The 229,073-nt window shown below is 73.1% G+C and carries 202 protein-coding genes, 2 pseudogenes and 1 riboswitch (1 of these 205 only partly in view); of the genes and pseudogenes, 108 read left to right on the top strand and 96 right to left on the bottom strand.

All coding sequences use genetic code 11. The features are described from left to right. Position 1: 1 nt before the first annotated feature. Together ACN269_RS05570 and ACN269_RS05565 are read left to right on the top strand one after the other, a co-directional pair. A complete protein-coding gene (locus ACN269_RS05570; RefSeq protein WP_421471358.1) occupies positions 2–751 on the top strand; it encodes an alpha/beta fold hydrolase in 750 nt (249 codons plus the stop codon). 29 nt (positions 752–780) lie between these two features. Then, complete coding sequence (locus ACN269_RS05565; RefSeq protein WP_421471357.1) at positions 781–2,328, top strand: PP2C family protein-serine/threonine phosphatase; 1,548 nt, start codon at positions 781–783, stop codon at positions 2,326–2,328. 12 nt (positions 2,329–2,340) lie between these two features. On the opposite strand, the gene ACN269_RS05560 is transcribed toward ACN269_RS05565, so the two are convergent. From ACN269_RS05560 to ACN269_RS05545, 4 genes are all read right to left on the bottom strand, one after another. Continuing rightward, positions 2,341–2,736: an ATP-binding protein gene (locus tag ACN269_RS05560; RefSeq protein WP_421471356.1), complete on the bottom strand. Its 396-nt coding sequence runs from the start codon at positions 2,734–2,736 to the stop codon at positions 2,341–2,343. A 29-nt stretch (positions 2,737–2,765) separates the two neighbouring features. Continuing rightward, positions 2,766–3,098, bottom strand: a complete 333-nt coding sequence (locus ACN269_RS05555; protein WP_421471355.1) for an STAS domain-containing protein — start codon at positions 3,096–3,098, stop codon at positions 2,766–2,768. A gap of 130 nt (positions 3,099–3,228) precedes the next feature. After that, a complete protein-coding gene (locus ACN269_RS05550) occupies positions 3,229–4,065 on the bottom strand; it encodes an SDR family NAD(P)-dependent oxidoreductase (protein WP_421471354.1) in 837 nt (278 codons plus the stop codon). Between the two features lie 31 nt (positions 4,066–4,096). Next, the gene (locus tag ACN269_RS05545; RefSeq protein WP_421471353.1) at positions 4,097–4,489 is read right to left on the bottom strand and encodes a nuclear transport factor 2 family protein; all 393 of its coding nucleotides are present in this window, start codon (positions 4,487–4,489) and stop codon (positions 4,097–4,099) included. Positions 4,490–4,610: 121 nt separating this feature from the next. On the opposite strand from ACN269_RS05545, the gene ACN269_RS05540 reads away from it, so the two are divergent. After that, complete coding sequence (locus tag ACN269_RS05540) at positions 4,611–4,997, top strand: DUF2267 domain-containing protein (protein ID WP_421471352.1); 387 nt, start codon at positions 4,611–4,613, stop codon at positions 4,995–4,997. Positions 4,998–5,014: 17 nt separating this feature from the next. Here ACN269_RS05540 and ACN269_RS05535 read toward each other — a convergent pair whose 3' ends face one another. Beyond that, positions 5,015–5,815: a copper resistance protein CopC gene (locus tag ACN269_RS05535; protein WP_421471351.1), complete on the bottom strand. Its 801-nt coding sequence runs from the start codon at positions 5,813–5,815 to the stop codon at positions 5,015–5,017. Between the two features lie 135 nt (positions 5,816–5,950). On the opposite strand from ACN269_RS05535, the gene ACN269_RS05530 reads away from it, so the two are divergent. From ACN269_RS05530 to ACN269_RS05520, 3 genes are all read left to right on the top strand, one after another. Continuing rightward, a complete protein-coding gene (locus tag ACN269_RS05530; RefSeq protein ID WP_421471350.1) occupies positions 5,951–6,427 on the top strand; it encodes a hypothetical protein in 477 nt (158 codons plus the stop codon). Positions 6,428–6,433: 6 nt separating this feature from the next. After that, entirely contained in the window at positions 6,434–7,789 is a 1,356-nt protein-coding gene (locus tag ACN269_RS05525; protein ID WP_421471349.1) for a hypothetical protein, read from the top strand. Positions 7,790–7,982: 193 nt separating this feature from the next. Further along, the gene (locus ACN269_RS05520; RefSeq protein ID WP_421471348.1) at positions 7,983–8,750 is read left to right on the top strand and encodes a nucleotidyltransferase domain-containing protein; all 768 of its coding nucleotides are present in this window, start codon (positions 7,983–7,985) and stop codon (positions 8,748–8,750) included. A gap of 7 nt (positions 8,751–8,757) precedes the next feature. Here ACN269_RS05520 and ACN269_RS05515 read toward each other — a convergent pair whose 3' ends face one another. The 4 genes from ACN269_RS05515 to ACN269_RS05500 form a co-directional block, all read right to left on the bottom strand. Continuing rightward, positions 8,758–10,152 carry a dihydrolipoyl dehydrogenase family protein gene (locus tag ACN269_RS05515; protein WP_421471347.1) on the bottom strand — a complete coding sequence of 465 codons (1,395 nt, stop codon included), beginning with the start codon at positions 10,150–10,152 and terminating at the stop codon, positions 8,758–8,760. Between the two features lie 147 nt (positions 10,153–10,299). Further along, entirely contained in the window at positions 10,300–11,061 is a 762-nt protein-coding gene (locus ACN269_RS05510; protein ID WP_421471346.1) for a methyltransferase domain-containing protein, read from the bottom strand. A 109-nt stretch (positions 11,062–11,170) separates the two neighbouring features. Continuing rightward, positions 11,171–12,895, bottom strand: coding sequence for a hypothetical protein (locus ACN269_RS05505; protein ID WP_421471345.1), 1,725 nt, complete (start codon positions 12,893–12,895; stop codon positions 11,171–11,173). Between the two features lie 197 nt (positions 12,896–13,092). Continuing rightward, positions 13,093–14,655 carry an FAD-dependent oxidoreductase gene (locus ACN269_RS05500; RefSeq protein WP_421471344.1) on the bottom strand — a complete coding sequence of 521 codons (1,563 nt, stop codon included), beginning with the start codon at positions 14,653–14,655 and terminating at the stop codon, positions 13,093–13,095. A gap of 75 nt (positions 14,656–14,730) precedes the next feature. On the opposite strand from ACN269_RS05500, the gene ACN269_RS05495 reads away from it, so the two are divergent. Then, positions 14,731–15,327 carry a helix-turn-helix domain-containing protein gene (locus ACN269_RS05495; protein WP_421471343.1) on the top strand — a complete coding sequence of 199 codons (597 nt, stop codon included), beginning with the start codon at positions 14,731–14,733 and terminating at the stop codon, positions 15,325–15,327. Between the two features lie 65 nt (positions 15,328–15,392). On the opposite strand, the gene ACN269_RS05490 is transcribed toward ACN269_RS05495, so the two are convergent. From ACN269_RS05490 to ACN269_RS05475, 4 genes and pseudogenes are all read right to left on the bottom strand, one after another. Then, positions 15,393–18,752 (bottom strand): DUF7507 domain-containing protein, encoded by a 3,360-nt coding sequence (locus tag ACN269_RS05490; RefSeq protein WP_421476210.1) that lies wholly within the window; start codon positions 18,750–18,752, stop codon positions 15,393–15,395. Positions 18,753–18,857: 105 nt separating this feature from the next. Further along, a pseudogene (locus tag ACN269_RS05485) lies at positions 18,858–20,231 on the bottom strand (choice-of-anchor A family protein); the annotation flags it as partial. Between the two features lie 109 nt (positions 20,232–20,340). After that, the gene (locus ACN269_RS05480) at positions 20,341–22,077 is read right to left on the bottom strand and encodes a sulfatase-like hydrolase/transferase (protein WP_421471342.1); all 1,737 of its coding nucleotides are present in this window, start codon (positions 22,075–22,077) and stop codon (positions 20,341–20,343) included. Beyond that, on the bottom strand, positions 22,074–22,919 hold the full coding sequence (locus tag ACN269_RS05475; RefSeq protein ID WP_421471341.1) for a CDP-alcohol phosphatidyltransferase family protein: 846 nt from the start codon (positions 22,917–22,919) through the stop codon (positions 22,074–22,076). Before ACN269_RS05475 ends, ACN269_RS05480 begins: the two co-directional genes overlap by 4 nt. Before the next feature lie 93 nt (positions 22,920–23,012). Here ACN269_RS05475 and ACN269_RS05470 point away from each other — a divergent pair, with 93 nt between their 5' ends. From ACN269_RS05470 to ACN269_RS05440, 7 genes are all read left to right on the top strand, one after another. Next, positions 23,013–23,996: a dehydrogenase gene (locus ACN269_RS05470; protein ID WP_421471340.1), complete on the top strand. Its 984-nt coding sequence runs from the start codon at positions 23,013–23,015 to the stop codon at positions 23,994–23,996. A gap of 2 nt (positions 23,997–23,998) precedes the next feature. Next, positions 23,999–24,397 (top strand): 6-pyruvoyl trahydropterin synthase family protein, encoded by a 399-nt coding sequence (locus ACN269_RS05465; protein WP_357169592.1) that lies wholly within the window; start codon positions 23,999–24,001, stop codon positions 24,395–24,397. A gap of 17 nt (positions 24,398–24,414) precedes the next feature. Continuing rightward, a complete protein-coding gene (locus tag ACN269_RS05460; RefSeq protein ID WP_421476208.1) occupies positions 24,415–25,482 on the top strand; it encodes a glycosyltransferase family 4 protein in 1,068 nt (355 codons plus the stop codon). Beyond that, the gene (locus tag ACN269_RS05455) at positions 25,479–26,303 is read left to right on the top strand and encodes a class I SAM-dependent methyltransferase (protein ID WP_421471339.1); all 825 of its coding nucleotides are present in this window, start codon (positions 25,479–25,481) and stop codon (positions 26,301–26,303) included. The genes ACN269_RS05460 and ACN269_RS05455 overlap by 4 nt, the downstream gene beginning before the upstream one ends. Before the next feature lie 63 nt (positions 26,304–26,366). Beyond that, on the top strand, positions 26,367–27,305 hold the full coding sequence (locus ACN269_RS05450; RefSeq protein WP_421471338.1) for a lysylphosphatidylglycerol synthase transmembrane domain-containing protein: 939 nt from the start codon (positions 26,367–26,369) through the stop codon (positions 27,303–27,305). A gap of 58 nt (positions 27,306–27,363) precedes the next feature. After that, positions 27,364–28,056, top strand: a complete 693-nt coding sequence (locus ACN269_RS05445) for a GTP cyclohydrolase II (RefSeq protein ID WP_421471337.1) — start codon at positions 27,364–27,366, stop codon at positions 28,054–28,056. Continuing rightward, on the top strand, positions 28,053–28,760 hold the full coding sequence (locus ACN269_RS05440) for a RibD family protein (protein WP_421471336.1): 708 nt from the start codon (positions 28,053–28,055) through the stop codon (positions 28,758–28,760). Before ACN269_RS05445 ends, ACN269_RS05440 begins: the two co-directional genes overlap by 4 nt. Here the strand turns inward: ACN269_RS05440 and ACN269_RS05435 are convergent. Continuing rightward, positions 28,727–29,221 (bottom strand): hypothetical protein, encoded by a 495-nt coding sequence (locus ACN269_RS05435; RefSeq protein ID WP_421471335.1) that lies wholly within the window; start codon positions 29,219–29,221, stop codon positions 28,727–28,729. The two genes, ACN269_RS05440 and ACN269_RS05435, sit on opposite strands and share 34 nt — an antisense overlap. Further along, positions 29,214–30,581 carry a molybdopterin-dependent oxidoreductase gene (locus tag ACN269_RS05430; RefSeq protein WP_421471334.1) on the bottom strand — a complete coding sequence of 456 codons (1,368 nt, stop codon included), beginning with the start codon at positions 30,579–30,581 and terminating at the stop codon, positions 29,214–29,216. The genes ACN269_RS05435 and ACN269_RS05430 overlap by 8 nt, the downstream gene beginning before the upstream one ends. Positions 30,582–30,791: 210 nt before the next feature. On the opposite strand from ACN269_RS05430, the gene ACN269_RS05425 reads away from it, so the two are divergent. Further along, positions 30,792–31,856, top strand: a complete 1,065-nt coding sequence (locus ACN269_RS05425; RefSeq protein ID WP_421471333.1) for an NAD-dependent epimerase/dehydratase family protein — start codon at positions 30,792–30,794, stop codon at positions 31,854–31,856. 481 nt (positions 31,857–32,337) lie between these two features. Here the strand turns inward: ACN269_RS05425 and ACN269_RS05420 are convergent, their stop codons facing one another. Continuing rightward, the gene (locus tag ACN269_RS05420) at positions 32,338–33,726 is read right to left on the bottom strand and encodes a hypothetical protein (RefSeq protein ID WP_421471332.1); all 1,389 of its coding nucleotides are present in this window, start codon (positions 33,724–33,726) and stop codon (positions 32,338–32,340) included. A gap of 145 nt (positions 33,727–33,871) precedes the next feature. Here ACN269_RS05420 and ACN269_RS05415 point away from each other — a divergent pair, with 145 nt between their 5' ends. The 3 genes from ACN269_RS05415 to ACN269_RS05405 are packed head-to-tail and all read left to right on the top strand — an operon-like array spanning position 33,872 to position 35,954. Further along, positions 33,872–34,546 (top strand): glycosyltransferase family 2 protein, encoded by a 675-nt coding sequence (locus ACN269_RS05415; RefSeq protein WP_421471331.1) that lies wholly within the window; start codon positions 33,872–33,874, stop codon positions 34,544–34,546. Then, complete coding sequence (locus tag ACN269_RS05410) at positions 34,543–35,223, top strand: TIGR04282 family arsenosugar biosynthesis glycosyltransferase (RefSeq protein WP_421471330.1); 681 nt, start codon at positions 34,543–34,545, stop codon at positions 35,221–35,223. The genes ACN269_RS05415 and ACN269_RS05410 overlap by 4 nt, the downstream gene beginning before the upstream one ends. Continuing rightward, positions 35,220–35,954 carry a class I SAM-dependent methyltransferase gene (locus tag ACN269_RS05405; RefSeq protein ID WP_421471329.1) on the top strand — a complete coding sequence of 245 codons (735 nt, stop codon included), beginning with the start codon at positions 35,220–35,222 and terminating at the stop codon, positions 35,952–35,954. Before ACN269_RS05410 ends, ACN269_RS05405 begins: the two co-directional genes overlap by 4 nt. A 12-nt stretch (positions 35,955–35,966) precedes the next feature. Here the strand turns inward: ACN269_RS05405 and ACN269_RS05400 are convergent, their stop codons facing one another. Beyond that, positions 35,967–36,980, bottom strand: a complete 1,014-nt coding sequence (locus ACN269_RS05400) for a sensor histidine kinase (protein ID WP_421471328.1) — start codon at positions 36,978–36,980, stop codon at positions 35,967–35,969. Beyond that, entirely contained in the window at positions 36,973–37,665 is a 693-nt protein-coding gene (locus ACN269_RS05395) for a response regulator transcription factor (RefSeq protein WP_421471327.1), read from the bottom strand. The genes ACN269_RS05400 and ACN269_RS05395 overlap by 8 nt, the downstream gene beginning before the upstream one ends. Before the next feature lie 117 nt (positions 37,666–37,782). Here ACN269_RS05395 and ACN269_RS05390 point away from each other — a divergent pair, with 117 nt between their 5' ends. After that, positions 37,783–38,355: a nucleosidase gene (locus ACN269_RS05390; protein ID WP_421471326.1), complete on the top strand. Its 573-nt coding sequence runs from the start codon at positions 37,783–37,785 to the stop codon at positions 38,353–38,355. Positions 38,356–38,365: 10 nt separating this feature from the next. On the opposite strand, the gene ACN269_RS05385 is transcribed toward ACN269_RS05390, so the two are convergent. Further along, positions 38,366–39,553 carry a low temperature requirement protein A gene (locus ACN269_RS05385; protein ID WP_421471325.1) on the bottom strand — a complete coding sequence of 396 codons (1,188 nt, stop codon included), beginning with the start codon at positions 39,551–39,553 and terminating at the stop codon, positions 38,366–38,368. 171 nt (positions 39,554–39,724) lie between these two features. Here ACN269_RS05385 and ACN269_RS05380 point away from each other — a divergent pair, with 171 nt between their 5' ends. The 5 genes from ACN269_RS05380 (at position 39,725) to ACN269_RS05360 (ending at position 46,974) form a co-directional block, all read left to right on the top strand. Further along, positions 39,725–40,576 (top strand): S1 family peptidase, encoded by an 852-nt coding sequence (locus tag ACN269_RS05380; protein WP_421471324.1) that lies wholly within the window; start codon positions 39,725–39,727, stop codon positions 40,574–40,576. Positions 40,577–40,670: 94 nt separating this feature from the next. Continuing rightward, positions 40,671–41,687 (top strand): sugar kinase, encoded by a 1,017-nt coding sequence (locus ACN269_RS05375; protein ID WP_421471323.1) that lies wholly within the window; start codon positions 40,671–40,673, stop codon positions 41,685–41,687. A 3-nt stretch (positions 41,688–41,690) separates the two neighbouring features. Next, on the top strand, positions 41,691–42,434 hold the full coding sequence (locus ACN269_RS05370; protein WP_421471322.1) for an IclR family transcriptional regulator: 744 nt from the start codon (positions 41,691–41,693) through the stop codon (positions 42,432–42,434). Further along, complete coding sequence (locus tag ACN269_RS05365) at positions 42,431–43,036, top strand: bifunctional 4-hydroxy-2-oxoglutarate aldolase/2-dehydro-3-deoxy-phosphogluconate aldolase (RefSeq protein WP_421471321.1); 606 nt, start codon at positions 42,431–42,433, stop codon at positions 43,034–43,036. The genes ACN269_RS05370 and ACN269_RS05365 overlap by 4 nt, the downstream gene beginning before the upstream one ends. A gap of 224 nt (positions 43,037–43,260) precedes the next feature. Next, positions 43,261–46,974 carry a S8 family serine peptidase gene (locus ACN269_RS05360; protein WP_421471320.1) on the top strand — a complete coding sequence of 1,238 codons (3,714 nt, stop codon included), beginning with the start codon at positions 43,261–43,263 and terminating at the stop codon, positions 46,972–46,974. 62 nt (positions 46,975–47,036) lie between these two features. Here the strand turns inward: ACN269_RS05360 and ACN269_RS05355 are convergent, their stop codons facing one another. The 5 genes from ACN269_RS05355 to ACN269_RS05335 are packed head-to-tail and all read right to left on the bottom strand — an operon-like array spanning position 47,037 to position 52,583. Next, complete coding sequence (locus ACN269_RS05355) at positions 47,037–47,606, bottom strand: GNAT family N-acetyltransferase (protein WP_421471319.1); 570 nt, start codon at positions 47,604–47,606, stop codon at positions 47,037–47,039. Then, the gene (locus ACN269_RS05350; protein ID WP_421471318.1) at positions 47,596–49,650 is read right to left on the bottom strand and encodes a penicillin acylase family protein; all 2,055 of its coding nucleotides are present in this window, start codon (positions 49,648–49,650) and stop codon (positions 47,596–47,598) included. The genes ACN269_RS05355 and ACN269_RS05350 overlap by 11 nt, the downstream gene beginning before the upstream one ends. Further along, entirely contained in the window at positions 49,647–50,450 is an 804-nt protein-coding gene (locus tag ACN269_RS05345; protein WP_421471317.1) for an ABC transporter ATP-binding protein, read from the bottom strand. Before ACN269_RS05345 ends, ACN269_RS05350 begins: the two co-directional genes overlap by 4 nt. Before the next feature lie 23 nt (positions 50,451–50,473). After that, a complete protein-coding gene (locus ACN269_RS05340; RefSeq protein ID WP_421471316.1) occupies positions 50,474–51,505 on the bottom strand; it encodes a FecCD family ABC transporter permease in 1,032 nt (343 codons plus the stop codon). Between the two features lie 55 nt (positions 51,506–51,560). After that, complete coding sequence (locus ACN269_RS05335; RefSeq protein ID WP_421471315.1) at positions 51,561–52,583, bottom strand: FecCD family ABC transporter permease; 1,023 nt, start codon at positions 52,581–52,583, stop codon at positions 51,561–51,563. 156 nt (positions 52,584–52,739) lie between these two features. Between ACN269_RS05335 and ACN269_RS05330 the strand changes: the two genes are divergently transcribed. From ACN269_RS05330 to ACN269_RS05305, 6 genes are all read left to right on the top strand, one after another. Then, entirely contained in the window at positions 52,740–53,774 is a 1,035-nt protein-coding gene (locus tag ACN269_RS05330) for an ABC transporter substrate-binding protein (RefSeq protein ID WP_421471314.1), read from the top strand. Positions 53,775–53,778: 4 nt separating this feature from the next. Further along, a complete protein-coding gene (locus tag ACN269_RS05325; protein ID WP_421471313.1) occupies positions 53,779–54,636 on the top strand; it encodes a siderophore-interacting protein in 858 nt (285 codons plus the stop codon). 95 nt (positions 54,637–54,731) lie between these two features. Beyond that, entirely contained in the window at positions 54,732–56,294 is a 1,563-nt protein-coding gene (locus tag ACN269_RS05320; RefSeq protein ID WP_421471312.1) for a pyridoxal phosphate-dependent decarboxylase family protein, read from the top strand. Between the two features lie 25 nt (positions 56,295–56,319). After that, positions 56,320–57,597: a lysine N(6)-hydroxylase/L-ornithine N(5)-oxygenase family protein gene (locus ACN269_RS05315; protein WP_421471311.1), complete on the top strand. Its 1,278-nt coding sequence runs from the start codon at positions 56,320–56,322 to the stop codon at positions 57,595–57,597. After that, positions 57,594–58,187 (top strand): GNAT family N-acetyltransferase, encoded by a 594-nt coding sequence (locus ACN269_RS05310; RefSeq protein WP_421471310.1) that lies wholly within the window; start codon positions 57,594–57,596, stop codon positions 58,185–58,187. Before ACN269_RS05315 ends, ACN269_RS05310 begins: the two co-directional genes overlap by 4 nt. A gap of 92 nt (positions 58,188–58,279) precedes the next feature. Beyond that, the gene (locus tag ACN269_RS05305) at positions 58,280–60,019 is read left to right on the top strand and encodes an IucA/IucC family protein (protein ID WP_421476206.1); all 1,740 of its coding nucleotides are present in this window, start codon (positions 58,280–58,282) and stop codon (positions 60,017–60,019) included. A 48-nt stretch (positions 60,020–60,067) separates the two neighbouring features. On the opposite strand, the gene ACN269_RS05300 is transcribed toward ACN269_RS05305, so the two are convergent. Beyond that, the gene (locus ACN269_RS05300) at positions 60,068–61,117 is read right to left on the bottom strand and encodes a S66 family peptidase (protein ID WP_421471309.1); all 1,050 of its coding nucleotides are present in this window, start codon (positions 61,115–61,117) and stop codon (positions 60,068–60,070) included. 320 nt (positions 61,118–61,437) lie between these two features. On the opposite strand from ACN269_RS05300, the gene ACN269_RS05295 reads away from it, so the two are divergent. After that, positions 61,438–63,771, top strand: a complete 2,334-nt coding sequence (locus tag ACN269_RS05295) for a beta-L-arabinofuranosidase domain-containing protein (RefSeq protein ID WP_421471308.1) — start codon at positions 61,438–61,440, stop codon at positions 63,769–63,771. Positions 63,772–63,799: 28 nt separating this feature from the next. Here the strand turns inward: ACN269_RS05295 and ACN269_RS05290 are convergent, their stop codons facing one another. After that, positions 63,800–64,264, bottom strand: coding sequence for a MarR family winged helix-turn-helix transcriptional regulator (locus ACN269_RS05290; protein ID WP_421471307.1), 465 nt, complete (start codon positions 64,262–64,264; stop codon positions 63,800–63,802). Between the two features lie 136 nt (positions 64,265–64,400). Between ACN269_RS05290 and ACN269_RS05285 the strand changes: the two genes are divergently transcribed. Further along, complete coding sequence (locus ACN269_RS05285) at positions 64,401–64,961, top strand: NADPH-dependent FMN reductase (protein WP_421471306.1); 561 nt, start codon at positions 64,401–64,403, stop codon at positions 64,959–64,961. 93 nt (positions 64,962–65,054) lie between these two features. After that, on the top strand, positions 65,055–66,344 hold the full coding sequence (locus ACN269_RS05280; RefSeq protein ID WP_421471305.1) for an MFS transporter: 1,290 nt from the start codon (positions 65,055–65,057) through the stop codon (positions 66,342–66,344). 8 nt (positions 66,345–66,352) lie between these two features. Here the strand turns inward: ACN269_RS05280 and ACN269_RS05275 are convergent, their stop codons facing one another. Both ACN269_RS05275 and ACN269_RS05270 read right to left on the bottom strand, forming a co-directional pair. After that, complete coding sequence (locus ACN269_RS05275) at positions 66,353–66,838, bottom strand: GNAT family N-acetyltransferase (protein ID WP_421471304.1); 486 nt, start codon at positions 66,836–66,838, stop codon at positions 66,353–66,355. A 52-nt stretch (positions 66,839–66,890) separates the two neighbouring features. Then, positions 66,891–67,958 carry a LacI family DNA-binding transcriptional regulator gene (locus ACN269_RS05270; RefSeq protein WP_421471303.1) on the bottom strand — a complete coding sequence of 356 codons (1,068 nt, stop codon included), beginning with the start codon at positions 67,956–67,958 and terminating at the stop codon, positions 66,891–66,893. Between the two features lie 351 nt (positions 67,959–68,309). On the opposite strand from ACN269_RS05270, the gene ACN269_RS05265 reads away from it, so the two are divergent. Genes ACN269_RS05265 through ACN269_RS05250 form a run of 4 tightly spaced genes read left to right on the top strand, consistent with a single transcriptional unit; the run spans position 68,310 to position 72,480 of the window. Next, positions 68,310–69,461, top strand: a complete 1,152-nt coding sequence (locus ACN269_RS05265) for a Gfo/Idh/MocA family protein (protein ID WP_421471302.1) — start codon at positions 68,310–68,312, stop codon at positions 69,459–69,461. Then, positions 69,458–70,612 (top strand): dihydrodipicolinate synthase family protein, encoded by a 1,155-nt coding sequence (locus ACN269_RS05260; RefSeq protein WP_421471301.1) that lies wholly within the window; start codon positions 69,458–69,460, stop codon positions 70,610–70,612. The genes ACN269_RS05265 and ACN269_RS05260 overlap by 4 nt, the downstream gene beginning before the upstream one ends. Positions 70,613–70,668: 56 nt before the next feature. Next, on the top strand, positions 70,669–71,466 hold the full coding sequence (locus ACN269_RS05255; protein ID WP_421476204.1) for a sugar phosphate isomerase/epimerase family protein: 798 nt from the start codon (positions 70,669–70,671) through the stop codon (positions 71,464–71,466). 45 nt (positions 71,467–71,511) lie between these two features. Beyond that, entirely contained in the window at positions 71,512–72,480 is a 969-nt protein-coding gene (locus tag ACN269_RS05250; RefSeq protein WP_421471300.1) for an acyltransferase domain-containing protein, read from the top strand. Here ACN269_RS05250 and ACN269_RS05245 read toward each other — a convergent pair. Then, complete coding sequence (locus ACN269_RS05245) at positions 72,477–73,364, bottom strand: NAD(P)-dependent oxidoreductase (protein ID WP_421471299.1); 888 nt, start codon at positions 73,362–73,364, stop codon at positions 72,477–72,479. The two genes, ACN269_RS05250 and ACN269_RS05245, sit on opposite strands and share 4 nt — an antisense overlap. Before the next feature lie 446 nt (positions 73,365–73,810). Between ACN269_RS05245 and ACN269_RS05240 the strand changes: the two genes are divergently transcribed. Beyond that, positions 73,811–76,882 (top strand): S8 family serine peptidase, encoded by a 3,072-nt coding sequence (locus ACN269_RS05240; protein WP_421471298.1) that lies wholly within the window; start codon positions 73,811–73,813, stop codon positions 76,880–76,882. A 52-nt stretch (positions 76,883–76,934) separates the two neighbouring features. Here ACN269_RS05240 and ACN269_RS05235 read toward each other — a convergent pair whose 3' ends face one another. Continuing rightward, the gene (locus ACN269_RS05235) at positions 76,935–77,687 is read right to left on the bottom strand and encodes a hypothetical protein (protein WP_421471297.1); all 753 of its coding nucleotides are present in this window, start codon (positions 77,685–77,687) and stop codon (positions 76,935–76,937) included. Positions 77,688–77,851: 164 nt separating this feature from the next. Here ACN269_RS05235 and ACN269_RS05230 point away from each other — a divergent pair, with 164 nt between their 5' ends. The 6 genes from ACN269_RS05230 (at position 77,852) to ACN269_RS05205 (ending at position 85,451) form a co-directional block, all read left to right on the top strand. Beyond that, entirely contained in the window at positions 77,852–78,379 is a 528-nt protein-coding gene (locus ACN269_RS05230) for a hypothetical protein (protein WP_421471296.1), read from the top strand. Between the two features lie 37 nt (positions 78,380–78,416). Then, a complete protein-coding gene (locus ACN269_RS05225) occupies positions 78,417–78,608 on the top strand; it encodes a hypothetical protein (RefSeq protein WP_421471295.1) in 192 nt (63 codons plus the stop codon). Positions 78,609–78,718: 110 nt separating this feature from the next. Then, a complete protein-coding gene (locus ACN269_RS05220; RefSeq protein ID WP_421471294.1) occupies positions 78,719–79,447 on the top strand; it encodes a hypothetical protein in 729 nt (242 codons plus the stop codon). 253 nt (positions 79,448–79,700) lie between these two features. Beyond that, positions 79,701–80,111 carry a CU044_2847 family protein gene (locus ACN269_RS05215; protein ID WP_421471293.1) on the top strand — a complete coding sequence of 137 codons (411 nt, stop codon included), beginning with the start codon at positions 79,701–79,703 and terminating at the stop codon, positions 80,109–80,111. Beyond that, complete coding sequence (locus ACN269_RS05210; protein WP_421471292.1) at positions 80,111–84,784, top strand: tetratricopeptide repeat protein; 4,674 nt, start codon at positions 80,111–80,113, stop codon at positions 84,782–84,784. Before ACN269_RS05215 ends, ACN269_RS05210 begins: the two co-directional genes overlap by 1 nt. A 184-nt stretch (positions 84,785–84,968) precedes the next feature. Next, the gene (locus ACN269_RS05205; RefSeq protein ID WP_421471291.1) at positions 84,969–85,451 is read left to right on the top strand and encodes a hypothetical protein; all 483 of its coding nucleotides are present in this window, start codon (positions 84,969–84,971) and stop codon (positions 85,449–85,451) included. 26 nt (positions 85,452–85,477) lie between these two features. On the opposite strand, the gene ACN269_RS05200 is transcribed toward ACN269_RS05205, so the two are convergent. The 4 genes from ACN269_RS05200 to ACN269_RS05185 form a co-directional block, all read right to left on the bottom strand. Then, positions 85,478–86,131 carry a GNAT family N-acetyltransferase gene (locus ACN269_RS05200; protein ID WP_421476202.1) on the bottom strand — a complete coding sequence of 218 codons (654 nt, stop codon included), beginning with the start codon at positions 86,129–86,131 and terminating at the stop codon, positions 85,478–85,480. 74 nt (positions 86,132–86,205) lie between these two features. Then, a complete protein-coding gene (locus tag ACN269_RS05195) occupies positions 86,206–87,450 on the bottom strand; it encodes a cellulose binding domain-containing protein (protein WP_421471290.1) in 1,245 nt (414 codons plus the stop codon). Between the two features lie 191 nt (positions 87,451–87,641). After that, a complete protein-coding gene (locus ACN269_RS05190) occupies positions 87,642–88,589 on the bottom strand; it encodes a PaaX family transcriptional regulator C-terminal domain-containing protein (RefSeq protein ID WP_421471289.1) in 948 nt (315 codons plus the stop codon). A gap of 41 nt (positions 88,590–88,630) precedes the next feature. Further along, on the bottom strand, positions 88,631–89,578 hold the full coding sequence (locus tag ACN269_RS05185; RefSeq protein WP_421471288.1) for a LysR family transcriptional regulator: 948 nt from the start codon (positions 89,576–89,578) through the stop codon (positions 88,631–88,633). 123 nt (positions 89,579–89,701) lie between these two features. Here ACN269_RS05185 and ACN269_RS05180 point away from each other — a divergent pair, with 123 nt between their 5' ends. The 4 genes from ACN269_RS05180 to ACN269_RS05165 all read left to right on the top strand — a co-directional run bounded on the left by ACN269_RS05180 (position 89,702) and on the right by ACN269_RS05165 (position 94,775). After that, entirely contained in the window at positions 89,702–90,922 is a 1,221-nt protein-coding gene (locus ACN269_RS05180; protein WP_421471287.1) for an MFS transporter, read from the top strand. Positions 90,923–90,992: 70 nt separating this feature from the next. Further along, the gene (locus ACN269_RS05175) at positions 90,993–92,051 is read left to right on the top strand and encodes a pectinesterase family protein (RefSeq protein ID WP_421471286.1); all 1,059 of its coding nucleotides are present in this window, start codon (positions 90,993–90,995) and stop codon (positions 92,049–92,051) included. Then, positions 92,048–93,484, top strand: coding sequence for a cellulose binding domain-containing protein (locus tag ACN269_RS05170; protein ID WP_421471285.1), 1,437 nt, complete (start codon positions 92,048–92,050; stop codon positions 93,482–93,484). Before ACN269_RS05175 ends, ACN269_RS05170 begins: the two co-directional genes overlap by 4 nt. Before the next feature lie 34 nt (positions 93,485–93,518). Beyond that, on the top strand, positions 93,519–94,775 hold the full coding sequence (locus ACN269_RS05165) for a cellulose binding domain-containing protein (protein ID WP_421471284.1): 1,257 nt from the start codon (positions 93,519–93,521) through the stop codon (positions 94,773–94,775). Positions 94,776–94,789: 14 nt separating this feature from the next. Here ACN269_RS05165 and ACN269_RS05160 read toward each other — a convergent pair whose 3' ends face one another. Further along, positions 94,790–95,743: a hypothetical protein gene (locus ACN269_RS05160; protein ID WP_421471283.1), complete on the bottom strand. Its 954-nt coding sequence runs from the start codon at positions 95,741–95,743 to the stop codon at positions 94,790–94,792. Positions 95,744–96,162: 419 nt separating this feature from the next. Here ACN269_RS05160 and ACN269_RS05155 point away from each other — a divergent pair, with 419 nt between their 5' ends. Continuing rightward, positions 96,163–97,209 carry a GDSL-type esterase/lipase family protein gene (locus ACN269_RS05155; RefSeq protein WP_421471282.1) on the top strand — a complete coding sequence of 349 codons (1,047 nt, stop codon included), beginning with the start codon at positions 96,163–96,165 and terminating at the stop codon, positions 97,207–97,209. A gap of 8 nt (positions 97,210–97,217) precedes the next feature. On the opposite strand, the gene ACN269_RS05150 is transcribed toward ACN269_RS05155, so the two are convergent. Then, a complete protein-coding gene (locus ACN269_RS05150) occupies positions 97,218–98,777 on the bottom strand; it encodes an NAD(P)/FAD-dependent oxidoreductase (RefSeq protein WP_421471281.1) in 1,560 nt (519 codons plus the stop codon). Positions 98,778–98,935: 158 nt separating this feature from the next. Between ACN269_RS05150 and ACN269_RS05145 the strand changes: the two genes are divergently transcribed. The 3 genes from ACN269_RS05145 (at position 98,936) to ACN269_RS05135 (ending at position 101,309) form a co-directional block, all read left to right on the top strand. Continuing rightward, positions 98,936–100,153: a hypothetical protein gene (locus ACN269_RS05145; protein ID WP_421471280.1), complete on the top strand. Its 1,218-nt coding sequence runs from the start codon at positions 98,936–98,938 to the stop codon at positions 100,151–100,153. A 127-nt stretch (positions 100,154–100,280) separates the two neighbouring features. Further along, complete coding sequence (locus ACN269_RS05140; RefSeq protein ID WP_421471279.1) at positions 100,281–100,853, top strand: GNAT family N-acetyltransferase; 573 nt, start codon at positions 100,281–100,283, stop codon at positions 100,851–100,853. 42 nt (positions 100,854–100,895) lie between these two features. Further along, positions 100,896–101,309, top strand: a complete 414-nt coding sequence (locus ACN269_RS05135) for a type II toxin-antitoxin system prevent-host-death family antitoxin (protein WP_357169751.1) — start codon at positions 100,896–100,898, stop codon at positions 101,307–101,309. 113 nt (positions 101,310–101,422) lie between these two features. On the opposite strand, the gene ACN269_RS05130 is transcribed toward ACN269_RS05135, so the two are convergent. From ACN269_RS05130 to ACN269_RS05110, 5 genes are all read right to left on the bottom strand, one after another. Continuing rightward, positions 101,423–102,490, bottom strand: coding sequence for an ABC transporter ATP-binding protein (locus ACN269_RS05130; RefSeq protein ID WP_421476201.1), 1,068 nt, complete (start codon positions 102,488–102,490; stop codon positions 101,423–101,425). 56 nt (positions 102,491–102,546) lie between these two features. Next, positions 102,547–103,362 carry a molybdate ABC transporter permease subunit gene (gene modB, locus ACN269_RS05125; protein ID WP_421471278.1) on the bottom strand — a complete coding sequence of 272 codons (816 nt, stop codon included), beginning with the start codon at positions 103,360–103,362 and terminating at the stop codon, positions 102,547–102,549. Then, entirely contained in the window at positions 103,359–104,153 is a 795-nt protein-coding gene (gene modA, locus ACN269_RS05120) for a molybdate ABC transporter substrate-binding protein (RefSeq protein ID WP_421471277.1), read from the bottom strand. The genes modB and modA overlap by 4 nt, the downstream gene beginning before the upstream one ends. Next, the gene (locus ACN269_RS05115) at positions 104,150–104,575 is read right to left on the bottom strand and encodes a TOBE domain-containing protein (RefSeq protein WP_421471276.1); all 426 of its coding nucleotides are present in this window, start codon (positions 104,573–104,575) and stop codon (positions 104,150–104,152) included. The genes modA and ACN269_RS05115 overlap by 4 nt, the downstream gene beginning before the upstream one ends. Positions 104,576–104,673: 98 nt before the next feature. Beyond that, positions 104,674–105,114 carry a winged helix-turn-helix transcriptional regulator gene (locus ACN269_RS05110; RefSeq protein ID WP_421471275.1) on the bottom strand — a complete coding sequence of 147 codons (441 nt, stop codon included), beginning with the start codon at positions 105,112–105,114 and terminating at the stop codon, positions 104,674–104,676. Between the two features lie 141 nt (positions 105,115–105,255). Here ACN269_RS05110 and ACN269_RS05105 point away from each other — a divergent pair, with 141 nt between their 5' ends. Then, positions 105,256–106,122 (top strand): aldo/keto reductase family oxidoreductase, encoded by an 867-nt coding sequence (locus ACN269_RS05105; protein WP_421471274.1) that lies wholly within the window; start codon positions 105,256–105,258, stop codon positions 106,120–106,122. 130 nt (positions 106,123–106,252) lie between these two features. On the opposite strand, the gene ACN269_RS05100 is transcribed toward ACN269_RS05105, so the two are convergent. The 3 genes from ACN269_RS05100 to ACN269_RS05090 form a co-directional block, all read right to left on the bottom strand. After that, positions 106,253–106,645 carry an SCO5389 family protein gene (locus ACN269_RS05100; RefSeq protein WP_421471273.1) on the bottom strand — a complete coding sequence of 131 codons (393 nt, stop codon included), beginning with the start codon at positions 106,643–106,645 and terminating at the stop codon, positions 106,253–106,255. A gap of 117 nt (positions 106,646–106,762) precedes the next feature. Then, positions 106,763–107,254 (bottom strand): SsrA-binding protein SmpB, encoded by a 492-nt coding sequence (gene smpB, locus ACN269_RS05095; protein ID WP_421471272.1) that lies wholly within the window; start codon positions 107,252–107,254, stop codon positions 106,763–106,765. Positions 107,255–107,279: 25 nt separating this feature from the next. Next, on the bottom strand, positions 107,280–109,532 hold the full coding sequence (locus tag ACN269_RS05090) for a hypothetical protein (RefSeq protein ID WP_421471271.1): 2,253 nt from the start codon (positions 109,530–109,532) through the stop codon (positions 107,280–107,282). Between the two features lie 147 nt (positions 109,533–109,679). Here ACN269_RS05090 and ACN269_RS05085 point away from each other — a divergent pair, with 147 nt between their 5' ends. The 3 genes from ACN269_RS05085 (at position 109,680) to ACN269_RS05075 (ending at position 114,870) form a co-directional block, all read left to right on the top strand. Further along, a complete protein-coding gene (locus tag ACN269_RS05085; RefSeq protein ID WP_421471270.1) occupies positions 109,680–111,338 on the top strand; it encodes an FAD-dependent oxidoreductase in 1,659 nt (552 codons plus the stop codon). A 55-nt stretch (positions 111,339–111,393) separates the two neighbouring features. Then, a complete protein-coding gene (locus ACN269_RS05080; RefSeq protein ID WP_421471269.1) occupies positions 111,394–112,833 on the top strand; it encodes an ATP-binding protein in 1,440 nt (479 codons plus the stop codon). 84 nt (positions 112,834–112,917) lie between these two features. Then, complete coding sequence (locus ACN269_RS05075; RefSeq protein WP_421471268.1) at positions 112,918–114,870, top strand: ABC transporter ATP-binding protein; 1,953 nt, start codon at positions 112,918–112,920, stop codon at positions 114,868–114,870. Between the two features lie 133 nt (positions 114,871–115,003). Here the strand turns inward: ACN269_RS05075 and ACN269_RS05070 are convergent, their stop codons facing one another. The 10 genes from ACN269_RS05070 to ACN269_RS05025 all read right to left on the bottom strand — a co-directional run bounded on the left by ACN269_RS05070 (position 115,004) and on the right by ACN269_RS05025 (position 124,933). Further along, positions 115,004–115,519 (bottom strand): NUDIX domain-containing protein, encoded by a 516-nt coding sequence (locus ACN269_RS05070; protein ID WP_421471267.1) that lies wholly within the window; start codon positions 115,517–115,519, stop codon positions 115,004–115,006. Positions 115,520–115,547: 28 nt separating this feature from the next. Then, positions 115,548–116,186 carry an SRPBCC family protein gene (locus tag ACN269_RS05065; protein ID WP_421471266.1) on the bottom strand — a complete coding sequence of 213 codons (639 nt, stop codon included), beginning with the start codon at positions 116,184–116,186 and terminating at the stop codon, positions 115,548–115,550. Continuing rightward, the gene (locus tag ACN269_RS05060; protein ID WP_421471265.1) at positions 116,186–116,551 is read right to left on the bottom strand and encodes an ArsR/SmtB family transcription factor; all 366 of its coding nucleotides are present in this window, start codon (positions 116,549–116,551) and stop codon (positions 116,186–116,188) included. Before ACN269_RS05060 ends, ACN269_RS05065 begins: the two co-directional genes overlap by 1 nt. Positions 116,552–116,579: 28 nt before the next feature. Continuing rightward, a complete protein-coding gene (locus tag ACN269_RS05055) occupies positions 116,580–118,670 on the bottom strand; it encodes a xanthine dehydrogenase family protein molybdopterin-binding subunit (protein WP_421471264.1) in 2,091 nt (696 codons plus the stop codon). After that, the gene (locus tag ACN269_RS05050; RefSeq protein ID WP_421471263.1) at positions 118,667–119,650 is read right to left on the bottom strand and encodes an FAD binding domain-containing protein; all 984 of its coding nucleotides are present in this window, start codon (positions 119,648–119,650) and stop codon (positions 118,667–118,669) included. Before ACN269_RS05050 ends, ACN269_RS05055 begins: the two co-directional genes overlap by 4 nt. Next, complete coding sequence (locus tag ACN269_RS05045) at positions 119,647–120,198, bottom strand: 2Fe-2S iron-sulfur cluster-binding protein (protein WP_421471262.1); 552 nt, start codon at positions 120,196–120,198, stop codon at positions 119,647–119,649. Before ACN269_RS05045 ends, ACN269_RS05050 begins: the two co-directional genes overlap by 4 nt. A 147-nt stretch (positions 120,199–120,345) precedes the next feature. Next, the gene (locus ACN269_RS05040; RefSeq protein ID WP_421471261.1) at positions 120,346–121,710 is read right to left on the bottom strand and encodes a GH1 family beta-glucosidase; all 1,365 of its coding nucleotides are present in this window, start codon (positions 121,708–121,710) and stop codon (positions 120,346–120,348) included. A gap of 29 nt (positions 121,711–121,739) precedes the next feature. Continuing rightward, positions 121,740–122,579: a carbohydrate ABC transporter permease gene (locus ACN269_RS05035; RefSeq protein ID WP_421471260.1), complete on the bottom strand. Its 840-nt coding sequence runs from the start codon at positions 122,577–122,579 to the stop codon at positions 121,740–121,742. Beyond that, the gene (locus ACN269_RS05030) at positions 122,572–123,564 is read right to left on the bottom strand and encodes a carbohydrate ABC transporter permease (protein ID WP_421471259.1); all 993 of its coding nucleotides are present in this window, start codon (positions 123,562–123,564) and stop codon (positions 122,572–122,574) included. Before ACN269_RS05030 ends, ACN269_RS05035 begins: the two co-directional genes overlap by 8 nt. A gap of 70 nt (positions 123,565–123,634) precedes the next feature. Beyond that, positions 123,635–124,933: an ABC transporter substrate-binding protein gene (locus ACN269_RS05025; protein ID WP_421471258.1), complete on the bottom strand. Its 1,299-nt coding sequence runs from the start codon at positions 124,931–124,933 to the stop codon at positions 123,635–123,637. Between the two features lie 237 nt (positions 124,934–125,170). Between ACN269_RS05025 and ACN269_RS05020 the strand changes: the two genes are divergently transcribed. From ACN269_RS05020 to fxsT, 4 genes are all read left to right on the top strand, one after another. Further along, positions 125,171–126,373, top strand: a complete 1,203-nt coding sequence (locus tag ACN269_RS05020; RefSeq protein ID WP_421471257.1) for an ROK family protein — start codon at positions 125,171–125,173, stop codon at positions 126,371–126,373. 220 nt (positions 126,374–126,593) lie between these two features. Next, positions 126,594–129,233: a discoidin domain-containing protein gene (locus ACN269_RS05015; RefSeq protein ID WP_421471256.1), complete on the top strand. Its 2,640-nt coding sequence runs from the start codon at positions 126,594–126,596 to the stop codon at positions 129,231–129,233. Positions 129,234–129,490: 257 nt separating this feature from the next. Beyond that, a complete protein-coding gene (locus ACN269_RS05010) occupies positions 129,491–130,732 on the top strand; it encodes a TIR-like protein FxsC (protein WP_421471255.1) in 1,242 nt (413 codons plus the stop codon). A 12-nt stretch (positions 130,733–130,744) separates the two neighbouring features. After that, a complete protein-coding gene (gene fxsT / locus ACN269_RS05005) occupies positions 130,745–134,653 on the top strand; it encodes an FxSxx-COOH system tetratricopeptide repeat protein (RefSeq protein WP_421471254.1) in 3,909 nt (1,302 codons plus the stop codon). Positions 134,654–134,940: 287 nt separating this feature from the next. On the opposite strand, the gene ACN269_RS05000 is transcribed toward fxsT, so the two are convergent. From ACN269_RS05000 to fxsA, 3 genes are read right to left on the bottom strand one after another with little or no spacing between them, the layout of a single operon-like run. Next, positions 134,941–136,638, bottom strand: a complete 1,698-nt coding sequence (locus tag ACN269_RS05000; protein WP_421471253.1) for an aKG-HExxH-type peptide beta-hydroxylase — start codon at positions 136,636–136,638, stop codon at positions 134,941–134,943. Continuing rightward, on the bottom strand, positions 136,635–137,846 hold the full coding sequence (locus ACN269_RS04995) for an FxsB family cyclophane-forming radical SAM/SPASM peptide maturase (protein WP_421471252.1): 1,212 nt from the start codon (positions 137,844–137,846) through the stop codon (positions 136,635–136,637). The genes ACN269_RS05000 and ACN269_RS04995 overlap by 4 nt, the downstream gene beginning before the upstream one ends. Before the next feature lie 2 nt (positions 137,847–137,848). Continuing rightward, positions 137,849–138,040, bottom strand: a complete 192-nt coding sequence (gene fxsA / locus ACN269_RS04990) for an FxSxx-COOH cyclophane-containing RiPP peptide (RefSeq protein ID WP_421471251.1) — start codon at positions 138,038–138,040, stop codon at positions 137,849–137,851. Positions 138,041–138,302: 262 nt separating this feature from the next. Here fxsA and ACN269_RS04985 point away from each other — a divergent pair, with 262 nt between their 5' ends. From ACN269_RS04985 to ACN269_RS04975, 3 genes are all read left to right on the top strand, one after another. Beyond that, positions 138,303–138,656, top strand: coding sequence for a YciI family protein (locus ACN269_RS04985; protein ID WP_421471250.1), 354 nt, complete (start codon positions 138,303–138,305; stop codon positions 138,654–138,656). A 2-nt stretch (positions 138,657–138,658) separates the two neighbouring features. Next, entirely contained in the window at positions 138,659–139,867 is a 1,209-nt protein-coding gene (locus ACN269_RS04980) for an RNA polymerase sigma factor (RefSeq protein WP_421471249.1), read from the top strand. An 89-nt stretch (positions 139,868–139,956) separates the two neighbouring features. Then, positions 139,957–141,090, top strand: coding sequence for a carboxylate-amine ligase (locus ACN269_RS04975; RefSeq protein ID WP_421471248.1), 1,134 nt, complete (start codon positions 139,957–139,959; stop codon positions 141,088–141,090). A gap of 67 nt (positions 141,091–141,157) precedes the next feature. Here the strand turns inward: ACN269_RS04975 and ACN269_RS04970 are convergent, their stop codons facing one another. Then, positions 141,158–142,942 carry an N-acetylglutaminylglutamine amidotransferase gene (locus ACN269_RS04970; protein WP_421471247.1) on the bottom strand — a complete coding sequence of 595 codons (1,785 nt, stop codon included), beginning with the start codon at positions 142,940–142,942 and terminating at the stop codon, positions 141,158–141,160. Between the two features lie 145 nt (positions 142,943–143,087). After that, on the bottom strand, positions 143,088–143,516 hold the full coding sequence (locus ACN269_RS04965) for a MarR family winged helix-turn-helix transcriptional regulator (protein WP_421471246.1): 429 nt from the start codon (positions 143,514–143,516) through the stop codon (positions 143,088–143,090). A 92-nt stretch (positions 143,517–143,608) separates the two neighbouring features. Here ACN269_RS04965 and ACN269_RS04960 point away from each other — a divergent pair, with 92 nt between their 5' ends. Both ACN269_RS04960 and ACN269_RS04955 read left to right on the top strand, forming a co-directional pair. Continuing rightward, entirely contained in the window at positions 143,609–145,387 is a 1,779-nt protein-coding gene (locus ACN269_RS04960; protein WP_421476200.1) for an ABC transporter ATP-binding protein, read from the top strand. A gap of 378 nt (positions 145,388–145,765) precedes the next feature. Continuing rightward, positions 145,766–146,572: an SHOCT domain-containing protein gene (locus ACN269_RS04955; protein WP_421471245.1), complete on the top strand. Its 807-nt coding sequence runs from the start codon at positions 145,766–145,768 to the stop codon at positions 146,570–146,572. Here the strand turns inward: ACN269_RS04955 and ACN269_RS04950 are convergent. Together ACN269_RS04950 and ACN269_RS04945 are read right to left on the bottom strand one after the other, a co-directional pair. Continuing rightward, positions 146,535–146,819: a hypothetical protein gene (locus ACN269_RS04950; RefSeq protein WP_421476198.1), complete on the bottom strand. Its 285-nt coding sequence runs from the start codon at positions 146,817–146,819 to the stop codon at positions 146,535–146,537. The two genes, ACN269_RS04955 and ACN269_RS04950, sit on opposite strands and share 38 nt — an antisense overlap. Then, on the bottom strand, positions 146,813–147,106 hold the full coding sequence (locus ACN269_RS04945) for a cell division protein DivIVA (RefSeq protein WP_421471244.1): 294 nt from the start codon (positions 147,104–147,106) through the stop codon (positions 146,813–146,815). Before ACN269_RS04945 ends, ACN269_RS04950 begins: the two co-directional genes overlap by 7 nt. 195 nt (positions 147,107–147,301) lie before the next feature. Between ACN269_RS04945 and ACN269_RS04940 the strand changes: the two genes are divergently transcribed. Both ACN269_RS04940 and ACN269_RS04935 read left to right on the top strand, forming a co-directional pair. Further along, positions 147,302–147,541, top strand: coding sequence for a winged helix-turn-helix domain-containing protein (locus tag ACN269_RS04940; RefSeq protein ID WP_421471243.1), 240 nt, complete (start codon positions 147,302–147,304; stop codon positions 147,539–147,541). 109 nt (positions 147,542–147,650) lie between these two features. After that, on the top strand, positions 147,651–148,601 hold the full coding sequence (locus ACN269_RS04935) for a DUF559 domain-containing protein (protein WP_421471242.1): 951 nt from the start codon (positions 147,651–147,653) through the stop codon (positions 148,599–148,601). A gap of 38 nt (positions 148,602–148,639) precedes the next feature. Here the strand turns inward: ACN269_RS04935 and ACN269_RS04930 are convergent, their stop codons facing one another. Then, on the bottom strand, positions 148,640–149,452 hold the full coding sequence (locus tag ACN269_RS04930; RefSeq protein ID WP_421471241.1) for a hypothetical protein: 813 nt from the start codon (positions 149,450–149,452) through the stop codon (positions 148,640–148,642). Positions 149,453–149,694: 242 nt separating this feature from the next. On the opposite strand from ACN269_RS04930, the gene ACN269_RS04925 reads away from it, so the two are divergent. The 17 genes from ACN269_RS04925 to ACN269_RS04845 all read left to right on the top strand — a co-directional run bounded on the left by ACN269_RS04925 (position 149,695) and on the right by ACN269_RS04845 (position 168,080). After that, positions 149,695–150,132, top strand: coding sequence for a ribonuclease domain-containing protein (locus ACN269_RS04925; RefSeq protein WP_421476197.1), 438 nt, complete (start codon positions 149,695–149,697; stop codon positions 150,130–150,132). A 36-nt stretch (positions 150,133–150,168) separates the two neighbouring features. Then, positions 150,169–150,471 (top strand): barstar family protein, encoded by a 303-nt coding sequence (locus ACN269_RS04920; protein ID WP_421471240.1) that lies wholly within the window; start codon positions 150,169–150,171, stop codon positions 150,469–150,471. Between the two features lie 140 nt (positions 150,472–150,611). After that, positions 150,612–151,553, top strand: a complete 942-nt coding sequence (locus ACN269_RS04915; RefSeq protein ID WP_421471239.1) for a hypothetical protein — start codon at positions 150,612–150,614, stop codon at positions 151,551–151,553. 35 nt (positions 151,554–151,588) lie between these two features. Further along, complete coding sequence (locus ACN269_RS04910) at positions 151,589–152,758, top strand: hypothetical protein (protein ID WP_421471238.1); 1,170 nt, start codon at positions 151,589–151,591, stop codon at positions 152,756–152,758. A gap of 16 nt (positions 152,759–152,774) precedes the next feature. Next, positions 152,775–153,203 (top strand): hypothetical protein, encoded by a 429-nt coding sequence (locus tag ACN269_RS04905; protein ID WP_421471237.1) that lies wholly within the window; start codon positions 152,775–152,777, stop codon positions 153,201–153,203. Between the two features lie 28 nt (positions 153,204–153,231). After that, complete coding sequence (locus tag ACN269_RS04900) at positions 153,232–153,486, top strand: hypothetical protein (protein ID WP_355051243.1); 255 nt, start codon at positions 153,232–153,234, stop codon at positions 153,484–153,486. 2 nt (positions 153,487–153,488) lie between these two features. Beyond that, positions 153,489–156,710: a hypothetical protein gene (locus ACN269_RS04895; RefSeq protein WP_421471236.1), complete on the top strand. Its 3,222-nt coding sequence runs from the start codon at positions 153,489–153,491 to the stop codon at positions 156,708–156,710. After that, entirely contained in the window at positions 156,707–158,185 is a 1,479-nt protein-coding gene (locus ACN269_RS04890) for a hypothetical protein (RefSeq protein WP_421471235.1), read from the top strand. The genes ACN269_RS04895 and ACN269_RS04890 overlap by 4 nt, the downstream gene beginning before the upstream one ends. 2 nt (positions 158,186–158,187) lie before the next feature. After that, on the top strand, positions 158,188–158,688 hold the full coding sequence (locus ACN269_RS04885) for a hypothetical protein (protein WP_421471234.1): 501 nt from the start codon (positions 158,188–158,190) through the stop codon (positions 158,686–158,688). After that, positions 158,688–159,335: a hypothetical protein gene (locus tag ACN269_RS04880; protein ID WP_421471233.1), complete on the top strand. Its 648-nt coding sequence runs from the start codon at positions 158,688–158,690 to the stop codon at positions 159,333–159,335. Before ACN269_RS04885 ends, ACN269_RS04880 begins: the two co-directional genes overlap by 1 nt. Next, on the top strand, positions 159,332–161,359 hold the full coding sequence (locus ACN269_RS04875; protein WP_421471232.1) for a hypothetical protein: 2,028 nt from the start codon (positions 159,332–159,334) through the stop codon (positions 161,357–161,359). The genes ACN269_RS04880 and ACN269_RS04875 overlap by 4 nt, the downstream gene beginning before the upstream one ends. A 10-nt stretch (positions 161,360–161,369) precedes the next feature. Continuing rightward, positions 161,370–161,693: a hypothetical protein gene (locus ACN269_RS04870; RefSeq protein ID WP_421471231.1), complete on the top strand. Its 324-nt coding sequence runs from the start codon at positions 161,370–161,372 to the stop codon at positions 161,691–161,693. A 1-nt stretch (position 161,694) separates the two neighbouring features. Continuing rightward, complete coding sequence (locus ACN269_RS04865; RefSeq protein WP_421471230.1) at positions 161,695–162,198, top strand: hypothetical protein; 504 nt, start codon at positions 161,695–161,697, stop codon at positions 162,196–162,198. Next, positions 162,191–163,627 (top strand): hypothetical protein, encoded by a 1,437-nt coding sequence (locus tag ACN269_RS04860; protein ID WP_421471229.1) that lies wholly within the window; start codon positions 162,191–162,193, stop codon positions 163,625–163,627. Before ACN269_RS04865 ends, ACN269_RS04860 begins: the two co-directional genes overlap by 8 nt. Positions 163,628–163,640: 13 nt before the next feature. Continuing rightward, positions 163,641–165,986, top strand: a complete 2,346-nt coding sequence (locus ACN269_RS04855; RefSeq protein WP_421471228.1) for a hypothetical protein — start codon at positions 163,641–163,643, stop codon at positions 165,984–165,986. A gap of 13 nt (positions 165,987–165,999) precedes the next feature. After that, on the top strand, positions 166,000–167,127 hold the full coding sequence (locus ACN269_RS04850) for a hypothetical protein (RefSeq protein ID WP_421471227.1): 1,128 nt from the start codon (positions 166,000–166,002) through the stop codon (positions 167,125–167,127). A gap of 137 nt (positions 167,128–167,264) precedes the next feature. Continuing rightward, a complete protein-coding gene (locus ACN269_RS04845; protein ID WP_421471226.1) occupies positions 167,265–168,080 on the top strand; it encodes an AfsR/SARP family transcriptional regulator in 816 nt (271 codons plus the stop codon). Between the two features lie 151 nt (positions 168,081–168,231). On the opposite strand, the gene ACN269_RS04840 is transcribed toward ACN269_RS04845, so the two are convergent. The 7 genes from ACN269_RS04840 to ACN269_RS04810 all read right to left on the bottom strand — a co-directional run bounded on the left by ACN269_RS04840 (position 168,232) and on the right by ACN269_RS04810 (position 177,550). Then, the gene (locus ACN269_RS04840) at positions 168,232–168,942 is read right to left on the bottom strand and encodes an HD domain-containing protein (protein WP_421471225.1); all 711 of its coding nucleotides are present in this window, start codon (positions 168,940–168,942) and stop codon (positions 168,232–168,234) included. Positions 168,943–169,023: 81 nt separating this feature from the next. After that, positions 169,024–170,379 (bottom strand): pectate lyase family protein, encoded by a 1,356-nt coding sequence (locus ACN269_RS04835; RefSeq protein ID WP_421471224.1) that lies wholly within the window; start codon positions 170,377–170,379, stop codon positions 169,024–169,026. A 328-nt stretch (positions 170,380–170,707) separates the two neighbouring features. Next, a complete protein-coding gene (locus ACN269_RS04830) occupies positions 170,708–171,883 on the bottom strand; it encodes a Gfo/Idh/MocA family protein (RefSeq protein ID WP_421471223.1) in 1,176 nt (391 codons plus the stop codon). 100 nt (positions 171,884–171,983) lie between these two features. Continuing rightward, positions 171,984–173,477: a mannitol dehydrogenase family protein gene (locus ACN269_RS04825; protein ID WP_421471222.1), complete on the bottom strand. Its 1,494-nt coding sequence runs from the start codon at positions 173,475–173,477 to the stop codon at positions 171,984–171,986. After that, the gene (locus tag ACN269_RS04820) at positions 173,468–174,772 is read right to left on the bottom strand and encodes an enolase C-terminal domain-like protein (protein WP_421471221.1); all 1,305 of its coding nucleotides are present in this window, start codon (positions 174,770–174,772) and stop codon (positions 173,468–173,470) included. Before ACN269_RS04820 ends, ACN269_RS04825 begins: the two co-directional genes overlap by 10 nt. Beyond that, the gene (uxaC, locus tag ACN269_RS04815) at positions 174,769–176,202 is read right to left on the bottom strand and encodes a glucuronate isomerase (protein ID WP_421471220.1); all 1,434 of its coding nucleotides are present in this window, start codon (positions 176,200–176,202) and stop codon (positions 174,769–174,771) included. The genes ACN269_RS04820 and uxaC overlap by 4 nt, the downstream gene beginning before the upstream one ends. Positions 176,203–176,221: 19 nt before the next feature. Further along, positions 176,222–177,550, bottom strand: a complete 1,329-nt coding sequence (locus ACN269_RS04810; protein WP_421471219.1) for a Gfo/Idh/MocA family protein — start codon at positions 177,548–177,550, stop codon at positions 176,222–176,224. Positions 177,551–177,790: 240 nt separating this feature from the next. On the opposite strand from ACN269_RS04810, the gene ACN269_RS04805 reads away from it, so the two are divergent. The 6 genes from ACN269_RS04805 to ACN269_RS04780 all read left to right on the top strand — a co-directional run bounded on the left by ACN269_RS04805 (position 177,791) and on the right by ACN269_RS04780 (position 183,695). Then, positions 177,791–178,921: a LacI family DNA-binding transcriptional regulator gene (locus ACN269_RS04805; RefSeq protein ID WP_421471218.1), complete on the top strand. Its 1,131-nt coding sequence runs from the start codon at positions 177,791–177,793 to the stop codon at positions 178,919–178,921. A 19-nt stretch (positions 178,922–178,940) separates the two neighbouring features. Then, a complete protein-coding gene (locus ACN269_RS04800) occupies positions 178,941–180,287 on the top strand; it encodes an ABC transporter substrate-binding protein (RefSeq protein WP_421471217.1) in 1,347 nt (448 codons plus the stop codon). A gap of 31 nt (positions 180,288–180,318) precedes the next feature. Then, positions 180,319–181,302, top strand: a complete 984-nt coding sequence (locus ACN269_RS04795; RefSeq protein ID WP_421471216.1) for a carbohydrate ABC transporter permease — start codon at positions 180,319–180,321, stop codon at positions 181,300–181,302. Between the two features lie 119 nt (positions 181,303–181,421). Continuing rightward, the gene (locus ACN269_RS04790; protein WP_421476196.1) at positions 181,422–182,183 is read left to right on the top strand and encodes a carbohydrate ABC transporter permease; all 762 of its coding nucleotides are present in this window, start codon (positions 181,422–181,424) and stop codon (positions 182,181–182,183) included. Beyond that, the gene (locus tag ACN269_RS04785) at positions 182,167–182,826 is read left to right on the top strand and encodes a hypothetical protein (protein WP_421471215.1); all 660 of its coding nucleotides are present in this window, start codon (positions 182,167–182,169) and stop codon (positions 182,824–182,826) included. Before ACN269_RS04790 ends, ACN269_RS04785 begins: the two co-directional genes overlap by 17 nt. Beyond that, entirely contained in the window at positions 182,823–183,695 is an 873-nt protein-coding gene (locus ACN269_RS04780) for a PmoA family protein (RefSeq protein WP_421471214.1), read from the top strand. Before ACN269_RS04785 ends, ACN269_RS04780 begins: the two co-directional genes overlap by 4 nt. A 39-nt stretch (positions 183,696–183,734) precedes the next feature. On the opposite strand, the gene ACN269_RS04775 is transcribed toward ACN269_RS04780, so the two are convergent. The 17 genes from ACN269_RS04775 to ACN269_RS04695 form a co-directional block, all read right to left on the bottom strand. Continuing rightward, a complete protein-coding gene (locus ACN269_RS04775) occupies positions 183,735–184,505 on the bottom strand; it encodes a hypothetical protein (protein ID WP_421471213.1) in 771 nt (256 codons plus the stop codon). A gap of 45 nt (positions 184,506–184,550) precedes the next feature. Then, a complete protein-coding gene (locus tag ACN269_RS04770) occupies positions 184,551–185,009 on the bottom strand; it encodes a hypothetical protein (RefSeq protein WP_421471212.1) in 459 nt (152 codons plus the stop codon). Then, positions 185,006–185,938 (bottom strand): hypothetical protein, encoded by a 933-nt coding sequence (locus ACN269_RS04765; protein ID WP_421471211.1) that lies wholly within the window; start codon positions 185,936–185,938, stop codon positions 185,006–185,008. Before ACN269_RS04765 ends, ACN269_RS04770 begins: the two co-directional genes overlap by 4 nt. Before the next feature lie 9 nt (positions 185,939–185,947). Then, positions 185,948–186,493 (bottom strand): phage tail protein, encoded by a 546-nt coding sequence (locus ACN269_RS04760; RefSeq protein ID WP_421471210.1) that lies wholly within the window; start codon positions 186,491–186,493, stop codon positions 185,948–185,950. Further along, positions 186,474–189,104 carry a putative baseplate assembly protein gene (locus ACN269_RS04755; protein ID WP_421471209.1) on the bottom strand — a complete coding sequence of 877 codons (2,631 nt, stop codon included), beginning with the start codon at positions 189,102–189,104 and terminating at the stop codon, positions 186,474–186,476. The genes ACN269_RS04760 and ACN269_RS04755 overlap by 20 nt, the downstream gene beginning before the upstream one ends. Beyond that, positions 189,101–189,532, bottom strand: a complete 432-nt coding sequence (locus tag ACN269_RS04750; protein ID WP_421471208.1) for a GPW/gp25 family protein — start codon at positions 189,530–189,532, stop codon at positions 189,101–189,103. The genes ACN269_RS04755 and ACN269_RS04750 overlap by 4 nt, the downstream gene beginning before the upstream one ends. After that, complete coding sequence (locus ACN269_RS04745; RefSeq protein ID WP_421471207.1) at positions 189,529–189,867, bottom strand: hypothetical protein; 339 nt, start codon at positions 189,865–189,867, stop codon at positions 189,529–189,531. The genes ACN269_RS04750 and ACN269_RS04745 overlap by 4 nt, the downstream gene beginning before the upstream one ends. After that, a complete protein-coding gene (locus ACN269_RS04740) occupies positions 189,867–191,459 on the bottom strand; it encodes a contractile injection system protein, VgrG/Pvc8 family (RefSeq protein WP_421471206.1) in 1,593 nt (530 codons plus the stop codon). Before ACN269_RS04740 ends, ACN269_RS04745 begins: the two co-directional genes overlap by 1 nt. Beyond that, positions 191,456–192,361 (bottom strand): hypothetical protein, encoded by a 906-nt coding sequence (locus tag ACN269_RS04735; protein WP_421471205.1) that lies wholly within the window; start codon positions 192,359–192,361, stop codon positions 191,456–191,458. Before ACN269_RS04735 ends, ACN269_RS04740 begins: the two co-directional genes overlap by 4 nt. Continuing rightward, positions 192,361–193,623 (bottom strand): hypothetical protein, encoded by a 1,263-nt coding sequence (locus tag ACN269_RS04730; RefSeq protein ID WP_421471204.1) that lies wholly within the window; start codon positions 193,621–193,623, stop codon positions 192,361–192,363. The genes ACN269_RS04735 and ACN269_RS04730 overlap by 1 nt, the downstream gene beginning before the upstream one ends. Further along, complete coding sequence (locus ACN269_RS04725; RefSeq protein ID WP_421471203.1) at positions 193,598–194,080, bottom strand: phage tail protein; 483 nt, start codon at positions 194,078–194,080, stop codon at positions 193,598–193,600. The genes ACN269_RS04730 and ACN269_RS04725 overlap by 26 nt, the downstream gene beginning before the upstream one ends. Position 194,081: 1 nt before the next feature. Beyond that, the gene (locus tag ACN269_RS04720) at positions 194,082–195,311 is read right to left on the bottom strand and encodes a phage tail sheath family protein (protein WP_421471202.1); all 1,230 of its coding nucleotides are present in this window, start codon (positions 195,309–195,311) and stop codon (positions 194,082–194,084) included. Between the two features lie 24 nt (positions 195,312–195,335). Then, the gene (locus ACN269_RS04715; RefSeq protein WP_421471201.1) at positions 195,336–196,034 is read right to left on the bottom strand and encodes a carboxypeptidase-like regulatory domain-containing protein; all 699 of its coding nucleotides are present in this window, start codon (positions 196,032–196,034) and stop codon (positions 195,336–195,338) included. Further along, complete coding sequence (locus tag ACN269_RS04710) at positions 196,031–196,639, bottom strand: glycine zipper family protein (RefSeq protein WP_421471200.1); 609 nt, start codon at positions 196,637–196,639, stop codon at positions 196,031–196,033. The genes ACN269_RS04715 and ACN269_RS04710 overlap by 4 nt, the downstream gene beginning before the upstream one ends. Positions 196,640–196,651: 12 nt before the next feature. Then, the gene (locus ACN269_RS04705; RefSeq protein WP_355051204.1) at positions 196,652–196,987 is read right to left on the bottom strand and encodes a hypothetical protein; all 336 of its coding nucleotides are present in this window, start codon (positions 196,985–196,987) and stop codon (positions 196,652–196,654) included. A gap of 147 nt (positions 196,988–197,134) precedes the next feature. Continuing rightward, a complete protein-coding gene (locus ACN269_RS04700; protein WP_421471199.1) occupies positions 197,135–197,941 on the bottom strand; it encodes an LppM family (lipo)protein in 807 nt (268 codons plus the stop codon). 162 nt (positions 197,942–198,103) lie between these two features. Next, the gene (locus tag ACN269_RS04695) at positions 198,104–199,267 is read right to left on the bottom strand and encodes an FAD-dependent oxidoreductase (RefSeq protein ID WP_421471198.1); all 1,164 of its coding nucleotides are present in this window, start codon (positions 199,265–199,267) and stop codon (positions 198,104–198,106) included. Positions 199,268–199,335: 68 nt separating this feature from the next. Here ACN269_RS04695 and ACN269_RS04690 point away from each other — a divergent pair, with 68 nt between their 5' ends. Both ACN269_RS04690 and ACN269_RS04685 read left to right on the top strand, forming a co-directional pair. After that, complete coding sequence (locus ACN269_RS04690; RefSeq protein WP_421471197.1) at positions 199,336–199,965, top strand: TetR/AcrR family transcriptional regulator; 630 nt, start codon at positions 199,336–199,338, stop codon at positions 199,963–199,965. A 174-nt stretch (positions 199,966–200,139) separates the two neighbouring features. Continuing rightward, positions 200,140–201,264: an FUSC family protein gene (locus ACN269_RS04685; protein WP_421471196.1), complete on the top strand. Its 1,125-nt coding sequence runs from the start codon at positions 200,140–200,142 to the stop codon at positions 201,262–201,264. 13 nt (positions 201,265–201,277) lie between these two features. Here ACN269_RS04685 and ACN269_RS04680 read toward each other — a convergent pair whose 3' ends face one another. Further along, positions 201,278–201,979, bottom strand: a complete 702-nt coding sequence (locus ACN269_RS04680) for an alpha/beta hydrolase (RefSeq protein WP_421471195.1) — start codon at positions 201,977–201,979, stop codon at positions 201,278–201,280. 76 nt (positions 201,980–202,055) lie between these two features. After that, a complete protein-coding gene (locus ACN269_RS04675; protein ID WP_421471194.1) occupies positions 202,056–203,045 on the bottom strand; it encodes a LacI family DNA-binding transcriptional regulator in 990 nt (329 codons plus the stop codon). A gap of 162 nt (positions 203,046–203,207) precedes the next feature. Here ACN269_RS04675 and ACN269_RS04670 point away from each other — a divergent pair, with 162 nt between their 5' ends. Both ACN269_RS04670 and ACN269_RS04665 read left to right on the top strand, forming a co-directional pair. Next, a complete protein-coding gene (locus ACN269_RS04670) occupies positions 203,208–204,470 on the top strand; it encodes an MFS transporter (protein WP_421471193.1) in 1,263 nt (420 codons plus the stop codon). A 73-nt stretch (positions 204,471–204,543) separates the two neighbouring features. After that, on the top strand, positions 204,544–205,440 hold the full coding sequence (locus ACN269_RS04665) for an aldo/keto reductase (protein ID WP_421471192.1): 897 nt from the start codon (positions 204,544–204,546) through the stop codon (positions 205,438–205,440). A gap of 70 nt (positions 205,441–205,510) precedes the next feature. Here ACN269_RS04665 and ACN269_RS04660 read toward each other — a convergent pair whose 3' ends face one another. The 5 genes from ACN269_RS04660 to ACN269_RS04640 all read right to left on the bottom strand — a co-directional run bounded on the left by ACN269_RS04660 (position 205,511) and on the right by ACN269_RS04640 (position 210,327). Continuing rightward, positions 205,511–206,173 carry a hypothetical protein gene (locus tag ACN269_RS04660; protein WP_421471191.1) on the bottom strand — a complete coding sequence of 221 codons (663 nt, stop codon included), beginning with the start codon at positions 206,171–206,173 and terminating at the stop codon, positions 205,511–205,513. A 10-nt stretch (positions 206,174–206,183) separates the two neighbouring features. Beyond that, positions 206,184–208,349 (bottom strand): RNA polymerase recycling motor ATPase HelR, encoded by a 2,166-nt coding sequence (gene helR / locus ACN269_RS04655; protein WP_421471190.1) that lies wholly within the window; start codon positions 208,347–208,349, stop codon positions 206,184–206,186. A 120-nt stretch (positions 208,350–208,469) separates the two neighbouring features. Continuing rightward, positions 208,470–208,976 carry a hypothetical protein gene (locus ACN269_RS04650; RefSeq protein ID WP_421471189.1) on the bottom strand — a complete coding sequence of 169 codons (507 nt, stop codon included), beginning with the start codon at positions 208,974–208,976 and terminating at the stop codon, positions 208,470–208,472. A gap of 63 nt (positions 208,977–209,039) precedes the next feature. Further along, positions 209,040–209,759, bottom strand: coding sequence for a hypothetical protein (locus ACN269_RS04645; RefSeq protein ID WP_421471188.1), 720 nt, complete (start codon positions 209,757–209,759; stop codon positions 209,040–209,042). Beyond that, positions 209,752–210,327 (bottom strand): RNA polymerase sigma factor, encoded by a 576-nt coding sequence (locus ACN269_RS04640; RefSeq protein WP_421471187.1) that lies wholly within the window; start codon positions 210,325–210,327, stop codon positions 209,752–209,754. The genes ACN269_RS04645 and ACN269_RS04640 overlap by 8 nt, the downstream gene beginning before the upstream one ends. A gap of 125 nt (positions 210,328–210,452) precedes the next feature. On the opposite strand from ACN269_RS04640, the gene ACN269_RS04635 reads away from it, so the two are divergent. Next, positions 210,453–210,788 (top strand): hypothetical protein, encoded by a 336-nt coding sequence (locus ACN269_RS04635; protein WP_421471186.1) that lies wholly within the window; start codon positions 210,453–210,455, stop codon positions 210,786–210,788. Between the two features lie 22 nt (positions 210,789–210,810). Here the strand turns inward: ACN269_RS04635 and ACN269_RS04630 are convergent, their stop codons facing one another. Then, positions 210,811–211,617 (bottom strand): inositol monophosphatase family protein, encoded by an 807-nt coding sequence (locus ACN269_RS04630; protein WP_421471185.1) that lies wholly within the window; start codon positions 211,615–211,617, stop codon positions 210,811–210,813. Beyond that, complete coding sequence (locus ACN269_RS04625; protein ID WP_421471184.1) at positions 211,614–212,498, bottom strand: DUF5919 domain-containing protein; 885 nt, start codon at positions 212,496–212,498, stop codon at positions 211,614–211,616. Before ACN269_RS04625 ends, ACN269_RS04630 begins: the two co-directional genes overlap by 4 nt. A gap of 75 nt (positions 212,499–212,573) precedes the next feature. Between ACN269_RS04625 and ACN269_RS04620 the strand changes: the two genes are divergently transcribed. The 13 genes and pseudogenes from ACN269_RS04620 to ACN269_RS04560 all read left to right on the top strand — a co-directional run. Beyond that, positions 212,574–212,927 carry a hypothetical protein gene (locus tag ACN269_RS04620; RefSeq protein WP_421471183.1) on the top strand — a complete coding sequence of 118 codons (354 nt, stop codon included), beginning with the start codon at positions 212,574–212,576 and terminating at the stop codon, positions 212,925–212,927. A gap of 86 nt (positions 212,928–213,013) precedes the next feature. Next, positions 213,014–213,190, top strand: a riboswitch (cobalamin riboswitch). A gap of 261 nt (positions 213,191–213,451) precedes the next feature. Then, entirely contained in the window at positions 213,452–217,120 is a 3,669-nt protein-coding gene (gene cobN / locus ACN269_RS04615) for a cobaltochelatase subunit CobN (RefSeq protein ID WP_421471182.1), read from the top strand. Further along, on the top strand, positions 217,117–219,390 hold the full coding sequence (locus ACN269_RS04610) for a VWA domain-containing protein (protein ID WP_421471181.1): 2,274 nt from the start codon (positions 217,117–217,119) through the stop codon (positions 219,388–219,390). The genes cobN and ACN269_RS04610 overlap by 4 nt, the downstream gene beginning before the upstream one ends. A 91-nt stretch (positions 219,391–219,481) precedes the next feature. Beyond that, entirely contained in the window at positions 219,482–220,093 is a 612-nt protein-coding gene (cobO, locus tag ACN269_RS04605; protein WP_421471180.1) for a cob(I)yrinic acid a,c-diamide adenosyltransferase, read from the top strand. Further along, entirely contained in the window at positions 220,087–221,445 is a 1,359-nt protein-coding gene (locus ACN269_RS04600) for a cobyrinate a,c-diamide synthase (protein WP_421471179.1), read from the top strand. The genes cobO and ACN269_RS04600 overlap by 7 nt, the downstream gene beginning before the upstream one ends. After that, entirely contained in the window at positions 221,442–222,182 is a 741-nt protein-coding gene (cobI, locus tag ACN269_RS04595; protein ID WP_421471178.1) for a precorrin-2 C(20)-methyltransferase, read from the top strand. The genes ACN269_RS04600 and cobI overlap by 4 nt, the downstream gene beginning before the upstream one ends. Next, entirely contained in the window at positions 222,179–223,003 is an 825-nt protein-coding gene (cobM, locus tag ACN269_RS04590) for a precorrin-4 C(11)-methyltransferase (RefSeq protein WP_421471177.1), read from the top strand. The genes cobI and cobM overlap by 4 nt, the downstream gene beginning before the upstream one ends. Next, the gene (locus ACN269_RS04585; RefSeq protein WP_421471176.1) at positions 223,000–224,151 is read left to right on the top strand and encodes a cobalt-precorrin-5B (C(1))-methyltransferase; all 1,152 of its coding nucleotides are present in this window, start codon (positions 223,000–223,002) and stop codon (positions 224,149–224,151) included. Before cobM ends, ACN269_RS04585 begins: the two co-directional genes overlap by 4 nt. Continuing rightward, positions 224,148–225,503, top strand: a complete 1,356-nt coding sequence (cbiE, locus tag ACN269_RS04580) for a precorrin-6y C5,15-methyltransferase (decarboxylating) subunit CbiE (protein WP_421471175.1) — start codon at positions 224,148–224,150, stop codon at positions 225,501–225,503. Before ACN269_RS04585 ends, cbiE begins: the two co-directional genes overlap by 4 nt. After that, on the top strand, positions 225,500–227,230 hold the full coding sequence (gene cobJ / locus ACN269_RS04575) for a precorrin-3B C(17)-methyltransferase (protein ID WP_421471174.1): 1,731 nt from the start codon (positions 225,500–225,502) through the stop codon (positions 227,228–227,230). Before cbiE ends, cobJ begins: the two co-directional genes overlap by 4 nt. Then, the gene (locus ACN269_RS04570; RefSeq protein WP_421471173.1) at positions 227,218–227,409 is read left to right on the top strand and encodes a DUF362 domain-containing protein; all 192 of its coding nucleotides are present in this window, start codon (positions 227,218–227,220) and stop codon (positions 227,407–227,409) included. Before cobJ ends, ACN269_RS04570 begins: the two co-directional genes overlap by 13 nt. Further along, positions 227,406–228,002 (top strand): precorrin-8X methylmutase, encoded by a 597-nt coding sequence (locus ACN269_RS04565; RefSeq protein WP_421471172.1) that lies wholly within the window; start codon positions 227,406–227,408, stop codon positions 228,000–228,002. Before ACN269_RS04570 ends, ACN269_RS04565 begins: the two co-directional genes overlap by 4 nt. Continuing rightward, positions 227,999–228,889: pseudogene (locus tag ACN269_RS04560) on the top strand (sirohydrochlorin chelatase); the annotation flags it as partial. The gene ACN269_RS04565 and the pseudogene ACN269_RS04560, both read left to right, overlap by 4 nt. 38 nt (positions 228,890–228,927) lie before the next feature. Here the strand turns inward: ACN269_RS04560 and ACN269_RS04555 are convergent. Beyond that, positions 228,928–229,073: the 3' end of an FtsX-like permease family protein gene (locus ACN269_RS04555; protein WP_421471171.1), read on the bottom strand. The gene runs 2,011 nt beyond the window's last position; 146 of the gene's 2,157 nt are visible here — the last part of the coding sequence; its start codon lies off the right edge, out of view; the stop codon is at positions 228,928–228,930.

Here is a 229,073-nt window from a genome sequence, read left to right as displayed (position 1 = left end):
AATGAGCGCTGCTTCCGACCCGCCCGGCCAGCAGGCCGGGCTGCCCACCGTGGTGCTCGTGCACGGGGCCTTCGCCGACTCGTCGAGCTGGAACGGGGTGATCGCCAACCTCAAGCGCCGGGGCTACCCGGCCATCGCCGTCGCCAACCCGCTGCGCGGTGTGCAGGAGGACGCGGCCTACGCCCGCTCCGTGGTGGACAGCGTCGACGGTCCGGTCGTGATGGTCGCGCACTCGTACGGCGGACTGGTGATCACCGAGGCCGCGGACGGTGCCGCGAACGTCAAGGCCCTGGTGTACGTCGCCAGCGTCAGCCCGGACGTCGGCGAGAGCGTGGTCGACCTGGTCACGAAGTATCCCGGCAGTCAGCTCGTCACGTCCGTGAAGATGGTGCCCTTCCCGCTGCCCGGCGGTGGAACGGCCATGGACCAGTACATCAAGCAGGACCGGTTCCCAGCCGTGTTCGCCGCCGACGTCGACCCCGAGGTCGCCGAGCTGATGGCGGTCACGCAGCGACCGGCCTCCGAGCAGGCCCAGACCGGGTCCGTGCAGAAGGCGGCCTGGAAGAGCATCCCGTCGTGGACCCTGATCAGCACCCAGGACCAGGGCATCCCGCCGGAGCTGCAACGCTTCCTGGCCCAGCGGGCCGGGTCCACAGTGGTCGAGGTCGACGCGTCGCACGCCGTGGCGGTCTCGCAACCCGGCCCGGTCGCCGACCTCATCGACACCGCCGCCCGCGCCACCATGGGCTAGCCGCGGGCGCTGCCACTAGGCTTCGTGCCATGGCGGACCAGGACCGTCCGGGCACGCACGCCGTCGACGCGAGGCGACCGGTCGAAGCGGTCGTCCGGGAGATCCTCGCGGTGGTCCCGGCCGGGTGCACCTGGCTGGTGCCGGTGCCCGACGACCGGCGGGCCGTCGCCGACTGGCGGATCGCGGCGACCAGCGGGCAGAGCCACGACATCTACGGTCGGGGTGTCGACCGGGTCGGCGCCTGCCTCAGCGAGTTGTACCCCAGCATGGTCGGCGGGCCGCTCTGGCAGCTCTACGAACGGGTCTTCAGCACCGGGTCGTCCGGCCGCCTGGCCGACTTCCGGTACGCGGAGAAGCGTACCGCCGGCGTGGTCGCCGACTCGCTGTTCGACGTCGAGGTGCACCGCGTCCTCGGCGGCCTGCTGGTGTCGTGGCAGCGGCTCGACGAGGACCGCCGCCGCCTGGACCGCACCGAACTGCTGGGCAGCCTCGGCTGGGCCGAGTACGACCTGGCCAGCGGGGTGAGCCAGTGGTCACCCGGCATGTACCGCATCTTCGAGCGGGATCCCGCCCTCGGGCCGATGTCCCGCGCCGAGCAGACCGCCGCCCTGCTCCCCGACGACCACATGCTGCGCGAGGCGGCGTGGCAGACATTGGAGGGCGGGGAGTCCTCCGACGTGACGGTCCGGTTCCAGACCACCGGCGGGGTGCGGCACCTGCGGATCCTCTCCGACGTGTCCCGGGACGCGGACGGCGTGCCGTTGAAGATCCACGCCGTGGTGCAGGACGTGACCGCCCGGGTCGACTCGCGCACGGCCATCGAACGGCTCAACGACCAGTTGCGGACGCGGGAGATGACCGCGCTGGCCGAGCACCGGCTCGCCGGGCAGTTGCAGAACCTCATCCAGCCCGTACCCCGCGATACGTTCGCCCTGCCCGGCATCGAGGCGGTGGTCAACTACCTGCCGGCCGAGAGCACGGCCCAGGTCGGCGGTGACTGGTACCACGCGCAGGCCCTGCCGGACGGCACGGTCGTGCTCGCCGTCGGCGACGTCGCCGGTCACGGCCTGGACGCGGCGAGCGGGATGGCCCACCTGCGCTTCGCCCTGGTGTCCTGGCTGTCGATCGGCATCGGGGACCCGTCGGTGCTGCTCGGGCACCTCAACCGGCTCTGCGGCCAGCTCTCGATCACCGCCACCGCCGTGGTCGCCGTGTACGACCCCGCCACCCGGGCGCTCTGCTGGGGTCGGGCCGGGCACATGGCCCCGCTGCTGGCCCGCGCCGGTCGGACCGACCCGCTCGAATGCCCACCGGGTCTGCTGCTGGGCGCGGTCGCCGACTCGACGTACCCGGTGCTCACCCCGCGACTGCGCCCCGACGACCTCGTGCTGTTCTACACCGACGGTCTGGTCGAGCGCCGGGAGCCCGAGCAGGACCGGCTCCGGCAGGTACGCGCCACCCTGTCCGCGCTCAGCGCGACGCCAGGGGAGCAGACCCTCGCCCGGCTGCGGAATCTGCTGCACCACCCCAGTCCGGACGACGACACGTGCACCCTGGCCGTGCGCGTGCTGCCCTGACCCGCGCCCGGCTCACCGCGACAGCCGGATCCGGACCACCGTGCCCGCACCGGCGGAGAACACCCGTACCTCGTCGCAGATCTGCTCGACGATGGCCAACCCACGACCGCGTACCGCGTTCGCGGCGGGCATTTCCCGGCCGAGCGCCCGCGCCGGCCCCTGGTCGACGACGTCGCAGAAGACCTGGTCACCCTCAGCCCAGAGGCGGATCCGGCCGCCGCCGGTGGTGTGCTGCAACGTGTTGGTCGCCAGCTCGCTGACCGCGAGCGCCAGCAACTCCACCCGCTCGGCCGGCAGGCCCCGCGCCGTGCCGCCCTGGCAGACGAACGCGCGCACCGCGCGTAGGTCGGCCGCCACCTCGTACGTCATCGTGTCGGTGCGCGGGGCGGACGGCGGCTCCTCGGCCACGGCGTGAGCCTTGGGTCGGTCGGCCGCCATCAGCCCGCCAACCACGGGTCGTCGGCGGGCGGACGCAGCAGGGTCCCCACGCCGGTGATGTCGAGGACGGCCGCGACCGGGCCGGAGGCGTTGACCGCGTACAGGTGCCGGCCGTCGGCGCGGGCCGCCTGGTGGGCGGTCACCAGGCCGTGCAGGCCGGTGGAGTCGAGGAACCGCAGCCCGCCGACGTCGACCACCACCACGTTGGCGGCGTGTACCGCCGCGGACAGCACGGTCGTCAGCTCCGGCTGGGCCGCCAGGTCGCACTCACCGGTCAGCGTGACCACGATCCGCCCGGGTGCCGTGGACGTGCGGGCCTCGAAGTGCGCCATCGGACAGCAGCACCCTTTCTCGTCGCGTCGGCCGTTGTCCGGACATCATGTCACCCGGTGGCCGTTCGGCCGTGTCCTCCGTTCGGCGGTTGATCAAGAAGACGCGGTCCATTGTGCGAGGGCGGACGGGTCAGGACCCCGTGTCGAACGCGACGGACTCGCTCAGCTCACGCCACCGCGCGTCCGACGCGGCGAGCGCCTGAGCGACCGTCGCGGCGGCCGCCACGGCGTCGGCGCCCAGGAGCAGCCGTGCGGGTGGGTCCTCGACGAGCGTGATCTCGATGATCGCCCGCGCCGCCTTCGCGGGATCGCCCGGCTGGTTGCCGCTGGTGCGGCGCATCCGCTCGACGACCGGCTCGATCACCGGCCGGTACGGCTCGGTGGTCGGCAACATGCTCATCGACGTGCCCGCCCAGTCGGTGCGCAGCGCGCCCGGCTCGACCGTGGTGATCCGGATTCCGAACGAGGCGACCTCGGTGGCGAGCACCGCCGAGAAGCCGGCTACCGCCCACTTGGCGGACTGGTACGCGCCCAGGCCGGTGCTGGCGACCCGGTCGCCCACGCTGGAGATCTGCACGACGTGCCCGCGCCCCTGCTCCCGCAGCACCGGCAGGGCGGCGCGGGTCAGGTTGACCACCCCGAAGAAGTTGGCCTCGATCTGCGCCCGGAAGGCGTCCTCGGACATGTCCTCGATCGCGCCGACGTCGGCGTACCCGGCGTTGTTGACCAGGACGTCCAGCGCGCCGAACGCGTCCACCGCCGCGCGTACGGCCGCCCGGGCGGCGGCCGGATCGGTGACGTCGAGCGCGATCGCCCGGACCTGGTCGCCGTACCGGTCGATGAGGTCGGCCAGCTGCGCGGGGTTGCGGGCGGTGGCGACGAGCTGGTCCGCGTCGGCCAGCACCGCCTCGGCGAGCGCCCGACCGAGCCCTCGCGAACAGCCGGTGACGAGCCAGACTCGCGGCACGACATCTCCTCCTGACGGGTGGGCGCGGTCGCTACGGGCGGATGTCCAGGGCGCCGATCAGACCGTCGCGCAGGGTGAACCGGTACCGCAGCTCGACCGGACTGCCCGCGAAGTCGCCCGACACCCGCGTGAGAACCAGGTAGGAGTCGCCGGCCTGGGGCGTGACCCGTACCGGTTCGGCGGTGTACGCGTACTCCGCCATCGTGCGCTCCCGCCAGGAGCGGATGGACGGTCGGCCGTCGTACAGCCGGTCCTCGTCGGCCACGCTCGCGGTGTCCGCGAAGCAGGCGACGAAGGCGTCCACGTCCCGCTCGTCGACGGCCTGGAAGTACCGGTCGATCACGTCGGGCAGCTCGACCGCCATCTGCTCCTCCTGCGGCCCGGGCCGCCGTCGGGCGGCCACCGTGGTCCGGTCCGACCTCACGGTACGAGACCCGGCGGGTGGGGCGCGGCGCAACCGGCAGAACCGCCGCCGGGGCGCCCTGCGGGTTTGTCGCCGCCCGGCCCGGGTAGCCACGCGTCCCGGCGACGGAAGGGGCGGATCCATGGCCGAACTGGCGTTCGTCGACAAGGTGGCGGCACGGGCGGGTATTCCGCCGGCCGAGGCACGCCCGCTGACCGAGGCCGTGCTGCGGACGCTCACCGAGCGCCTCAGCGGGGGAGAGGCCACCGCGCTCGCCCCACACGTGGCCGACGAGCTGAGTCCGCTGCTGGTCAAGGCCGCCGAACCGCCCGAGACATTCGGGTACGACGAGTTCCTGCGCCGCGTCGCCGATCGCGCCGGCACGAACCGGGCCGAAGCCGAGCGGGGCGTACGGGCGGTCCTGGAGACGATGCACCGGGTGGTCGGGCACCGGGAGTTCTCCGACGCCCTGGCCCAACTCCCGGCGGATCTGCGGGCCCTGGCGCAGCCGCTGCCGCACGGCCCCTGACCGACGCGCCTGATGCGTCAGCGGCGGCCGCGACGAGCCGGACGGCGGTTCGTTCCGCCACGCGGTTGCGCGGTGCCGCTGCGCGGGCGGGGAGCGCCGCCGCGTTGGCGGGCCGCACCCGCCGCGGGCCGTGCCGCCGGGCGACGGCGGGCCGCCACGACGATCAGTGTGCCCACGACGGCGACGATGACGGCGGGGACCACCCACGGCGGGAGCCCGCCTTCCTTCGCGGGGGCCGGCGTCACGGCGGGGGGCGTGACCGCCGGGTCGAGTGTCGCGGCTGGCACGGCGGACGCGGACGCGGTGCCCTCGGCCTGGGCCAGCAGGGCGGGATCGGGGCCGTTCGTCGGCGCCGTCCAACCGGCCGGGGCCGCCGTGCTCGGCCCCTGGTAGTCGAAGGTGACGGTGCCGCGTACCGCCTCACCGTCCGACGCGACCGTGAGGTAACTGGCGGTGTAGCGGCCCTTCGCCGGCCAGTGCGCGACGGCCACCATCGCGGGGAAGCCCGTGTGGTACAGCCGCGGCTCGAAGGTGCCGTTGACCATGAAGTACTCCTGGACCGGCTTGTCCAGGCGTTTCGGCTCGCCGTACGACCAGCCGCTGTCCACCCGCGACCCGTTTGGCCCGGTGAGGGTGAAGTGCGCGTTGGTGGCCGGCTTCTCGGTGAAGTACAGCCCGACCCGCTCGAGGGGCTGGCGTACCACGGTGCCGGTCAGCGGGGTGGAGGTCGCCAACTGGCCGTGCGCGGACGCCGGGGCGGCGGGCAGCGCCAGCGACGCGACCACCAGCGCGGCCAGCACCGCCAGGGCGCGACGCACGACATTACCGACAGTGACCAGCCTCGATCGCATTCGTTCATCATGGTCATTTCCCCGCCGCCGAACAAGACGTAGAGTTCACCCTCCGACGATCACCTCGACACCCCGTCCCCCCGCGTCGTTCGGAGTCCACCCGTGTCCGTCCCCGGTTCGCCCACCGCCCGCTCCGCCGTCCTGCTGGTCACCGGTCTGCTCACCGCCGTGCTCGCCACGGGCTGCGGCCAGGACGACGACCCGTCCGTGGCCGCTCCCTCCGCGGCCCCGACATCCGCCGCCGCGCCGACCACCTCGGCCGAGCCGAGCACGGCCGACAGCCCCACTCCCACCCCCGCGGCCAGCACCCCCGCCGTCGACCGGGAGATCACCGTGACCATCGCCAAGCGACGGATCACCCCGCCGACCGGCCGGGTGACCGTGACCAAGGGCCAGTCGGTCCGGATCACCGTCACCTCGGACGTGGCCGACGAGCTGCACGTGCACGGCTACGACCTGGGCGCCCGCCTCCCGGCCGGCACCCCGGGCTCAGTGGAGTTCCGGGCCGACAAGACCGGGCTGTTCGAGGTCGAGACGCACGAGACCGAGCTGGTGCTGTTCCAGCTCGTCGTCCGCTGACCTCCGATGTCCGCCGCACCCACGCTGCTGGCGCACGGCGTCGGCGGCCGTCAGGACCTTCCGATCACGCTGAACGAACTCGTCGTGGCCGCCGCCCTCACCCTGGTCGTCACGTTCGTCGCGCTGGGCGTGCTCTGGCGCGAGCCACGCCTGGACCGGGACGCCTCAGGTGGTCGGCCGGTGCCGGACCGGCTGGCCCGACTCGTCGACGCGCCCGCGTTCCGGTGGGTCCTGCGCGCACTGGGCCTGTTCGCCACCGGCTGGTTCTGCGTCGGCCTGCTCGCCGGGCCAGACACCCCGGAGAACCCGACGGCCGGAGTGCTCTACGTGCTCCTCTGGGTCGGCCTGGTGCCCGTCTCGCTGCTGTTCGGTCCGGTGTGGCGGGCGGTCAACCCGCTGCGTACCGTGCATTTGCTCGGCGCGCTGGCGGCCCGGCGCGACCCGGCGCGCGGCATCCGTGACCTGCCGGCCGGTCTGGGCCTCTGGCCCGCCGCGCTCACCCTCTTCGGGTTCGTCTGGCTCGAACTGGTCGCGCCGGACCGGGCCACCCTGCCGGTCATCACCGCGTGGCTGGTCGGGTACGCCGTGGTGCTGCTGGCCGGCGCCGTGGTGTTCGGGGCGGGCTGGTTCGACCGGGCCGACCCGTTCGAGGTCTACAGCGCGCTCGTCGGCCACCTCGCTCCGGTCGGCCGGGCCGCCGACGGTGTGCTGGTGTGGCGCAACCCGCTCGACGGGATCGCCGGGCTGCGGCCCCGCCCCGGGCTGGTCGCCGTCGTGGTCGTGCTACTCGGCTCGACGATGTTCGACAGTCTCTCCAACGCGCCGGCCTGGCTGCGCTTCGCCCAGGAGAACGGGCTGCCGTCGGTGATCACCGGCAGCGCGGGACTGGTCCTGGTCATCGGGGCCGTCGGGGTGGCGTACCTCGCCGCCACCGGCGTCGCGGCCCGCGTCGGCCGCACCGGGCGGACGGACGGCGACGCGGACGCGGGGCGGCGGGTGCCGGGCGAGATCGCGCACTCGATCGTGCCCATCGCGGTGGGCTACGTGGTGGCGCACTACTACTCGCTGCTGGTCCTGGAGGGTCAGCGCACCCTCGCCCTGCTGTCCGACCCCCGCCACACCGGCGCGGACGTCTTCGGCACCGCCGGCTGGGAGCCGCACACCGCGTTGGTGACCCCGTCCGGGGTGGCCAACCTCCAGATCACCGTCATCGTGGTCGGGCACCTGCTCGGCACCCTGCTCGCCCACGACCGCGCCCTGTACCTGTTCCCCCGGGCGCGGGCGGTCGCCGGTCAGCTTCCGCTGCTCGCGCTGATGGTCGCCTACACCGTCGCCGGCCTGCTGCTGCTCTACGCCGGTTAGGCCGTTGACAGAACCCGAAGCCGGTCGCTGGTTGCCCGCCGCCCGCGGACCCGTGCTCCGGCCGGACCGGAGCCGCCCGCTGCATTGAGCGTGATGCCTCTGAGTCATCAAGATGACGCACAGGCATCACGCTCGACGTGGTGTCCGCCGGCCGGGCAGTCCGCCGTCCGCGCCCGCAGACGAGGATGGTGGCGTGGACTCCGCTCTGAAGCGTTACCTCGACGATCTCGTGGACACCGCCCGGAACGTGCTCGACGACGAACTCGTCGGCGCGTACGCGGCCGGTTCGGTGGGACTCGGCGCGTACCAGGCCGGCCGCAGCGACGTGGACGTGGCGCTGGTCTGCGCCGGCCCGCTCACCGACACCGTCAAGCGGACGCTTGTGGCGCGACTGCGACACGAGGCCCTGCCCTGTCCGGCGCGCGGGCTCGAACTGGTCGTCTACCAGCGGGCCGTGGCCGCGGCCGGCAGCCCCGAACCCGGGTTCGAGGTCGAGCTGAACACCGGCCGCGCCATGCCGTTCCGCCGCACTCTCGACCCGGCCGAGCGCCCGAGCGCCGACGGTCGGTTCTGGTACGGGCTGGACCGCAGCATCCTGCGCCAGAGCGGACTGGCGTTGCTCGGTCCGCCAGCGTCCGAGGTCTTCGCCGACCTCACCCCGGCCGACCTGCGGCGCCTGCTGGTCGAGGCGCTGACCTGGTGGCTGACCCTGCCGACGCCGCCGGACGACCGGCCCGCGCCCGGCGCCGAGGACGCCGTGCTCGGCGCCTGCCGGTCGCTGGTGCGGCACCGCGACGGCGTCTGGCTGTCCAAGCTGGCCGCCGGTCAGCGGCTCGTCGACACCGGCGATCCCGCCGAGGTCGTCCGCCGGGCGATCGCCGCCCGGCACGGCGGTCCACCGCCCACCGGCTCCGCGGCCCGCGCCTTCCAGCAACGGGTACGCGCCGAGATCGCCGGCTGACCCGTGCTCAGCGCACCGGTCGGGTCTGGAGCGACGCGAAGAGCAGGTTCAGGCCCTCGGCCATGGTCGGATGCGTGATGATCGCGTCCCGCAGCGCGGTCCACGGCATCCGCGCGAGCATGGCCAACTGCACCGAGGTGATCACCTCACCCGCCTCCGGGCCGAGCAGCGCCGCGCCCAGGATCAGGTCGGTGCGGGTGTCGATCACCGCCTTCCACATGCCCCGGGTCTCGCGCAGGGTGCGGGCGCGGGGGATCGCGGCGACGGGCAGGTGGGCCACCTCGACGTCGTATCCGGCGCGGCGCGCGTCGCTCTCGCTGAGACCGACCCGCGCCAGCTCCGGGGTGGTGAAGACGGTGTACGGGATGAGCCGCCCCGACGTGCTGCGCCGCTCGCCGGCCAGGTTCGCCCTGATGATCCGGTAGTCGTCGAGCGACACGTGCGTGAACTGCGGGCTACCCGCGACGTCCCCGGCCGCCCACGTCCGCTCGGCGCTGGTGCGCAGGTACTCGTCGACCTGCACGAAGCCACGCTCGTCGAGCCGCACACCAACCACGTCCAGCCCGAGCCCGTCGGTGACCGGCGCCCGACCGGCCGCCACCAGGACCTCGTCACCGGTCACCACGCTGCCGTCGTCGAGGGCGACCCGGAGCGTCCCGTCCGGGTCGCGGTCGACCCGGGCGACGGCCACGCCGACGCGCACGTCGATACCGTCGGCGAGGAAGACCCGCATCAGCGCGTCGGCCACGTCGGGGTCCTCGCGGCTGAGCAGTTGCGGGCCGCCCTCGATCACCGTCACCGCGCTGCCGAACGAGGCGAACATCTGCGCGAACTCGACCCCGACGGTGCCGCCGCCGAGCACCACCAGCCGTGCCGGCAGTCGATCCAGCCGAAGCAGGTCGTTGCTGGTCAGCACCCCGGCCTCGGCCATCCCGGGCACGGACGGCAGGTGCGGGCGGGTACCCGTGTTGATGACCACGTCGGCGCCCCGCAGCAGTCGTTCACCCCCGTCGGCCAGCGCCACCCGTACGGTCCGGGCGGCCACGAACCGGGCCGAGCCGATCACCAGGTGCAGACCCGAGTCGAGGAACTGCTGCCGGTTCGCGGCGACCATACCCTCGACGACGTCCTGCTTGTGCGCCCGCAGCAGGTCCACGTCGACCCGGCCACCCTCGACCGCGAGGCCGAGCGCGGCGGCCTGCCTCAGCTGGTGTGCCGCCCGCGCGCTCGTCACCAGCGCCTTGGTGGGGATGCACGCGACGTTGATGCAGCTCCCGCCGATCATGCCGCGCTCCACCATCGCCACCCGGCGTCCGGAGCGCGCCAGGTCCATGCTCAGCGTCTTGCCGGCCTTGCCGCCGCCCACGACGAGCAGGTCGAAGTCCTCCGGTTGGTCGGTCACGGGCGCTCCTTCGCGGCCACGGGGGCTCGTCGCCGGCGAGGCCGGCGGTCGTCGGTGCGGGTCGGCCAACCCAGCCTGCCAGCTTCAACGGGACGTCCGGGGCGGTTCCCGGCGAACGCAGGTGGCGTACCAGGGCGACCGTTGGTCTCAGGCCTCGGCCGTGACCAGGTAGAGGGTGACGCTCGCCAGCAGTGGACCGTCGGTGAGACGGCGAAGCCACGGCCGGACCTCCCGGTCGGCCATCTCGCCGGCCGCCACGGCACGGGCGGAGTTGCGCCGCAGCCCCAGGATCCGATCGGCCGTGTCGAAATCCTCGAAGACGACGGCGATCGCCTCGACCGATCGGACCCGCAGGCCCGCCCGCGTCGACAACCGGACCAGCTCCCGCCCGATGGTCGGATGCCGGACCCGTCCCGCCACGAACCGGACGAAGCGGCGGCTCGTCGCCACGTCCTCGTCGGCGACGGCCAGGGTGTCCCAGTCCGGCTCGGTCGCCACGAGCACACCCGTGGGGCGCAGCACCCGGCGAACCTCCGCCAACACCGCCGCGGGATCCTGCACGTGCATCAGGACGCGATCGATCCGGGCCCGGTCCACGCTGGTGTCGTCCAACGGGAGCGCGTGGGCGTCGCCCAGGCGCAGGTCGATACCCGGCCGGTCGGCCGCCCGGCGGCCCGCCTCCGCGAGCATCATCGGGTCACGGTCGACGCCGACCACCAGGCCGTCGGCCCGGACCACGTCGGCCAACCGCCCCAGGTCGGTGCCCGGCCCGCAGCCGACGTCCACCACGGTGTGCCCCGGCCGCAGGTCGAGAGCGTCGACGGCACGCCTCTTGTAGTCGCGTCCGATCGGGGTGGCGGCGGCCGTGTCCAGGTACGCGATCCGGTCCACACTCGTGAGCTGGCTCATCCGCCCATCTCACCACCGGATCGTGGGCGTGTGGTGCAGCCGGTGCGTGGATCCGGTGAAGGTGGGCCCGGGGCGCACGCGCCCCGGGCCCGGTCGACAGCTGCCCGGATCAGTGCCGGGCGGTGCCGTTGTCGCTGACCGGTTGCCCGAAGGCCAGGAACGGCACGGGCGTCGGTGGGTCGGGGCGGGTGAAGATCGGCTCGGGTTGCGGGGTGGGCGTCCCCGACGTGGCCGCCGGATCGGGCAGCGCGATCGGGTACCGCACGGGCGTCCCCTCCGGGCGCTCGTCCTCGGCCCGGCCACCATCGGGGTGCGCGGCATCGGCGTACGTCTCGTCGGCGCGGCCCCCGTCGTGGGCGGCGGCATGGTTCCCGCGGCGTGCGGCCTGGTCCGCAGCGGCCTCGTCGTCCCCGTCCAGGTCCGCGTCGACACGGTCGGCGCGCGCCTGCCCGGCGGGTTCGGTGCCACCGGCGCGCTCGTCGGCGTCAGCCTCGACGCTGTCGCTCTCGGGCGGGTCGACGGAGAGCACCTCGACACCGGCCCGGGACGAGGTCGACCGTGGACCGACCATCGGGTACTCGGCCGTCTCGGTGCCACCGGCGGCGGCGGCCATCACGGCGGCGGCGGCCAGGTCGGCCACCCGCTTCGCCTCCCGCTGCACCCGGGCACGGACCTCCTTCGCGTGCCGCTCGGCGGAGTCGCCGGCCCGTCGGGCCTCGTCCAGCCGGGTCGCCTCGGCGGTCAGGTCCCGGCGCACCTCGCTCAGCCGTTGCTGCATCCGGGACAGCTCGTTCTCCAGGGTCTCACCCTCCTGCCGGACCTCGGCGAGCTGCTGCTGGGCGGTCTCCAACTCGGCGTGCAGTTGGGCCGACTCCTCCCGGCGCTCCTCGATCTCCTGCTGGAGCGCGGTCAACTGCTCCTGGTGGCTGGCGGCCTGCTCGTCGGCCCGGTTCCGCAGCTCGGTCACGTGCTGCTGCGCCTCGGCGAGCAGCGCGGCGATCTGCTGCTCGGTGGAGCTGCGCTGCTCGGCCAACTCCTCCTGCGAGGCCGCCTGCAACTCGGCGATCTCCTGCTCGGCGGCGGTGCGCCGCTCGGCGATCTCGCGCTCCACGCCGGCCTGCCACTGCGCCATCTCCTGCTGGTTCTTGGCGCGGGCCGCCTGGACCTCCTGCTGGATCTGCGTACGCGCCGACTTCATCAGCGCGTCGGCGGCCACCCGGGTCTGGTTGAGCTGCTGCGCGCTCTGCTCGGTGATGCGCTTCGCCTCGTGCTGGGCACGTTCGTGCGCGGCCTCACCGTCGGCGCGCAGCTGCTCGGCGCGTTCCCGGATCGCCGTCAACTCGGCCTCCGCCACGGCGCGGCGCTCCTCGTACGCCTGCTCCTGCTCGCTGCGTCGGGTGGCCAACTCCTCGGAGAGGTCCTGTCGCGCCTGCGCGGCCCGCTCACGGGTGTCGGCGAGGATCCGCTCCGCCTCGGTGCGCAACTCGTTGGCCCGATCGGTGGCCGACTCGGTGATGAGAGCGGCCTGCTTCTCGGCGAGGGTCAGTATCTCGCCCACCATCGGGCCCAGATCCTGGAACGAGGCGCGGTCCACCTGCACCGGCTGCTCGTGCATCTCGGCCAGCTCGGCCCGTAGCCGCTGCACCTCGGCGGTCAGCTCACGTACCCGCACCGCCGACCGCCCGTGCTCGCTGCTGAGCATGGCGATCTGCCCGTCGAGCTGCTCCAGGTGCCGGTCCACCTGGCGTTTGTCGTAGCCGCGCAGGGCGAGCTCGAAGCTCGGCCGCGAGGCCGCATCGTCGCGTGTCGCGAGCGGCTCAGCGCCGATGGACATGCACCATCCTCCGTACGGTCGGGCGCAAGGTCAACCGCCCTGCGGCCGTGAGTGTGGCGCAACGCTACCGCCGCGCCCACCCCGGTGCGAAGGCACGCACCCCTCATTCGCCGATCATGGAGTCGTGGTGCCCGGAAGGCCCTGATTGGCGACTCTTGTCACCCACCACGACTCCATGATCGACGGTGCGGTGCGGCTCAGCGGCGGCGGGCCACCAGGACCGCGTCGTGGTGCTCGACGCCGTGAGGGCCGGGGCGGGGGCGGGTTTCGGTGGTTTGCACGTCCCAGTGGGTGGGGTCGAGGTCGGCGGCGACGTCTTCGGCGGTGTACATCATGTCCGGCATGTGCAGGCGGTGACTCGACGTCCACAGGTCCATCGGGTGGTGACCCACGATCAGCAGGACGCCGCCCGGGGCCACCGCGGCGGCGAGGTGGGCGAACAACTTCCGCCGCTGCACCGGGGGCAGGTGCATGTACTGCGCCGTCACCAGGTCGTACGCCTCCTCGGCGGGCGGCTTGTCGCGCAGGTCGGCGTGGGTGAACTCGATCCGGTGACCGACCCCGGCGGCCTCGGCGTGCTCGGCGGCCCGGCCCAGGGCGGTGGTCGAGATGTCCACCGCCGTGACCTGCCAGCCCCGCTCGGCCAGCCACACCGCGTCGGCGCCCTCACCGCTGCCCACGTCCAGCGCCCGCCCGGGGCTGAGGTCGGCGGTCTCGGCGACCAGCTGCGGGTTCGGGCGGCCACTCCACACCGCCGGCTTCGACTGGTACCGCTCCTCCCAGGCCGGTTCCTCGAAGGTCGTGGCGACCAACTGCCGGTACGCGGTCACCGCGTCCCGGGTCTCCTCGGCGATGAGGTCGGCGTTGATCGCGGCCCCGGCCATCAGCCCGGCGGCGGCGGACGTGATGACCTGACCACGCAGGTCGGCCACGTTGCCGGCCACCCAGACGCCCGGCACGGTCGTCGCGCCGGTGGCGTCGGCGGGGATCTGGGTGCCTACGACGTGCCCGCCCATCGTCACCTCCTCGGGGGCGAGGCCCAGCCCCACGAGCAGGTCGGCGCGGGGCGACGTACGGGTGGCGACCACGACGACGTCGAGCGCCACGACGCGGCCGTCGGCGAGCCGGACACCGCTGACGGCGTCTCCGGTCACCTCCAGCGCGGCGATCGGGCCGGGTACCACCGCGATGCCCCGGGCGGCGAGCCGTTCGGCCGTCTCCTCGTCCGGGGTCGGCGCGTCGTGCAGCAGGAGCAGCACCTCGGATGTCCACTGTCGCCACATCTCGGCCTGGTGCACGGCCATCGGTCCGGTCGCCAGGATGCCGATCCGCCGGTCCCGTACCTCCCAGCCGTGGCAGTACGGGCAGTGCAGCACGTCACGGCCCCACCGCTGCGCCACCCCGGGCACGTCGGGCAGCTCGTCGGTGAGCCCGGTGGCCACCAGGAGGCGGCGGGCCCGCACCGCGTCGCCGTCGTCCAGGGTGAGCCGGAAGCCGTCGTCCTCCCTTGTCGCGGTCCGGACCCGGCCGGCGCGGAACTGCCCGCCGTACCCGGCCACCTCGGCGCGTCCGGCGGCGACCAGTTCGGCCGGCGGGGTCCCCTCCCGGCCCAGGTAGTTGTGTACGTGGTCGGCGGGCGCGTTGCGCGGCTCGCCCGAGTCGACCACCAGGACCGAGCGCCGTGCCCGGCTCAGCGCCAGAGCGCCGCTGAGCCCGGCCGCGCCACCGCCCACGACCACCACGTCGTACGTCTCGTCCACCGGAAAGTCCCCCTCTTGAGTCGGCTGAGCCCACCATCCGTCGTCGTCGCCGAGATGGCAAGTATCGTTGCCGTTATGGCAAACGAGGACACCGCCGCGCTGGCCGCCGTCGGGCCCCGGCTGCGCGCCCTGCGCCAGCAGCGCGACACCACGCTGACCCAGCTCGCCGACCTGACCGGCATCTCGGTGAGCACCCTGTCCCGGCTGGAGTCCGGCAGCCGCAAACCCACCCTGGAGCTGCTGCTGCCGCTGGCCCGGGCCTACCAGGTCGCGCTGGACGAGTTGGTGGACGCCCCGGCCACCGGCGACCCCCGGGTACGCCCCAAGCCGATCGTGAAACACGGCGTGACGCACCTGCCGCTGACCCGCCGCCCGGGCGGCCTACAGGCGTTCAAGCAGATCTTCCCGCCGGACCCGACCGCCGGGGGACGGAGTCCGCAGGTCCACGAGGGGTACGAGTGGCTGTACGTGCTCTCGGGCCGGCTGCGCCTGGTGCTCGGTGACCGTGACCTGATCCTGACGCCCGGGGAGGTGGCCGAGTTCGACACCCGCATCCCGCACCTCTTCTTCAATCCCGGGCCCGGCACCGCCGAGGCGCTCAGCCTCTTCGGGCCGCAGGGAGAGCGGCTGCACGTCCGCGCCCGCCCCATCGCGTCCGACCGGACCGACTGAACGGTCCACCTACCGCGAGGGCCGGACCGGTTCCCCTCCGGTCCGACCCCCGCGACCTCCGTCCGCTAGGCGCGGAGTCTGCGCTGCCGGACGACCACCAGCAGCGCCGCGCCGAGCAGCACCGCCAGCACCCCGACGGCCATCCAGCCGCCGATCGGGAACGCCGTACCGGTCACCGGCAGCTTGCCCTTCACCGGAATGGTGATCGTCGACTCGGGCGCGACCGGCGCGGGGCCGTCCGGCGGGGTGCCCGTCGCCGTCGCGGTGTTACGCACCGACCCGTGGTGGATGTCGGCCTTGCTGACCGTGTACGTCGCCGTGCAGGTCACCGCCGCGCCCGCGGCCAGGGTGACCGCGCCGTTGGGGGTCCGGTCCGGTCCGCAGGTGATCGGACCGAGGTTGGCCGGTGTGGCCGGCGCCGTGAGGGTGTCGGTGATCGTGACGTCGGTCAGCGTCACCTGCCCGGTGTTGGTGACGACGAACTGGAACGGCACCTGCTGACCGGGCCGGTAGATCTTCTCGGTGCTGCTGGACTTCACCACCGTGATGGCCGCGCCCCGGGTGGCGGTGACCTCGGCGGTGACGGGCTCGGAGCGTACCGGTGCGGGTGGTTGCTGGCCCGGGATGGTCGGCGGCGTGCCGGCCGCCACGGCCGTGTTGGTGATCCGGCCGGCCGCGATGTCCGCCGCCGTGACGGTGTAGGTCGAGGTGCAGGTGGTGCTCGCCCCGGCGGGCAACGTGACGCTGCCGTTTCCGACGGGAGGGGTGCCGCAGGTGATCGCCCCGGGCGTGCCGGTTCCGGAGAACTCCGTCTCGTCGACGGTCACCGAGGTGAGTGGGGTGTTGCCGGTGTTGCTCACCACGAACCGGTAGGTGACCACGTCTCCGGCCGTCGCGACCACATTGGGTGTCGCCGACTTGGTGATGGTGATCGCCGGGTGCGGGATCGGGATGTCCAGCGGGGACGGCGGCGAGACCGGCGGCGGCCCGTACGGGGGTGTGCCGGTGGCGGTGGCGACGTTGCGCAGCGACGAGCCGGTGAAGTCCTCCTCGGTCACCGTGTAGGTCGCCCGGCACTGGATCGACCCGCCCGGTTCCAGGGTCACCTGGCCGTTCGGGATGTTCTGCGGACCGCAGGTGATCTCACCGAGTTCGGCGCGGGGGGACGGGGGCAGCAGGGTGTCGTTCACCGTTACCCCGGTGAGGGTGAGGCCGCCGGTGTTGACCACCAGGAAGGTGTACGGCACCTGCTGGCCCGGCGCGGTGATCGCCACCGTGGTCGACGACTTGATCACCTCGATGTCGGCGACGACACCCGCCTGGGGAATGGTCAGCGTCGAGGGCGGCGAGTCCACCGGGGTACCCCGGGGTGGCGTGCCGTGCGCGGTGGCGGTGTCGGTGACCCCGTCGTTGTCGAGGTCGGCCTGGGTGACGGTGTAGGTGGCGGTGCAGGTGGTCGACTCACCCGGTGCGAGGGTGGTCACCGGGCAGGTGATCGGGCCGAGGTTCGCGTTGGACGAGGGCGGCGCCTGCACGTCGGTGACGTTCACGTTGGTCAGCGTGAGTCCGCCCGTGTTGACCACGAAGAACCGGTACGGCACCTGCTGGCCGACCATGCCGATCGTGGTGACCTCGGAGGTCTTGACCACCGAGATCGCGGCCACCAGCCCGGACTCGGGGATCGTCAGCGTGGACGGCGGTGAGTCCACCGGCGTCTCGCTGTTCGGCGGTGTGCCGTGCGCGGTGGCGGTGTCGGCGACCGCGTTGTTGTCGAGGTCGGCCTGGGTCACGGTGTAGGTGGCGGTGCAGGTGGTCGACTCACCCGGTGCGAGGGTGGTCACCGGGCAGGTGATCGGGCCGAGGCTCGCGTTGGACGAGGGCGGTGTCTGCACGTCGGTGACGTTGACGTTGGTCAGCGTGACACCGCCGGTGTTGGTGACGAGGAACTGGTAGGGCACCTGCTGGCCGACCGCGTCGATCGCCACCGTGGTCGACGACTTGATGACCGCGATCGACGGGGTGACGTCGGCCGCCGGGATGGTCAGCGTGGACGGGTCCGAGTCGACGGGCTGCTCGGTGCCGGTCGGGGTGCCGTGCGCGGTCGCGACGTCGGTGACCTCGTCGTTGTCCAGGTCGGCCTGGGTGACGGTGTAGGTGGCCGTGCAGGTGGTGGTCTCGCCGGGTGCGAGGGTGGTCTGCGGGCAGGTGATCGGGCCGAGGTTGGCGTTCGACGACGGTGGCGTCTGCACGTCGGTGACGTTGACGTTGGTGAGCGTGACACCGCCCGTGTTGGCGACCAGGAAGCGGTAGGGCACCTGCTGGCCGACCGAGCTGATGGTCGCGCTGGTGGACGACTTCACCAGCGAGATGGCCGGGGCGGGCGCGTCGCCGGGGATCGTCAACGTCGACGGCGGGGACTGCACCGGCGGCCTGCCGGGCGGGGTGCCCCGCGCGGTCGCGGTGTCGCTGATCCGGCCGAAGTCCAGATCGGCCTGGGTGACCGTGTAGGTGGCCGTGCAGTCCGTCTGCGCCCCGGGGGCGAGGGTGGTCTGTGGGCAGGTGATCGGGCCGAGGTTGGCGTTGGACGACGGTGGCGTCTGCGCGTCGGTGACGGTGACGTTCGTCAGGGTGAGTCCGCCGGTGTTGACGACGTGGAACACGTACGGCACCTGCTGGCCGACGGTCGTGATCGTCGCGGTGGTGGACGTCTTGACGACCGTGATCGAGGCGACCAGGCCGGTCTCCGGGATGGTCAGCGTGGCCGGTGGCGAGTCGATCGGCGTACCGCCGGGCGGGGTGCCGTGCGCGGTGGCGGTGTTGGTCACGCCGTCGTTGTCCAGGTCGGCCTGGGTCACCGTGTAGGTGGCGGTGCACGTCGTCCGCGCCCCCGGGGCCAGGGTGGTGGCGGCGCAGGTGATCGGGCCGAGGTCGTCGTTGGACGAGGGTGGCGTCTGTACGTCGGTGACGTTCACGTTGGTCAGCGTCAGACCGCCGGTGTTGACGACGTGGAACGCGTACGGCACCTGCTGGCCGACGGTGGTGATCGAGGCGGCGGTGGAGGTCTTGGTGACCGCGATCGACGAGGTCAGCCCGGACGCCGGGATGGTCAGCGTGGACGGCGGTGAGGTCACCGGCGCGCCGGTCGGTGGGGTACCCCGCGCGGTGGCGGTGTCGGCGACCCGCCCGTTGTCGAGGTCGGCCTGCGTGACCGTGTAGGTGGCGGTGCAGGTGGTGGACTGCCCGGGTGCGAGGGTGGTCTGTGGGCAGGTGATCGGGCCGAGGTTCGCGTTCGACGACGGCGGGGTCTGCACGTCGGTGACGGCGATGCCGGTGAGCGTCAGACCGCCGGTGTTGGTGACCAGGTACCGGTAGGGCACCTGCTGCCCGACCGTGGTGATCGAGGCGGTGGTGGACGACTTCACCACGGCGACGGCGGCGGCGAGCACCTGCGCCGGGATGGTCAGGCTGTCCGGGTCGGAGACGACGGGCTGACCGACGGGTGGGGTGCCCCGGGCGGTGGCCGTGTTGGTCACTCCGCCGTTGTCGAGGTCGGCCTGGGTGACGGTGTAGGTGGCGGTGCACGCGGTGCGCTCTCCGGGCGCGAGCGAGGTGGCGGCGCAGGTGATCGGGCCGAGGTTCGCGTTCGACGACGGCGGCGTCTGGGTGTCGGCCACCGAGATGCCGGTCAGCGGCACGCCACCGGTGTTGACCACGTGGAACGAGTACGGCACCTGCTGGCCCACGGTGGTGATCAACGTCGTCGTCGACGCCTTGATCAGCGAGATGTCGGCCGGGGTGGCGCCCTCGCAGGAGAGCGTGGTGCCGAACGGGAAGTAGTGGATCTCGCCGCCGCGATGGTCCAGCGTACGGGTGATGACGCTGCCCTCGGTGTTGCTGGGCGACAGGTCGGTGAGGCTGGCGTTGGGGGCGTAGATGGTGCCCTCCACCGTGGCCGCCTGCGGGGTGAGCGTGAGCGCGGTCGCGGTTGGGAAGTTGAACAGGACGTACCGCGCCTGCTCGCCGCCGATGCCGGCGAAGTTCGGCGCGGTCCAGGCGAAGGTGTTGCCGACGCCGGTGGTGTCCACGTTGACCAGCAGCGGGGTGCTGGCGGTGGGCTGGTTCGCGAAGGTCAGGATGGCGATGTTCGCCAGGTCGGTGGCGGTCAGGTTGAGCACGTTCGTCACACCCGGGGTGAGGGTGACCACGGCGTTGCTGCCCGGCGGGATCGGCCGGGGCAGCACGTCGCCGTTCGGCGTCCGGAGCACCACCGTGTTGTCGCAGGTGGCCAGGCCGGCGGTGGTGTCGCGGAAGGCGGCGAACGCCGCGCCGAAGTTGATCGGCGAGGTGGGCCCGACGCTGGGGACGGGCTGCCGGGTGACCAGTTCGACCCGGGGGAACGCGTCGTAGTTGTTCGTCGGCAGGATCCGGGTGTTGACCTGGGCGCCGTTGTTGTCGGTGTCGCGGACGACGGTGCCGGTCAGGTTGCCGATCTTCGCGTACCCGTTGGAGAGCACCTGGAGGCGGGTGCCGCCGACGCTGCCGGCGAAGTTCACGCGTCCGCCGACGACGAGGGCGCTCGGGCGGGCGTCGCCCGGTACGACGAACGAGCCGGCGGTCGCGCCGGCGAGCTGGTAGTTGCCGAAGGTGAGGTCACCGCCGACGGCGAGGGTGCCCTCGTTCTCGTCGTTGACCACGTTGGCGTCGCCCTCGGTCATCACCCCGAAGCTCAGTGCCTCGGCGACCGGGTCCACCGGCCCGATGGCCTCGTCGACCGCGGCGAGCACCCGGTTGACCCGGGTGGGTGCGGCGGACGCCGGCAGCAGGCCGGTGACCGCCAGTACTCCGCCGACGGCCAGCAGCGCCGTCGTCCGCGATCCGCGGCTGCCCCACGTAAAAATTCTCATCACGCCCCCGTTGCTCCCTGTGCGAGCGAAAGCGTAACGAGGCAGTTGTAACTATATGGGTCTTTTGTCCGAATAGCTCAGCCGGGCACGGCCAGCGGCGGCGACACGCTCAGCGCGGCGCGGCCAGCGGCGGCGACGTCGACCCGAACGCGGTCAGGAACCGGTCGCGGAAGGAATCCATCGGCCAGACCGGCGCCTGCGGGCCGGGACGCAGCCCGTCCTGCCAGCCCCACCCCGCGATCCCGGCGAAGACCTTCGGGTCCCGGGCGACGATCGTGATCGGCACGTCCCGGCTCGCGCCCTCGCCGGTCACCACCGGAGCCGGCTGGTGATCGCCGAGAAAGACCAGCACCAGATCGTCGTCGCCGTAGGTCTGCACGTAGGAGATCAGCGCCTGCAACGAGTAGGCGATGGCCTGGCGGTAGCCGGCGCGCGCCCGGCCGGCGTCGCCCGGGTCGCCGTCCTCCACCGTGGCCTGATCGTGGTAGACCGACCCGTCGCCCACCGCGTCCCAGGAGATCATGCGGGGCACCGCCGTCCACGGGGAGTGGCTGGAGATCAGCGGGATCTCCGCCATGATCGGCTGGTCCGCGTCGGCGCGGACCTGCCGCTGGAAGAAGGACAGCGTGTACTGGTCGGGCATCGGCGCGTAGCTGAACTTCGGCCCCCGGTAGCCGAGCGCCTCGGCGTCGTAGTAGCGGTCGTACGAGAAGAAGGCCTTCTCCGGCCAGGGCTGGGTCGCCGCCGGCAGCACCCCGACGGTCTGCCAGCCGGCCCGGCGGAACGCGCCGTTGAGGGTGAGCCGGTCGCTCGCCAGCAGACTCCGGTGCCGCTGTTCGTTGTCCGTCCACAGACCCGACAGCAGGGTGTCGTGCGCCAACCAACTCCCCCCGCCGAACGTGGGGGAGGTGAGAAAGCCGCTGCGGGAGCCGTACCCGGCCGCGCGCAGGCTCGCGGTTCCGGCGTCCAGCACCGCGTTGACCTGCGGTGCCAACTCCGGGTCCTCGACGGCGTCGCGCCCGTAGCTCTCCACGAAGGCCAGCACCACGTCCTTGCCGCGCAGCCCGGTCAGCAACCGCTCGCCCGGGGCGTCCTGGAACGGGTCGTCGTCGATCTGGGCCGTGAACCGCCTCCGGTCGTGCAGCCGCGTGTCCACCTGCTCGGCGTGCGCGCCCACCAGCGCGGTGGTCCCGGCGTCGGCCACCGGCACACCCGGGACGATCCGCGCCCCGGCGACCGCGCAGACCACCCAGGCGACCGTCAGCGCGGCCACCGTCCGGGTCGCCGTCCGCTCGTGGTCGACCAGCAGTGACGCCAGCCGTCGCAGTGCCACGGTCACCACGAGCAGCAGCGCTGCGACCAGCAGCAGCACGCCGACGACCGCGCCGAGCGCGCCGGCCCGCCCCGCCGAGTCCCGGACGAAGCCGAACGCGTCGTCCAGCAACAGCCAGTCCAGCACCAGGTCGAACGGCCGGTCCAGGGCCGTACGGAAGCCCAGGTCGGCGAGCTTCACGATGGCCAGCAGGCCGAGCAGCGGCCCGAGCACGGCCACCACCGCCCGCCGGGGGCGGTGCGGCAGCGCCAGCAGCAGCGCGGCGACCAGCAGACCCTCCAGCGGGATGCGCACGAACGCGCCGGGCGTCAGCTCACCGAGGCGGTCCGGTCCGACCAGGACGGCGTACACCAGCAGGACCGCCAGCGCCGTGCCCACCCACCGCACCGCCCGCCGCGCCGGGCCGCGCGATGCGGGCGACACCACCGGAGTACGGCCACCGGCGTCGTCGGCCGACGCGGAGCGCCCGGGCAGCCGGCCGGTCAGTCGGCCTCGTCCAGCGGGACGTGTCATCGGGGCCTCCAGTCGGAGTGGACCGTACCGCCCAAGCGGGCCGCCAGCGCGGGCGTGGGCACCGGCAGCGCTGTCGTGCGCACCGGCATCGTCGCGGTGGGCGCCGGCAGCGTCGGCGCGGGCACCGGCAGCAGGGCGCGAGCCGACCGGGGCGCCGGCCGGCGACGCCACAACCAGGCCACGTCCCGGCCGAACGACTCGACCAGCAGCGCCAACGCCACCACCAGCACCAGCGTGGTCCACGGCTCCGGCAGCGCCCCCGCGGCGGCCACCGTCAACAGCACTCCCTGGGCGGCGGCCACCACCTTGCGCCAGAATCGTGGCGGCAACGTGCCCCGCAGCCAGGGCAGCACCGCGCTGGCCGCGACGAAGGCGTACCGCATCGCGCCGATGGCCAGCACCCAACTCCCGGCCGCCGGAGCGACATAGACGCTGAGGACCAGGATGAGGAACGCGTCGACCTCCATGTCGAAGCGGGCCCCCAGGGCGCTGACCGTGCCGGTACGCCGGGCGACCTGACCGTCCACCGCGTCCAGCAGCAGGGCCACCGCGCTCAGCGCGACCAGCAGCCCCACCGGCGTCGGGCGGTCGAACGAGTCCACCACCAGCGCGGTTACCGCGCCGACCAGGACGCCCCGGGCCAACGTCACCCGGTCGGCGGGACCGAGCCGGGACGCGCCGGACAGGTGCAGGCCCCGACTCAACGCGAGGCAGGTGACCGCCGCGTAGCCGACGCCGGCCAGCCAACCCGCCGGGTCCAGACCCACGGTGGCGGCCAGCGTCGCCAGCACGACCAGCTGTGCGGTAAGCCCGATCACCGGACCGCTTCGAACTGTGGGCACCGTACCTCCGTGTTTATGATCGACGACCCCGACAGGGAACACGGAAATCAGGGCCGTTCGGTTCGACCGGGACAAAAGGTGAGGTGTACGAGGGTGAACCGCGAGGCGTACGCCTGCTGGGTGCGCGAACCCGGCGCGGCGGAGATCCGGCCGGTGTCGCTACCCGTCCCGGGCCCCGACGAGGTGCTGGTCCGGGCGCGCTACTCCGGGGTCAGCCGGGGCACCGAGACGCTGGTGTTCGCCGGTCGGGTGCCCACCGACCAGTACGCGGCGATGCGCGCCCCGTTCCAGGAGGGCGACTTCCCCGGCCCGGTGAAGTACGGCTACCTCAGCGTCGGCGTGGTCGAACAGGGACCGCCGGACCTGCGCGGGCGCACGGTGTTCTGCCTGCACCCGCACCAGAGCGCGTACGTCGTGCCGGCGAGCGCCGTGGTGCCGGTGCCGGACGACGTGCCACCCGCCCGCGCCGTGCTCGCCGGCACGGTGGAGACCGCCGTGAACGCCCTGTGGGACGCCGCGCCCCTGGTCGGCGACCGGGTCAGCGTGATCGGCGCGGGCATGGTGGGCTGCTGCGTCGCGGCGCTGCTGGCGCGGTTCCCCGGTGTGGACGTCGAGCTGGTCGACACCGACGCCCGCCGGGCGGGCGTGGCCGGTGCGCTCGGCGTCCGGTTCGCCCGACCCGCCGACGCGACCGGCGACCGGGACCTGGTCGTGCACGCCAGCGCCACCTCCGCCGGCCTGCAACAGGCGCTGGACCTGCTCGCGCCCGAGGGCGAGGTCATCGAGCTGAGCTGGTACGGCGACCGCCAGGTACAGGTGTCCCTCGGTGGGGCGTTCCACTCGGGACGGCTCACCGTCCGCAGCAGCCAGGTCGGCATGGTCGCGCCCGCCCGGCGCGGTCGCCGCAGTTACACCGACCGGTTGGCGCTGGCCCTGGACCTGCTCGACGACCCGGCGTTCGACGCGCTGATCACCGGCGCGTCCCGGTTCCCGGAACTGCCCGACGTACTCGCCCGACTGAGCTCGGGCGACCTGCCCGCCCTCTGCCACCTCATCACCTACGACGACGGGGAGTGACCATGTTCAGCGTGACCGTTCGGGATCACATGATGATCGCCCACAGTTTCCGGGGCGAGGTGTTCGGCCCGGCCCAGCGCCTGCACGGGGCGACGTTCGTGGTGGACGCGACCTTCCGCCGGCCCGACCTGGACGCCGACGGCATCGTGGTGGACATCGGGCTCGCCACCGAGCAGCTCCGGGCCGTGGTCGGGGAGTTGTCCTACCGCAATCTCGACGACGAGCCCGCGTTCGCCGGAATGAACACCACGACCGAGGTGCTGGCCCGTACCGTGGCCGACCGACTGGCCGAGCGGGTGCACGCCGGTGACCTGGGGGCCGGCGCGCGGGAGCTGGCCGGCATCACCGTCACCCTGCACGAGTCACACGTCGCCTGGGCCAGCTACGAGCGGTCGCTGTGATCGACGCGGGCCGGCCGATGCCGGCCCACGCCCCCGACGCTCGGCGCGGACGTACGGTGCACGTCGTTCTGCCCGGGGACATCGACGACCCGGGCGCGCCCAGCGGTGGCAACACGTACGACCGGCGGGTCTGCGCCGGGCTCGCCGAGCGTGACTGGGCCGTGCACGAGCACCCGGTACCCGGCGCGTGGCCGCACCCCGACCCGGCCGACCGGGCCGCGCTGGCCCGGCTGCTCGCCACCATGTCGGACGACGCCGTGCTGCTCGTCGACGGCCTGATCGCCTCGACCGTGCCGGACCTGCTCGCCCCGCACGCGACGCGACTGCGCCTGGTTCCGCTGGTGCACATGCCGCTCGACGACGAGGCCGAGGGCCGCGCGCTGGCCACCGCCCGAGCCGTCGTCACCACCAGCGAGTGGACCCGCCGACGGCTGCTGGCCTGCCACGCGGTGCCCGCCGGGCGTGTCCACGTCGCACCGCCCGGGGTGACGCCCGCGCCGGTGACGACTGGCGGCAGCGCGACCGGTGACCGGTTGCTCTGCGTCGCCGCGGTCACCCGCCACAAGGGTCACGACCTGTTGGTCGACGCCCTGTGCGTGCTGGCCGAGACGCCGTGGACGCTGGTGTGTGCCGGCACGCTGACCCGGGAACCCGAGCTGGTGCGCCAGCTGCGCGACCGGCTCGCCGGTGCCGGCCTGGCGGAACGGGTCCGGCTGGCCGGCCCGCTGACCGGCCCGGCGCTCGACGCCGCGTACGCCGCCGCCGACCTGCTGGTTCTGCCCTCCCGGGGCGAGACGTACGGGATGGTCGTCACCGAGGCCCTCGCGCGGGGCGTGCCGGTGCTGGGCACCGACGTGGGGGGCCTGCCCGAGGCGCTCGGTCGCGCCCCCGACGGCGTCGTGCCCGGTCTGCTGGTCCCACCGGACGATCCGGCCGCCCTGGCCGGCGCGCTGAGCCGGTGGCTGGGCGACGAGGAGCTGCGGTCCCGGCTGCGACGCGCCGCGCTCGCCCGCCGCGACACCCTGACCGACTGGCCGGTGACGACCGCGCGCCTGGCCGCCGTGCTGGAGGAGGTGACGGGGTGACCGTCGAGGAGACCCTGCCGTTCGCCGAGTGGCTGCGGCTGCGCGAGCCGGCCGACGCGGCGGCCCGCGCCGCCGACCTGGTGGACGCCGTCCGCCCCCGGCTGGCCGGCCACGACCCGATCGTGATCCACGACCTGGGCAGCGGCACCGGTTCGATGAGCCGCTGGCTCGCTGCCCGGCTGACCGGCCCCCAGCGGTGGGTGCTGCACGACCGGGACGCCGACCTGCTGGCCCGGGCCGCCGACAGCATGGCGGGGGTGACCGCCGCCGACGGAGCACCGGTCACCGTCCACACCCGCCACGGCGACCTGACCCGGCTGAGCGCCGCCGACCTGTCCGACGGCGCGCTGGTCACCGCGTCCGCGCTGCTGGACATGTTGACCGCCGAGGAGGTCGAACGGGTGGTCAGGGCCTGCGTCGACGCCGGCCGTCCCGCCCTGTTCGCGATCTCGGTGACCGGGCGGGTCCGGCTCACCCCCGAGGACCCGCTCGACGCCGCAGTCGAAGAGGCGTTCAACGCGCACCAGCGGCGTACCGTCGACGGCCGCCCGTTGCTCGGCCCGGACGCCGCCGCCGTCACCGCCGCCGCCTTCGCCCGGCGGGGCGTGCCCGTGGTCGAGCGGCCCACGCCGTGGCGGCTCGGCCCCCAACAGGCCGACCTGGCCGCCGAGTGGTTCCGGGGCTGGCTGGGCGCGGCCTGCGAGCAGCGGCCCGACCTGGCCGGCCCGGCCGGCGCGTACGCCGAACGTCGGCTGGCCGAGGCGGCGGCCGGCCGGCTGGAAGTAGTGGTCGAGCACCGGGACCTGCTGGCCGGCGGATGAACCATCCACACCCTGGGTACGTGCACTAAGAGAGTGGACGATCATCAGGGAGGACCGGCGTCGATGGTGTGGGCCTGGGCACGAGTGGTCGGCGGGGTAGGCCTGCTCGCCGTCCTGCTGTGGCAGGTGGGCGGCAGCGCGTTCCTCGTCGGCGTACGGCTGATCGACGCCCCGGCGCTGGCCGCGGCCCTGCTCATCGGCGCGCTCACCACGGTCTGCGCCGCGTGGCGGTGGAGTCTCGTCGCCGGTGGCCTCGGCGTGCGGCTGCCACTCGCGACCGCGGTGGCGCACTGCTACCGGGCCGTGTTCCTCAACGCGACCCTGCCCGGCGGGATGCTCGGGGACGTGCACCGGGCGGTGCGCCACGGCCGCGACGCCGGCGACGTCAGCCGGGGCATCCGCGCGGTCGTCTGGGAACGGACCGCCGGTCAGGTGGTCCTGGTGGGCGTCGCCCTGGTCGTGCTCGCGGCGTTCCCGTCCCCGGTGCGTCCGTACCTGCCGGTCGCCGCCGCGCTGCTCGTGGCGGTCGGGCTGGCCGCCGTACTCCTGGCTCGGCTGTCGCCCGGGACCGGACGGTCCCGGTGGGCGCGTGGCGTGCGGACCGCCGTCGCCGACGTGCGGGCCGGGCTGCTGGGCCGGCGGACCTGGCTCGGCGTGCTGGTCGCCTCCGCCGTGATGGTCGCCGGTCACCTGGCCACCTTCCTGGTGGCGGCCCGGACCGCCGGGTCCGACGCGCCGCTGACGAGGTTGCTGCCCCTGACCCTGCTCGCCCTGCTGGCGATGGGCCTGCCCCTGAACGTCGCGGGCTTCGGCCCCCGCGAGGGGGTGGCCGCCTGGGTGTTCGGCGCGGCGGGTCTCAGCGCCTCCGAGGGTGTCGCCACCGCCACCGTCTACGGCGCGCTCGTGCTGGTGGCCAGCCTGCCCGGTGCGGCCGTGCTGCTCGCCCGGCGGGCCCGCGAACCCACCACCGATCGGGAAGCCGCCTCGGTTGGCGGCTGTTGATTCAGTGGTGAAACGGTACGCGTCGCCGCCGTCCCGCGGCGCCGGACGAAGGAGTCCCATGCCCGAAGCACTGCCGGTTGCCACGGTCCGTACGCAGGTCACGGTGCCGTTGGCGTTCCCCGACGGCTACACCACCACCGTCCGGGTGTTCACGTTCAAGGGGCTGGTGGACGGTCGTGAACACCTCGCCCTCGGCCTCGGCGACTGGGCGGGCGCGCTGGACCGGGCCGCCGCCGGTGGCGAACCGCCGCTGGTCCGCCCGCACAGCGAGTGCCTGACCGGGGACGTGTTCGGCAGCCAGCGCTGCGACTGCGGGCCGCAACTGCGCGAGGCGGTGCAGCGGATCACCGAGACCGGCGGGTTCCTGCTCTACCTGCGCCAGGAGGGCCGGGGCATCGGCCTGTACGCGAAGCTCGACGCGTACGCCCTCCAGGACGCCGGCCTGGACACCTACCAGGCCAACGTGGCGCTGGGCCGGGGCGAGGACGAGCGCGACTACACCGCCGCCGCGCAGATGCTGGCCACGCTCGACGTGCCACGCGTACGCCTGCTCAGCAGCAACCCCGACAAGGCCGAACAGTTGACCCGGCTGGGCATCGACGTCGTGGAACGCGTCCCCACCAGCATCTTCCTCTCCCCGGCCAACGCCGACTACCTGGCCGCGAAGGCCGCCAAGGCGGCCGAGGTCGAGGCGGCGGAGGCGGCAGCGGCCGAGGCGCAGGCGGGCCCTGACCGGTCCGTAGCCCGGTGAGCTGCCGGCCGGCGTCGCCACGGCCCTACGTGCTGCTGAGCTGCGCCACCTCCATCGACGGGTACATCGACGACGCCTCCGACCACCGTCTGTTGCTGTCCAACGAGGACGACCTCGACCGCGTCGACGCGGTCCGGGCCGGCTGTGACGCGATCCTGGTCGGGGCCGCCACCGTCCGCCGCGACGACCCCCGCCTGCTGGTGCGATCGGCGGCCCGGCAGACCGAACGGGTGGCGGGCGGCCGACCTGCCTCGCCGGCCAAGGTGACACTGACCGCACGCGGGGACCTCGACCCGACCGCCCGGTTCTTCACCGCGGGCGACTCCACCCGGCTGGTCTACTGCGCCACCGGCGCGCTGGACAAGACCCGGGAGCGGGTCGGCGGGGTGGCCACCGTCATCGACGGGGGAGAGCCGGTCGACCTCGGCTGGGTCCTGGCCGACCTGGCGGCACGGGGTGTACGCCGCCTGATGGTCGAAGGTGGCGGGACGGTGCACGCCCAATTCCTCACCGCCGGCCTCGCCGACGAGCTGCACCTGGTCGTCGCCCCGTTCTTCGTCGGCGACCGTCGGGCGCCGCGCTTCGTCGACGAGGGCCGCTTCCCCTGGCACCCGGGCCGCCGGGCCCGGCTGGCCGAGACGCGCCAGATCGGCGACGTGGTGCTGCTGCGCTACGCGCTCTCCGACCGCTGCCCCGACGACTGACCACGACGCCGCAGCGCGTACGTCAGCGCGCTGAGCAGGAAGAGCGCCCCGCTGAGCGCCAGCCAGCGCAGCAGGTACGGCCGCTGGGTCTGGCCGGTGGCCGCCTCGTGGGTCGTCTCGCCCCAGCGCAGGATGCCGGGGGAGTAGACCAGGAACAGCAGCGCCGTGCCGAGCGCCGGCACCCGCACGTGATTGAGCAGCGCGACCCGACCGCGTGCCGCCGCGCGCAGCACGCGGTCGATGCTCGCGTACACCGGGAACAGCACCAGGTCGTGCGCGACGACCGCGCCGACGAACCAGAGCAGCATCCGGCCGAACGTCGCCTCGTCGGCGAGGCGGAGCGCCACCCAGCCGGCGAGCACGATCACCACCGTCACCAGGGCGAGATGCCAGGAAGCGGCGCCGTAGGCCGCCCGCAGCCGGCTGGTCGGCCCGGGCTTCGGCCCGACCCGCTCAGTCATCGGTCCGCCCCCGGAAGTCGATCTCGGCGACCCACTTGGTGCAGTGCACGCCGGGCAGGGCGGGCACGATGACCCGGGCCGGGTAGCCGTGGTCGGGGGAGAGGTCGACGCCGTTGACCCGCAGGGCCAGCAGCGAGTCGGGATCGAGGACCTGGTTGGCCGCGAGCACCGCGGTACGGAACAGCCCGGCCTGCTCCAGTGACGACACCCGCGCCGAGGCCGGGTCGGGCACACCGGCGAGCGCGGCCAGGTCACGAAGACGTACGCCGGTCCACCGCTGCCGGGTCGACCAGCCCTCCACACAGGCGATGGGCAGCGCGGCGGTGTGCTGGGCCAGGGCCAGCAGGCCGGGTCGGTCCAGGGTCACCGTTCGCCCACCGCCGCGCAGGGTCAGTCGCCAGCTCGCGCCGGTCTGCTCGGGGCGTACCCCGGCGGCGGCGACGGTGCGGTTGACCGGGAAGCCGTTCGGTCCGGTGCCGGGCTGTCGCCCCCGGGGCAGCAGCAGCGCGGTACGCCGCAGTGGACCGTCCAGGCTCTGCCCGATGGTCAGCACGGCCAGCAGCAGCGCGCCGCCGCCCACCAGGGTCACCGCCCCGCGCCGGCTGACCGTGGCCGGCCCGGGCTCGGTCGCGACCAGACCGTCCGGGTCGGGCGGCTCCGGTCGGGTGTCGGCACGCGAGGTGCGCAGTTCCGTGCCCAGCGGACGGGACCGCAGCGCGGTCACCAACCGGGGAAACTTGATGATCACGTGCGCCACGAAGGCCGCCGTGAAGATCCACGCGCCGAAGTAGTGGGCGGTGTAGAAGTCGAAGCCGAACACGTACGAGTACTGGATGTTGAGCAGACCGGTGGCGATCTGGAACAGGATGCCGCCGACCAGCAGCAGCAGGGTGAGCCGTTCCAGCACCTGCGCCACCGAGCGGGCCGGCGGCCAGTCGAACAGTTTCGGCAGCACCGACCAGAGCTTGCCCAGCACCACCGGCACGAGCACGATCCCGAGCGTCACGTGCAGACCCTGGGTCACCCGGAACAGCCAGGACGGCCGCGTCGGCCAGTCGAAGACGGGCAGCCGCAGCCACCCCACGTCCTGCGGGAACGCCTGATCGAAACGGGGGCCGTAGGCGGCGTAGTCGAGCAGCCCCGTGACGATCACCAGGGGTAGCGCCACCAGCAGCGCCGACCCGTAGACGGCGGTGAGCCAGGGGCCGCGCAACGGGCTGCGCCAGGCGCGTTCGGCCGCGTCCACACCCGGCGGACGACGCCGGGCCAGCCCGCGCCAGAGCCGGCGCGGAGCGCCGTAGCCGTCCGCCTCCGCCGTCCGGGCCCCGCTGCCGCCCGGACCGGGCCTGCCTCCTGGCACTCGCTGCTCCCTCCGCGCGTCCCGCCTGCCGCCGCCGGTCCGTCGGGCGGCGGGCACTGCCGGCAGGTTAGACCCCAGGGGTACGGCGGAACGGGGTTTACGCATTACCGAACGCTTACCGGGCCCCGCCGCCCGTCGAGCTGTTGCGAACTCCTTACGGCTGCGCCGAACCGGTCCGCCGGGGGCCCTACCGGCCCTACCGTGTCCGACATGCGGGTACTGGTCACCGGCGCGGCCGGGTTCATCGGGTCGCAGGTCGTCGACCTGCTCGTCGGGCAGGGCCACGAGGTGGTGGCGCTGGACGCGCTCCTGCCCCAGGCGCACGGCGGGGAGCTGCCCGCCTGGTCCCGTGAGCACCAGGTGGTGCGCGGCGACGTCCGGGACGGCCCTCTGCTGGACCGCCTGCTGCCCGGTGTGGACGCGGTCTGTCACCAGGCGGCGATGGTCGGCCACGGCCTGGACCCGTCGGACGGCCCGGACTACGTCACGCACAACGACTACGGCACGGCCGTGCTGCTGGCCGCCCTGCACCGGGCCGGGATCGGCCGTCTGGTGCTGGCCAGCTCAATGGTGGTGTACGGCGAGGGGCGCTACGCCTGCCCCGAGCACGCCACGGTGCGCCCCGCGCCCCGGCGGACCGAGGATGTGGCGGCCGGCCGGTACGACCCGACGTGCCCCCACTGTGGTCGGGGACTCGAACCGGTGCTCGTGCCCGAGGACGCGCCGCTGGAGCCGCGCAGCACGTACGCCGCCAGCAAGCTCGCGCAGGAACACCTGGCCGCCGCCTGGGCCCGGCAGACCGGTGGGACGGTGTGGGCGCTGCGCTACCACAACGTCTACGGCCCTCGGATGCCCCGCGACACCCCGTACGCCGGAGTGGCGTCCATCTTCCGGTCGGCGCTGGCGGCCGGCGTGGCCCCCCGCGTGTTGGAGGACGGCCGGCAACGGCGGGACTTCGTGCACGTCACCGACGTGGCGCGGGCCAACCTGCTGGCGCTCACCAGTGACCTGCCGTCGGCCACCCTGGTGCCGGTGAACGTCTGCTCGGGCGAGCCGCACACCGTCGGCGAGCTGGCGGCCGCGCTGGCCGAGGCGATGGGTGGACCGGCCCCGCAGGTGGTGGGCGGCGCACGCGCGGCCGACGTACGCCATGTGGTCGCCGATCCGCGCCGGGCCACGGAACTGCTCGGCTACACCGCCCGGGTCGGCTTCGCCGACGGCGTGGCCAGCTTCGCCACCGACCCGCTCCGCGAACCAGCCGCCGTAGCAGGCTGACCGCACCGCCCCGCCCCGCCCCGCCCCGCCCCGCCGGGCCGGTCGTGCGCCGATCTTGCACTTTCTGCTGCGACAGATGTGGGCACACAGTCCATATCGGCAACCGAAACCGCAAGATCGACGCGTCAAGGGGCGGGGAGCGCGGGGCTGGCGGTTCTCTACGTCGCTGCCGTCCGGGGAGGGGTTCTTGGCCGCCGGGGAGGCGTTGCCGCTCCTGCGAGCGTGATGACTGTGCGGCATCTTGATGCCGCACAGTCATCACGCTCATTGAGGTGGTCGGGCATCCGGCTGTCCGCGTACACCGTGCCCCTGGCCCTACCCGCATGACCGCCGCGCGCCTGCGCCTGCGCTGCCCGCGCCGGGCCGCCCCGCGCCGCGTTGCCCGCCCCGCGCCGCCCCGCGCCGCGCCGCGTTGCCGGGACATCGCCGCCCGCACCGTGCCGTGCGGCGAGTGCGTCGCACGCGCGACCGAGCGTCGGTTCTAGGAGACCGTCCAGAGCAGGTGGTTGACGGCCAGGGCGGTGAGCGCCTGCGCGGCCAGCCACCAGCGCCGCGAGGCGGCCGGCAGGTGGGCGGTGGCCACCAGTAGCCAGCCGACGAACGGCAGCCAGATCCGTTCCACCTCCGCCTTGCTCAGCCCGGACAGGTCCGCGCCGATGACCGCCACCAGGGCCGCCAGCGGTAGCAGCACCGTGGGCCCGGCTGCGCGTACTCGTGCTGCCGCAGGCAGGGCCAACCGCCCGGCGGCCCGCCAGCCGGGCGCGGCCGCCAGCGCCCGGCGCAGCGCCGGCCCCAGGACCGGGCCGGCGCTGAGCAGCAGCGCGGCCAGGTTGGCCCACACCCAGTAGGCGTACGGGCGGTCGGCGGCCCAGCCCTGGTAGTAGCGCTGGACCACCAGCTGGTAGCCGTCCCACCAGTGGAACCCCGCCGCGACGAACACCGCCGTCACGGCCGCGACGCCGATGGCGGCGGCGAGCAGCGCGCCCAGTCGATGGGTACGGCGCAGCGCCACCACGGCCAGCGCGAGTACACCCACCAGCAGGAATCCGTACGACAGGTGCAGCGCGAAGCCGAGCACCGCGCCCCCGGCCAGGGCGGCCACGCGGCCCCGGACGGCCAGCAGCGCCAGACCGGCGGCGACCACGGCGGCGAAGATGCCGTCGGCGGAGGCACCCACCCAGACGGCCCCCGGCAGCAGCACCAGGAAGGGCACCACCGCGCGGGCCGCGTCGGGTGCGCCGAGCGCGCGCAGGGTCACCGGCACCGACACCGCGATCGTGGCGCCGAGCAGGACGCAGGCCAGCGCGGCGGCGGTGCCTCCGCCGAGGCCGACGCGGTCCAGCCAGACGAAGACGAGCAGCGCGCCCGGCGGGTGGCCGGCGGTGTGGGTGGACCAGGAGTCGGGTTGGAAGTCCACGATGCGGCTGGTGAATCCGGCCAGCATGGTCGGGATGTCGGTCACCCCGGGAACCTCGTGCAGGTACTCGGCCTGCGGGGTGAGCCGTCGGGTCAGCCCCGCCGACGCGCCGTCGACCAGGGCCAACGACACCGTCCAGGCGACCGCCGTGAGCCACGCGACAGCCAGCAGGCGACCCCACCGGGCGGTGCGGGCCCACCGGACTCCCCAGCCCACCACCGCGACCGCCACCACCAGCGCGGCCGGGCTACCCCAGCCCACGTGTGGCCGCCACGTCGCGTACAGCGGAGCGGCGTCCGCGTGCAGGCCGACGCCGCGCGCGTTGAGCAGGGCCCCCACCAGCACGGCGACGCCGAGCAGCGCCGCTTCCAGGCCCAGCACGAGGAGGTCTCCGGCGGGGCGGCGAGGTGGGGTCCGCCCGGGGGCGGCGGCGTGAACGGTGGTCGAGGCCATGACCACCGGACGGTACGGGGACAGTCCACCCCCGCGCTCGCCAATCGGCGGCCTGTCACCGGACGGTAAGAAATGCCCGGGCGGTAAGGGTTCGGTAAGCACATTCCGACCTCCGCCGGGCGGACGTCGCCCTAGCGTCGGCGGTATGGCGACTGAGATCGACGTGGTGCTGCCCTGCCTGGACGAGGCAGCCGCCCTGCCGGGTGTGCTCACCGCGCTGCCGCCCGGCTACCGGGCCATCGTGGTGGACAACGGCTCCCGGGACGGCTCGCCCGAGGTGGCCGTCCGGTACGGCGCCCGGGTGGTGCACGAAGCCCGGCGCGGCTACGGCGCGGCGGTGCACGCCGGTCTGGAGGCCGCCGACGCCGAGCTGGTGTGCGTCCTCGACGCCGACGGATCGTTCGACCCCGCCGAGCTGCCGGCCCTGGTCGCACCCGTGTCCGCCGGCACGGCCGACCTCAGCGTGGGGCGGCGTCGGCCGGTCGGGGCGGGAGTGTGGCCGTGGCACGCCCGTGCCGGCACGGCGCTGGTCGCCGCGCTGCTGCGCCGTCGGGGCGTACCGCTGCGGGACCTCAGCCCGATCCGGGTGGCCCGCCGCCAGGCGCTGCTCGACCTCGGTGTCACCGACCGGGCCTTCGGCTATCCCCTGGAACTGCTGATCCGGGCCGCCGCCGCCGGCTGGCGCATCCACGAGAGGGACGTCAGCTATGCGCCCCGGGCCGCCGGCACCCGGTCCAAGGTCTCCGGATCGGTGCGGGGCACCCTGCGGGCCACCCGTGACTTCGCCGGTGTGCTGCGGACCGTGGACGGCTCTCGGTGACCGTCCTGCTGGTGGTCGCCAAGGCGCCCGTCGCGGGGGCGGTGAAGACGCGACTCTGCCCACCGGTCACGCCGGCCCAGGCGGCCCGGATCGCCGCCGCCGCGCTGCGCGACACCCTCGACGCCGTCCGCGCCACCCCCGGTGTCACTCCCGTGCTGGCCTGGTCGGGTCGGCTGGCCGAGGCCGAGGACGCCGACGCCCTGACCACCGCGCTGCACGGCTGGTCGGTACTGGAGCAGCGCGGCACCGGGCTCGGCGAGCGGCTCGCCAACGCGTACGCCGATGTCGCTGCCGCGTACCCCGGGCGGCCGGTGGTGCAGATCGGGATGGACACCCCGCAGGTGACGCCGGGCCGGCTGACCGCGGCGGTGGCGGGGCTGCGCGCCGCCGACGCGGTGCTCGGCCGGGCCCACGACGGCGGCTGGTGGTCGTTGGGGCTGCGCGACCCACTGCACGCCCGGGTGTTGCGGGACGTGCCCATGTCGACATCCGACACCGCACGCGACACCTGGGCGGCCCTGACCGGGCGTGGCCTGCGGACCGCGCCACTGCCGGTCCTGCGGGACGTCGACGAGTGGTCCGACGCCCTCGCGGTGGCCGTCGAGGTTCCCGGTGGCCGCTTCGCCCGACAGGTCGCGGCGGTCCGCCTCACCCTGCTGCCGGAGGTCCGACGGTGAACCCCGTGGACACCGCCCCGGTGCAGGCCGCGCCGCCGGTCCGGTCGCCGTCCGCGCCGACACCGACCCGGGGGTACGACGGATCCGGCGACCCCTTCGCCGCCGCGCTCGCCGCCGACCGCCTGGCCCTGCGGCGGTGGCTGGTACACGGCGACGGTGTCCGTAGCCGGCTCCCGGTGGACCGCTGGCACGGCACGGCCGAGTCGGCGGTCGCCGGCCTCGTCGCCCGCTGCGGCGGCCCGACGCTCGACCTCGGGTGCGGGCCGGGTCGGCTCACCGTGGCGCTGACCCGGGCCGGCATGACGGCGGTCGGCGTGGACGTCTCGCCGACGGCGGTGCGGCTCACCCGGGCCCGTGGCGCGGTGGCGGTGCACGGCGACGTGTTCGGGCCGCTGCCCGCCGAGGGCCGATGGGCGCACGCGGTCCTGATCGACGGGAACATCGGCATCGGCGGGGAGCCGGTGGCGCTGCTGCGCCGCTGCCGGGACCTGCTCGCACCGGGTGGCACGGTCCTGGTCGAGCTGGAGCCGCCCGGCGCGGGGTCGTGGCAGGGTCAGGCCCGGGTGGCCGCCGAGCAGCGGGCCGGCCGCGTGCTGCTGGGCCCGGTGTTCCGCTGGGCCCGGGTGGACGCGCGCGCCGTGCCCGCGGTCGCCGACGCCGCCGGGTTGGCGGTTCAGGACGTGTTCCGGCAGGGCCGGCGCTGGTTCGGTGAGCTGCGGGCGAACCGCTGAGAAGGCGGGGCGTCAGGCCGCCGGCAGGCGCACCACGAACCGGCAGCCACCCCCGACGTTCTGCACGTCCACCCGACCGCCGTGCGCCTCGACCAGCCCGCGCACGATCGCCAGTCCCAGACCGCCGGAACCCTCGCCACCGGGGCGGGGCGTCCGGGCCGGCTCGCCCCGGAACGCCACGTCGAACAGTCGGGGCAGGTCGTCCTCGGGGATGCCGCCGCAGGTGTCGGCGACGGCCAGCCAGGCGGCGTCGCGTTCACACCCGGCGTCCACCCGCACCGTGCCGTCGCTCGGCGTGTAGTGCACCGCGTTGAGCAGCAGGTTGCCCACCACCCGGGCCAGCTCGGGTTCGCTGGCCAGCACGGTGGGCCAGCCCGACTCGGCGGCCTCCAATCGGATGCGCCGGGCCTTCGCCAGCGGCGCGGTGCCGGCGAGGGCGTCCGAGACCACCTCGCCCAGCGGCACCGCCGACAGGGTCAGGCGCAGCGCGCCGGCGTTGATCCGGGAGAGCTCGAACAGGTCGTCGACGAGTCGGGTCATCCGATCGGTCTGCACGCGGATCCGCCGGTGGTACTCGGCGACCGTCGCCGGGTCGTCGACCACCCGGTCCTCCAGCGCCTCGGCCATCGCCCGCAGGCCCGCCAGCGGTGTCCGCAGGTCGTGCGACACCCAGGCCACCAGGTCCCGGCGGCCCTTCTCGACCCGGCGTTCCCGCTCCCGGGCCTGGGCCGCCCACACCGCGGCCGCGGCCAGGCGACGCCCGAAGTACCAGCCCACCCCCAGGCTCACCACGGCCGCCGCGGCGACCGTGAGCAGGACGACCTGGAGGTCGTGCGGAGACAGGAACATCGCCTGGGCGACGACCACCACCCCCGCCACCACGGCGACCACGGTGATGGTGAGCAGGACGCACACGTGCACCGTGATCGACCGGCGTCGCAGCAACCGCAGGGTCAGCGCGCCGAACAGGCCCACGCCGAGCGCGGCCGCGAGCGCCGCCCCGAAGATCAGTGCCAGGTCACGCATCGGACGGCTCGTACCGGTAGCCGACGCCCCACACCGTGACGATCCGTCGTGGCTCGGCCGGGTCGTCCTCGATCTTCTCCCGCAACCGGCGGACGTGCACCGTCACCGTGGACTGGTCGCCGAAGTTCCACCCCCACACGCGTTCCAGCAGCTCGGCGCGCTTGAACGCCCGCGTCGGGTGCCGCATCAGGTGGGCCAGCAGGTCGAACTCGCGCAGCGTCAGGGCCATTTCGCGGCCGTGCAGGCGGGCGATCCGAGGGCCGGTGTACACCTCCAACCCCGCGTCGCTGAGCAGCTCGGCGGCTGGCGCGGCGGGTTCGCCGGCCCGGCGCAGCACCGAACCGACCCGCAGCACCAGCTCGCGCGGCGAGAACGGCTTGCCCAGGTAGTCGTCGGCGCCCAGTTGCAGCCCGAGCACCCGGTCCGCCTCGTCGCCCCGGGCGGTCAGCATGATGATGGGTACGCCGTCCGGCCGTTCCCGCAGTCGCCGGCACACCTGCAACCCGTCCAGGCCGGGGAGCATCAGGTCCAGGACGACCAGGTGCGGCGGCCGGTCCTGGACGGCGTCGAGGGCGGCCAGCCCGTCCGCGACGTGGCTCACCTCGTACCCGGCGTGTTCCAGGTAGCGGCAGACCACGTCGCTGACCGTCCGGTCGTCGTCGACCACGAGTACCCGCTGCGCCACCGGTCACCTCCCCGCGGCCAGCCTAGCCAGGGCCGCCGACGGACCCGGAGGGGCAGACCTTGCGGTTCTCTTACGGCGCGGGGAAGGTCGGTCGGCGGCGACCCGTACGATGCTCCGGTGATTCTTCGGGGTACGGTCCGCGCCGATCGTCCGCTGGTGGTGCTCGCCGTCGGGGAGGAGGCCCGCTACCTACCGGACGAGCTGCCGGTGCTGCTCACCGGCATGGGCAAGGTCAACGCCGCCAGCGCGGTCGCGGCGGTGCTGGCCGCGGGGCCGCGTCCCAGCCTGCTGCTCAACCTGGGTACGGCCGGCGCGCTGCGCCCCGGCTGGACGGGTATCCACGAGATCGCCACCGTGCTCCAGCACGACCTGGACACGGCTCTGTTGCGTACCCTCACCGGTCAGACCTACGGCGCGCCGCTCGCGCTGGCCGCCGAGGGCGCGGTGCTGGCCACCGGCGACACCTTCGTGGCCGACGACGACGCGCGGGACCGGCTGGCGCAGCGCGCCGACCTGGTGGACATGGAGGGGTACGCGGTGGCCTGGGCCGCCGCGCAGGCCGGGGTGCCGTGTCGGCTCATCAAGCAGGTCAGTGACGAGGCGGGGGAGGGCGCGGCCCGGACGTGGCGGGAGTCGGTGGACGACTGTGCCCGCGACCTGGCCGAGTGGGTGGGCCGACACCTCGCCTGACCGGTGCCGGTCATCCGGCGCGCTTGCGAGGGCTGAGGCCTCGCGTGGTCTCCCGGTCGCCGGCACCGGGGGCCGCCACGTGCCCGGCCAGCGCGACGGCCACGATCGCGGTGACCAGCACCGGTGGCCAGCCGCCCGCCCAGGGCAGCACCAGCAGGGGCAGCAGTTGCGACGCCACCCGCCGCCACGGCACGCGGGCGGACAGCAGATAGGCGAACAGCGCTCGGCCGAGCACGAACAGCAGCGGCCCGCCGACGATCAGCATCAGCCACCGCACCGGGGTCGTGCCGGTCGGACGGTCGACGACCAGGTCGAAGGAGGCCGCCGAGAGGGCCACGCCGACCAGCAGCACGAGATGGGTGTACGGGGCGATCCGGGTGGATCGGCCGGGTACCGAGGCGGCCGCCGCCTCGAGCAACTGGCCGGCCCGGAAGACGTAGATCTGCCAGAGCAGCAGCATGATGGCGAACGCGCAGAGCAACGCGATGATCCGGGAGCGGTCGAACTCGCTGCGGCTGAGTTCCAGGGTGGGCACCAGGATGATGTCGCCGAGGGCCAGGATGACGAACTGCTGGTACCGCTCCCCGAGGTGCGCGGTGGTCCGGTCGTACTGGCCGAGCGGCACCCGGCCCAGCCACGGGGTGGGGTAGCGCGCCGCGGCCGCGAGCACGTCGATCGCGATCGCGATGGTCCAGATCCACCAGCGTTGCCTGTCGGCCGTCACACCGGCGATCCAGAGGACGCCGGACACCAGGAACCAGAACAGGAACCGGGTGGCCCGCGCCATGGCTGCCGGGTGCCGCTGCCGGTACAACGCGCTGACCAGGACGATGCCGCGTATCACGTGGGTGCCGACGTAGGCGAACGCGAAGGTCAGCGCCTGCGCCATGGTGAGCATCGGCAGCGATGCCGCCATCCCGACCGACCCGACCATGGCGACCATCAGGATCGCCTGGATCGGGCGCTGTTGTGGGTCGTAGAACTCGGTCGTGGTGGTGGTGACCGACCAGGTCCACCAGATGGCCGTGAGCATCAGGAGCACGCCCGCGCTGCGGGCCCAGGACTGCTGGTCGGCGAGCAGCTTCGAGGTCTGCGCGAGCGCGGCCACGAAGACCACGTCGAAGAGCAGTTCGAGCAGCGTCGCCCGGGTCGACCCGTCCGGCCGGCGTACCAGCGCCGCGGTGCCTCCGGTGGTCATGCCCGGCCTCCCGCCGTGTCTTGGAGGATTATCGGCGGCGGGGGCGCGGCGCGTCCCCGGATTGGCGATTCCCGCTGACCGGGGAAGAGGGCGACCGGAGGTTGCCACGCGGTCGTACCCGGGCGACGCTTGTCGACAATCCATATATTTCGATCTCCGTCGGAGGTTCGGATGCGTCGTACGCCGCTCGTCGCCCTCGTCCTGACCGCCCTCCTGCTCGTCGCGCCGGGCGCGGCGCAGGCGGCCCTTTCCGACCGTGCCGCGCCCGACGCGGCCGGCGTCCTGTCCGGGGTACGCACACCGGGCGTCGCCTGGGGTGTCGACCCGGCCAGCGGCCGGATGACCGTCACCGTCGACGACACGGTGGCGCCCGCCGAACTGGCGAGGCTGCGGGCGGTGACCGACCGCGCCGGTGCGCTGCTGCGTCGGACGCCCGGCGCGCTGCGCACCCTGATCGCCGCCGGCCAGGGCATCTACGGCGGCGGCAGCCGTTGCTCGCTGGGCGCGAACGTGCGCAGCGGCAGCACGTACTACGTGGTCACCGCCGGGCACTGCACCGCGACCGTCGGCACCTGGTACGCCGACAGCGCGCAGACCACCGTCCTGGGCACCCGTACCGGCACCAGCTACCCGGGCAACGACTACGGGCTGATCCGATACACGGGCCGGATCGCGCATCCGAGCGCCGTCTACACCTATCCCGGGCTGCTGGCGATCAACGGCCCCGGCACCGCGTACGTCGGTCAGGCGGTGTGCCGCAGCGGTTCCACCACCGGCGTGCGCTGCGGCACGGTCACCGCGCTCAACCAGACCGTCAACTACGCCACCGGCGTGGTGTACGGCCTGATTCGCACCAACATCTGCGCCGAGGCGGGGGACAGCGGCGGGCCGCTGTACGTGGCGTCCACCGGCACGATCATCGGCATCCTGTCCGGGGGCAGCGGCAACTGCACCTCCGGCGGGACGACCTACTACCAGCCGATCGCGGAGGTGTTGGCGGCGTACGGACTGACCCTGCCCTGATTGCCGTTGCGCTCTCCGCAACGGGTTGCCCACGTGGCACAACGCGCCTAGGCTCGGCGGGACCCCGGACCCCTCCCCGAGGACGTGCGCCGCCATGCCGAGCGAGCCCCGACCAGACCCCGCGACCACCTCGACCGGCCCGCCGCCGGCCGAGGTGGTCACGGTGGGCGAAACCATGGTGATGCTCTGCCCGCCCGTCGGTGAACCGCTGGAGCACGCCGAACGCGTCACCGTCTCCGTCGGCGGCGCGGAGTCCAACGTGGCCGGCTACCTGGCCCGACTCGGCCACCGGGCGACCTGGGTGAGCCGGGTCGGCGACGACCCCTTCGGCCGGTTGGTCGTCCGGCACGTGGCCGACACCGGCGTCGACGTCGACCTGGTGGCGGTGGACCCGGCCGCACCCACCGGCCTCTACGTCAAGGACCCCGGCCCCACGGCCACCGCCGTGCACTACTACCGGGCCGGCTCGGCCGCGTCCCGGATGGACGGCGACACGGTGGCCGACCCGCGGCTGGCCGGCGCGCGGGTGCTGCACCTGTCCGGCATCACCCCGGCGCTCTCGGCCTCCTGCCGGGCGCTGGTCGAGCGCGCGGTGACCGACCGACCGCTACCGGGCGCGCTGGTCAGCTTCGACGTCAACCACCGGGCCCGGCTCTGGCCCGCCGACCGGGCCGCGCCCGTGCTGCGCGACCTGGCCGACCGCAGCGACCTGGTCTTCGTCGGGCAGGACGAGGCGTACGCCCTCTGGGGCACGAGTGACCCGGCCGCCGTTCGCCGACTGCTGCCCGGTCCACAGGCGGTGGTCGTCAAGGACGGCGCGGTCTGCGCCACAGTCTTGGTCCGCGACGCCGAGCCGGTCGTCGTACCGGCCCCCCGCGTGTCGGTGGTGGAGCCGGTGGGCGCCGGTGACGCCTTCGCCGCCGGCTACCTGGCCGGGCTGCTGCGCGACCTCGACCCGACGCGACGGCTGCGCCTCGGTCACCTCGTCGCCGCGCAGGCGCTGGGCAGCACCGGTGACAGCGCGCCGGTACCACCGTGGTCGTGGTTCGAGCGGCTGCTCGACGGCCCCTGGTCGCCCCCGGACCTGACCGCCGCGCGAGCAGAGGGCTGAGCGGTGTCCGAGGGTGTCGACCGGGCGATGCGCGTGCTCGAACTCCTGGCCCGCGAGCCGGCGCAGCTCGGCGGCGTGGCCACCCACCTGGGCGTGCACAAGTCCACCGCGCTGCGGCTGCTACAGACGCTCGAGGCGGGTGGCTTCGCGCGTCGCGCCGACGGCGGCTGGACGGTGGGCCTGCGGCTGATCGACCTCGCCCAGCAGGCCCTGGACTCCCTGGACGTCCGCGCGGTGGCCCGCCCCCACCTGGCGGCGCTGGGCCGCGACTGCGGGCACACCATCCACCTCGCCCAGGTGGTCGACGACGACCTCGTCTACGTGGACAAGATCGAGGCCCGGGGCCAGGTACGCATGTACTCCCGGATCGGCCGCACCGCGCCGCTGCACGCCAGTGGGGTGGGCAAGGTGGTGCTCGCGTACGGTCCGGCGTCCCGGGTGGACCTGTTGCTCGACGGCGGCGCGCTGCCGGCGTACACCCCGGCCACCATCTGCGACCCGGCGGCGCTGCGCGCGGAACTGGCGGCTGTCGTGGCGCGGGGCTGGGCCGCCGACGACGGCGAGTTCGAGCCGCTGATCACCTGTGTGGCCGCGCCGGTCCGGCAGGCCGACGGCGCGGTCACGGCCGCGGTGTCGGTGACCGCGCCGACGGTGGTGGCCACCCTCGCCGACCTGCGCGCCCTACTACCCCGACTGCTGGCCACCACCCAGCAGATCTCCCGCGACCTCGGATGGAGTGGCCCATGACCACAACGGACTTCGCGCACATCTTCGGCGGTGCCCGGGTAATGGCGATCCTGCGCGGCCTGCCGGTCGCCGAGACGGTCCGGCTCGCCGAGCGTGCCTGGGACCTCGGCATCGAGGTGGTGGAGGTGCCGGTCGCCACCGCCGACGCGGTGCCCGCCCTGCGCGCCGCCGTCGAGGCGGGTGCCGCGCGGGGCCGGATCGTCGGCGCCGGCACGGTCCTCGACGACGAGACGGTCACGGCGGCCGCCGACGCGGGCGCCGCGTTCACCGTCGCGCCCGGCCTGGACCTCGCGGTGGCCGACGCCGCCGCCGCGCGCGGTCTGCCGCACCTGCCCGGCGTGGCCACCCCCACCGAGGCGCAGGCGGCGCTGCGGCACGGACTCACCTGGCTCAAGGCGTTCCCCGCGATCTCCCTCGGCCCGGCCTGGTTCAAGGCCATGGCCGGCCCCTTCCCGCAACTGAGCTTCGTCGCCACCGGTGGCCTCGACGCCACCAACGCCAAGTCCTTCTTGGACGCCGGCGTCCGAGTGGCAGCAGTCGGCTCAGCTCTGTCAGACCCCACCCAGCTGGACCACCTGGCCAAACTGACAACCCACCCCTGACCCCCGGCCCTCCACGCGGCGATCTTGCAGTCTCTGTCCCGACGAAAGTCGTGAATCGGGGCGCATCGGCGACAGTAAGTGCAAGATCGGCGCCGGAGGAGGGTGGCGGTTGGGGGTGGCGGGTTTGTGCCATGGCGTGAACGCGCCGGGGTGGGCGGGGTGGGACAGCCGGGCGTTGCCTTGATGCTGTGCTGCGTACCGCTCCTCGACACAAAGAGGTCATCGTGGCTCTGTCTCCCAGGCGTCGCCGATCCGGGCTGATCGCCCTCGGTACCGCCCTCGCTCTGACCGCCGGGTTCACCCCACCCGGTACGGGGGCGTCCGCCGCCCCGCCCGGCAACCCCACCCGCCCGACCGGCCAGCCGCCCGCCGCCCCGGGTCGAGCGTCGACCGTCACCCTGATCACCGGGGACGTCGTCACGGTCACCACGGCCGCCGACGGCAGCACCGTCTCGGCCGTTCGCCGGCCCGACGGCAGCACGCCGACCTTCCACCGCACGGTGCTCGACGGCGACACCTACGTCTACCCGGACGCCGCGCTGCCGTACGTCACCGGTGGCCTGTTGGACCGCCGGCTGTTCAACGTCACCGACCTGATCGCCGACGGGTACGACGACGCGCACGTCAACGGGCTGCCGCTGATCGTCACCCTCACCGACGCCGCGGCCCGCGCCCGTACCCGTCCCACCGTGGACGGGTCCGAGCTGGTGCGGCCCCTGGACAGCGTGCGGGGCGCGGCACTGAACCGCCCGCGCGAGAGCGCCGAGAAGTTCTGGGGCGCACTGACCGGCGGAACGGCCCGCCGGACCGGCGACACACCGAACCTCGCGGGCGGCATCGCCAAGGTCTGGCTGGACGGCCGGGTACACGGTGACCTCGCCGAGTCCACCGCGCAGATCGGCGCGCCGAAGCTGTGGGCCGAGGGGAACACCGCCGCGGGTGTCGACGTCGCGGTCCTCGACTCGGGGGCGGACGCCGAGCACCCGGACCTCGCCGGCCAGATCGCCGGGTCCAGCAGCTTCGTGCCGAGCGAGCCCGACATCCTCGACTACAAGGGCCACGGCACGCACGTCGCCTCCACGATCGCCGGTAGCGGCGCCGCGTCCGGTGGCGTCGAGCGGGGCGTCGCCCCCGGCGCGCGGCTACACGTCGGCAAGGTGCTCAACAGCGAGGGCAGCGGGCAGGACTCGTGGATCATCGCCGGCATGGAGTGGGCGGCCCGGGAGCAGAAGGCCCGGGTCATCAGCATGAGCCTGGGCGGTGAGGCCACCGACGGCAGCGACCCGATGAGCCAGGCCGTGGACCGGCTCAGCGCCGAGACGGGCGCGCTCTTCGTGATCGCCGCCGGCAACAGCGGCCCGGCGACCATCGGCAGCCCCGGCGCGGCGAACTCCGCGCTCACCGTGGGCGCCGTCGACTCGACCGACCACCTCGCCGACTTCTCCAGCCAGGGCCCACGCGCCGGCGACGGTGGGCTCAAGCCCGAGATCACCGCGCCGGGCGTGGACATCCTGGCCGCCCGCTCGCACCTGGTGCGCGGCGGCTCCGGCGACTACACGCTGATGAGCGGCACCTCGATGGCGACTCCGCACGTGGCCGGCACGGCCGCGCTGGTCGCCGCCGCGCACCCGGACTGGACCGGTCAGCGCATCAAGGAGGCGCTGGTCAGCACCGTAAAGGCCACCCCCGGCTACACCCCGTACCAGGCCGGGGCCGGGCGGGTGGACGCCGTCGCCGCCGTACACGCCACGGTCTTCGCCACCCCGAGCGCCTACTCCGGCTTCCAGGGCTGGCCGCAGCAGCCCGGCGGGACAGTCGACCGGACGGTCACCTACACCAACACCGGGAACGCCCCGGTCACCCTGAAGCTGGCCATCGACGCGCCGAGCGCACCGGGCGGCCTGTTCGCGCTCTCCGCCGACACGGTCACCGTGCCCGCGAACGGCACCGCCACCGTCACCCTCACCGCCGCGTACGACAAGTTGCCGGTGGAGAAGCAGGTCAGCGGCGTGATCGTCGCGACGGACGACGCCGGTACGGTCCGCGGTCGCACCCTGATCGGAGCGGGCAAGGAGGGTCAGCGGCAGAACCTGACGCTGGTCGCGAAGGACCGCGACGGCAAGCCGCTCGCCGGCAAGGTCCTGCTCACCACCGACGGCCTGTTCACCGCCGTCGACCTGCCCGAGAGCGGCACCGCGACGCTGCGGCTGCCGGTGGCGAGCTGGTCCGGTTGGCTCACCGCCGACGTGCGCGGGGTGACCGGGCCGCGCTCCAAGGGCATGGCGATGCTCAGCTTCGTCGACGTCGACCTGAGCGCCGACCGCACGGTCACCCTGGACGCGCGCAAGGCCCGGCAGGTACGGGCCGAGGTGCCGCAGGAGGCGACCGCCACCTCGCTGCGGATGGACATCCACCGCTCCACCGGCGACAGTCTCACCGAGAGTCAGGTGCTGCCCGACGACTCGTACGACAGCATGTGGGCGTTGCCGACGAGCCCCGCGGTGACCGACGGCGAGTTCGAGTTCGGCGCGCGGTGGCGGCTGGAACAGCCGGTGCTGACCGTGGCGGCCGACGGCCGGTCGTACGACGATCTGCGGGTGAAGCGCTCGACCCCGGCGTTGCCGGCGGGGCGTCGCCAGCTCGACGCGGTCTACGTCGCCGACGCGTCGGCGGCCGGGCTGGCGAAGCGGCCGGTCCGGGACCGGGCCGTGGTGGTCCGGCGCAGCGACACCGTGGACGTCGCCACGCAGGCGCAGGCCGCCGCGGCGGCCGGGGCCAAGCTGCTGCTGGTGGTCAACGACGGCGTCGGCCGGCTCCAGCCGTGGGACGAGCCGATGTGGGGCCCGGACAGCCCTGCCCCGCTGACCGTGGCGACCCTCACCGCCGACGAGGGTGACCAGCTCGTCGCCGCGCTGGAGCGCGGCCCGGTGCGGCTGACCGTCGAGTCGCACCCGGAGACGACCTACCTGTACGACGTGGCACACCACTGGTCCGGCGCGGTGCCGGCCGACCCCACCTACCGGGTGACGAAGCGGCAGCTGGCCCGGGTGGACGTGGAGTTCCGCAACTACCGGCAGGGCCGGGCGCTGGAGTTCCGTAACGACATCTGGCGGGGCTGGGCGTCGGGCAACCAGGAGCCCGCACCGGCGCAGGGTCGGCGTACCGACTGGGTGAGCGCCGACCAGCGCTGGCTCGACGACGCGTTCATCCCCGGGGAGACCGGGCAGCACCCGATGGCGGTGGCCACCTACGCGGCGAACAAGCCGAGCACGGTCACCTGGTTCGGGCCCATCCAACGCCCCCGCATGGGCGGGAGCTACGTGCCCGTGCGCTACCTGGACACCCTGTATCTGCCCGCGCCCGGGTGGGGTGACGGCGACGGGCACATCGGTGAGGCGTACGCCAACTACGACATGGTCAACCGGACCACGCTCTACCAGGGGGAGAGGGAGCTGAACTGGGGCAACGCCGAGTACCTCCAGGTGGGCGGCCTGGCGGCGCAGCGCCTGCCGTACCGCCTGGTGGTGGAGAACGACCGGGCCGCCTGGACCAACCCGTACTCCCGGCAGACCCGCACCGAGTGGGGCTTCAGCTCGGCGGCCACCGGCGCGGAGTCGTCCGAGGTGCTGCCCATGATCCAGCTCGACTACCGGGTGGCCATCGACCGCGACGGTACGGCGTCGCGGCGGGCGCCGCTCACCGTGGTGGCCTCCCAGCTGCCCGGTGTCACGGCCACGGTCGGCGCGGTGACCGTCGAGGTGTCCTACGACGACGGCACGACCTGGCAGAAGCCGCGCCTCACCCGGCACGGTGACGGCTGGCGTACCGCGCTGGACGCGCCGACGAAGGCCCGTTTCGTGAGCCTGCGGACGACCGCGCGCGACGCGGCCGGCAACACCGTGAGCCAGAGCATCACGAGGGCGTTCGGCCTGCGCTAGAAACGATCGGCCGCCGGTCGGGGTGCGCGCACCCCGACCGGCGGCCGTCGCGATCACGGGAATCAGCCGGTGGCGCGGCCGGCGCTCTCCGGCCGGTCGAGGAAGTACAGCCGCGCCCGCTTCTCCGGCAGCTCGATCTCCGGGCCGGGCCGGAAGCCGCTGCGCAGCAGCCGCCGGTGCATCCGGTCGTTGCGCACGTCCGGCTCCATGACGATCCGCAGCCGTCCCGGGTCGGCGAGGACGAACGCCAGGATCGCGCCGAACAGGGCGCCCGTGAAGCCCGGCTCGGCGGTCACCGGGGGCGCCACCAGCAGGTGGACGCCGATGTCGCCCGGGCGCACCTCGTAGTGCTCGCCGACCGGGTCGGCCCCGGGCTCGTACGTCTGCGCCAGCGCCGCCGGCACGCCGTCGCGGTGCACCAGGTACGCGTGGTGGGTGGTCAGTGAATCCAGGTACGCGTAGATCTCGCGGACCCGCTCGCGGCTGGCCCCGCGCATCCCCCAGAACCGGGCCCGGTCCATCGTGACCCAACCGTGCAGCAGGTCGGCGTCGTCGTCGGGGCGTACCGGTGCGATGGTGACGACGCCGAACCCGGGCACGTCACGTCGGTGGTGCGGTCGGTCAGTGCTCATCCGGCTCCTCGGTGAGGCGGTCCCAGTCGGTGGTCACCGGCAGCAGGTCGCCGGTCAGCCACGCGGACCGCTGGTCGTCGTGGTGCGCGTCGCCGGGCACCCCGCTCGCGCCGGACGGGACCACCCACCGGCTGTCGTGGCGCCGGGCCAGGTCCCAGACGTACCGCGCGGCCGGCCCCCGGAAGCACCCGTGGGTGACCCCCGGCACGCTCGACGTGGCCAGCACGCAGTCGTGGTCGCCGTGCAGGCGCGGCCCGGGCGGGGCGTCCGGGTCGGGCAGGGCCCGCCAGGCCGTCAGCCGGTGCAGGTCACCCCAGCGCACCGTGCCGTCCGTCGCGGCCGCGACCTCCTCGGCCGCCGCGCGCACCACCGCCGCGACGTCCACGCCGGGCAGCGGGGCCGTGCCGAGCAGGTGCTCCAGCGCGTAACCGACCCGCGGCGTCAGCGCCAACCAGGGCGCGAACACCTCGGGGTACGCGGCCAGCGCGGCCAGCGCGGCCAGCGCCGGATGGTCGGCGATCCGGCGTACGACGGCGGCGCGCAGCAGGGCGAAGTCGGCGGCGTCGACGCTGTCGGCGTCCATCCGCCGGTCCCAGCGCCGCAGCCGGTCGCGCAGCGCGGCGGCGGCCTCACCGAGCCCGGTCACCGCGTCGAGCACCCCCAGCAGTGCCCCGGCCGACCCGAGGTATGTGTCGGTGTGGATCGCGGCCAGGTCGTCGACGGTGTGGTCCCGGCCGGCGTCCAGCAGGTCGGCGATGCGCCGCGCCCGGTGCGGTGGCGCGAACTCGACGCCGAGCGGCGCGGACAGCCCGCGCTCGTTGGCCATCACCGCCCGGCCGGTCACCTCGGCCCGGGGCATCGGCGCGTACCAGCCCTGCCAGGCGTACGCGGTCTCCCACGCCGGGACGGGCCGCCGGCCGTTGTCCGGGTGCCGCACGGGCACGGCACCGGCGACCCGGTGCAGCAGGCCCCCGGCGGTGTCGGCCGCCTGCACCACGTTGACGGGCTCCACCCAGTGCCGCAGGGCGGCATCCACATCGGACACGTCGCGGGCCCGCAGCAGCTCCGGTATCGCCGCGAAGCCCAGCTCACCGGTGACCCGGGGCGGATAGCGCAGGCTCAGCGCCGTCTCGTCGTCCGGTCCGCCGGCGATCACCGGGCCCCGGTCGGTCTCGACGATCTCCACCTCGACCGGGTCCGCGCCGGCCACCTCGACGGTCTCGACGTGGACGGACGCCTCCCGCCAGCCGTCCGGGCCGAGTGCCCGTACGCCGCCGTCGTGCCGGCGCAGCCGCTCGACGTAGACGTCCTGGTAGTCGGCCATCGCGTTGGTGATCGCCCAGGCGACCGGGCCGGTGTGGCCGAAGTGCGCGATGCCCGGCACGCCCGGCACGGCCAGGCCGACCACGTCGTACTCCGGGCAGGCCAGCCGGATCTGCTGGTAGACGCCCGGGTCCTCCAGGATCCGGTGCGGGTCGCCGGCCAGCAGCGCCGCGCCGCTGGCGGTGCGGGAACCGGCGAGCAGCCACCCGTTGCTGCCGGCGACGGCCGGCCCGTCGGTGGCGAACGCGTCGACCGCCGCCGGGCCGAGGGTCCGCGCGACGTGTTCGCGCCAGAGCTTGCCCGGGAACCCCGCGAACAGGATGTGGTGCCCGAGCCACACCGCGAGCGGCGTCCACGGCTCCCACCGGCCCGGGGTGAGCCCGACGGCGGCGAACTCCGGCGCGCGGGCCGCCCCGGCGGCGAGGCCGGCGTTCACCCCGGCCACGTACGCGCCCACCCACTCGGCGGTTGCCGCGTCCAGGTTGGCGTGGCAGCGGCGGGCGGTGTCGTCCAGCCGGACCTGCCGGGCGAAGCGGTCCCAGCCCAGCGCGTCGACGCCGAGGAAGGCGGCGCTGGTGCCCTGCGACCGGTGCCGCTCCACCTCGATCTGCCACGCCCGGTCGTACGCGGTCACCCGGCCCTGCGCCGCGGCCAGGGCGAGCGGATCGTCGGCGCGGACGTGCGGCACGCCCCACGGGTCGCGGAACCGTCGGGCCGTCATGCCGGCTCGGCCGCGCGTCGGCGGGCGGCCGGTACGACCAGCGGGGTGCCGGTCTCCGGGTCGTCGATCACCCGGCAGGGCAGCCCGAACACCTCGGCGACCAGGTCGGCGGTCACCACCTCGCGCGGGTCACCGGAGGCCACCACCCGACCGTCGCGCATGGCGATGAGGTGGGTGGCGTACCGGGCGGCGTGGTTGAGGTCGTGCAGCACCGCGACCAGCGTACGGCCCTGCTCCTCGTGCAGCCGGGCGCAGAGGTCGAGGATGTCGATCTGGTGGGCGATGTCGAGGTAGGTGGTCGGCTCGTCGAGCAGCAGCAGCGGCGTCTGCTGCGCCAGCGCCATCGCGATCCAGACGCGCTGCCGTTGGCCGCCGGACAGCTCGTCCACCGGCCGGTCGGCGAGGTCGGCGACCCCGGTCGCGGCCATCGACTCGTCGACGATCCGCTCGTCCTCGCGCGACCACTGCCGCAGCAGCCCCTGGTGCGGGTAGCGACCCCGGGCGACCAGCTCGGCCACGCCGATCCCGTCCGGCGCGATGGACGTCTGGGGTAGCAGGCCGAGGGTGCGGGCGACCGAGCGGGCGCTCTGCTGGTGGATGTCCCGGCCGTCCAGCAGCACCGCGCCCGCGCTCGGGCGCAGCATCCGGGACAGCGCGCGCAGCAGCGTCGACTTGCCGCACGCGTTCGGGCCGATGATCACCGTGAACGACCCGTCGGGCACCGCGACGGTGAGGTTCTCGGAGATGGTGCGCCGGTCGTAGGCGAGGGTCAGCGCGCTGCCGCCGAGGCGGGAGGTCATGGGTGCTCCTTGTTCCGAGGTGGTCACAGCCGGCCCGCCCGGCGTTCGACGGCCAGCAGCCAGACCAGGTAGCCGCCGCCGAGCACGCCGGTCACCACGCCGACCGGAAGCTGGTGCCCGGCGAACGCGCGTTGGGCCACCAGGTCGGCGCCGACCAGCAGGGCCGCGCCGACCGCCATCGAGGGCAGCAGGTTCGGTCCGGGCGCGCGGGTCAGCCGCTTCGCGACGTGCGGCGCGACGAGCGCCACGAACGACACCGGGCCGGCCGCCGCCGCCGCGAACGAGACGAGCAGCACCGCCGCGGCGAGCAGCACCAGGCGTACCCGGCGGACCGGCACGCCGAGCGCGCTGGCGGTGTCGTCGCCCAGCTCCATCATCCGCAGCGCCGGGGCGCAGCCGACGAGCACCAGCGGCGCGAGCACGGCGGTGACGGCCAGCAGCGGCCCGGCGTTGGCCCAGCCCCGCCCGTCCAGGCTGCCGGTGAGCCAGAGCACCGCGCGGGCGGCGTCCATCAGCGGCGCGCGGGTCAGCAGGTAGCCGTTGACGCCGGTGAGGATCGCGGCCACGCCGATGCCGACCAGGACGAGGCGATAGCCGTGCACGCCCCGCCGCCAGGCGAGCGCGTAGATGACCAGGCCGGTGACGAGCCCGCCGACGACCGCCGCGCCGGCCAGGGCCAGGCTCCCGCCACCCACGACGACCACCACCAGCGCGCCGGTCGACGCCCCCTGGGTGAAGCCCAGGATGTCCGGGCTGCCCAGCGGGTTGCGGACCAGTGACTGGAACAGCGTGCCGCCCAGCGCCAGCGCGGCGCCGACCAGCAGGGCGGTGACCAACCGGGGTAGGCGCAGCTCGGTCACGATGAACTGCTCCGCCGCGCTGCCGCCGCCGGTCAGGGCGCGCAGCACGTCGGCGGGGCCCATCGGGTAGTCGCCGCTGCCCATCGCGACCAGCGAGAGCCCGGCGGCGAGCAGCGTCGCGCCGAGACCGACGGCCAGGGCGCGGGGGCGGAACCGCACCGACAACCCCCCGGGGGTACGGACGACCGCGCTCATGGGGCTACCTCAGTTCGCGACTGCGGGGCTCGCAAACCCGGCTCACTCCTCGCGCTCATGGGTGGGCCACCCGGGAGCGGCTGACCAGCCAGAGGAAGAGCGGGCCGCCCAGCACGGCGGTGACCATGCCGACCTGGAGTTCACCGGGTCGCCCGAGCAGCCGGCCCAGCACGTCGGCGCCGAGCAGCAGGACCGGCGCGAGCACCGCGCAGTACGGCAGCAGCCAGCGCAGGTCGGGTCCGGTCAGCGCGCGGACCAGGTGGGGCACGAGCAGTCCGACGAAGACGATGGGTCCGCAGGCGGCGGTCGCCGCGCCGCAGAGCAGGGTGACCGCGACGATCACGGCGGCCCGGATCAGGGCCGGTCGGGCGCCCAGCGCCCGGGCCGCGTCGTCGCCGAGCGCGAGGGCGTTCAGCGGACGGGCCGCGCCGAGGGCGACCAGCAGGCCGACCAGGATGAACGGCGTCACCCGGGCCACCGTCGCGGCGTCCGCGCTGGCCAGCGAGCCGACCGTCCAGAACCGCAGCCGGTCCAGGGAGGCGGTGTCCAGCAGCATGACCGCGCTCACGAACGAGTAGAGGGTGGCGTTGAGCGCCGCGCCGGCCAGCGCGAGGCGGGCCGGGGTGGCGCCCCGTCCGCCGCCGACGGCGTAGACCAGCGCGGTGACCAGGGCCGCGCCGAGCAGCGCGAACCAGACGTACCCGCCGATGGCCGTGACGCCCAGGAAGGCGGCGGCGGTGGCCACGGCGGCGGACGCCCCGGCGTTGATGCCGAGCAGCCCGGGGTCGGCCAGGGGGTTGCGGGTGAGCGCCTGCATCACGGCGCCGGCCACGCCGAGCGCCGTGCCGGCGAGCAGCCCGAGCAGGGTGCGGGGCAGCCGCATCCGGTGCACCACGGCGTACTCGGTGGCGTCGCGGTGCAGCAGCCCGGACCAGACGTCGGCGAGCGGCAGCGACTTCGCGCCGACCGCGATGCTGAGCACCAGGATCACGCCGAGCAGCGCCACGGCGGCGAGCAGGCCAGCGGCGCGGGTCGCCCGGCGTCGCTTCGGTGCGGGGGCCGTCGGCGCGTTCGACACGGGTGGTGTCGGGGCGGTGACGGTGGGTGTGGCGTCCAGTGTGGGCTCCGGGGTGTGGCGACACGGCGAACCGCTGTTGACAACGAGCGAGGTTAGGCTAACCTAACCCCGCTGTCCCGGTCGACCCCGGCCTTCCTTTGATCGAAAGACGACACCATGCCCGATGCACTGTCCGCCCGTCGCCTCTCCCGTCGTGGTCTGCTGGCCGCTGGCGGCGCCGCCACGCTGGCCGCGCTGCTCGCCGGCTGCGGCACGGACGACACCGCCAAATCTTCGGGCAGCGACAACGCCGCCGGCCCCTGGTCGTTCACCGACGATCGCAACAAGAAGGTCGAGGCGGGGGCCCGTCCGGCGCGCGTGGTGGCCTTCACGGGCGTCGCGGCAGCCTTGGTCGATTTCGGTCTCGACAAGCAGCTCGTCGGCGTGTTCGGCGAGACCAAGCGAGCCGACGGCACGAAGGACCCGCAGGCCGGCGACCTGAACGTCGAGGGCGTCGAGATCCTCGGCAACGTCTGGGGCGAGTTCAGCCTGGAGAAGTACGCCGCCCTGCGCCCCGAGCTGCTGGTCACGCACATGTACGACCCGGACGCCCTCTGGTACGTGCCGGACGAGAGCAAGGACAAGATCCTGCCGCTCGCGCCCAGCGTGGCGATCACCACCGCGCGGGTGCCGATGACCAAGCCCATCGAGCGGTACGCGGCGCTCGCGGAGTCGCTCGGCGCCGACCTCACCGCCAAGAAGGTCACCGACGCGAAGACCCGCTTCGACGCCGCCGCCGACGCCGTCCGGCAGGCCGTCAAGGCCAACCCGGGCATCCGGGTGATGGCCTGCTCGGGCAGCCCCGACCTGTTCTACGTCTCCAACCCCAAGGTCAGCACCGACCTGATGTACTTCGCCGAGCTGGGCGTCGACATCGTGGTGCCGACCAAGCTCGAAGCCGGCGACTACTTCGAGGCGTTGAGCTGGGAGAACGCCGGCAAGTTCCCCGCCGACCTGATCCTGCTGGACAACCGCAGCACCGCGTTGCAGCCCAAGGACCTCGCCGCCAAGCCGACCTGGGCGCAGCTGCCCGCCGTGCGGGCCAACCAGGTGACGCCGTGGGACGCGGTGCCCCGCTTCTCGTACGCCGGGGCCGCGCCGCTGCTGGAGAACCTGGCCACCGCCATCCGGAACGCCAAGAAGGTCGGCTGACGCCATGAGCACGAGCACCGTCGAACCCGTCGCCCTGCAGTACCGCTTCTTCGCCGCGCACGTCGTGCGGGCCCGTCAGGTGGGGGCCTCGCTGATCCGGGTCACCTTCGGCGGCGCGGAGCTGGTCGACTTCGCCGGCGGCGGACGGGACCAGAGCGTGTCGCTGTTCCTGCCGCACCCGGGTCAGGACGCCCCGGTCGTCCCGGTCGAGCGCGGCGAGGACTGGTTCGGCGCCTGGCGTGCCCTTCCGTCGGACGTCCGCGCGGTCATGCGCTCGTACACCATCCGGGAGCACCGCCCGGCGGTCGGCGAGGTGGACATCGACTTCGTCGGCCACGGCGGCACCGGTCCCGCCTCGCGGTGGGCCAGCCTGGCGGTGGCCGGTGACCGGGTGCTGCTGCTCGGCCCGGCCGTGTACGACAACCGCAGCGTCTGCTTCCGGCCGCCGGACGACACCGACCTCGTGGTGCTGGCCGCCGACGAGACCGCGCTGCCGGCCACCGCCGGGATCCTGGCCTGGCTGCCCGCCGGCACCCGGGTCCGCGCCTGGATCGAGGTCCCGGACGCGGCGGACATCACCGAGCTGCCCACCGACGCCGACGCGGAGATCCGCTGGATCGTGCGCGGCAGCACCGCCCCCGGAAGTGACCTGCTGGTCAGCGCGCTGCGCGCCGCCCGGCTGCCGGCCGGCAACCCGTACACCTGGATCGCCGGCGAGTCCGGCGTGGTGCGGGCGCTACGCCGGCACCTGGTCGGCGAGCGCGGCTTCGACCGTCGACGGGTGACCTTCGCCGGCTACTGGCGGCGCGGCATGTCCGAGGAGGACGTGCGCGCCGAGGCGCTGGCCGGCGCCACCGCCTGACCGGCGATCCCACCAGAGGGCAGCACGGCCCCCGGCGCGCGCACGCGCCGGGGGAGGGTTCCGGCTGCCCATCGTCAGAACGTGGAAGGACATCCGTGACCGTGCCGACGTACCCCGCCGAGACCGACCCGAGCAGCGCACCGGGCGCTCCACCACCGGCCGGAGCGCCCACCGGGGCCCGCGCCCACCTGCTGCACGACGGGTCCGTCGAGCAGTACCGGCGCGCGATCGCCGACGGCGTCGACCGGGTCGTCCGGCGGGTCGCCGCGGTGGAGCGGCCCAGCACCGGAATCACGCCGGCCGAACTGGCCCCCCTCGTCGACGGCGTCGACCTGGACCGGCCGCTGGGCGATGCCGGCGCGGCGTTGGACGAGCTGGAGGACGTCTACCTGCGCGACGCCGTCTGGTTTCACCACCCCCGCTACCTGGCCCACCTCAACTGCCCCGTGGTCATCCCGGCGCTGCTCGGCGAGGCGGTGCTCAGCGCGGTCAACTCCTCCCTGGACACCTGGGACCAGAGTGCCGGCGCCACGCTCATCGAGCGCCGACTGATCGACTGGACCGCCGCCCGGATCGGCCTCGGTCCGGACGCCGACGGGGTGTTCACCAGCGGGGGCAGCCAGTCCAACCTCCAGGCGCTGCTGCTGGCCCGGGAGGAGGCGTGCGCCGCCGCGACCACCCCGGCGGCACGCCTGGACCTGCTGCCCCGCCTGCGCGTGCTCACCTCCGTGGCCGGGCATTTCAGCGTCCAGAAGTCCGCCAAGCTCCTCGGCCTCGCCCCGGACGCGGTGATCGCGGTGCCCACCGACGCGCGGCGACGCATCCGGCCCGCCGCCGTCCGCGAGGAGATCGCCCGCTGCCGGGCGGCCGGACTGGTCCCGATGGCCGTCGTCGGCACCGCCGGCACCACCGACTTCGGCTCCATCGACCCGCTCGCCGACCTCGCCGAGGTCTGCGCGGCGACCGGCGTCTGGCTGCACGTCGACGCCGCGTACGGCTGCGGACTGCTCGTCTCGCCGACGCGCCGACACCTGCTCGACGGCATCGAACGCGCCGACTCGGTGACCGTCGACTACCACAAGTCGTTCTTCCAGCCGGTCAGTTCGAGTGCCCTGCTGGTCCGCGACCGGCGGATGCTGCGGCACGCCACCTACCACGCCGACTACCTCAACCCGGCCCGGATGGTGGAGCAGCAGATCCCCAACCAGGTCGACAAGAGCCTGCAGACCACCCGCCGCTTCGACGCGCTGAAGCTGTGGCTGACCCTGCGGGTGATGGGCCCGGACGCGCTCGGTGAACTCTTCGACGAGGTGGTCGACGCCGCGGCGGACGCCTGGCAACTCGTCAGCGAGGACCCCCGTTTCGAGGTGGTGACGCGCTCGCAGTTGAGCACCGTGGTCTTCCGCTACCTACCCACCGGACCGGGCCGTGAGCTGGCCGACGCCGCGAACCTGTACGCCCGCGAGGCGCTGGCCGCCTCCGGCCTGGCCGTGGTCGCCGGCACCCGGGTCGACGGTCGGCACTTCCTCAAGTTCACGCTGCTGAATCCGGCCACCACCGTCGACGACGTCGGCCACGTGCTCGAACTGATCGCCGGACACGCCGGACGGTACGTGCGCGACGCCGTCGCGGCCGACCTGACCTGCCCCGTCGGCTGACCCCGAACCCCGCCTGGAGAAGAAGATGTCCACCCACGACTTCGTCGCCGTCGGGCTCGGTCCGTACAACCTGGGCCTGGCCTGTCTCACCGCGCCGATCGACGAGCTGGACGGGGTGTTCCTGGAGGCCCGGCCCAGCCTCGCCTGGCACCCCGGCATGCTGCTGGAGTCGGCCCGGTTGCAGACCCCGTTCATCGCCGACCTGGTCAGCCTCGCCGACCCGACCTCCCCGTACTCGTTCCTCAACTACCTCAAGGAGATCGGCCGGCTCTACCCGTTCTACATCCGGGAGAGTTTCTACCCGCTGCGCAGCGAGTACGACGCGTACTGCCGGTGGGCGGCGGCGAAGCTGCCGCACCTGCGCTTCGGTCAGACGGTGACCGCCGTGGAGTACGACGACGCCGACGAGCGGTACGTGGTGCGGGCCACCGCCGGCGGGTCGGAGATCGTCGAGTACCGCGCCCGGCACCTGGTGCTCGGCACCGGCACGCCGCCGCATCTGCCGGCCGCCGTCGCCGGGCTCGCCGGGGACGCCGTGCACAACTCGCGCTACCTGGAGCACCGGGACGCGCTGCGGTCCAAGCGCAGCATCACGGTGGTGGGCAGCGGGCAGAGCGCCGCCGAGATCTACCACGACCTGCTCGGCGACATCGGCCGGTACGGCTACCAGCTCAACTGGGTCACCCGCTCACCCCGGTTCTTCCCGCTCGAATACACGAAGCTGACGTTGGAGATGACCTCACCGGACTACGTGGACTACTTCCACGCGCTGCCGGAGCAGACCCGCTACCGGCTGGAAGCGGAGCAGAAGGGCCTGTTCAAGGGGATCAACTCCGACCTGATCAACGACATCTTCGACCTGCTCTACGCGCACAGCGTCGACGGGCCGGTGAACACCCGGCTGATCACCAACACCGAGCTGGTGGACGCCGCGCACCACGACGGGGAGTACACGCTCGGCCTGCGGCATGTGGAGCAGGGGCGCGATGTCACCCTGCGCACCGAGGGGCTGGTCCTGGCCACCGGCTACCACTACCGGGTGCCGACGTTCCTCGAACCGGTGCGCGACCGGATCCGCTGGGACGCGCACGGTCGCTTCGACGTGGCCCGTAACTACAGCATCGACCACGACGGGCGGGGCATCTTCCTGCAGAACGCGGGCACCCACACGCACAGCATCACCTCACCCGACCTGGGCATGGGCGCGTACCGCAACTCCTGGATCATCCGGGAGCTGCTCGGCCGGGAGCACTACCCGATCGAAAAGAGCATCACCTTCCAGGAGTTCGGGGTGGTGTCGTGAGTGTGGTCTTCACCCGCGTCGACGACCGGCTCGGGGAGTTCGCCCTGCGTACCCTCGATCCGCAGGCCGACGCCGCGCTGCTGCACGGCTGGGTGACCCACCCGAGGTCGGCGTTCTGGCTGCTGCAGGACGCCGACGAGGCGCAGGTCGTCGAGGAGTACCGGCGCATCGCCGCGCACCCGCACCACGACGCGTACCTCGGTCTGTGGCGCGGACGCCCGGCCTTCCTGGCCGAGCGCTACGACCCGGCCCACGTGGATCTGGTCGGCCGGTACGAGAACCGGCCCGGCGACGTGGGCATGCACTTCCTGTGCGCGCCCCCCGGCACGCCGGTGCACGGCTTCACCCGCGCGGTGATCCGTACCGTCATGGCCTGGCTCTTCGCCGACCCGGCGACCGTGCGCGTGGTGGTCGAGCCGGACGTGCGCAACACGGCGGTGCACGCGCTGAACGCCGCCGTCGGGTTCGAGGTCGTCGGCGCGATCACCATGCCGGAGAAGGAGGCGCTGCTCAGCGTCTGCACCCGCGCCCAGTTCCAGGCCGCCACCGAGCCGGCCGCCGCCACCGCAGGAGAAGGAGCCCTGGCGTGACCACCACCGCCATCGCCACCCCACCGACCGTCGCCGACCCGGGCGACCCGGTCGCGCACCTCACCCCGCAGCGCTGGGCGCGGGCCAACCGGATGCTGGTCCGCAAGGCGCTCGCCGAGTTCACCCACGAGCGGCTGCTCACCCCGGCGCCCGTGCCGGGCCCCGACGACCGCCAGTGGTACGAGGTCCGCAGCGACGACGGCACGGTCACCTACCGGTTCGCCGCCCGGGTGCTCGCCCTGGCCCACTGGCAGATCGACGCGGACAGCATCACCCGGTACCGCGCCGGAGTCTCGCTGGCACCCGACGCGGTGGACCTGATCGTCGAGCTGCGCGGCACGCTGGGGCTCTCCGCGCGGGTGCTGCCCGTCTACCTGGAGGAGATCACCTCCACCTTGGCCGGTACGGCGTACAAGCTGGCCCAGGGCGCACCGAGCGCCGCCGAGCTGGCGGGTGCGGACTTCCAGACCATCGAGACGTCCATGACCGAGGGCCACCCCTGCTTCGTGGCCAACAACGGCCGGCTCGGTTTCGGCGTCGACGAGTACCACCGCTACGCGCCGGAGACCGCCACCCCGGTACGCCTGGAGTGGCTGGCCGCGCACCGCGACCACGCGACGTTCAGCAGCGCGGCCGACCTCGACTACGACACCCTCATCGCCGGTGAGTTGGACGCATCGACCCGGGCCCGGTTCGCCGCCACGATGGCCGACCTGGGGCTCGACCTCGCCGACTACCACCTCATCCCGACGCACCCCTGGCAGTGGTGGAACAAGCTGGCCGTGACGTTCGCGGGGGAGTTGGCCGAACGTCGGCTCGTGCACCTCGGTCCCGGACCGGACGCGTACCTCGCGCAGCAGTCCATCCGGACCTTCTTCAACGTCTCCGAACCGGGCCGGCACTACGTCAAGACCGCGCTGTCGGTGCTGAACATGGGCTTCATGCGAGGGCTGTCGGCCGCGTACATGGCCGCCACCCCGGCCATCAACGACTGGTTGGCCGCCCTGATCGTCGCCGACGAGGTGCTGGCCGGTACGGGCCTGACGGTCATCCGCGAGCGCGCGGCGGTCGGCTACCGGCACCGGCAGTACGAGGCGGCGACCGAGCGGACCTCCCCGTACCGCAAGATGCTCGCCGCCCTGTGGCGGGAGAGCCCGGTGCCGAGCCTGGCGCCGGGGGAGCGACTGTCCACGATGGCCGCGCTGCTGCACGTCGACGACGACGGCGGCTCGCTGGCGGCGGCGCTGATCGAGCGGTCCGGCCTCGCGCCCGAGGTCTGGCTGCGCCGCTACCTGGACGCCTACCTGACCCCGCTGCTGCACAGCTTCTACGCTCACGACCTGGCCTTCATGCCGCACGGCGAGAACGTCATCCTGGTCCTCGACGAGCACGACACCGTCCAGCGGGTGATCTTCAAGGACATCGCCGAGGAGATCGCGGTGTTGAGCGCCGACGTCGAGCTGCCGGCCGAGGTGGAGCGCATCCGGGTCGAGGTGCCCGACGACACGAAGTTGCTGACCATCTTCACCGACGTGGTGGACTGCTTCCTGCGTCACCTCAACGCGGTGCTGGTCGAGGCGGGAGCGCTCACCGAGGACGCCTTCTGGGGCACGGTCGCGGCCTGCGCCGCCGACTACTTCGCGCGGGTGCCGCACCTGGCCGAGCGGGTCCGCCACTACGACCTGTTCGCCCCCGAGTTCGCGCTGTCCTGCCTCAACCGCCTTCAGCTGCGCGACAACCAGCAGATGCTCGACCTGGCCGACCCGTCGGCCGCCCTCCAGTTCGTCGGCACCCTCGTCAATCCGTTGGCCGCCCACGCCCCGGCCCGCTGACACCGCGCCGCGTCCCGGCCGCCGCCCGGGACGCGGCGCGACGCCCGGCTACCGGTAGTCGGCGAAGACCCGCCGTTGTACGCCGTCGACGGTGACCGGGCCGCCGTGCGGAAGGATCCACTGCGGTCTGGTGTGGCCGAACGGGACGCCGACGCAGACGACCGCCTCGGGGTTGTAGCGGTGTACCAGGTCGACGACCGTGTCGCGCTGCTGTTCGCGCAGCCGCGCCCGCTCCTGCGCGTCGGGTCGGCGGTCGAAGTCCGAGACCGGGGGACGGGCGACCAGGACCGCGTCGGCGGCGGCCAGGAGACCGCGTTCACCCAGTGCGCGGACGATCCAGCCGACCTCGCGGGCGGGCAGGAGCTCCTCCGACGTCTCGATGATCAGCACACCGCCGCGCAGCACCTCGGGCGGGAACGGGAAGCGTCCCGCCGTGAGGATCCACTGCAGGACCTCCAGGCACCCGCCCCAGGTGGGGCCGGTGACCGTGCGCGCCGGCCCGTGCCAGCTCCACGGCTCGGTCGGCTCGCGTTCCCCGAACGACTGCAACGCCCGCGGGTCGTCCCAGGCGAGCCCGATGTCCTCGGACTCGCCCGGGTCGGTGATCTCCAACCGCTCACCGGTGAGCAGCGCGGCGCGCAGCGACCGGGCGTGAACGTCGTCCACGGCGGGACCGGGGCCGAGGTGCACCTGGGACGACCCGCCGTAGAAGCTCGCGATGCCGAGCCCCCACAGCCACTGGTGCAGGTTGGTGTTGTCGCTGGTGCCCAGGAACGGCTTCGGGTCGGCGCGGGCCAGGTCGGCGTCCAGGTGGGGGACGACGGTGATCTGGTCGTCGCCGCCGACGACGGCGAGGATGGCGCGTACCCGAGGGTCGGCGAAGGCGGCGTTGAGGTCGGCCGCGCGCGCCTGCGCGCTCGCGCCGACCGTACGGGTGGTGGGGTACTCGACCGGCACGAGGCCGGTCACGTCGGCGAGCCGGCGCATGGCCTGCTCGTGGATCTCGGGAAAGGCGCCGGCGGCGGCGAAGGACGGCGACACCACCGCGATGCGGTCGCCCGGACGCGCCTTCGGCGGACGAACAAGATCGTGCTCCATCTCGCGATTCCACCAGCGACACCCGTCGGCGCGCATCCCGTTTCGGGTGCGTAGCCGGCGGCCGCACCGTGCAGAGATCCACCGGTGTTATCGATAACACGAGGTGAGACCCCCTACCGCACCGGTGTCGTCACGCCTGATCTAGCAGCTCAGGGATGGTGCACAGCGAGCCGTAATAGTTAGAACCTTGAATTCCTTAGTCATCCGGCCGTAGCATGCCGGACACGGATGTGAACGTTAACGTTCGGACCCCTGCATCCCACCGAGCCCGTCCCGCCCGGTTGCCGTCCCATCGCCGGTAGCGCTCATCTGGAGGTCCCATGTCGTCCCTGCCCCTCAGCCGACGCCGCGTTCTGCAGGCGGCCGGCGCCACCGCCGTGCTCTCCGCGACCGGCGCCACGACGCTCGGCGCGGGCCCCGCCGCCGCTGCCGTGGTCCCGCCCGCACGGGCGGACATCGGCGTCGGCGCCTACGCCTTCGACCCCGGTCAGGTGCGACTGACCACCGGCCGTTGGCTGGACAACCAGAACCGCACCCTGAACTACCTGCGCTTCGTCGACGTCGACCGGATGCTCTACAACTTCCGCGCCAACCACCGGCTGTCCACCAACGGCGCCGCCACCAACGGTGGGTGGGACGCGCCGAACTTCCCGTTCCGTACGCACATGCAGGGGCACTTCCTGACCGCGTGGTCCCATGCCTACGCGGTGCTGGGTGACACCACCTGCCGGGACAAGGCGAACTACATGGTCGCCGAGATGGCCAAGTGCCAGGCGAACAACGGCGCGGCCGGGTTCGGCGCGGGCTACCTCTCCGGCTTCCCGGAGTCGGACTTCTCCGCGCTCGAGGCGCGGACCCTGTCCAACGGCAACGTGCCGTACTACTGCATCCACAAGACCCTCGCCGGCCTGCTCGACGTCTGGCGCTACACCGGCAACACCCAGGCCCGTACGGTGCTGCTGGCCCTCGCCGGTTGGGTCGACACCCGTACCTCCCGGCTCAGCTCCAGCCAGATGCAGTCGATGCTCGGTACCGAGTTCGGCGGCATGAACGACGTGCTGACCGACATCTACCAGATGACCGGTGACAGCCGGTGGCTCACCACCGCCCAGCGGTTCGACCACGCCGCGGTGTTCAACCCGCTGGCCAACAACCAGGACCAGCTCAACGGCCTGCACGCCAACACGCAGGTGCCCAAGTGGATCGGCGCGGCCCGCGAGTTCAAGGCCACCGGGACCACCCGTTACCGGGACATCGCCAGCAACGCGTGGAACATCACCGTGAACGCGCACTCGTACGCCATCGGTGGCAACAGTCAGGCCGAGCACTTCCGGGCGCCGAACGCCATCGCCGGTTACCTGAGCAACGACACCTGCGAGCAGTGCAACACCTACAACATGCTCAAGCTGACGCGCGAGCTGTGGCTGCTCGACCCGAACCGGACCGACTACTTCGACTTCTACGAGCGCGCGATGATCAACCACCTGATCGGCGCGCAGAACCCGGCCGACAGCCGTGGCCACATCACCTACTTCACCCCGCTCAAGCCCGGTGGGCGGCGGGGCGTCGGCCCGGCGTGGGGTGGCGGCACCTGGAGCACCGACTACAACTCGTTCTGGTGCTGCCAGGGCACCGGCCTGGAGATCAACACGAAGTTGATGGACTCCGTCTACTTCTACAGCGGCACGACGCTCACGGTGAACCTCTTCGTGCCGTCCGAGCTGAACTGGTCGCAGCGGGGGATCACGGTCACCCAGAACACCACGTACCCGGTGGGCGACACCACCACGCTCACGCTCTCCGGCACGATGAGTGGCTCGTGGAGCATCCGGGTGCGCATCCCGGCGTGGACCAGCGGCGCGAGCATCAGCGTCAACGGGGTGGCCGAGTCGGTCAGCACGACGCCGGGCAGCTACGCCACCGTCACCCGCACCTGGGCCGCCGGCGACACCATCACCGTACGGCTGCCCATGCGGGTGGTCATGCGGGCCGCCAACGACAACCCCAATGTCGCCGCCATCACGTACGGCCCGAGCGTGCTCTGCGGCAACTACGGCAACACCACGCTCAACTCGCTGCCGTCGCTGGTGGTCTCGTCGATCGCGCGGACCAGCACCAGTTCGCTCGCCTTCACCGCCACGGCGAACGGCTCCACGGTCAACCTCGCGCCGTTCCAGGACGCCCACGGCTACAACTACACGGTGTACTGGAACACCAGCACCAGCAGCGGCGGCGGCAGTTACCGGCTGGTCAACGTGGGCAGCGGCATGGTCCTGGGCATCCAGAACATGTCCACCGCCGACGGTGGGTTGGCCCTGCAGTGGGACGACAGCGGCACCGCCGACCACAACTGGGTCATGATCACCGATGGCAACGCCGTCCGGTTCCGTAACGTCAACAGCGGCAAGGTCCTCGGCGTGGAGAACATGTCCACCGCCGACGGCGCCCGCGTCCTGCAGTGGTCCGACAACGGCACCGCCGACCACCGGTGGACCCTGGTCAACAACGGGGACGGCACCTACAAGATCCGCAACGTCAACAGCGGCAAGCTGCTCGGCATCCAGAACAACTCGACCGCCCGGGGCGCGCAGGCCGTGCAGGATTCGGACAACGGCACCGCGGACAACCGCTGGCGGCTGGTGGCCAACGCCTGACCCGTCGCCGCCCGTCGAGGGTCTCGCCCTAGTCAGCTGCTCCCGCGCGCCGGAACGCGCGGGCCAGCTCGGTCAGGTCGAGGCCCTCGAAGTGGCGCAGGAACCGGCGGCGCACGGCCGCCAGGTGGCTGGGCCAGGACTCCTCGAGGCGGGCGAAGCCCGCGTCGGTGAGCACCGCGTTCCAGCCCCGGGCGTCCTCCTCGCACCGCTCCCGCTTGACCAGCCCCTGGCTCTCCAGCCGGATGATCGTGCGGGTCATCCCGCTCAGCGAGAGGTAGCAGGCGGACGCCAGTTCGTGCATCCGCATCCGCCGCTCGGGCGCCTCGGAGAGGTTCATCAGCGCGGTGTACTCGGTCAGGGGGAGCTGTCGGTCGCCGACCATGTCGGCGTCGATGGTGCGCGGCACCACGTACATCACCTGACCCAGGGCACGGACCAGCGCCTCCTCGTCGGGATCGAGGGGGCGCGGTGCCTCTGCGCGGGTATCGGCCATCCTCCTAGCATAGTTGCTTGATTGAGCAATTGCTTACCCAGCGTGTGAGCATGGTCATGGCACAGCCATTTGCTTGACGAAGCAAGGAGCGGTTAGCGTTCCGGCGGCCAGCTTCGAATCACTGAAAGGCGCAGTCATGACCAAGATCGGGATCATCCTCGGCAGCACCCGCCCGGGGCGCAACGGCGAGGCCGTTGCCCGCTGGGTCCTCGAGAACGCCCAGCAGCGCACCGACGCGCAGTTCGAGCTGATCGACCTGCTCGACTACAACCTGCCGCACCTCGACGAGGCGATGCCGCCGGCGATGGGCCAGTACAGCCAGCCGCACACGCTGCGCTGGGCCGAGACCATCGCGTCGTTCGACGGTTTCGTGATGGTGACGCCCGAGTACAACCACTCGACCTCCGGCGCCCTGAAGAACGCCATCGACTTCCTCTACAACGAGTGGAACAACAAGGCCGTCGGGTTCGTCAGCTACGGCTCCCTCGGTGGCGCCCGCGCCGTCGAGCACCTGCGCCTGATCGCCGGTGAGCTGCAGATGGCCGACGTGCGTTCGCAGGTCGCGCTCTCGCTCTTCACCGACTTCGAGAACTTCAGCACCTTCAAGCCCGGCGACCAGCACCTGCCGGCGCTGACCACCACGCTCGACCAGGTCGTGGCCTGGAGCGCCGCGCTCGCGCCGCTGCGCAAGAGCTGACCCTCTTCGAGTACGCCTCGGACGGCCGCGGGAGTCACTCCCGCGGCCGTCCGCGTACCCACCGCCGGGGGCGAACACGATAGCCTCGGCGGGATGAGCACAGAGCCCCGTACGGGCCGGGCCCCGCTGTGGCGGGACCGTTCCTTCGGCACGTACTGGATCGCGCAGACGCTCTCCGCGGCCGGCAACGCGTTCGCCTACCTGGCCGTGCCGCTGCTGGTTCTCGAGGCGACCGGATCGGTGGCCCAGATGGGCCTGCTCACCGCCGTCGCGGGCGTGGCATCGGTGATCGCCGGTGTCTTCGGCGGGGTGCTCGTCGACAGGTACGACCGGCGCCGGCTGATGATCGTTACGGACCTGGTCCGGTTGGTCCTCTTCGGCCTGGTGCCGCTCGTCTGGCTCGCCGGCCCGCAGGTCTGGCTGCTCTTCGTCGTGCTGCCGATCTGCGCGGCGGCCGGCATGCTGTTCCAGGTCGCCGCGGTGACCGCCGTCCGCAACCTCGTCGACACCGACCGGATCACCGAGGCCAACGGCCGGCTCCAGGCGACGTTCGCGGTGACCGCCGTGCTCGGGCCGCTGCTCGCCGGTGTGGTGTCGGCCCGCTTCGGCCCGGAGGTCGCCATCGCCGTCAACGCCGCGAGCTTCGCGCTCTCGGCCGTCGGCCTGCGGCTGATCCGGTTGCGCAGCGACCGGGCCGTCGACGCCGCGCCGGTGGCCCGGGAACGCCCGTTGGCGGAGTTCCTGGCCGGTGCGCGGTTCCTGTGGCGGCAGCCCGTGCTGCGCGCGTTGACCGTGCTGCTGTCGGTGTTCATCTTCCTGACCTACGGCTTCACCGACGTGCTGATCTACCACGTGACACACGACCTCGGCGGCACCGAGGGCACCGTCGGCACGGTGCTCGGCCTGGCGGCGCTGGGCACGGTCGCCGGGGCGCTGCTGGTCGCTCCGCTGCGACGGCGACGCGGCTTCGGCCCCACCTGGATCGGCGCGCACGCCATCTGCGGGTTCGCGGTGGCGGGCGTCGGCCTCGCGACCACCGTGCCGTCGGTCACCGCGCTGACCGCCGTGTACCTGTGCTGCGTGAGCGTCGGCGGGATCTGCTCGATGTCACTGCGCCAGGAGATCACCCCCGACCATCTGCTCGGCCGGGTCACCTCGGCGTTCTGGAGCACCCACTACGCCCTCGGTCCGGCCGGCGCGGCCATCCTGACCTGGGCCGCCGGCCGGTACGGCGTACCGGCCGTGGCGCTCGTGGCCGGGGTCGGCTGCCTGCTGGTCGCGGTCGGCGGGCTGTTCACCCCGATCCGCCGCGCGGGCGCCGAACCGGCGTCCGCCCCGCCCGGATTCGGGCCGGCCCCGGCCGTGGGCACGACCGGCGGCTGAGGTGCGGGTCAGAACTCCCGGTACATGACGTGCAGGCCGACGCGGCCGAGGGTCCGGTGGCGGAACGCGCCGGGCACGGTGCCGACCACCTCGAAGCCCTCCCGCCGGTACAGCTCGACCGCCGTCCGGTTCGTCTGCACCACGGCGTTGAACTGCATACCGGCGTACCCCGCACGGCGGGCCCAGGTCAGGGCGTCGCGGCAGAGCGCGGTGCCCACGCCCCGACCACGGGCGTCGGCGGCCACCAGGAAGCTGGCGGTGCTGACGTGCGCGCCCGGCCCGGGGCGGTTCGGCCCCATCTTCGCGCTACCGAGTACCCGGTCACCGTCGGTCGCGACCACGGTGCGCCCGGGCGGGGCCTCCACCCAGACGGCGTACGCCTCCTCGGCGGTCATCTCCGGGTCGTAGGCGAAGGTCTCCGCTGCCCGGACCACGTCCTCGATGATCGGCCACACCTGCGACCAGTCCCGGTCGGTGAACGTACGGATCAACACGGGCGCAGGCTACGCAGGAGGAGCCGGCGGGGACAACGGGTTTGCGTGCCGGTCACGGGGTGGCGTCGGCGCCCCGGGCGCGCGGCGTCGTCGTGGCGCGTGGTCGACCGGACGCCGGCCCGACGGTGTCCCGGCGGACCAGCTCGGCGGGCAGCACCTCGACCCGGGGTGTCGGCGTCGCCGCGCCGAGCACCAGCGACATGGCCCGGACTCCCATGTCGACGAGGGGGAGCCGCACCGTGGTCAACGCGGGGGTGACGTCGCGGGCGATCGGCATGTCGTCGAAGCCCACGACGGAGACCCGTCCCGGCACGGCGAGCGCGCGGGCCCGCAGGGTGGCCAGCGCGCCGATGGCCATCGAGTCGTTGAGCGCCACGATGGCGGTCAGCTCCGGATCGGAGTCGAGCAGCCGGGCGGCGGCCTCCGCGCCGCCGTCCCGGTCGAACTCGGCGTACCGGATGCGCCGCTCGGGCAGGTCGAGACCGTGCTCGGCCAGGGCCTGGCGGAGCCCGGCCAGCCGGTCGGTGGTGGTGGTGAGGATGCGCGGGCCGGCGACCACGCCGATCGCCCGGTGGCCCAGCGCGCAGAGTTCCCGGCCGGCGAGGTGACCGCCGGTCCGGTTGTCCGGCATGACCGCGTCGCCGGAGTGCTCGTGGCGACCGATGACCGCGACCCGCCCGCCGGTCGCCTCGTACGCGGCGAGCTTCTCGTTGAGCTGCCGGGTGAAGGCCTCGTCGTGGTAGCCGGAGCCGGCCAGGATCAGCGCCGCCACCTGGTGACCCCGCAGCAGCTCCACGTACTCCAGCTCGCGGTCCGGGTCGCGGTAGCTGTTGCAGATCATCAGCAGCCGGCCCTGATCGGTGGCGACCCGTTGCAGGCCGCGGGTGATCTCGGCGAAGTACGGGTCGGAGACGTCGTGCACGATCACGCCGACCGCGCTGCGGTGCGAGCGGGCCAGCAGTTGGGCGTGCGCGTTCGGCACGTACTGCAACTCGGCGACGGCGGCGAGCACCCGCTCGCGCAGCTCGTCGGTGACCGGTTTGCTGCTGCCGTTGATGACGCGCGAGGCCGTGGCGGGTGAGACGCCCGCGCGCCGGGCCACGTCGGACAGGGTCGCCATGGCCCGCCCCCTCGGTCTGTCGACGGCGTTTCGCCGCGCCGGCTAGCGTCACCGTACCGCAGAGAAAGCCCTTTCCCGGAGGGCGGCCCGGCCAGGTCGGATCGCGTCGGCGCACTGATCCACACCGGGTTCGGGGATGTCGCGGTATCCGAGGAGCAGTCAAGGCCCGGTTTGCGGTAGGCCGAGTCCTTCACCCGGCGGTCCGGCGGGCGTCGAATGGATCGAGGAAAGGCCTTGCCTGCTGTCGGGGCGCGGCCTACGCTCCCAGGAAAGCGTTTGCCTGACCCGCCGCCCGGCCGGCTCACGGGTGCCGCATCGGTCCCCGAGCCGAGCTCAACGAAGGGGATCACCATGACCCGCAGGTCGATCGGCATCATCGTCAACGGCGTGACCGGACGGATGGGCTACCGCCAGCACCTCGTCCGGTCCCTGCTGGCCATCCGCGACTCCGGCGGCGTGACGATGGCCGACGGCACGACCATCTGGCCGGAACCGGTCCTGGTGGGGCGCAACGAGACCAAGCTCCGCGAACTCGCCGGCCGGCACGGCCTCACCGACTGGACCACCGACCTGAGCTCCGCGCTGGCCCGCGACGACGTCGAGATCTACTTCGACGCCCTGGTCACCCAACAGCGGGAGAAGGCGATCCGCCAGGCGATCGAGGCCGGCAAGCACGTCTACACCGAGAAGCCGCTCGCCGAGGACACCGCCGCCGCGCTCGACCTGGCCCGCGCCGCCGACGCGGCCGGTGTCCGTACCGGCGTCGTGCAGGACAAGCTGTTCCTGCCCGGGCTGCGCAAACTCAAGCGGCTCATCGACGGCGGCTTCTTCGGCCGGATCCTCTCGGTACGCGGCGAGTTCGGCTACTGGGTCTTCGAGGGCGACTGGCAGTCGGCCCAGCGTCCCTCGTGGAACTACCGCGCCGAGGCCGGCGGCGGCATCACCTCCGACATGTTCCCGCACTGGCACTACCTGCTCCAGGAGCTGTTCGGCCGGGTCACCGCGGTCACCTGCGTGACCGCCACCCACGTGCCCGAGCGGGTCGACGAGGAGGGCCGTGCCTACGCCGCCACCGCCGACGACGCCGCGTACGCCATCTTCGAACTCGACGGCGGCGTGATCGCGCAGATCAACTCGTCGTGGGCTGTGCGGGTGTACCGCGACGAGCTGGTGGAGTTCCAGGTCGACGGCACCGAGGGCAGCGCGGTCGCCGGGCTGCGCCGCTGCCGGGCGCAGCACCGGGCGGTCACCCCGAAGCCCGTGTGGAACCCGGACCTGCCGGTCACCGAGGACTTCCGCGCCCAGTGGACCGAGGTGCCCGACAACGAGGAGTTCGACAACGGCTTCAAGCTGCAGTGGGAGGCGTTCCTGCGGCACGTCGTGGCCGGCGAGCCGTTCCCGTGGGACTTCCTGGCCGGCGCGCGCGGCGTGCAGCTCGCCGAACTGGGGCTGCGCGCGGCCCGCGAGGGCGTCCGCGTCGAGGTTCCGGAGCTGCACCCGTGAGGGCCGCCGAGATCGTGCTGCCGGGCGGGCGGCGACACCGGCTCACCGGGGCCGGCGGATTCGCCCGCCCGGCCGCACCGGCGACCAGCCGGATCGCGTACGCCGCCGCGCACGTGGTCGCCGACCCGGACGCCGAGAACGTGCCCGGCGCCCCGGCGACCGTGGACTGGGACGCCACGCTCGCCTTCCGGCGGCACCTGTGGTCGTACGGGCTGGGTGTGGCCGAGGCGATGGACACCGCCCAGCGCGGGATGGGGCTGGACTATCCGGCGACCCGGGAGCTGGTCCGGCGCAGCGCCGCCGAAGCCCGGGCCGTGGGCGGGCGGATCGTCGCCGGTGTCGGCACCGATCAGCTCCAGGCCGGCCCGGCCAGCCTGGCCGAGATCACCGCCGCGTACCGCCAGCAGCTCGACGACGTCCGCGCCTGCGGCGCGCGGCCGGTGCTGATGTGCAGCCGGCACCTCGCCGCCGCCGCCCGCGACGCCGAGGACTACCTACGGGTGTACGACGACCTGCTGACCGCCGCCGGTGAGCCGGTGGTGCTGCACTGGCTGGGCCCGATGTTCGACCCGGCGCTGACCGGCTACTGGGGGTCCGCCGACCTCGACCTGGCCGCCGACACGGTGGTCGAGCTGGTCAAGGCGCACCAGTCGACGGTCGACGGCATCAAGGTGTCGCTGCTCGACGCCGACCGGGAGGTGGCGCTACGGCGTCGACTGCCGGCCGGCGTACGCCTCTACACCGGCGACGACTTCCACTACCCGGAGCTGATCCGGGGCGACGAGGTGAGCCACTCCGACGCGCTGCTCGGCGTGTTCGCGGCCATCGCACCCGCCGCCGCTGCCGCGTTGGCCGCTCTCGACCGGGGTGACCTGCCGTCGTACGACGAGATCTTCGCGCCGACCGTGCCGCTGGCCCGGCACCTGTTCGCGGCGCCGACCTGGCACTACAAGACGGGCATCGTGTTCCTGGCGTGGCTGACCGGGCACCAGGACCACTTCACCATGGTCGGCGGCGCGCAGTCCGGCCGGTCCCCGGCGCACCTGGCGACCCTGCTCACCCTCGCCGACGCGGCCGGGCTGCTGCCCGACGCGGAGTTGGCCGCCGCTCGCGCCCGGGCGTTCTTCACCGTGGCGGGGGTTGTGCAGTGAGGAGCGAGCCGGTTTCGCGAGCCCCGCAGGCGCCAACGACAACCGGCCCAGCAAGCCTGACGCGGTTCTCGTTCAACCAGGCCACCGCCCAGCGCTGGGCGCTGCCCGACGTGGTCGCCGGTTGTGTGACAGCCGGCGTGCCGGGCATCGGACTGTGGCGGGAGCCGGTGGCCGGGTACGGCCTGGCCCGCTCGGCGAAGCTGGTCCGCGACGCCGGCCTCACCGTCACGTCGCTGTGCCGGGGCGGCTTCTTCACCGCCGACGACTGGCGCGCGGAGAACCTGCGGGCCATCGAGGAGGCGGCCACGCTGGGCGCCGCTGAACTGGTGCTCGTCTCCGGCGGACTGCCGGCGGGCAGCCGGGACGTCGACGGCGCCCGCCGTCGGGTCGCCGACGCGATCGGTGAGCTGGTGCCGCACGCGGCGGCAGCCGGCGTACGGCTGGCCATCGAACCGCTGCACCCGATGTTCGCCGCCGACCGCTGCGTGATCGCCACCCTCGGCCAGGCGCTCGACATCGCCGAGCGGTTCGATCCGGCGGTGGTCGGGGTGGTCGTCGACGCGTACCACGTGTGGTGGGACGACAGCGTCTACGCGCAGATCGCCCGGGCCGGCACGCGGATCGCCGCGTTCCAGGTCTGCGACTGGGTGACACCGCTGCCGGAGGGGGTGCTGCTCGGCCGGGCGCTGCCCGGCGACGGGTGCATCGAGCTGCGGCGGCTGCGCGAGGCGGTGGACGCGGCCGGCTACCGCGGCCCGATCGAGGTCGAGGTCTTCTCCGCCGAGGTCTGGGCGCGGCCGGGCGCGCAGGTGCTGGACGCCGCGATCGACGGCTACCTGCGCCACGTCGTCTGACCGGCGGGGCGCTGCGCAACGCCGACCGGCGGTAGGGTCGTCGGCGTGGATCTGGAGGACACCGCAGCCGTGCTCGGGGTGCCCGTCGAGGCCGTCGAGCGGGTGCACCGGCTGGCCGGTGACCAGCCCTCGGCCCCCCTGCCCGCCAAGGCCGACGCGCCGGCGATCCTCGACCGGCTCGCGGTGCCGTCGGACGACGCTACCGAGATCATGACAGGCTGGCCGGACGAAGGGTCACCACTGTGGACGCCGGAGCTGCGCTGGCTGCTCGACCGCTCGATCGCGCTGGTCCGCGCGGATCTCGGCGGGTACGCCTGGCTCGTCCCCGGCCCGGAGCTACCGCGCGATCGTGGTCTCGCCTGGCGGCACCTCTACGTGTACGCGTACCTCGCGCTGGTCGGGGTCGTCCGCAGCTACCACCGCGACCACGGCGTTCCCGACGCCGTGTCCTGGGCGACGCTCGCCGACCTGGGCCGCAACCTCGCCGTCGACCGGCGGATGCGCGGCGAGGGCTGGCCGGTGATGCAGAGCTGGTTGACGCTGCACGTCCGTGGCGCCGTCTACGAGTTGGGCCGGTTGCAGCACCACCGCGGCGACGGCGCCATCGGCCTGCACATCCCCGACACGGGTCCGCTGACGCCGGAGGCGGTATCGGCGTCACTCGGACAGGGCCGCGCCTTCTTCGCGCGCCACTTTCCCGACGAGAGCTATGCGGCGTTCTCCTGCGGCTCCTGGCTGCTCGATCCCCAGTTGCGGGAGTACCTGCCCGAGGACTCCAACATCGTCCGGTTCCAGCGGCGGTTCGAGCTGGAGCCCTACGCGGAGCCGGAGGGGCTGGACGCGGACGTCGAGGTGCTGCGGTTCGTCTTCCGTACGCTGAGCACGCCCCTCGACGAGCTGCCGCGCCGCACCGCTCTGCAACGCGCGATCGTCGACCACCTGACGGCCGGCCGGCACTGGCAGTGGCGTCAGGGTCGCTTCCCGATCGACGCGCCCGCACCGGAGACGCCCTAGCTGCCGTCGGCGCGTCCGGCGACGATGGCGACGGCCTCGACGAGGCTGTCCGCGCCGGCCAGCCCGCGGTCGCGCAGCTCGCTCGGGTCGACCCCGCGCGCCCGGACCGCGTCGGCGAAGTGCTCGATGTCCTTGCGCATGAGCGTCTGCAGGTGCGGCGCGAGGTCGGGGGTGATCTCGGTGTTCAGCGCGCCCAGCATGAAGCTGGCCCCGCTGCTCACCGAGAGCGCCGTGATCAGCGCCGGAACGTCCACGTCCAACTTCTCGGCGATACGCAGCATGTCGGCGGCGTTCTTGAGGTTGCTCATCGTCATGGAGTTGTTCAGGAGCTTGGTGAGCTGGCCGGTGCCGACCGGACCCATGTGCACCACCAGGCGGGAGAACGTGTCGAAGATCGGCGCACAGCGGTCGTAAACCGCCCGGTCGCCGCCCACGAAGGTGGTCAGCGTGCGGGCCCGGGCGCCCGGACCGCCGCCGCTGACCGGAGCGTCCAGGTACGCCACGCCGCGCGCGGCGAAGCGCTCCCCGAACGCCACGTTCTCGGTGGGATCGCCGGTGCCGTGATTGACCACCACGGTGCCGGGCCGCAGCCCGTCCAGCAGCTGACGATGGTCCAGCAGGTCGGCGATGTCGCTGTCGTCGCGCAGGCACAGCAGCAGGACGTCGACCCGTGCGGCCAGCTCCGCGACGGTCCCTGCCACGGTGTACGGCGTCCCCTCGATCGCCGCCAGCGATTCTGGGCGACGGGCCCAGACGTGCAGGTCGTGGTCGCTCTCACCCACGGCGCGGGCCATCGGCGCGCCCTGGTCGCCGAGCCCGATGAAACCGACGGCCGTCGTCGGACGCCCGCCTGGGTGGCCGTCGAGACCGATCCGCTCTGTCATGGTCGTCGTCTCCTCTCGCGTCACACTGACGAGAACACTGTCACCCGGTTGGTCGCCGTCAGCCGGGTTCCCGGTTTTCCTGGTAACGCCAGGGCCAGGCTCATCGCCGGGGCCGATGACCGGTAGAAAGATCCGATGTTCTGCGCTCCGGGTGGCCCGGTAGCGCCGTGCACGCCGATCCGTCGCGCGGATCCATCAGGGCTGCCGTGACCGTGGACGGCCTTGCGTGGCCGGGATGTGACGCCGGCCGTGGCCGGCATTCTGCCTCAACCACGCCGGAAAAACATGATCTAGGCACGGTTGAAACATCATGATCTTATGTGCGTCATGATCCGTAACACCGCTCGAACCATCGATTAATCGTCGAGGGCTTAGGTGGGGGAGCGCTCCCAAGCGGGTCGCAGCAGATGAGCAAGCCCCACACCGGGGCGATGGAAGGGAGTCTCGTGTCCACACGCACGAGCGGGAAAAACCTGCGAAGACTGGCGATACCGACGCTGGTCGTCGCGATGTTCGCCGGCACGACCGGCGTCGCGGGAACGGCGTCGGCAGCGCCCGCAGACCGGTCGGCCAGCGGCGGCCCCGGTTACTTCACCAAGGGATCGGACCAGCGCACCACTCTGACCGACGGCGCCGATCGTCGCGCCGACGCCGAGGAGACCAGCCCGAAGTCCGCAGTGGACGTCACCGGCTCGGGGGTCTACATCGTCGAGCTGGCCGAGGCCCCGCTGACCACCTACGCCGGCGGGACGTCCGGGCTCGCGCGGACCCGCCCCGCGCCAGGCAACCGGCTGGACGTGACGTCGGCGCCGTCGCAGGCCTACCGCCAGCACCTCGACGCGCAGCGATCCGCTGTCACCGCCGCGGCCGGTGTCCAGGTCAAGACCGCCTACACCGCCGCCTTCAACGGTTTCTCGGCGACGTTGACCGCGAAGCAGGCGACCGCGCTGCGGGCCGACAAGCGCGTCCGCGCCGTCACCGCCGCCCAGGCGCTGGGCACCCGGTCGGCGACGCCGCTCGCCAACGCCGCCGCCCCCACCGCCGCTACGCCGACGTCCTCCCTGGCCGCTGCGGCCACGACGGGCGCGGCCGCCAACCCGGCCAGGCCGACCAAGCCCGGTCCGGCCACCGGAGCGGGCATGGTCGTCGGCGTCCTGGACACCGGCATCTGGCCGGAGAGCGCGTCGTTCGCCAAGAAGATGCCGGCACCCAAGACGTGGCACGGCACCTGCCAGACCGGCGTGGCCTTCGTGGCCGAGCACTGCAACGGCAAGATCGTCGGTGCCCGGTACTTCGCCGACACCTGGCTCGCCGGCGGCGGCTCCGTACCCGAGGGTGAGGTGCTGTCCCCCCGCGACATGTCGGGACACGGTACACACACCGCGTCCACCGCCGCCGGTCTGCCGGTGCGGGACGTCACGATCGACGGTCGGTCCTTCGGTCCCGTCGCCGGTGTCGCGCCGGACGCGCAGATCGCCGTCTACAAGGTGCTCTGGGGCGGGATGGGCTACGACGCCGACATCATCGCCGGCATCGACGCGGCCGTCTCCGACGGCGTGCAGGTGCTGAACTTCTCCATCGGCAGCCAGCTCGGCGACTGGGAGGCCAACACGCCCATCGGCGTCGCCTTCCTCAACGCCACGCTCTCCGGGGTCTTCGTCGCGGCGTCGGCCGGAAACACCGGCATCGTGAGCGGCGCCATCAGCAACGCGGCACCCTGGGTGACCACGGTGGGCGCGGCGGTGACCAACCGCAACGAGGCGACCGTCAAGCTGGGCGACGGCACGAAGCTGGTCGGCGGCTCACTGGACGCGCTGCCCGGCGACGCCTCGCGGCCGATGGTCTTCGGTGACCAGGCCGGCTCGCTGGAGCAGGGCTCGGCGTACTGCGAGCCGGGCAGCCTGGACGCGGCCAAGATCAAGGGCAAGGTGGTCGCCTGCGCGCTGTCGACCCCCTTCAACTCCGCGCTGGAGGTGAAGGAGAAGGGCGGTACGGCGATGGTGGTTTTCGACCCGGTCGGCAACTACCGCGTCAACTCCGTCTACAACTTCCCGGTGGTCTACCTGAACACCGAGAAGCAGGCCGGCACGCTCTTCAACTACCTGATGCGCCACCCGACCGACGCCACGGTGTCGCTGCGCACCGGCGGCGACGGCTCCAGCGTCCCGGGGATCCCCAGCGTGGCGGACTACTCCTCGACCGGCCCGGACAAGACCACTTTCGGCGTCTTCAAGCCGGACCTCGTCGCGCCGGGAACGGACATCATCGCGGCGGTCTCGCCGGCCGGCAACTTCGGTCGGGCCTACGACGCGTACTCCGGAACCTCGATGGCCTCGCCGTACGTGGCCGGCGCGGCGGCGATCCTGCGCGCCACCCACCCCACCTGGTCGCCCGGAACGGTCGCCTCGGCCCTACGAACCACCGCCACCGACACCCGGGGCACCACCAACCCGCTGGACCAGGGCAGCGGCTTCATCAACCTGGCCGGCGCCAAGGACCCGGGCCTGGTCATCGAGCCGGCCGCGGCCGACCTGGTCGAGTTCAGCCAGACGGCCCAGCCGGACGGCAAGGAACTCAACCTGCCGGCCATCTCGCTGCGCGAGTACGACGGCACCCGGCCGGTGACCATCAAGCGCACCCTGACCAACGTGGGCACGACGCGGGAGACCTACCGGTCGTCGGTGACCGGCCTGCCCGGCATGACGGTCACGGTGTCGCCCGCCTCGGTGACGCTCGCGCCCGGCAAGTCCGCCACGGTGACCATCACGGTGCGCCGGGGCAGCGCCCCCTGGGACCGGTACGTCACCGGGTCGATCACCTGGCGCGGCAAGGTCCACAGTGCCCGCATCCCGGTCGCCGCCCGCCCGTGGGGAATCACCCCTCGGCCGTACGCCGACGACGGCGAGGAGTTCGGCCGGATGACCAGCGGCTCGTTCGGCTACGCCCAGCCGGGCTTCACCGGGCCGCTCACCGGTCGCAGCACCGGCTACACGCCGATGCGCCGGGAGTCGTACTCGATGCCGGCCGGCGTCTACGGCGGCGTGTTCGATCCGAGCGCGTCCGGGGTGAAGAAGGTCGACTTCACGGTGCCGGCGAACTCCGCCGCCATCATCGTCGAGGCCAACACCGAGGATCCGAACACCAACCTCGACCTGTACCTGTACAAGGGCGACAAGCTCGTCTACAGCAGTGACAGGTACTGGACCAGCGCGGAGCAGGCGTACAAGTTCCTGCCCGAGCCGGGGCGCTACACGGCGTACGTGTTCGCGCAGGTGCCCGGTGGCCCGGTCGTGGACTTCCAGTTGAGCCACGCCATCATCGGCCGCAACGCCACGTACGCGCCGGCCACGCTGACGTTGCCGCCGACGACCGAGCGCGGTAAGAGCCTCAACTTCACGTTGAAGCCGAATCGTCCACTGCCCGAGGGCGACTTCTGGGCGTACACCGAGTACCGCACCAACGGCACTGTCGTTCCCGGCAACCTCGTGAACACCCAGCAGAGCGCCTGGGAGGAGTAGCCGTACCGGAAACGGTGGGGCGGCGCCGTCGTGCGCCGCCCCACCGCTCGTCCTAGCGCTGCCAGGCGTCGATGGCGCGGACCCCGTCGCGCATGGTCCGGTCCAGGGTGGCCGGGTTGCCGCTGCTGCCCTCCCAGCCCTGGTCGTCGAGGACCGTCACCACACCGTCGACCCGGGCCACGGCGATCTGGGCGGAGCCCGCGCCGCCGGTACGCTCGCCGTTCAGGTTCGTGGCGGCCCACGTCCGGGTCACCAGCAACGCCTCGTCACCGACGCCGGGCACCGCCTTGCTCTCGACCGTGACCTTGCTGCCACCCTGGTCGTACGACGGGCACGCCTGCACCGCGGCGCGCAGGCGTCGCAGGTAGTCCGAAGCGCCGTCCCCCTCGAAGGTGAAGATGGTCTGGTGGATCATGCCCTGCGGCGTGTTGCTGTCGGCATCGTCGGCCTCCTTGTAGGTCAGCGTCATGGCCGCGCTCGCGGTGACCTGTCGACCCCCGGTGCCGAACTCGTTGCCGCACAGCGTGGGCAGGGCCTCGGCGACCCGCGTCGGACGGCGCGGGGACTTGCGCAGCTCGGACGGGAGTTCCACGAAGGCCGACGTCGGAATGGTCGTCGGCGCGCTGGCGCTCCCGGACGGCTGGTCGGTCGGACTCGACGCGGCCGCCGAGGTCGTCGTCGACGCGGCCGAGGGCGTCGGGTCGGACCCTCCTTCACCAGCCGTGCAGGCGGTGCTCAACGCGACGGTGCCCAGCAACGGCAGGATCAGCGCTCGGGTGGTCGGCGACAGTACGTACCGGCTCATGTTTCCCCCTCACCTCGATCTGCTCAGTTCCCCGCGACCGGCCGACGGAAACGATCACTGTCGCCGTGCCGGGGGTGAACCGACAGTTACGCGTCCTCAACGTGCATTTCGGAATAAAGTGGTGACGCTTGTGCAATGACTCCACGGGGATCGGGGAACGCGGGATGACGCAGGGGTACACCGAACGTACCTACCAGGCTCGACGTCTGGAGATCGGTGTCGATCGACCGTTCGAGGAGTTCCGGCGGCAGTACGAGCAGGCGGTGCCGCGCTACGACGCCGCGGCGTTCGACGCCCTGGTGGCCCGTCGCGCCTCCTGGGACGACGTGCTCGCCCTGATGGGCGAGCGTGCGCCCCACGACTTCCTCATCTACTGGAGCAGCGGCGAGCTGCGACCGATGATGAGCCTCGCGGGTGACGCCGGCAACGCCGTCGAGTACCTGATGGGCAACCACACCATCGCCGAGAAGATGTATCGGCACGACCCGACCGCCATGCTGTACGCGCCGTTGCGCACGATGATCGGCGATCTGCCCGACGGCGGAGTGCGGTTCGTGATCGAGCAGCCCAGTTGCACGTTCGGGTCGTTCGGAGTGGACGCGATCCACGAGGTGGGCCGGCAGCTCGACCGCGAGGTCGCCGCCCTCCTCGCGCACCTCGACGTACCCGTACCGGCGGACCTGTCGAGCTAGCGCGCACCGGGCCGCTTAGGCGCGGGTCTCCGGCGGGGTGGATGCCCGCAGCGATCTCGGCCCGCAGATCATCCCTGATCTGTCGCCACCTCACGCGTGGTCGGTGGTGCTCTGCCCGGACGGCGTGGTCGCGGTGGCGGTCAGCGTGGTGGTGAGCGGCGCGGCGCCGCCGGTCAGGGCATCTCGGAGCGTTCTCGCCGTGCTGCGCTATCTGAATGCGGCACGCTGACCGGTGACCCCTTTCGAAGGAGCGACCCGTGCAGGTCAGTTTCGCGACGAGCGCCGGTAGGGCCGACCGGCCGAACGAGGACTTCGTGGGGCGGTCCCGGCGCTGTCGTATTGCTGGACGGCGCCGGTATTCCGGGCACCGAGGGGCTCTGCGCGCACGGCGTCGCCTGGTACACCCACCGGCTCGGCGGGGCGCTGCTGGGCGGCCTGTCGCGCGCCGATGGACGTGGCCTCGTGGCCACCCTCGCCGACGCCATCGGCGACACGGCCGCCGCCCACCGTCACACCTGCGACATCGCCGATCCCCGCAGCCCGCAGGCGACCGTCCTGATGGCCCGCGCCCATCGGGGACGGCTGGAGCACCTCCTGCTCGCGGAGTCCTACCTCGTCCTCGATCGGGCCGGCGGCGGCGTGCGGGTGCTGACCGACGAACGCGAGGTGGTCGCCAGACGGGAATGCTCGGCGCCGCTGGCCGGCGTCACACCCGCCACCCCGGAGTACGAACACGTTCGCACCTCGTGCGCTGCGGCTCTGCGCGCCCGCCGCAACCAGCCCGGCGGCTACTGGATCGCCAAGGACGATCCGCGGGCGGCGTGGGAGGCGGTGACCGGGAGCGTCGCCGTCGACGAGCTGAACGGCATCGCGGTGCTCAGCAACGGCGCCAGCCGGATCGTCACCCCGTACGGTCTGACCGACTGGCCGGGGGTGCGGGAACTACTCACCGCCGACGGGCCGTCCGGCGTCATCCGGCGTGTCCGTGAGTTCGAGGCGGAGGCGAGCGGCGACCCCGACGCTCTGGTTCCGGACGATGCCACTGTGGCCTCGTGCGGATGGCGATGAGAGCGCGCAACGCCTTCTCTTGAGCGTGCTCCGTCCATTCTTCGGACTGTTGTCAGTCCATCTTGTCGCGTACCGGAATCTGTTGTCGGATCCCTGACTTCGCCCGTTCGTTTGGGGCATTTCGGTGCGGTGGACCTGGCGGGTGGCGCTTCGTTTGTGCTTTATTTTGACCCCTGCCGGGCCTTGCCCGATCTTTTGGTGTCTCCACGTGCTGGTCGGACGGTTCTTACCAATTCTCGGCGAAGGAGTCTGGGTGGCGCAGACGGTTCCTGTGCGGGTGGGTGCGGTCGAGGTGCTGGTCGAGGTCGTGCCTGCGGCTGGTTCTCAGCAGACGTCGACGGGCGGACGCGTCGATCGGGCGGTGGACTACGCGGCAGGCGCGTTCGAGCGGGCGCAGTCGGCGGTGGAGGAGATCGCCGTGTCGACGGCGCGCACGGTCGGCCGAGTTGCGCGCCGGGTCGGTAGCCCGGAGTCGGTCGAGGTCGAGTTCGGGCTGAAGGTGTCGGCCAAGGGTGACGTGATCGTCGCGGGCGCCTCGGGTGAGGCATCGCTGAAGGTGAAGATCACCTATGGTCCGACTGCCGACCCGGTGCATCGCGGGCCAGGCGAAGAGGCCCCGGACGACGCGGACACCGACGCTGAGGCGCCGCAGGACGGCGCGTAATGGCGGTGCGGGTGGCCGGCTACGACTTTCTCGGCTGGGTCGCCGCTGACGGCGCGTCACCTGCCGGCACCTGTTTTCAGATCGAGCGGGGCGTGCTGGTCACCGCCCACCACGTTCTCCTGGACATCGGTGCGGCGGCGGTGGGATGCGTGGTGCGGGTCGGACCCGTCGGCGTCGGCGCGGGATGGGACGCGACGGTCGAACGCGTCGACGAGGTGCACGACCTGGCGGTCCTGCGCGCTGAACAGCCGCTTCCGGGGTCGGCGTCGCACCTCGTCGTCTCGGACGGGGTGCGGGACAACGAGGCGGTGACGACGGCCGGCTACCCGACGGTCGAGGACGACGGGCACGAGTACGAGCTGCTGACCGCGGGAGGCCACTGGCGCGGGCCGGCGCTGCGGGACGGCGTGTTGTGGTCACGACTGCAGGCGGACGCGGTCATGCCCGGCATGAGTGGTGCGCCGGTGCTGCGGGCGTCCGACCGGGCGGTCATCGGCGTGGTCTCCGGCCGCTACAACTCGCAGGACGGCTGGCTGGCCGGCGCCGTGTGGGTGTCGCGGGTGGAAGACCTGTCCGCGCTGCTGGACGGGGTGGCGTCGGTCGTCGTCGAGGAGACGACACCGGCCAATGGTCTGCTGGACCTGGTGCTGACGGTGTCGCAGTCGGAGGTGCGCCTGTCGGGGTGTGGCCAGGACGTGACGGCGGAGCATGCTGGTGTCTCAGCTGGCCTCGCGAACGCGTTGCACGACGTACGCCGGGAACGCGCTCGCCTACGTGCGGTGGTACGTGACCTCACGGCCGGCGGCCAGGCCGCCGGCGTGGTGTCGTTGCGGCGGGCCGGCGAGCTGATGGCGGAATCATTTCTGCCGGTCGCGGTGGCGCAGGCGCTGGCCCGGGTGATCCGCCGTGCGCAGCGGGAGTACCTGCCGGTGCGGGTGGGGGTGCAGGCGCCGGACTGGTGGTGGCTGCCGTGGGAGGCATTACCGGAGCCGGTGACCGGCCGTCCGGTGGTGCTGCACGAGCTGGTGTCGTTGTATCGGAGGGTGGATGCGGCCGGCTCCCGATCGGCTGCCGCGCCGGGCCCGTTGCGGATCGTGGTGGCGATCGCCTCGCCGGAATCGGGCAGTGGTCCGCTGCTGGATTACGAGCGGGAGTTGAGCAGTGTCCTGGACGCGGTGCACAGGGCGCACCGCAGCCGGGCCGTGGTGCGGATCGTGCCGTTCGCCACGACGGCGGCCATCCGTGCGGTGCTGGCCGAGGACACCACGCATGTGCTGCACCTGTCCGCGCACGGTGCGCCGGGCATCCTGCACCTGGAGGACGAGCAGGGTCTCCCACGGTCGGTGGATCCGGAGACCCTGATGGCGGAGGCGATCCCGGAGGGGCGGATGCCGCGGGTGATCTCGCTGGCCGCCTGCTACACGGATGCCGACGGCGAAGACGGCGCGGGGTCGTTCGCCGCCAGGCTGGCCCGGCGGGGCGCGGGCGCGGTGATCGCGACGCAGACCTCGGTCACCGACGTGTACGCCACGAGGCTGTTCGCCGCCGTCTACGCCGAGCTGGCGGCGTCGGCGCAGCCGGATGTGGTCGCGGCGGTGGCACAGGCCCGTCGGCGCGTGCAACGGGACCTGGCCACCGGTCCGGACCCGTTGACCCAGGCGGTCGGGGGCATGGACGAGTGGAGCGTGGTCAGCGTGCTGGCCGCCACACCCGCGGTGGCCGTCGCGGACGGCACCGCACCGGCCGAGCCCCGCGCGGAGACCGTGCCGGACCTGGGTGGCCTCCTCGCCCGGCCGGTCGGACAGTTCGTCGGTCGCCGGCACGCCCAGCGCACCCTGCCGGCTGTACTCAACGACGGCACCGGTACGGCGGTGCTGCTGCACGGTATCGGTGGGGTCGGGAAGACCACTCTGGCAGCCGAGGTGGTACGCCGTCTGCTGGACACGTCGTCGGACTGGCGTCTGGTCACGGTGACCGGGCCGGTCACCGTCGACGGGCTGTTGACCGCGGTCGCCGACGCGGCCCGCCGGGAGCTGCTGCTCCGCGATCGGTTCAGCGGCCCGCCGGTGGTCGCGGTGCAGGCGGCCGGCCGGGTGGACCTGCCCTGGGCCGACCGGTTCGCGCTGCTGCGTGACCAGGTCCTGGCCGACACGAGGATGCTGGTGGTGCTCGACAACTTCGAGGACAACCTGATCCGTGCCAGCGGCATCGACGGTGATTGGTCGGTCGGGGATCCCGGTCTGGCGGGATTGCTGGCCGCCTGGTTGACCAGCCCCGGCCGGAGCCGGCTTCTGATCACCAGCCGTTACCGGTTCCGGCTACCCGAACCGGCCGCCGAACGGCTGCACCCCTATCAGGTGCCTCCGTTGAGTCTGGCCGAAACCCGCAAGCTCCTGTGGTCGCTGCCCCGCCTGGACCGGCACGCCGTCGACCTCGACGCGCAGCAGCGGATCTGGCAGACAGTCGGTGGACACCCCCGCGCCCTGGAGTACCTCGACGCGCTGCTGCCCGGCAGCGGCGGCGACCCTGCCGGACAGGGCCGCTTCGCCGACATCACCCGCCGCCTACGCCAGGCCGTCGAAACTCGGCTAGGTACCGCCGGCACGGAGGCGTGGCTGGCCCAACAACGGACCTTGGACGCGGCGCTGGCCGACACGGTCACGCTGGCCGCCGACGACGTGCTGCTGACCGAGCACCTGACCCGCCTCGACGCCGTCGAGGGCGCGGTCCGGCTGCTGGCCGGGATCAGCGTCTACCGCGAGCCCGTCGAGGTCAACGGCCTGCTGTTCCACATCGGACTGGCGAACCCGGATGCCGATCGGGAACAGCGGCCGGGCGGCATGGCAGCGGCGGCCGTCCAGATCCGTGACCTGCTGTCGGGATACGCGCTCGACGTCACCAGGTTGGCGGAGGCGATCCGGCAGGACAGTCCGCTGACCCCGGCAGACCGCGAACGTCTCGCCCGGCTTCTCGAGCAGGCACGCCGACCGCCGCAGCCCCCGTTCACCGCACCGCCGGGCATGACCGGGCTGGTCCGGAGACTCGCCACGACCAGTCTGATCGCGATCGTCGATGACGGCCGGGTGGTGATGCACCGCTGGACCGCCACCGAGCTGCATCGCCACTGGAACAGCGACCAAGGTCCGCACTACCGCCCCGGGCTGGTCACCGTCGCCCACCGTGCCGCCGCGACATACTGGCAGTGGCGCGTGGAGAGCTGGCCGCAAGGTCGGCTCGACGACCTCCACGATCTCGGCGAGAGCCGGCACCACCTGCTGGCCGCCGGCGATCTGGAAACCGCCGGAACCATCACCGAGCACATCTGCAGCCAACTCGACGAGTGGGGAGCCTGGGACCGGGAGGCCAGCCTCATCCACGACACCCTGCGCTGGCTTCCTGGAGACTCACCCCGTCGGCCGGCCTGGTACCAGCAGCTCGGCATCCTCGCCCAGCTTCGCGGCGACTATGCCGAGGCGGAGCGTCGTTACCAGCAGTCCCTGACCATCGAGGAGGAGCTCGGCAACCGGTCCGGCATGGCCAGCAGCTATCACCAGATGGGCATCCTCGCTCAGTATCGGGGTGACTATGCCGAGGCGGAGCGTCGTTACCAGCAGTCCCTGACCATCGAGGAGGAGCTGGGACACCAGGCCGGCGTGGCCGCCAGCTATGGTCAGCTCGGCACCCTCGCCCAGCTTCGGGGTGACTATGCCGAGGCCGAACGCCGTTACCGGCAGTCCCTCGCGATCAGCGAACGTCTTGGCAGCCGGTCCGGCATGGCCGCCAACTACCACCAGCTGGGCATGCTCGCGCAGCAGCAGGGCGACTACGGCGAGGCGGAGCGTCTCTACCAGCAGTCCCTGGCGATCAAGGAGGAGCTGGGGAATCGGTCTGGCCTGGCTACCGGTTACCACCAGCTGGGCATCCTCGCCCAGTATCGGGGTGACTATGCCGAGGCGGAGCGTCGTTACCAGCAGTCCCTGACGATCGAGGAGGAGCTGGGCAACCAGGCCGGCATGGCCGCCAGCTACGGTCAGCTCGGCACCCTCGCCCAGCTCCGGGGTGACTACGCTGAGGCCGAACGCCGTAACCAGCAGTCCCTGGCGATCAACGAGGGGCTGGGCAACCAGTCCGGCATGGCTGTCAACTACCACCAGCTGGGCATCCTCGCGCAGGAGCGGGGTGACTACGGTGAGGCCGAACGCCGCTACCAGCAGTCCCTGGCGATCAAGGAGGAGCTGGGGAACCGGTCTGGCATGGCGGCCAGTTACCACCAGCTGGGCGTCCTCGCTCAGCTTCGGGGTGACTACCGTGAGGCCGAACGCCGTTACCAGCAGTCTCGGGCGATCAACGAAGGGCTGGGCAACCAGGCCGATATGGCCACCTCGATCAGTCAGCTCGGGACCCTGCGTAGCGAGATGGGGGATCTCGGCGCGGCAGTGACCTTCCACTGCCAGGCCCTCGTGATACGGCTCGGGATCGGCGTTCCCCAAGCCGGCTTCAACCTCGCCCGGCTCCGTGAGCTCCGCCGGATGCTCGGCGAGCCCGAGTTTCGCGGCGCGGTCATCGCTGTCCTCGACGAAGAATCGCTGCGGACGCTGATCGCTGCTCTGGACCAGGCGGCAGGTCCAGAGCAGGAAGACGGCACACAGGGGTCCGTCGTTGGCGACGAGTAGGGGTACGCCGTCTCGCCGTGCCCCTTCGGCGACGGGTTCCGCGTGGTCTGATGGCGGCATGATGGCTCGCCCACCCGCCCTGGTCGAACGCGGCTCGGCGAACTGGAGCAGCACACCCTCGTCCAGCAGTACGTTCACGAACGGCCCCCACGAGGGCGCCGGACGTTTGGCTATCGTCTCCGGCATGACGATCGATCTCTCCGGCGTCGTCGGCGCGGCCTTTCTCGCGGATGGCCCGGCCGACGGCGTCGACCTCAGCCTGTTCGGGCAGTTCGCGGGCTCCTGGGTGCTGGACTGCACCGAGTACGAACCCGACGGGTCCTCCACGGTGCGCCGGGGCGAGTGGCACTTCGGGTACGCGCTGGGTGGCCGGGCGACTACCGACGTCTGGATCCTGCCGGGCGTCGAACACGGCGTCAGCGTGCGGTTCCCCGACCCGTCGGCGGGTACCGGGGTGTGGCGCTCGACGTGGGTGGGCCCGGCCCGCCGACGGACGCACACCTTCCTGGCGTCGCGTGTCGGCGACGAGATCGTGCTCGACGGCGGTGACCTGCGGTGGACCTTCTCCGACATCGGTACCGACGAGTTCCGCTGGCGCAACGAGGCGCGGCAGCCCGAGGGGGAGTGGCGACTCCAGCAGACGTTTCAGGTGTGGCGGTCGTCCTGATCCCGCCAGCACGCCCTGGGCCTGAGCTACGCCCCGGCCGTCGCCAGCAGCAGCGCCTCCGCGCCGACCGGGCGGAACCCGGCGGCCTGGAAGGCGCGCACACTGCGGGCGTTGCCGGCGGCCTGCTGGGCCCAGAGGGGTCGACCGTCGGGTACGAGGTGCCGGGCGGCCGTCGCCAGCGCCCGTCCCAGGCCGCGGTGGCGGCAGTCCTCGTCGACCTCGATCGCCGTCTCCCAGCGCCCCGCCACGCCTCGGCCCAGCACGATCACCCCGCCGTCGGCGGCCCAGACCCGGACGTCGTCGCGACGGCGGCGTGCCCGGCCCGCGCGGGCGTGACCGGCGTCCGGGACCTCGGTCAGCGGTAGCGGGGGCGGGCCGGGTAGCGGACTCGCGACGGTCAGGAGGTCGATGGTGTCGGTGGAACGCCCGGTGCGGTCGAGCAGCGCGCCGAGGAAGCGCGGATTCATCGTGGCCGCCAGACCGTCGCAGTCGAGAGTGGCCAGCGTACGACGTACCCATTCGGGGTCTTCGTCGGTGAACACCACCGAGTGCGCGGTGAACGCGATGACGCCGGCGTCGCGGTGGCACGGCTGCGGTACGACGGTGGTCCCGCCGTCCGCCGGGGGGAAGTGCCCGTTCGCCGCGGCTCGCAGGATGTCGGCCAGCGTACTCTCGGCGATCGTCGTCTCCTCGGTTCGGTGGCACGTGCTCGGCGGCCGGCGCGTCACGCGCCGGCCGCCGAGGTGCTTCGGTGTCAGCTGCCGGTGCAGCTGGCGGTGGCGCCGCCGCCGTTTCCGGTGCCCTGGAACCCGAAACTCGTGCTCTGGCCCGCGTTCAGCCGTCCATTGTAGCTTTGGTTGGCGACGGTGACGGTGCCGCTGCTACCGGTCGCGACGCCGTTCCACAGCGAGGTGATCGTGGCGCCGCTCGGCAGGTTGAGGGTGACCCGCCAACCGCTGACGGCGGCACCTCCGGCGGTGACGGTGACGTTGGCGACGAAGCCGCCGTTCCACTGGTCCTGCACGGCGTAGGTCGCGGTGCACGCGCCCGTGGGCGGCGGCGTGGTCGGCGGCGGCGTGGTGGGTGGGGGAGTCGTGGGCGGCGGTGTGGTCGGCGGGGGAGTCGTCGGCGGGGGCGTGGTCGGCGGCGTGCCGGGGTCCAGCGTCAGGTTCTTCTGTTGGACCGTCCACTGGGTGCGGCACAGGCCGCAGTTGGGTCCGACGAAGTTGGCGCCGGCGGTGGTGTCGCCCTTGAGCCGCCACTTGAGGTAGAGCACCGCGACACGGCCGAACTCACCACCGTTGGTCTGGTCGTAGGTGCCACCGTGCCCGACGTTGAGGTTGCCCATGAAGGCGGGCAGCGTGGACGGAAGCTTGCCCCAGTCGTCCATGGCGTTCGGGTAGGCGATGTCGCTGGGCCCGCCGACGAAGTAGGCGATCGGCTTGGTGAGCCTGCGGAGTTGGTAGTCGTCGGCGTCGTTCAACAGGCCACTGCTGAAGATGCCGGTGGTGGTGACGCGCGGGTCGTTGGAGACGGCGTACGCCTCCAGCCCGCCGCAGGAGAAGCCGGCGACCGCGACCTTCGTAGTGTCGATCTTGTTGTAGTACTTGCTGCCCTGCCGGGAGTTCTCCGCGATGGCCCAGTCGATGGACTGGGTGAGCATCTGGGAGTTGGTGGAGCCGGAGCCGTTCGGGGCGCCGTTGGCGATGGCGAGGAAGCCGTGCGAGGCGATCTCGCGCAGGAAGTTGCCCTGGGAGAGGCCGTTGGCCGAGCACCCGCCGTTGCCCCAGACGAAGATGGGCAGCCGCTCGGACGGCAGCGTCTGCGGCCGGAAGATGGTGTGGTTGGCCAGGCTGGACGAAGTCTCGTAGTCGGCGGGATAGGGGCCGGATCCGCCGATGGCGGCATTGGCAGGTGTCGCGCCGAGCGTGATGATCATCGAGGCGAGCGGGACGACGGCGGCCGCCAACCCGGCATAGATCTTCGATCTTGTTCTCATGCACCCCTCCAACGGATGTCACGTGGGGCTCCCCGCGGCGGCGGTGGCGGCTGTACGTTCGCGCGGCGACCGGTGGGTCGGCGCTGGCCACGGGCCAGGTCGATGGGTACGCGTCGACCACCCGGCGGGGTCCCCACAGGCGATCCGATGGGAGCGGTGTGCAGTTACTATCACTGCCGCAACGAAAAGTGTCAATGTCTGGGGTGTCGGCCGCCGGGCGACCCGGCCGCCGGGACGTCGTCCGCCGCCTCGAAGTGCGTGATCCACGCGGCGGCGTCCGGCCAGTGCGGCGTCGCCACCTCGACCAGCCGCTCCTGGGCGAGCGCGCCGAGCGCGCGATGGATCTCCAGGAAGGTGTCCCGGGCTTCCTGTCGGGGCCAGGGTGTCGGTAGCAGGTGATCGGGCAGATCCGGGTCGATGTCGGCGAACCTGCGCCAGGAGTCCATGGCCGAGGTCCGGGCCACCAGCGCCTGGGTGGGGTCCACCTCGTTGCCGCGCACGGCCACCCGCAGGGGCGCGTACCGCTGGATGAAGGTCGAGTACGCGGACGCGAGCGCGGTCAGGTCGTACGCGGCGGCCGGCCCGTGTGGTCCGGACTCCTCGTCGAACCGGACGTGCATCACCGACCACCGGGCGCCCTCGACGTGGCGCAGCAGCTCGCCCAGGACGCCGTTGGCCGTCGCGGTGTCGGAGCCCGGGCGGATCCACGCGCTGTCGTACAGGCCCGCGAAGCGCAACGCGCCCAGCGCCCGGCGCACCGCGTGCCGGGACGCCTGTCCGGAGTTCGGGATCGAGAAGGTGGCCAGCACCCAGTCGCCGGTCCACGGTTTCGGGTGGGTGCCGAAGGTCAGGAACTGCCGCATCCGCGCCCGGTGCCGGGCGATGGCCCCGGACGTCAGGTGGTAGACCGGGGGCCGTCGGCCCGCCCGCGTGGCGAGCAGACCCCGCTTGACCAGCCGGGACAGGGCGGCGCGGGCGCTGGACTCGCTGACGCCGAACTCCCGCAGGATCGCGATGACCGCCGCCGACGGCAGATCGGCGTCCGCCGAGTCCAGATACTCGCCGAGCACGGTCGCCAACAGGTGCTGCGGGCTGGACCCGACCTGGGCCCGGGGTGCGCGTACGTCCTCACCGTCCACCCCACCAGACTGCCGCACGGGTCGTCCACGGGAGCTGACCGTCAGCCGTCGATGGGTTCGTGCGGCGGCGCCCAACTCGGGTGCCAGGTCGTCGCGGGCAGCGGCGTCAGGCCCGCGCAGTGGTCGAGCACCGCGCGCAGGCCCGGGTGCGGGTTCGCGCGGCGCAGCAGGAGCGAGATCGGGTACGCCAGCGTCGGGCGCGCGATCGGGATGCGGCGCAGGTCGTGGCCGGTCGGCCAGAGGTAGCGGTCGCGCGCGCCGACGAGGGTCGCCACGTCGGTGGATTCCGCGAGGACGTCGAGCAGCACCTCGTCGCCGAAGTGCGGGCCGGCGGCGTCGATCCGCAGGTCGAAGGCGGTGGTGAGCTGGTCGTAGAAGTCCGCCCACTCACTGCGCGGCGCGATGCCGGGCACCCAGATCCGGTGCCCCCGCAGGTGGGCCGGCGTCAGCGTGCGCGCGGCGGCGAGCGGGTGCCGTGGGCCGACGAGCAGCTCCAGCGCCGAGTCGAAGGCGTGCACCATCCGCACCTCGCGCGGCAGCGTCGCCGGGTCGGTGACGGACCGGAACGAGGCGTCGACGTCGCCCGCCCGGACGGCGGCGACCGCCTCGCGCGGGTCGTTGACCCGCAGTGTCACGACGTCGAGGTCGATCTCCGGATGGGAGCGCCAGTAGTCGTGCAGGACGACAGCCTGCGCGGAGCGCAGGCCGAGAACGTCGATCCGCAGGGTCCGCGAGCCCGGTCTGATCGCGGCGACCGCGCGGTCGGCCCCGGCGACGATGCCCCGGGCGTGCGGGAGGAACGCCTGGCCGTCGAGTGTCAGCTCGACCCCTCGGGGGGTACGCCTGAACAACCGGACGTCGAGTGCGCGTTCGAGGGCGGCGATCCGCTTCGACACCGCCTGCTGCGTCACGCCCAACTCGTCGGCCGCGTGCTGCAACTGCCCGACCTCGGCTGCCCGCACGAACGACCGCACCGCCTCGGTATCCACCGGCTGATTATGCACTCCCACAACCATTGGTTGTGGCGAGTCGATGGTCGGTTGTTTGCGTCCGAGCCTGCCGCCACGATCTTCTTCCCCGGACCCGCACATCGGTTGTCACGAGGGAGTCGCATGCGCGCGCGGTTGGGGCCCGACTTCGGGTGGCTGTGGTCGGCCTACGCCGTGAGCACCTACGGCACCTGGCTCGCCTTCGGCGCGTTCGGGCTGATCGCGGTCCGGGTGTTGGACGCGTCGGCGTTCGCGGTGTCGCTGCTGGAGGCGGCCGGTCCCGCCATCGCCGCGGTCGTGGCGTTCTCACTCGGGCCGTGGGTCGAGCAGCACGCCAAGCGCCCGGTGATGGTCGCCATGGATCTCGTCCGGTTCATCGCGATGGTCAGCGTCCCGGTCGCGTACGTTCTCGATCTGTTGTCGTACGGTCACCTGCTGGTGGTGTCGATCGTCTCGGCGAGCGCGGGGATCGCGTTCGCCGCGGCGTCCGGCGCGTACCTCAAGCATCTTCTTCGTGGCGACGACCTGCTGGCCGCCAACGGCCGGTTCGAGGGCACGGCCTGGGCGGCGACGGCGGCCGGGCCGCCGCTCGGCGGCGCGCTCGTCGGGCTGCTCGGCCCGGTCGCCACCGTCGGCGTCGACGCCGTCAGCTACCTGCTGTCGGCGTTCGCGGTGCTGCGGGTGCGGGGGAGCGATGTCGCGTCACCCCGCGACCGCACTGGCGGGCTGCGGCCCGGCGACCTTTGGCACGGCTGGCGGATCATCATCGGTGACGGCGTTCTGCGCGGGTTGTTCCTCAACTCGGTCCTGGTCGGGGGCCTCATCATGGCGACCGCGCCGCTGCTGGCCGTGCTCCTGATCGGTCAGTACCACTTCCCGGCATGGCAGTACGGTCTCGCCTTCGGCGTCCCGGCGCTCGGCGGCCTGGTGGGCGCCCGCCTGTCGGCGCGCCTGGTGGCCCGTTACGGCCGGCACCAGGTCATGATCGTCTTCGGGTGGTTGCGTTCGGTCTTCCCACTCGGTCTCGCGTTCGTCCAGCCCGGCGTTCCCGGGCTCCTCACCGTGATCGTCGTCGAAGGACTGTTGATCACCTGCATGGGCGTCTTCAACCCGATCTACGCGACCGAACGACTGCATCGCACCCCGCTCGGCCATGCCGCCCGGGTCCTCAGCACGTGGAGTGCCGTCAGCAGAATCGTCCAGGCGACGCTGGTGGTGATCTGGGGCCTCCTCGCCACCCTCACCAGCCCGCTCGCGGCGATCACCAGCTCCGGCGTTCTCCTGCTCGCCACGCCGCTCCTGCTGCCCGGCCGACGGCTTTATATTCCCAATCGTCGATGTTAACGTTCACGTAACGTCGTCGTCTGCCGGCCGACATCAGCGTCGGCAGCGGCCCGGGGATCGGAGAACGCTCATGACCACATCCGGCAGGGCTCGTCAGGTGCGCTCGCTGGCGGTGACGACGGTGTGCGCGCTCGCCGCCACGGTCGCACCGGTGACTGCCGCGTCGGCGGCCACGACCATCACGGTGGCCGCCGACGGCAGTGGCACCTACCCGACCGTGCAGGCGGCGATCGACAGTGTCCCGGCGAACAATGGCGTTCCGGTCACCATCTCCATCAAACCCGGCACCTACCGGGGCGTGGTCACGATTCCCGCCAACAAGCCCTACCTCACCCTGGTCGGCGCCGGCAGCTCCGCCAGCCAGGTGGTGATCGTCGAAGGGCACGCCTCCGGCCAGACCAAGCCCGGTGGCGGTACGTACGGCACGTCCGGCAGCGCCTCGGTCTTCGTCAACGCCAACGACACCACCATCAGGAACCTGACCATGTCGAACGACTTCGACGAGGCCGCCAACACCCTCGACGCCGAGCAGGCCGTCGCGGTCAACACCTCCGGCGACCGGGTGCAGTTCGACAACGTCCGCGTCCTCGGCAACCAGGACACCCTGCTGGTCAACGCGCCCAGTGTCAGCGCGGTCCGGCGACTCTACGTCCGGAACTCCTACGTGGAGGGCGACGTCGACTTCATCTTCGGCCGGGGCACCATGGTCTTCCAGAGCGGCACCGTGCACTCGCTCACCCGGGGCTCGTCGTCGAACAACGGCTACCTCACCGCCGCGTCCACCGACATCAACAACAAGTTCGGCTTCCTGTTCTGGGGAACCACGCTCACCAGCAACGCGCCCGCGAGGACCGTCTATCTGGGCCGCCCCTGGCACCCCAGCGGCGACGTGAACGCCCGCGGTCAGGTGCTCTACCGGGGCGTCACGATGGGCGCGCACATCCGTACCGACCCCTGGACCGACATGTCCGGCTTCTCGTGGCGGAACGCCCGGTTCGCCGAGTACGGCAGCACCGGCCCTGGCGCGGTCGTCAACGCCAACCGGCCCCAGATGAGCGCCTCCACCGCCACCCAGTACACACCCACCGCCTACCTGGCGGGCACCGACGGCTGGAACCCCATCCGATGACGACCATTCGTACGCTGCGCACCGCGGCCGTAGTCGCGGTCGCCGCCGGGGTGCTCGCCGCCGGTCTGCCGGTGCTCAGCGCCGAGGCCGCGGCCGGCGACGGCACACCGACCGACTCGAACATCAGCTTCGTCGGCCGGTGGAACCGGACGAACCCCTCGGCCTACGTGCCCTACTGGGCCGGCGCGTACCTGCGGGTCGGGTTCACCGGCCGGACGGTGAAGCTCCGACAGCGCAACACCATCCAGCTGTGGGCCAGCATCGACGGTGGGCCGTTCACGTCCTTCACCGGCTCCGGCACGATCAACCTGACACCGACCGCCCTCGCTGCCGGCAACCACACGCTGATCGTCAGCTACCGGCAGGTGGCCGGCTCGTACACCGGTGACGCGGTCTTCCAGGGGCTGCTCCTCGACTCCGGCGCGGCCACGTATCGGCCACCGGTCCGCCCCAAGCTGGTCGAGTTCGTCGGTGACTCGATCACCGCGGGGGCCACCAGCAGTCAACTCGCCGTGACGGACTACGCCTTCAAGGTCGGTGAGCGGCTCGGCTACGACCACACCCAGATCGCGATCGGTGGCATGTGTCTGGCCGAGACGTCCGACGGGTGTTGGGCGCAGTCGACCCGCTACTGGATGTCCTCCGGTGGCCAGGTCGGCACCGACCCGTGGGACTTCTCCCGCTACACCGCCGACGGCGTCGTGATCAACCTGGGCACCAACGACAAGAGTCACGGCGTGAGCGGCACGGCCTTCCAGGCGACGTACACCACCTTCCTCACGAGGATCCGGGCCACGTTCCCGAACGCCACGCTCTTCGCCCTGCGCACGTTCATCGGTCGCTACGCGACGGAGACGGAGGCGGCGGTCCGGGCCCGTAACGCTGCGGGCGATGCCAACGTGTACTACGTCGACACGACCGGCTGGCTGCCGTCCGGCGGCCTCAGCGACTCGGTGCACCCGAACGACGCGGGCCACCAGGCCATCACCGACCGGCTGGCCCCGATCCTCAGCGCCCGACTGAACACGAGCCCGGCCCCGACCACCCCGCCCCCCACTACCCCGCCACCGACGAGCCCCGCGCCGACGACGCCCGCGCCGACCGCTTCTGCAGGCGCGGCCTGCGCGGTCACCTACCGCAAGAGCGGTGACTGGGGTACGGGCGCCCAGTTCGACGTGACGCTCACCAACACCTCCACCGTCGGCGTCGACGGGTGGACGCTGACCTGGTCCCTGCCGGGCGCTCAGCGGATCACGCAGTCCTGGAACGCCACCGTCACCCAGTCCGGCGCGGCGGCCACGGCGGCGAACGTCGCCTGGAACGCGGTGCTTCCGGCCGCCGGCTCGACCAGCTTCGGATTCATCACCGACAGCCCACTCGGCGGAGCGACCGGTTTCGCCCTCAACGGCGTCCCGTGCGCCGCCGCCAGCTGACGGTGAGAGTCCCGACCACGGCAGGAGTGCCCCGATGAAGATTCGCCGATCGCGTCTCGTGCTCCTGGCGGCAACGGTCCCGACCGTCGTGGCCGGTGGGCTCGGCATCGCCACCGCCCAGGCCGCCACCCCGGCATGCGGGGTCGCCTATCGGGTCACCAGCCAGTGGACCGGCGGGTTCGGCGCCGATGTCGTCGTCACCAATTTCGGTGACGCCGTGACTGGTTGGACCCTGGGTTGGAGTCTCGCCCCCGGGCAGGGCGTGACGCAGGCGTGGAACGCCACCGTCACGGTCAGCGGCACGGCGGCCACCGCCACCAACGTGGGCTACAACGGTGCCGTCGGCTCCGGCGCATCGGTCGCCTTCGGCTTCAACGGAACCTGGAGCGGCAGCAACCCCGTGCCGTCGTCGTTCTCGTTCAACGGCACCACCTGTGTCGGTCCACCGGCGGTGACGCCCACCGCGCCGACGCCGTCGCCCACCGCGCCGTCGCCGACATCGACGCCGTCGCCCGCGCCGACACCCTGCACCGGCCCGAGCACGCCGCCGGTCAGCCCGTCCCCGTCACCGACACCCGCGCCGATCAAGGTGTGGATGGCCGGCGACTCCACGATGATGAATGCCAGTTCCTGTCCGATCGGCTGGGGCAGCCAGTTCGGGTCCTACCTCACCTCGAACGTCACCGTGCAGAACAGCGCCGTCGGCGGTCGCAGCATCCAGACGTGGCTGTACGAGGGCAACGTGACCGCCACCAAGAACTCGGCCGGCGAGTGCGTGCTCAGCTCTACCGCCTACAGCGCGCGGTGGTCGGCGATGCTGGACACCGGCAGCGGCTTCAAGGCCGGCGACTATCTGATCATCCAGTTCGGCATCAACGACGGCGACTCGGCCTGCCCGCGACACGTGGGCACCAATCGATTCAAGGACCTGCTCGGCGTGATGGCGACGGCCGCCAAGGCCAGGGGCGTGAAGCCGATCTTCGTCACCCCGGTCGCGGCGATCACCTGTAGCGGCAACACCGCCGTCGGCAATCGCGGGTTCGTCACCGAAACGACGGCGGCGGCCACCGCCAACGGCGTACCCGTCATCGACCTGCACGCGAAGAGCGTGGCGCTCTACAACTCGCTGAGGTTGTGCCCGAACAACGGTGACTACTCGACGGGCGCGGTCGGCGCGTTCTTCTGCAACGACCACACCCACTTCGAGGCCGCCGGGGCCCGACAGATAGCCGGCCTGATCGCCACCGCCCTGCGGGCGCAGAACATCCCGCTCGCCGCGTACCTGAGGTGACCGCCACCCCTGGGTCAACTCTGCTGATAGTTCACGGCGGCGAAGCCGCACGGTTGGTGCAGGTGCAGGTAGTACGCGCCCTCGCCGTACTCGTCCAGGTCGGCGCCAGCGATCAGACCCACGTAATCCATCAGTTCGCCGCAACCGGGGCAGTCGGCGTGCTCGGCGTCCTGGATCCACTCGGGCCGGCCGCCCAGCGTCGATCCTCCCTGGTTCCAGGCGCTGACCTGGTACGGGCTCGTCAGGGCCGGCCCGAGGACCGGCGACAGTGTCGTGGGATCCTCCGGTTCGGGGGCGTCCGGGAGGTAGCTCGGCCGGGAGTTGCCGGCCCACCAGGTGACGTCACCGGTCGGAGTGACGTGGCTGTACAGCGTCGTGTAGCAGGCGCAGAACTGGCAGGTCTCGATCACCAATCGCCCGGACCACCCCGTGTGGGCCAGCGCCGCGGCGATGTCGGCGTCCGCGGTGTCGAGGTCCGCGGCGACCCACAGCGGCGAGGCGCACCAGGGACAGCTGGGCCGATCGCCGCCGGGCGCGGTTGCCCGCATGACCCACCGGTACGCGGTGTCCCCGCACAGGTTACGTCGCCGACCGTCGGAGCCGACCGCCCAGCCGCCCTCGTGCGCGTAGCTGAGCGCATCGACGTACAGCTTGTCCGAACCCGGTGGAGGCTGCGTCGTCCAGCGACGCAGCGCGCTCTCGGCGGACGGGTGGGCACTGTGCGCCAGGACCATGAGCAGGTGGTTGAGCCGGTCGGGCGTTCGGCCGCTGTCGACCTGCTCGATGATCCGACGGACCACGTCGGCGTCCGCCGCGCGGTACAACTTCGCCGGGTACAGCACGTCGAGGTCGAGCAGGAGACTCAGGTGCGGGGTCAGCCTGCGAGGGTCGGCGTCCGCGATCGCGCTCAACTCCTCGATCGCGTCGTCGTCCTCGGTGGCGGCGCGTCTCATCAATTCCTCGATCACCCCAGGATGGTAGCCACGCCGTACCGGGCAAGTCCGAGCTCGTCAGCCGACGCGGACCCGGTTCGGCGGGCGCCGGTACCGCGCCGGGGCTGGGGCGTGGCTCCGCCGTACCCCGGTTGACCCGGCAGCGACGGCGCGTCGCGGCCGTGCCGCCACCGCATCACGCCTTGTCGGGCTCGCCCGCCTCGCGCTCGCCGGTGCCGCACGGTCGGTGGCCACCGAGCCCGCTGCGTCCGGAAGAAACGTTCCGGGACCGACATGCCCGGCCCTTCGTGGCGGACCGTCCGGTCCGCCGAGTACGGTAGCGCCGGGGCTGGCGCGGTCGTCAACGCCGACCGGCCCGAGCTGAGCGCCGCCACCGCCACTTAGTACCCGCCCACCGCCTACCTGGCGGGCAACGACGGCTGGAACCCCATCCGATGACGACGATTCGTTTCCTGCGTACCGCGGCCCTCATCGCAGTCGCCGCCGGAGTGCTCGCCGCGGCTCTGCCGGCCCTCAGCGACGACGAGGTTGTTGCGCTCGGCGACGGCACACCGACCGACTCGAACATCAGCTTCGTCGGCCGGTGGAACCGGACGAACCCCTCGGCCTACGTGCCCTACTGGGCCGGCGCGTACCTGCGGGTCGGGTTCACCGGCCGGACGGTGAAGCTCCGACAGCGCAACACCATCCAGCTGTGGGCCAGCATCGACGGTGGGCCGTTCACGTCCTTCACCGGCTCCGGCATCATCGACCTGACACCGACCGCCCTCGCTGCCGGCAGCCACACGTTGATCGTCAGTTACCGGCAGGTGGACGGCTCTTACGGCGGTGACGCGGTCTTCCAGGGGCTGATCCTGGATTCGGGCGCGGGCACGTTCATGCCGCCGGCCCGCCCCAAGCTGGTCGAGTTCGTCGGTGACTCGATCACCGCGGGTGGCACGAGCAGTCAGCTCGCGGTGACGGACTACGGCTTCAAGGTCGGTGAGCGGCTCGGCTACGACCACACCCAGATCGCGATCGGTGGCATGTGTCTGGCCGAGACGTCCGACGGGTGTTGGGCGCAGTCGACCCGCTACTGGATGTCCTCCGGTGGCCAGGTCGGCACCGACCCGTGGGACTTCTCCCGCTACACCGCCGACGGCGTGGTGATCAACCTGGGGACCAACGACAAGACCCACGGCGTGAGCGCCGCCGACTTCCAGGCGACGTACATCACCTTCCTCACGAGGATCCGGGCCAAATTTCCGAACGCCACGCTCTTCGTCATGCGCACGTTCGCCGGTCGTTACGCCGCCGAGACCGAGGCGGCGGTGCGGGCACGCAACGCCGCGGGTGACGTCAAGGTGTGCTACGTGGACACCACCGGCTGGGTGACGTCCGGCGGTTTGAGCGATTCGGTGCACCCGAACGACGCGGGCCACCAGGCCGTCACCGACCGGCTGGCGCCGATCCTCAGCGCACGACTGACGCCGACTCCGTAGCCGGCTCGTCAGACCAGCGGCGCCTGCGCGGATCGACTGCCGTCGCCGGCCGTGCGCACGCCGTCGGGAGCGGTGATCGGCGCGGTGACGATCCGGCTCGGCAGCACCGGCGCGTCCCGGCCCGTGCCCGGCCGCGCGCCGCCGTCGGCGGACTGTTCGTGGTAGTCCTGCTCCACGTTGACCGACCAGACGTCGTGGGCGCTGCCGGTGACGATGTTCTCCACGGTCAACATCGCGGTGAGCATCGAGTGGTCCTGGTTGTTGTAGCGGTGCATGCCGTTGCGTCCCACCGCGTGCACGTTCGGCACGGCCTCGGCCAGCCACGCCCGGATCACGTCCACGTTGTGCTGGTAACGCTCGTCGTACACCGGATAGGCCTTCGGCATGCGCACGACGTGGCCGGCCTCGACCACTCCCGGGCGGACCAGGCCCAACCGCTCCAGCTCGGCGGTGGCGAGGGCCACCAGGTCGGTGTCCGGGGTACGCCACATCTCGTCGTCCTCGAAGACGAAGTACTCCAGGCCCAGGCAGGTGCGTCCGTCCTTGACGAGGTACGGCGACCAGGAGCCGAAGTTCTGGATGCGGCCCACCCGCACCGCCGGATCGTGCACGTAGATCCAGTTGTCGGGGAACGAGAACTCGGCCGGCACCACCAGCGCGACGGTCAGGAAGTCGCGGTAGCGCAGGTCGGCGGCGCAGGCCAGCACCTGCGGGGGTGCGGGTGGGCGGATCGCGGCGACCAGCTCCGAGATCGGCATCGACGAGATCACGTCGTCGGCCGGCTCGGTACGCTGCCCGCCCACGCCGTTGACCGTCACGCTGATCGCCCGACGTCGTTTCGGGTCGCGGTGCACGGCGGTCACCCAGGTGCCGGTGGACACCTCCCCGCCGCGCTGGCGTACCTGGTCGGCGCAGTGTTCCCACATCATGCCCGGCCCGTACTTCGGGTACTGGAACTCCTCGATCAGGCTTGTCACGTCGGTGCGGCGGCGTCCGGGCAGCACCGCGTTGCGGATCGCCGTGGCCAGCGACAGGTTCTTGATCCGCTGTGCGGCCCAGTCGGCCCGCAGCCGGTCCGCGGGCATACCCCAGACCTTCTCGGTGTACGTCTTGAAGAAGATCGAGTACAGCCGCCAGCCGAACCGGGCCGACACCCAACCCTCGAAGTGGGACTGGTCGCGCGGTGGGCGAACCCGCGCCCGGGCGTACGAGGCGAGGCACCGCACCGCCTCCGGTAGACCCAGGTTGCGCAGCGCGTTCGTCGCGCTCAGCGGATAGTTGAACAGGGCGCCCCGGTAGAAGATCCGGCTCATCCGGGGCCGGGTCAGGAAGTCCTCGTCCGGCAGGATCTCGTGCCAGAACGCCTCCACCCGGGGGACCTTGGTGAAGAACCGGTGCCCGCCGATGTCGAAGCGCCACCCGTCGCGTTCCACGGTGCGGCTGATCCCGCCGACCACCTCGTCGGCCTCGAAGACCCGGACCGGCCGCCCGTGGCGGAGCAACTCGTACGCCGCCGTGAGCCCCGCCGGCCCCGCGCCGATGACCACCGTGCCGTGCTGCTCGCTCATGTCGCCGTACTCCCTGGTTCCGGTCGAGGGGGCCCGCTTACCCGTTATGCCCGGGATGTCACCTGCGGGTCCTGATGGGTTTCTCCTCCGGCGGGGTCCGCCGGGGCGTACAACGGGGAGGGCGGCGGACGGTTCGGCGGACCGGGGGAGCGGGGCGGATGCACCGGTGGCGAGGCGGCCGGCGGCGCGTGGCGGCGCTGGCCGGGGTGGGCGCGCGACTGGTCCACCGGGTGCCGCCGCCCTGGCCGTACCTGATCGGGCTCTTCCTCGGCGCGAAGCTGCTGCTGACCCTGCTCGGCCTGCTGGTCCTGCACGCCTGGGACGGCATCCCCGGCGCGCCGCCGCCGGACGAGGCACTGATGTGGGCGCAGCAGCGGGAGATCTCCGGGCACCGGTGGATCTCCTTCTGGTTCGCCTGGGACGCGCTGCTCTACCTGCGGCTCAGCGAGTTGCCGCTGACCGGGCGACCGTGGGGGGACTTCGGCTTTCCGCTGCTCTACCCCTTCCTCGCCCGGCCGGTCGGTGCGCTGCTGGGCGGCGACAACGCCCTCGCTCTGCTGTTGATCAGCAATGTCGCGTTCCTGGGCGCCCTCGGGTACGGCTACCGACTGGCCGAGCTGCTGCTCGGTGACGGCGACGCGGCTCGTCGATTCACCCGCTACCTGGTGCTCCTGCCGACGGCCTTCCTGTTCCAGGCCGCGCTGACCGAGTCGCTGTTCGTCTGCCTCGCGCTGGCCGCCTTCTACCACGCCGAGCGCCGCCGGTGGCTGCTGGTCGGTGTGCTCGGCTACTTCCTGGCGATGAGCCGGTCTCTCGGGCTGCTCGTCGCCCTGCCGTTGGCGCTGGTGCTGCTGCGCCAGCACGACTGGCGGCTCGGGCCGCGTACCCTGCTCGGCTACCTGCGGACCGGCTGGCCGTTGCTGCTGCTGCCCGCCGGATGGTTCACCTTCATGGCGTTCTGCAAGTGGCGGGGCGGGGACTGGTTCGCCTACCAGCACGCGCAGAAGGTCGGCTGGGGCATCGAGGCGCAGAACCCGGTTCCGGTGGTGCTGGGCGGGCTCGCCGGCGAGCCGCGCGACGCCGCCCGGGTGCTGTTCGCCCTGGTCGTGCTGGCCGTCCTGGCCGCCGGGTTCCGCCGACGGGAACTGCCCTACCTGGTCTACGGCGTGCTCATGGTGGTGGTGCCGCTGTCGCTGGGGTCGGCGGTCTACAAGAGCCTGCTGCGCTACCTACTGGCCGCGTTCCCGGTGGCCCTGGTGCTGGCCCGGTGGGCCCGCCGCGCGAGCGTCGACGTGTGGCTCACGGCGGCGCTCGCCCTCGTGCAGGGCGCGCTGTTCGTGCTCTGGCTCAGCTACTGGACGCACATGATCATTTGATTGGCTACCGGGCCCGGGTGATGCGGGCTCGTACCTGACGGTGGCCCAGTTCGCCGCCCTCCGCACACATCTGCCAGCCTGAGAGCCGGCGAGCCCGCCACCCGTCGTACCCCCGAATGGAGGCCCGATGTTCGCCCTGCCGCTGACCGAGGACGTCGAGCTGCGCACGTTGGACCCCTGGCGGGCCGAGGAGTTCCTCGCCCACCTGGACCGGGCGCGCGAGCACATCCGCCCCTGGGTGTCGCCGACCTTCGTCGCCACCGACCTGCCGTCGGCCCGAGCCGTGTTGCAGCGCTACGCCGACCGCTGGGCGGCCGACTCCGGCGGCATCTGGGGGCTGTGGTGGCGCGGCACGCTTGTCGGCGGCGTGATGTTCGTGTCGTTCGACGTCACGCTGGGCCTGTGCGAGGTCGGCTGCTGGCTCGAGCCGTCCGCCCAGGGCAGGGGCTTCGTCGCCGCCGCGGTCCGGCGGATCGTCGACTGGGCGGTGCGCGAGCGCGGCATCCAGCGCGTCGAGTGGCGGACGAACGCCGCCAACGTCCGCAGCATCGCCCTGGCCCGCCGGCTGGGGTTGCGCCACGACGGCACCCTGCGCCAGGTCTACCCGGGGCCACACGGTCGCATCGACCTGGAGATCTGGTCGGTGCTGGCCGACGAGTGGCGGGCCGCGTCGGCGCCACCGTCACCCACCGTCCACTGACGACGGCGGATTTCTGTCGTACCCGGGCGGCAGCATACATCCATGGCCATCCCCGCGCTCACCCCGCATCCCGACCCGCCGCGCTCCGTGCCGCTGCGCGAGGCGCGCACCCGGTTCAGCCAGCTCGTCGCGTTGGCCGAGCTGACCGACGCGGTCACCGTCGTCACCCGCGACGGCGATCCCCGCCCGGTCGCCGCGATCGTTCCCGCCGCCGCGGCCCGCAGCGCCGCCCAGGCCCGCGCGGACGCCGACCGGCTCGCCGCGGTCACCGCCGGCTGGGCCCGCCGCCTCGACGAGCAGCACCGCCGCAGCAGCCAGCGGCACGCCGCCGAGCTGGGTGCGGTCCGCGCGGCGCTGGCCGAGGTGTGGGCCGAGCTGGACCGCCGGGTCGTTCCGGGCAGCGATCCGACGCTGGCCCGGCTGCGCGCCGCGCACGCCGACCTGCTGGCCGACTGACCGCCGCTCGCCGCGGCCGGTGGCGGCCCGTGCACGGTCCGGCCTCGCCCTGCACACCGGGGCCGGCAGAGGCGGGTGCGGTCCGGCGTCGGCCTGCCCACCGTGCGGCGGCGTCAGCTCGTCGCGGGGTAGGCGTGGGTCTCGGTCGCCTTGACCGCCACCCAGATCCGTTGGCCCGGTATCAGCCGGAGCTGGGCCGCCGCGGCCGGCGTGACGTCGGCGGCCACGCCGATCGGCCCGTCCACCTGCACCCGCACGTTGTCGCCGTGCCGCTGCACGCCGCTCACCGTGCCCGCCCACGTGTTGCGTGGGCTGCCGTCGGGCCGCGCCGGGTGCAGGGCCACCGCCGCCGGGCGGAACGCCACGAACGCATCGCCGTCGAGCCGGTCGGCCACGCTCAGGGTCAACTCCGGCGCGACGCGTACGCCGTGGCCCTCGGCGCGACCCCGGTAGAGGTTCAGCCCGACCAGCCGCGCCACGTAGTCGGTGCGCGGGCGGGCCGTGACGCTCGGACCGTCGCCCTCCTGGACGACGCGCCCGCCCTCGACGATCACCAGGCGGTCGGCCAACGCCAACGCGTCCAGCGGATCGTGGGTGACCAGCACCGTCGCGCCCGGGTGCGCGGCCAGGTGACGGTGCAGCTGCGCGCGGGTCTCCAGGCGGGTACGGGCGTCCAGAGCGGCCAGTGGCTCGTCGAGCAGCAGCAGTGACGGTCCGACGGCCAGCGCGCGGGCCAGCGCCACCCGCTGCGCCTGCCCGCCGGAGAGTTGCCGGGGCTTGCGGTGTGCCTGGTCGGCGAGGCCCACCCGGTCGAGCCAGCTCCGCGCGGTGGCCCGTGCCGCCCGCCGGTCGACGCCGTGCCGGCGCGGCCCGAACGCCACGTTGTGCAACGCGTCGAGGTGCGGAAACAGCAGGTAGTCCTGGAAGACCACACCGATCGGCCGGCGCTCGGTGGGCACCCAGGCCCGGGTCGCCGGCCGGTCCAGGTCGACGCCGTCGAGGGTGACGTGCCCGTCGGTGAGCGGGTGCAGCCCGGCCAGGGCGCGCAGCGCGGTGGTCTTGCCGGCCCCGTTGGGCCCCAGCAGCGCGACGACCTCACCCGGCGCGACCCGCAGCGGTACGTCCAACCGGAAGGCGCCCCGGTCGACGACCAGCCGGGCATCCACCAGCGGCGCGGTCACGGGCTGGTGGTGGGGCGGCAGCACGGGCACGGGCCGGTCGTCGGGCGGCGGCGCGGTCACGGGCTGGCCATCCAGCGGTCGCGCAGCGCGGCCAGGATGCCCACCGAGACGATCAGCAGCACCAGGCTGAGCACGATGGCGGACTCCAGGTCGGTCTCCAGCGCCAGGTAGACGGCCAACGGCATCGTCTGGGTACGCCCGGGATAGTTGCCGGCGAAGGTGATGGTGGCGCCGAACTCGCCGAGCGCCCGCGCCCAACACAGCACCGCGCCAGCGGCGAGGCCGGGTGCCACCAGCGGCAACGTGACATGGGTGAAGGTGGTCCACCGGCTGGCGCCCAGTGTCGCGGCGGCCTCCTCGTAGCGGTGGTCGGCGGCGCGGAGCGCGCCCTCGACGGCGATGACGAGGAACGGCATGGCGACGAACGCTTCGGCCAGCACCACGCCCGCGGTCGTGAACGGCAGGGTGACGCCGAACGTGGCGTCGAGCCAGCCACCGAGCAATCCGCGCCGGCCGAAGACCAGCAGCAGGGCCACGCCGCCGACCACCGGTGGCAGCACCAGCGGCACGGTGACCAGGGCGCGGACCAGCCGGCGGCCGGGAAAGTCGACCCGGGCCAGCAGCCACGCCAGGGGTACCCCGAGCAGGAGACAGAGCAGTGTGGCCAGGGTCGCGGTCTGCACCGACAGGCGCAGCGCCGTCAGCGCCCCCGGCGCGGTGAGCCGCTGGGGCAGCGTCGTCCACGGCGCCCGGACCACCAGCCCGGCCAGTGGCAGGACCAGAAAGAGCAGGCCCAGCCCGGCCGGGATCAGCAACGCCGCCGGCACCCGTGGACGTCGTCGCGACGTGCTGAGCTCGCGGAGCAGGCTCACGACGCCGCCTGGAACCCCGCCTCGGCGAGGACCGCCTGTGCCGGCGTGGAGCGGACGTACGCGACGAAGGCGCGCGCGCCCGCCCGATTCGGCGCGTTCTTCAGCGCGACGATCGGATAGTCGTTGATCGCCCGTGCCGACTCGGGGAACTCGACGCCCGTCACGTCGGCGCTCGCGGCACGGGCGTCGGTGCGGTAGACGAGGGCCGCGTCGACCTCGCCGAGCTTGACCTTGGCCAGCGCGCCCTTGACGTCCTGCTCGAGGGTGACCGGTGTCAGCGCGACGCCGGCCGCGCTCAGGGCGTTACGCGCCGCCGCGCCGCAGGGGACCTGGTCGGCGCAGAGCGCGACCTTCGTCCCCGGGCGGGCGAGGTCGGCGAGGCCGGTCACGCCCTTCGGGTTGCCACTGGGCACCGCGATCACCAGTTGGTTGCGGGCGAAGACGAACGGCGTGCCGTCGGCGTCGCCGGCCTCCGTCACGGTCGCCATGTTCTTCGGCGCGGCCGAGGCGAAGACGTCCGCCGGTGCGCCCTGGGTGATCTGGTTGGCCAGGGCCGAGCTGCCGGCCAGGTTGAGGGTGACGGTGACACCCGGGTTGGCGGCCTCGAAGTCCCTGGCGATGTGGGTGAACGACTCGGTGAGCGAGGCGGCGGCGAACACGGTCACCGTGCCGCTGACCCGACCGTCCCGGGCGTCACCCCCGGCCGCCGGGTCGCCGGCGCGGTCGCAGCCGGCCGCCGCCGACACGGCCACCGCCAGTGCCACCGCGATGAGTCGGACCCGACGCCTCATCCGTTCCCCCTCGCTCCGGCCGGGGTCGTCGGCGCGGCGCGCTCCACCACCACGGTGGTCGACTTGATCACGGCCACGGCGACCGAGCCGACCCGCAGGTCGAGGTCGTCGACCGCCTCGCGGCTCATCAGCGACACCACCCGGAACGGGCCGGCCTGGATGTCGACCTGGGCCATCACCGTGTCCTTGCGGACGTCGACGACGATGCCGCGCAGCCGGTTGCGCGCCGAGGAGAACTCGGCGCCCACGTCCGGGTCGGCGGCCTGCGCCCGGGCGAACGCCGCGAGGTCGACGCCGTCGATGATCCGGTGGCCGTGCTCGTCACGCCCGGCGGGCAGCCGCCCGGCGTCCACCCAGCGGCGGATCGTGTCGGCGCTGACGCCGAGCAGGTCGGCCGCCGCGCCGATCCGGAAGGTCGTCACCGGGTCACCCTAACGGCCGCATCTGCGAGGAGGAAAGGCGGGCCGAGGCCGATTCTGCGTATCGAGGAGACGTTATCGGTGGCAATTGCGAGCCCCGCTCAGGCCCGGGCGTCGTACGTCTCGCGGTTGGCGAACACGTCGTCCATGTGCGTCTCGGCCCAGCCCTTCAGGACCCGCACCACCTCGTGCAGCGAGAGGCCCAGATCGGTGAGCTCGTAGGTGACCGTGACGGGCACGGTCGGCTTCACGGTGCGGGTGATCAGGCCATCCCGTTCCAGCGAGCGCAGTGTCTGCGTGAGCATCTTCTGGCTGACACCGGCGAGCTGACGCGACAGTTCGGAGTAGCGCATCGGCCGGGGTTCGCCGACGCAGTCGGCACCGACTTGCGGCGCGCCTCCGCCACGGAGCGCGGCCAACACCAGAGTCACCCACTTGTCCGCGATCCGGTCCAGCAGCTCGCGGCTCGGACACTGGGCCAGGAACGCGTCGTACTCCGACTTGGCCTGCGCCCTCTTCTGGGCCGCTGTCGCCGTCGCCATCACCTTGCTCCTTCCTGAGGGGAATGCTACGCACTTTGAGGTGCCTACTTTCCGTTAGGAAGTTACTCGCTGATAGTTGGTTCCGGTAACAGTGAGGCACCGGCACCACGGCGGTGCGATGTGAAAGTCAGAGGTACGACGATGGCTTCCCCCTCTCTTCCCGGCGGCACCTGGAGGCTGGGCGACCTGGACGTCACCCGGTTCGGCTACGGCGCCATGCAGCTCGCCGGCCCCTGGGTCATGGGACCGCCGGCCGACCGGGACGGCGCCCTCGCCGTCCTCCGCGAGGCCGTCGACAGCGGTGTCACCCACATCGACACCTCCGAGGCGTACGGGCCGCAGGTCACCAACGAGCTGATCCGGGAGGCGCTGCACCCGTACCCCGAGTCGCTGCACATCGTGACCAAGGTCGGCGCGACCCGCGACGAACAGGGCGGATGGCCCCCGGCCCGCGACCCGCAGAGTCTGCGCCGGGCCGTCCACGCGAACCTGCAGACGCTCGGCCTCGACGTGCTTGACCTGGTGAACCTGCGGCTCGGCAACGCCGAGGGGCCCCAACCCGAGCCGGTGGCGGAGGCGCTGGACGTGCTCGTGGACCTCCAGCGGCAGGGCCTGATCCGGCACCTCGGGGTGAGCAACGCGACGCCGGAGCAGGTCGCCGAGGCGCAGACGATCGCGCCGATCGTGTGCGTGCAGAACAGGTACAACCTCGCGCACCGCCAGGACGACAAGATGATCGACGCGCTCGCCGACCAGGGCGTCGCCTACGTGCCGTTCTTTCCGTTGGGTGGCTTCAGCCCGTTGCAGTCGGCCGTCCTCTCGGCCGTCGCCACGCGGCTGAGGGCGACACCGATGTCCGTCGCCCTCGCCTGGCTGCTGCGGCGGTCGCCGAACATCCTGCTGATCCCCGGCACGTCGTCCGTGGCACACCTGCGCGAGAACATCACGGGCGCGGCACTCGTCCTGTCCGACGACGACCTCGTCGAGCTGGACACGATCGGCCGCTGACCGCGCCGTTGATCGGGGCCCGAGGGGCGCCGCCGGTCCGACGGGTTCGCACCTGCTCGGACGGCGATCGATGCGGTGGGGGCGTCGCGTGCCGCGACACCCCCACCGCACGGCCGGGCCAGCGAGGTCGTCAGCAGTTGCGCAGTTCGGGGGACTGGTTCAGGAGTTGGCCCCGGGTCGAGACGAAGCGGCGGTAACGCTCGCCGTGGACCGCCGACGGGCGGAAGGCGGCGACCCGGTGGCAGTTCTGGAAGGCCAGTCGTACCCCGAAGTGGCGTTCCAGGCCGGAGCGGATCGCGTCGCTCGCCAGCGCCCGGAGCAGTTGCCCCCGGTCGGCGTCGGTGGGCGGCGGGACGACGTTGTCGGCCAGTTCGGTGTCTCCGGCTTCGAGGTCGGCGACGATCCGGCTGACGGTGGCCCAGGCGTACGGCAGGGATTCGCGGACGCAGGCGATGAACGCCTCGTCCTCGACGGGCCCGCGCTCGGCGGCGTCGAGCAGGGCGGGCGGGACGGTGAGCGACATGATTCTCCTCCACATCTCGAAATGACTACCGTTTTCATTAACGGCGTCGACGTGAGCACACCACGTCGTGTGGATGTCGTCAACGGTGGCGCGGCGTGGCGCGCCGGAAACTCCCGGTCAGGGGTGGCGGGGGTGGCCCTTGAGGTGTCGGCCCAGCTCCCGGGCGATCTCGCGGTTGGCGTCGCGCTCGGCGAGGGCCTGCCGTTTGTCCCACGTGCGCTTGCCCTTGGCCAGCGCCAGTTCGACCTTGGCCCACCCGTTGTCGAAGTACATCGACAGCGGCACCAACGTCACCCCGCCCTCGCGGACCTCCTGGAGGATCTTGCCGATCTCGGAGCGGTGCAGCAGCAGCTTGCGGTTTCGGCGGGGCGCGTGGTTGGTCCACGTGCCGTAGCGGTACTCGGCGATGTGCAGCCCGTACAGCATGATCTCGCCGTCGCGCTCGTGCGCGAACGCGTCCACCAGCGACGCCCGCCCCTCGCGCAGCGACTTCACCTCGGTGCCCACCAGCACGATGCCCGCCTCGTACGTGCGCAGCACGGTGTACTCGTGCCGCGCCTTCTTGTTCGACGCGATCAGCCGGCGGTCGGGCTTGCGGGACGGGCTCACCCGGCGACGATATCGGGCCGCCGGCTCAGCGTCCCGTCCGGCGCTCGGTGCGCAGCCGCGCGGCCAGGTCCCGTACCGCCTGCGCGAACTCCTCCTGCGACTCGCACGGCCAGTGCCCGAGGATGGGTGGCGGCACGCTGTCGCTGGGCGGGGGCACCAGCCCCTGCGGGTCGGTCAACCGGCGGTCCACCGCCGCCTCCGGCCCGGCCGGCGGCGCGGTGTCCCCGGTCCGGTGCGGGGCGAAGATCCACCCACCGATCGGGTCGGTGTCGCGCCACAGGTTCACCCAGCGCCAACCGACCCGGTCGCCGATCTCCCGCAGCGCCGACCTGTCGACGTAGGCCGGAAACAGCCGTGAGTACAGCCGACTCAGCGGCGACCCGTAGGTGAGCAGGGCGACCCGGTCGGTGACCCGCCGCGGCAGTTGCAGCAGCGTGGCCGCGAGCAGCACCGAACCGTGACTGTGCCCCGCCAGCAGCACCCCCTCGCCCTGGTCCGCCAGGTAGGTGATCCGCTTGGCCAGCTCGGGCACCGCCCGCTCGGCGTAGCAGGGTGGCGCGAAGGGATGCGCCCCCCGGGGCCAGTAGGTGCCCAGATCCCACAGGACGCCCACGTACCGGCGGAACCCGGCCGTGCGATAGGCGAAGATGCCGCCGATCACGAGCCCGACCAGGATCGCGCCGATGGCGTAGCTGCCGGCCACGATCAGGAAGTTGACGAAGTTGTCGGGCACGCCGAGGTACTCCTCGGACACGTCGCCGGGGTAGATCTGCAACAGGCCGAACAGGCTGGTGGCCAACCCGAGGGCGGCGAGCCCGGCGTAGACCACGGCGAGCGGTTCCAGTCGTTCGGTGAACCGGGCCCGTGCCACCGCCTGCTGGACCTGACGCAGCCGCATCGCCGCCTCGGGCGGCGCGTCCGGAAAGTCGGCGGCCACGATGGCCCGCGCGATCCGCCACCGGCCCCGGCGGGTCACGACCGTGACCAGCGCGCCCACCAGCACCGCCAGCACCACCGCCAGGAAGAAGCCGCAGATCGCCCACTTGTACGCCAGCGGCGGGTCGAAGGCCATCTTCTGCGCGCGCCCACCGTCGCGGTCCAGCACGTCCGCCACCCGGTAGACCAACTCCGCCGAGAACGCCACCGCGAGCCCGGCGGCGATGGTGACGAAGACCGGCGCGCCCAACGCCCGCAGCCGCGGCAGCCGTTGTCCGTCCGGGCGTCGCCCGCCGCCGCGCGCCCAGACGACCACCGCCGCGAGGGCCACCACCAGGACGGTCTGGCTGACGAACAACCACGCCACGGTGGCGCTGTACCCGGGCAGCATTCTGCTCTCCGGCCACGGCTCGCCGCTGGCCATGGTGTACGCGATCACCAGGATCGTGAGACCGAAGGCGATCGTGCGGAGTCCCCGGGTGATGCGCTCCAGCGGGGGCACCCTGCTGGTCCGGTCCATGCCGCTCACCTGGGTCAGCAGGACCAGACAGGCGACCAGCACGACGACCGTCGCCACGGCCAGCGCCGTCCGGACCCACGAGGAGTTGTCGCTGTCCCAGGCGGCCAGCAGACTGCCGTCCAGCGTGGCGAACGCGGCCGCGACGTGCACCGAGCGCAGACGGCCCACGACCGGACTGCCGTCCCACTGACCGACCGCGCTCAACTGCTGCACCGAGGTCTCCTGCACCGCGCCCGTGCGAAAGGCGTCGAACGAGTGGCTCGGCCGCGCGCCCAGCCACCACACGATCCCGATGGCGGCGACCGGCACCAGGGCCAACACGCCCAGGCGTACGCCGGGTGGACGCCCGCCGAGCCAGGACAGCCAGCTCCGGCCGGCCACGCAGGCGGCGTCGCCCATGCAGCGCCAGGCGATGAGGTCCACCGCCACCCCGACGATGGAGAGCACGTAGAGCGCCGTGAGGGTCAGTGCCAGCATCCGACACAGGGCGACGATGGCGTGTTTCGCGGACGGGCTCCCCGGGCGCATCCAGAGCGCCACGTTGCAGAGCATGAACGGCAACAGGAACACCAGCGACAGCGTCCGTACGGCCGTCCCGGAGGGCAGGTCGTTCCAGCGGTACGCCTCCAGCGTCACCCCGTCCGTGCCGGTCGAGTCCGGGTAGCCCGGGCGGGGGCGGTAGAACCCGCCGCTGCGGTCGCCGGCCACCTGGTGCACGAACGGCCGGTTGAGCACCCGGTCGGCGCCCGCACCTGACACACCGTGCACCCGCAGCTCCACGATCCGACCCGTCGTCGGTTCGGTCGGCGACGCGTCCGGCATGGGCCCCCCGCAGGTGTGTGACAGCCAGCGGTCGACGGCGCCGGCCGCCCGCGGCGGTGCCGCTTACCCGTCCCGAGCCGTGTCACGCCTCGCGACGCTGCCCACCGGTGGTGCGGCGGCGCCCCGCGAGGTGGTTCTATTGGCGCCATGGCAAACCCGGTGATCCTGACCGTCGACGACGATCCCGCGGTGTCCCGGGCGGTGGCCCGGGACATCCGGCGCCGCTACGGCGACCGCTACCGGGTGCTGCGCGCCGCCTCCGGGCCGGAGGCGCTGGACGCGCTGCGGGAGGTCAAGTTGCGCGGTGAGCAGGTGGCGTTGCTGCTGGCCGACCACCGGATGCCGGAGATGACCGGCGTCGAGTTCCTCGAGGCCGCCATGGACATCTTCCCGGCGGCCCGCCGGGTGCTGCTCACCGCGTACGCGGACACCGACGCGGCGATCGAGGCGATCAATGTGGTGGACCTGGACCACTACCTGCTCAAGCCGTGGCACCCGCCGGAGGAGAAGCTGTACCCGGTCGTCGACGGGCTCCTGGAGGCCTGGTCGGTGACCCCGGACGCCACGAGCGCCGAGATCCGCGTGGTCGGGCACCGCTGGTCGGCGCCGTCGTTCAAGGTCCGTGACTTCCTGGCCCGCAACCTCGTGCCGTACCGCTGGTTGCTCTCGGACGACCCGGAGGGCGCCCGGCTGCTCGACGCGGCCGGGGCCACCGAGGCGGACGTACCCCTGGTGGTGACCGCCGACGGTAAGGCGCTGGTGGCCCCCGGCGAGGCCGAACTGGCCGCGCTGGCCGGGCTGACCGTGGTGCCGGCGTCCGACTTCTACGACCTCGTGGTGATCGGCGGCGGCCCGGCGGGCCTGGGCTCGGCGGTGTACGGCGCGTCCGAGGGGTTGCGGACCGTGCTCGTCGAGCGGCGGGCCACCGGCGGGCAGGCCGGGCAGAGCAGCCGGATCGAGAACTACCTGGGCTTCCCGGACGGCGTCTCCGGCGCGCAGTTGACCGACCGGGCCCGCCGGCAGGCGGTGAAGTTCGGCGCGGAGCTGCTCAGCGCCCGCGAGGTCGTCGGCCTGAGCGAGGCCGGCGGCGCGCGGCTGCTGCGTTTCGGCGACGGCAGCGAGATCGCCGCGCACACGGTGGTGCTGGCGACGGGCGTGTCCTACCGGGTGCTCGACGCCCCCGGGCTGGCCGACTTCACGGGTCGGGGGGTGTTCTACGGTGCCGCCGCCACCGAGGCGCCGAGCTGTGTCGACCAGGACGTCTACATCGTGGGTGGGGCGAACTCGGCCGGTCAGGCGGCCGTGCACTTCTCCCGGTACGCCGCCCGCGTCCACCTGCTGATCCGGGGCGCGGACCTGACCGCGTCGATGTCGAGCTACCTGATCGACCAGTTGGCGCGCATCGACCGGATCACCGTGCACCCGCACACAGCCGTGGTCGGCGCGGCCGGTGACGACCACCTGGAACGGCTCACCCTCTGCGACACGCGCACCGGGGAGAGTCGCACGGTCGACACCTCCTGGCTGTTCATCTTCATCGGCGCCGAACCCCGCACCGACTGGCTGGACGGGGTGCTCGTGCGGGACGGTCGCGGCTTCATCGTCACCGGCCCGGACCTGCTGGCCGGTGGGCGACGCCCGGCCGGCTGGTCGTTGTCCCGCGACCCGTACCACCTGGAGACCAGTGTGCCGGGGGTGTTCGCCGCCGGTGACGTGCGCGCCGAGTCGGTCAAGCGGGTCGCCTCGGCCGTCGGCGAGGGCGCGATGGCCGTGTCGCTCGTGCACCGCTACCTGGAGGCTCAGTGAGCGCGAGGAGTGAGCCGGTTTTGCGAGCCCCGCAGTCGCGAACAAAGGAGGATCTGTGACCACCCCGTCGGAGCGATTGACGCCGGCCCAGCTACGTGAGCTGTTCCTGTTCGAGGCCCTCGACGACGCTCAGCTCGACTGGTTGAGCGAGCACGGCCGGGTGGAGCAGCGTGCCGGTGGCACCCTCGTGTACGGCGAGGGCGAGCCCGCCACCTGCTTCTTCGTGCTGCTGCGCGGCGCGGTGGCGCTGAGCCGGCAGGTCCGCGGCGACGACGTCGAGGTCAGCCGCACCGACCAGCGCGGCGTGTACGGCGGGGCCACCCAGGCGTACCTGGGCGACCAGGTCGAGCAGACGTACCGCAACAGCCTGCGCGCGCTCGTCGACGCGGACTTCTTCGTGTTGCCGGCGGAGGACTTCGCGCACGCCCTGCGGTCCTGGTTCCCGATGCCGATGCACCTGTTGGAGGGGTTGTTCTTCGGCATGCGGGACAGCCAGACCATCGTGGGCGAGCGGGAGCGGCTGCTGGCGCTCGGCTCGCTCTCGGCGGGCCTGACCCACGAGCTGAACAACCCGGCCGCCGCTGCGGTGCGGGCCACGTCGGTGCTGCGGGACCGGGTCGCGGGGATGCGGCACAAGCTCGCCATGATCGCCGACGGGCGGCTCGACGGCCGGGCGCTGCACGGCCTGGTCGCTCTGCAGGAGGAGGCGGTCGCCCGGGTGGCGACCGCGCCGAAGCTGACCCCGGTCGCTACCGCCGACGCCGAGGACACCCTCAGCGACTGGCTGGAGGATCACGGCGTGGGCGGCGCGTGGGACCTGGCGCCCATCCTGGTCGCCGGGGGTCTGGACGCGGCGTGGCTCGCCCAGGTGAAGGCGGCGGTCGGCCCGGCGGACCTGGAGGCCGCGGTGCGGTGGCTGTCGTACACGGTCGACACCGAACTGTTGATGCGCGAGATCGGCGACGCGGTGACCCGGATCTCGGGCCTGGTGGGCGCGGCCAAGCAGTACTCCCAGATCGACCGCGCGCCGCACCGGGTCGTGGACGTACACGACCTGCTCGACGCCACGCTGGTCATGTTCAAGGGCAAGATCCCCGCCGAGGTCAAGCTGGTCCGCGAGTACGACCGGAGCCTGCCGCCGATCCCGGCGTACGCGGCGGAGCTGAACCAGGTGTGGACCAACCTCGTCGACAACGCGCTGGGCGCGATGGGGGAGAAGGGCGTGCTGACCGTCCGCACCGGACGGGCCGGCGACCTGTTGGCGGTGGAGATCACCGACACCGGTCCCGGCATCCCGCCGGAGGTGCGCCCGCGCATCTTCGAACCGTTCTTCACCACGAAGCCGGTCGGGGCGGGCACCGGGTTGGGGTTGGACATCTCGTACCGGATCGTGGTCAACAAGCACCACGGCGACATCCGGGTGGAGACCGAGCCCGGGCGGACCACCTTCCGGGTCCTGCTGCCGATCACGGAGGAAGCGGCGGCGTTGCCCTGACACGCCGACTACCTGGAGACATCGAGTGGTTGCGGGCAGTAGTGTCGGGCGGCGTCCGTGCTTCCCGCCCCCCGAGGAGCGTCCGTGGACTCGATCGCCCGCCCGCGTACCGCGACCCACGATGACCAGCCGCACGACCCTCCCGACGACGGCTCGGTGCTGCCGGAGCTGGAGGACGCCGTCTGGATGCACCACGCGCACACCTTCGCGCACACCAGCTTCTGGGCGGTGGCCCGCCGGCTGCCGAGGCTGGTCCGGGAGGCGGTGGCCCTGGCCTGGGCCACCAACCGCGCGGACACGGTCGCCTCGATCGGCCTGAACGTCGCCGCCGGGGTGATGACCACCTTCGGCCTGCTCGCCACGACCGGCGTACTACGGGAACTCTTCGCCGCCGGTCCCACCCCGGACCGGGTACGCGCCGCCCTGCCGGCGCTGATCGTGGCCGCGACGGCGGTCTCGGCGCGCGGCGGCCTGACGATCGCCGCCGGATGGGCCCAGGCCCGGCTCACCCCACAGATCAACTACCAGGTGGAGCTACGGCTGTTCGAGGCCACCACGGCGGTGGACCTGGCCGCGTTCGACGACGCCGGGTTCGCCGAGGAGATGGACCGCGTCCGCGACCGGGGGATGGGCGAGGCGGCGTGGATCGTCGACCACACCGTCAACCTGGTCACCGGGGTGGTCGGGATGCTCGCCACCGCCGTCGCGGTGACCGTCATCCAGCCGCTGCTGCTGCCGTGCCTGCTGCTCGCGGCGGTGCCCCAGGCGGTCACGGCCGTACGGATGGCCCGCCGGGAGTACCTGGCGACGCTGGCCCGGATCACCCGTCGGCGGCGCATGTGGATGCTCGCCCACCTGATGGCCAACCGGCACACCGCCGCCGAGGTGCGCGCCTACCAGATGCGCGAGTTCCTGCTCGCCGAGTACCGGGGCGTGATGGCCGTCGAGACCCGTGCCCAACTGCGGCTGGTCCGCTCGCAGACCGGCACCCGCGTCGCCGGCGCCACCGTGGCGGGCCTGGCCACGTTCGGCGTGTACGCGGTGCTCGGCGGCCTGCTGCTCGCCGGCATGGTCGCCCTCGCCGCCGCGGCCACCGCCCTGCTCGCCCTCCAGTCCGCCCGGACCAGCCTGGGCGTCGCGGTCGTCGCCACCAACTCGCTGTACGAGGACGCGCTCTACTACCAGGACTACCGGGACTTCCTCACCCGGGCGCAGGGCCGGGTGCCCGTCGGCGGTAGCCGGACGGCCGCCGGCGTCGAGGCGATCGACCTGCACGAGGTGAGCCTGCGCTACCCCGACACCGACGCGCCCGCGGTGGACCGGGTCAGCCTGACGATCAGACGCGGCGAGGTGGTGGCGCTGGTCGGTGAGAACGGCTCCGGCAAGACCACCCTGGCCAAGCTGATCGCCGGGCTCTACCAGCCGACCGGTGGGACCATCCGCTGGGACGGCGTCGACGCCGCCGAACTGGATCCGCGCGCGCTGGGCGCGCAGGTCGCGGTGATGACGCAGGAGTACTGGAAGTTCCCGTTCACCGCCGGGCAGAACATCCGGGTGGGCCGGCACGACCGTACGCCCGACCGGCCCGGCCCCAGCGTGCAGGAGGCGGCCGACGCGGCCGCCGCCCACGACATGATCGTGGGGCTGCCGCACGGCTACGACACCCTGCTCGACCGGGAGTTCAAGAACGGCCACGAGCTGTCCGGCGGACAGTGGCAGCGGCTGGTCGCCGCGCGTGGCCTCTACCGGGACGCCGCCCTGCTGATCTGCGACGAACCGTCGGCGGCTCTGGACGCCCGCGCCGAACACGCCCTGTTCCAGCACCTGCGTCGCCGGCCGGACCGGGCGGTCGTCCTGATCACCCACCGGCTGGCCAACGTCCGGCACGCCGACCGGATCTTCGTGATGGACCAGGGCCGCCTCGTCCAGCAGGGCAACCACGACGAGTTGATGGCGGCCGGCGGCCTCTACCGCGAGCTGTTCGAGCTACAGGCCAGCGGCTACCGCGCCCACACCGACGAAGCCCACCACCCCTGACCCCCACCCCGCACTGCTCACCCCCGCGATCTTGCACTTTCGGTGGTCGACTTCTGTGGAACGCCCGCTATGTCGCCACAGAAAGTGCAAGATCGCCGGGGCCGGGCCCGAGGCCGGGCCCCGGGGGTGGTGGTCAGGCGTGCTGGGGTGGGGTGAGGACGTCGGCCAGGACGCGGGTGTGGGTGGAGAACGCCAGCTGGACCGGCTCGGTGAGGACCAACCACTCGGTCGCCTCCTCGGTGGGCCGCGACGGTGGCAGATCCTCGACGGCACGCTCCGGCAACACCCCGAAGATCATCATGGTGCCGCCCTGCGGTGCGCCCCGCACGGCGAGGAGCCGGGCGTCGCGGGCGTCCGCGACCAGCCCGGTCTCCTCCCACAGTTCACGCACGAGCGCGTCGGACCACTCCTCGCCGTACTCGATGAAACCGCCGGGCAGCGCGAGCAGCCCGAGGGCCGGCTCGATGGCCCGGCGGACGACCACCACGCCCCGGCCGGCGGCCGTGCGGACCGGGAGCACCGCCACCGCGACGGGCAGCGGGTTACGCCAGACGGTCTCGCCGCAGGCCGCGCAGACCCGCGGCCATCCGGCCGTCGCCGGGTAGGCGGCGCCGCAGTAGGAGCAGTGCGAGTACGGCGTACCGGTCATGCCGCAGCACGTTACCCGCCGGCTGCGCTCACTCGATCGGCGTGCCGGTGTAGAACGCGGTGGTGCGCTCGGCGGCGGCCTTGGCCTCGTCGGGGTCGGTGCCGGCGGCGATGCTCGCCTCGCACCACAGGTGGCTGCTCAGCTCCATGGCCCGTCGTCCCTCGGCCGAGGTGACCCACGCGGCGCTCTCCTCCGGGCGGACGCCGACGCCGCCGGAGAGGTACGTGGCGAGGCCGAGCAGGCCCAGGTCCCAGCCGACACCGACGGCACCCGGGCCGAACTGGGCCCACCGGTCCTGGTCGACGTGCGCGATGTGATCCAGGTCGAGGCGGGCCCGATCGTCGCCGACCGGCGTGACCCGTACCTCGATCCAGCTCACCTCGCCGCCCATCTCCCAGGTCGCGGTGAAGCGGTGCGGGGGTTCGCAGGTTTCGATGGTGCCGCCCGCGTTGCCCTCGAGCTGGTACGTGCCGTGCAGCCGCAGGTCGCCGCTGATCGGCAGGAACCAGCGGGGGATGCGCTCGGCGTTGGTGCAGGCGTCCCACAGGTCCTCGGCCGTCGCCTGGTAGGTCTGGCTGAGCGTGGCGACCCGGGCCTCACCGGCGGCCAGGGTGCGGCTGCCGACCTGCCGCTGCACGGCGTTGATCTGCTCGGTGGCGTCGAACATCAAAGGTTCCTCTCGTCGGGTGGGTCGGCGGGCCCGCGCAGGCGACGTTCGCGTCGGCCCCGGGCCAGTTCGGTGGCGAGCGCCGCCAGGGGTGGCGCCCAGAACCGGCGGAAGTGCTCCAACCAGCCGTCGACCTCGCGCAGCGGGCGTGGGTCGACCGCGTAGAGCCGTCGGGTGCCGTCCGGGCGCACGGTGGCGAAGCCGTTGTCCCGCAACACCTTGAGGTGCTGGGACACGGCGGGCTGGGAGATGCCGAACTCGTCGCGGATGACCGCGCTGACCGCGCCCGCGCTCTGCTCGCCGTCGGCGAGCAGTTCCAGGATGCGGCGCCGGACCGGATCGCCCAGCACGTCGAAGGCGTGCACGGCGACAGTTGTATCACTGCTGGCTTATTTAAGCCAACTCTGACGCTCCGATGAGCTTGTCGAGCTGGATCGGCAGGTCGCGGATCCGTACGCCGGTGGCGTGGTACACCGCGTTGGCGACCGCCGCCGCCGCGCCCACGATCCCGATCTCCCCGATGCCCTTCACCCCGGCGAGGTTCAACTCGTCGTCGCGCTCGTCCACCCAGTACGCCTCGATGGACTCCACGTCCGGGCAGGCCGTGATGTGGTACTGGGCCAGGTCGTGGTTGACCCAGTCGCCGTAGCGCTCGTCGAGCAGACCCCCCTCGTGCAGCGCCATCGACAGGCCCATCGTCATGCCCCCGATGAGCTGGCTGCGCGCCGTCGTCGGGTTGACGATCCGGCCGGCCGCGAACACCCCGAGCATCCGGTTGAGCCGGATCTCGCCGGTGGTGGTGTCCACCCGGACCTCGACGAACTGCGCCCCGTACGCGTACCGGGGGAGCGTGGCCTGCTCGCCGATCTCGTCGGAGGTGTCCGCCTCGGCGCTCACCTCGGCGTTCGGCGGCGTGCCGTCGGGCAGCTTGGCGCGCAGCGCCGTACAGGCCCGGATCACCGCCCAGCTCCAACTGGAGGTGCCCATCGAGCCACCGGCCAGCGGCGCGGTGGGCAGGTCGCTGTCACCGATCCTGATCTCGATCCGTTCCGGCGGCACCCCCAGGGCGTCGGCGGCGACCAGCCAGAGCGCCGTCCGCGCCCCGGTGCCGATGTCGGTGGCGTTGATCTGGACCAGGAAACCGCCGTCCGGACGGGCGGTGGCCCGCGCCGAGGACGGGCGGGACCGGGTCGGGTAGGCCGAGCCGGCCACGCCGGAGCCGACCAGGAAACGCCCCTCGCGCCGGGACCGGGGCGTCGGATTCCGGTCGGCCCAGCCGAACCGCCGCGCGCCCTCGCGCAGGCAGGCCACCAGGTTGCGGCTGGTGAACGGTACGCCCAGATCGGGGTCGACCTGCGGGTCGTTGCGGACGCGCAGCTCCACCGGGTCGATGCCGACCGCCACGGCCAACTCGTCCATCGCCGACTCCAGGGCGTACGCGCCGGGGCACTCGCCCGGCGCCCGCATCCAGAACGGAGTGGGCACGTCGAGGCGGGTCACTCGGTGCGTGGTACGGCGGTGCGGCGCGGCGTACATGCTGCGGGTGTAGACGGCGGTCTGCTCGGTGAACTCGTGGATCGTGGAGGTCTGGCTGATCGCGTCGTGGCTGATCGCGGTGAGTCGCCCGTCGGTGTCGGCGGCGAGGCGGACCCGCTGGATGGTGGGAGTGCGGTAGCCGATCGGCCCGAAGATCTGCTGGCGGGTCAGCGCCAGTTTCACCGGCCGGTCCACGTGCCGGGCGGCCAGGGCGGTCAACACCACGGCGGCCTTGGCGTACCCCTTGCTGCCGAAGCCCCCACCGACGTGCTCGGCGATCACCCGGACCGACTCCCGGGGCAGGTCGAACAGCTCGCTCAGGGTGGCCTGCACCGATGACGCGCCCTGGTTGGAGTCGTGCACGAGCAGCCGCCCGTCGGTCCACTGGGCCGTGGTGGCGTGCGGCTCCATCGGGTTGTTGTGGTAGGCCGGGGTCCGGTAGGTGGCGTCCACCCGAACCGGGGCGGCGGCGTACCCGGCATCGAAGTCGCCCTCCGCGGTGTCGGTCGGGTAGTGGGGATTGACCTCGTCCGGCTTGTACAGGCCGGGGTGGTCGTCGGTGAGCACCGTGCTGTGCGGGCCTGCGTCGTAGTCGACGCGCACCAGCCGGGCGCCCTCGCGGGCCGCCTCCAGGCTGGCGGCCACCACCACCGCTATGTACTGCCCCCGGTAGTGCACCACCGGGTCCTGAAGCAGCCACAGGCTTGCCTCCACGCAGGTCGCCAGCCGGGGCGCGTTGCCGTGGTGCACGACGGCCAGCACGCCCGGGGAGGCCAGCGCCTCGGTCGTGTCGATCCGGGTGATCCGACCGCGCACCACGGTCGCGGGCACCACCCAGCCGTAGGTGACGCCGTCGACCGGGTACTCCACCGCGTACCGGGCCGTGCCGGTGACCTTCTCCCGGCCCTCCAGCCGGGGGTGCGCCCGACCGATCGCCCCGGTGCTCACGACGCCGCCAATTCGCTGAGCACCCGTACGGTGATGGACCGGGTCAGGGGCAGCTTGAAGCCGTTGTCGCGCAGCGGGCGGGCCTCGGCCAGCTCCGCGTCGGCGGCCCGCGCCGCCAGGTCGGGGCTGAACGGCTGGCCGCGCAGCTCCTGCTCGGCCCGGTACGCGCGCCACGGCCGGTGGGCCAGCGCCCCGTAGGCCAGCCGCACGTCGCGGACGACGCCGCCGTCGAGGTCCAGCACCGCCGCCACCGAGCCGGCCGCGAAGGCGAACGACGCCCGGTCGCGCGCCTTGAGGTACGTCGAGCGGCGCGCGGCCGGCAGCGCCGGCAGCCGGACGGCCGTGATCAGCGCCCCCCGGGCCAGGGTGGTCTCCCGTTCCGGATGGGCGCCGGGCGAGCGGTGCAGGTCGACCATGGGTACGTCCCGGACGCCGTCGGCGTCGTGCACCTCCACCACGGCGTCCAGCGCGGCGAGGGCGACGGCCAGGTCCGACGGGTGGGTGGCCACGCACTGCTCGGACCAGTCCAGCACCGCGAGGTCGCGGTTCTCGCCGTGCCGGGCGGCGCATCCGCTGCCCGGGTCGCGCTTGTTGCACGCCTTGCCGGTGTCCTGGAAGTACGGGCAACGGGTGCGCTGCAACAGGTTGCCGCCCGTGGTGGCCATGTTGCGCAGTTGCCCCGAGGCGGCGGCGAGCAGGGCGCGGGTCAGCACCGGGTAGTCGCGGCGGACCGTCGGGTGCGCGGCCAGGTCGCTGTTGCGGACCGTCGCGCCGATCCGCAGTCCGCCGTCGGGCAGCTCCTCGACGGCGCCCAGAGGCAGCCGGTTGACGTCCACCAGCACGTCGGGGCGCTGCACGCCGAGTTTCATGAGGTCCACCAGGTTGGTCCCGCCGGCGAGGTACGCCGCCTGCGGCTCGGCGGCCAGCACGGCGACGGCGTCGGCCACGTCGGTCGGCCGGTGGTAGCGGAACGGCCTCATCGCGCCGCCGCCGTCTCGCGCACGGCCGCCACGATGTGTGGGTACGCGGCGCAGCGGCACAGGTTGCCGGCCATCCGTTCGCGGATCTCGGCGTCGGTGAGGCCGGGCGCGGCGGTGAGGTCGTCGGTGACCGCGCTGGGCCAACCCCGCTCGACCTCGTCGAGCATCCCGCGCGCCGAGCAGAGCTGCCCGGGTGTGCAGTAGCCACACTGGAAGGCGTCGTGCGCGATGAAGGCGGCCTGCAACGGCGACAGGTCCTCCCCGTCGGCCAGCCCTTCCACCGTGACCACCGAGTGGCCATCCAGGGTGACCGCGAGGAGCAGGCAACTCTTCACCCGGCGACCGTCGAGCAGCACCGTGCAGGAACCGCACTGGCCGTGGTCGCAGCCCTTCTTGGCGCCGGTCAGGCCGAGGTGCTCGCGCAGCGCGTCGAGCAGCGTGGTGCGGTTGTCGAGCGTCACCTCACGCGGGGTGTCGTTGACGTCGAACGCCACCCGCGACGCGTGCGGCGCGTCGACGACCGGCTGACTCTCTGCTCCTGCGGACATCGCCCCAGATTAGCCGTGCAGGGGAATAAATCCGGGCGAATAACGCGAAAAGTCCTTCGTCGTACGGGTCGCCCCCCAGGAACGGCGACGGCCGCCCGGGTGCGCGCCGCAGCGACACCCGGGCGGCCGTCCGCCCCGCCTGGCGTGTCAGGCCACCGCAGTGGCCCGGGCGAGGTTCCGGTGCGCGCGGATCAGCTCCGCGTAGCGCAGACCGCTGGCCTTGACCGTCCGCCGCTGGGTGGCGTAGTCGACGTGCACCAGCCCGAAGCGCTTGTCGTAGCCGTACGCCCACTCGAAGTTGTCCAGCAGCGACCACACGAAGTAGCCGTCCAGCGGGACGCCCCGGGCCACCGCCGACGCGCACGCCGCGAGGTGCTGCTCCAGGTGGTCGGTTCGTTCCTTGTCCTGCACCGTGCCCTCGGCGGTGACCTCGTCGTGCCACGCCGAGCCGCTCTCGGTGACGATGATCCGCGCCGGCCCGTACTGCTCGTGCACGTCGACGAGCAGCCGCTCCAGGCCCGCCGGGTGCACCTCCCAGCCCATCGCGGTCTCCACCGAGCCGGGCACCGGCACCTGCTTCGCGTACGGCGCCGGGCCGGTCGGGTCGTCGACCACCAACTGCCGGAAGTAGTAGTTCACCCCGAGGAAGTCGGTGGGCGTCGCGATCACCGCGAGGTCGTTCCCGCGTACGGGCGGCTCGACCCCGTACGTCTCGACCATGTCGGTGGGGTAGCCCCGCCCGTGGATCGGGTCCAGCCACCAGCGGTTGACGTGCCCGTCCGCCCGCCGCGCCGCCGCGACGTCCTCGGGCCGGTCGGTCGCCGGCTCGATCGGGCTGAGGTTGACCACCAGGCCCACCGACGCGGGGCGGGCGGCGTTCGCCCGGATCGCCTGGGTGGCCAGGCCGTGCCCGAGCAGCACGTGGTGCGAGGCGTGCACCGCGCGGGTGAGGTCCCGCTCGCCGGGGGCCATGGTGCCCTCCAGGTGCCCGATCCAGCACACGCAGAGCGGCTCGTTGACGGTGCACCAGTCGGCCACCCGGTCGCCGAGGCGACCGGCGACGACCGCCGCGTACTCGGCGAACGCCTCGGCGGTGGCGCGCTCCGGCCAGCCACCGGCGTCCTGCACGGCCTGCGGCAGGTCCCAGTGGTAGAGCGTGACGAACGGCCGGATCCCGTCGGCGAGCAGCGTGTCGACGAGCCGGTCGTAGAAGTCCAGCCCGGCGGGGTTGACCCTGCCGACGCCCGCGGGCATCACCCGGGGCCAGGCCACCGAGAACCGGTACGCGTCCACGCCGAGGCGGCGCAGCAGCGCCAGGTCCTCCGGCCAGCGGTGGTAGTGGTCGCAGGCCACTGCCCCGGTGTCGCCGTTGTCGACCTTGCCCGGTGTCGCCGAGAAGGTGTCCCAGATGGACGGCGCCCGGCCGTCGACGTCGACGGCCCCCTCGATCTGGTACGCCGCCGTGGCGACGCCCCAGAGAAAGTCGGGTGGCAGCTTGGACAGGTCCGGCACGGGAAGGCTCTCCTCTGGGTTGGGGTGACTCACTTGACGGCGCCAGCGGTGAGGCCGGCGACGAAGTACCGCTGCAGGGCCAGGAACCCGGCGACGACCGGGATGCTGACCACCAGCGACGCGGCCATGATCTGGTTCCAGTAGACGTTGAACTGGGTCGAGTAGCCCTGGAGGCCGACGGCGAGGGTGCGGCTGCCCTCGTCGGTCATCACCGAGGCGAACAGCACCTCACCCCAGGCGGTCATGAACGCGTACACGGTCACCGCGACCACTCCGGGCACGGCGGTCGGCAGGATGACCTGGAACAGGGTGCGGAGCGGCCCGGCGCCGTCGACCTGCGCCGCCTCGTCCAACCCGCGCGGGATCGAGTCGAAGTAACCGACCAGCATCCAGATCGAGAACGGCAGCGAGAAGGTCAGGTACGTGATGATGAGGCCGGTCCGGCTGGCGTACAGCTCGATGCCGGTGGTGTTGCCCAGGTTGACGTAGATGAGGAACAGCGGCAGCAGGAACAGGATGCCGGGGAACATCTGCGTGGACAGCACCGTCACCGTGAAGACGCTCCGGCCACGGAACCGGTACCGGCTGACCGCGAACGCGGCGAAGATGGCGATCGCGACCGAGCAGACCGCCGCGACGCTCGACACCACGAGGCTGTTCACCAGGTAGCGGGCCAGCGGCACGGTGCTCCACATGTCGACGAACGGTTGCAGCGTGGGTCGACTGGGCCACCAGGTGAACCCGTTCTGCACGTCCCGCAGCGGCTTCGCCGCAGAGGTCACCATCACGTAGAGCGGGATGACGACGAAGAGGGTGAGCAGGGTCAGCACGATGCGTCGGCCCCAGCGCTCACCGGCGGTCTCACGCATGGTCGTCCCTCCGGCGGTTGGTGATCAGCAGGTACGCGGCCGAGACGACGAGCAGGAACAGCAACAGCGCCACCGACATCGCCGAGCCCGAACCGAAGTCCCAGGTCTTGAAGGAGCTGCGGTAGATGTGGATGGAGATCAGGTCGGCCTGCGCGGGCGCGGAGCCGCCGAAGAGCACGAACGGCGTGTTGAAGTCGTTGAACGTCCACAGGAACAGCACCAGCAGCAGCACCAGGTTCACGGGCCGCAGCATGGGCAGGGTGACCGAGCGCAGCCGACGCCAGAACCCGGCGCCGTCGATCGCGGCGGCCTCGTACAGCTCGCCGGGCACGTTCTGCAGGCCGGCCATCAGGCAGAGGAAGGCGAACGGCCAGTTACGCCACACCGACACCACCAGCAGCGACCAGAAGCTGTTGTCGCCGATCAGCCAGAACGGCCGTTCGTTCAGTAGTCCGAGTTGGTCGACGAGCACGTGGTTGACCAGGCCGGTGTCGCGCTGGAGCAGGAAGCTCCAGGTGATGACGGCGGCGTAGACCGGCAGCGCGTACGGGGTGAGGAACAGCGCCCGCAGGATGGCCCGCCCACGGAACGGCTTCTGCAGCACGACGGCCGCCGCGATGCCGAGCAGCCAGGCGAACCCGACCGAGAGCACGCTGTAGACCAGGGTCACCCAGAACGAGTGCAGCAGTTCCCTGCCGGCGGCGCTGTTGAGGTCGAGCGTGGCGCGGTAGTTCTCCAGGCCGACGAAGGGCGCGGTGGACCAGTCGCGGATGTGGAACTGGGTCAGCTCCAGCAGGCTCATCCAGACCCCGACCACCATCGGGATCACGTGGATGGCGAGTTCCAGCACGATGGCCGGCGCGAGCAGCAGGTACGGCAGGAGGGATCGGCGGGGGCCGCGCGGCCGGCGGGCGGCGTCCCGGGCGGGTGACCCGGCCCGGGGTACGCGCCGGTCGGCGTCCGGCGCGGTGGTGCTGGTTGCCATCGGGGTCCTCTCGGAGGCGGTGGCCGTGGCCGGGCTCGTCGCCCGACCACGGCCACCGGCGCTGCGTGGGTCAGCGCATCTTCTGCTGCGCGTCGGTCAGCTTCGCCTTCACCGACTCCTCGGTGACCGGCTTGCCGCTCGCCGCCTCGGCGAACAACTCCTTCATCGCGGTGCCGACCAGGGTCTCGAAGGTGCTCTCGTCGGGCACCTGCGGCAGCGGGGCGGCGGTGGTGACCAGCGTCTCCTGGATGCTCTTCTGCTCCGGGGCGCTGAACGCCGGGTCGGCGGCGGCGGTCTTCACCGCCGGCAGCGAGCCGTACGTCTTGTTGAGGATCGTCTGCTCCTCGTCGCTGGTCATGAACTTGACGAAGCTGAGCGCGCCGTCCTTGTTCTTGGTGTGCTTGAAGACGGCCATGTTGATGCCGGCCACCATGCTGTTGACCTTCTTGCCGCCGGCCGGCGGGTTGGCCAGGAACGGCACCGGGGCCACGCCGTACGCGTCGGCGGCCATGTTCTGCGTCTTGAGGTTCGAGCCGGCGGACTGCCAGAGCAGCATGGCGGCCTTGCCGTTGGCGAAGTCCGAGACCGACTGGTTCTGCGCGTACTCGGCGTTGCTCGGGTTGGTGATCTTGTCAGCGGCCATGAAGTCGATGTAGCGCTTGATGGCCGAGACGTTCTGCGGGGTGTCGAAGGTCGGCTTGCCGGCCGAGTCGAACCACTCGCCGCCGTACTGCTGGCTGAAGGTGAAGGCGTGGTGGGCGTTCTCCGACGGGTTGGCGCCCTCGATCGCGAGGCCCCACTTGCCACCGGTGCTCAGCTTCTTGCCGTACTCGACGACCTGCTCCCAGGTCGTCGGCGGGGCGGTGATGCCCGCGTCGGCGAACATCTTCTTGTTGTAGTAGAGGCTGTACGCCATGGAGTAGAGCGGCACGGCGGCCGGCGGCTTGCCGGGGGCACCGGCGGCGGCGAGCGCGGCGGGCACGATCCGGTCCTTGCCGCCCACGGCCTGCAGGGTGGCGTCGTCGAACTCGACGAGCGCGCCGGTGGCCTGCAGCGACGCCGACCAGGTGTTGCCGATGTTCACCACGTCCGGGCCCTTGCCCGAGGTGGCGGCGGCGAGCAGCCGGTTGAGCAGGTCCGACCAGGGGACCACCTCGAGGGTGACCTTGATGCCGGTCTGCTTCTCGAACTTGTCCAGCTCGGGCTGGAGGGTGGCCTTGTCGGCCTCCAGGCTGGCGCCCTGGTTGCTGGCCCAGTAGGTGAGGGTCTTCGGCGATGCGGCGGAGTCGTCGCCGGAGCCGCCGCAGGCGGTCAGCGATGCGGCGGCCAGTACGGCGGCAGCGAATATCCCGAGGTGTCGTCTCGACACGGTCAGCCCTTCCGGTGCGTGGTGGGGGTCCGCCGACCGTCGTCGTCGATAGGGGTGAGGCGACGGCGGTCGGCTGCGGACGGGGTTTCTCCGGACGCGCCGTCGGAGGTCCTTCGGCGTTTCCCGGGAGTTACATCACGGCTTAATGAATGTCGTCATTAAAGTAGTTGGCCGGTGGGTCGTCAAGCACGGTGCGGTTACAGTCGCCACCTACGGCCGACGGGAACGAGGTGACGAGTGGAGCTGGCGCGTGCCACCAACCGGAGCGTCCGGCTGCGCAACCGGTCCGCCCTGCTGACGAAGCTCTTCCTCGATGCCCCGCTCACCCGGCAGGACCTGGTGCGCAGCACCGGGCTGAGCCAGCCGGCGGTGAGCAACGTGGTGGCCGACCTGATCGACGAGGGCGTCGTCGTCGAGGCCGGGGCCGCCGAGTCCGACGGCGGCCGACCCAGCATGCTGCTGCGGGTCGCCGCCCGGTACGCCTTCGTGATCGGCGTGGACGTCGGCGAGACCCGGGTCCGGGTCGAGCTGTTCGACTTCGCGATGACGTTGCTCGCCAGCGTCGAGTACCCGCTCGACCCGGCGCGTACCGAGCCGGACGTGGTCGCCGGGCACGTGCTGGCCGGCATCGACGTGGTGACCGGCCGGGCCGGCGTGGCCACCGCCGACGTACTCGGCGTCGGCATCGGCGTCTCCGGCGTGGTCGAGCAGGGCGACGAGGCGGTCGTGCACGCCCAGGCCCTCGGCTGGGACCGGGTGCCGCTGGAGCGCCTCATCGCCGCCGGCACCGACCTGCCGCTGCACATCGACAACGGCGCGAAGACCCTCGGCCAGGCCGAGATGTGGTTCGGGGCCGGACGCGGGGCCCGGCACGCCGTCTTCGCGCTGGTCGGCTCGGGCGTGGGCGCGGCCGTGGTGACCAACGGCGCCACCTACCGGGGCGCGTCCAGCAGCGCGGGGGAGTGGGGCCACACCACCCTGGTGTACGGCGGCCGCACCTGCCGGTGCGGCGCGCGTGGCTGCCTGGAGGCGTACGTGGGCGCGGAGGCGATCATCGACCGGTACCGGGAGGCCCGTCAGGGACGCGCCGTTCCCGGGGCGGACGAGGAGTCCCAGCTCGCCGCGCTGGTCACCGCCGCCGACAGCTCGGCCACCGCCCGCCGGGTGCTGGACGACACCGCCGGTTACCTGGGCGCGGGGGTGGCCAACCTGATCAACCTGTTCAACCCGGAGCGGGTGGTCCTCGGTGGATGGGCGGCGATGGCGCTGGGCGACCTGTTGCCGGCCGTCCGCGAGGCCGCCGGCCGGCAGGCGCTGCGCCAGCCGTACGAGCAGGCGTCGATCGAGCTGTGCCGCCTGGGCGTCGACGCGGTGGCCCTCGGCGCGGCCACCCTCCCGATAGCCCGTTTCCTCACCGCCGGCGGCGTCCGCCCCTCCTGACCGTGGGGGAGGGGGTGGAATTACACAAAAACTGATCCTCGGGATAAATAACGAAGTTATAGATCGATGTCTTGACGCCGCCGCAATCTCGCCGCAACACTCCTACGAGAGCGCTCTCCTCTCCCCGCGGCGTCGCATCGGCGGCACCACCCACGGCACCACGGGCGAAGACCGACCCCACCCGCACGGCGTCCGTAACGCCCTATCGACAGGCGATGTCATGACATCTCGTGCTACATCCGTACGCCCGCGTCCCCGGCGGCGGACCGTCCGGCACCTTCTCACCGGAGTCGCGGTGGTCCTGGTGGCGGCCCTGACCCCGGCGGTGGCCACGGCGCCCGCGCAGGCCGCCCCGACTCTGCTCTCGCAGGGTCGCCCGGCCACGGCGTCGTCGACTGAGAACGCCGGCACCCCCGCCTCGGCCGCGGTCGACGGCAACACCGGCACCCGCTGGGCCAGCGCCTTCAGCGACCCGCAGTGGCTCCAGGTCGACCTCGGCGCGCGGGCCACGATCAGCCAGGTGAACCTGCTCTGGGAGGGCGCCTACGGCCGCGCCTTCCAGATCCAGACCTCCGACGACGCCGCCACCTGGACGACGATCTACTCGACCACCACCGGCGCGGGCGGCACGCAGAACCTCACCGTGACCGGCGCCGGCCGGTACGTGCGGATGTACGGCACCGCCCGGGGCACCGCCTACGGCTACTCGCTCTGGGAGTTCCAGGTCTACGGCGAGACCGGCGGCGACACGTCCACCTGCGGCAGCGCCAACGTGGCGCAGGGCAGCCCGGTGACCGCCTCGTCCACCGAGAACGCCGGCACCCCCGCGTCCGCCGCCGTCGACGGCAACACCGGCACCCGCTGGGCCAGCGCCGCCAGCGACCCGCAGTGGCTGCGCGTCGACCTGGGCAGCACCCGCACCATCTGCCGGGTCACGTTGACCTGGGAGGCCGCGTACGCCCGGGCCTTCCAACTCCAGACCTCGGCCGACGGTTCCACCTGGACCACGATCTATTCCACCACCACGGCCACCGGTGGCACGCAGAGCCTCACCGTCACCGGCACCGGACGCTACCTGCGCGTGTACGGCACCGCCCGGGGCACCGCCTACGGCTACTCGCTGTGGGAGGTGGCGGTCAACACGACCGGCGGCGGCACCAGCGAGCCCCCGGTCGGCACTACCGACCCGTACAACCCCAACCTCGGCGCGAACACGTACGTCTTCGACCCGAGCACCCCGACCTCGACCATCCAGAGTCGACTGAACACCATCTTCACCCAGCAGGAGACCAACCAGTTCGGCGCGCAGCGCTACGCCGTGCTGTTCAAGCCGGGCACCTACACCGCCGACGTCAACCTCGGCTTCTTCACCCAGGTCGCCGGCCTCGGCATGAGCCCCGACGACGTCAACCTCAACGGGCACGTCCGGGCCGAGGCGACCTGGTTCGGCGGCAACGCCACCCAGAACTTCTGGCGGTCCGCGGAGAACCTCTCGGTGACCCTGCCCGCCGGCGTCAGCGTGGAGCGCTGGGCGGTGTCGCAGGCCGCGCCGTACCGGCGGATGCACCTGCGCGGCGCGCAGAACCAGATCCAGCTCTGGAACGGCGGCGACGGCTGGTCCAGCGGCGGCCTGCTCGCCGACACCCGCATCGACGGCCTGGTCGTCTCCGGCTCGCAGCAGCAGTGGTACTCGCGCAACAGCGAGTTCGGCAACGGCTGGACCGGCTCGGTGTGGAACATGGTCTTCCAGGGCGTCAACGGCGCTCCGCCGCCGAGCTTCCCCAACCCGTCGCACACCGTCATCGCGCAGACCCCGCAGGTCCGCGAGAAGCCGTTCCTCTACGTGACGGGCAGCGGTGAGTACCGGGTCTTCGTGCCCGCCCTGCGCACCAACTCCACCGGCACGAGCTGGTACAACAAGACCCCGGCCGGCTCGTCGATCTCGCTGTCGCAGTTCTACGTCGTCCAGCCCGGCACCAGCGCGGCCACCATCAACGCCGCCCTCGCCCAGGGCAAGCACCTGCTCTTCACCCCGGGCGTGCACCACGTCACCGAGCCGATCCAGGTCAACCGGGCCGACACGGTGATCCTCGGCCTCGGCCTGGCCACCATCCAGGCCGACAACGGCAGCGTCGGCATGCGGGTCGCCGACGTGGACGGCGTCAAGGTCGCCGGCATCATGTTCGAGGCCGGCACCACCAACTCGCCGGTGCTCATGGAGGTCGGGCCGTCCGGCTCGGCCGCGAGCCACGCCAGCAACCCGACCTCGCTGCACGACGTGTTCTTCCGCATCGGCGGCCCGCTCGTCGGCAAGGCCACCAACACGCTGACCGTCAACAGCGACAACGTGATCGGTGACCACATGTGGCTGTGGCGGGCCGACCACGCCGCACAGGGCGTGCCCACCGGGTGGACGCTGAACACCGCCGACACCGGGCTCACCGTCAACGGCGACGACGTCACCATGTACGGCCTCTTCGTCGAGCACTACCAGAAGTACCAGACCATCTGGAACGGCAACGGTGGGCGGACGTACTTCTACCAGAACGAACTGCCGTACGACGTGCCCAACCAGGCGGCCTGGATGAACGGGTCGACCCGGGGCTACGCCGCCTACAAGGTGGCCGACTCGGTGACCAGCCACCAAGCGTACGGGCTGGGCAGCTACAGCTACTTCAACGTCAACCCCGCCGTGGTCGAGGAGCACTCCTTCGAGGTGCCCGTCAACCCGAACGTGCGCTTCACCAACATGGTCACCGTCTCGCTCGGTGGCGTCGGCACCATCAACCGGGTGATCAACAACGCCGGTGGCACCGCGAACGCGGCCAACCAGACGGTGTACCTGACGAACTACCCCTGACCGGGGCGTCCGCGCCGATCCGGTTGACTCATCGGACCGGGCCGGCGCGGATCGTACCCAGGGCCGAGGCCGGCCCGGTCCCGCCGAAGACCGGGCCGGCCACGGTCGTGTCCGCATACGACAGCACCGCGGCCACCCGCAAGCGTCGGGCATACGACTCTCCGCGCGCCCGCGCCGATGATCGCGGCCAGGATGGGCTGGCATCGACGGTCCTATACTGTGCCTACCGGTCGTGGAACCCGTGAGCGGAGGCGGGCGTGCCACTCTTTTTCCTGAGTTACGCCCAAGAGGACAACCGCAACAGCCAGATCCAGGAGTTCTTCGTCGACCTCAGTGAGGCGGTGGCCGGGCTGGCCGCCCTGCACTGGACCGAGGCGGGGTTCATCGACGGGCACATCCCGCTCGGCAGCACCTGGCCGGACACGCTCTCCGACGCGTTGTCCACCAGCGCCTGCCTCGTCGCGCTCACCTCGCCGCGGTACGTCGTCAGCGACTACTGCGGTCGGGAATTCCAGGTCTTCGTCGACCGGATCGAGGAGCACGAGCGGCAGTTCCAGATTCGCCCGCCCGCGATCGTGCCGGTGCAGTGGCTCCCGTGCGACCGGCTGCCCGGGGCGGTCACCGGCTTCCAGTACCGCAACTTCCACACCGGCACGGCCTACGCCCAGGACGGTCTGCTCACCCTCAAGCAGCGCAAGCGGCACGAGGACGACTACAAGGACTTCGTCGACGCGCTCGCCCGGCACATCGTGCAGACCGCCCGCGACCACGCCCTGCACCGCCCGGCGCAGCGCCCGGTGCTGTCCAAGGTGACAAGTGCCTTCGGAGGGCCGTTGCGACCGCAGGCGCACCACGGCCACAGCGTGTCGTCGGCGGTGCAGCGCGCCACCAGCGCCCGACACGTGCACATCGTGCTGGTCGCCGGCAGCTCCGCCGAACTGGCCGGCAGCCGGCCCGGCGCCGAGGACCGCTACGGCGCGGTCTCGCGGGACTGGCGGCCGTACCGGCCCGAGCTGGAGGTGCCGATCGGCAGTTGGGCCGGGGCCATCGCCACCACCAAGAGCTACGGCTGGACGGTGGAGGACGCCGGGGAACTGGCGGCGATCCGGGAGTGGGCACGGGCGCACAACCAGATCGTCGTGCTGGTGGTCGACGTCTGGTCCGCCGACCTGCCGCGCTACGAGGTCAGCCTGATCACCTACGACCGCGACGTGGACTCGCCACGGTCGCCGGTGCTGGTGCCGTGGACGGCCGCCGACGACGCGGCCGCCGGCGGCAACCGCAAGATGTGGGACACCCTGGCCCGGGTGCTCCCGCATCACGTGGTGCACAACAACCGCGACGTGTGGCGCACCGAGATCGCGACCTCCGCGCGTTTCCAGGAGGAACTGGAGGACGTGCTGGTGGTCGAACAGGGCCGGATCTACCGTACGGGCACGGTCTACCAGGAGCCGACCTCCGACGGTTCCGGTCCCCGCCCGATCCTCGAAGGTCCCTAGGGGAGGCACGCCATGGCGCTGAACGAGACGGCACGCGGCCAGATCGTGACCTTCTACTCGTACAAGGGTGGCACCGGCCGCACGATGGCGCTGGCCAACGTGGCCTGGATCCTCGCGAGTCAGGGCCTCCAGGTGCTCGTCGTCGACTGGGACCTGGAGTCTCCGGGTCTGCACCGCTACTTCCACCCGTTCCTGCGGGACAAAGAACTGCGCGCCACCCCCGGCGTCATCGAGATGATCTGGGATTACTCGATCGCCACGATGCAGCGCAACCGGGACGAGGACTCCCAGGAACTCCTCACCGGCCGCGCCAAGATCCAACGTCGTGCGGTCTCGCTGAACTGGGAATTCAGCCACGGCGGTGTGATCGACTTCGTGTCCGCCGGCCAGCAGGACTCGGCGTACTCCCGACTGGTGAGCACGTTCGACTGGGCCAACTTCTACGAGCGTCAGGGCGGCGCGTCGTTCATCGACGCGGTCCGGGCGCAGATGCGCGCCGAGTACGACGTGGTGCTGATCGACAGCCGCACCGGCCTCAGCGACGTGGCCGGCATCTGCACCGTGCAACTGCCCGACCTGGTGGTCAACTGCTTCACCATGTCCACCCAGAGCATCCGGGGCGCGGCGGCGGTGGCCCGCTCGATCCGCGACCAACGCCCGGACGACCCGCCGCAGCTGCTGCCGGTGCCGATGCGCGTCGAGGACGCCGAGCTGCGCAAGCTGGAGACCGGGCGCGACCTGGTACGGGCCGAGTTCGCCCCGTTCCTCGACCACCTCTCGGAGGCGGAGGCCGCCCGCTACTGGAACACCATCGAGGTGCCCTACCGCACCTTCTACGCGTACGAGGAGATCCTCGCCGCGTTCGGTGACCGGCCCGAGCAGGTCGGCACCCTGCTGGCCGCGTACGAGCAACTCACCTCGGTGATCACCGACGGGCGGGTCGCCCGGTTGCAGTCGATCGGCGAGGCGGACCGACGCCGCTCGCTGGCCGAGTTCGAGCGCAGCCGGCTCAGCGCCGAGCAGGCCGTTCTGCTCAGCTACGCCTCGGCCGACCGGCTCTGGGCCGAGTGGATCACCGACCAGTTGGAGGACGCCGGGCTGCGGGTGGATCCTCGCGCGCTGGACGTGCCGGTGCGCGCCGGCGGGCGGGCCGAGTTCGACCGGGCCGTCAGCGGCGCGAGCCGGGTGCTGGCCGTCCTCACCCGGCACTACGCCGGCACGCCCCTCGCGGGCGAGGTGTGGAAGAACGCCACCGGCCGGGACCAGCTCGGCGCAGCGGGCGTGCTGGTGCCGCTGCGCGTCGACGAGTCGCGGCTGACCATGCCGTACAGCGACCACAGCCCGGTGGACCTCACCGACGTCGACCCGTCCACCGCCCGAGCCCGGCTGCTGGAGGCGGCCGGAGCGACGGTCACGGCCGGCGGTCGCGCGGTCGGCCGGTTCCCCGGCCCGTTCCCGGCCATCTCCAACGTCCGCCAGCACGGCACCCCGTTCGTCGGGCGCGCCGCCCAACTCGAAGCCCTGCGCGACCGGCTCACCACCTCGCCGAACTCGGGCACCCAGGTCGTGCACGGCCTCGGCGGTGTGGGCAAGACCCAGCTCGCCGCCGAGTACGCGCTGCGCTTCGGCCGCGACTACGACCTGGTCTGGTGGATCCCGGCGGACAGCGAGGACCGCATCCGCGGTGGCCTCGCCGACCTCGGCCAGGCGATGGGGCTGGGCACCGGCGGCGGCGCCGAGGCGGCCCGTCGGGTGCTCGACGCGCTGCGCCGCGCCGGGCCCGACCAGCGGTGGCTGATCGTCCTGGACAACGTCGACAAGCCCACCCACGCCACCCGGGCGCTGCTGCCGCAGGGCCCCGGCCACGTCCTGCTCACGACCCGAGACCAGAGCTGGAGCGAGTACGCCACCGCGACCGAGCTGACCGTCTTCGACCGCGCCGAGAGCGTCCACCTGCTGCGGGACCGGGTCCGCGGGCTCACCGAGGCCGAGGCCGCCCAGGTGGCCGAGAAACTCGGCGACCTGCCGCTCGCGGTCGAGCAGGGCGCGGCCTACCTGCGGGCCAGCGCCATGCAGGTCGAGAAGTACCTGAACTCGCTGGACACGCCCGGCCTGCTGCGCATCCTCGACGGCCGGCAGTCCGCCGGGTACTCCAAGGCGCTCGCCGCCACCTGGCTGTTCACCCTCGGCCAGTTGCGGGAGGAGAAGCCGGCCGCCGCCCGGCTGCTGGAGCTGTGCTCGTTCTACGCGCCGGAGCCGATTCCCGTCGCCATGCTCACCGGTGACCGCTTCGCCAGCTTCATGGCCCCGATCGACCCGACGCTCACCGACCCGATCCTGCAGGGCCTGGTCACCGCCGAACTGGGCCGCTACGGCCTGGCCCAGGTCGACGCCGAGAACAACACGGTACGGATCCACCGGCTGGTCCAGTTGGTCATCCAGGACCAGCTCAGCGACCCGGACGAGGCCCGCCGGGAAGCCCAACTGCTGCTCGCCGCCGCCAACCCCCGCGATCCCGACAAGCCGGTGAACTGGCCCGAGTACGCCGAGCTGTGGCCGCACGTACGCCCCAGCGGCCTGCACCTGTCCACCCTGGACGAGGCGCGTCAGCTCGTCGTGGACATCGTGCGTTACCTCTACCGGCGGGGCGACTACGACACCAGCCGCACCCTCGCCGAGGAGGCGTTGACCGGGTGGCGCGACACCGACGAGGACGACCCCACCCGGCTGCGCATGCGCTTCCACCTGGCGAACGTGCTGCGCGCGCAGAGCCACTTCGACCGGGCGTACGAGATCGACCGGGACGTCTACGACCGGCAGCGGCGGATCTTCGGCGAGGAGCACCTCTACACCCTGATGACGGCCCGCAGCCTCGGCGCGGACCTGCGCGCCCAGGGCCTCTACCACGAGGCGGAGGCGCAGGACCGGCGCACGCTGGAGTTGAGCGTCCGCAGCTTCGGCGACGACAGCGGCCGTACGCTGACCGCCGAGAACAACCTCGCCGTCTCGCTGCGTCTGGTCGGCGACTTCCGTGGCGCGGCCGCGCTCGACCATGACATCCACGAGCGGCGACGGGACCGCTTCGGCGAGGAGGACCCGTCCACCCTGGCGTCGGCCAGCAACTACGGGCGGGGCCTGCGCGACATCGGCGAGCTGTGGCGGTCGCACAGCGTCCTGCAACGCACGTACGCCAGCCAGCAGAAGGTGAACGGCCCGGACCACCCGGAAACCCTGCGCACGGCCAAGGAGTTGGCGCTGACGCTGCGTCAACTGGGGCGCTTCACCGACGCGCACCGGCTGATCGAGCGGACCGTGGTCCGCTACCAGCGCACGCTCGGCGCGGACCACGCCGACACGCTCTCGGCCGAGATGGCCCTGGCCACCACCTGGTCGGCCGTGGGTGACAACCAGACCGCCCTGCGGGTGGCACGCCGCCTGCGCGACGGCTACAACGACGTGCTCGGTGAGTCGCACGCCATCACCCTGGCCTGCCTCAACAACCTCGGCGTGCTGCTGCGTAAGCAGGGCGACCACGCCCAGGCCCGGGAGCTGTCCCAGCGGGTCCGCGACCAGTTGCTGGCCAACCTCGGCGAGCGGCACCCGCACACCCTGCTGGCCACCCTCAACCTGGCAAACGACCTGTTCGCCCTCGGTGACCCGGAGAACGCGTTGCTGCTGGACACCACCGCGTACGTGGAGCTGACCCGGGCGTTGGGCGCCGAGCACCCGGACACGCTGTCCGCGTCGGTCAACCTCGCGTTGAGCCGCCAGGCCACCGAGAGTGAGGCGGATGCCGGCCGGGCGCTCTACGACGAGGCGTTCGGTCAACTCGTGCAGCTCTTCGGCGGTGACAATCCCCGGGTGGTGCAGGCCCGTCAGCGGGAACGTTCGAACGCCTACATCGAGCCCGCCCTGCTCTGACCGCACCGCCCCGCCGCCCGACACCGCCCCGCCGCCCGACACCGCCCCGCGCAGCCGGCCCCCGTGGCGTGGCGGTGCCACCTCGGCCACCTATCGTGCGCCCTTTGCTCTGCTTCACTCCACGCAACACTTCTGGTCCGCGAGTGTTGCGCCAGTTGAAGCAGAGCAAAGGACACAAGCAGACCCCCTGGTGTCGCATCCAGCGGCCGGGGTTCCTGGCGCTTCGTGGACGGCTGGCCCTGGTGTCGCATCCGGGGGCGTCGGCGTCACTGTTCGCAGCCGGCCGGTCAGGCGGGCTGTGCCAGCCAGGCCGCGAGCGCGAGCGGGTCGGCGTCGGGGAGCGCGTGGCTCAGCGCCCGCACCAGCTCGGGCCGGTGGGTCAGCACCCGCGCCGCCGCCGGTTGGCCGGTGTGGTGGGCGGTCAGGGCGAGCCCCACCCAGGCGTCGACGTCACCCGGGTCGGCCACGAGACGTCGCCGATACCCGGCCAACGCGTCCTCGGAGTTGCCCGCCGCGTACGCCTGGTCGCTCGGGCTCGACCCGCGCGGCCCGCCGCCGCCCAGGAGCCGGTGCCGGACGGCGGCCTCGGGACCACTGGCGACGGTGAGAGCGGGCCGGGCCGGGGCGGGGACGACCGTCGACGGCGCGCGCTCAAGAGCCGGCGGCACGCCGTGTCGCCACGCGTGCGCCAGGCGGGCCACCGCGTCCGGGTCGGGCCGCAGGTTGGCCAGGCCCCAGCGCACCGCGCCAGCGTCCGCGACGTCCCGCGCGGCGGCCTCGACCGGGCCGTCGACCGGGTCACGCCAGCCGTGCAACGTGCGGCCCATGTCGGCCACGAACGACCGGCCGGCCTCGGTCAGCTCGGTCGCCCCGGCGAGCTGCCGGACCGTGCGGATGGTCTGCTCCCGCCAGTACGCGTACTCGAAGGTGGCCGCCACCCCCTCGTGCCGCCGGCAGCGCCACACCTCGGCCACCCCCAGGTGGGCGTACGCGCCCTGGAGCAGCGCGCCGACCGGGCGTGGGTCCAGCCGCCACGGCGCCCGGTAGCGTACCGGCCCACCCGCGTGGTGCAGCGGGACGAGGTCGAGCAGCGCGCCGAGTTTGGTGTGCTGCACCTCGTGCACGAGCAGCAACGCGAGGGTCTGCGCGTCGGCCGGCACGGAGAGCGCGATGGCTCCCAGCGCGTCCCTGCTGGTGGCGCTCACCGGGTTTCCCGAGGGCGGCGGACACAGCGGTACGAGCGAGCGCAGCAGACCGGACAGCGCGTCGACGTGCGCCGGCAGGTGCTCGCGCAGCCACTGCCCGGCCCCGGCGGCGAGACGGTCCAGCCGGGCGGCCCCCGCGTCGTCCAGCCGTGGCGCGGACGGCCGGTGGTAGCAGTTGCGCCACGGGTCCTGGTCGTCGACGAGCACCCCGGTCGGCTCGAACGGCACGGTCCGGCGTGCCGGCTGCCACCCGATCCCGCCGTCGCCCGCGTCGAGCAGCCGACCGGCGCGGGCGTCGACGCGTACCCCGTCGTCGCCCGCGCCGACATCGATGCGCAGCGTGCCGGTCGCGCCGTGCAGCCGGATCGCGCCGTCGGCGCGCAGGCCCGTCGCCGCCCCGATGGTCGGCAGCGGCAGCACACCGTCGGCCGGGCGGGGCAGCGTCAGCGTGAACGTCAGGCCGGCGCGGACCGCCGCCGTCGCGGCGAGCGTCGCCAGGTAGGTGGGGCCGGCCGCGCCGTCGAGCGCGGCGCGGGCCCAACCGGTCACCGGCGGATGGGCCAGCACCGCGGCGACCGTCGCCGGTTCGGCGTGCTCGGCCCGGGTGAGCAGTTCCAGACTCTGCCGCACCAGCGGCTCGTCGCGGCAGGCGCGGGCCGCGGCCACGGTCAGCACCCGGCGCCGACCGAGTTGCCCACCGCGCAACACGGCGATGGTCTCGGCGTCACCGTGGCCGGCGGCCAGCCCGGCGAGTTGTCCCGCCGTCAGCGGGCCCGTCACGGACGTACCGCCGGCATGCTCCGATCGCGCAGCGCCGCCAGGTCGGCGGTCACCCGCTCCTGCACGTGCCGGATCAGCCGGAACAGGTCGGCACAGTAGACCGACGGGTGGGCGAAGCCGTCGCCGTCGCGGAAGCGGTGCGCGTACAGGCCGCCGCCGCAGACGCCGACGACCGGGCAGGCCCGGCAGGCCGAGGCGAGCGCCGCCATCCCGGCGGGACGCCCGGCCAGCGACGGGTGCCGCAGCGCGTCGTCGAAGCTGTGCCGGAACACGTCGAACCCGGTCCGCATCGCCGCCGCGGTGGTGGTCTTGAGCGTGTCGGTGCCCTCGATGGTGCCGTCGGTCTCGATCGTCATGACGTCCGGCTCGGTGCCGCCCAGCGCCTGCGTGCCGCTGCGCCCGCCCAACAGCAGCGCGATCAGCGACTCGAAGAGCCGGATGCCGGTCCGCCGGGGTCGCTCGTCGTACCAACGGTCGAAGACGGCGATCAGCCAGTCCGCGTACGGGGTGCCGGGGTCGTCGGGGCGCCGCCCGGGTGGGGGAGCGCTCCAGTTGCCGTGCGGCAGCAGCAGATCCAGCCGGGGCGGGTCGAACTCCCGCAGACCCTCGTAGACGGCGATCGGATCGTTGGCCAGGTCAACGGTGCAGAGCAGGCCGGCGTAGCGGGCGCGGTGTTCGGGGCGCGCCAGCAGGCGCAGCGCCCTGGCCACCTCGGCGTAGCTGCCGCGCCCGTCGGCGTGCCGGCGGTGCCGGTCGTTGGCCGTACGGTCACCGTCCACGCTGACGCCGACGTCGATGCCGTGCGTGTGGCACAGGTCGAGCGCGGCCTCGTCGAGCAGCAGCCCGTTGGTCTGCATCACGACGTCGAGCGTGACGCCGGTGGGCAGCGCGGCGCGTAGCGTGCGGACCGTGCGGTCGAGCACGGCGACGCCGGCGAGCAGCGGCTCGCCGCCGTGCAGCACCACCCGGACGCGGTCGGTGCCGTGCCGGGCCAGGTGGGCGGCGAGGCGGTCGGCGACCCGGCGTACGGTGCCCGGGGCCATGATCCGGGGTCGGGACCGCCAGTCCTGGTCGGCGTGGCGGTAGACGTAGCAGTAGTCGCAGGCCAGGTTGCACCGCGAGTGCATTTTCAGCACCACCTGCCGGATGCGCGGCGCGGCCACGGCAGGGCGGTGTCGGGTGGCCGACGGCGGGGCGTCGGCCGGCACGGTCAGAAGCTCGACTCGAAGGCCGACACGTCGCCGGGCCGACCCGGCTCAGCCTCGGTGGTGAGCGTGCCCAGTACGTGCGCCAGGACGCCGTCACCGGCGCCGGCCAACAGGTCCGCCAGGGGTACGTCGCCGAGCTGCACCAGAGCGGTGCCGACGGTGCGGGGGATGGCCGGCTGGTCGTGGTCAGCCACCGTGGACCGTCCTTCGCCCGAAGACCGGCACCTGAGTCACCGCTGCGCTCACTCCGCCTTTCTACACCATCGCACCCGACCCGCGAGGGCGCGACACCGTACCCCGTACGCGCTGGCCACCGTGCCGTTACCTGGCGTACCGCCGAGGCCCTGCGGCGTCGGCGGGCCGATACCGGCACCGGCCTGTCGATGTGGGCGGTCGTCGTTCGTATGGAGGATGAGGGGTCGGCGTCGTGTCGACCACCGCCCGCGAGGAGGAACGATGACGCTCTACCTGCTCAGCATCCACCAGCCCGACGGCGGGACACCGGAGCCGGAGTTCCTGGCCCAGGTCATGCGCGAGGTCGGTGAGCTGCGGGACGAGCTCGTCGCGGACGGGTCGTGGGTGTTCGGTCAGGGCCTGCACGGGCCGGAGACCGCCACCGTGCTGCGCCCCCGCGACGGCGACGTCCTGGTCACCGACGGGCCGTTCGCGGAGGGCAAGGAACACCTGGGCGGCGTCACCATCATCGACGTTCCGGACCTGGACGCCGCCCTGCGCTGGGGTCGCCGCTACGCGCTGGCCACCACCCTGCCGATCGAGGTCCGCCCCTTCCGGTCCGGCGTCGGCGGCTGACCGTGCCCGACGTGGCGGCGGTGTTCCGCGCCGAGTACGGCCGCGCCGTCGCCGTGCTGGTGCGCCTCCTCGGCGACATCGACCTCGCCGAGGAGGCCGTGCAGGACGCCTTCACGATCGCGCTGCGGCGGTGGCCGACCAGCGGCCCGCCACCCAGCCCGGCCGGTTGGATCATCACCACCGCGCGCAACCAGGCCATCGACCGACTGCGTCGCGAGGCGACCCGGGCCGACCGGCACGCCCAGGCGGCCCTGCTGTACGCCCCCGAGCCACCCGCCGAGGAGGGGCCCGTGCGCGACGACCGGCTTCGTCTGATGTTCACCTGTTGCCATCCGGCGCTCGCGCCGGCCACCCGGGTCGCGCTCACCCTGCGCCTGCTCGGTGGCCTGCGGACCGCCGAGATCGCCCGCGCGTTCCTGGTGCCGGAGGCGACGATGGCGCAGCGCCTGGTGCGCGCCAAGTCGAAGATCCGCGACGCGCGTATCCCGTACCGGGTGCCGAGCGACGCCGACCTGCCCGAGCGACTGCACGCCGTCCTCGCGGTGCTGTACCTGGTCTTCAACGAGGGGTACACGGCGAGCGGCGGCCCGCAGCTGGTCCGCGCCGACCTGTGCGCCGAGGCGATCCGGCTGGCCCGGCTGCTCGTCGAGCTGATGCCGGACGAGCCGGAGGCGCTGGGACTGCTCGCGCTGATGCTGCTCACCGAATCCCGCCGGGCCGCCCGCACCACCGCCGACGGTCACCTGGTGCCGCTGCCCGAGCAGGACCGGAGCCGATGGGACGCCGGGTTGATCGCCGAGGGGCAGGCGCTGGTGCGCCGTTGCCTGCGCTGCGACCGACCGGGGCCGTACCAGATCCAGGCCGCGGTCGCCGCGGTGCACAGTGCCGCGAGGAGCGCCGCCGACACCGACTGGGGACAGATCCTCATCCTGTACGACCACCTGACGCTCGTCGCCCCGGGCCCGGTGGTGGCGCTGAACCGGGCCGTCGTGCTCGCCGAGGTGGCCGGCGCGGCGGTGGCGCTGGCCGAGGTGGACCGGCTCGACCTGCCCGGGTATCACGTGCGGCACGTGGTCCGCGCCGACCTGTTGGCCCGGCTCGGCCGCGAGGCCGAGGCCGTCGAGGCGTACCGGACGGCCGTGACGTTGACGGACAACGCGGCCGAACGGGCCTTCCTCACCGCACGGGCGGCGGCGCTGGCCTCGGGCTGACCGCGCGTTTGCCGGTGGCCCGGCCGGGAAACCGAGCCGCCCGTCGGTCCGGCTGCCTGCCGTGGCCGCAGCAGCGGATGGAGGCGGAGATGGCGTACCGTGCGGCGACCGTCGACGCCGTTGCCGACCTCGGCACGCTCACCCTCGGCGTCGAGGAGGAGTTCCTTCTGCTCGACCCGGCCAGCGGCGGCAACCTGCCGGTCGCCGACGAGGTACGGGCCGCGCTGCGCGGCCGGGCCCGCGACCAGAGTCGCCAGGAGTTCCGGCACAGCATGGTCGAGATGGTCACCCCCGTCTGCGCCGACCTCGGCGAACTGCGTACCCACCTGGTGGCGCTGCGGCGCTCGGCCGTCGAGGCCGCCGCCGGGGCCGGGGCCCGGCTCGTCGCCGTCGGCGCGACCCCGGTGGCCGAGCCGCACCGGACGGTGCCCGACGAGCCGCGCTACCACGCCATGTCCCGCCGGTACGGGCCGGTGGCACACGATCCGGCCGTCTGCGGCTGTCACGTGCACGTCGGACTGCCGGACCGGGAACTGGCCGTGCAGGTCTGCAACCACCTGCGGGTGTGGCTGCCGGTGGTGCAGGCGATCACCGTCAACTCGCCACTGCACGACGGGTACGACACCGGCCACGCCAGTTGGCGGTCGATGCAGTTGGAACGCTGGCCCAGCATCGGCCCCACTCCGTACTTCGACTCGGCCGCCGACTACGACCGCACGGTCGACGAGCTGATCGCCACCGGCATCATGCTCGACGCGGCGATGGTCTACTGGTATGCCCGGCCGTCGTCGGCGTACCCGACGGTCGAGGTGCGCGTCGGCGACGTCTGCCCGACCGTGGACGACGCGGTGCTGGTCGCCGCCCTGGTCCGCAGCCTGGTGGCGACAGTCGCCGACGACGTACGCGCCGGTGTGCCCGCCCCGGGGGTGCGTGACTGTCTCGTCGCCGCCGCGCACTGGCGGGCCGCCCACGACGGCCTCGACGGCGAGCTGATCGACCTGCGGGCCGGCGGCGCCCGCCCGGCCTGGGACCTGGTCGACGACCTGATGGCGACGATCGCCCCGGCGTTGCTGCGCCACGGCGACCTCGGCTACGTCCTGGCCCAACTGGCCCGGCTGCGCCGTGACGGCACCGGGGCGACCCGACAGCGCCGGGTGCTCGACGAGACCGGCGACCTGCGTGCCGTCATCGACGACCTCGCCACCCAGACCGCCGCCGGCTGACGGGCTCGCCCTCGTCGTCCCTCAGGTGGCGGCGGCGGTGGCTCGGTCCTCTGCCGGCGGCGGTGGCTCAGCTGATGTCGTGGCTCTGTAGCCACAGCTCCAACAGGCCGAGTTGCCACAGCTTGTTGCTGCCGGCGGCCGCCTCGGCCCGGTCCGGCTCGGCGAGCAGCCGTGCCACGTACTCGGGGCGGAACAGGCCCCGCTCCCGTGCCACCGGGGCCTGCAACGACTGGGCGACCAGCTCGCGCACCGGTCCGTCCACGTTGCGCAGCGCCGGCACCGGGAAGTAACCCTTGGGCCGGTCGATCACCTCGGCCGGCAGCACCTCCCGGGCCACCTCCTTGAGGACGCCCTTGCCGCCGTGGGCCACCTTGTGCTCCGGCGGGCAGTGCGCGGCGAGGGTGACCAGGTCCTGGTCGAGGAACGGGGTGCGCACCTCCAACCCCCACGCCATGCTCATGCTGTCCACCCGCTTGACCGGGTCGTCGGGCAGCATCAGGTGGGTGTCCAGGCGCAGCACCGCGTCCAGCGCGGTCTGCGCCCCGGGCGCGTCGAGGTGCCCGGCGAGCAGGTCCCGACTGGCGTCGTGGTCCAGCGCGTACGCCGGGCCGACGATGGCGCGCAGCTCGTCGTGGTCCCGGTCGAAGAACGCCGCCGCGAACGTCTCGGCGGCGCCGTGCCGGGGCGCGTCGACGAGCGGCTGGTGGTAGCCGTAGCCGGCGAAGACCTCGTCCGCGCCCTGCCCGGACTGGGCCACCTTCACGTGCCGCGCCACCTGTTCACAGAGGAGGTGGAAGGCGACGACGTCGTGACTGCCCATCGGCTCGGTCATGGCCTGCACGGCCCGCCGTACGGCCGGCGCCAGGTCGTCGTCGGCGAGCCGGATCCGCTGGTGGTCGGTGTCGTACGCGCGGGCCACCAGGTCGGAGTAGTGGAACTCGTCGCCGGACTCGTCGCCCCGACTGTCGAAGCCGATGCTGAACGTGCGCAGGTGCTCCTGACCGGCCTCGGCGAGCAGCGCCACGATGAGGCTGGAGTCCAGGCCACCGGAGAGCAGCACACCGACCGGGACGTCGGCCACGAGCCGGCGGCGTACGGCCGTGCGCAGCGCGTCCCCGACGGCGGCCCGCCAGTCGGCGGCGTCCATCCCGGCGTCGGCGGGCTCCCGGACGTAGTCGGGCTGCCAGTACACCTGCTCCCGGCTGCGCCCGTCGGCCTCGACGACCCGCAGGGTGGCCGGTGGCAGCTTGCGCACGCCGCGCAGCACGGTCCGCGGCGCGGGCACGATGGAGTGCCACGACAGGTAGTGGTGCAGCGCCACCGGGTCGATGCCGGTGTCGACGTCCCCGGCGCGCAGCAGGGCGGGTAGGGTGGACGCGAACCGGAGCCGTCCAGGTGTCTCGGCGAGGTAGAGCGGTTTGATGCCGAGCCGGTCCCGGGCCAGGACGAGCCGCCGTCGGACCCGGTCGACCAGGCCGATCGCGAACATGCCGACCAGGTGGTCGACGAAGCGTTCCCCCCAGTGCGCGTACGCCACCAGGATCACCTCGGTGTCGCTGGTGGATCCGAAGGTGTACCCGGCGTTCCGTAGCTCCTCGCGCAGCTCCGGATAGTTGTAGACGCAGCCGTTGAAGACCAGCGCCAGGCCCAGGTCGTCGCGCACCATCGGCTGGCCGCCGGCGTCGGACAGGTCGATGATGGTCAACCGGCGGTGCCCGAGGGTTATCCAGTCGTCGGTCAGCAGACCCTCGGCGTCCGGTCCACGGGAGCGCATCGCCTCGGTCATCCGGGTTACCGCCGCCGGGTCGGGTGGCCGACCGTCGAAGCGCGCCTCCCCGCTGATCCCGCACATCAGGCGGGATGGTGCTGGTTCAGGGCGGACATGGCCCCTCCTGTCAGGTCTCCCCGACTGGTGGTGGCGGGGCCCTCGGTGAGACGGGGGCGCTGGCTACCCGCGCAGCGGACCGGCAAACCCGCGGGTGAACCCCGTGTCCGTCTCAGCCGCGCAGGGTGCGCAGGATGCGGGCCAGCTCGGCCCGGTCGGCGTCGGGGAGGTGGCCGAAGAAGCGGTCCGCCTCGGCGCGACGGGCGGCCCGGATGGCGGCGCCGACCCGGGCGCCCTCGGCGGTCGGCGCGACCAGGGTGGCCCGCCGGTCGGCCGGATCCGGCCGCCGCTCGACGAGCCCCCGGGCCTGGAGGTCGTCGACGACCTCGGTGGCCGAGCGGGGCGCGATGCGCAGGTGTTCGGCGAGGGTGCCGGGGCGTACCTCGCCGTGGCGGCCGAGCACGCCGAGCGCCCGGGCCTGGCTGGGGGTGACGTCCCACGGGGCCAGTGACTCGCGGGTCTGCCGGCGCAGACGGGACGCGACCGCCCAGAACGTCTCGGCCAGGCTCTCGTCGCCGCTGTCGGTGGTGTCCTCGGTCACCGGAATACGGTAGCAGCCGATGCTGTTGTTCCCTCATGTTGAGGTAACCTCAGCATATCTCCTTCGGAAGGAACCCCTTGGAACGCACCCCGATGGGCCGCGACCGCGGCCACCACACCGTCAGCGCCGAGGAGAAGGAGCAGGCCCGCCAGGTGTCCCTGCGCCGCATCGGCCGCCTCTTCACCCCCCACCGACCCGCGCTGGTCCTCGTCACCGCGATCATCGTGCTCTCCTCGATCGTCTCGATGGCGAGTCCGTTCCTGCTGCGCACCGTCATCGACCGGGCCCTCCCGCAGGGCGACGTGACCCTGCTGGTCTGGCTGGTCCTCGGCATGGTCGCCGTCGCCGCCGTGACCGCCGCGCTCGGCGTCGTCCAGACCTGGATCTCGACCCAGGTCGGCCAGCGGGTCATGCACCGGCTGCGCACCGACGTGTTCGGCCACCTCCAGCGGCAGTCGTTGGGCTTCTTCACCCGCACCCGCACCGGCGAGGTGCAGTCCCGGATCACCAACGACATCGGCGGCATGCAGTCGGTGGTCACGTCCACCGCCACCGCCGTCGCGGCCAACCTCACCACCGTGGTCGCCACCGCCGTCGCGATGGTCGCGCTCTCCTGGCAGCTCTCCCTGGTCTCACTCGTGGTGCTGCCACCGGCCATCTGGCTGACCCGCCGGGTCGCCCGGATGCGCCGCGAGATCACCGCCCAGCGCCAACGCGAACTGGCCGACCTCAACGTCACCGTCGAGGAGGGGCTGTCGGTCAGCGGCGTCCAACTCGCCAAGACCCTGGGCACCGGCCCCGCCCTCATCGAGCGGTTCACCGCCTCCTCCGAGCGGCTGGTCGACCTGGAGCTACGCAGCGAGCTGGCCGGGCGCTGGCGGATGGCCTCGATGAGCATCATCTTCGCCGCCGTACCGGCCGTCATCTACCTCGCCGCCGGCCTGCCCGGCACCGCCGGCACGCTGAGCATCGGCACCCTGGTCGCCTTCACCGCCCTCCAGGGCGGCCTGTTCCGGCCGCTGATGGGCCTGCTCAACGTGGGCGTGTCGCTGACCTCGTCGCTGGCCCTGTTCGCCCGGATCTTCGAATACCTCGACCTGCCGGTCGACGTGGCCGACCCGGCCAAACCGGTCCACCTCGACCCCGCCCGGGTCCGTGGTCACCTGCGCCTCGAGGACGTCACCTTCGGCTACCCGGGCAGCGACACCGCCGCCCTCGCCGGCATCACCCTCGACGTGCCCGCCGGCACCAGCCTCGCCCTCGTCGGCGAGACCGGCTCCGGCAAGAGCACCCTCGCGGGCCTGGTCAGCCGCCTGCACGACCCGACCGCCGGCCGCGTCACCATCGACGGCGTCGACCTGCGTGACCTGCGCCTGGCCGACCTGGCCGCGATCGTCGGCGTGGTCAGCCAGGAGACGTACCTGCTGCACACCACCGTCCGCGAGAACCTGCGCTACGCCCGTCCGGACGCCACCGACGCCGAGATCGAGGCCGCCGCCCGCGCCGCCCAGATCCACGACCTCATCGCCGCGCTCCCCGACGGGTACGACACGATGGTCGGCTCGCGTGGACACCGGTTCTCCGGCGGTGAGAAGCAACGGCTCGCCATCGCCCGTACGCTGCTGCGCGACCCGCGCATCCTCGTCCTCGACGAGGCCACCAGCGCGCTGGACACCGAGACCGAACGCGCCGTGCAGCGGGCGTTCGACGTGCTCGCCCAGGGACGGACCACGATCACCATCGCCCACCGGCTCTCCACCGTCCGCGACGCCGACCAGATCGCGGTCCTCGACCACGGCCGCATCGTCGAAACGGGCACCCACGACACCCTGCTCAGCAGCCAGGGCCGCTACGCGACGCTGGCCGCGTGAGCCGTTGCCTTTTTATCGCTGGCTGGTGGGCGACATGACACGTCGAGCGAGGTGTTGCTGAGCAGTCACCGATCGAAGTGCTGGCAGAACTCGGGCGCGTGTGGGGGTTTTTCACAGTGGGCGTGCCGTCCACAGTGGCTCGGGTGGCTGCTTGCGAGGCTGCGGGACCTGGTTCAGCGGTCCGGAGGGCTGTTTCTGGGGTCTGACGTTCCGCAGTCTCAGGCGGGTACCGGATAACCGAGGCGCCACCCACATCCGTCCAATAATGGGGGCCGACTCGGACGGCCTCTCACGGTCTTTCCGGTGAACGGACGTCCGCCTGCTGCCGGTATAGTCTCCGCAATATTGCGCGGCAATTTAGTAGGTAAGGCTCGCTGAATGGTGATGCGTTTCAATACTCCGCCCGGTTGGCCAACTGCTCCGGAGGGCTGGCTGCCACCGGCGGGTTGGCAGCCTGATCCGTCGTGGCCTGCGCCGCCTGATGGCTGGCAGCTGTTCATCGATGACGCCCAGTCGCCGGGTTCCCCCAATTTGCCTGCCGTTCGGCAACCACTGGGGACGGTGGTCGCCAATGTTGTCGAGACGCATCTCCTGCGGCAGACGCCCGACGGTCCAGCGCAGAACGCGCCCATCTCCCACGACACAGCACCGACGGAAGAGCCCGGAGTGCTCTGGTCCGCCGTCGGTCAACCGCTTACCGGTATCGGTGCGGGACGGTACAAGTTGACCGCGACGATGCTGTACTTCGAACGCGGAGTGCTGTCGACGAACGCGCAGCAGGTGCCGATCGCCCATGTGGTCGATGTCGATCTGCGGCAATCCCTCACGCAGAAGGCGCGGGGCGTCGGCAGTGTGATCGTGAAGGTGCAGCGGACCAACGGTCTGGAGTTGGTCGTCCTGGAGGACCTGCCAGACCCTCGTCGGGCGGTTTCCGTCATCAATGAAACGGCACAGGCGGCTCGGCTCGTCGAGCAGCAGCGCATGAACACCCATCACTACGCGGGACTTCCGCCGACGGCGCCGGCACCGGCACCGGCACCGGCACCCCAGGCGACACCGGCCCCTCAGGCGGCGGCGGTCGACCCGATCGCGCAGCTCCGGCAATTGGGCGAGTTGCGGGATGCGGGAATTCTCACCGAAGAGGAGTTCACCTCGAAGAAGGCCGACATCCTCTCGCGACTCTGACCTGGTGCCGGTCGGGCTTATTCTCGGCCGGCGTCAGCCCCGCGAGTTGGACGAATATCTCCCGTCTGGCTGTGGCGTCGCCCCGACGGTCGAGGACGTAGCCCGTCAACCAGACCCACCCGTCGTACGTGGGCTGGTCCGACACGGAGACGACGCGAAAGGTCAGGGCACGCTCCCCGGCGAACTGCACCGACGCTCGCCCGTCGATGATCAGCAGGTCGCCGGGGGAGGGGCGCGCGGTCACCAGGTGCGGGCGTCGGGGTGTTGCTCGGGCGGTGGCCGGCACTCCCGAGCGTGCATGGTCTGCCAGTCGCGCAGCGCCCGTCCGAGCCGGCCGTTCTCCTGACTGAGCAGCCGTACCGTGTCGTTCAGCGTGCTCGGCTCGTCGGCCACGCGGGCCTGGAACTCGCGTACCTCATCGGGGTCGACGCCGGGCCCGCGCGCGGCGAACTCGCGGGTCCGCACCTCGTAGGGCGTCAGCCGGGCGGGGTAGCCGGCCGGCTGCGGTTGGCCTCCTCGGTACACCTGAGCCACGACGGTCCTCTCTGCGGGCAGGCGGGGTCGGGACGGGTGCACGCACCCGCCCCGACCGAGGGGAGTGAGCCGCACTCGTTGCCACGCGAGGACCGACCCGCTCTTAAACATATATGCTTAAGTCTGTCGTCGCAACGCTTAGTTGTCTGGCCAGTGCGTGTCGTGATCAAATTGGCGTGCCACGCGAGGAGTGCCATGCCACAGACACCGGACTACATCCGGATCTCGGAAGAGATCATCGGAGACCTGCGCAACGGGAAGGTCAAGCCAGGGGACAAGTTGCCCTCGATCGCTGACATGTCCAACCGCTTCGACGTCAGCTCGTCCACGATCCAGATGGTCTACGTCCGCCTGGAAGCGCTGCGGGTCATCCGGCGGCACCAGGGCAAGGGCATCTTCGTGACCGACCCGAAGACCTGGATGCGCGAGCCGTAGCGCGGGGGTCACTTAGCACATGTGGCCGGGCTTCGGGTGGTCGTCCACAGGTGCTTTCGCTGTCCACAGCGGTCCTCGCCGGGGCAGCGGCTGAGGGCAGGGTGGGCTCGTGGACGCGCGCCTGCAATCCCTGCTCGACCGATGCGGCGGGCTGGCCACCCGACAGGACGTACTCCGGGTGGCACCGCCGTGGACACTCCAGGGTGCCTGTCGGGCCGGTCGGCTGGTTCGGATTCTGCCCGCGGTCTACGTCGACTCTGCACTCGTCCGGGATGCCCGCTCGGGGCTGCCGATTCTTGCGCGGATCGAGCCGGGGTTGGCGCGCCGCGCTGCGTTGGCCTACTCGGGCGGGCGTGGCGCGCTCAGTCGCCTGACCGCGCTTGACGTGTGGGGCCTGCGGCGTCAACCACCTGGTGAGCCGGTGCACCTCGATGTGACCGCCGAATCGGGCCTGCGGAGTCTGCCGCATCTCGTGGTGCGGCACCGGCTCGGCTTCGCGATCGAGCCACCGCACGTGGTGATGCGGCGCGGGCTGCCGGTCACCCGGCTCGATCGGACCCTGGTGGACTCTTGGCCGCTGTTGCCACCGGTCGACCGACCGAGCCTCATCATCCGCGCGGTCAACGACCGGTTGACCACGCCGGAGCGCCTCGTCGCCGCCCTTGCCGAGGTGCCGAGGTTGACCGACCGCTCAGCGCTACGCGGGCTCGTCGATCGACTCGCCGTCGGGTGCCGTAGCCCGTTGGAGATCTGGGGTCACGATCACGTCTTCACCGACCCGGGAATGCCCACGTTCACCCGGCAGGCGCGGGTGCGAGTGGGCGCCCGGGCGATCTATCTGGACATGTTCGCCGAGGCGGAACGGGTGAATGTCGAGCTGGACGGCGCGACCAGCCACGGCGACCCGGCTGAACGCGAGGTCGACCTCCGCCGCGACGCACTGCTCGCCACCGTTGGCATCCTCGTCGTCCGGTTCAGCCACCGTCGCCTCATGACGAATCCAGTGGCGGTCCGCCAGGAGACCCTCGCCATTCTCGCCAGCCGCCGCATTCGCCCATGATCACTTGATGCTGAGTAGTTCTCGGCAGCCGTCAACAACTACTCACCATCATGTGATCTTGGAGCGGGTGTGTGGTGGTGGGGTGCGGGAGTGGCGTGGTGGTGGCTGAGGAGTTCGTTGATCCAGCGGGCGGCCTCCCGCTGGGCGACGAGCAGGTGCTCGCGGGCGTCCGCAAGCTCCTGGTCCGCGTCCGCGGCGAGGTGGTCGCCGAGGATCGTCGCCCACCGCCGGCTCAACTCCTCGGCGTACGTCGCCCGGCGCAGTTGCTCGTCGAACTGGTACTCCATCCGCACCATCGCGTCGACGTGCGGTCGCAGCGCGGGCATCATCCGCTCGTCGAGGCGTACGGCGGCGTCGGGTCGGCAGGTCACCAGGACGTCGCCGCGCCGGTAGGACCACTCCGGGTCCTGGGCGAGCGCCCGTTGCAACGCCACCTCCAGGTCGGCGGCCCGGTGCGGGGGCAGGTCCCGGGCGGCGTCGGCGGCGAGCCGGGTCAGTCGCTGGATGGCGTTCGGCTGGAAGTACCCCACGTACCAGTTCAGCACCTCCGCCCGCAGGCTCGCCGGTGACGACCAGGCGAAGGTGGCGCGGACGTAGAACGAGTAGACGTACCCCTGCGCGGGCACCGCGATCAGCCGGGGCGCGTCGCGCTGCTCGACCAGTGGGCCGGGCGGGGACGGGCCGCCGCCGGCGGGGGCCTCGTCCTGGAGCGCGGCCACCAGCCGGTCCCACGTGCGCCTCCACCACCGCCAGGCGCGCACGCTGCCGTCCCGGGTGATCCTCAGCGCGCGGACGCCCCGCTGCCGCCACAGATCCGCGGGCCTCGGTCTCTGCTCGGGAGCGTCCGACATGGCACCCCTTCACGGTCACGGGTCCACGCGCCCGCAGCTCACGCTACCAACGGATGACCGAAATGCCCGTCGCCGCGCCGATGTGCGACACAATGTCGGTAGCCCGGGGTTCACCGGGCATTGTGGAGCAATTGGGCTGACAGGACTGTCGCCGACCACGGACAGCGGCCAGACTGAGCCCGACCCGCCACTGACGCGGGTCGATGGATCGGATGGTCTGGAGGCAGCCTGTGTCCACCCTCGTGTCCCCGCTGGCCACGCTCGGCGCGATCCGCCGGCGTACCACCACCCTCGCCCTGCTCCTCGCCCTGGTCGCCGCCACGCTGGTCGGCCCGTCCGTGGTCACCCCACGGCTGACGGACTCCGCGTCGGCGGCGGTCTACAGCTCCTGCACCATCAGCCGCTGCGCGGACGCGCGCACCGCACGCTCCGGCTGGTCCGCCAAGGGCTTTCCGACCAGCCGCGGCTGGTACTCCTGGAGTGGCGGGCTGTCCAACTTCGCCGGTGGTCGGTTCTACAACTACGAGGGTCAGCTGCCCACCAATGCCACCTACTACGAGTACGACGTGTATCCCCGCACCCAGGGCGCGGCCCGCGACGCGTACCGGATCGTGGTGAACCGCAGCACGGGCGTCACCTGGTTCTCGCCCAACCACTACACCGACTTCTACCGGCTCTGACCGACCCGGTGACCAGCCGGTCCAGGAGGCACGCGGATGGACGACGCTGAGCAGGCTGCTGCGGTGGTGCTGGCCGGGGCGGCAGCCCGTACCCGGCCCGCGCTCTTCGCCGCGCTGGCCGAGGCGCTGGACCTGCCGGCGTACCTGGGCGACACCTGGGACGCCCTCGCCGACGTGCTCCGGGACCGACTGGACACCGGCCCGCTGACGTTGCTGGTCACCGACGCCGGCCAACTCCTCGCCGACGAGCCCGCTGATAAGTACGCCCTGCTGCGCACCGTGCTCGACGACCTGGCCAGCAGCGCCCCGCACCCCCTGCGCGTGATCCTGCGTCCCTGAGGTCTCGGTCGGGCTGCCGACAGTCCGGCCGACGACCGGGGCGGTGACGGTGGCGGTGACGCTCGGGTGACGGCCTCTTCGCCATCCTCGTGCCGAGCCGGGCGGCGTGCCCCGGCGTGGGGCAGCGGGGAGGCGGCGGCGTGGACTTCGTCGACGGTGTGCTGGTGCGGTTGGCCGACCCGGGCACCCGCGCCGCGCTCTTCGACGACGCCTCGCTGGCCCACCTGGTCGAGGCCGCGTACGACATCGAGGCGATGCCCGTCGCGCCCCCGTACGCGGCCGTCTTCGACGAGCTGACCCTCGGCTTCGCCGCCGCGCCGGTGACCCTCGCCGAGGGGGAGTGGCTGGGCGACGCCGGCACCACCCGTACCGAGCTGCGCGTGCGTCTGCACGGCCTCGGCGGGCCGGCGCTGCGTATCGACGCGCTCTGGCGGGGGAGTCTCGTGGTGCGCACGAGCACGGCCCGGGACCGGGTCGAGGACCTCGACGTGGCGATGCCGGCCTTCGACGTCGACCCGCAGATCATCGCCGACCTGGGCGCGTTGCCGGCCGACCCGGCGCTGCTGGAGACCGAACGCCGTACCCGACTGGTGGCCCGGCTGCGGGCGGGCCTGCACCAGCCGGCCGCCTTCACCGACGCGCACCTGGACCGGCTGCTCGCCGGTGTGGGCGCGGCAAACGCCGGTGACCTGGTGGACCGGATGCGCGGGCAGGCCGCCGGTGCGACCGTGCGGCTGCGCTACGCCGCGCCGCCGGCCACCCCGCCCACACCCCGCCCGCTGCCGTTCGCCGCCGCCGTGCTGGTCCGGGACAAGGGCTTCTCCCTGGCCGACCTGCTCGTCGAGACGCGGCTGGTCCGCACCCGGGCCGAGGAGTTGGGACTGGACGTGCCCGCGCCCGAGGACGTCCGGCGGCGACACCGGGTGGTCGCCGTGTGGGTGGTGCCCGTCGAGACGTTCGACGACGACGGATGGCCCGGCGGCGACACCGGCACCGCCGCGCAGAAGCGGGCCGCCCGGTTCGCCCGCGCCGGCCAGTGGCTCGCCCGCAGCGGCATCGGGCTCGCCGCCGTGCCGACCTGAGATCAGACCAGCAGCAACTTCGTCCGGGAGGACCCGTGGCACCGACAGCAGCATTCCCGTTCATCGAGGTCCGGATCGTGCCGCCGCCGGCGCCGCTGGCCCAGCGTTCGCCGGGCGTCATCGCCGTGGTTGGCAAGGCACCGTCCACGGCCGACGGTGGTTCCGCCCCGGCGAACACGCCGGTCCGGATCGAGACCCTCGACGACGCGGTCACCAACTTCGCCCGCCGGCAGGCCGGCAACGTGGTCCGCAACGCCCTCTACAACTCCCTGGAACTCGCGTTCCTCCAGGATCCGCGCCCGGCCAAGGTGTACGGCGTGAAGGTCGCCGGCGACGACTACGCCGCCGCGCTCAGCGGTCTGGAGGCCGCCGACGACGTGACCATGGTGTCGCTGGCCAACGAGTCGACCGTCGGCAACCCCGCCGGCGCGGGCGCGCCCACCGGGCTGCACGCCCTCAAGGCGCACGTCGAGACGATGTCCGCCGCCGGCCAGCGACGCATCGGCTTCGCCATGGTCAACCCGGCCACCGAGAAGAGCCCCAGCTACGTCGGGGACATCACCACCGCCGCGAACCCGCTCAAGAGCAGCACCAGCCGAATGGTGATGATCGCCGCCCGAGGCGCGGACGGCGACGCGGCCACCGCCGCGATGGCAGCCGTGGCCGGGTTGCCGGTGCACCACAGCATCGTGTTGAAGAAGATCCGCGGGGTCGCCATCCCGGTCGCCAAGCAGTACAGCCCGGCCGAGATCAAGGGACTCTCCGAGGCCAACCTCACCCCGATCATCGACCCCACGCTGATCACCGGCGAGAGCCTGCACTTCGCCGACGGGCGGCTGTTCACCTCCGACGCGAGCCTGCTGCACGTCGACCTGGTGCGCACCCTCGATCAGATCGAGTTCATGCTCCGCGCCGGGCTCATCGGCCTGGTCGGCGACGCCCGCATCACCAAGCCGGGCATGACCCTGCTCAAGACCCAGGTGGACGGCATCCTCGGCCCGCTCAAGCGGCAGGCCGTGATCGACGACTACCGCATCGAGATCCCGGTGCTCGACATCCTCACCATCCCCGAGGTCGCCCGTACCGCCACCGACACGTCGATCGTCACCGCCGCCCGGGCCGATCGCACCGTCGACCTCGTCGTCACCGTCACGTACGGCCCGGCCGTGAGCCGCCTGCTGGTCACGCTCGTGGCCAAGTTCTGACCGGAGGAACCAGACCATGGAGTGGAAGACCCGCCTCGCGGTGCAGTACACCAAGGGCACCGAGACGGTATTGATCAGCCCGATCGACTCGTTCAGCCCGTCGTTCTCGCTCAACGTCGAGGCGCTGCACTCGTGCGAGGTGACCCACATGGGCGCCATCCACGCGCCCGTGTCGATGAACTTCACGATGACCGTCAAGGCGATCGGGGACGTCGCCGGCCGGCTCACCAAACTGGCCCTCGACGGCGAGCTGTTCGACATCGCGCTGCTGGAGCACACCGGCGACGACTGGTCGTTCTCGTCCTTCGTGTTGCAGGACTGCCTGATCACCAGCGCCACACCGACCACCGCCACCATCTCCGGCGCGCCGGCCGCGACCTTCAGCGGCTTCAGCCTGGCGGCCTCGGTCGACCCGAAGACCGGCGACCCGTCCGTCCTGCCGTAACCCCATCAGGATCAACCGGAGGTAACAGATGGCGACCGGAGCTGGCCGTGCCGCCCGGGTCACCCGTACCGGGCTGGCCCTGGTGCACGCGGGTGAGCTGGTGTTGCCGGCGGCCGGCAGCGAGGCCGAGGCCGAGCAGGTGGCCGAGGACGACCGCGCCGTCATCGCGTACCACTTCCCCGTGGAGATCGAGGTGGTCGCGGCCGGCGGCGCGTTCGACGCGGACGCGCTCGCGGACCTCGCGCTGGCCCGGCTCGCCGAGCACCTGGACGGGCGGTTCTGACGGTGGCCATCTCGGTGCACGTGCCGGTGCGGATCCGGCTGGACGCCCGGTCGGTGACCGAGCGGCCGGAGGCCGTGACCGACGCCCTCGCCGCAGCCCTGGCCCGCGCCCTGGAACGCTCCCGAGAGGAGGTGGTCGCGCCGCACGGCGGCTACCTCGAGGTACGCACCGACGCGCCGGAGATCCGCTGGACCGGCGCGGCCCGGGAACACGTGACGCCGGACGAGCGACGCGTCTTCGAGGCCCGGCTGCGCCAGCGCGTCGACGAGGTGGTCGCCGCCGCCCGGCTCGACCCGGGCCTGCCGCCCGGGGTGCCCCTGCCGCTGAGCGAACCGGCCACCGAGCTGTTCGATCCGCAGCGGATGCGCCACCTGCTCGCCGTGTACCGGGTGCCGTCCTACGACGCCGGTGGGGACGCCGCCGAGGTGCCGGTGGACGGTCCCGAGCCGCCACAGGTGACCTACCAGTGGCTGCTGCGCCCGGCCGCCTACCTGGCCGGTCACTTCGCCGAGCTGGCCCGCGAGGCGGTACGCCAGCACGGCGGCCTTCCGTCGGGCACCCCGCAGGGGATCATCGCCCGGGTGATCGGTCCCGACGGGCGCCAGGTCTGGGCGATCATGGTGACCACCACTCCACTGTCGGTGCTCACCTTCGACCAGTTCGGCGAAACGGTGTTCCGGGCCACCCCGCAACCCCACTTCGAGGTCGTGGAGCGGGTGCCCAGCCCGCAACCCGGGACGGTGCAACGGCGGCCGGTCGCCGACCGCAACGCCCTGGTCGCCATGGTGGACGAGGAGTTGAGCGGCGACATCCGGCGGCGGCTGCGGATCGCCTCGCCGCGCGGCGAGACCACCAGCGTCGAGGAGTACCAGGCGCAGATCGAGCGGGCCGTCGACGCCGAGGTGCGGCGGCGGGTCGACGCGATCCTCGCCTCGGTGGGCGGGGCCACGCCGACCAGCCTGGTGGTGGTCGACATCGGCGGCGTCTCCCTGCTGCTGGTCGGCACCGAGGAGACCGACGCCACGCTGCACTTCACCGGTACGGCGAACCTGTTGCCGATCAGCGTCGAGCAGCGTCCGGCCGCCCCGCCGGACCCCAACGTGCCGCCCGGCGGCGGAGCGGGTGGCGCTGGGCCGGGTGGCGCTGGGCCGGGTGGCACCGGGCCGGGTGGCACAGGGCCGGGTGGCGGCGGGCCGGGTGGCACCGGGCCGGGCAGCGGCGGGCCGGGCACCGGTCCCGGGGGCGGGGCCGGCGGCACGGGCGACGGTGGCGCCGCCGGCCGGCGGGGCGGTTTCGTCTTCGACCCGAGCAGCCCCAGCGCGCCGCCCGGCACCGAGGGGCGCCGGTTCCCCGCCGTCGGGGCGGGGCACTCCACGATGCCCGCCTGCGCGTCGTTCAACGGCGAGCCGGAGCTGGCCGCGCTCGGCCCGGACGGCGACGAGCTGCGCCGACTGATGGACGACATCGCGTTCCGGTTGCAGATGGGCGAGCCCTGCCGCTACCCCGCGAACTTCTGCCTCCAGGCCGCCGCCGTGCTGCGCGGCCGGGCCGCCGCCATCAGCCTGCTCGTCGGCTCGGCCGAGCGGGAGGCGTTCACCCGGCCGGTACCCGAGGGCAGCGGTCGGCTCGGCCCGCTGGACTTCCGGCCGGTCGCCTCGCCGGCCGTACAGTTCCTGCGCCACCTGGCCGGCGTCGTACCGCGCCTGGACCACCTGGCCCAGCTCGTCATGCGCCGCTACCGCCAGCCCGAGCACTTCGCGCGGATCCGGGGCGGCTGGATCGACACGTCCGCCTCCTGGAACCTGCACTTCGTGCAGGCGCTCAGCCCGGCCGTGAACGCGGCGGTGGGTGAGCTGTTCGTCGTCGGCAGCCAGGCCATGCTGGTGCAGCTCCTGCTCAGCTCCCGGACCGGCATCGAGGCGCGGATCGCCCGCTTCGAGGCGTACGCGCCGATCTTCGAGCGGTTGATCGTCTCCCAGCTCACCGACTACGCCGAGTTGCAGGGGCTGCGCGAGCGCCTGCGCCGCCACGAGGCGGCCCGGTGGACGCAGGAGCACACCGACCTGGGCGGCGGCACGGTCGCCACGCTGAGCATGGTGAACCCGTCCACCGCCTGGTACGGAGCCGCCCGCGCCGTCTCCAGCGCGTTTCTCGCCACCGAGGCGGCCCTGACCAGCCCCGGCGCGGCCGGCGAGATCGTCGAACGTGACGGTGTCGCCCGCGTCCGCGACTCGCACGCGGTGCTCTGGACCCTCGCCGAGATCGAACAGGCGCTGGTCATCCAGCGCGGCGAGGCCGAGGGCATCGATCCACTGGTCAAGCAGATCAGCGACCTGCCGGACGTGCTGGCCCGCTTCGCCGGGAACCGGTCGGCGATCCGCGACGAGCTGTGGCGGGTGTTGCAGGACATGCGACGCCACAACACCGAGATGCTGGGCCGCGCCCGCACCGACGCGCACTTCGCCTTCCGCTCCAGCCGGATCAGCGAACACATCCCGTCGGCGACCATTCCCGGCGGCCGGTTCGCGTTGCAGGGCATCCACCTCGTCACCCACCAGCAGCTCGGTGAGTTCTTCGGCGGCAACCTCTACTACGCCACCGGCGTCGACAACCTGTTCAGCACGGAGCTGGGCCGGGAGGCCCTGAGTGCGTTCGGGATCATGGTGGGGATCATCGCGCTGTCGCTGCTCTGCCCGCCGCTGGGCTTCGTGGTCGGGGTCGCCGTCGCCGCCGTCGACGTGGTGCACGCCCACCAGCGTGAGCGCCTCTACGGCTCCATGCTGGACCCGGAGCTGGTGCTCACCCGCACCGAGGTCGAGGTCGAGCTGTTCGCCGCGTACCTCGGGCTGGCGATGTCACTCATCCCGGAGGCCGGCACCATCGGCGGCGCGGCCGTGCGCGGCGGCCGGGTCGCGCTGCGCTTCGGCGTCCGCGCGGGGCTGCGGGCCGCCCGGGGGTACGTGGTACGCCGGGTCACCCGGCAGATCGTCGAGGCCGCGTCCCGCGACCTGCTCCAGGGCTTCCTCACCGAGATCCTGCTCAACGAGGTCCTCGAACGGGTCGTGCAGAAGCTGATGGAGCCGATCCTCGCGTACGTGGAGCGCGAGGCGATGCTCAGCGGCGCGGTCGGTGGCCCGGAGGGTGCCCGGTTCATCCTCATGGTGCTCGACTCGCCGTCCGGCGGTGCCGCCGCCGGCCCGCGCGTGCCGGTGGTGCGGCCATGACCGGGCCCCGCCGGTTCCGCGCCGGCCGGTTCCTCGACGCCGCCGCCGTGCACGCCGCCGCCGACGCGAACCCGAGGCTGCGGCGCTTCATGCGGACCATCGCCGAGCACAGCGAGGCCGGCGAGGTGCGCTCCCGACGGCTGCTGGAACACCTCATCCGCCGCATCGTCGACGACGTCGGCGACCTGCACCTGGGTAACGCGCTCAACCGACTCGAACGCATCGCCGTGCTGCGGGACAACATCGCCGCGATCCTCGACCACGTCCTGGAGGGCGGCACCCTGCCCGAGGGGGTGCGGGTGGCCACCCTCGGCGAGTACTTCGACCAGCTCAGCACCGAGATGCGCGAGCTGAGCCGACCGCGCGAGGGCATCGTCGGCGACGCGCCGCTGCGGCTGGCCGACGACGCGGGCGCGTACGCCGACTCGTTGCTGCGCGAGTTCGAGGCCGGCGGCGGCGCGGCCGGCCGGCACGTCGAGCCGACCGCGCTCGTCGGTGACGCGTTCCGGGCCATGCCGGCCGACCGGCAGGCGGCGCTGCGCCGCGCCGCCGAGTTGGAACCGGCCGCGCTGTGGCGCGCGGTCGCCGCCGAGGGCGAGGCCGGCAAACGGGCCGCCGTCGCCGACCTGGAAACCCGCCTCGGTGGCCGGCTCACCCCCGACGAGCTGGCCCGGCTGCGCACCGCCGTCGACGACCTCGGTCGGGCCCGCTCGCGCGGCCTGCAGATGAGTGACGCCCGGCTCGCCGAGGCCCTCGCCCGCATCGGCGATCCGGACCTGCGGGCGGTGGTGGCCGGCGGCGACGTCTGGCTCACCCAGCAGCTCGCCGTGCACAACCCGGAGGCGCTGGCCACCCTCTGGCGGCGCTTCCGCGACCGGGGCGGACGCGCCGACGACGGCCCCGGCTTCCGCGCCTACCTGCGCCACGACATGGTCACCTACGGACGGGGCGTGCTCGGCGAGTACAGCGCGGCGTTCTCGCTGAGCAGCATCGAGCTGTTCCTCAAGGGACCGGACGCCAACGTCAAGGTCGCCGGCACCGACCTCGTCGGCATCGGGCACGACGGCTGGGTGTGGTTGATCGACGACAAGTCCCACCGGGCCACCAGCGTCAGCGGGGTCAACGCGCTCACCGACAACCTGGTGGTCAACCTGCGCCGCGACGCCGCCGACTTCCGGGACGCCATCGCCCGCCTCCAGCGCGACGACCCCGGGTTCACCCCCGACCCGCGCATCCTCGACGCGATCTCCCGGATGGAGGACGCCGCCGCCGAGATCGACCGGATCAACCGCCGTGGCTCGGCGTCCACCCGGCCCGCGCGGATCAGCGCGGCCCTGGCGGAGCGCCGGCTGCGGCTGCGCGTCACCAGCGCCGCGGGCGAGGTCCGCGAGATCACCCAGGCCCTGCGCGACCTCGGCCTGGCCGTCGAACCCACCGGTACGCCGGTGCCGCTGCCACCCACCGGAGGACGCTGACCATGGCGATCACCAGCAGCTTCATGCGGTACGGCACGGTGCCGTCGGCGATCATCAGCGACGGTGTGCTGCCGATCCCACTGTGGGCGGTCACCGCCATCTCCCTGGCCCAGACGTACCACCTGCCGCCGATCGGCTCCACCGCGCACAAGGCCATCGTGGCCACCCACGACGACACCATCACGCTCACCGGGGTGCTGGTCGGCGCGGAACGCTACGCCTGGAAGTTCGCCCTGGAGACGATGGCCGAGGCGAGCAAACGCGGCACCGCCCTGGCGGCGTACTCCGGGGGGAAGTTCGGCGGGCTGATCCTGGTCACCTCCATGACCATCCGCACCGACATGCAGGTGCAGTCCCTGACCTTCAACGCCTCGGCCACCCGCCGCGACGTCCTGGACACCACCATCACCCTCGTCCACGTGCCGCGTCCCAGCCTGCTCGGCAAGCTGCTCGACGTGGCCAGCATCGGAGTCGGCGCGCTCGCCGACGGGTTGGGCAACTGATGTCACCGTTCCCGATCGACCGCTACCTGCTGCCGGAGACACCGATCGAGGTGCCCGACGGGTTCACCGAGGTGCGGCAGAGTCTCACCGCCGGCCTCCCGCACCGCGTCGAACTGGGCGCGGGCGTGCACGCGGTGCTGATCCTGCCCACCGGCCTGGCCCGACAGTGGCTGACCACCGACCCGCTCGCCGTGGTCGGCAGCTCCGCCGACGACCTCGCGCCCCGACCCGCGCCGCCGGTCACGCCCCGGCCACCGGCGCTGGTCGGTCGGGTGCCGCTGCGCCTCGTCGTCCGCCAGGGCACCCGCATCCTCGGCTCGGTGCCGCTCGCCACCGGCCTGCGCCGGGTCTGCCCCGACGCGGGCACACCCACCGCGCCCGGCGTCACCCCGGTCGCCGTCGAGGTGCTGGTGCTGGCCTGGCTGCTGCACGCCGGCACGGTCCGCGGCTCCGGCGACTACGGCTCCTACCTGACGGTGGCCTGGCGGCGGACCGACCGCGCGGTGGACCAGTTCGGGCCACCACCGATCAACGAGTTCGTCTGGCGTCGCCGGCCGCCCGCGCAGCGCGTCGAGTCCGACCTCGGTCCCGCCCGGCTGCGCTACCGCTACCTGCTCGACAAGAAGATGCGGAGGGTGCTGCGGTGACGCTCACGCCGTTCCAGACCGGCCAGGTACGTCAGGGCGCCGTCGGCAACGACGCCGGCTGGACCATCACCTTCCACCGGGAGACCCCAACCGGCATCAGCCCGGACGCCACGCTCACCCTGTCCAGCGCCGACTACTACGCGGCCATCGACGCCGCGCTGCCCGACGGGCTGGGCCCCGGCGCGTACACGGTCACCGTGCAGGGACTCCTCGACGAACACTTCGCCGCGCTGCGCACCGCCGAGGGACAACCGCCGCTGGTGGCGAAGCTGCACCTGTACTGGCGCGACGCCAACACCTCCGTCGGCGCGTTCTTCACCAACCTGGTCGGCGTCAACGCCGGACCGACCCCGGCCGAGCTGACCCAGGCGCTGGTCGCCGTCCTGCGCGTCACCAAGGTACGACGGCTCACCGGCGAGCGGACGTACGACACCGAGCTGACCCTCGTCGAGCAGGCGTACGCCCGGCTCGGGCAGCGGGTCGCGCAACGGTTCGAGGCCGCCACCTTCAGCGCCGCGGTTCAGGCCATCGCCCAGCGGACCGGAGTGGACATCACCACCTGGGGGGCCAACCCGGACGGCACGATGACCTCCGGCGCCACCGAGGCGGCCGGCGACGAACGGGCCGCCTTCGGCGCCGGGCTGCTCTACCGGGCCGCGCTGGAGCGGATCGGCGGCGCGGTGCAGCAGTCGCTCAACGCGTACGGGCGGGGGATGCTGCTGATCCGCGACGGCACCGTGCACGTCGGCAAGCGTCCCGTCCCGTACCCCGACGGCGAGCCGAAGCCGCTGACCCTCGCCACCGGCCTGCTGGCCTGCACCGAGAACGGCACCCAGGAGACCGACCCGTACGCGGCCACCGAGACCGGCGGCACCGCCGCGCCGCGCCGCCGCGCGTGGACGCTGACCCTCAAGGGCCGCCCCGACCTCAAGCCCGGCGACCTGGTGCGCTTCGACCCGCCCACCACCGACGAGGCCACCACGCTGGGCAGCGTCGGCGCGGCGCTGCTCGGCTCGTTCGCCGCACCGTTCGCCCCGTCCACCGGGGAGCTGGGTGCCGGCGCGAAGCTGCTCTACCTCAGCGCCACCCGGCACACCCTGTCCCGTACCGCCGGCTTCGTCACGGTGGTGCAGGGCGTCGAGGTCGCCTCCGCCGCGAGCGCGTGGGACACCTGGAGCGACGCGTCCGGGGTGGGGACCGCCGAGCCGGCCGGTCCGGCGTCGTCGCCCGGGGTGGCCGCCGCCGAGGCGGTGCGTCGGGCCGCCCGCGCCGCCCGGGGCGAGACGCGCGGCCTGGAGATCGGCGAGGTGCGCGCGGTCGCCACCAACGCCAGCGGCGCGGTCGAGCCGCCCGCGCAGACCGAGACGGTGTGGGAGGGACTCGTGCGCCCGGACGGCCGGCCCAACGCCGCCCGCCGCCTCCCGGTACGCCGGGAGCAGCCCGCGCCGCTGCCCGGGGTGACCTACCTGACCCCGTTCGCCTGGGGCGGTTGCGGGCTGATCCTGCCCCGCTACCCGGGCACCCGGGTGGCTCTGGCCTACCGCAACGGCGCGCCGGACGACCCGGTGGAGGTCGGCGCGCTCTGGCCCACCGGGCACGCCCCGGTGTCCGAGCCGGGGGACTGGTGGCTGTCCCTGCCGGTCGGGGTGGCCAGCGGCAGCCGTTCGTCCATCGCCGACACCGTGACCCCCGCCGACCACGACGGCAAGGTGACGCACGACCTCACCGACGGCGACGGCAACCGGGTCATCGAGGTGGGCGAGCTGACCGTGCGGGTGGGCCGGGCCCAGCTCAACGGTCGCGGCCAGCGTCCGGCCCGCGCCGACGAGGCCGACAGCATCACCATCGAGCACGCCGCCGGCGGGTCCTCGATCGTCATGAAGCAGGACGGCTCGATCACCATCACCGCCACCCAGATCGACCTGGACGCCGGCAACGGCGCGGTGAACATCAGCGGCGGCACGGTCAACATCGCCGCCGACGACGTCGACGTCCAGGTCAGCAACGCGATGAACGTCCACTGAGGAGAGGGACATGGCCTTCGTGCTCACCACGTCGAGCGACGTGCACTGCCCCAACCAGGGGAAGGTCTCTCCGGCCGGGCAGGGCAAGCTGACCGTCGACCACAAGCCGGTGGTCCGCCTCGACGGCATCAACGGCAGGTCGGTGTCCGGCTGCACCATCACCACCAGCAACTCCACCAAGCAGTGCAGCACGGTGACGTCCGCGAGCGGGGCGGCCGGCAAGCTGAAGGTCGGCACCGTCGCCGTGGCGTTGGACTCGCTCAGCGGCGCCACCGACGGGTCCAGCCCGGGACTGTCCGCCAGCGCCGGCCAGAGCAAGCTGAAGGCAGCCTGACGTGGGCCGTACCGAGCGCGAACGGCAGGCCGCCCAGCGCCGCTACCTCGGCTGGGGGCTCGCCTTCGAACCCACCATGCCCGGCGTCGACCTGGCCCGGGACATCGTCTTCGACGACGGCCCGAACGGCCGGGCGCTGGCCCTGGTCGAGGGCACCGGCAACGTGGCGCAGAGCCTCGCGGTGGCGCTGACCACGCTGCGCGGCTCGAACGTCTTCGACGCGACGTTCGGCTTCGACGGGCTCAACGCCCTCGCCGAGCAGATCGAGCCGAACCTCATCCGGGAGCAGGTCCGGATCGGCATCATCACCCTGCTCGACCGCGACCCGCGGGTCCGCAAGATCGTCGACGTGAACCTCGACGACGGCCGGCTCGGCGCGGGTCGCGTCGACGACGCGTCGGCCGCCGCGCTGCGTGCCTCGCGCACCCTCCAGGTCCAGGTCCAGTTCGAAACCATCACCGACGACCGGCTCTCGGTGCGCCTCGGGGAGCTGCCCAGTGTCTGACCCGACCCTCCCGGCCGAGCTGGCCGACGTCCTCGCCGTCGACGCCGCCGCGCTGCGGGCCACCGGCTCGACGGGCTTCGGCATCGTCGAGACCGGCTTCGTGCCCAAGTCCTTCGCCCGGCTGCTCGCCGAGAAGCTGGCCACCGCCCGACTGCTCTTCGGCGAGGATGTCGACCTGACCAGCGGTGCGGTGCTGCGCAAGGTCCTCGAACTCGCCGCCCTGGAGGACGCCCGGATGTGGGCCGCGATCGGCGCGGTCTACGACAACTCCTTCGTGGTGTCCGCGACCGCCGACGCGCTCACCCGCCTCGGCGAGGAACTCGGCATACCCCGGCCGTACCTGCCGGCCCGGGGGACGGTGAAGCTCAAGCTCAAGGCCGCGCTGCCGACCGGCCACCCACAGCTCACGCTGCCCCGGGGCGCCCGGCTGTCCACTCCCGGCGGGCACCACGTGGCCCTGGACGAGACGGTGGTGCTCTCCGCCGCCGTCGGCGAGCGCGAACCGGCCGTCGCCGCCTTCTATCCCGGCCCGGCACACAACCTCGACCCCACCCAGCCCCAGCAGAAGATCGACCGCTGGAACCGCGCCGACACCCTGCTGGCCGACCTGGACGACGCCGAGCAGGCCGCCGGCAAGGAACTTATCGAGATCACCCACACCGTCGCGCTCACCGGCGGCGAACAGCAGGTCTCCGACACCCGCTACCGGCAACTGCTGCTCGCCGCGCCCCGCTCCATCTGGACGGCCGAGGCGATCGGCCTCGCCGTGGCCACCGTGCCCGGCGTACGTCAGGTGCAGGTCTTCGACGGCCGGGGCGGGCTGGACCTCAACCAGTCCATCTTCGGCAACTTCAACTTCATCGAGCGGGTCTTCAGCACCGAACGCGACCTGGGCAACCCGTACTACGTGACGGTGCTCGTCGCCCCGACCGCCGCCGCCATCTGGGACGGGCCGGACGGCCTGCACGCCGCCGTCGAGTCGGTCATCGAGGACCTGCGCCCGGTGGGCATCTTCGCCTCGGTGGACCGCGCCGACGAGGTCGGCATCGGCGTCGAGGCCGACCTCGTGATCCGGGGCCTGCCGCTGCCCACCGGCTCGAAGGAGACGATCAACGCCTCCACGGCCGCCACCGAGCTGCGTGCCCGGCTGCACGCTCGACTGCGCCGGTACGTCGACGAGCTGCCCTTCGGCGAGCCGGTCCGCGCCGCCGAGGTGATCTGGACGCTGATGAACGAGCCGGGCGTGGCCGACGTGCGCGACCTGCGGCTGGTCCGCTTCCCGGCCGACTCGGCGGTGGTGGTGACCGGCAGCGCGCCCACCGGCGACGGGGTGCAACGGTTGCCGGTCGGCGACAACGCGGTGCTCGCCGCCAACCAGGTGCCCGTCTACGTCGACCGGGACGACCCCCGGCCGTTCCGGATCGTCTGAGCGGGGGGCCGCGATGACCGACATCCGGGTACCCGTGGACGGCGTCGACCCGTCCGTCGAACGCAACCTCGTCGACCAACTGGAGGGCCCGTACCCGGGGACCGTCCGGCGGGTCGTGGTGCCGCTCGCCGGGTCCGGCGCCGCCGCCGTGGACTGGACGAGTCGACACCCGCTGCTCACCGTCGTGCTGCGCCGCGACCTGGCCGAGGAGACCGTCCGGGTGACGGTCACCGTCGACCCGGGCGGTGCGGGGCAGCAGGTGCTGCCACCGATGGTGTTCGCGCCCTGGTCCGCCGCCGGCGCGTCGGTGCCGGCGTACGTGCCGGACACCGCCGACGAGCCGCTGGTCGCGCCGTTCGCCGTCGCCGTGGCGGTCGAGCGGGCCGACGAGGGCGCGACCGCCACGGCGGTCACCGGTACGGCCCTTGCGGCGCTGGTCGAGCTGGCCGTGGTCGAGGGCAACCTGGGTCGCCTGCTCTATCTGGTGTCGTACGAGAAGCACCGGCTGCGCCGCGCGGCCCGGGAGGTGCACGCGTACCGGACCCTGGCCCACGCCCGACGCGACGCCCTGGACCGGATCGGCGCGGACGTCGGGGTGGCCCGCTTCGTCGACGAGCTGGTCCACGAGCCGACGAACGGCGAGGTGTACGCCCGCCGGCTGGCCCCGCCGGCCCGCGAGCCGGACGCGGCGTACGCCCACCGGCTCGGGCTGTACCGACGGTTCCTGCTGCCCACCCCGGGCGCGGTCCGCCGCCTGCTCAACGGTCCCGGCGCGGACACCGACCCGAACACCGGCCTCTTCGCCGACCTGCCCGGCGGCGCGCGCTTCACCCTGCGCGAGGACGACGACCAGTTCGCGGTGGCGGTCCGGCTGGTGGCCGTCGGCGGCCCGCAGCACCGCACCAACTTCCTCGCCCAACTGCGCCGCGACCGCCTGGTGCTGCCCGCCAACACCCCGCCGAACAACACCGTGCACGCTTCCCGGGCGCTGCCGGTCAGCCGGCTGGCCGAGGTCACGGCCCTGCGGGCGAGCCTGCGCCAGTCGTACGCCTTCGACAGCGCGCACGCCATCGCGCCCCCGCTGGCCGCCGCCCTGGACCGGGCGGGGCGGGTCTGCCGGGCGCTCGGCTCGACGATCGTGTGGCAGGTCAGCAGGGCCCAGGACGACGCCGGTGGCAGCCGCTACGAGCTGGGTCTCGGCGTCGACGTGAACTGGCCGACCCCGGCGCAGGCCACCGACCTGCGTAACCGGGTGCTGGACACCGGCCGGGCGGTGACCGCCGACCGGACCGCCGAGGCGCTCATCGTCGCCGCCCGCGCCGCCGGGGTGCCCGCCGTCGCGGCCGACGGCGAGCTGTCCTGGCTGTGGCGGGTGTGCGGGGTGCCGACCACGCACCGGCTCAGCACCACCGTGATGTACCTGTCGCACCTGCCCACCCGGGGGCTGGCGGTGACCGCGCCGCTGACCGCCGCGGTGGGCGTCGACGCGCCGGTCGAGGCGCAGTTCCACGCGCCGGGCGACCCGGGCGGCAACGCCCTGTTGCTGGCCGGGCTGGCGGCGGCCCGCACGGCCTGGGTGGCCGCCGGGGAGCCGACGTGGAACCCGTTGACCGACGCGGTGGCCCGGACCCGGTGGGCGGCCGTGCCGACCCGGCCGGCCGGGCAGCCCGTCGACGCCGTGCTCGCCGCCGCCGGCCTGCCCGCGGTGCGCGATCCGGCACCGGTGGTGGCCGCGCTGAACCGCCTGCCCGACGAGCTGGTGGAGACCATCGAACTGCCGGCCGCGCTGGCGTCCGCGCTGGTCGCCGGCCAGCCGGCCGCCGCCGACCGGCTGGCCCGGCTGGTCGGCCTGCTGCGCGACGCGCACCTCGCCGCCGCGCTGCCGCTGGTCGAGACCGGCAACCGGGTGCTGCTGGTGTGCAGCGTCATCGGCCTGCCGCAGGCCGGAGTGAACCTGAGCGAGCGCCGGGCCACCGGGTTCCGCTGGTACACCGTGGGACTCGGCGGCGGCACGGCGGAGATCAAGGCGGTCGGCGCGCGGACCGCGCTGCGCCCCACCCACGCCGGGCTGGTCGCCGTGGTGGCGCTCTCCTACGTGCGGACCGGCCGGACCGATCCGTACGAGTTCCGGGTCGAGCTGCCCGACGGGGTGACGTTGACCCTGGAGCAGTACGAGCGGCTGATGAACGCCCTGACCAGGGTCTGCCCGCTCGGCGTGGAGATCAACACCTTCGGCATCCGGCGTGACCACGTCGACCTCGACGACGACGGGACCGCCGAGCCGCTGCGCCCGGCCGTCGCCCGGACCTTCCGCACCTTCCAGCAGCGCCGGCACCGCGGCGTGTACGACCAGCTCTGAGAGGGACACCACGATGGCGAACGAGATCAACTATGACGGGGTGACCGTCACCGAGCTGTACGAGGCGTTCACCCGTGGCGGCATCCCCGCCTCGGACGCCAGCGTGCTGGTCTCCTCCTGGATCTACGAGAACGTCGGCACCGCGAAGCGGGTGTTCAGCTACGCCGAGCCGTTCCCTGCGGTCGAGCCGGGCTGCGCGCCACCGCCGTTCGCCCGTACCTTCGCGCACACCGACTGGGTGGACGGTGAGGACGTCGTGCAGGCCGGCCAGACACCGGGGGAGCAGGGCTTCAACGAACGGTTCCACCGCATCGAGCACGACCTGGACCACCTCGGCGCCGACCTGGCCAAGGCGTTCACCTGCATGGCGGCGATGCGGGTTAGCCTACGACGGCTGCTCGACGAGATCCGCGCCGAGATCAACCGGCTGCACTCGACGGTGCACGAGAACAAGATCGTGTCCGGCCCGTACACCTTCGAGCAGATCCCCAACTACATCGGCGCGTTGGACTTCGGCAAGTACATGGGCACCACGATGTTCATGGACAAGAAGGTCAGCATCTGGCAGACCAAGGCCGGCACGATCGTGCTGCCCGCCGTGGAGACCCTCGGCGTGGACGTGGTGGTCGGCCCGAAGGTGCGCGGCGCCGCCCAGGTCGCCCGTTACGCCGTCGAGCACGGCGACGTGCGGCAACGCTTCCCGCGCGAGGTGAAGCTGGTCGAGTTCATCCGTTACTTCGGCGAGGACGAGGTGGCCGACGGCCGGAGCATCCGCGACGTGCTCAAGGTGCTGCCGGCCGACAGCAGCTACCCGAGCCTGGACGCGATGATCGCCGAGGTCAGCGAGCGCGAGGCCGTCATCGTCCGGACCACCGTCGGGGCCCAGTCGGCGGTCTCCGCCGCGCTCGGCGTCGACGCGGGCCTGGAGAACGTCGCCGACGCCGACATCGCGATGCTCGCCGGGGTGCCGACCAAGGCCCGCGCCGCGCTGGCCCGCGCCGGGATCAGCACGCTCGGCAAGCTCGCCGAGGCGCCGGCCGAACGGGTGCTGGGCATCATGAAGGAGGCCGGGGTACGCGCCGAGGCCGGCGACGCCGCCGAGTGGACCGGGTACGCCCAGACGCTGAGCAAGCTGCGCTGAACGGCCGGCGACGACTCCGGCGAACGGTTGATCCGCGACGTTCGCCGGGTCGGTGTGACGACACTGCGCTGGCGTAGCGACCCTCCACACCCGAGCGTGGGACTCCCACGGAGCGATCGGGTACGAAGGGCACGCGGATGGCAGCTCACGAGGTGGCACAGGACCTCCGCTCCGGGGCGCAGGAGACCGAGTCGGCGCGACCAGCACGCTACGCGCTGCGGCTGCTCGGCGGGTTCGCGCTGGAACGCGACGGCCGGTCCGTCGCGGTGCCGCAGGGCGCCCGTCGGCTCCTCGCCTACCTCGGCGTACGTCAGCGGTGCGCCCGCTGGGAGGCCGCCGGCACCCTCTGGCCCGGCTCGCACGAGGAGCGGGCCCGGGCGAACCTGCGCACCATGCTCTGGCGACTGCACCGGGCCACCCCCGAGCCCCTGGTCGAGGAGGACGACCGGCTTGCCCTGGCCACCGGGGTGACCTGCGACGTGGCCACCCTCGGTGCGGCCGCCACGGCGCTGCTGGCCGGCGGTGTGCCGGCCGGCGTCGGCGTCGGCGTGCCCGCGCTGGCGACCGGCGAGCTGCTGCCCGGCTGGTACGACGACTGGGTGCTGACCGAGCGGGAGCGGCTGCGCCAGACCCAACTGCACGCGTTGGAGGCCCTCGCGGAACGGCTCACCGCCCAGGGACGGCTCAGCGAGGCGGTGCAGGTGGCGCTGACCGCCGTGCACCTGGAGCCGCTGCGGGAGAGCGCCACCCGCGTGCTGATCGGTGTGCACCTGGCCGAGCGCAATCTCAACGAGGCGGTACGGCGGTTCGAGCTGTTCCGCGCCGACCTGGGCCGGGAGTTGGGCATCGCCCCGACACGGTGGCTGGAGCAGCTCGTCCGCGCCGGCCTGACCGGCGCGTCCGTCCCGTATCCGGCACCGGCCGCAGCAGCCGTCTCCCCGTCACCCCGCTGATCCCGCCGCCACCGATCGCCCCGGACCGGCCGACCCGACCACCTGTCGGTCGTCCTTTGCTCTGCTTCAACCGAGGCAACAGTGACGTGCGATGACTGTTGCCTCCGCTGAAGCAGAGCAAAGAATGTGGACGAGGACGTGGGTGGGTGGGTCAGTTCGGGGCCGGCTGGTCGAGGATCGCGCTGAAGCGCTCCTCGGCGAGATCGAGCTGGTCGAAGATGTGCCGCTTCACCGCGGGTGACAGCGGGGTGTCCGGCCGGCCGACCAGGTCCCGGAAGAGCGGCACCAGCGGACGGTACTTGCGGGCCGACGACACCACCTTCGGGCCGATCGTGTGGATCACCCCCACGCCGTTGTCGGTGAAGTCCGACACCTTGATCACCCGTGCCCAGGGTTCCCGTTCCAGGCTGACCGCGAGGTGCTCGCGGTACTGCTCGTTCCGGTCGCGCTGCGGGTCGTACACCGGGTTGGTGACGGCGGCGACGAGCGCGGCGACGCGCGGCCCGAACCGCTCGGCGAGCGCGGCCAGCGCGGCGTCGGCGCCCCCGGCGGCCAGCTCATCCGGGTGGTCCTCGACCGAGTCGTGCAGCAGGCCGGCGACGATCACGTCGACGTCGCGCACCTGGTAGTGGTGCATCAGCCGGATGGCCACCCGCAGCAGGTGGTTGAGGTACGGCTCGCGCACCCGCCGGTCGTCCCGGTGCAGCTCGGCGGCCAGGTCGAGCGCGGCGGTCAACCGCGCCCGGTCGGTGTCGTCGAACTGCTGGACCTCCAGGCGGAAGCGCTCCAGCAGGCCCGGTTCGCCGTGGATCTCGGTGATCGCGTGCATCGGCATGCTGCCCAGGTGCGGCGGGAAGTCCATGGGTCACTTATAGCCGATCTTCTCCACGTCGATGAGCCGGTAGGTCGCCCACCCGACCGCGAGTCCTCCGCGCGCCGAGCGTCACACCGGCAGGCGACCGGCGCCGGCGAGCGGTCCCACCACGAGGGGAACCAGCGGAGCCGGCAGAACCGGGTCGCGGCGCAGGGTGGGTGTCCAGCCCGCGTCGCCGCCCAGGTCGGGGTCGTGCGCCTCGTTGTACGCCGCCAGCAGGTCGGCCGGTCGTGCCGGCCCGTCGCCCTGGCGAATCCACGAGCCCCGCTCGGTCAGCGCCGTGCCGCCCCAGTCGTGGAGCAGGTCGGCCGGGTCGACCGCCGGGTCCAGGGTGAAGAAGTTGTTCTCGGCGTACAGCGCCGACTGCACCCCGACGCCGAGCGCGTACTCGAAGTCGTCCCCGCCGAGCCGGTACTGGTTGTTATAGACGTCGACCTGGCCGAATCGCACCCGGGGGAGCCGTTGCAGAACCCCGTCGAAGAGGTTGTGGTGCAGGGTCACCTTCAGCCGACCCACGTCCGGACCGACCGTGTTGGACGAGCCGATCAGCAGCACCTTGTCCCGTCCGATGAAGCGGTTCCACGACGCGGTGACCAGGCTGGCGGTGTGCGTGACGTCAAGCGACCCGTCGTGCACCTGGTAGGGCCGTCCGAAGTAGGTCGGTTGGGCGCTGTCCGGGTTGTCGCCGTCGGTGAAGGTGTTGTGGTCGATCCACACGTTCTCGCCGCGGCGGACCGAGATCTGGTCGAACTGGCTGTTCCAGTTGCCCGCGTCGCCGTCCGTGGGTGACCAGGCGGGGAAGCAGTCCCGGGCATCGACGAAGGTCAGATTGCGGACGATGACGTTCGACGCCCGGTCGACCATGAGGGTGAGTCCGGTCAGCCGCGCTCCGCGCAGCCCGATGATGGTGGTGTTGGGCCCCACGTTGATCTGGGTCTGCCGGGTCTGGTTCGCCACCGACCGTACCCGGGCCTCCTCCAGCGGTCCGGTCGGTGCGACCCGGCCCCACACCGCCGGGTCGTACGCGGCCAGGTAGTCCGCGAGCCGGTATCCCGGGTCGGCCAGGTCGGCGCAGGTCAGCGGGGTGCCGTCGGCCCCTTCGAAGCCGTCGACGGCACCGTCCACGTAGATCAGTTTCGGCGTGGCGTCGGCGGCGTTGGTGGCGTTGTCGCCGCCCAATGCGGCCACCAACTCGGCGCGACTGTGGACCACGTGGGTCCGCCCGGGTGCCGCGGCCGAACCGCCGGTGGTCCCGGTGCCGTCGGCCGCCCAGCCATCACGCTCGGGCAGGGCCTGCCGTCCGAGGTGACGGGTCGACCAGGAGAGTCGGTCGGCGGCGGACGTGTCGGGGCGGGGGGCGGCGGCGGCCGGTGTGGCACCGACCAGGACGGCGATCACCGCCGCCCCGATGAGGGGTGCGCGCACTGAATTCTTCCATTCGCTGGTGGTGGTTCGGCATTCACCAGGAACGGTAGGTTCGCGGTTTTATATAGGTCAATATAAATTGTTTGCAGGAATGTTGCAGTGGTGCCGGCCCATGTGGACGCACAGTATCGCACGGACAGTCGCTCCGAGGGCCGTCTCTCCTGACGTCGGGTGCTTGCCCCAGGTACCGGAGGAGGCGGCGGGCGGCTGCCCGCCGCCTCCTTTGCTCTGCTTCAACCCAGGCGACACCTGCGGGGCAAAAGTGTTGCCTCGGTTGAAGCAGAGCAAAGGACAACCGCAGCACCCTCGCCACCGGACGGCGCCACCGCTACGCCAGGTCCGCGCGGTACGCCGGCACGGCCCACGGCACGCCCTGCTCGCTGGGCAGGGCGCCCTGCGCGGCCGCCCGACGCAGCACCTCGACCACGCCACGGATCCGCACCACCCGCTCGTCACCGTCGCCCACCACGTCGATCAGGTCGCCGTCGAGCAGTCGGGGCTCGGGTGCGGACCGCAACGCGTCCAGCAGCGCGGTGAACGGCGCGGTACGGGCCAGTGGCGCGATCAGCGGCACCCCGGCCGGGTCGATCCGGTGGGCGAGCAGGTTCTCCAGCAGGCCCTGTCGACCGGGAACGGGACGGTCCACCGGATCGCCGGGCAGGCGCAACCGGTCGGTGGGGTACTCCAGCACGGCCTGCCCGGTCGTACCGGTCACCGTGACCTCGCCCGGCACGAACTGCGCCGCGGCCATGGTGACCGCTGCCAGCACGGGTGGGCCGGCGCGGAACCGGATCCGCAGCACTGCCGTGTCCTCGACCTCGATCGGCCGTACCCGGTAGCGCTCCACCTCGATGGCGACGGGCCACGGTGGTGCCCCGCCCAGCGACTCGGCGACGGCCAGGCACTGCATCACCGCGTGCGCGAACGGGTTGGCCAACGCGCCGTCCAGCACGGGCCGGCCGTCGAGCGTACGGCGGCCGGCCCACGGGGCGCGGGCATAGTAGGCGTCCGGCCGCTGCCAGGCGGCGACCGTGGCGATGCCGGTGACCGTGCCGAGGCGGCCGGCGGCCAGCTCGTCGGTCAGCGCGGTCAGCGCCGCCGAGCCGAGCGCCTGGAAACCGACCTGGGCCACCCGACCGGCCGCCGCGAGCGCGTCGGTCAGCTCGTGGTGCTCGGCCAGCGACAGCACCGGCGGCTTCTCCAGCAGCAGGTCCGCGCCGGCCGCCACCGCGTCCAGGGCGATCGGCAGGTGGGTGTGCGGCGGGGTGCAGATGACCACCACCTCCGGCCGGGTGGCGGCGAGCATCGCCCGGTGGTCGGTGAACACCCCGACGCCGGGTGGAACCGGCGCCTCCCGCTCGTCCCGCACCGGTCCGACGTCGACCAGGGCGACGAGCCGCAGCCGGCCGTCGGCGTGCAGCGGAGCGATCACCCGCCGGTGCCAGTGTCCGTGCCCGTTCGCCCCGATCAGCGCCACCGTCGCGGGCGGCAGCCACCCGTTCACGGCATGTCCGCCAACGCCGCCACCAGACCTGCCGATGCCGCCGCCGGGGCCGCGCGCCCGCCGGCCACCGCCGCCGCGTCGGCCAAGACCGTCGCCCGGCTCACCGGGCACCGGCCAGGGTCGCCTCGACGCCGTGTCGCCCGAGCGCGGTGAGCCAGGCGGTCACCTGGGCGCGCACCTCGTCGTCGTCGGCGACCTCGGCCGGGACGATCTCGCGCAGCGCGAAGACCGCCTCCACCGCGCCGGCCGGGCTCTGCGCGCCGGCGTCCAGGGCGGCCCGGATGGGCCCGGCGAGGGGATCCTGCAACGGCAACGGGCGGCCGTCGTCGGCGTACCCCAGCGCGAAGCGCAACCAGGACGCCACGACCAGCGCGCCCCAGCGCGCGGACCGCCCGGACGCGCGCAGGTCGGCGATGGTGTGCAGGATGCGCTGCGGCAGCTTCTGCGACCCGTCGAGGGCGACCTGGAGGGCGCGGTGCCGGATCGCCGGGTTGCCGAACCGGGCCAGGACCTGTTCGCCGTAGTCGACGACCCGCACCCCGTCCGGCGGGGTGAAGCTGGCCGCGACGTCCTCGGCGATCAGCCGGCGGAGCACGTCGGCCAGGTGGGGAATCTCCAGCGCGTCCGCGATGGTCTCCCGACCGGCCAGCGCGCCGAGGTACGCCACGGCCGAGTGCACGCCGTTGAGGGCGCGCAGCTTCAACCGCTCCCACGGCCCGGCGTCGTCGGTCAGCACCGCCCCGGCGTGCTCCCAGCCCGGCCGCCCGCCGGGGAAGTCGTCCTCGATGACCCACTGCGCGTACGGCTCGGCGGCCACCGCCGCCAGGTCGGTGACGCCGAGTGCCCGGCGGGCCGTGTCGATGGTCTCCGGGGTGCTGGCCGGCACGATGCGGTCCACCATGGTCCCCGGGCAGGTCACGTTGGCGGCCACCCAGTCGACCAACCCGGTCGGCACCCCGGCGGCCCGCTCGATCCCCTGGTCGACCAGGCCGCGCAGCCGTCGGCCGTTGGCCGGCAGGTTGTCGCAGCTCACCAGGGCGATCGGCCCGGCGTCCGCGGCGGCGCGGGCGGCCAGGCCGCGCAGCAGCAGGCCCGGCACGGTCGTCGGGGACCGATGACCGGCGAGGTCGGCGGCGAGCGCGGCATCGGGCGACAGCCGGCCGGTCACCGGGTCGAGTTGGTACGCCTTCTCGGTGACGGTGAGCGTCACGACCCGGACCGCCGGATCGGCGAGCAACGCCACCACGGCGTCCGGGTCGCTCGGCGCGTGCCGGACCCCGCTCAGCGCGCCCACCACCCGGGTGCTGACGTCGGTGGCGGAGAGGGCGCTCACGCTGAACAGATGGTCCTGGGCGGCGAGCGCGTCGACCACGGCGGTGCTGTGCGGGGCGACGGCCACGATGCCCCAATCGCCGCCCGCCGCGCCGACCGCCGCCTCGGTGTAGACCGCCTGGTGCGCCCGGTGGAAGGCGCCCAACCCCAGGTGTACGACGCCGGTCGGCACGGTGCCCGGCCGCACGAGGGGACGGGACTCGACGGGCAGGTGGCGCAGCACTCCCAGGCCAAGGCGGGACGCGCCGACGGTCACCGCCATGCCGGGCCGTCCGGGAACCGGAACTCGGCGATCGACGCGGGTCTCATGGTGGCGCTGTAACCGGGCCGGTCCGGCAGCAGGTAGCGGCCACCACGGGTGCGGACCGGGTCGACGAAGTGTTCGTGCAGGTGGTCGACGTACTCGATCATCCGGCCGTCGAGGCTCGCGCCGACCCGCAGGTAGTCGAAGATCGCCAGGTGTTGGACGTACTCGCAGAGGCCGACGCCCCCGGCGTGCGGGCAGACCGGCACCCCGAACTTCGCCGCCAGCAGCAGTTCGGCCAGGACCTCGTCGACGCCGCCGACCCGGCACGCGTCGACCTGCATCACGCCGATCGCCTCGGCCTGGAGCAACTGCTTGAAGACGACCCGGTTGGCGGCCACCTCGCCGGTGGCCACCCGGCACCGGCCGCCGGTCAGCTCGGTCACCGCGCGGGCGATCCGGGCGTGACCGAGGATGTCGTCGGCGTGCGTCGGCTCCTCGATCCAGTACGGGTCCACCTCCGCGAGGGCGGCCATCGCGGCGATCGCCTCGTCGACGTCCCACACCTGGTTGGCGTCCATCATCAGCAGCGCGTCCGGGCCGATCTCGGCGCGGACGATCCGGGCCCGGCGTAGGTCGTCGGCGAGCGGGCCGCCGACCTTCATCTTCATCGCCCGCCAGCCGTCGTCGTACGCCTGCCGGGTCAGCGCCCGCACCTTGTCGTCCGGGTAGCCGAGCCAGCCGACCGAGGTGGTGTACGAGGGGAAACCGTCCCGTTCCAGCGTCGCCAACCGGCCGGCCAGGCCGGCGCGTCCCTTGTCGAGGATGGCGGCCGCCTCGTCGGGCGTCAGCGCGTCGCTGATGTGATGGAAGTCGACGCTGGCGACGAGGTCGTCGGTGGGCAGCTCGGCGAGGAACCGCCACATCGGCTTGCCGGCGATCCTGGCCCGCAGGTCCCACACGGCGTTGACCAGCGCCCCGGTCGCCATGTGGATGACGCCCTTCTCCGGGCCCAACCAGCGCAACTGCACGTCGGCGCTGAGCGAGCGCCAGAATGCCACCGGCTCGGCGGCGATCTCCTCGACCGTACGACCCTGCACGTGGTGGGCCAGCGCCCGCACGGCGGCGCAGGTGATCTCGTTGCCCCGCCCGTTGGTGAAGGTGAACCCGGTGCCCACCGGCCCGGCGTCGGTGCCCAACTCGACGTACGTCGCCGAGTAGTCGCCCCGGTTGATGGCGTCGGACCCGTCGCCGCGGGCGGCGGTGGGGAAGCGTACGTCGTGCACCTCGACGGAGGTGATGGTGGTGGTCACTGGTCAGCGCCTCCGAAGTGGAAGACCCGTCTGGGTAGCCGGTACGCCAGGTCGACGATCGTCTCGGCGGCCTCGTCCATGTCGAGCCGGTGCTCGGCGACCAGCCGGGCCAGGAAGCCGGCGTCGACCCGGCGGGCCACGTCGTGGCGTACCGGGATGGAGCAGAACGCCCGGGTGTCGTCGACGAAACCGGTGGTGTTGTAGAAGCCGGCGCTCTCGGTGACCGTCTCCCGGAACCGCCGCAGCGCCTCCGGGGAGTCCAGGAACCACCAGGGCGCCCCGAGCAGCAGCGCGGCGTACCCGCCCGCGAGGGGGGCCAGCTCGCGGGTGAAGGTGTCCTCGTCGAGGGTGTAGAGCACCACCGTCAGCCGGGGGTCGTTGCCGTAGCGGGACAGCAGCGGGGCGAGCGCGTGCACGTACTCGGTGGCCTGCGGCACGTCGCCGCCGACGTCCCGGCCGTGCCGCTCGTACAGCCAGCGGTTGTGGTTGCGCACCGCGCCGGGGTGCAGTTGCAGGACCAGGCCGTCGTCGAGGGACATGCGGGCGAACTCCATCAGCATGTGCGCCCGGAACGCCTCGGCGTCGGCGGCGTCCGCCGCGCCGCGCAGCCCACGGTCGTAGAGGCGGGCGGCCTCGGCCGGGGTCAGGTCCAGGGTGCGCGCGGTGGGGTGCCCGTGGTCCGACGAGGTCGCCCCGGCCGCGACGAAGGCCGCCCGGCGGGCCCGCAGGGCGGCCAGATAACCGGGGTACGTGCCGGTGTCCTCGCCGGCCAGCGCGCCGAGCCGCGCCACGTTCGCCGACCAGCCGTCGAACTCCATGTCCACCACGTCGTCCGGGCGGAACGTGGTGACCACCCGGCCGCCCGGTCCACCCCACCCGTCGGCGGCGAGCTTGGCGTGCGCCGCGAGGTCGTCCAGCGGCGACTCGGTGGTGGCGAGGACCTCGATTCCGAAGCGCTCGAACAGGGCCCGGGGCCGGAACTCCGGCTCGGCGAGCCGCGCGGCGATCTCGTCGTAGACGGCGTCGGCGGTGTCGGGACGCAGCGGGGTGTGCACCCCGAAGACGGTGCGGAAGGTCTGCTCCAGCCACAGCCGCGACGGGGTGCCCCGGAACAGGTGCCAGTGCGCCGCGAAGCGCCGCCAGATCACCCGCCCGTCGGCCTCCACCGGGCCACCGTCGCGGGTGGGCACCCCCAGCTCGGCCGGGGGTACGCCCTGACTGAGCAGCATCCTGGTCAGGTAGTGGTCGGGCACGATGAGCAGCCGCGCCGGGTCGGGGAAGGGCCGGTCCTCGGCGAGCAGGGCCGGGTCGACGTGCCCGTGCGGCGAGATGATCGGTTGCCGCGCCGCGAGGGCGTACAGCTCCCGGGCCAGCGCGCGCTGGCCGGGCTCGGCCGGCAGGAGCAGGTCGGTGGAATCGGACGTCGGCACGGGGCTCCTCGTCTGCTTCTCAGCGGGGGGTGAGCAGGTCGGCGACGCGCACGGGTCGGCCGGTCTCCAGGGACCGGTTGGCGGCCAGGCCGGTGAGCAGGGCCGACGCGCCGTCCTCGGCCGTCGCGGCGCGGCCCAGCGGATCGGGTTGGCCGCCGAGGAGCACCGCGGTCATCCGGGCGTCCGCGCCGCCGTGCCCGTGCCGGGTACGACCCTCGACGGGGATCCGCCGGGGCGGCTCCCAGAACGGGCGGAGCGTCAGCGTCGCATCGCCCCCTTCGGCGGGCGCCTCGACGCCGTGCAGGGCCGCGCCCTTGACGGCGCCGGCGGTGCCCCGGTCGACGTAGTCGTTCTCGGTCACCTCCAGCTCCAGCCGGCCCCTACTGCCGTTCACCATCACCCGGTAGCCCTCCCAGGGGGCGTACGCGGTGAGGTGGTAGGTCATGGTCGCGCCGGTGGAGTAGCGGGCGAGCACCGCCATGTCGTCCTCGATGCTCACGCCGGGGGCGAACACGTTGCGGTCGCGCTGGTAGCCGTCCTCGGCCTCGGCGTCGAGGTACAGCTCGCGCAGCCGGGGGTGCGCGTCGAGCCGCAGCGCGAACGGGTCGTCGGCGGCGGCCGGCGCGCCGTACGCCCGGTCGTAGTCGCGGGCGTAGCCGTGCCGGCGGCCGTCCTCGCCGTAGAAGAAGAGTCGGCCGGCCGCGTACACCTGGACCGGGGTGGCGGCCAGCCACCAGTTGACCAGGTCGAAGTGGTGGCTGGCCTTGTGCACCAGCAGGCCGCCGGAGGTGGCCTTGTCGCGGTGCCAGCGGCGGAAGTAGTCGGCGCCGTGGCGCACGTCGAGCAGCCACTCGAAGTGCACCGAGCCGATCTCACCGACCGCGCCCTCGGCGAGCAGCCGGCGGACCTGCTCGTGCAGCGGGTTGTAGCGGTAGTTGAAGGCGACCGTGACGCGCCGGCCGGTCTCGGTCACCGCGTCCAGGATGCGCCGGCAGCGGGTGGCGTCGACGGTCATCGGCTTCTCGGTGACGACGTCCCGGCCGGCGCGCAGCGCGGCCACCACGTACTCGTCGTGGGTGACGTCCACGCTGGTCACCAGGACGACGTCGACGCGTTCCTTCTCCAGCATGGCGGCGAACTCGCCGGCGGCGTACGTGGGCACCGGGCGGTGTCCCAGCTCGCCCAGCCAGCGGTTGTGCGCGTCCATCCGGGTCTGGTTGACGTCGGCGAAGGCGACCAGTTCGCTGGTGTCGGCGTGGTCGAGCACCAGGGCCCGGACGAACATCTCCGCTCGCGCGCCGGTGCCCACGACGGCGTAGCGGACTCGCCCGCCGGATCTCGGTGACATGCGATCGCCCTCCGGATGCCCCCTGCAAAGGTTTGCAGTGAAGTAACCACGATCGATCTGACGACGTCAACGAGAGCGGCACAATCGGTGGCAATTATGGGCTTTTGCGGGGTTGAAGGTCACCAATGGGTGCGTCGACGCAACAGAGCTGCAAACATTCACCGTTGACAGTGGAGCAACCGTTTGCATTAATTGGCGGCACCCGCGTGACCACCGCCGTACTCGGACGAAGGGGCCGCCGTGCCAGTCACCATCCGGGACGTCGCCCGCGCCTCCGGGGTGCACATCTCCACCGTGTCCCGTACCTTCTCCGCCCCGCACCTGGTCAATCCCGAGACCCGGGTCCGTGTGCTGGCCTGCGCGGAGGACCTGGGCTACCGGCCGAACCGCGCCGCCCGCGCCCTCATCACCGGGCGTACCCACAACATCGGGCTGATCATCGCCGACATCGCCAACCCGTTCTTCCCGCCGCTGATCAAGGCGGCGGAGAGTCAGGCACGCCACCGCGACTACCACGTGTTCGTGGCCGACACCAACGAGGACCCGACCGCCGAGGAGGAGTTGGTCCACGCCCTCGCGAAGCAGGTCGACGGGGTGCTGCTGTGCAGCCCCCGGATGAGCAACAGCCTGATCGAGCAGCTCAGCCGCGAGGTGCCGCTGGTCGTGGTGAACCGTCAGGTGACCGGCCTGCCCTGTGTGCTGATGGACGTCGGACAGGGTGCCCGGGCGGCCGTGGAGCACCTGATCGGTCTCGGTCACCGCGACATCGCCCTGCTCGGCGGTCCGCGCAGCTCGTGGACCAACCGGGAGATGCGCCGTGCCGCCACCACGGCCGTCCGGGCCGGTGGCGGGGAGTTGACCGTGCTCGGCCCCAACGCGCCCACCGAGACCGGCGGCTCCGCCGTGGCCGAGCAGGTGCGGCGCAGCGGCGCCACCGCCGTGCTCGCCTACAACGACCTGATGGCGATCGGCCTCATCGAGGGGCTGGACGCGCTCGGGGTCCGGGTGCCGCAGCAGGTGAGCGTCGTCGGGGTCGACGACATCGCCCTGAGCCGGCTGACCCGACCCAAACTGACGACGGTGGCCACACCCACCGGGGCCGCCGGCCGGACGGCCGTCGACATGCTGCTGCAACAGGACATCGAGTCACCGCGCGGTGCGCGAGGGCCCGGTACCGGCACGGCGGTCGGCGTCCGGCGCACCACCGCACAGGTAATGCTCCAGACCGACCTGGTCATCCGCGACTCGACCGGTCCGGGCCCGCACGCCCGGCCGGCACGTCCCCTGGCCGCTTCCCGTGGCCCGGACCCGCACTGCCCTGCGGGCCCGGGCATCCCGACCGCGGCCTCGGGTGATGCCGTCGCCTCCTAAAGCCGAGGAGTGAGCGCACATGCACCCCGCAACGTCCCCCACCACCGGCACGCCCGTCGGGCGTCCTCACGGTACCCCGCTGCCCCGGCGACGGTTGCTGCGCGGCCTGCTCGCCGCGACGGTCGCCGCGCCGCTGCTGTTCGGCGCCGCCGCCTGCGGCGACGACGACGGCGCCGCCGATCCGAACGCCCCGGTCAAGCTCTCGATCTTCTGGTGGGGCGGTGACGCCCGGGCCAAGCTGACCGAGGACGCCCTCGCCCTCTACACCAGGAAGCACCCGAACGTGACGTTCGAGAAAACCTGGCAGGCCAACCAGGGCTACTTCGACAAGCTCGCCACACTCACCGCCGGTGGCAACCCGCCGGACCTGTTCCAGATCGACGACAACTACCTCGCCGAGTACGTGGCCCGCAACACCACGCTCGACCTGAAGACCTACCAGGACTCCGGCAAGCTCGACGTGTCCAAGTTCCCCAAGAGCCTGCTGGAGTACGGGGTGGTCGACGGCAAGCTCGCCGGAGTCGCCGCCGGGGAGAACACCCAGGGCCTGGTCTACAACAAGACGCTGCTGACCAAGCACGACCTACCCGAGCCGACCACCGGGATGAGCTGGGAACAGCACATCGCCTGGGCGGAAGAGGTGTCGAAGAAGACGGGTGTGCCCGGCACCCAGGACCCGAGCGCCGACTACAAGGCGTTCTGGGTCTGGCTGCGCCAGCAGGGCAAGGACCTCTACAAGGGCAAGGAACTGGGCTTCACCGCCGAGGACGTGACCGCGTGGTTCGACCTGTGGAAGGGCGCCCGGGACCGCAAGGCGACCCCGACCGCCGACGTCATCCACGAGGGCAACTCCAGCGACGTCACCAAGCAGTTGGTGGTCACCGGCAAGTCGGCGACGTCCTGGGTCTGGGCCAACCAGATGCCGGACCTGAAGAAGAACACCAAGGACGACCTGGGGGTGGTGGCGTACCCCGGTGACCCCAGCGCCCAGTGGGCCCGGGCCTCGATGTACTGGTCGGTGTTCAAGGGCAGCAAGCACCGGGACGTCGCGGTCGACGTGATCAACTTCCTGGCCAACGACCAGGAAGCCGTCAAGCTCCTCGGCACGGACCGTGGGCTGCCGTCCAACCTGGACCTGCGCCGGGTGGTCAGCGACGACACCACCGACCCCGCGATGAAGCAGTCGATCGCCGTCGAGGCGGAGCTGACCCAGAAGTTCGGCGCGTCGCCGCAGGTGCCGATCAAGGGACACAGCACCGTCAAGTCCGAGCTGGTCAAGGCCGCCGAGAGCGCCCAGTACGGCCGGGCCACCCCCGCGCAGGCCGCCGCCCAGTTCGTCGAGGCGTGCAAGGCCGCCATCGCCTGACCCGCCCAGCGGGCGAGGAGAGGAGCTGCTCGTGGCGTTGACCACGGCGCCCGTCAAGGCTCGACGCGGCCCGGGATCCGGCCGGGCCCACGCCAGGAGGCGTGGGCCCGGCACCACCCGGCACAGCGAGGGTCTGGCGGGGTACGTCTTCCTGTCGCCGTGGCTCATCGGCCTGATGGGTGTCACGGCCGTTCCCATGCTGCTGTCGCTCTACCTGAGCTTCACCAACTACGACATCCTCACCCCGTTCTCCGAGGCGCAGTGGGTGGGGCTGGCGAACTACGAGCGGATGTTCACCGCCGACCCGTCGTACTGGCACGCGGTGCGGGTCACCCTGACCTTCGCGCTGGTCGCCGTACCCCTGAAACTGGCCGCCGCCCTCGGCGTGGCGCTGCTGCTCAACCGCGCGTGGCGTGGCGTCGGGCTGTTCCGCGGCCTGTTCTACCTGCCCTCGCTGCTCGGCGGCAGCGTGGCGCTGGCCATCGTGTGGGTCAACATGTTCAACCGCGACGGGGCGTTCAACTCGCTGCTGAGCCTCGTCGGCATCGAGGGCCGGCCCTGGGTCAACGACCCGGACTGGGCCCTCGAGACGTTGATGGTGCTGGCCATCTGGCAGTTCGGCGCCCCGATGGTGATCTTCCTGGCCGGGCTCAAGCAGGTGCCCACCGAGCTGTACGAGGCCGCGTCCGTCGACGGGGCCGGGCGGTTCCGGCAGTTCCGCAACGTCACGCTGCCGATGCTCTCCCCGGTGATCTTCTTCAACCTGGTGCTGGAGACGATCAACGGTTTCCAGGGCTTCACCGCCGCGTTCGTGCTCAGCAACGGCACCGGCGGCCCGGTCGACTCCACCCTGATGTACACGCTGAACCTCTACATCACCGGCTTCACCGACCTGGAGATGGGCTACGCCTCGGCGATGGCCTGGGTGTTCCTGCTCGCCATCGCGGTGCTCACCGCGATCTTCTTCAGCACCGGACGGTTCTGGGTGCACTACTCCGACGGGGAGGACCGGTGATAGCGACTCCGACGGCGGCGGCGCTGCCGGAGGCGGGACGACGGCCCGGCGGCCGGCCCGTGCTGCGGCTGCTGATCCTGGTGGCGATCGTGGCCGTGGTGCTCTATCCGCTGATCTGGATGGTCGGCACCTCGGTCAAGTCCCAGGAGGAGATCGTCAACAACGTCGGGCTGCTCCCGGAGCGGTTCACGCCGGGCAACTACACCGCCGGATGGTCCAACTTCGACGTCGGCTTCGGCCGGTTCTTCCTCAACAGCGCGCTGGTCAGCCTGCTCACCGTCGTCGGCAACGGAATCTCCTGCCTGCTGGCAGCGTACGCCTTCGCCCGGCTGAGGTTCCGGCTGCGGGGAATGTGGTTCGCCGTCATGATCGGCACGCTGCTGCTGCCCCAGCACGTGCTGATCGTCCCGCAGTACATCCTGTTCCGCACCCTCGGCCTGGTCGGCGGTGAGTGGCCGTACCTGCCGTTGCTCATCCCGCAGTTCCTGGCCACCGAGGCGTTCTTCGTCTTCCTCATGGTGCAGTTCATGCGGGGTGTCCCGCGCGAGCTGGACGAGGCGGCCCGGATCGACGGCGCCGGCCCGTACGGCATCTTCCGGCACATCATCCTGCCGCTGAGCCGCCCCGCGCTGGTCACCACCGCGATCTTCTCGTTCATCTGGACCTGGAACGACTTCTTCCGCCAACTGGTCTTCCTGTCCCAACTCCAGGACTACACGGTGCCGGTGGCGCTGACCCTCTTCATCGACTCGACGAGCCAGAGCGCGGTCGGGCCGATGTTCGCCATGTCGGTGCTGTCGCTGCTGCCGGTCTTCCTGTTCTTCGTCGCGTTCCAACGGATGCTCGTCGAGGGGATCAACACCAGTGGCATCAAGGGCTGAACCCCTCGACGTCGGCGGGCGGCGGGACTGGCGCGACGTCGCCCGCGACGCCGCCGACCTGGCGCTGCTCGGCATCCTGGCGACCCTCGCGGCAGCCCCGCTGCTCACCGCCGCCGCGGCGGCCGGCACGGCGAGCGCGGCGGTGCACGACTGGACGCGTACCGGCGGGTGGCCGTCGGCGCGTACGACCCTGCGCCGGTTCGGCCGCGCGGTGCTGCCCGGCGTGCCGGTCAGCCTGCTCGCGCTCGCCGTGCTCGGGCTGCTCGCCGCCGACCTGGCGGCGCTGGCCGCCGGACGGGTGCCCGGTGGTGCGCCGGTGCTGGCGGTGATCGGGCTGGTCGCCGCCGCGCTGGCCGGGTACGCCGGGCTGGTCGTCGTCGAGGCAGGCCGTAACGGGGGCGGGCGGTGGCGGGTCGCGGCCCGCTCCAGCGTCCGCGCCTGCCTCGACGCGCCCGCCCGTTGGGCCGCCCTCACCGGCGTGACGGCGGTGGCGGGGCTGCTCGCCATCCTGGTCACGCCGGTGGTCGTGCCGATCCTCGCCGGCTACACCCTGGCGGCCCTGCACGCCGTCGCCAACCGGATGCCGGTCCGCATTGGCGTCGGCAGCCGCGAGCCGGCCGTCGCCCGGCCGGAGCTGCCGTGAGCACCGGTCCCACCCCGGCCGGCGAGCAGCCCGCGCGGCTGCTGGTCGACGGGACCGAGGTGGCCCGGTACGTCGTCGACCCGGTGCTGGACGCGCGGCACGGCCCCCGGCCGTACCTGCACCCGGTGCGCACCCTCGGCGGCACGGTGGTCACCGACGCGCTCCCCGCCGACCATGTCTGGCACCTGGGGGCGTCCCTCGCGGTGCAGGACGTCGACGGCGTCAACCTGTGGGGCGGGCGCACCTACGTGCGCGACGTCGGCTACACGTGGCGCGAGGACCACGGACGGATCGTCCACACCGGCTGGACGCGGCGCTCGGCCGACCGGCTGGCGCATCAGCTCCAGTGGCGCGACCCGCACGGACGGGTGCTGCTCACCGAGCGGCGTCAGCTGGCCGGGTCGGCGGTGACGCCGGACGTCTGGCGGCTCGACCTGGACTCCGCGCTCACCGCGCCGCCCGACCGGGCCGTGCGCCTGGGCAGCCCGGCCACCAACGGACGCCCCGGCGGGGCCGGCTACGGCGGGTTCTTCTGGCGGGCCGTCGCCGTCGGCGGCGAGGCGACGGTGATCACCGCCGACGCGGCAGGGGAGGGGGAGGTCAACGGCAGCGCGGCCCCGTGGCTGGCGCTGGCCGGCACCGGGCCGGGCGGTGGCGCGTACACCCTGGTCTTCGCGGGCCTCGGCCCCGGCGACCGGTGGTTCGTGCGGACCGCGATGTATCCCGGCGTCTGCGTGGCCTTCGCCTTCGACACCCCCGCAGAGGTCCCCGCCGCCGCTACCCGCCACGGCCGCCACCAGGTGTGGATCTGCGACGGCCACCTACCTCCGGACCGCTGCGCGACCCTCGCCAGCGACCGTCGATCATGAAGTTGTTGTCCCGACACGCCGGGCGCGGTGACAACAACTTCATGATCGACCGGGTAGGGCGGCGGGCACGGCGGCGGCGGTGACCCGGATGGCCTTGACGATCGCCGGGATGGAGCCGATCAGCAGGACCAGGCCCCAGATGATGGCGATGATCGCGAAGACCAGCGCACCGATGTCGTCGACGATGCTCACCAGGATCACCGGCACCAGATTGTGCAGGAACTCCAGCACGACCGTGCAGAGCAGCGTGGTGAGCGCCAGCAGGACGAGGCCCTTGTTCTGCGCGAAGCGGGGCTGGGCCAGCAGCAACAGCCCCGCCCAGACCAGCTTGAGCAGCAGCGCCAGCCCGAGCAGCACCGCCGCGTCGCCGACCGGGAAGAAGCCCCACAGCGCCAGGTACGCCAGGGTGCCGAACGGCACGGCCAGGAACAGCGACACCATGATCATCAGTTCCACGAACGCGATGACCAGCAGCACGAGCGCACCCAGGATGAGCAGGATCGAGAAGACCAGCGTCGCGACGCCCTGGATCCGGCCCTGCACCCGCTCGGGCACCACCAGGCCCAGGCAGAACAGGCCGGTGGTCCAGAGCGCCACCGCGTCGATCAGCGCCAGGTAGGTGGTGCCCCGTCCGGATGGTTCGCTGACCCCGGCCGCGTCCACCTGCACGCCGAGGTCCGCCGCGCCGACCAGCAGCGCGCCGGTGGCGTCGCCGCCGCCGGTGAGCAGCGACGATCCCACCTCGACGAGGACCACCAGCACGATCGCGACCAGCGCGAGCAGCAGGAACGGCTTGCGTAGCTCACCCACGGCGGGCCTCCGTACGGGTAGGGGGCGCGCCGACGGGGCCGGCTGTCACCCGGCGGCGACGGTGACCGTGCATCCGACACCTCCCGGGCAGCCCAGCAGCACCGTGGTCGCGCTGTCGACGGCGATCCGGGCGACCGCCTCGCCGCCGTCGTCCGGCTCGACCTCCGAACGCACGGTGAGGTCGGCATCCCCGGGCGCGGGGGCGCTCACCACGAACGGGCGGCCACTGCGCAGCACCAACGTCCGCAGCTCACCCGGGTCGGCGACCCGTACCGCGCAGCCGCCGACGAAGGTGAGCACGTCGCCGGTACGGTCGCAGTCGGCCTGCACGGTCGCCGGGTCGATCGTGCCGCTCCCGCCGGCCAGCCCGCCCAACCGCTGCACGAACCCCGGCCGATCGCCCGCCCGGCCCCGGCCCGCGCCGCCGACACCGACGGCGAGCGCGAAGAACGCCACCAGCAGCACGGCGAGGGTCACCAGGACGACCTTCTGCCGACCGCTCATCGCCCCGCGACCGCCCCGGTCACCTCGGTGAAGCGGATCTGGTCCACCCCCGCGAAGTACCTGTCGAAGCCCTGCGTCTTGCCGACCGCGACCAGGGTGAGGGTGTGCCGGCCCGCGCCGAGGCGGACGGTGCCCACGTCGGTGAAGTCCTGCCGGACGACCTTCGGGGTGAACCCGAAGAAGGTGCTGCCGAGCTGCACGCCGTCGACCTGCCAGATGGTGTTGGCGTAGTCGAAGCTCGTGGTACGCGTGGTGGAGAACCGCCAGACGGCGTCCGCCGGCAGGTCGACGGTGACGCTCACCCGGTCACCGGGCGCCAGGCCGGTGAAGAACAGCTGCGCGTCGCCCGACCAGGTCACGTCGCAGCAGTTGGGCTGCGCGTCGATGCCCGCGGCGGTCTTCGCCGGGGACTCCACCCGTGCCCCGTCGACCAGGCTCTCCGCCTCCACCGTCACCACCCGGGGTGTGCCCGGCGTCGGTGGGCCGTCGGAGCGGGTCAGCAGATAGCCGACCACCCCGGCGACCACGAGCACCAGCGCCGCGGCGGCCGCGATCCACGGCCACGGCGTCCGCTTCGGCGCGGCGACCGCCCGGACCTCGTACGTCACCCGGCCGCTGGAGCGCGAACTCTCCTCGGGCGCGGTGTTCGCCGAGTACGCGAACCCGGTCATGTCGTAGCGGCGCGGCGCGGTCCCGGCCGGCACGGCGAGGCGGACCAGGAACGAGACCGACCCCTGTCCGGGTACCGCCCGCTGCGGCTCGGTGACGGTGAACCAGGCCCGCTGGCTGCCCTCGCCGGGCGCCACGTCGAAGACGACGGTGTCCGGCGCGAGGCCGGGGTTGGAGACGGTGAAGGTCAGCTCGCCGTGGTTGGCGGCGTCCAGGGTGAACTGCGACGCGGCGGCGACGACGGCCCATTCGGTGGTCATTGAAACTCCTTAGGCGGACGGTGCCGCGGTCGGCTGATCCGGTGGGGGCGAGGCGGCGAGGACGACCTCGGCGGTGGTCGCCGCGGGCTTCTCCGCCTCGACGATGCGGGTGATCACGGCGAGGTGGTCGGCGGCGGCCGCCGGCACCCGCACCACGACGTGGAAGGGCCTGTCGTCGGGTTCCTCGACGGCGAAGCCCGACACCCCGGTGGCCACCTCCAGGGCCCGGCGCATCCCGTACGGGGTGCCGCGCCACCGCGCCAGCAGCGCGCCGTGGGCCACCAGGTCCCGGAGCCGCCCGACCGGCAGGGGCAGCGGCGCGTCCGGTCGGTGCGACGCCACCACGTGGTCCATCGCCACCCAGCGGGTCAGGCGTACGACCATGTCGTCGGGGGCCCGGTACGGGTCGAACAGGGCGTCCACCTCGGCGAGGATCGCCTCGTCCGGGGCGTGTAGCCCCTCCATGACGTCCAGCAGCGCCCAGAGCACGCTGCCCGGCACGCACGCCCGCTGGTACGCGGCGGGCAGCAGCCGCTCAATCGCCGAGCGTCGCATCCTGGCGCACCACCTCGATGTCGTGCTCGCCGGAGCAGAGCAGCCAGGTGTCCGGGACGGTCACCACGTCGGCGGTGGCCTGGTTGGCGCTGGCGGTCCAGGTGACCGCGTCGGCGCTGCGGTACACGCCGCGCTCGCCGCCGGCCAGCACCAGCCGGTCCGCCGTCGGACCAGTCGCTGGAGCATTAGCGGCAGGCGTCGGCGGGCCGCTCACGGCGACGGCGTCCACCGGCACGAACCGCGTCCGGTCGCGCAGCGGCAGCCCGCAGTTGACCGAGACCGGTTGCCACTGCGGCTGGGCGGCCAGGGTGTCCAGTCGCAGCACCCCGCCACTCTGGGTGGCCGCCACCGCCTGCTGGCCGGCGAACGCCAGATCCCGGCAGGTGCCGCCGACCCAGCCGGCCTGCACCGACTGCCACTTGACGTCGGACTCGAACAACCGGCTGCGGTGACAGCCCTGGCCGGGCTTCTTCGGGTCCGGCTCGCCCGCACCGCTCCACAGCAGCGTGGCCGGCCCGTCGTACTGCACGGCGAGGACCCGGTTGTCCACGTTGGAGAGCCCGACGTGCGTGAACGTGCCGGGTCGACCGCCGGCCGTCGACAGGTACACCCCGAAGCTCGCCTGCGCCGCGACCGCCACACCGGGCGCTCCGCGCTCGGAGACGAAGGTGCGGACGGCGTAGAAGCCGCGGTCGGCGTCGGACGGGTCGACGAGGATCTGCAACGGCACCGCGCCGGGCAGCAGCGACACCTCGTACAGCCCGGTGTCGGTCGCCACCAGCAGCGCTCCCGCGCCGTCGCGGTCCAGCCACGCCACGTCGGAGATCCGCGAGTCCAGGTCGGCCAGCAGCGACCAGGTCTCACCCAGGTCGGTGCTCAGGTGCACCCGGGACCCGCCGGAGGCGCGCAGCGTCACCGCGGCCACCGAACCGGGACGCGCCACGATGCCCGGCCGCACCGGCGCGGGGGCGGGCGCCACCCGCAGTACCGTCTCCTCGTCGAACCGGCCGGCCGGCTCCCAACCCGAGCCGGCGTTGCTGGACCGGAACAGCACCGGGCCACGACCGGCGTACCAGGTGCGCGGCTGGTACGCGTCGACGGCGAGGGCGCGCACCTCGGCGTCGGGCGCCTCGTCGACCACGAAGCGCACCGACTCGACGTACCGCACGCCCGGCTCGGCCTGCTCCAACAACCGGTACACGTTCGACGCCCGCAGCGGCTCACCGAACGGCCACCCGCTGGGATTGAGCGCGGTGGGCAGCGGGCTGAGCGTCTGGTGCAGCCGGTCGTGGATACGCCGCCGGACGGCGTCCACGTCCTCCTCGCGCCGTACCACCACGCGGGCCCGTACCGACACCGCCTTGAACCGGGCCCAGCTCGCCCGCGAGCGGATGCCGACCATCCGACGCTGCTCCAGGTCCGCCTCGACACGGTGCCGGGCCTCGGGCACCTCGTACTCGCGCAGCACCGCCACCGGCAGCCGGCCGCCCGGTCGGGCCGCCGGTGGCACGTACGGCACCAGCACCACCTCGACCTCACCCGGGCGGGCGAAGCTGTAGACCGCCGAGCGGGTGAACGCGCGGGCCCGCGCCACCGCGCCGGAGCCGGTGGCGAGCACCTCGAAGTCGCGGGCGGTGACCGCGCGCTGCTGGGCGAAGAACTCGTACGGGCCGCGCAGCAGCACCGACTCCAACGCCTCCATCTCCCGGCCGCCGGCCGCCCGGGCGGGGTTGTCGACGCGTACCCCGGGCAGTGGATCGCGCAGGGTGGTCAGGGTGCCGGCGGCGACGTTGCCGGCCGGACCGCCGCCGGCCCGGTACCAGAGGCGGACCTGCCGCCCGGCCGGCGGCACGGCCGCCACCGGCGTCGGCCCGGCGGGGCCGCCGGTGGGCGGTCGCAGGTCCAGCGCCGGGGCGAAGGTGACGGTGCCCGAGCAGCGGTCCACCAGGTACGCCTTGGCCTGCGGGCCGAGTCCGGCGAAGCTGTCCACCGGCTGCCAGATCTCGAACGTGCGGCCGTCGTGCTCGCGGGCCGCCGCCCCCAGCTCCACCGAGCCGGTCGGCACCTCCACGCCGAGCAGCAGGTCCAGCGGCTCGCCGGTGTGCGCCAGGGGGGCGCGGGCCGCGCGCAGCACCTGCCCCGGCTGGCCGGTGCCGACACCCAGCAGCTCCGCGTCCACCGGCTCGCAGTGGTGCATCCGGACGGTCACCGAGGACTCCCCGACCGGCAGCGCCGCCGGCTCGGTGGTGACGAACACGACGGGCCGGGGATCGGCGCCGCGCGCCGCCGCGACCCGCAAGCCGGCCGGGATCCGCACCGCCGAGGTGTCCGTGCCGGTACGGGTGAACACCACGTCCGCCCAGGCCGCGGTGGGCGCGTGCCGGGCCACCCCGAGCAGGTTCAGGAACTGCACGTACGCCTTCTCCGGCAACTGGTTCAGCCGGTAGATCATCACCTCGGTCAGGTGCGCGAACGCCTCGACCAGCGCCATGCCCGGGTCGTGCGCCGACAGGTCGGTCCAGGCGGGGCAGGACTGGCGGATGCGCTCGCGGGCCTCGGTGACCAGGTCGAGGAACCCCCGGTCGTCCAGGTGCGGCACGGGCAGCGTCATGACGATTCTCCCGGTTCGTCGTCGGCGGGGAGCAGGTCCACGGAGAACACCAACTGGCCGGGCGTCAGGCTGGCCCGCACCCGGTAGTCCAGCCGGATCACCAGCCGCCACGCGTCGTCCACGTCGGGCCCGGCGTCGACGTCGACGACCTCGACCCGGGGTTCCCAGCGGGCGATGGCCTGCCGGACGTAGTGGATCGCCAGCCCGGCGGTGGTGTCGTCGTTCGGCGCGAAGATCAGCCGGTGCAGCCGGGAGCCGTACCCGGGTCGCATCAGCCGCTCGCCCGGCGTCGTCGACAACAGCAGGAACAACGCCTGGCGTACGCTCTCGTCGCCCTCGGTCATGGCCAGCCCACCGGCGGCGGTGAGCGCCAACCCGCCGCCCCGGCCGGCGTCGAAGCCGGCCCCGACGAAGCGGAACGCCCTCACCGGTCCGCCTCCAGGAAGCGCTGCCGGGGGTCGCGGACGGTGTGGTGGACCGCGTTCGGCGGGGTGCCGTCGGTGAAGCCCTTCAGGTGCGACAGCACCACCCGGTGCCCGTCGACGCGCAGCCAGTCGCTGTAGCCGACGTGGACGGTCATCGTCTTGCCGCACGGCTTGATGGTCGGGCCGTAGTTCGGGCAGGCGACGATCTTCCGCCCCTGCGGGTCGTCGTCGACCAGCACCGGTACGGCGGTGATCGTCACCCAGCGCTGCGACGGTTGGTTCTCGACCCGGCCGTCGTGGTCACAGGCGATCACCGAGTCGCGGTGGATCCACCGCATCAGCCGCCTCCTTCGTGGTGGGCGCGGGCGAGCGAACGGGCCTGCCGCGCCGCCGTGGCCGGGTCCTCGGTCGCCTCGGCGTGCAGGAAGTCCACGCTGCGGGCGCGGACCACCATGGCCCGGCCCGGTGCGGAGATCACCAGGTCGGTCGCCGCGTGCAGGGTGGCCAGGTCGGGGGTGAGCTCCAGCCAACTGCCGCCCTCGGTGCCGAGCCGCAGGCTGCGCTGGACGTCGTCCACGACGATCGACTGCCCGCCCGCCGTGCGCAGCGTCCAGCGCCGGGCCCGACCGTCGTCGATGCCCGCGTCGTACGGCTCGACCGCCCCGAACAGCGAACCCAGCACGACGCCCGAGGCCGGCTCGCCGCCGGGCAGCACCACCAGCACGGTGTCGTCCGGGTCGGGCAGCGCCACCAGACCCTTGCCGCGCCCCGCGCCGGGGCAGAGCACGCCGAGCCAACCGGCGTCCAGGTCCCCGTACGCCGGCAGGGTGAGCCGCACCCGGCCCAACCCGTCCGGGTCGGCCACGTCGGTCACCGTGCCGAGGGTGACGACCGCACCGCCGGCCGCCGTGGGCGCCGTGGCCGGCGGCACCGTCGAGAACCGGGTGAGGTGGCCGTCGCCGTCCACTGTGTGCACCACCTCGGTCAGCACGTACGCCCCCGCGAGGGGGTCGGGCACCCCGGCCAGGTCGATCCGCCGGCCCGCCCGCAGCGCCGGATCACCCTCGGCGACCCCCTCGGCGGTGGACAACGCGGCCGCGCGCAGATCCAGCCGCGCCTGGGCCAGCGCGGCCACCTCGTCGTCGCTGCGTCCCGGCTGGTCGACGGCGGTGCGTACGCCATCGGCCCCCACGTCGGCCGGGTCCGGACGCTCGCCGGCTGGCCGACCACAGCGCGCCTCGTCCGCCCGCTGGCTGATCGGCTCGGCCCGCTGCGGGTGCCACCCCAACGCGACGCTCGCGCCGCTGGCCTGGTCGGCGTTCGTGGACAACCGCAGGGTGTGCACACCCGCGCCGAGGGTCAGCGGGACCGGCTCGCCGTAGCCGGCGAGGGTGACCAGCCGTACGCCGTCGCCGTCGGCGGCCAGGTGCAGCCCGGCCCGCCCGGCCACCTCGCAGAGCAGCTCCAGATCACTGTGCCGGTGCTGGACCAGCCGTTCCAGCCGCGGGCCGTCGTCCTCGGCCGACACGGTCAGCCCCACCGCGCCGCACAGGTCCCGGGCCAGCTCCGCCGCCGTCACCGAGGTGAAGACACGCAGGTCCTGCCGCTTGCGCAGCCGGTGCAGCGCGTCGTACGCCCGCAGGCGCAGCACGGCCGCGCCGTCGGCGGCGTACTCGACCTCCACGCAGGTCACCTCCCCGACGAACAGCGCGTCGGCGTGGTCGGCGAGCCGTACGTCGAGGGTCGAGCCGGGGCGCACGGCGGGGTCGAGCGCCGCGCTGCCGGGGGCGGTGGCGAGCACCAGTTCCGCCTGGGTCGGCTGGTCGAGCCGGGCGGCCACCCGCAGCGAGCGGATCCGTTGGCGGGCCACGGCGGCCAGCTCGACGCCGTCGAGCAGGACGGTCAGCGCCCGGGGCGCGACGCTGGTCACGGCGCACTCCCCGGGCCCGGTGTGCCCCCGGTCGACCCGGTCCCGCTCGCGGCGGTCGTACCGGTCGGGCCGGGCCAGGTCGCGGCGATCGAGGCGGCCCAACTCCCGGCGGCGGCGACCGACGCGTCCACGAACGACCCGGCGGCCCGCGCCATCGCGCCGAGCGTCGACTCCGGCGCAGGACCGCCCGAGGCGACGGGGGGAACCGCGAGGGTGGTGCCGGCCGGCACCGCGAGCGGGTCGGTGATCCGGTTGTGTTCGGCCAGCAGCCGCCACCGCAGCGGCGACCCGAGCGCATCGTTGGCCAGCAGGTCGAAACGCACACCGGCGTGGCCCGGCTCGGTGGCGCCGTCGCCGGCCGCGACCACGGCGCTGCCCGGCGTGGCGACCGGCGTACTCGCCGCGGCAAGCTCCTCGGCGAAGCCGGCCTGCGCCTGGTCGGCGCTCTCGGCGGTCCGGACCAGCTTCAGCCGCAGCCAGGAGCGCCGGGGCGAGCCGGTACCGGTGAACGCGTCGAACCGCTCGGCCACCGCCACGATCACACCCGGCACGTTCCACGTCTTGCCCCAGACCACCCGGGCCAGCGGCGGACGCAGCCAGCCGTGCTCGGCGGCGGAGTTCTCCGCCAGCATCCACAACGGCCGGGTCAACGTCCGTACGTCGGTGGGGCGGACCTGCGCCTGCACGAAGTCGACGTCGAAGAGCAGATCCAGCACCAGCTCCGTACGGCCGCCGCCGGTGAAGACCAGCGGGTCGTCGGCCAGACCGGCGCCGGTGAGCTGCCCGCCGCCGGCACCCCGATGACGTACGCCGGCGAGCCGGGTCACCTGCACGGTCTCCGGGTTGAGCAGGCAGTCCACCCGCTCCCCGGTGGCGTCGATGAGGAAGGCGACGCGTTCCATCAGCCGCCCGCCTGCTCCCGGTCGAGCCGACGTTCGTGGCCCGCGTCGAGCGCCGCGCCGGACACCGTCCACAGCGGTCCGTCATCCGGTAGCGCCGGCCACGGGTCCACGTCGGGACCGACGGCGGTCGACCCGAACACCGCGCTCGCCGGCCATCGTCCGCCGCCGTCGACCTCGGCGACGCCCGTCCCGTACCCGGGTGGACCGTCCCACTGCCCGATCTCGCGGCCGCGCTGCCCGTGCCGCACAACGGCGTGCTGGTCGCGGTCTGGCCGCGACTGCTGGTCGTGCCGTCGTGCGGTGTACGGGTCGTGCCGCGGCGCGGTGACCGCCGGCCCGCGATACCGGCCGGACCGCTGCTGCTCGGCGAGCCAGCTGGCGTGGCGCTCGGGAAAGTGGTGCTCGGGAGAGCGGCCGGGGAGCTGACCAGTGAGGCGCTCGGCGCGTCGGGCGTCATCCGGCGGGGGGTGCGCTTCGGTGGGGTGCTCTCCGATCCGGACCCGCCGATCCGCTTCGTCCGGCAGGGCGGGCTGGGACGGTCCGCCCATGCTCCGGTCGGGGCGTCCGAGCGACGTCGCCGACGGTTCGGCAGTAGATCTGGGAAGGATCTCGCCTGCCGGGCCGGGTGTCGAGGTCGTCTCCCGGAGATGGGCGCCGGCCTGTGCGGCGAACCGCGTGCCACCGCTCGCCGAGCCGTCCCGCCCGCCCGCCGACTCCAGGCCGTACCGCCCGCCCGCCGGCTCCGAGCCGATCGGGGTCGCGGGTCGAATGACCGGGACCCGTTGGTCGGACCTGCCGTGCGGGTCACCGGGACCGCTGCCCTCGGCACCATGGCGGGCACGATCACCATCGCCGCCCGGCCGGGTCGGCCGGTGCGGGTCACCGGACCGGCCCTGAGCGGCGGCAGCCAGACGGTCGGTCCGAGCGGTGCCGAGCTCGCCAACCCGACCAAGATCGGCGGCCGGCCGCAGCGCGTGGCCGGCCGGGCCGACCGGCCGCCGTGGTGACACCGGGCCCGGCGGAGTCTGGTCCTGCGTCGGCGCGACCTGGTCGAGGTCCAGTTCGCGGAGCAGGCCGGGGGCGTGCGCGGCGACCAGGTCCACCCAGTGCTGCGGCGGCTCGCCGAGACGACGCGGCGGGTCCACCGGACGCTCCGGCGCTGCGGCCGGGTCGTCGACGCGTTCGGCGAGGCGCTGCACCGCGCCGGCCACCGAGCGGAGGCGACCGGCCAGCCAGCTACGCGGGCGTCGGCGCGGCGGCACCGCCGGCCTCCAGTTCGAGGCCCTCGTAGCGCAGTGTCAGCGACGCGATGGCGATCTCGTGGCCGACCGTGTTGAGGTGCGCTCCGCGCCACCGGGTGGGCCACGCGTCGATCAGGTTCCAGCGCAACACCTCGGCGGTGCCCGCCGCGTCGAGCAGCACCACGGACACGTTCCGGCGGTTCAGGGTGCCCTTGGCGGTGGCGTTCACCCAGTCCCACAGCTCGCGGGACGCGGTGAGGCCGAAGTGCAGGGTCACCGGCTCGTACTCGGCCTGACCGGGGACGATCCGCGTCGGTCCGGGGCCGTGCTCCCGGTACGGCTGCCCGGGGATGTTCACCTCCAGTCCGCTCATCTCGGTGAAGTGGCCGTTGGTGACGCCGTTGATGAGCAGCCGGAAGTTGTACGCCCGGTACGGGTCGACGGGCGCGCCGGGCTGCGGGGTGGCGGGGGTGGCCATGTCAGCCTCCGATCGTCTCGGTCTCGGTGCCGCCGGCCCACTGGCTGAGCTTGAACACCACGAATTCGGCGGGCTTGACGACGGCGATGCCGATGTGGGCGATCACCATGCCGGCGTCACGGACGTCCGGCGGGTTGGTCTCCTCGTCGCACTTGACGAAGAACGCCTCCTCGGGGCTGCGCCCGAGCAGCGCGCCGTCGCGCCACACGCGGGTGAGGAACGCCCCGATGTCGCGCCGGATCGAGCGCCAGAGGGTGAAGTCGTTCGGTTCGAAGACCATCCACCGGGTGCCGTTCGCGATGGCCTGTTCGATGGCGATGCTGAGTCGCCGGACGTTGAGGTAGCGCCACTCGCTGGCCTCGGCGGCGAGCGTACGGGCGCCCCAGACGCGGATGCCCTCGCCGGCGAAGTAGCGGATCACGTTGACGCCCTTGGGGTTGAGCACGTCGTGCTCGGGGCGGGTGACCCGGTAGCCGAGGTCGACCGCGCCCCGGACCGGTTCGTTGGCCGGCGCCTTGTGCACGCCGCGCAGGGCGTCGGTGCGGGCCCAGATGCCGGCCAGGTGCCCGCTCGGCGGGGTGAGCTCCAACTCGCCGCTGATCGGGTCACGGACCTGCAGGTACGGGTAGTAGAACGCGGCGAACTCGGACTGCCGGGGCCGGTACGCCGGCCCGTCGCCGCCGGAGCCGCCCGGCTGCGCCGGACCAGCGCCCTCGGCGGGTTTCGGCGGCTTGCCGGACGACGGGGTGGCGACCCGGGTCAGCGCGGAGATGTCGTCGATGTCCGGGGCCGGGTCGCAGATCGCCACCATGGTGCGGGTCCGTTCGGCCATGCTGATCAGCGCCTCGTGGGACACCGGATCGGAGAAGCCCGGAGCGGCGATGATGGAGATCTCGTCGACGGCCTCCAGCAGTTGCAGGCCGCCGCGTTGCTTGCCGGTGCCGGTGATGGCGCCGCCCTCGCCGACGTTGACCACCCAGCAGCGCGCGCCCCCGTTGTCCAGGAAGCCGAAGACCGCCCGCGCGAGGGGAGTGCTCTCGACCTGGTCGCCGTCGGCGAAGAGCCGCAGGAACTCGGTCCAGTTGTTGACCGGTACGGCCTTGCCCAGGTGGGCGTCGCGGTTCGGGGCGACGCCGACGAACGCGGCGATGCTGGTGCTCACCGGTCCGATCGGTCGGGCGCCGCTGGGGACCTCCTCGACGTAGATGCCGGGGGAGAAGTAGCTGGGCATCGGTCCTCCTGTGCGGGGTGGGCGTCAGTGGGTCGGTGGCGCGCAGACGATGACGATGTCGTCGTCGTCCGCGTCCACGTCGGCGGTGAGAACGAGCCCGCGACCACTCAGCCGCAGCCGTACCGGGCGGGGGTGTTCGGGGTCGTGCGGGACCCCGGCGATCAGGAACCGGCCGTCGGGCCCGGTGCGGGTCGCGGACGTCGTGCCCGGCACCTCGACGCGCATGGCGGCGAGGGGCTGGTCCTGCGGGCCGACGACCCGGCCGGCGAGCGCGCGCACCGCGACCTGACGCAGCCGCAGCGGTCGCAGGACCGGCGGCGCGGCGGGCGTCGGGTGCTCCACCTGGGTCGGTACGTCGATCAGCAGCGCCGGGCGGGGCGCGGCGTCCAGCGCGTGCCACAGCGTCGCCGCGCCGGCCTCCAGCACCACCGGATAGCGGCCGTCCCGGGTCGCGGCGGCGAGCACCCGGTCCAGCACGGCGAGCCCGGCCGGACCGGCCACGCTGAGCAGGTAGCGGACCGTGAACCGGTACGGCTCGCGCACCGCGCCGCTGGAGCGGGTCTGCTGGGCCGGGCGCAGTTCCAGGGGCCACAGGGTGAGCCCGTCGGCGTCACCGGCCGCGCGGGGTGGACCGATCGGGACGGGTTCCCCCGCCGCGCCGGTCAACCATGCGACCAGTTCCGCGGTGGCCGTCTCGATCGGTCCGCGCCCGTCGGTGGTCATCGCGGCGGCGTCCCCTGGATGCGGTAAGCGATGGCCTCGTTCCAGACGTGCGGGTAGACGCCGATCTCGAAGTAGCGGGTGAACCGGTTGATCGGCGCGTTGGTGTGGTCGTGGTAGAGCAGCCAGATCGGCGCGATGGTGAAGAGCGCGTAGTTCGCCAGCACCAGCGGGATGTAGAGCGGTCCGAGCAGCCGCGCCTGGAAGATGTGCACGTCCTCGTGGCGTTGGATGCCGGAGTTGGAACCCGCGCAGACGGTGCCGATGGTGGTGGCGTAGCGCGGGGAGACCCCCTCCACCACGCACACCCGGCCGCTGGCGGCGGACGTGGGCCGGTCCAACGAGTGCCCGAAGACCAGGTGCACGACCAGGTAGACGGCCCCGACCACCGTGTTGAGCAGGCTCCACGTGTGATCGACGACGAAGAGGACGATCCCCCGGGCGTCCGGGGCGTACACCCCGGCGGAGGTGACCGCCCAGCCGAACACCGCCCCGACGAGCAGGCCCACGACGGCCCCGACGAGCAGGCCGATCGGCCCGCCGGCCAGGAGGCCGAGGACCGCGCCGACGGCCATCTGGATGACCGCGCTGAGGATTCCGAAGATCATGACGTCGACCCCTCAGACCCAGGAGCGGAAGACTCGGGGCTCGCGACCGCTCGCGAGCTGGGTGGGTGTCGCCTGGCGGTTGCCGGGCGGGAACTGGTTGACACCGAGCGCGGCGGAGAAGATGACCAGCGCGTTGAAGAACGCGATGACCCACTTCTCGCCGCCGACCTCGTCGGCGAACGCCGCCGAGAGGTAGGACAGCAGTAGCGCGATGGCGATGGCGATCCACTTGCGGAGCTTGTCGCCGCTCGGACCGATCAATCCGCCGATGACGTTGGTGGCCAGCAGGGTGGCGGCGCTCGCTCCGGCGAGACTGCCCAGGGCTGCCCAGGTGAAGAGATCGTTCACGGCGATCCCCCCTTTTCTGCGATGGTGCGACCGGGATGTGGTGGTGGTGAGGCCGGCGCTCCGAGCGGGGAGCGCCGACGCCGGTCGCCGTCGTCGCGGGGCGGCCGGGGCCGGGACGTGGCCGGTGCGGGCCGGCCACCGGATGGATCAGCCGGGCCCGGGCGTGCCGGCGGGCGGCCCCGGCGGGGTCGGGCCGGGCGCGGTCGGGTCGGTCGCGGTCGCACCGGCTGCCGGCGGCGCCGTCGAGCGCCGCCGACGCAGCAGGAGTACGACCACAGCGGTGAGGACGAGCAGCAGGAGTACGCCGCCGACGACCAGCAGCCACGGGAAACCACCCGAGTCGGTTTCGGCGGCTGCCGGCGAGGCCGAGGGGCGCGGCGGGGCCTCGGCGACGGCGCGCAATTCCATCGGCTTTTCCTGGTTGGCGTCGACCTTCCAGGTGACCGACCGGCCGTTGACGGTGCCATTGGTGTCGATCACCCGTCCGGGAAAGGTCACCGAGATCTCGAACGACATCAGCTTGAGGAAGGCCTGCTGCTGTTGAGGATTCTGCTGGGCGGCTTTTCCGCCGTATTTCTTCGGATCCAGCGGTAACGTGAAACGGTAGAAGTCGCCGTCCCGGACCAGTTTGACGCTCTCGCTGTCGAAGCCCGCCAGTGGTGCCTTGCGATAATTGATCTGTGCGCCGAAGAGCTTGCTGTCCTCGTAGGTCGTCTCCTCGCCGGGCGGCAGCGCCGGAATGTTCTGCCGCAGCTCGGCGAACGCGGCCGGAATGTTCTTGTTCTGGGAGCTCAGCACGGACTTCTGGGCGGTCAGCAACAACTGCCCGTCGACCGTGTCGTCGGCGTTCACGGTGAGTCCCATGTTGAGTTGCATGCAGCCGCTCAACGCGGCGAGAAGGAGGAGGCACACCGCGACGCGGAGTGCCCTACCGCGGTTGACGCTCCTGTTCATTCGCTCAGTGTGTGTGATCCAATTCACCACGAGCAGTCAGCGATCGGTCACAAGGCAGTCGCCGATTGTACGGGCACACTGTCGTATCCGACCGAGGTCGACAGTGGTCCCGAAGAATAGACTGGAGCTTTGCGCCCACGCCCGCCGGAGCGCTGCCGTTCGTCAGCCCGTCGGGGGTCGCCAGTCGGTGCACCAGGTCATGCTCCGCAGTGCGGCGCTGCCCGGTGTGAGGCGCAGCGCGACCGTACGCGCCGCGAGGGCGAGGGGGTTGCGCAGCTGCTGGCCGTACCGGCCGGCGCGCAGGGACGCGCGGGCGACGGCCTGGGTGCGTCCACGACGTTGCTCGTCGTACGCAGCCAGGGCGCCGGGCAGCCCTCGCGCACCGTCGGCGCAGACCGCGCCGAGCACCACGGCGTCCTCGATGGCCTGGCAGGCGCCCTGCCCGAGGTTCGGCGTCATCGCGTGCGCCGCGTCGCCGAGCAGCGCCACCCGTCCCCGCACGTACGACGGCAGCGGTGTGGCCAGGTGGTGGATGTCGTTGCGCAGCACCGCCCCGGGTGGGGTCGCCGCCAGCAGCGCGGGGATGGGGTCGTGCCAGCCGCCGAAGTGCTCCCGTACGGCCGCCAACTCGTCCGGAGCGTGGCCGTCGGGCGGGGCGTTGCGGGCCGCGTACCAGTAGACCTGGCCCTCGCCGATCGGCACCATGCCGAACTCGGCGCCGGGGCCCCAGGTGATCGCCGTGGGGAGCGGGTCGGGGAACGCGATGGCGGCCCGCCAGGCCGTCGAGCCGGCGTAGACCGGGGCGGGGATCTCCGGCCAGAGCTGGGCGCGCAGTCGACTGCGCAGGCCGTCGGCGCCGACCACCAGGTCGGCGTCGAGGCTCTGCGGGCCGTCGGCGCCATGGTAGTGGACCGTGGCGTGATCGGTGTCGGACTCGACGTGTTCGACCGTGGCCCCCGTGCGGAGCGACGACGTGGGCAGCGCCTCGCGCAGGACGCGGTGCAGGGTGGCCCGGTGCACGCCGAGCGCGGTGGTGCCGAGTTGCCGCAGCATGTCGGCCGGGTCCACCCGGGACAGCCACCGGCCGCGCGGGTCGCGGATCCCGCCCGGGGCCTCGCCGTGAGCGCCGGAGCGCAGGGTCGAGCCCAGGTCGAGGGCGTCGAGGGCGCGCATCGCGTTGGTCATCAGGGTCAGGCCGGCGCCCACCTCGCGCAGCTCCGGGGCGCGTTCGAGCACGGTGACCCGCCAGCCGCGCCGGTGCAGGGCGAGCGCCGCGCTGAGCCCCCCGATGCCGCCGCCGACCACCACCGCGTGCGAGTCGCTCATGTCGTCCGCCCTTCTACACCTGTAGAAGGGTGATACTACATCCGCACCCCGCAAAGGAGGAGACCCCTGTGACGGCCCGCGCCCACCGGATCGCGCTGTTGACCGACGCGGCCATCGAGCTGATCGCCGACGGCGGCATGCGGGCGCTGACCCATCGGGCCGTGGACGCCCGCGCCGAGCTGCCGCCCGGCACCACCTCGGCGTACCTGCGCACCCGCCAGGCGCTGATCGAGGCGGTGGTGCAACGCCTCGTCGAGCGGGACCGGGTCGACCTGGCCGCGTACGACCTGCCGACCGAGCCGCCCGCCGCGCAGCCGGGTCCCCGCCTGGACGGCGACGCCCTCGACCAGCTCGCCGCCGGGGTGGCCGAGGTGCTCGACCGCTGGCTGGGCGTCGGACGCAGTCGTGCGCTGGCCCGCTACGCCTGCCTGCTGGAGGCGGTGCACCGCCCCGAACTGCGCGGCATCCTGCAACACGGCACCGGCATCCGGGTCCAGTCCCGCGACCTGCTGACCCGCGCCGGCGCCACCGACCCCGACCGCCAGGGCGACCGGTTCGTCGCGTACGTCGACGGGCTGCTCTTCGACCGGCTGGTCGGCACGGGAGCGCTCACCGCCCCGACCCCCGGCACCCCGGCCAGCCGCGCCGATCTCGCGGACGCCGTCCGTACGCTGCTGCGCGCCCTGACCGGGAGGTGACCGCAGCGTCGCGCCCGGGCGGGACCGGCCCGGGATCGGCAGGGCGGGTGACCGGCGGACGGCCCGGTAGGCGACCGCGCCGCGCGATGGTGGACGATCACGGAGGGCGAGCCGGCGGACGGCGGTGATCGCCGACGGCCGTACAACGCGTCGGTCGACCGGTGGGAGGTGGCGATGGCGTGGTTCGCGGGCCTGCGGGTCGCCGGCCGTCGGTTGCGCCAGGGGTGGCGGCCGGTGCTGGAGGCGACCGTGGCGGCGACCGTGGCCTGGCTGCTCGCCACCCGCCTGCTCGGGCATCCGCAGCCGTTCTTCGCGCCGGCCGCCGCGCTGATCGTCCTCGGACAGGCCCGTGGGCAGCGCATCCGGCGGGCCGTCGAGGTCGTGCTCGGGGTGGCCGCCGGGGTGCTCGTCGCGGACCTGGTCGTGCAGGCGCTGGGACCCGGCAGCACGTGGACGGTCGGCACGGTCATCCTGCTCACCGTGCTGCTCGCGGTCGCCTTCGGCGCCACCGGCGTCACCCTCGTGCAGGCCGCAGTCTCCGCGCTCTACCTGGTGGTGGTCGCGCCGCCGGACGGGTCGCTGGTGCCGTTCCGCTTCGTCGACGCGCTGGTCGGCGGCGCGGTGGCGCTCGCCGTCAGCCTGCTCGCCGACGCCCGGCACCCGCTCGCGCCGCTCGTCGCCGAGGTGCGGCGCACCTTCGACGAGCTGGCCGGTCTGCTGGGCGAGATCGCCGACGCGCTGGACGGGCGCGACGAGCCGGCGGCGGTGGCCGCCCTGGCGCGCGCCCGGAGCATGGACGCCCGGGTCGACGGGCTACGCGACGGCGTGCTCGCCGCCGGCGAGGCGCTGCGGCTGAACGTGCGCCGACGTCGGCACATCGGCCGACTGCGGTCGGTGGACGAGTCGGTCCGGCAGATCGACTACGTGGTCCGCAACGTCCGGGTGCTGGCCCGCGCGGGCGTGACGCTGAGTCGACTGCGGACCCCCACCCCGCCCGAGCTGGGCGACGCGCTGCGCTGCCTGGTGGAGGCGGTCCGGGAGGCCGGCGCGGCGCTCGCCGCCGACCTGGACGGGCAGGAGGAGGTCGCCGACCGGCACGCCGTACGGGCGGACGAGGCGGCGCTGGCCGCCGTCCGTACCGCCGGGCAGCTCTTCGGGTCGACCCAGACGCTGGCCCTCGCCATGATCATCGGCCAGGTCCGGGCAACGGCGATCGACCTGCTGCGGGGCGTGCACCCCGACGACGACGTCGCCGTCCTGGCCCGCGTGGACGCGGCCCTCGGCCTGCCCGCCGTCTGACCGACGCAGCGGGTCACCCGGTGAGCCACTCGGTGGCCCTCGCGCGGATTCCAGCCGGCAGATCGTGGCCGCCGGGGAACTCCGCGTAGGTGACGTCGTACCCGATGCCGCGCAGGTGCGGCACGAAGCGACGGCTGCACACGTCGACGGGCAGCACCGGGTCGTCCACCCCGTGCGAGACGAAGATCCGTGGTCGCCCACGGACGACCGGCGGCGCGGCGAAGCCGGGCGAGAAGGCCAGCACCGCGTCGACCAGGTCGCCGTTGGCCAGGCCCAACGAGAGCGCGTACGACGCGCCGTCGGAGAAACCGCCAAGCGTCACACCGTGCACGGGGTAGCCGTCGAACGCGCTGGCCAGCAACGCGTCGATGTGCCCGACGTCCACCCCGACGCCACCGGCGATCAGGTCCCAACTGGTCGCCGACGACTGCGGGGCGATCAGCAGCAGGCGGTGCGCGTCCGCGACCGGCAGCAGCAGGTCCAGGCCATGCCGGGCGGAGCCACCCGCCCCGTGCAGGAGCACCACCAGCCGGTACGCCGCACCGTCGGCGGCCGGCTCCGGCACGTACGCCATCGCGGGCCGACCCCCGTCACCGCCGGGCAGCGGGACGATGCCGGTCGGCCCGGTCACCACCGGCGGGTGCGGGCGTGTGGTCAACCGGCCGTGCCGGTGCCCCTGTGCGGGTGCCCGGCTCGGCGGTGCGGGGTCGGACACGGGCCACCAACTCCTCGCGGTCGACGAGAGGTGCGAGGCGGTTACCCGGCCGGCCGCCCGTTAACCGGGCGGCCGCTCAGGCGCTGTCGCGGGCCACCAGGTCGGACGGGAAGAGCGTCACCGGCGCTCCCGGGCGGCCGGCCAGCACGGCGGCGGCCGCCGCGGCGGCGATCCGGCCCACCGGGTGGCTCGCCGTGGTCAGCGCCGGCGCGGTCATGCCGGCCAGCGGGATGTCGTCGAAGCCGGCCACCGCGACGTCACCGGGCACCCGAACGCCGTCCTCGCGCAGCGCCGCGATCACGCCGAGGGCCGTCTCGTCGCTGATCGCGTAGATCGCGTCGACGTCCGGCCAGCGACGTAGCGCCTCGCCGGCCGCCTCCCGGCCCCGCGCCGCCGTGAAGTCCCCCGACACCACCCGCTCCGGCAGGCCGGCCTCGCGCATCAGCTGGCGGTACGCCCGCACCGGCCGCTGCGCGCACGGCAACCAGCGCGGCCCGGTCACCATGGCGATCTTCCGGCGGCCCGTTCCGTACAGGTGGCGGAGCACCGCGCCCGCGCCGGTGGTGTTGTCGACGTCGAACGACGGCACCGTGGCCGAGCCGATGCCGATCGAGGCGATCCGACCGTGCAGCGCCCGGGGGACCGCCGCCAGCAGGTCCTCGGTGGTGTTGACCAGCACGACCCCGCACACGCTGCGGTCGGCGGCGAGCTGGTCGAGGCCGTGCGGGTCGCCCAGCGCCAGCCAGTGCAGGGCCACCCCGACGCCGGCCGGCGCGCACACCCGGGCCGCCGAGCCCACCACCCGGTCCACGTACGGGTCGTCCAGCACGGCCGCGCTGGTCCCGAGGGCGGCCACCACCAGCCGCACGCCACCGCCGCGGACGAGTGCGCGGGCGGCCGGGTTGGGTACGTAGCCGAGTTGGTCGGCGGCCGTCGCCACCCGGGCCCGGGCGGCCGGCGAGGCGAACCCGGTGCCGGCGATCACCCGCGAGGCGGTGGACCGGGAGACTCCGGCGGCCCGGGCGACGTCCTGGAGAGTTGCCGGGCGCTGCGCCGCTGCCGTCATCGTGTCCTCCCCGACGACGCCCGCCCCCCGCGGGCGCGCGCCTGCCAGGAATCATCCCCCGACCTGCGGGCTCCCGGTAAGGGCTGGTGGCCCGCTTGTGGTGGAAGCGCTCTCAGGTGTGCGATCGTGCCAGGAGATCACCCCCCAGGAAGAGGACCACCCTTGAGCGCCCCCACCAGTTCCGCCGTCGCTCCGGACGACACCGTGCCGGCGCGGGCCGTCCGGCTCGCCCGCAACGGCGTCGCCCTCACCTTCACCCTCAACGGCCTGGCCGTCGGTAGCTGGTTCTCCCGGGTACCGGCCGTCCGGGAGGCGCTGGACCTGTCCGCCGGACGCCTCGGGCTGCTGTTGCTGGCGTTGAGCGTCGGCGCGCTGCTCGCCATGCCGACGTCCGGGCTGCTCGCCCAGCGCCTCGGCTCGGCGCGCACGGTGACCCTCTCCACCGTGCTGGTCGCGGTGGGCCTGGTCGTGGCCGGGTTGGGCGCGACGGTCGCCGGGTCGACCGTCGTCGTCGCCCTGGGGATGGTCGCCTTCGGCTACGGCTCCGGCGCCTGTGACGTGGCGATGAACGTCGAGGGTGCGGCGGTGGAGCGTCGCTTGGGGCGTACCGTCATGCCCCGGTTCCACGCGGCCTGGAGCCTCGGGTCGGTGGCCGGCGCGGGCGTCGGCGCCGGGGCGGCCCGCCTGGACGTGCCGGTCGGCGCGCACCTCGCCGTGGTGGCCGTGGTGGTGCTGGTCGGCACCTTCTTCGCGTCCCGGGCGTACCTGCCCCAGCCGGTCGGGGACGCGGTCGACGGGCCGACCGACACCAGCCCGGCCGCCCGTCGGCGGGCACAGCTCGCCGCCTGGCGCGAGCCCCGCACTCTGCTGATCGGGCTGTTCGTGCTGGTGGCGGCCTTCGCCGAGGGCAGCGCCAACGACTGGCTGGCGGTCGCGTTCGTGGACGGCCGGGACCTGAGCGAGGCGGCCGGGGCGGCGGTCTTCGGCGTGTTCGTCGTCGGCATGACCCTCGGTCGCACCGCCGGCACGGTCGCGCTGGACCGTTGGGGGCGGGTGCCGGTCCTCACCGGCACCATCCTGCTCGCCGCCGTCGGCGCGACGCTGGCCGTGTTGGCCGGCTCGGGACCGGTGGCCATCGTCGGCGTCGCGCTGTGGGGGATCGGCGCGTCACTCGGCTTCCCCGTCGGCATGAGCGCGGCGGCCGACGAGGAGGCGCACGCGGCGGTACGGGTCAGCGTCGTCGCGGTGATCGGCTACACGGCCTTCCTGGGTGGCCCGCCGCTGCTGGGGCTGCTCGGCGACCACGTCGGCACCCTGCGGGCGCTGCTGGTGGTGCCGCTGCTGCTCCTGCCGACGCTGGCCCTGCTGCCGGCGCTGCGCCCGCCGCGCCCCGCCGAGCAGGCTCCGGCAGCACAGAAAAACTAACCCGGATCGGGGCGTACCGGTATCGGGCGCGCGGCCGAGTGCGCCGCGCGCCCGAGCTGGCTACGGTCGCCCGATGCCAACCGACGAGATCACCGCCGCCGCGGCGGGCACCTGGACCCTGGGCGACCGTCCGGTGCGCCGGATGGGCTTCGGCTCGATGCGGATCACCGCGAACCCCGACCGCGAGCACGCCATCGCGCTGCTGCGCCGTGCCGTGGAGCTGGGCGTCAACCACATCGACACCGCCGCGTTCTACGTCTCGCCCGGCGGAACCCTGCGGGTGGGCACCGGTCCCGCCCGGTACGCCACCGAGCTGATCCGGGCCGCCCTCACCCCGTACCCGGAGGATCTGGTGATCGTGACCAAGGTCGGCTTCGGGTACGACCCGGTGGACGGGTTCCACGAGGCGGTCACTTCCGCGCAGCTGCGCGCGCAGGTCGAGGAGAACCTGCGTCGTCTCGGCCGCGACCAGCTCGACGTGGTGAACCTGCGGCTCGGTCGAGGGCCGGGCCCGGCGCCGCTGGCCGAGCGGTTCGGCGCCCTGGCCGAGCTGCGCGACGCCGGACTGATCCGGCACCTCGGGCTGTCCAACGTGCGACCCGAGCAACTGGACGAGGTGGCCGGCATCGCGCCCGTGGTCTGCGTGCAGAACAACTACGGCGTGGACGCCTACCGGGAGCAGGACGCCTTCGTCCGGGCCTGCGGCGAGCGGGGGATCGCCTACGTGCCGTTCTTCGCGCTGGCCGGAACGTCGAGGGAGAAGGGCGCGACCGCCGCGCCGGGCGCGGCCGTCGAGGCGGTCGCCCGCGAGCACGGCGTCACCCCGTCGCAGGTAGGGCTGGCCTGGACCCTGCACCAGGGCCGCCACGTCCTCGCCATTCCCGGCACCAGCAACCCCGCACACCTGGTGGAGAACACGGCCGCCGCCGCCCTCCGCCTGACCCCGGAGGACCTGACCCGCCTGGGCTGACCGACCTTGGCCCCGGTGATCATGAAGTTATTGCCGTCGATGCCGGCGTGTCGCGCCGATAACTTCATGATCACCGGAGCCAGACGCGCAGCGGGCCCGTGGGGACGAAGCCGGCTCGCAGGGGCGGGGGGAGGTCCGGCGTGGACTCGTAGCCGACCAGGGGCACGTCGGGCCGGGTGGCGACGACTGCCCGCCAGATCTCGTCCAGGTCGGCGGTGTGCGCGAACACGTTGGAGACGCCGCACGGATCGTCGCCGCTGAGCACCGCACCGCCGACGACCGTGCCGTCCTCGTCGTGGCGGGCCAACACCCGGATTCGCGGGTCGGTCAGCAGCGCCGGGCGGAACAGCTCCCCACCGCCGTGCGCGCTCGCCCAGGCCGCCAGCTGCTGCCCGGTGCTGACCGGGGTCAGCGGCGGGTCGGGCGGCGGATCGGCCGGCGGGCGGTGGATCCACTGCGCGTCGAGGAGGACCCGGAACCCGTACGCCGTCAGGTCGAGGTCGGCGAAGCTGTCCTTCACCGACGCGCCCGCCCCGGCGTCGATCCGCGCGAGCAGCGCTTCCGGGTCGACGCCGGGGCGCAGGGTGACCGCGTCCGGATACCACTGTGGGGAGCGGCGGGGAACCGACCACGCGTCGGCGTCGCTCCGGCCGACCAGCCCGTGACTGGCGCACACCGCCTCGCACCATCGCGCGTTGTTGCGCGCCGCCGCCTCCCGCATCCCGTCCGGCACGCCCGGCAGCCTAACCGGTGAGCACGACGAGTCGCTGGGTCGCGCGCGTCATCGCCACGTACCTGTCGACCGCCCCCTGGATCCCCGCGCCGAACGCCTCCGGGTCGACGAGGACGACCAGGTCGAACTCCAGCCCCTTGGACAGCTCCGGGCTCAGCGAGCGCACGCGATCCGTCGTCGGCCGGAACGTGGGGTCACCGATGACGCAGGCGATCCCCTCGGTGTGCTCCGCGAGCCAGCCGTCGACGATCGCGTCCCGGTCGGCCACCGACGCGTACCCGACCGGGATCCCGTTGCCGCGGATCGAGGTCGGTACGTTCGCGTCCGGGAGGACGGCCCGAATGACCGGTTCGGCCTGCGCCATGACCTCCCGGGGCGTCCGGTAGTTGATGGTCAACGAGGCCAGGGTCACCCCGTCGAGTCCGACGCGGGCGAGTCGTTCCGCCCACGAGCCGGTGAACCCGTGCCGGGCCTGGGCGCGGTCCCCGACGATCGTGAAGCTGCGCGACGGGCACCGCGACAGCAGCATCTGCCACTGCGCGTCGGTCAGCTCCTGCGCCTCGTCCACGACGATGTGCGCGAACGGGCCGGCCAGCAGATCCGCGGCGACGCCGGGCAGCGCAGCCTCGTCGACGAGCGCGTCCTGGAGGTCCAGTTGGCGCAGACTCGACAGCACGCCCTCGCCGTCGTCGTAGGTGTGCGCCTCGATCAGCTCGTCGACGACCGTCGCCATGCGGGCCCGTTCGGCCGCGATCGTGGCCTCGCGGCGGCGGGTACGCCGCGACGCCTCGGCATCGCCGAGCCGCTGCCGCGCCGCGTCCAGCAGCGGCAGGTCGGACACCGTCCACGCGCGGGCGTCGGCGCGTTGGAGCCGACGGATGTCGTCGGGACCGAGCCAGGGGGCGCATCTGCGCAGGTAGGCGGGGACCGACCAGAGGTCCGCGACGATGTCGGCGGCGTCGAGCAGCGGCCAGGCCCGGTTCACCGTCGTACGGAGTTCCGGGTCGCGCCGCAGCGACGCGCGGACGAGGTCCTCGGGTTCGTCGCCGTCGTACCTGCCGAGCAGGATGCTCAGCAGCTCGTCCCAGATCTCGTCGCGGGCCTCGTTGTGCGGGGTGCCCGGTCCGGGCGCCTCGAACGCCTGGGCCCAGTCGTCGGCGCTGAGCCGGATGTCGGTGTCGCCGACCGGGACGGTCAGCGACGACGTCGGCGGCTCCTCGTAGAAGCGCACGGCCGCGTCGATCGCCCCGACCAGGTCGGCCGAGGACTTGAGGCGGTCCACCTCCGGGTCGGTCTCGACGGCCGCCGAGGCGCCCTCGGGTACTAGGTCCCGCAGGGTGCAGGTCTGTACGTCCTCTTCGCCCAGGCTGGGCAGGACGTCGGCGACGTACGCCAGGTAGGGCTGGTGCGGTCCGACGAACAGCACCCCGCCCCGCCCCTGGCGCAGGCGCGGGTCGGAGTAGAGCAGGTACGCGGTGCGGTGCAGGGCGACGACGGTCTTGCCCGTGCCCGGACCGCCGTCGACGACGAGCGCCCCGCGTGATCCGGCCCGGATGATGGCGTCCTGGTCGGCCTGGATGGTGCCGAGCACGTCGCGCATCCGGGCCGACCGGTTGCCGCCGAGGCTGGCGATGAACGCCGACTGGTCGTCCAGCGCGGCGTGCCCCTCGAACCCGTCCGGGGTGAACACCTCGTCCCAGTAGTCGCTGATCCGGCCGCGGGTCCAGCGGTACCGACGTCGGCTCGCCAGGCCCATCGGGTTGGCGTGGGTCGCTCCGAAGAACGGCGCGGCGGCCGGCGAGCGCCAGTCGAGCAGCAGCCGGCGGCCGTCGCCGTCGCTGAGGCCGAACCGTCCGATGTAGACGGGCTCGACATCGTCCGCGTGGACGATGCGACCGAGACACAGATCCAGACCGAACCGCCGCAGCGCACGCAGGCGGGCGGTCAGCCGGCGGACCTCCTCGTCCCGGACGACCGCCTGTCGCCCCTTGCCGGCGGGTGCCCGCCGCTCGGCTTCGAGGCGGTCGGACAGGTCGGCGATGGACCGCTGGAGGCTCGCCGCGATCGCGGCGAAGTGCTGCTCGTCCCGGGCGACGAGCGCCGGGTCGGCCTTGGCGGCGAGGTTCTCGGGAAGGTCGAACACACTGGCCGCCGCCGACGACACGTTCCTACTCATGGCTCCCGTTTCCGCAGGTCATGGCCTTGGACGGGCCATTCTGCGGCACGGCGGGGGCCTTGCCGCAAGTCCCCCCATGCGGTATATGTTGGATATGGCGGGAGGTGTTGTTCCCCGTCGTCAGGGCTTCCGCTCGGCGTAGACGAGATCCATCGTGTCGGTGCGCCCGGCCCAGCGCAGGTCGAGATGCCAGCAGCCCGCTCGGGGCATGTCGATGATCGACGGCCCCGGCCCTGCGGCGACCTCGTGGGTCACTCTCGTGTCGGTGCCGTCCAGCGTCGCGATGATCTCCAGCGTGGTCGACACCCCCGCGGCCGGCGATGTCGTGGCGGGCCGGGCCACCCAGAGGATCTTGTTGCTCGACGCGTCCGGCCGGACCTGCGCCAGCGGGTGGCCGAACAGCACCGCCACGATCTCGCCCCGTGCGCCGAAGACGTGCGGCATGCGGCTGTCCCCGTGGAAACCCTCGTCCGCCCAGTCGGGCAGTGACCCCGTCTCGACGTGCGCCGCGCAGCCGGTCGCCGCCGCAGCGGGATGGCCGGCAGTCGGTGCCGGTCCGTCGCCGGTCGCGCCGCAGCCCGCCAGCAGCAGAACCGATCCCAGCAGAAGTCTGCCCCAAGTGATCATTGCGCTCCCTCTCCCACGGACGTGTCCCGCACCGGGGAGACACCGTCCGGGCCGCACGGGTTCCTAGGGGAGCGACTGGGCGATCTCCAGCGCCTCGGCCATGGTGCGCGCCCCCTCCAGCCGGTAGGTCACGCCGGCCTGCTCCCAGATGAGGGTCGACGCGGCGAGCCGGGCGGTCTCCCGGCGGATCTGCCCCGACCGGTCGACGTAGGACAGCACGTGCGGACCGTCGACCCAGACGGCGAAGTCCCCGTCGACCTGCGTCCACTCCGCTCCCGGCCGGCTGGTCCGCTTGTGGAAGGTCAGATCGAGGCGACCGTCGAACGCGTCCAGGCGCAGATTGCCACCGTCGTACAGCAGCGTCGCGACCCGGCACGCGCCGGTGCCGTCGGGGTCGGCGACCGACACCCGCTCCGGCGGACCGAGCGCGGCCGGCACCCGGACCGGGAAGCGCACCGCCCGGCGCGCCTCGTCGAGCCCCACCGTCCGCAGCGACGGCAGGGGTGACGGCTCGTCCCCGGGCGGCGACGACGTGGACGACGTGACGATGCCGACGCCGGCGAAGCGCAGCACCTCGCCGAGGGCGTCGGCGACGGCGGCACGCGTCGGCGGCAGCACCGCGACCACCAGGGCCACGAGCGCCGCCGCGGCGACCGCACGCCACCGTCGCCATCCGGGTACGCGCCCGACGAGCCGGTCGTGCACCCGTGCGGTGACGTCCGGCGCGGCGGGCGTCTCCAACCATCCGCCCAACTCCCGCAGCTCGGCCTCGAGGTCATCCATGGTGCACCTCCTCGTCGGCGAGCAGGGCGCGCAGCTTCGTCAGTGCCCGTGAGGTACGCGACTTCACCGTTCCCCGGGGCCAGCCCAACATGACGCTCGTCTCCTGCTCGCCGAGGTCGAGGAAGAACCGGCAGACGATCACCTCGCGGTCGCGTACCGGCAGTTGCCGCAGGGCCGCCACCAGCGCGGCCCGACGCTCGCCGGCCAGGACGGCGTCCATCGCGTCGTCCTCGGCGATCTCGGGCGGGGGGCTCGCCGCCGCCCGCAGGACCAGGCCGTCCCGGCGGGTGCGGGACCGGTGCAGGTTGCGGGTCTCGTTGGCGACGATCGCGAGCAACCAGGAGCGGAAGGACGAGTCTCCCCGATAGCGGGACAGCTTGCGGTAGCCCTTCACGAACGACTCCTGGACGACGTCCTCGGAGTCCGATCCCGCGCCGAGCAGCACCGCCGTCCGGTACGCGGACGCGGTGTGCCGGGCGACCAGGAGGTCGTACGCCTCCAGGTCACCGGCTCGGGCGCGGGTGACGAGCACGTCGTCGTCCAGGGGAACCTCCGGTCGGACTCGCACTGATGACACCGCCCGCGCGTGTCGGGTTCCTGCCCAGCGGAGTCAGATTTCTCCCACCCGCCGTGCAGCCTATTGCCAGGAATCGGTGCTGAACTGGGAGTGGCGTCGAGGGAGAGGGGCTGGGCATGGGCTGGTTCAACCGGCGGTCTCGCAGCGGCGAGGCGACCCCGACGAAGCTGGACCGTGAGGCCACCCGGGACGACCTCGCCGCGCTCGAGGCGTTCGTCGCCAGTCGGCGGGGTGTGGAGTTCTACCTGGAACCGGAGACGACCGCCACCGACACCACCGTGGTCGCGATCGCCCACGACGGTGAGTGGATCCGTCGCCGCACCGGCACACCCCGGGCGGCGGGTGACATCGCCCGCAAGCACGCGGTGCCGCTGTACGAGGCGGCCCGCACCGGCTACCCGGAGCGGATGCGGGTGTGGAATCGGGCACACCCGGAGCGCCACGCCCGCTGAGGCGGTCAGGCCGTGCGCGGGCTCAAGCGGGTTTCACCGGTTTGAGTGATCGCTGAATGAGCGTGAGGACGGGTGAGAGGATCAGCTCGCCGCCACCGATCGTGGCGACAGCGTTCACGTTGTGGGGCGTGCCGTCGACGTCGACCACCAGCGCGCCAGCCTCCTTGGCGATGACGACGCCCGCGACGGTGTCCCAGGGATTGTTGTTGAGCATGACGAACGCGTCGATCCGACCGTGCGCCAACCAGGCGAGGTCGATCGCGGCTGACCCGTGCATGCGTATCCGTTGGACGTGCCGGCTGAGCTGCTCGGTGATGGCAAGTCGGTCGGTGTTCTTCCGGCTGGCGTCGGCACCGACCGCATAGTCGCCGATGGCGACGACGGCATCCCGAAGATCGGTGACCTGGCTGGCGCGGATGCGCCGGTCGTCGGCATAGGCGCCGTGCCCCTGCACAGCGTGGTAGCGGGTGCCGAGGAACGGAAGGTCGATGACACCAAGGACGGCGTGTGTGCGGTGGATGAGGCCGAGAGAGATGGCGCACAGGGGCGAGCCGTGGATGAAGTTCACGGTGCCATCGACTGGATCGAGCGCCCAGGTCAGTGCGCTGGTGTCGCCGCTGCTGCCGTACTCCTCACCGAGGAAACCGATGTCAGGCACCTTGGCGGCCAGGTGCTCGCGAACCGCTCGTTCGATGGCGTAATCCACCTCCGAGGCCATGTCGCGGTCACCCTTGAAGGTCAGCGCGCCGGGCTGGAGCCTCCGCATCAGGTCGTGTGCCAGGTCGACGGCCTCCTGTGCAAGGGGGAGGAGGTGCGCGTAGTCGGTCATAGCTGGCGGCTGCGCTCCCACAGCGAGTTGAACATCTCGTCAAATATTGGGTAGAGGCCGGAAGGATTGGCGCTGCGCTCGATGACCATCGTCGGGCAGTCGACACCACGCATCTGCGGGAGGTAGTGCTGGACAACGCAGAGTCGACCATCGATCAGAAGGACGTTGGCGCGAATGGACTCGTCGTAGACGCCGATGGCGAGGTTGTTTCGGGCTTCAGCGGGGAGCCGGTCACGAATGCGGCGCGCCAGGTTCTGGATGTTGAGGTCGGTGAGCGCGCTGAGGTGTCCGTCGGGATAGTCTTCCTCCCGCTCCTGCCGCCTGATGGCCTCGCCGGCCGGGTCGAGGAACAGGCAGCGGAGGCGGGTGCCGGCGGCGAGGAGTTTCAGGAGGCGATTGTCGCCGTACTGCTGACAGATGAGGTTGAGTGACAGGCCGGACGCTCGGATGTCCGTGGCATGGTCGAAAAGGGCTCGCGGGGGCAGCTCCGCCATGAAGTCTGATCGGCTGGAATAGATCGCGCTGACATCAGCGCACCGGTCCGGCACTGCCTTGCCGACCTGGTGTCCTGCTAGGTCACGGGCCGGCTCGCGTTCGCCAAGGAGGAGCGTCACGCGTGCGTGGCGTGGCATGGACAGGCCGGTGCAGATGCGGGTGAGGACATCGATGCTGCTGACCCGGCGGGCGCCGCTGGTGATTTCGCTGATCTGAGCCTGGCTGAGGCCGGTGGCGACGCCGAGAGTGGTTTGGCTGGCTCGGGTGGCTCGCTGGACGAGGCGGAATACCTGAGCGACATCGCGAGCGGCCAAGGCATCGAGCATGTCGGCGGTGTCCCACAGCAGGTCTTCAGTGGTAAGCGCGGCAGTCGTGCGGACGCTCACGGGTGGCTCCCTTCCTGCTCGAGGGCCGAGGGCCAGCTTATCCAGTAGTCAGATGGCATACCGGCAGGACATCCGGTGGGCGGATGGAAGTTATCCATCGAGGAATCACTTTCTGTGATGGATCGCCGTGGTTGCGGTGAGCAGGGTCGTGGTGTGAGTCTCCGGTCCCGCCCCCACCTGCCCATGCGCCCCGCCTGGTTGTGCCGCAACTGTGCCGCCGCGTGGCCATGTTCCCGTGCGCAGCTCGATCTCGTCGCCGAGTTCTACGGCCACTCGCTGGCGCTGGCCCTCTACCTGACGTCCTGCATGAACGAGGCCATCGGCGATTTGTACGGTCTCGGCGGTCGCCCCGACCTTGCCCTGATGCACGCGCGTTTTCTCGGCTGGCTGTCGATGACTCGCCGGCCGCGTCGGCTCAAGCCTGAGTGACCCGCTCCGATATCTTCGCAGGTCAATGTGGTGAACCTGGCCCCTCGACGCCGGGGTCGGCGTTGACCGGCGGCGCTGCGGTGTGGCAGCATTCGCGGCCTGACGGCAGTGAAGGAAGTCGGTGCGAATCCGACGCGGTCCCGCCACTGTCACCGGGGAGCGATCCCCCCTCGTGAGTCACGGCCGTGTGTCTGCGGTTGGAAGGCCGGGGGAGAGCGTCGATCCGGAAGCCAGGATACTTCGGCCGTCGGGACGTACCCCAGGGCGTGGACACCCGAGGAGGACCCGATGACGCATGGCGTCTCCATCATCGACGGCCGTTGCCGTTGCCCGCACCGCGGCCGTGCTGTCGCCGCGACCGGCGTCGACTCCGTTCACCGCTGAGTTCCGCGCCACGCGACCCTTCGCCACCGGCTGCACGCCGGTGAGTCCGGGTCGCGGTGCCCGCTGAACCCCGCGCCCACCCGCACGTCGTCGCCGAGTCGCCTCCGCGAGCGCGTCGACGTTACCGTCCGGAGCCTGCCGTGCGCATTCTGCTGCTCTCCACCGCCGACACCGACCTGCTGGCCGCCCGCGCCAGCGACGCCGACTACCGGCTCGCCAACCCCGCCCGGGTGGCGGCCGACGAGGTGCCCGCCCTGCTCGACGGGGTCGACCTCGCCGTCGTACGCCTGCTCGGCGGTCGGCAGGCGTGGCCGGACGGCCTCGCCGCGGTGCTCGCCAGCGGCGTACCCACGGTCGTGCTCGGCGGCGAGGCGCTGCCGGACGCGGAGCTGATGGCGGTCTCCACGGTGCCGGCCGGGGTGGTCGCCCAGGCCCTCGCGTACCTGGTCGAGGGTGGGCCGGACAACCTGGGGGAGCTGGCCCGGTTCCTCTCCGACACGGTCCTGCTCACCGGCGAGGGGTTCGCCGCGCCCACGCCGACCCCGGCGTACGGCGTGCACGGCGCGTACCCTCCCGAACCGGATCGGCCCACCATCGGGATCGTCTTCTACCGGGCGCACGCCCTGGCCGGCAACACCGCCTTCGTCGACGTGCTGGCGGAGGCGGTCCGCGCGGCCGGCGGCAACCCACTGCCGATCTTCTGCGGTTCGCTGCGCGGGCTGACCGCCGGTGCCGGCCCGCTCGGCCTCTTCGCCCGCTGCGACGCGTTGCTGGTCACCGTGCTCGCGGCCGGTGGCGCGGTCGCGGCGGACGCCTCCTCCGGCGGCGACGAGGACGCCTGGGACGTCGGCGCGCTGGCCGCCCTGGACGTGCCGGTCATCCAGGCGCTCTGCCTGACCAGCACGCGCGAGCAGTGGGCCGGCAGCGACGCCGGACTGTCCCCGTTGGACGCGGCGATGCAGGTGGCCATTCCGGAGTTCGACGGGCGGATCGTCACCGTGCCGTTCTCGTTCAAGCAGGTCGACGCCGACGGGCTCTCGGTGTACGCCGCCGACCCCGAGCGGGCCGCCCGCGTCGCCGGCATCGCGGTCCGGCACGCCCGGCTGCGGGACGTGCCGAACGCCGACAAGCGGATCGCCGTGGTGCTCAGCTCGTACCCCACCAAGCACTCGCGGGTCGGCAACGCCGTCGGTCTGGACACGCCGGCCTCGGCGGTCCGGCTGTTCGCCGCGCTCGCCGAGGCGGGCTACGACCTCGGCGGCACACCGCCGCCCACGGACGGTGACGCGCTGATCCACGCGCTGATCGCCGCCGGGGGGCACGACGTGGAGTGGCTCACCCCGGAGCAGTTGGCCGCCGCCGAGGCCCGGATCCCCGGGGAGACGTACCGGCGGTGGTTCGACCAGGTCCCGACCGAGCTGCGCGCGCGGATGCGGGAGCACTGGGGTGACCCGCCAGGCGAGCTGTACACCGACGGCGGGGACGTCGTGCTGGCCGGCCTGCGCTTCGGCAACGTGGCGCTGCTGATCCAGCCGCCGCGCGGCTTCGGGGAGAACCCGATCGCCATCTACCACGACCCGGACCTGCCACCGAGCCACCACTACCTGGCCGCGTACCGCTGGCTCGCCGCGCCCGTCGCGGACGGCGGCTTCGGCGCGGACGCCGTGGTGCACCTGGGCAAGCACGGCACCCTGGAGTGGCTGCCCGGCAAGGGACTCGGGTTGGCCGCCGACTGCGCGCCCGACGCCGTCCTCGCGGACCTGCCGCTGGTCTACCCGTTCATCGTCAACGACCCCGGCGAGGGCACCCAGGCCAAGCGGCGGGCGCACGCCGTGGTGGTCGATCACCTGGTGCCGCCGATGGCCCGCGCCGAAACCTACGGCGACCTGGCCAAACTGGAGCAACTGCTCGACGAGTACGCCACCGTGCAGGCGCTCGACCCGGCCAAGGTGCCGACCGTCCGGGCGCAGATCTGGGACCTGGTCCGCGCCGCCGAGCTGCACCACGACCTGCACACCGAGGCGATGCCCGACCCGGACGACTTCGACGACTTCGTGCTGCACCTCGACGGCTACCTGTGCGAGGTCAAGGACGTGCAGATCCGCGACGGCCTGCACATCCTCGCCGACGCGCCCACCGGCGAGCCGCGGGTCAACCTGGTCCTCGCGGTGCTGCGCGCCCCGCAGATCTGGGGCGGCGCACACGCCCTGCCCGGCCTGCGGCAGGCCCTCGCCGCCGCGTACGCCCTCGACGAGCAGGAGCTGCTCGCGACGCCGGGCCAGCGGGTCGCCCTGCCGGCCGCGTTGACCGACGCGGTGGACGGGCCGGCCCGCACCGCCGCCGACGCCATCGACCTGATCGAAGCCCTCGCCCGGCGGCTCGTCATCGGGATGGAGACCCTGGGCTGGGCCGTCGACGCGGCCGAGACGGTCGTCGCCGAGGTGACCGGCCAGCCGATCCCGGATGCCGCCGCCGTGCTGCGCTTCGCCGCGACCGAGCTGGTGCCCCGGCTGGAGCGCACCACGGACGAGCTGCGCAACACCCTCGGCGCGCTCGACGGTCGGTTCGTGCCGCCCGGCCCGTCCGGCTCACCCACCCGGGGCCTGGTCAACGTGCTGCCCACCGGCCGGAACTTCTACTCCGTCGACCCGAAGGCCATTCCCAGCCGCAACGCCTGGGACGTCGGCGTGGCCCTGGCCGACTCGCTGCTGGCCCGGCACCTCGCCGACACCGGCGCGTACCCCCGCTCGGTGGGTCTGACCGTGTGGGGCACCAGCGCGATGCGGACCCAGGGTGACGACATCGCCGAGGTGCTCGCGCTGCTGGGCTGTCGGCCGGTCTGGGACGAGCGGTCCCGGCGGGTCACCGGCGTCGAGGTGGTGCCGACGGCCGAGCTGGGGCGGCCCCGCGTCGACGTCACGGTGCGGATCTCCGGCTTCTTCCGCGACGCGTTCCCGCACGTGGTGGCGCTGCTCGACGACGCCGTCCGGCAGGTCGCCGCCCTCAACGAGCCAGACGAGGCGAACTACCTGCGGGCGCACGTCACCGCCGACGTGGCCGAGCACGGCGACGAGCGGCGGGCCACCGCCCGCATCTTCGGCTCCAAACCCGGCGCGTACGGGGCGGGACTGCTGCCGCTGATCGACGCCCGGACGTGGCGCGACGACGCCGACCTGGCCGAGGTGTACGCGGTCTGGGGTGGGTACGCGTACGGCCGGGGCCTGGACGGGCGGGAGGCGCGCGCCGACATGGAGCGCTCGTTCGCGCGGATCTCCGTCGCGGTGAAGAACCAGGACACCCGCGAACACGACATCGTCGACTCCGACGACTACTTCCAGTACCACGGCGGAATGGTGGCGATGGTCCGCCACCTCACCGGCACGTCACCGGCGGCGTACGTGGGGGACTCGGCCATGCCGCACGACGTGCGGACCCGCACGCTGGGCGAGGAGACCCGGCGGGTGTTCCGGGCCCGGGTGGTCAACCCGAAGTGGATCGCCGCGATGCGCCGGCACGGCTACAAGGGCGCGTTCGAGCTGGCCGCCACCGTGGACTACCTGTTCGGCTACGACGCCACCGCCGGCGTGGTGGACGACTGGATGTACGAGCACCTGGCCGCCGCGTACCTCTTCGACGACACCACCCGGGAGTTCCTCCAGCAGTCCAACCCGTGGGCGCTGCGCGGCATCACCGAGCGGCTGTTGGAGGCCGCCGACCGGGGGCTGTGGGCCAAGCCCGAGCCGGCCACCCTCGACCGGCTCCGCGACGAGTACCTGGCCAGCGAGGGTGACCTGGAGGACCGGGCATGACCACCTATCCGTTCAGCGCCGTGCTCGGCATGGCCGACATGCGGCTGGCGCTGCTGCTCAACGCCGTCTCCCCGGCGATCGGCGGGGTCCTCGTGCGGGGCGAGAAGGGCACCGCGAAGTCCACCGCCGTCCGCGCCCTCGCCGCACTGCTGCCCCCGGTGCGCCGGGTCGCCGGCTGCCGCTTCGGCTGTGACCCGGCCGAGCCCGACCCGGCCTGCCCGGACGGCCCGCACCCGCTCGGGGCGGCGACCGAGACGGGCCCGGCGCGCCTGGTCGAACTGCCCGTCGGCGCCGCCGAGGACCGGGTGGTCGGGTCGCTGGACCTGGAGAAGGCCCTCGGCGAGGGCGTCCGCGCCTTCGAACCGGGCCTGCTCGCCGCCGCGCACCGGGGCGTCCTCTACGTCGACGAGGTCAACCTGCTGCACGACCACCTCGTGGACCTGCTGCTGGACGCCGCCGCGATGGGCCGCAGCCACGTCGAGCGTGAGGGCGTCTCGGTCAGCCACGCGGCCCGGTTCCTGCTGGTCGGCACCATGAACCCGGAGGAAGGGGAGTTGCGCCCGCAGCTGCTCGACCGGTTCGGGCTGACCGTCGAGGTGAACGCCAGCCGGGACCCGGAGATCCGGGTCGAGGTGGTCCGCCGGCGGCTCGCCGCCGACGCAGACCCGGCCGGGTTCGCCGCCCGCTGGACCGACGCCGACGCCGAGATCGCCGCCCAGGTGGCCGCCGCCCGCCGCCGGCTTCCCGGGGTACGACTGCCCGACGCGGCGCTGCGGCAGATCGCCGAGGTGTGCGCGGCATTCGACGTGGACGGGATGCGCGCCGACATCGTCACCGCGCGAACCGCGCTCGCGCACGCCGCCTGGCACGGCCGGGACCGGGTCACCAGCGACGACGTCCGGGTGGCGGCTCGGCTGGCCCTGCCGCACCGTCGCCGCCGCGACCCGTTCGACACGCCGGGGCTGGACGAGAAGCGCCTCGACGAGGCCCTGCAACGGGCCCAGGACGCCCATCCCGACGACCCGGACGACGACGACCCGGACGACGGCGGCCCGCGCCCCGACGATCCGGACGGCGGTGGCCCGGGTGGCCCCGGCGACCTCGACGGTCCGGGCGGCGGCAGCGGTCCGGACGGCAGTGCCGGTGGCCCGGGCGGTGCGGGTGGCCCGGGCGGCGCTGGGCACCGTTCCGATGGGTACGGCCCGGACGCTCGTGGCCGCGACGCCGATGGTGCCGCCGTCGATCCGACGATCCCGGAGGGTCCCGAACGTGACGGCTCCGCTGGCGGAAACAGCGCCAGCAGAGGCGAGCGCGGCGACGTTCCCGAGCCGCACGTCGGCGACGCGGGCGCGCAAGGACCCTCCGACCGCTCGCCGGCCGACAGCAGGGGCCGGCAGCGTCGACGGACCGAAGGCGCGGGGCCGAACGGCACCGAGAACCCTCGGGACTGGGACGGTGGCGCGGTGGCCGTACCCCGGGGTGGCCTGCGGGCCCGGCTGCTCACCGCGCCCGGCGTCGGTGACGGGGTGCCCGGCCGACGGTCGCGCGCCCGGACCGGGCGTGGCCGGACGACCGGCGCTCGCAAGCCGGCGGGCCGGGTCGGCGCGCTGCACCTGCCGGCGACGGTTCGCGCCGCCGCGCCGCACCAGGCGGCCCGCGGGAGGCTGGCGGGTCCGCTGCTGCTGCGCCCGGACGACGTGCGCGAGGCGGTCCGGGAGGGGCGCGAGGGCAACCTGGTGCTGTTCGTGGTGGACGCCAGCGGGTCGATGGGCGCCCGGCAGCGGATGACCGCCGTGAAGGACGCCGTGTTGGCGCTGCTCACCGACGCGTACCAGCGACGGGACAAGGTCGCCGTGATCGCCTTCCGGGGCACCGGAGCGCGGATGCTGCTGCCGGCCACCTCCTCGGTGCTGGCGGCCTCGACCCGGCTCACCGGGTTGCCCACGGGCGGGCGGACGCCCCTGGCCGAGGGCCTGCTCGCCGCCGCCGACCTGCTGCGGCTGGAACGCCTGCGCGACCCGAAGCGCCGTCCCCTGGTCCTGGTGGTCACCGACGGCCGAGCCACCGCCGGCCCGCGCCCCCTGGACCGCACCGCAGCAGCGGCGAGAGTCCTGGCGGCAACAGGTGCCCCCTGCGTGGTGGTCGACTGCGAGTCCGGCCCAATCCGTCTCCACCTGGCCGCCCGCCTGGCAACCCAGCTCAACGCCCCCCGACACCCCCTGGACACCCTCACCCACCCCCGCGATCTTGCAGTTTCTGTCGCGGCATAAAGGACTCAAGGACGCAAATGGTCAACAGAAACTGCAAGATCGCGGGAGCCACGGTCGCGGGACGCACGGTCGCGGGACGGGGGGCGCGCTGATGCCGCAGGGACAGCCGAGCCACGTGCCTGCTGACGGGTTGACGACGCGGCAGCGGCGGAATCGGCCGTTGCTGATCGTCCATACCGGACAGATGAAGGGGAAGTCGACGGCCGCCTTCGGGCTGGCGCTGCGGGCCTGGACGGCCGGCCTGCCGATCGGGGTGTTCCAGTTCGTCAAGAGCGCCAAGTGGCGGGTGGGCGAGGAGAACGCGTTCCGGGCGCTCGGCGAGGTGCACGAGCGCACCGGCCAGGGCGCCCCGGTGGCGTGGCACAAGATGGGCGAGGGCTGGTCCTGGATCCAGCGTGGCGGCGACGCCGACCACGCCGCGGACGCCCTGGAGGGCTGGCGGCAGATCCAGCGCGACCTGGCCGCCGAGCGGTACGGGCTGTACGTGCTGGACGAGTTCACCTACCCGATGAAATGGGGCTGGGTGGACGTCGACGAGGTGGTCGCCACCCTGGCCGACCGGCCCGGGTTCCAGCACGTCGTCATCACCGGTCGGGACGCCGACCCGCGCCTGGTCGCCGCCGCCGACCTGGTGGCCGAGCTGACCAAGGTCAAGCACCCGATGGACGCCGGCCAGAAGGGCCAGAAGGGCATCGAGTGGTGAACGCCGAGCCCTGGTCGCTGCCCCGGGTGGTCGTCGCCGCGCCGGCCAGCGGGCACGGCAAGACGACGGTCGCCACCGGACTGCTCGCCGCCCTGCGCCGACGCGGTCTGACCGTCAGCCCGCACAAGGTCGGCCCGGACTACATCGACCCCGGCTACCACGCCCTCGCCGCCGGTCGGCCCGGACGCAACCTCGACCCGTTCCTGGTCGGGCCCGAGCGGATCGCGGGCCTGCTGCGGCGCGGCGCGAGCGTGCCCACGCCTGCCGACGTCGCCGTGGTGGAGGGCGTCATGGGCCTGCACGACGGCGCGGTGGGCCGCCGCGACTTCGCCTCCACCGCGCACGTCGCCCGGCTGGTCGACGCGCCCGTGCTGCTGGTGCTGGACACCACCGCGCAGGGCCGCTCCGCCGCCGCGCTGACCCTCGGCATGGCCGCCTTCGACCCGGCCGTGCGGATCGGCGGCGTGATCCTCAACCGGGTCGGCTCGCCCCGGCACGAGACCCTGCTGCGCGACGCGCTCGCCGAGGTGGGCGTACCGGTGCTCGGGGCGGTGACCCGCGCCGCCGAGGTCGCCGCGCCGGCCCGGCACCTCGGCCTGGTGCCGGTCGCCGAACGGGCCCCCGAGTCGCTCGCCATCGTCACCGCGCTGGCCGAACTGGTCGAGGCCACCGTGGACCTCGATGCCGTGCTCGACCTGGCCCGCAGCGCCGGACCGCTGACCGTCCCGGCGTGGGACCCGGTCCAGGCCGTCGGCGGGCCGGCCGGCGTCGGGCGGCCACGGGTCGCCCTCGCCGGTGGTCCGGCCTTCACCTTCTCGTACGCCGAGACCGCCGAACTGCTCACCGCTGCCGGCGCGGACGTCGTCACCGTCGACCCGCTGCGCGACCGCTCGCTGCCCGCCGGCACCCGCGCGGTCGTCGTCGGCGGCGGCTTCCCCGAGGCGTACGCGGAGGCGCTGGCCGGCAACGGCACGCTCCGCGCCGAGCTGGCCGACTTCGACGGGCCGATCGTGGCCGAGTGCGCGGGGCTGCTCTACCTCGGGCGTTCCCTGGACGGCGTACCCATGTGCGGCCGGCTGGACCTGACCGCCCGGATGACCGGCCGACTCACCCTCGGCTATCGCGAGGCCGTGGCCGTCACCGAATCCCCGGTGGCCGCCGCCGGCGAACCGGTACGCGGGCACGAGTTCCACCGCACCACCACCGACCCCGGGCACGGCGCGGCACCGGCGTGGCGCTGGAACGGCACCGCGCACGGCTTCGTCGACGGCCGGGTGCACGCCTCCTACCTGCACACCCACTGGGCCGGGCACCCCGGGGCGGCCCGCCGGCTGGTCGAGGCGGCCCGGTGAGCGCCACGTTGACCGGGGTCGGCGTGGGCCCGGGTGACCCGGAACTGCTCACCGTCAAGGCGGTACGGGTCCTGCGCGAGGCCGACGTGGTGTTCGTACCCGTGATGGCGGACCGGCCCGGCGCGGACGCCGGACGGGCCGAGACGACCGTGCGGGAACACGTTCCGGCGGACCGGCTGCGCCGGCTGCCGTTCGCCCTCGACGACCGGGGCGGGGTGACCGCCCGCCGCGCGGCGGCCTGGGACGACGCGGCCCGGACGGTCGTCGAGGCGATCGACGCGGGCGCGGAGTCGCTGGCCTTCGCCACCATCGGCGACCCCAACGTCTACTCCACCTTCGGCTACCTGGCGCAGAGCGTCCGCGCGCTGCGCCCGGCCGTGCGGGTGGCGACGGTGCCCGGCGTGACCGCCATGCAGGAACTGGCCGCGCGCAGCGGCATTCCGCTCGTCGAGGGACGCGAACCGCTCACGCTGCTGCCGGCCACCGCCGGCCTCGCGCTGTTCGCCGACGCCCTCGCCGGGCCGGGCACCGTGGTCGTCTACAAGGGCTGGCGGCGGCACCCCGAGCTGCTGGCCGAGCTGCGTCGGCAGGGCCGGCTTCCCGACGCGGTGCTCGGACGCGCCCTGGGCCTGCCCGGCGAGCGGATCGGCGCGGTCGACGACGTCGCGCCCGACCTGCCGTACCTGTCCACGCTGCTGGTCCCCGCCCGGCGCGCGCACCGAGGAGGAAAGCTGTGAGCAGCGACGGCAAGGTCTGGTTCGTCGGTGCCGGCCCGGGTGCGGCGGACCTGCTGACCCTGCGGGCCGCCCGCGTGATCGCCACGGCGGACATCGTGATCTGGGCGGCCAGCCTGGTGCACGCCGACGTGCTCGACCACGCCCGCCCCGACGCGGAGATCGTCGACTCGTCGCAGCTACCCATCGAGGGGGTGCTGCCGCTCTACGAGCGTGCCGCCGCGCAGGGGCTGACCGTGGCCCGCATCCACTCCGGCGACCCGGCGCTGTGGGGCGCGGTGCAGGAGCAGCTGGACCTGTGCCGGGCGCTCGACCTGGCCGTCGAGATCGTCCCCGGGGTGTCGTCGTTCACCGCCGTGGCCGCGATCGTCGGGCGGGAGCTGACCGTGCCCGAGGTGGCCCAGTCGGTGATCCTCACCCGGCTCGAAGGCGGCAAGACGCCGATGCCGCCCGGCGAGCGGGTCCGCGACTTCGCCCGCCACGGCACCACCATGGCGCTGTTCCTCTCCGCCGCCCGCTCCGGGCAGGTGCAGGCCGAACTGCTGGCCGGCGGCTATCCGGCGGACACCCCGGCCGTCGTGGCGTACCAGGCCACCTGGCCCGACGAACTGGTCGTGACCTGCACGGTCGGCACCCTGGAGGCCACCGTCAAGCAACACAAGCTGTGGAAGCACACCCTGTTCCTGGTCGGTCCGGCCCTCGCCGCGACCGGCACCCGCTCCCACCTCTACCACCCGGGGCACTTCCACACCTTCCGTCGCGCCGAACCGGCCGCCCGCGCCGAGCTGCGCCGCGCCCGCGCCGGAGAAACCGGAACCCCATGACGTACGCCGAGCCGCCGCTGCGCGAACCGGACCTGCCGCGTACGGCGAAGGTCCGGCCCACCGCGCTGCGGACCGGCTGGACCACCGGAGCCTGCGCCACCGCCGCAGCCAAGGCCGCCGTGACCGCCCTGGTCACCGGCGAGGTCCAGCCGGAGGTGGAGATCGGCCTGCCGGCGGGGCGACGGGTGCGTTTCCCGGTGGAGCGCTGCGAGGTGACCGGCACCCCGCCCGTGCGCGCGGAGGCGGTGGTGGTGAAGGACGCCGGTGACGACCCGGACGTCACCCACGGCGCCGAACTGACCGCGACCGTGGACTTCACCGACGCCCCGGGGCTGCGGTTGGCCGGCGGCCCCGGCGTCGGCACCGTCACCAAACCGGGCCTCGGGCTCGCCGTCGGCGGCCCGGCCATCAACGACACGCCCCGCCGGATGATCGGCGCGGCGGTGGCCGAGGTCGTCGACCTCACCGAGGTCGGCGTGCGCGTGGTGATCAGCGTGCCCCGGGGCGAGATCATGGCCCGCAAGACCACCAACCGGCGGCTCGGCATCCTCGGCGGCATCTCGATCCTCGGCACCACCGGGATCGTGCGGCCCTTCTCCACCGCCTCCTGGCGGGCCAGCGTCGTGCAGGCCGTGCACGTGATGGCCGCCCAGGGGGAGCGGACCGTCGTGCTGTGCACCGGTGGGCGTACCGAGAGGGCCGCCCGCGCGCTGCTGCCCGAACTGCCCGAGGTGTGCTTCGTCGAGGTCGGTGACTTCACCGGTGCGGCGGTGACCGCCGCCGTCGAGGACACGATGACCGGCGTGGTCTTCGTCGGCATGGCCGGCAAGCTCGCCAAACTCGCCGCCGGCATCCTGATGACGCACTACACCCGCTCGAAGGTGGACCTGTCCCTGCTCGGCGCGATCACCGCCGACGTCGGCGGTGACCCGGCGCTCGTCGCCGCCGTGACCGAGGCGAACACCGGGCGGCACGCGTACGAGCTGTGGGAGGCCGCCGGGTTGCTCGGCACGGCCGGCGACCTGCTCTGCCAGCGGGTCCAGGCGGTGCTGCGCCGCTTCGCCGGGCCGACGGTCACCGTGGACGTGGCGATGGTCGACTTCGCCGGAGCGCGGGTCGTCGCCTCGTCCGGCCGGTGGCCGCGATGAGCCGGCCGTTCGGGGCAGGCCCCGACGCGCTGGCACGCCCGCTGGCGTCGGACGCGCTGGTGACCGTCGTCGGGCTGGACGCCGCTGGTGCTCCGCCGCACCCCGCTCTCGCCCCCGCGCTGGCCGGCGCGGGACTGGTGGTCGGGGCGGCCCGGCACCTGGCTGCGGTGTCCGTACCGGCGGGCGCGCAGACCGTCGTGCTCGGACCGCTCGCCCCGGCGCTGCGCCGGCTGGCCGACGCCGTCGCCGCCCGGGTGCCGGCCGTCGTGCTGGCCAGCGGTGATCCCGGCCTGTTCGGGATCGTCCGGCGACTGCGCGCGGCCGGGCTGCCGCTGCGGGTGGTGCCGGCGGTGTCCAGTGTGGCCGCCGCGTTCGCCCGTGCCGGACTGTCCTGGGACGGCGCCGCCGTGGTCACCGCGCACGGCCGTGACCTCCGACCGGCGCTGAACGCCTGCCGGGCGCTGCCGCTGGTCGCTGTCCTCACCGCGCCGGGCGCCGGGGCCGCCGAGCTGGGCGCGGGTCTGGTCGGCTGGCCCCGTCGACTGCTGGTCGCCGAACATCTCGGCACCGACGCCGAACGGGTGCGGGAGGTGACCCCCGCGCAGGCCGCCGCCGGCACCTGGCCCGACCCGCACGTCCTGCTCAGCATCGCCGAGCCGCCGACCGCCGTGTCCGAGCCTGCCCACTCCGCGCCTGCCCTGCCCGAGCCCGCCATGTCCGTGCCTGCGCCCGCGCGGGCCGCGCCCGGACCCGCCGTGGTCGGTGGGATGCGCGTCGACAACCAGCCGGCCGCCGCGCCGGCCGGCGGTTGGGCGCTGCCGGAGAGCCGGTACGTCCACCGCGACTCGATGATCACCAAGTCGGAGGTGCGTGCCCTGGTCGTCGCGCGGCTGCGTCCCCGGCTGGGCCGCCTCGTCTGGGACGTCGGCGCGGGCAGCGGTTCGGTCGGCATCGAGTGCGCGCTGCTCGGCGCGGCCGTGCTCGCCGTCGAGCAGGACCCGGAGTCCGCGGCGACGATCCGGGACAACGCCGCCACGCACGCCGTCGACGTCCGGATCGTCGTCGGGCGCGCCCCGGCGGCACTGGACGGACTGCCCGAACCGGACGCGGTCTTCGTGGGCGGCGGTGGCGTCGACGTCCTCACCGCCGTGGTGGCCCGTCGCCCCGAGCGGATCGTGCTCACCCTGGCCGCGCTGGACCGCGTCGCGCCGGCGGTGGGGCTGCTGCGCGCCGCCGGCTACGCGGTCGAGGGCAGCCAGCTCGCCGCCGCCCGCCTCGCCGACCTGCCCGGCGGGTCGATCCGTCTCGCGGCCACCAACCCGGTGGTCGTCCTCACCGGGGAGCGCCCGTGAACGACACCACCCCCGCCCGGATCGGCCTGGTGGCGGCCACCGCCGCCGGCCGCCGGCACGCCGACACCCTGGCCGCCGCCTGGCCGCACGCCCGGCTCGTCGAGGGCGACAGCGTCGCCGACGCGCTACGCGCCGCCTGGGCGGGCTGTGACGCGGTGGTGGCGTTCCTGGCCACCGGCGCGGTGGTACGCGTCCTCGCGCCGCTGCTCGGCGACAAGCGCACCGACCCGGCCGTGGTGGTCGTCGACGAGGCGGCCCGGCACGCGGTGGCGCTGCTGGGCGGCCACGCCGGCGGCGGCAACGACCTCGCCGAGCAGGTCGGCGTGCTGCTGGACGCCCGACCGGTGGTCACCACCGCCACCGACGCGGTCGGGCTGCCCGGCCTGGACACCCTCGGCTGGCCGGTGCGGGGCGCGGTCGCCGCGGTGTCCCGGGCCATCCTGGACGGTGAGCCGGTCGAGCTGGTCGCCGACGCCGCTTGGCCGCTACCCGCCCTCCCCCCGAACGTGCACACCACCGCCCACCCCGACGCCACGGCCGACGGCCGCTACCGGCTGTTGGTCACCGATCGGGTGGTGCCGATCGACGCGCGGACCGCCGTGCTGCGACCGCCGTCGCTGGTCGCCGGCGTCGGGGCGAGTCGGGGCGTACCGGCCGCCGAGGTGGCCGAGCTGCTGCACCGGGTACTGGCCGAGGCGGGCCTCGATCCGGCGAGCCTGCGCTGCCTGGCCAGCGCCGACGTCAAGGCCGACGAGGCGGGCATCCGCAGCACCGCCGACGCGCTCGGCGTACCCCTGGTGACCTGGCCGGCGACGCGCCTCGCGGCGGTCGACGTGCCGCACCCCAGCGAGGTGGTGCGCGCCGCGGTCGGCACGCCGAGCGTCGCGGAGGCCGCGGCGCTGCTCGGCGCGGATGGCCGGACCGACGACGCGACGCTGCTGGTGGGCAAGACCGCGACGGCGATGGCGACCGTGGCGGTGGCGCGGCACGCGCCGCGCGGCCGGCTCGCCGTCGTCGGCCTCGGGCCCGGCGCGGCCGACCTGCGCACCCCGCAGGCGGTGGCGGAGCTGCGCCGCGCGGCGGTGGTGGTGGGCCTGGACCAGTACGTCGACCAGGTCCGGGACGTGCTGCGACCGGGCACCCAGGTGCTCGCCAGCTCACTCGGAGCGGAACAGGCGCGGGCCCGCGCCGCCGTGGCCGAGGCCGCCGCCGGCCGCGCGGTCGCGCTCGTCGGGTCCGGCGACGCTGGGGTGTACGCGATGGCGAGCCCCGCCCTGGAGTACGCCGACGAGCGGATCGACGTGGTGGGCGTGCCCGGGGTGACCGCCGCGCTCGCCGCCGGGGCGCTGCTCGGCGCGCCGCTCGGCCACGATCACGCCTACGTCAGCCTGTCCGACCTGCACACCCCGTGGGAGGTCATCGAGCGGCGGGTGACCGCCGCCGCCGAGGGTGACTTCGTGACGGTGTTCTACAACCCGCGCAGCCGTGCCCGCGACTGGCAGCTCGGCACGGCGCTCGGCATCCTCGGCGCGCACCGGCCGCCGGACACACCGGTCGGGGTGGTGCGCAACGCCAGTCGCCCCGGCCAGCGCGTGCACCTGGCGACGGTGGCCACGCTCGATCCGGCCGTGGTCGACATGTACAGCGTGGTCGTGGTCGGCAACAGCGACACCCGGCTGGTCGCCGGGCGGATGGTCACACCCCGGGGGTACCGGTGGCGCTCGTGACCATCGACGCCTGCCAGGGCTGCGGCGCGTGCCTGCGCACCTGCCCCACCCACGCGATCCGGCCGGTCGCCGGCGGCCTCACGGTACGCGCCGACCGGTGCACCGGCTGCCTGGAGTGCCTGGAGATCTGCCCGGTCGACGCGATCCGCGTGACCGAGCCCTGGGAAGGAGCCCGATGAGCCGGATGGTGCATCCCATCGAGGTCGAGTCGTACCGCATCCTGCGCGAACGCGTCGACCTGTCGCACCTGCCGCCGTTGAGCCGCGCGGTCACCGAGCGGGTGGTGCACGCCAGCGCCGACCTCGCGTACGTCGACGACCTGGTCTGCGACGAAGCGGCCCTCGAATCGGGGTTGGCCGCGCTGCGCGCGGGCGTACCCGTGGTGACGGACGTGGCGATGGTCGCCGCCGGCATCACCCGGGCCGGCCTGGAGCTGGTCTGCCCGGTCGCCGAGCCGGCCGCCGCCGAGTTGGGCCGCGCGGCCGGCATCACCCGCTCGGCGGCGGCCGTACGGATCGCCTTGGACCGGGTCGGCCCCGGCGCGGTCTGGGTGGTCGGCTGCGCGCCGACCGCCCTCGTCGAACTACTCACCCTGGACGCCGTGCCGGCGCTGATCGTCGGCCTGCCGGTCGGCTTCGTGGGCGCCGCCGAGTCGAAGGCGGCGCTGCGGGCCAGCGGCCTGCCCGGGGTGTCGAACATGGGCGAGAAGGGCGGTTCGGCGGTCGCCGCCGCCGCCGTCAATGCCCTGCTCTACAGCGAGGAGAAGTCATGACCGGGTTGGTCATCGTCGGGCACGGCACGCGCAGCGCGGCCGGGGTCGACCAGTTCGCGGCGCTCGTCGAGCGGGTCCGCCGTCGTGGGGACGTCGGCGACGTCGAGGGCGGGTTCATCGAGCTGTCCCGTCCGCCGCTGACCGACGCGGTCGGCGCGCTCGTCGCGCGCGGCCACCGGTCGCTCGTCGCGCTGCCGCTGGTGCTCACCGCCGCCGGGCACGGCAAGGGCGACATCCCCGCCGCGATGGCCCGCGAGCAGCAGCGGCACCCCGGTTTGACGTACCGGTACGGGCGTCCGCTCGGCCCCCACCCGCTGCTGCACACCGCCATCGAGGAGCGCATCGACGCCGTGCTGGCGGGCGCTTCCCCGGGCGGCGTCGACCGGGCCGGAACCTGGGTGGCGCTGATCGGGCGCGGGTCCACCGACCCGGACGCCAACGCCGAGGTGGCCAAGGTGGCCCGGCTGCTCTGGGAGGGGCGCGGGTACGCGGGCGTCGAACCGGGGTTCATCTCCCTCGCCGAGCCGTCCGTGCCGGCGGTGCTGGAACGGCTGCGCCGGCTCGGCGCGCGGCGGATCGTCGTCGCGCCGTACTTCCTGTTCGCCGGGGTGCTGCCGGACCGGATCGTCGCCCAGTCGGCCGAGTTCGCCACCGCCCACCCCGACCTGGACGTCCGCGTTGCCGAGGTGATCGGCGACTGCGACGCCCTCGCCGACCTGGTGTCCGAACGCTACGCCGAGGCGCTCGGCGGCGACATCCGGATGAACTGCGACACCTGCGCCTACCGGGTGTTGCTGCCCGGCTTCGCCGACAAGGTGGGCCGGCCGCAGCAACCGCACGACCACCCCGACGACCCGGTCGGCGGCCACCACCATCACCACCACCATGGGCAGGCGGCGATGACGGTGGCCACCGGGCCGTGACCTCACTCGCTGCGGGCCGTCTCCGGGCCGGTGACGCGTTCCAGCAGCGGCATGGTCGAGGCGATGACGCCCAGGCAGGCAGCCAGGCCGACGACGACGATCACGGCGAAGCGCGGCGGTGGCGCGACGAGCGTGTAACCCATCTGGG

The sequence above is a fragment of the Micromonospora sp. WMMD736 genome (assembly GCF_049179015.1).
Classification (GTDB): domain Bacteria; phylum Actinomycetota; class Actinomycetes; order Mycobacteriales; family Micromonosporaceae; genus Micromonospora.
The sequence above is the reverse complement of the archived record's forward strand: the minus strand, read 5'-3'. Positions and strand labels throughout refer to the sequence as shown.

What these genes read in the sequence shown, in the direction of transcription:
- ACN269_RS05570 (WP_421471358.1), top strand. Translation starts at nt 2, where the DNA reads ATGAGCGCTGCTTCCGACCCGCCCGGCCAGCAGGCCGGGCTGCCCACC.
- ACN269_RS05565 (WP_421471357.1), top strand. Translation starts at nt 781, where the DNA reads ATGGCGGACCAGGACCGTCCGGGCACGCACGCCGTCGACGCGAGGCGA.
- ACN269_RS05555 (WP_421471355.1), bottom strand. Translation starts at nt 3,098, where the DNA reads ATGGCGCACTTCGAGGCCCGCACGTCCACGGCACCCGGGCGGATCGTG.
- ACN269_RS05540 (WP_421471352.1), top strand. Translation starts at nt 4,611, where the DNA reads ATGGCCGAACTGGCGTTCGTCGACAAGGTGGCGGCACGGGCGGGTATT.
- ACN269_RS05525 (WP_421471349.1), top strand. Translation starts at nt 6,434, where the DNA reads ATGTCCGCCGCACCCACGCTGCTGGCGCACGGCGTCGGCGGCCGTCAG.
- ACN269_RS05510 (WP_421471346.1), bottom strand. Translation starts at nt 11,061, where the DNA reads ATGAGCCAGCTCACGAGTGTGGACCGGATCGCGTACCTGGACACGGCC.
- ACN269_RS05505 (WP_421471345.1), bottom strand. Translation starts at nt 12,895, where the DNA reads ATGTCCATCGGCGCTGAGCCGCTCGCGACACGCGACGATGCGGCCTCG.
- ACN269_RS05495 (WP_421471343.1), top strand. Translation starts at nt 14,731, where the DNA reads ATGGCAAACGAGGACACCGCCGCGCTGGCCGCCGTCGGGCCCCGGCTG.
- ACN269_RS05480 (WP_421471342.1), bottom strand. Translation starts at nt 22,077, where the DNA reads ATGACACGTCCCGCTGGACGAGGCCGACTGACCGGCCGGCTGCCCGGG.
- ACN269_RS05465 (WP_357169592.1), top strand. Translation starts at nt 23,999, where the DNA reads ATGTTCAGCGTGACCGTTCGGGATCACATGATGATCGCCCACAGTTTC.
- ACN269_RS05460 (WP_421476208.1), top strand. Translation starts at nt 24,415, where the DNA reads ATGCCGGCCCACGCCCCCGACGCTCGGCGCGGACGTACGGTGCACGTC.
- ACN269_RS05450 (WP_421471338.1), top strand. Translation starts at nt 26,367, where the DNA reads ATGGTGTGGGCCTGGGCACGAGTGGTCGGCGGGGTAGGCCTGCTCGCC.
- ACN269_RS05445 (WP_421471337.1), top strand. Translation starts at nt 27,364, where the DNA reads ATGCCCGAAGCACTGCCGGTTGCCACGGTCCGTACGCAGGTCACGGTG.
- ACN269_RS05435 (WP_421471335.1), bottom strand. Translation starts at nt 29,221, where the DNA reads ATGACTGAGCGGGTCGGGCCGAAGCCCGGGCCGACCAGCCGGCTGCGG.
- ACN269_RS05425 (WP_421471333.1), top strand. Translation starts at nt 30,792, where the DNA reads ATGCGGGTACTGGTCACCGGCGCGGCCGGGTTCATCGGGTCGCAGGTC.
- ACN269_RS05420 (WP_421471332.1), bottom strand. Translation starts at nt 33,726, where the DNA reads ATGGCCTCGACCACCGTTCACGCCGCCGCCCCCGGGCGGACCCCACCT.
- ACN269_RS05415 (WP_421471331.1), top strand. Translation starts at nt 33,872, where the DNA reads ATGGCGACTGAGATCGACGTGGTGCTGCCCTGCCTGGACGAGGCAGCC.
- ACN269_RS05400 (WP_421471328.1), bottom strand. Translation starts at nt 36,980, where the DNA reads ATGCGTGACCTGGCACTGATCTTCGGGGCGGCGCTCGCGGCCGCGCTC.
- ACN269_RS05385 (WP_421471325.1), bottom strand. Translation starts at nt 39,553, where the DNA reads ATGACCACCGGAGGCACCGCGGCGCTGGTACGCCGGCCGGACGGGTCG.
- ACN269_RS05380 (WP_421471324.1), top strand. Translation starts at nt 39,725, where the DNA reads ATGCGTCGTACGCCGCTCGTCGCCCTCGTCCTGACCGCCCTCCTGCTC.
- ACN269_RS05375 (WP_421471323.1), top strand. Translation starts at nt 40,671, where the DNA reads ATGCCGAGCGAGCCCCGACCAGACCCCGCGACCACCTCGACCGGCCCG.
- ACN269_RS05365 (WP_421471321.1), top strand. Translation starts at nt 42,431, where the DNA reads ATGACCACAACGGACTTCGCGCACATCTTCGGCGGTGCCCGGGTAATG.
- ACN269_RS05355 (WP_421471319.1), bottom strand. Translation starts at nt 47,606, where the DNA reads ATGAGCACTGACCGACCGCACCACCGACGTGACGTGCCCGGGTTCGGC.
- ACN269_RS05350 (WP_421471318.1), bottom strand. Translation starts at nt 49,650, where the DNA reads ATGACGGCCCGACGGTTCCGCGACCCGTGGGGCGTGCCGCACGTCCGC.
- ACN269_RS05345 (WP_421471317.1), bottom strand. Translation starts at nt 50,450, where the DNA reads ATGACCTCCCGCCTCGGCGGCAGCGCGCTGACCCTCGCCTACGACCGG.
- ACN269_RS05340 (WP_421471316.1), bottom strand. Translation starts at nt 51,505, where the DNA reads ATGAGCGCGGTCGTCCGTACCCCCGGGGGGTTGTCGGTGCGGTTCCGC.
- ACN269_RS05330 (WP_421471314.1), top strand. Translation starts at nt 52,740, where the DNA reads ATGCCCGATGCACTGTCCGCCCGTCGCCTCTCCCGTCGTGGTCTGCTG.
- ACN269_RS05325 (WP_421471313.1), top strand. Translation starts at nt 53,779, where the DNA reads ATGAGCACGAGCACCGTCGAACCCGTCGCCCTGCAGTACCGCTTCTTC.
- ACN269_RS05315 (WP_421471311.1), top strand. Translation starts at nt 56,320, where the DNA reads ATGTCCACCCACGACTTCGTCGCCGTCGGGCTCGGTCCGTACAACCTG.
- ACN269_RS05305 (WP_421476206.1), top strand. Translation starts at nt 58,280, where the DNA reads ATGCTGGTCCGCAAGGCGCTCGCCGAGTTCACCCACGAGCGGCTGCTC.
- ACN269_RS05300 (WP_421471309.1), bottom strand. Translation starts at nt 61,117, where the DNA reads ATGGAGCACGATCTTGTTCGTCCGCCGAAGGCGCGTCCGGGCGACCGC.
- ACN269_RS05295 (WP_421471308.1), top strand. Translation starts at nt 61,438, where the DNA reads ATGTCGTCCCTGCCCCTCAGCCGACGCCGCGTTCTGCAGGCGGCCGGC.
- ACN269_RS05290 (WP_421471307.1), bottom strand. Translation starts at nt 64,264, where the DNA reads ATGGCCGATACCCGCGCAGAGGCACCGCGCCCCCTCGATCCCGACGAG.
- ACN269_RS05285 (WP_421471306.1), top strand. Translation starts at nt 64,401, where the DNA reads ATGACCAAGATCGGGATCATCCTCGGCAGCACCCGCCCGGGGCGCAAC.
- ACN269_RS05280 (WP_421471305.1), top strand. Translation starts at nt 65,055, where the DNA reads ATGAGCACAGAGCCCCGTACGGGCCGGGCCCCGCTGTGGCGGGACCGT.
- ACN269_RS05270 (WP_421471303.1), bottom strand. Translation starts at nt 67,958, where the DNA reads ATGGCGACCCTGTCCGACGTGGCCCGGCGCGCGGGCGTCTCACCCGCC.
- ACN269_RS05265 (WP_421471302.1), top strand. Translation starts at nt 68,310, where the DNA reads ATGACCCGCAGGTCGATCGGCATCATCGTCAACGGCGTGACCGGACGG.
- ACN269_RS05245 (WP_421471299.1), bottom strand. Translation starts at nt 73,364, where the DNA reads ATGACAGAGCGGATCGGTCTCGACGGCCACCCAGGCGGGCGTCCGACG.
- ACN269_RS05235 (WP_421471297.1), bottom strand. Translation starts at nt 77,687, where the DNA reads ATGAGCCGGTACGTACTGTCGCCGACCACCCGAGCGCTGATCCTGCCG.
- ACN269_RS05230 (WP_421471296.1), top strand. Translation starts at nt 77,852, where the DNA reads ATGACGCAGGGGTACACCGAACGTACCTACCAGGCTCGACGTCTGGAG.
- ACN269_RS05210 (WP_421471292.1), top strand. Translation starts at nt 80,111, where the DNA reads ATGGCGGTGCGGGTGGCCGGCTACGACTTTCTCGGCTGGGTCGCCGCT.
- ACN269_RS05205 (WP_421471291.1), top strand. Translation starts at nt 84,969, where the DNA reads ATGACGATCGATCTCTCCGGCGTCGTCGGCGCGGCCTTTCTCGCGGAT.
- ACN269_RS05195 (WP_421471290.1), bottom strand. Translation starts at nt 87,450, where the DNA reads ATGAGAACAAGATCGAAGATCTATGCCGGGTTGGCGGCCGCCGTCGTC.
- ACN269_RS05180 (WP_421471287.1), top strand. Translation starts at nt 89,702, where the DNA reads ATGCGCGCGCGGTTGGGGCCCGACTTCGGGTGGCTGTGGTCGGCCTAC.
- ACN269_RS05175 (WP_421471286.1), top strand. Translation starts at nt 90,993, where the DNA reads ATGACCACATCCGGCAGGGCTCGTCAGGTGCGCTCGCTGGCGGTGACG.
- ACN269_RS05170 (WP_421471285.1), top strand. Translation starts at nt 92,048, where the DNA reads ATGACGACCATTCGTACGCTGCGCACCGCGGCCGTAGTCGCGGTCGCC.
- ACN269_RS05165 (WP_421471284.1), top strand. Translation starts at nt 93,519, where the DNA reads ATGAAGATTCGCCGATCGCGTCTCGTGCTCCTGGCGGCAACGGTCCCG.
- ACN269_RS05155 (WP_421471282.1), top strand. Translation starts at nt 96,163, where the DNA reads ATGACGACGATTCGTTTCCTGCGTACCGCGGCCCTCATCGCAGTCGCC.
- ACN269_RS05150 (WP_421471281.1), bottom strand. Translation starts at nt 98,777, where the DNA reads ATGAGCGAGCAGCACGGCACGGTGGTCATCGGCGCGGGGCCGGCGGGG.
- ACN269_RS05145 (WP_421471280.1), top strand. Translation starts at nt 98,936, where the DNA reads ATGCACCGGTGGCGAGGCGGCCGGCGGCGCGTGGCGGCGCTGGCCGGG.
- ACN269_RS05140 (WP_421471279.1), top strand. Translation starts at nt 100,281, where the DNA reads ATGTTCGCCCTGCCGCTGACCGAGGACGTCGAGCTGCGCACGTTGGAC.
- ACN269_RS05135 (WP_357169751.1), top strand. Translation starts at nt 100,896, where the DNA reads ATGGCCATCCCCGCGCTCACCCCGCATCCCGACCCGCCGCGCTCCGTG.
- modA (WP_421471277.1), bottom strand. Translation starts at nt 104,153, where the DNA reads ATGAGGCGTCGGGTCCGACTCATCGCGGTGGCACTGGCGGTGGCCGTG.
- ACN269_RS05110 (WP_421471275.1), bottom strand. Translation starts at nt 105,114, where the DNA reads ATGGCGACGGCGACAGCGGCCCAGAAGAGGGCGCAGGCCAAGTCGGAG.
- ACN269_RS05105 (WP_421471274.1), top strand. Translation starts at nt 105,256, where the DNA reads ATGGCTTCCCCCTCTCTTCCCGGCGGCACCTGGAGGCTGGGCGACCTG.
- ACN269_RS05100 (WP_421471273.1), bottom strand. Translation starts at nt 106,645, where the DNA reads ATGTCGCTCACCGTCCCGCCCGCCCTGCTCGACGCCGCCGAGCGCGGG.
- ACN269_RS05090 (WP_421471271.1), bottom strand. Translation starts at nt 109,532, where the DNA reads ATGCCGGACGCGTCGCCGACCGAACCGACGACGGGTCGGATCGTGGAG.
- ACN269_RS05085 (WP_421471270.1), top strand. Translation starts at nt 109,680, where the DNA reads ATGGCAAACCCGGTGATCCTGACCGTCGACGACGATCCCGCGGTGTCC.
- ACN269_RS05070 (WP_421471267.1), bottom strand. Translation starts at nt 115,519, where the DNA reads ATGACCGGTACGCCGTACTCGCACTGCTCCTACTGCGGCGCCGCCTAC.
- ACN269_RS05065 (WP_421471266.1), bottom strand. Translation starts at nt 116,186, where the DNA reads ATGTTCGACGCCACCGAGCAGATCAACGCCGTGCAGCGGCAGGTCGGC.
- ACN269_RS05050 (WP_421471263.1), bottom strand. Translation starts at nt 119,650, where the DNA reads ATGAGGCCGTTCCGCTACCACCGGCCGACCGACGTGGCCGACGCCGTC.
- ACN269_RS05045 (WP_421471262.1), bottom strand. Translation starts at nt 120,198, where the DNA reads ATGTCCGCAGGAGCAGAGAGTCAGCCGGTCGTCGACGCGCCGCACGCG.
- ACN269_RS05035 (WP_421471260.1), bottom strand. Translation starts at nt 122,579, where the DNA reads ATGCGTGAGACCGCCGGTGAGCGCTGGGGCCGACGCATCGTGCTGACC.
- ACN269_RS05030 (WP_421471259.1), bottom strand. Translation starts at nt 123,564, where the DNA reads ATGGCAACCAGCACCACCGCGCCGGACGCCGACCGGCGCGTACCCCGG.
- ACN269_RS05015 (WP_421471256.1), top strand. Translation starts at nt 126,594, where the DNA reads ATGACATCTCGTGCTACATCCGTACGCCCGCGTCCCCGGCGGCGGACC.
- fxsT (WP_421471254.1), top strand. Translation starts at nt 130,745, where the DNA reads ATGGCGCTGAACGAGACGGCACGCGGCCAGATCGTGACCTTCTACTCG.
- ACN269_RS04985 (WP_421471250.1), top strand. Translation starts at nt 138,303, where the DNA reads ATGACGCTCTACCTGCTCAGCATCCACCAGCCCGACGGCGGGACACCG.
- ACN269_RS04975 (WP_421471248.1), top strand. Translation starts at nt 139,957, where the DNA reads ATGGCGTACCGTGCGGCGACCGTCGACGCCGTTGCCGACCTCGGCACG.
- ACN269_RS04970 (WP_421471247.1), bottom strand. Translation starts at nt 142,942, where the DNA reads ATGTGCGGGATCAGCGGGGAGGCGCGCTTCGACGGTCGGCCACCCGAC.
- ACN269_RS04960 (WP_421476200.1), top strand. Translation starts at nt 143,609, where the DNA reads ATGGGCCGCGACCGCGGCCACCACACCGTCAGCGCCGAGGAGAAGGAG.
- ACN269_RS04955 (WP_421471245.1), top strand. Translation starts at nt 145,766, where the DNA reads ATGGTGATGCGTTTCAATACTCCGCCCGGTTGGCCAACTGCTCCGGAG.
- ACN269_RS04940 (WP_421471243.1), top strand. Translation starts at nt 147,302, where the DNA reads ATGCCACAGACACCGGACTACATCCGGATCTCGGAAGAGATCATCGGA.
- ACN269_RS04930 (WP_421471241.1), bottom strand. Translation starts at nt 149,452, where the DNA reads ATGTCGGACGCTCCCGAGCAGAGACCGAGGCCCGCGGATCTGTGGCGG.
- ACN269_RS04920 (WP_421471240.1), top strand. Translation starts at nt 150,169, where the DNA reads ATGGACGACGCTGAGCAGGCTGCTGCGGTGGTGCTGGCCGGGGCGGCA.
- ACN269_RS04905 (WP_421471237.1), top strand. Translation starts at nt 152,775, where the DNA reads ATGGAGTGGAAGACCCGCCTCGCGGTGCAGTACACCAAGGGCACCGAG.
- ACN269_RS04900 (WP_355051243.1), top strand. Translation starts at nt 153,232, where the DNA reads ATGGCGACCGGAGCTGGCCGTGCCGCCCGGGTCACCCGTACCGGGCTG.
- ACN269_RS04890 (WP_421471235.1), top strand. Translation starts at nt 156,707, where the DNA reads ATGACCGGGCCCCGCCGGTTCCGCGCCGGCCGGTTCCTCGACGCCGCC.
- ACN269_RS04885 (WP_421471234.1), top strand. Translation starts at nt 158,188, where the DNA reads ATGGCGATCACCAGCAGCTTCATGCGGTACGGCACGGTGCCGTCGGCG.
- ACN269_RS04880 (WP_421471233.1), top strand. Translation starts at nt 158,688, where the DNA reads ATGTCACCGTTCCCGATCGACCGCTACCTGCTGCCGGAGACACCGATC.
- ACN269_RS04870 (WP_421471231.1), top strand. Translation starts at nt 161,370, where the DNA reads ATGGCCTTCGTGCTCACCACGTCGAGCGACGTGCACTGCCCCAACCAG.
- ACN269_RS04855 (WP_421471228.1), top strand. Translation starts at nt 163,641, where the DNA reads ATGACCGACATCCGGGTACCCGTGGACGGCGTCGACCCGTCCGTCGAA.
- ACN269_RS04850 (WP_421471227.1), top strand. Translation starts at nt 166,000, where the DNA reads ATGGCGAACGAGATCAACTATGACGGGGTGACCGTCACCGAGCTGTAC.
- ACN269_RS04845 (WP_421471226.1), top strand. Translation starts at nt 167,265, where the DNA reads ATGGCAGCTCACGAGGTGGCACAGGACCTCCGCTCCGGGGCGCAGGAG.
- ACN269_RS04840 (WP_421471225.1), bottom strand. Translation starts at nt 168,942, where the DNA reads ATGGACTTCCCGCCGCACCTGGGCAGCATGCCGATGCACGCGATCACC.
- ACN269_RS04825 (WP_421471222.1), bottom strand. Translation starts at nt 173,477, where the DNA reads ATGGCGGTGACCGTCGGCGCGTCCCGCCTTGGCCTGGGAGTGCTGCGC.
- ACN269_RS04810 (WP_421471219.1), bottom strand. Translation starts at nt 177,550, where the DNA reads ATGTCACCGAGATCCGGCGGGCGAGTCCGCTACGCCGTCGTGGGCACC.
- ACN269_RS04800 (WP_421471217.1), top strand. Translation starts at nt 178,941, where the DNA reads ATGCACCCCGCAACGTCCCCCACCACCGGCACGCCCGTCGGGCGTCCT.
- ACN269_RS04790 (WP_421476196.1), top strand. Translation starts at nt 181,422, where the DNA reads ATGGTCGGCACCTCGGTCAAGTCCCAGGAGGAGATCGTCAACAACGTC.
- ACN269_RS04770 (WP_421471212.1), bottom strand. Translation starts at nt 185,009, where the DNA reads ATGAGCGGTCGGCAGAAGGTCGTCCTGGTGACCCTCGCCGTGCTGCTG.
- ACN269_RS04765 (WP_421471211.1), bottom strand. Translation starts at nt 185,938, where the DNA reads ATGACCACCGAATGGGCCGTCGTCGCCGCCGCGTCGCAGTTCACCCTG.
- ACN269_RS04760 (WP_421471210.1), bottom strand. Translation starts at nt 186,493, where the DNA reads ATGCGACGCTCGGCGATTGAGCGGCTGCTGCCCGCCGCGTACCAGCGG.
- ACN269_RS04755 (WP_421471209.1), bottom strand. Translation starts at nt 189,104, where the DNA reads ATGACGCTGCCCGTGCCGCACCTGGACGACCGGGGGTTCCTCGACCTG.
- ACN269_RS04745 (WP_421471207.1), bottom strand. Translation starts at nt 189,867, where the DNA reads ATGCGGTGGATCCACCGCGACTCGGTGATCGCCTGTGACCACGACGGC.
- ACN269_RS04735 (WP_421471205.1), bottom strand. Translation starts at nt 192,361, where the DNA reads ATGGAACGCGTCGCCTTCCTCATCGACGCCACCGGGGAGCGGGTGGAC.
- ACN269_RS04725 (WP_421471203.1), bottom strand. Translation starts at nt 194,080, where the DNA reads ATGGCCACCCCCGCCACCCCGCAGCCCGGCGCGCCCGTCGACCCGTAC.
- ACN269_RS04720 (WP_421471202.1), bottom strand. Translation starts at nt 195,311, where the DNA reads ATGCCCAGCTACTTCTCCCCCGGCATCTACGTCGAGGAGGTCCCCAGC.
- ACN269_RS04715 (WP_421471201.1), bottom strand. Translation starts at nt 196,034, where the DNA reads ATGACCACCGACGGGCGCGGACCGATCGAGACGGCCACCGCGGAACTG.
- ACN269_RS04710 (WP_421471200.1), bottom strand. Translation starts at nt 196,639, where the DNA reads ATGATCTTCGGAATCCTCAGCGCGGTCATCCAGATGGCCGTCGGCGCG.
- ACN269_RS04700 (WP_421471199.1), bottom strand. Translation starts at nt 197,941, where the DNA reads ATGAACAGGAGCGTCAACCGCGGTAGGGCACTCCGCGTCGCGGTGTGC.
- ACN269_RS04695 (WP_421471198.1), bottom strand. Translation starts at nt 199,267, where the DNA reads ATGAGCGACTCGCACGCGGTGGTGGTCGGCGGCGGCATCGGGGGGCTC.
- ACN269_RS04685 (WP_421471196.1), top strand. Translation starts at nt 200,140, where the DNA reads ATGGCGTGGTTCGCGGGCCTGCGGGTCGCCGGCCGTCGGTTGCGCCAG.
- ACN269_RS04675 (WP_421471194.1), bottom strand. Translation starts at nt 203,045, where the DNA reads ATGACGGCAGCGGCGCAGCGCCCGGCAACTCTCCAGGACGTCGCCCGG.
- ACN269_RS04665 (WP_421471192.1), top strand. Translation starts at nt 204,544, where the DNA reads ATGCCAACCGACGAGATCACCGCCGCCGCGGCGGGCACCTGGACCCTG.
- helR (WP_421471190.1), bottom strand. Translation starts at nt 208,349, where the DNA reads ATGAGTAGGAACGTGTCGTCGGCGGCGGCCAGTGTGTTCGACCTTCCC.
- ACN269_RS04650 (WP_421471189.1), bottom strand. Translation starts at nt 208,976, where the DNA reads ATGATCACTTGGGGCAGACTTCTGCTGGGATCGGTTCTGCTGCTGGCG.
- ACN269_RS04645 (WP_421471188.1), bottom strand. Translation starts at nt 209,759, where the DNA reads ATGGATGACCTCGAGGCCGAGCTGCGGGAGTTGGGCGGATGGTTGGAG.
- ACN269_RS04635 (WP_421471186.1), top strand. Translation starts at nt 210,453, where the DNA reads ATGGGCTGGTTCAACCGGCGGTCTCGCAGCGGCGAGGCGACCCCGACG.
- ACN269_RS04630 (WP_421471185.1), bottom strand. Translation starts at nt 211,617, where the DNA reads ATGACCGACTACGCGCACCTCCTCCCCCTTGCACAGGAGGCCGTCGAC.
- ACN269_RS04610 (WP_421471181.1), top strand. Translation starts at nt 217,117, where the DNA reads ATGACCACCTATCCGTTCAGCGCCGTGCTCGGCATGGCCGACATGCGG.
- cobO (WP_421471180.1), top strand. Translation starts at nt 219,482, where the DNA reads ATGCCGCAGGGACAGCCGAGCCACGTGCCTGCTGACGGGTTGACGACG.
- ACN269_RS04585 (WP_421471176.1), top strand. Translation starts at nt 223,000, where the DNA reads ATGACGTACGCCGAGCCGCCGCTGCGCGAACCGGACCTGCCGCGTACG.
- cbiE (WP_421471175.1), top strand. Translation starts at nt 224,148, where the DNA reads ATGAGCCGGCCGTTCGGGGCAGGCCCCGACGCGCTGGCACGCCCGCTG.
- ACN269_RS04565 (WP_421471172.1), top strand. Translation starts at nt 227,406, where the DNA reads ATGAGCCGGATGGTGCATCCCATCGAGGTCGAGTCGTACCGCATCCTG.